General features: G+C 67.7%; 202 protein-coding genes (2 of these 202 cut by a window edge). 140 read left to right on the forward strand and 62 right to left on the reverse strand.

Annotated elements, in window-relative coordinates; genetic code table 11:
* From ACLIJ1_RS21700 to ACLIJ1_RS21730, 7 genes are all read left to right on the forward strand, one after another.
* Positions 1–56, forward strand: partial view of an O-antigen ligase family protein gene (locus tag ACLIJ1_RS21700; RefSeq protein WP_411367649.1) — the 3' portion only. The gene continues 1,381 nt to the left of window position 1, outside the view; 56 of the gene's 1,437 nt are visible here — the last part of the coding sequence; the start codon falls outside the window, past its left edge; it ends in the stop codon at positions 54–56.
* A 51-nt stretch (positions 57–107) separates the two neighbouring features.
* Positions 108–845 (forward strand): polysaccharide biosynthesis/export family protein, encoded by a 738-nt coding sequence (locus tag ACLIJ1_RS21705; protein ID WP_411367650.1) that lies wholly within the window; start codon positions 108–110, stop codon positions 843–845.
* 68 nt (positions 846–913) lie between these two features.
* The gene (locus tag ACLIJ1_RS21710) at positions 914–4,231 is read left to right on the forward strand and encodes a GumC family protein (protein ID WP_411367651.1); all 3,318 of its coding nucleotides are present in this window, start codon (positions 914–916) and stop codon (positions 4,229–4,231) included.
* A gap of 14 nt (positions 4,232–4,245) precedes the next feature.
* The gene (locus ACLIJ1_RS21715) at positions 4,246–5,595 is read left to right on the forward strand and encodes a DnaJ domain-containing protein (RefSeq protein WP_411367652.1); all 1,350 of its coding nucleotides are present in this window, start codon (positions 4,246–4,248) and stop codon (positions 5,593–5,595) included.
* Positions 5,596–5,599: 4 nt separating this feature from the next.
* Positions 5,600–6,856, forward strand: coding sequence for a hypothetical protein (locus ACLIJ1_RS21720; RefSeq protein WP_411367653.1), 1,257 nt, complete (start codon positions 5,600–5,602; stop codon positions 6,854–6,856).
* Complete coding sequence (locus ACLIJ1_RS21725) at positions 6,853–7,656, forward strand: tyrosine-protein phosphatase (RefSeq protein WP_411367654.1); 804 nt, start codon at positions 6,853–6,855, stop codon at positions 7,654–7,656. Before ACLIJ1_RS21720 ends, ACLIJ1_RS21725 begins: the two co-directional genes overlap by 4 nt.
* Positions 7,657–7,740: 84 nt before the next feature.
* Positions 7,741–8,247 (forward strand): hypothetical protein, encoded by a 507-nt coding sequence (locus ACLIJ1_RS21730; RefSeq protein WP_411367655.1) that lies wholly within the window; start codon positions 7,741–7,743, stop codon positions 8,245–8,247.
* 63 nt (positions 8,248–8,310) lie between these two features.
* Here ACLIJ1_RS21730 and ACLIJ1_RS21735 read toward each other — a convergent pair whose 3' ends face one another.
* Positions 8,311–8,667 carry a hypothetical protein gene (locus ACLIJ1_RS21735; RefSeq protein WP_411367656.1) on the reverse strand — a complete coding sequence of 119 codons (357 nt, stop codon included), beginning with the start codon at positions 8,665–8,667 and terminating at the stop codon, positions 8,311–8,313.
* Positions 8,668–8,914: 247 nt separating this feature from the next.
* Positions 8,915–9,391, reverse strand: a complete 477-nt coding sequence (locus tag ACLIJ1_RS21740; protein WP_411367657.1) for an Lrp/AsnC family transcriptional regulator — start codon at positions 9,389–9,391, stop codon at positions 8,915–8,917.
* 178 nt (positions 9,392–9,569) lie between these two features.
* On the opposite strand from ACLIJ1_RS21740, the gene ACLIJ1_RS21745 reads away from it, so the two are divergent.
* The 6 genes from ACLIJ1_RS21745 to ACLIJ1_RS21770 all read left to right on the forward strand — a co-directional run bounded on the left by ACLIJ1_RS21745 (position 9,570) and on the right by ACLIJ1_RS21770 (position 19,851).
* Positions 9,570–13,151, forward strand: coding sequence for an indolepyruvate ferredoxin oxidoreductase family protein (locus ACLIJ1_RS21745; RefSeq protein ID WP_411367658.1), 3,582 nt, complete (start codon positions 9,570–9,572; stop codon positions 13,149–13,151).
* A gap of 46 nt (positions 13,152–13,197) precedes the next feature.
* A complete protein-coding gene (locus ACLIJ1_RS21750; RefSeq protein ID WP_411367659.1) occupies positions 13,198–13,887 on the forward strand; it encodes a phosphatase PAP2 family protein in 690 nt (229 codons plus the stop codon).
* A 77-nt stretch (positions 13,888–13,964) separates the two neighbouring features.
* Positions 13,965–14,288, forward strand: a complete 324-nt coding sequence (gene yajC, locus ACLIJ1_RS21755) for a preprotein translocase subunit YajC (RefSeq protein WP_411367660.1) — start codon at positions 13,965–13,967, stop codon at positions 14,286–14,288.
* Positions 14,289–14,407: 119 nt separating this feature from the next.
* Positions 14,408–16,291 carry a protein translocase subunit SecD gene (gene secD / locus ACLIJ1_RS21760; protein WP_411367661.1) on the forward strand — a complete coding sequence of 628 codons (1,884 nt, stop codon included), beginning with the start codon at positions 14,408–14,410 and terminating at the stop codon, positions 16,289–16,291.
* A 15-nt stretch (positions 16,292–16,306) separates the two neighbouring features.
* Entirely contained in the window at positions 16,307–17,263 is a 957-nt protein-coding gene (secF, locus tag ACLIJ1_RS21765; RefSeq protein ID WP_411367662.1) for a protein translocase subunit SecF, read from the forward strand.
* 89 nt (positions 17,264–17,352) lie between these two features.
* Complete coding sequence (locus ACLIJ1_RS21770; protein WP_411367663.1) at positions 17,353–19,851, forward strand: DUF1631 family protein; 2,499 nt, start codon at positions 17,353–17,355, stop codon at positions 19,849–19,851.
* Between the two features lie 8 nt (positions 19,852–19,859).
* Here the strand turns inward: ACLIJ1_RS21770 and dprA are convergent, their stop codons facing one another.
* Together dprA and ACLIJ1_RS21780 are read right to left on the reverse strand one after the other, a co-directional pair.
* Positions 19,860–20,948, reverse strand: a complete 1,089-nt coding sequence (gene dprA, locus ACLIJ1_RS21775; protein ID WP_411367664.1) for a DNA-processing protein DprA — start codon at positions 20,946–20,948, stop codon at positions 19,860–19,862.
* Between the two features lie 10 nt (positions 20,949–20,958).
* Positions 20,959–22,299 (reverse strand): LysM peptidoglycan-binding domain-containing protein, encoded by a 1,341-nt coding sequence (locus ACLIJ1_RS21780; protein ID WP_411367665.1) that lies wholly within the window; start codon positions 22,297–22,299, stop codon positions 20,959–20,961.
* Positions 22,300–22,562: 263 nt separating this feature from the next.
* On the opposite strand from ACLIJ1_RS21780, the gene def reads away from it, so the two are divergent.
* From def to ACLIJ1_RS21820, 8 genes are all read left to right on the forward strand, one after another.
* Positions 22,563–23,081: a peptide deformylase gene (gene def / locus ACLIJ1_RS21785; protein WP_411367666.1), complete on the forward strand. Its 519-nt coding sequence runs from the start codon at positions 22,563–22,565 to the stop codon at positions 23,079–23,081.
* A gap of 2 nt (positions 23,082–23,083) precedes the next feature.
* Positions 23,084–24,043, forward strand: coding sequence for a methionyl-tRNA formyltransferase (fmt, locus tag ACLIJ1_RS21790; RefSeq protein WP_411367667.1), 960 nt, complete (start codon positions 23,084–23,086; stop codon positions 24,041–24,043).
* Positions 24,043–24,774 carry an AzlC family ABC transporter permease gene (locus tag ACLIJ1_RS21795; protein ID WP_411367668.1) on the forward strand — a complete coding sequence of 244 codons (732 nt, stop codon included), beginning with the start codon at positions 24,043–24,045 and terminating at the stop codon, positions 24,772–24,774. Before fmt ends, ACLIJ1_RS21795 begins: the two co-directional genes overlap by 1 nt.
* Positions 24,767–25,102, forward strand: a complete 336-nt coding sequence (locus tag ACLIJ1_RS21800; RefSeq protein ID WP_411367669.1) for an AzlD domain-containing protein — start codon at positions 24,767–24,769, stop codon at positions 25,100–25,102. The genes ACLIJ1_RS21795 and ACLIJ1_RS21800 overlap by 8 nt, the downstream gene beginning before the upstream one ends.
* Positions 25,103–25,213: 111 nt before the next feature.
* Positions 25,214–26,005 (forward strand): glycosyltransferase family 2 protein, encoded by a 792-nt coding sequence (locus ACLIJ1_RS21805; protein WP_411367670.1) that lies wholly within the window; start codon positions 25,214–25,216, stop codon positions 26,003–26,005.
* The gene (locus ACLIJ1_RS21810) at positions 25,989–26,672 is read left to right on the forward strand and encodes a TVP38/TMEM64 family protein (RefSeq protein WP_411367671.1); all 684 of its coding nucleotides are present in this window, start codon (positions 25,989–25,991) and stop codon (positions 26,670–26,672) included. Before ACLIJ1_RS21805 ends, ACLIJ1_RS21810 begins: the two co-directional genes overlap by 17 nt.
* Positions 26,656–28,383, forward strand: a complete 1,728-nt coding sequence (locus tag ACLIJ1_RS21815; RefSeq protein WP_411367672.1) for an ArnT family glycosyltransferase — start codon at positions 26,656–26,658, stop codon at positions 28,381–28,383. Before ACLIJ1_RS21810 ends, ACLIJ1_RS21815 begins: the two co-directional genes overlap by 17 nt.
* Positions 28,380–29,384: an NAD-dependent epimerase/dehydratase family protein gene (locus tag ACLIJ1_RS21820; RefSeq protein WP_411367673.1), complete on the forward strand. Its 1,005-nt coding sequence runs from the start codon at positions 28,380–28,382 to the stop codon at positions 29,382–29,384. Before ACLIJ1_RS21815 ends, ACLIJ1_RS21820 begins: the two co-directional genes overlap by 4 nt.
* On the opposite strand, the gene ACLIJ1_RS21825 is transcribed toward ACLIJ1_RS21820, so the two are convergent.
* The gene (locus ACLIJ1_RS21825) at positions 29,359–30,081 is read right to left on the reverse strand and encodes a phosphatase PAP2 family protein (protein WP_411367674.1); all 723 of its coding nucleotides are present in this window, start codon (positions 30,079–30,081) and stop codon (positions 29,359–29,361) included. The two genes, ACLIJ1_RS21820 and ACLIJ1_RS21825, sit on opposite strands and share 26 nt — an antisense overlap.
* Before the next feature lie 106 nt (positions 30,082–30,187).
* Between ACLIJ1_RS21825 and ACLIJ1_RS21830 the strand changes: the two genes are divergently transcribed.
* The 3 genes from ACLIJ1_RS21830 to ACLIJ1_RS21840 all read left to right on the forward strand — a co-directional run bounded on the left by ACLIJ1_RS21830 (position 30,188) and on the right by ACLIJ1_RS21840 (position 34,090).
* Complete coding sequence (locus ACLIJ1_RS21830; protein WP_411367675.1) at positions 30,188–30,919, forward strand: response regulator; 732 nt, start codon at positions 30,188–30,190, stop codon at positions 30,917–30,919.
* The gene (locus tag ACLIJ1_RS21835; RefSeq protein ID WP_411367676.1) at positions 30,916–32,298 is read left to right on the forward strand and encodes a sensor histidine kinase; all 1,383 of its coding nucleotides are present in this window, start codon (positions 30,916–30,918) and stop codon (positions 32,296–32,298) included. Before ACLIJ1_RS21830 ends, ACLIJ1_RS21835 begins: the two co-directional genes overlap by 4 nt.
* A gap of 142 nt (positions 32,299–32,440) precedes the next feature.
* Complete coding sequence (locus ACLIJ1_RS21840) at positions 32,441–34,090, forward strand: phosphoethanolamine transferase (protein ID WP_411367677.1); 1,650 nt, start codon at positions 32,441–32,443, stop codon at positions 34,088–34,090.
* On the opposite strand, the gene ACLIJ1_RS21845 is transcribed toward ACLIJ1_RS21840, so the two are convergent.
* From ACLIJ1_RS21845 to ACLIJ1_RS21855, 3 genes are read right to left on the reverse strand one after another with little or no spacing between them, the layout of a single operon-like run.
* On the reverse strand, positions 34,068–35,450 hold the full coding sequence (locus tag ACLIJ1_RS21845) for a sensor histidine kinase (RefSeq protein ID WP_411367678.1): 1,383 nt from the start codon (positions 35,448–35,450) through the stop codon (positions 34,068–34,070). The two genes, ACLIJ1_RS21840 and ACLIJ1_RS21845, sit on opposite strands and share 23 nt — an antisense overlap.
* Positions 35,450–36,133, reverse strand: coding sequence for a response regulator transcription factor (locus ACLIJ1_RS21850; protein WP_411367679.1), 684 nt, complete (start codon positions 36,131–36,133; stop codon positions 35,450–35,452). The genes ACLIJ1_RS21845 and ACLIJ1_RS21850 overlap by 1 nt, the downstream gene beginning before the upstream one ends.
* Complete coding sequence (locus ACLIJ1_RS21855; RefSeq protein WP_411367680.1) at positions 36,130–36,495, reverse strand: PepSY domain-containing protein; 366 nt, start codon at positions 36,493–36,495, stop codon at positions 36,130–36,132. The genes ACLIJ1_RS21850 and ACLIJ1_RS21855 overlap by 4 nt, the downstream gene beginning before the upstream one ends.
* A 121-nt stretch (positions 36,496–36,616) precedes the next feature.
* Between ACLIJ1_RS21855 and ACLIJ1_RS21860 the strand changes: the two genes are divergently transcribed.
* From ACLIJ1_RS21860 to tcuB, 9 genes are all read left to right on the forward strand, one after another.
* Positions 36,617–37,021 (forward strand): DUF1924 domain-containing protein, encoded by a 405-nt coding sequence (locus ACLIJ1_RS21860; RefSeq protein ID WP_411367681.1) that lies wholly within the window; start codon positions 36,617–36,619, stop codon positions 37,019–37,021.
* A gap of 28 nt (positions 37,022–37,049) precedes the next feature.
* Positions 37,050–37,568 carry a diheme cytochrome c gene (locus tag ACLIJ1_RS21865; protein WP_411367682.1) on the forward strand — a complete coding sequence of 173 codons (519 nt, stop codon included), beginning with the start codon at positions 37,050–37,052 and terminating at the stop codon, positions 37,566–37,568.
* A gap of 16 nt (positions 37,569–37,584) precedes the next feature.
* Positions 37,585–38,361 (forward strand): cytochrome b/b6 domain-containing protein, encoded by a 777-nt coding sequence (locus ACLIJ1_RS21870; RefSeq protein WP_411367683.1) that lies wholly within the window; start codon positions 37,585–37,587, stop codon positions 38,359–38,361.
* Between the two features lie 54 nt (positions 38,362–38,415).
* Entirely contained in the window at positions 38,416–39,609 is a 1,194-nt protein-coding gene (locus ACLIJ1_RS21875; RefSeq protein ID WP_411367684.1) for a phosphoglycerate kinase, read from the forward strand.
* A 121-nt stretch (positions 39,610–39,730) separates the two neighbouring features.
* Entirely contained in the window at positions 39,731–40,690 is a 960-nt protein-coding gene (locus ACLIJ1_RS21880; protein WP_411367685.1) for a LysR substrate-binding domain-containing protein, read from the forward strand.
* Positions 40,691–40,801: 111 nt separating this feature from the next.
* Entirely contained in the window at positions 40,802–41,557 is a 756-nt protein-coding gene (locus tag ACLIJ1_RS21885; protein WP_411367686.1) for an SDR family oxidoreductase, read from the forward strand.
* Positions 41,558–41,580: 23 nt separating this feature from the next.
* On the forward strand, positions 41,581–42,564 hold the full coding sequence (locus tag ACLIJ1_RS21890; RefSeq protein WP_411367687.1) for a Bug family tripartite tricarboxylate transporter substrate binding protein: 984 nt from the start codon (positions 41,581–41,583) through the stop codon (positions 42,562–42,564).
* Between the two features lie 143 nt (positions 42,565–42,707).
* Positions 42,708–44,114, forward strand: a complete 1,407-nt coding sequence (gene tcuA, locus ACLIJ1_RS21895) for an FAD-dependent tricarballylate dehydrogenase TcuA (protein ID WP_411367688.1) — start codon at positions 42,708–42,710, stop codon at positions 44,112–44,114.
* Positions 44,101–45,279, forward strand: a complete 1,179-nt coding sequence (tcuB, locus tag ACLIJ1_RS21900; protein ID WP_411367689.1) for a tricarballylate utilization 4Fe-4S protein TcuB — start codon at positions 44,101–44,103, stop codon at positions 45,277–45,279. The genes tcuA and tcuB overlap by 14 nt, the downstream gene beginning before the upstream one ends.
* 54 nt (positions 45,280–45,333) lie before the next feature.
* Here the strand turns inward: tcuB and ACLIJ1_RS21905 are convergent, their stop codons facing one another.
* The gene (locus ACLIJ1_RS21905) at positions 45,334–47,367 is read right to left on the reverse strand and encodes a 4-oxalomesaconate tautomerase (protein WP_411367690.1); all 2,034 of its coding nucleotides are present in this window, start codon (positions 47,365–47,367) and stop codon (positions 45,334–45,336) included.
* 38 nt (positions 47,368–47,405) lie between these two features.
* On the reverse strand, positions 47,406–48,362 hold the full coding sequence (locus ACLIJ1_RS21910; protein ID WP_411367691.1) for a Bug family tripartite tricarboxylate transporter substrate binding protein: 957 nt from the start codon (positions 48,360–48,362) through the stop codon (positions 47,406–47,408).
* A gap of 154 nt (positions 48,363–48,516) precedes the next feature.
* On the opposite strand from ACLIJ1_RS21910, the gene ACLIJ1_RS21915 reads away from it, so the two are divergent.
* On the forward strand, positions 48,517–49,452 hold the full coding sequence (locus ACLIJ1_RS21915; RefSeq protein WP_411367692.1) for a LysR family transcriptional regulator: 936 nt from the start codon (positions 48,517–48,519) through the stop codon (positions 49,450–49,452).
* On the opposite strand, the gene ACLIJ1_RS21920 is transcribed toward ACLIJ1_RS21915, so the two are convergent.
* The 3 genes from ACLIJ1_RS21920 to ACLIJ1_RS21930 are packed head-to-tail and all read right to left on the reverse strand — an operon-like array spanning position 49,443 to position 51,399.
* Entirely contained in the window at positions 49,443–49,856 is a 414-nt protein-coding gene (locus tag ACLIJ1_RS21920) for a YbaN family protein (protein WP_411367693.1), read from the reverse strand. The genes ACLIJ1_RS21915 and ACLIJ1_RS21920 overlap by 10 nt on opposite strands.
* On the reverse strand, positions 49,853–50,263 hold the full coding sequence (locus ACLIJ1_RS21925; protein ID WP_411367694.1) for a SirB2 family protein: 411 nt from the start codon (positions 50,261–50,263) through the stop codon (positions 49,853–49,855). Before ACLIJ1_RS21925 ends, ACLIJ1_RS21920 begins: the two co-directional genes overlap by 4 nt.
* Positions 50,264–50,295: 32 nt before the next feature.
* Positions 50,296–51,399, reverse strand: coding sequence for an alkene reductase (locus tag ACLIJ1_RS21930; protein ID WP_411367695.1), 1,104 nt, complete (start codon positions 51,397–51,399; stop codon positions 50,296–50,298).
* 141 nt (positions 51,400–51,540) lie between these two features.
* On the opposite strand from ACLIJ1_RS21930, the gene ACLIJ1_RS21935 reads away from it, so the two are divergent.
* Positions 51,541–52,554, forward strand: coding sequence for an LLM class flavin-dependent oxidoreductase (locus ACLIJ1_RS21935; RefSeq protein ID WP_411367696.1), 1,014 nt, complete (start codon positions 51,541–51,543; stop codon positions 52,552–52,554).
* A gap of 18 nt (positions 52,555–52,572) precedes the next feature.
* Here ACLIJ1_RS21935 and ACLIJ1_RS21940 read toward each other — a convergent pair whose 3' ends face one another.
* On the reverse strand, positions 52,573–53,856 hold the full coding sequence (locus ACLIJ1_RS21940; RefSeq protein ID WP_411367697.1) for an acyl-CoA dehydrogenase family protein: 1,284 nt from the start codon (positions 53,854–53,856) through the stop codon (positions 52,573–52,575).
* 247 nt (positions 53,857–54,103) lie between these two features.
* Here ACLIJ1_RS21940 and ACLIJ1_RS21945 point away from each other — a divergent pair, with 247 nt between their 5' ends.
* The 6 genes from ACLIJ1_RS21945 to ACLIJ1_RS21970 all read left to right on the forward strand — a co-directional run bounded on the left by ACLIJ1_RS21945 (position 54,104) and on the right by ACLIJ1_RS21970 (position 60,139).
* Positions 54,104–55,330: an NAD(P)H-dependent flavin oxidoreductase gene (locus ACLIJ1_RS21945; protein WP_411367903.1), complete on the forward strand. Its 1,227-nt coding sequence runs from the start codon at positions 54,104–54,106 to the stop codon at positions 55,328–55,330.
* Positions 55,327–57,786 carry an adenosylcobalamin-dependent ribonucleoside-diphosphate reductase gene (locus ACLIJ1_RS21950; protein WP_411367698.1) on the forward strand — a complete coding sequence of 820 codons (2,460 nt, stop codon included), beginning with the start codon at positions 55,327–55,329 and terminating at the stop codon, positions 57,784–57,786. The genes ACLIJ1_RS21945 and ACLIJ1_RS21950 overlap by 4 nt, the downstream gene beginning before the upstream one ends.
* A complete protein-coding gene (locus ACLIJ1_RS21955) occupies positions 57,779–58,393 on the forward strand; it encodes a nitroreductase family protein (protein WP_411367699.1) in 615 nt (204 codons plus the stop codon). The genes ACLIJ1_RS21950 and ACLIJ1_RS21955 overlap by 8 nt, the downstream gene beginning before the upstream one ends.
* Positions 58,390–58,959 (forward strand): hemerythrin domain-containing protein, encoded by a 570-nt coding sequence (locus ACLIJ1_RS21960; protein WP_411367700.1) that lies wholly within the window; start codon positions 58,390–58,392, stop codon positions 58,957–58,959. Before ACLIJ1_RS21955 ends, ACLIJ1_RS21960 begins: the two co-directional genes overlap by 4 nt.
* 62 nt (positions 58,960–59,021) lie before the next feature.
* Positions 59,022–59,384, forward strand: a complete 363-nt coding sequence (locus tag ACLIJ1_RS21965) for a hypothetical protein (protein WP_411367701.1) — start codon at positions 59,022–59,024, stop codon at positions 59,382–59,384.
* A 113-nt stretch (positions 59,385–59,497) separates the two neighbouring features.
* On the forward strand, positions 59,498–60,139 hold the full coding sequence (locus tag ACLIJ1_RS21970; RefSeq protein WP_411367702.1) for a flavin reductase family protein: 642 nt from the start codon (positions 59,498–59,500) through the stop codon (positions 60,137–60,139).
* Positions 60,140–60,201: 62 nt separating this feature from the next.
* Here ACLIJ1_RS21970 and ACLIJ1_RS21975 read toward each other — a convergent pair whose 3' ends face one another.
* From ACLIJ1_RS21975 to ACLIJ1_RS21990, 4 genes are all read right to left on the reverse strand, one after another.
* Entirely contained in the window at positions 60,202–61,671 is a 1,470-nt protein-coding gene (locus tag ACLIJ1_RS21975; protein WP_411367703.1) for a hypothetical protein, read from the reverse strand.
* On the reverse strand, positions 61,587–62,534 hold the full coding sequence (locus ACLIJ1_RS21980) for an ABC transporter ATP-binding protein (protein ID WP_411367704.1): 948 nt from the start codon (positions 62,532–62,534) through the stop codon (positions 61,587–61,589). The genes ACLIJ1_RS21975 and ACLIJ1_RS21980 overlap by 85 nt, the downstream gene beginning before the upstream one ends.
* Positions 62,535–62,688: 154 nt before the next feature.
* Positions 62,689–63,402 carry a fumarylacetoacetate hydrolase family protein gene (locus ACLIJ1_RS21985; protein WP_411367705.1) on the reverse strand — a complete coding sequence of 238 codons (714 nt, stop codon included), beginning with the start codon at positions 63,400–63,402 and terminating at the stop codon, positions 62,689–62,691.
* An 18-nt stretch (positions 63,403–63,420) separates the two neighbouring features.
* On the reverse strand, positions 63,421–64,458 hold the full coding sequence (locus ACLIJ1_RS21990) for a cupin domain-containing protein (RefSeq protein WP_411367706.1): 1,038 nt from the start codon (positions 64,456–64,458) through the stop codon (positions 63,421–63,423).
* 115 nt (positions 64,459–64,573) lie between these two features.
* Between ACLIJ1_RS21990 and ACLIJ1_RS21995 the strand changes: the two genes are divergently transcribed.
* The 8 genes from ACLIJ1_RS21995 to pyk all read left to right on the forward strand — a co-directional run bounded on the left by ACLIJ1_RS21995 (position 64,574) and on the right by pyk (position 76,369).
* Positions 64,574–65,089 (forward strand): MarR family winged helix-turn-helix transcriptional regulator, encoded by a 516-nt coding sequence (locus ACLIJ1_RS21995; RefSeq protein ID WP_411367707.1) that lies wholly within the window; start codon positions 64,574–64,576, stop codon positions 65,087–65,089.
* 108 nt (positions 65,090–65,197) lie between these two features.
* Positions 65,198–65,980 (forward strand): CmcI family methyltransferase, encoded by a 783-nt coding sequence (locus tag ACLIJ1_RS22000; protein ID WP_411367708.1) that lies wholly within the window; start codon positions 65,198–65,200, stop codon positions 65,978–65,980.
* A gap of 8 nt (positions 65,981–65,988) precedes the next feature.
* The gene (locus ACLIJ1_RS22005; protein ID WP_411367709.1) at positions 65,989–67,437 is read left to right on the forward strand and encodes a class I SAM-dependent methyltransferase; all 1,449 of its coding nucleotides are present in this window, start codon (positions 65,989–65,991) and stop codon (positions 67,435–67,437) included.
* Between the two features lie 36 nt (positions 67,438–67,473).
* On the forward strand, positions 67,474–71,970 hold the full coding sequence (locus tag ACLIJ1_RS22010) for a class I SAM-dependent methyltransferase (protein WP_411367710.1): 4,497 nt from the start codon (positions 67,474–67,476) through the stop codon (positions 71,968–71,970).
* Positions 71,951–73,354: an MBOAT family O-acyltransferase gene (locus tag ACLIJ1_RS22015; protein ID WP_411367711.1), complete on the forward strand. Its 1,404-nt coding sequence runs from the start codon at positions 71,951–71,953 to the stop codon at positions 73,352–73,354. Before ACLIJ1_RS22010 ends, ACLIJ1_RS22015 begins: the two co-directional genes overlap by 20 nt.
* 38 nt (positions 73,355–73,392) lie before the next feature.
* On the forward strand, positions 73,393–74,583 hold the full coding sequence (locus ACLIJ1_RS22020; RefSeq protein WP_411367712.1) for a hypothetical protein: 1,191 nt from the start codon (positions 73,393–73,395) through the stop codon (positions 74,581–74,583).
* An 8-nt stretch (positions 74,584–74,591) separates the two neighbouring features.
* Complete coding sequence (locus tag ACLIJ1_RS22025) at positions 74,592–74,840, forward strand: hypothetical protein (protein ID WP_411367713.1); 249 nt, start codon at positions 74,592–74,594, stop codon at positions 74,838–74,840.
* Positions 74,841–74,935: 95 nt separating this feature from the next.
* The gene (gene pyk / locus ACLIJ1_RS22030) at positions 74,936–76,369 is read left to right on the forward strand and encodes a pyruvate kinase (protein ID WP_411367714.1); all 1,434 of its coding nucleotides are present in this window, start codon (positions 74,936–74,938) and stop codon (positions 76,367–76,369) included.
* 75 nt (positions 76,370–76,444) lie between these two features.
* On the opposite strand, the gene ACLIJ1_RS22035 is transcribed toward pyk, so the two are convergent.
* Positions 76,445–76,792 carry a PepSY domain-containing protein gene (locus tag ACLIJ1_RS22035; protein ID WP_411367715.1) on the reverse strand — a complete coding sequence of 116 codons (348 nt, stop codon included), beginning with the start codon at positions 76,790–76,792 and terminating at the stop codon, positions 76,445–76,447.
* A 162-nt stretch (positions 76,793–76,954) separates the two neighbouring features.
* Between ACLIJ1_RS22035 and fba the strand changes: the two genes are divergently transcribed.
* From fba to ACLIJ1_RS22055, 4 genes are all read left to right on the forward strand, one after another.
* Positions 76,955–78,019, forward strand: coding sequence for a class II fructose-bisphosphate aldolase (gene fba, locus ACLIJ1_RS22040; RefSeq protein WP_411367716.1), 1,065 nt, complete (start codon positions 76,955–76,957; stop codon positions 78,017–78,019).
* Between the two features lie 141 nt (positions 78,020–78,160).
* Positions 78,161–78,907 carry a DUF1223 domain-containing protein gene (locus ACLIJ1_RS22045; RefSeq protein ID WP_411367717.1) on the forward strand — a complete coding sequence of 249 codons (747 nt, stop codon included), beginning with the start codon at positions 78,161–78,163 and terminating at the stop codon, positions 78,905–78,907.
* A gap of 93 nt (positions 78,908–79,000) precedes the next feature.
* Positions 79,001–79,909, forward strand: coding sequence for a phosphoribosylaminoimidazolesuccinocarboxamide synthase (locus ACLIJ1_RS22050; RefSeq protein WP_411367718.1), 909 nt, complete (start codon positions 79,001–79,003; stop codon positions 79,907–79,909).
* A 26-nt stretch (positions 79,910–79,935) separates the two neighbouring features.
* Positions 79,936–80,403, forward strand: a complete 468-nt coding sequence (locus ACLIJ1_RS22055; protein WP_411367719.1) for a DUF2721 domain-containing protein — start codon at positions 79,936–79,938, stop codon at positions 80,401–80,403.
* A 20-nt stretch (positions 80,404–80,423) separates the two neighbouring features.
* On the opposite strand, the gene ACLIJ1_RS22060 is transcribed toward ACLIJ1_RS22055, so the two are convergent.
* From ACLIJ1_RS22060 to ACLIJ1_RS22080, 5 genes are all read right to left on the reverse strand, one after another.
* The gene (locus ACLIJ1_RS22060; protein ID WP_411367720.1) at positions 80,424–80,810 is read right to left on the reverse strand and encodes a DUF4189 domain-containing protein; all 387 of its coding nucleotides are present in this window, start codon (positions 80,808–80,810) and stop codon (positions 80,424–80,426) included.
* Between the two features lie 90 nt (positions 80,811–80,900).
* Positions 80,901–81,572, reverse strand: a complete 672-nt coding sequence (locus ACLIJ1_RS22065; protein ID WP_411367721.1) for a nucleoside/nucleotide kinase family protein — start codon at positions 81,570–81,572, stop codon at positions 80,901–80,903.
* 33 nt (positions 81,573–81,605) lie between these two features.
* Positions 81,606–82,628, reverse strand: a complete 1,023-nt coding sequence (locus ACLIJ1_RS22070) for a Gfo/Idh/MocA family oxidoreductase (RefSeq protein WP_411367722.1) — start codon at positions 82,626–82,628, stop codon at positions 81,606–81,608.
* Positions 82,629–82,639: 11 nt separating this feature from the next.
* Positions 82,640–83,635, reverse strand: a complete 996-nt coding sequence (iolG, locus tag ACLIJ1_RS22075) for an inositol 2-dehydrogenase (protein ID WP_411367723.1) — start codon at positions 83,633–83,635, stop codon at positions 82,640–82,642.
* A 36-nt stretch (positions 83,636–83,671) separates the two neighbouring features.
* Entirely contained in the window at positions 83,672–84,538 is an 867-nt protein-coding gene (locus ACLIJ1_RS22080) for a MurR/RpiR family transcriptional regulator (protein ID WP_411367724.1), read from the reverse strand.
* A 220-nt stretch (positions 84,539–84,758) separates the two neighbouring features.
* Here ACLIJ1_RS22080 and ACLIJ1_RS22085 point away from each other — a divergent pair, with 220 nt between their 5' ends.
* From ACLIJ1_RS22085 to iolB, 8 genes are all read left to right on the forward strand, one after another.
* Entirely contained in the window at positions 84,759–85,787 is a 1,029-nt protein-coding gene (locus ACLIJ1_RS22085) for a sugar ABC transporter substrate-binding protein (protein ID WP_411367725.1), read from the forward strand.
* A gap of 66 nt (positions 85,788–85,853) precedes the next feature.
* Positions 85,854–86,999, forward strand: a complete 1,146-nt coding sequence (locus ACLIJ1_RS22090; RefSeq protein WP_411367726.1) for an ABC transporter permease — start codon at positions 85,854–85,856, stop codon at positions 86,997–86,999.
* A gap of 14 nt (positions 87,000–87,013) precedes the next feature.
* Positions 87,014–87,799, forward strand: coding sequence for an ATP-binding cassette domain-containing protein (locus ACLIJ1_RS22095; RefSeq protein WP_411367727.1), 786 nt, complete (start codon positions 87,014–87,016; stop codon positions 87,797–87,799).
* Complete coding sequence (locus tag ACLIJ1_RS22100) at positions 87,799–89,754, forward strand: bifunctional 5-dehydro-2-deoxygluconokinase/5-dehydro-2-deoxyphosphogluconate aldolase (RefSeq protein ID WP_411367728.1); 1,956 nt, start codon at positions 87,799–87,801, stop codon at positions 89,752–89,754. The genes ACLIJ1_RS22095 and ACLIJ1_RS22100 overlap by 1 nt, the downstream gene beginning before the upstream one ends.
* Positions 89,755–89,771: 17 nt before the next feature.
* The gene (gene iolD / locus ACLIJ1_RS22105; protein WP_411367729.1) at positions 89,772–91,649 is read left to right on the forward strand and encodes a 3D-(3,5/4)-trihydroxycyclohexane-1,2-dione acylhydrolase (decyclizing); all 1,878 of its coding nucleotides are present in this window, start codon (positions 89,772–89,774) and stop codon (positions 91,647–91,649) included.
* A gap of 16 nt (positions 91,650–91,665) precedes the next feature.
* Positions 91,666–92,613 (forward strand): substrate-binding domain-containing protein, encoded by a 948-nt coding sequence (locus ACLIJ1_RS22110; protein ID WP_411367904.1) that lies wholly within the window; start codon positions 91,666–91,668, stop codon positions 92,611–92,613.
* 30 nt (positions 92,614–92,643) lie between these two features.
* Complete coding sequence (gene iolE / locus ACLIJ1_RS22115) at positions 92,644–93,570, forward strand: myo-inosose-2 dehydratase (protein WP_411367730.1); 927 nt, start codon at positions 92,644–92,646, stop codon at positions 93,568–93,570.
* Positions 93,571–93,587: 17 nt separating this feature from the next.
* Complete coding sequence (gene iolB / locus ACLIJ1_RS22120) at positions 93,588–94,391, forward strand: 5-deoxy-glucuronate isomerase (protein WP_411367731.1); 804 nt, start codon at positions 93,588–93,590, stop codon at positions 94,389–94,391.
* Positions 94,392–94,510: 119 nt separating this feature from the next.
* Here iolB and ACLIJ1_RS22125 read toward each other — a convergent pair whose 3' ends face one another.
* Together ACLIJ1_RS22125 and ACLIJ1_RS22130 are read right to left on the reverse strand one after the other, a co-directional pair.
* Complete coding sequence (locus tag ACLIJ1_RS22125) at positions 94,511–94,726, reverse strand: hypothetical protein (protein WP_411367732.1); 216 nt, start codon at positions 94,724–94,726, stop codon at positions 94,511–94,513.
* Between the two features lie 130 nt (positions 94,727–94,856).
* Complete coding sequence (locus tag ACLIJ1_RS22130; protein WP_411367733.1) at positions 94,857–95,801, reverse strand: LysR family transcriptional regulator; 945 nt, start codon at positions 95,799–95,801, stop codon at positions 94,857–94,859.
* 119 nt (positions 95,802–95,920) lie between these two features.
* Here ACLIJ1_RS22130 and ACLIJ1_RS22135 point away from each other — a divergent pair, with 119 nt between their 5' ends.
* The 4 genes from ACLIJ1_RS22135 (at position 95,921) to ACLIJ1_RS22150 (ending at position 102,866) form a co-directional block, all read left to right on the forward strand.
* The gene (locus ACLIJ1_RS22135) at positions 95,921–97,429 is read left to right on the forward strand and encodes a CoA-acylating methylmalonate-semialdehyde dehydrogenase (protein ID WP_411367734.1); all 1,509 of its coding nucleotides are present in this window, start codon (positions 95,921–95,923) and stop codon (positions 97,427–97,429) included.
* Positions 97,430–97,710: 281 nt separating this feature from the next.
* Positions 97,711–98,751, forward strand: coding sequence for an L-glyceraldehyde 3-phosphate reductase (mgrA, locus tag ACLIJ1_RS22140; protein WP_411367735.1), 1,041 nt, complete (start codon positions 97,711–97,713; stop codon positions 98,749–98,751).
* A gap of 93 nt (positions 98,752–98,844) precedes the next feature.
* On the forward strand, positions 98,845–101,601 hold the full coding sequence (locus tag ACLIJ1_RS22145) for a hypothetical protein (protein WP_411367736.1): 2,757 nt from the start codon (positions 98,845–98,847) through the stop codon (positions 101,599–101,601).
* A complete protein-coding gene (locus ACLIJ1_RS22150; RefSeq protein WP_411367737.1) occupies positions 101,598–102,866 on the forward strand; it encodes a hypothetical protein in 1,269 nt (422 codons plus the stop codon). Before ACLIJ1_RS22145 ends, ACLIJ1_RS22150 begins: the two co-directional genes overlap by 4 nt.
* Positions 102,867–102,876: 10 nt before the next feature.
* Here ACLIJ1_RS22150 and trxA read toward each other — a convergent pair whose 3' ends face one another.
* Positions 102,877–103,851: a thioredoxin gene (gene trxA / locus ACLIJ1_RS22155; protein WP_411367738.1), complete on the reverse strand. Its 975-nt coding sequence runs from the start codon at positions 103,849–103,851 to the stop codon at positions 102,877–102,879.
* 140 nt (positions 103,852–103,991) lie between these two features.
* On the opposite strand from trxA, the gene purE reads away from it, so the two are divergent.
* The 4 genes from purE to ACLIJ1_RS22175 all read left to right on the forward strand — a co-directional run bounded on the left by purE (position 103,992) and on the right by ACLIJ1_RS22175 (position 107,079).
* A complete protein-coding gene (gene purE / locus ACLIJ1_RS22160; protein WP_411367739.1) occupies positions 103,992–104,480 on the forward strand; it encodes a 5-(carboxyamino)imidazole ribonucleotide mutase in 489 nt (162 codons plus the stop codon).
* A 5-nt stretch (positions 104,481–104,485) separates the two neighbouring features.
* The gene (locus tag ACLIJ1_RS22165) at positions 104,486–105,721 is read left to right on the forward strand and encodes a 5-(carboxyamino)imidazole ribonucleotide synthase (protein WP_411367740.1); all 1,236 of its coding nucleotides are present in this window, start codon (positions 104,486–104,488) and stop codon (positions 105,719–105,721) included.
* A gap of 15 nt (positions 105,722–105,736) precedes the next feature.
* Positions 105,737–106,741, forward strand: coding sequence for an L-threonylcarbamoyladenylate synthase (locus ACLIJ1_RS22170; protein ID WP_411367905.1), 1,005 nt, complete (start codon positions 105,737–105,739; stop codon positions 106,739–106,741).
* A gap of 92 nt (positions 106,742–106,833) precedes the next feature.
* Positions 106,834–107,079, forward strand: a complete 246-nt coding sequence (locus ACLIJ1_RS22175; RefSeq protein ID WP_411367741.1) for a hypothetical protein — start codon at positions 106,834–106,836, stop codon at positions 107,077–107,079.
* 36 nt (positions 107,080–107,115) lie between these two features.
* Here the strand turns inward: ACLIJ1_RS22175 and dacB are convergent, their stop codons facing one another.
* Positions 107,116–108,756, reverse strand: coding sequence for a D-alanyl-D-alanine carboxypeptidase/D-alanyl-D-alanine-endopeptidase (gene dacB / locus ACLIJ1_RS22180; protein ID WP_411367742.1), 1,641 nt, complete (start codon positions 108,754–108,756; stop codon positions 107,116–107,118).
* 44 nt (positions 108,757–108,800) lie between these two features.
* On the opposite strand from dacB, the gene tsaB reads away from it, so the two are divergent.
* The 3 genes from tsaB to ACLIJ1_RS22195 all read left to right on the forward strand — a co-directional run bounded on the left by tsaB (position 108,801) and on the right by ACLIJ1_RS22195 (position 111,048).
* Complete coding sequence (gene tsaB, locus ACLIJ1_RS22185) at positions 108,801–109,559, forward strand: tRNA (adenosine(37)-N6)-threonylcarbamoyltransferase complex dimerization subunit type 1 TsaB (RefSeq protein ID WP_411367743.1); 759 nt, start codon at positions 108,801–108,803, stop codon at positions 109,557–109,559.
* Positions 109,560–109,657: 98 nt separating this feature from the next.
* Positions 109,658–110,152 carry a ribosomal protein S18-alanine N-acetyltransferase gene (rimI, locus tag ACLIJ1_RS22190; RefSeq protein WP_411367906.1) on the forward strand — a complete coding sequence of 165 codons (495 nt, stop codon included), beginning with the start codon at positions 109,658–109,660 and terminating at the stop codon, positions 110,150–110,152.
* Entirely contained in the window at positions 110,149–111,048 is a 900-nt protein-coding gene (locus tag ACLIJ1_RS22195) for a uracil-DNA glycosylase (RefSeq protein WP_411367744.1), read from the forward strand. The genes rimI and ACLIJ1_RS22195 overlap by 4 nt, the downstream gene beginning before the upstream one ends.
* On the opposite strand, the gene ACLIJ1_RS22200 is transcribed toward ACLIJ1_RS22195, so the two are convergent.
* Together ACLIJ1_RS22200 and ACLIJ1_RS22205 are read right to left on the reverse strand one after the other, a co-directional pair.
* A complete protein-coding gene (locus ACLIJ1_RS22200; RefSeq protein WP_411367745.1) occupies positions 111,042–111,944 on the reverse strand; it encodes a DMT family transporter in 903 nt (300 codons plus the stop codon). The genes ACLIJ1_RS22195 and ACLIJ1_RS22200 overlap by 7 nt on opposite strands.
* A 37-nt stretch (positions 111,945–111,981) precedes the next feature.
* On the reverse strand, positions 111,982–112,407 hold the full coding sequence (locus ACLIJ1_RS22205) for a hypothetical protein (protein WP_411367746.1): 426 nt from the start codon (positions 112,405–112,407) through the stop codon (positions 111,982–111,984).
* 98 nt (positions 112,408–112,505) lie between these two features.
* Here ACLIJ1_RS22205 and pyrF point away from each other — a divergent pair, with 98 nt between their 5' ends.
* The 3 genes from pyrF (at position 112,506) to ACLIJ1_RS22220 (ending at position 114,865) form a co-directional block, all read left to right on the forward strand.
* Positions 112,506–113,345 (forward strand): orotidine-5'-phosphate decarboxylase, encoded by an 840-nt coding sequence (pyrF, locus tag ACLIJ1_RS22210; RefSeq protein ID WP_411367747.1) that lies wholly within the window; start codon positions 112,506–112,508, stop codon positions 113,343–113,345.
* The gene (locus ACLIJ1_RS22215; protein ID WP_411367748.1) at positions 113,342–113,971 is read left to right on the forward strand and encodes a glutathione S-transferase family protein; all 630 of its coding nucleotides are present in this window, start codon (positions 113,342–113,344) and stop codon (positions 113,969–113,971) included. Before pyrF ends, ACLIJ1_RS22215 begins: the two co-directional genes overlap by 4 nt.
* Before the next feature lie 69 nt (positions 113,972–114,040).
* Positions 114,041–114,865: a MipA/OmpV family protein gene (locus ACLIJ1_RS22220; RefSeq protein WP_411367749.1), complete on the forward strand. Its 825-nt coding sequence runs from the start codon at positions 114,041–114,043 to the stop codon at positions 114,863–114,865.
* Between the two features lie 4 nt (positions 114,866–114,869).
* On the opposite strand, the gene uvrA is transcribed toward ACLIJ1_RS22220, so the two are convergent.
* Complete coding sequence (uvrA, locus tag ACLIJ1_RS22225; protein WP_411367907.1) at positions 114,870–117,836, reverse strand: excinuclease ABC subunit UvrA; 2,967 nt, start codon at positions 117,834–117,836, stop codon at positions 114,870–114,872.
* Between the two features lie 242 nt (positions 117,837–118,078).
* Here uvrA and ACLIJ1_RS22230 point away from each other — a divergent pair, with 242 nt between their 5' ends.
* Together ACLIJ1_RS22230 and ssb are read left to right on the forward strand one after the other, a co-directional pair.
* Positions 118,079–119,269: an MFS transporter gene (locus ACLIJ1_RS22230; RefSeq protein ID WP_411367908.1), complete on the forward strand. Its 1,191-nt coding sequence runs from the start codon at positions 118,079–118,081 to the stop codon at positions 119,267–119,269.
* A 95-nt stretch (positions 119,270–119,364) separates the two neighbouring features.
* Positions 119,365–119,862, forward strand: a complete 498-nt coding sequence (gene ssb / locus ACLIJ1_RS22235) for a single-stranded DNA-binding protein (protein ID WP_411367750.1) — start codon at positions 119,365–119,367, stop codon at positions 119,860–119,862.
* A gap of 84 nt (positions 119,863–119,946) precedes the next feature.
* Here the strand turns inward: ssb and ACLIJ1_RS22240 are convergent, their stop codons facing one another.
* The 10 genes from ACLIJ1_RS22240 to ACLIJ1_RS22285 are packed head-to-tail and all read right to left on the reverse strand — an operon-like array spanning position 119,947 to position 137,134.
* Positions 119,947–120,756: a hypothetical protein gene (locus tag ACLIJ1_RS22240; protein ID WP_411367751.1), complete on the reverse strand. Its 810-nt coding sequence runs from the start codon at positions 120,754–120,756 to the stop codon at positions 119,947–119,949.
* Entirely contained in the window at positions 120,753–121,712 is a 960-nt protein-coding gene (locus tag ACLIJ1_RS22245) for a hypothetical protein (protein ID WP_411367752.1), read from the reverse strand. Before ACLIJ1_RS22245 ends, ACLIJ1_RS22240 begins: the two co-directional genes overlap by 4 nt.
* 9 nt (positions 121,713–121,721) lie before the next feature.
* Positions 121,722–124,643 (reverse strand): hypothetical protein, encoded by a 2,922-nt coding sequence (locus tag ACLIJ1_RS22250; RefSeq protein WP_411367753.1) that lies wholly within the window; start codon positions 124,641–124,643, stop codon positions 121,722–121,724.
* Between the two features lie 40 nt (positions 124,644–124,683).
* Entirely contained in the window at positions 124,684–125,589 is a 906-nt protein-coding gene (locus ACLIJ1_RS22255) for a caspase domain-containing protein (RefSeq protein WP_411367754.1), read from the reverse strand.
* A 35-nt stretch (positions 125,590–125,624) separates the two neighbouring features.
* Complete coding sequence (locus ACLIJ1_RS22260) at positions 125,625–127,868, reverse strand: hypothetical protein (RefSeq protein WP_411367755.1); 2,244 nt, start codon at positions 127,866–127,868, stop codon at positions 125,625–125,627.
* A 17-nt stretch (positions 127,869–127,885) separates the two neighbouring features.
* Complete coding sequence (locus ACLIJ1_RS22265; RefSeq protein ID WP_411367756.1) at positions 127,886–130,177, reverse strand: hypothetical protein; 2,292 nt, start codon at positions 130,175–130,177, stop codon at positions 127,886–127,888.
* Positions 130,178–130,194: 17 nt separating this feature from the next.
* A complete protein-coding gene (locus tag ACLIJ1_RS22270; protein WP_411367757.1) occupies positions 130,195–132,378 on the reverse strand; it encodes a hypothetical protein in 2,184 nt (727 codons plus the stop codon).
* Positions 132,379–132,418: 40 nt separating this feature from the next.
* Positions 132,419–133,087, reverse strand: a complete 669-nt coding sequence (locus tag ACLIJ1_RS22275; RefSeq protein ID WP_411367758.1) for a hypothetical protein — start codon at positions 133,085–133,087, stop codon at positions 132,419–132,421.
* On the reverse strand, positions 133,084–134,862 hold the full coding sequence (locus ACLIJ1_RS22280; RefSeq protein WP_411367759.1) for a hypothetical protein: 1,779 nt from the start codon (positions 134,860–134,862) through the stop codon (positions 133,084–133,086). The genes ACLIJ1_RS22275 and ACLIJ1_RS22280 overlap by 4 nt, the downstream gene beginning before the upstream one ends.
* A gap of 1 nt (position 134,863) precedes the next feature.
* A complete protein-coding gene (locus tag ACLIJ1_RS22285; protein WP_411367760.1) occupies positions 134,864–137,134 on the reverse strand; it encodes a hypothetical protein in 2,271 nt (756 codons plus the stop codon).
* A 179-nt stretch (positions 137,135–137,313) separates the two neighbouring features.
* On the opposite strand from ACLIJ1_RS22285, the gene ACLIJ1_RS22290 reads away from it, so the two are divergent.
* Both ACLIJ1_RS22290 and ACLIJ1_RS22295 read left to right on the forward strand, forming a co-directional pair.
* Positions 137,314–137,922 carry a M15 family metallopeptidase gene (locus ACLIJ1_RS22290; protein ID WP_411367761.1) on the forward strand — a complete coding sequence of 203 codons (609 nt, stop codon included), beginning with the start codon at positions 137,314–137,316 and terminating at the stop codon, positions 137,920–137,922.
* Positions 137,923–138,035: 113 nt separating this feature from the next.
* Positions 138,036–139,355, forward strand: a complete 1,320-nt coding sequence (locus ACLIJ1_RS22295) for a DUF3422 family protein (RefSeq protein WP_411367762.1) — start codon at positions 138,036–138,038, stop codon at positions 139,353–139,355.
* 115 nt (positions 139,356–139,470) lie between these two features.
* On the opposite strand, the gene pbpC is transcribed toward ACLIJ1_RS22295, so the two are convergent.
* From pbpC to ACLIJ1_RS22310, 3 genes are all read right to left on the reverse strand, one after another.
* Complete coding sequence (gene pbpC / locus ACLIJ1_RS22300; protein WP_411367763.1) at positions 139,471–141,666, reverse strand: penicillin-binding protein 1C; 2,196 nt, start codon at positions 141,664–141,666, stop codon at positions 139,471–139,473.
* Positions 141,663–147,647 (reverse strand): alpha-2-macroglobulin family protein, encoded by a 5,985-nt coding sequence (locus ACLIJ1_RS22305; RefSeq protein ID WP_411367764.1) that lies wholly within the window; start codon positions 147,645–147,647, stop codon positions 141,663–141,665. The genes pbpC and ACLIJ1_RS22305 overlap by 4 nt, the downstream gene beginning before the upstream one ends.
* A gap of 102 nt (positions 147,648–147,749) precedes the next feature.
* Entirely contained in the window at positions 147,750–149,066 is a 1,317-nt protein-coding gene (locus tag ACLIJ1_RS22310) for a sigma-54 interaction domain-containing protein (RefSeq protein ID WP_411367765.1), read from the reverse strand.
* Positions 149,067–149,230: 164 nt separating this feature from the next.
* Here ACLIJ1_RS22310 and ACLIJ1_RS22315 point away from each other — a divergent pair, with 164 nt between their 5' ends.
* Complete coding sequence (locus ACLIJ1_RS22315; protein WP_411367766.1) at positions 149,231–149,902, forward strand: hypothetical protein; 672 nt, start codon at positions 149,231–149,233, stop codon at positions 149,900–149,902.
* On the forward strand, positions 149,899–150,618 hold the full coding sequence (locus tag ACLIJ1_RS22320) for a class I SAM-dependent methyltransferase (RefSeq protein ID WP_411367767.1): 720 nt from the start codon (positions 149,899–149,901) through the stop codon (positions 150,616–150,618). The genes ACLIJ1_RS22315 and ACLIJ1_RS22320 overlap by 4 nt, the downstream gene beginning before the upstream one ends.
* A gap of 15 nt (positions 150,619–150,633) precedes the next feature.
* Here the strand turns inward: ACLIJ1_RS22320 and mnmA are convergent, their stop codons facing one another.
* Positions 150,634–151,758: a tRNA 2-thiouridine(34) synthase MnmA gene (mnmA, locus tag ACLIJ1_RS22325; protein WP_411367768.1), complete on the reverse strand. Its 1,125-nt coding sequence runs from the start codon at positions 151,756–151,758 to the stop codon at positions 150,634–150,636.
* Positions 151,759–151,912: 154 nt separating this feature from the next.
* On the opposite strand from mnmA, the gene ACLIJ1_RS22330 reads away from it, so the two are divergent.
* The 10 genes from ACLIJ1_RS22330 to arfB all read left to right on the forward strand — a co-directional run bounded on the left by ACLIJ1_RS22330 (position 151,913) and on the right by arfB (position 159,300).
* Positions 151,913–152,734 (forward strand): dioxygenase, encoded by an 822-nt coding sequence (locus tag ACLIJ1_RS22330; RefSeq protein ID WP_411367769.1) that lies wholly within the window; start codon positions 151,913–151,915, stop codon positions 152,732–152,734.
* Positions 152,735–152,736: 2 nt separating this feature from the next.
* On the forward strand, positions 152,737–153,384 hold the full coding sequence (gene ypfH / locus ACLIJ1_RS22335; protein WP_411367770.1) for an esterase: 648 nt from the start codon (positions 152,737–152,739) through the stop codon (positions 153,382–153,384).
* Entirely contained in the window at positions 153,381–153,845 is a 465-nt protein-coding gene (locus ACLIJ1_RS22340) for a hypothetical protein (RefSeq protein WP_411367771.1), read from the forward strand. Before ypfH ends, ACLIJ1_RS22340 begins: the two co-directional genes overlap by 4 nt.
* 156 nt (positions 153,846–154,001) lie before the next feature.
* Complete coding sequence (locus ACLIJ1_RS22345) at positions 154,002–155,066, forward strand: extracellular solute-binding protein (protein WP_411367772.1); 1,065 nt, start codon at positions 154,002–154,004, stop codon at positions 155,064–155,066.
* A 4-nt stretch (positions 155,067–155,070) separates the two neighbouring features.
* Complete coding sequence (locus ACLIJ1_RS22350) at positions 155,071–156,204, forward strand: ABC transporter ATP-binding protein (protein ID WP_411367773.1); 1,134 nt, start codon at positions 155,071–155,073, stop codon at positions 156,202–156,204.
* A gap of 4 nt (positions 156,205–156,208) precedes the next feature.
* On the forward strand, positions 156,209–157,081 hold the full coding sequence (locus ACLIJ1_RS22355; protein WP_411367774.1) for an ABC transporter permease: 873 nt from the start codon (positions 156,209–156,211) through the stop codon (positions 157,079–157,081).
* Positions 157,078–157,947, forward strand: a complete 870-nt coding sequence (locus tag ACLIJ1_RS22360; RefSeq protein ID WP_411367775.1) for an ABC transporter permease — start codon at positions 157,078–157,080, stop codon at positions 157,945–157,947. The genes ACLIJ1_RS22355 and ACLIJ1_RS22360 overlap by 4 nt, the downstream gene beginning before the upstream one ends.
* A 115-nt stretch (positions 157,948–158,062) precedes the next feature.
* Positions 158,063–158,314: a PepSY domain-containing protein gene (locus ACLIJ1_RS22365; protein ID WP_411367776.1), complete on the forward strand. Its 252-nt coding sequence runs from the start codon at positions 158,063–158,065 to the stop codon at positions 158,312–158,314.
* Positions 158,315–158,327: 13 nt separating this feature from the next.
* Entirely contained in the window at positions 158,328–158,867 is a 540-nt protein-coding gene (locus ACLIJ1_RS22370) for a cytochrome b/b6 domain-containing protein (protein ID WP_411367777.1), read from the forward strand.
* 31 nt (positions 158,868–158,898) lie between these two features.
* Complete coding sequence (gene arfB, locus ACLIJ1_RS22375) at positions 158,899–159,300, forward strand: alternative ribosome rescue aminoacyl-tRNA hydrolase ArfB (protein ID WP_411367778.1); 402 nt, start codon at positions 158,899–158,901, stop codon at positions 159,298–159,300.
* Positions 159,301–159,312: 12 nt separating this feature from the next.
* Here the strand turns inward: arfB and ACLIJ1_RS22380 are convergent, their stop codons facing one another.
* Positions 159,313–159,795: an NUDIX hydrolase gene (locus tag ACLIJ1_RS22380; protein ID WP_411367779.1), complete on the reverse strand. Its 483-nt coding sequence runs from the start codon at positions 159,793–159,795 to the stop codon at positions 159,313–159,315.
* Positions 159,796–160,007: 212 nt separating this feature from the next.
* Between ACLIJ1_RS22380 and ACLIJ1_RS22385 the strand changes: the two genes are divergently transcribed.
* The 6 genes from ACLIJ1_RS22385 to ACLIJ1_RS22410 all read left to right on the forward strand — a co-directional run bounded on the left by ACLIJ1_RS22385 (position 160,008) and on the right by ACLIJ1_RS22410 (position 167,304).
* On the forward strand, positions 160,008–160,760 hold the full coding sequence (locus ACLIJ1_RS22385; RefSeq protein ID WP_411367780.1) for a hypothetical protein: 753 nt from the start codon (positions 160,008–160,010) through the stop codon (positions 160,758–160,760).
* Between the two features lie 53 nt (positions 160,761–160,813).
* On the forward strand, positions 160,814–162,433 hold the full coding sequence (locus ACLIJ1_RS22390; protein ID WP_411367781.1) for a Re/Si-specific NAD(P)(+) transhydrogenase subunit alpha: 1,620 nt from the start codon (positions 160,814–160,816) through the stop codon (positions 162,431–162,433).
* Between the two features lie 16 nt (positions 162,434–162,449).
* The gene (pntB, locus tag ACLIJ1_RS22395) at positions 162,450–163,868 is read left to right on the forward strand and encodes a Re/Si-specific NAD(P)(+) transhydrogenase subunit beta (protein ID WP_411367782.1); all 1,419 of its coding nucleotides are present in this window, start codon (positions 162,450–162,452) and stop codon (positions 163,866–163,868) included.
* Positions 163,869–164,117: 249 nt separating this feature from the next.
* Positions 164,118–165,815, forward strand: a complete 1,698-nt coding sequence (locus tag ACLIJ1_RS22400) for a long-chain-fatty-acid--CoA ligase (protein ID WP_411367783.1) — start codon at positions 164,118–164,120, stop codon at positions 165,813–165,815.
* A 65-nt stretch (positions 165,816–165,880) separates the two neighbouring features.
* On the forward strand, positions 165,881–166,630 hold the full coding sequence (locus tag ACLIJ1_RS22405; protein WP_411367784.1) for a 5'-methylthioadenosine/adenosylhomocysteine nucleosidase: 750 nt from the start codon (positions 165,881–165,883) through the stop codon (positions 166,628–166,630).
* A complete protein-coding gene (locus tag ACLIJ1_RS22410) occupies positions 166,627–167,304 on the forward strand; it encodes a dihydrodipicolinate reductase (protein ID WP_411367785.1) in 678 nt (225 codons plus the stop codon). Before ACLIJ1_RS22405 ends, ACLIJ1_RS22410 begins: the two co-directional genes overlap by 4 nt.
* 5 nt (positions 167,305–167,309) lie before the next feature.
* Here the strand turns inward: ACLIJ1_RS22410 and corA are convergent, their stop codons facing one another.
* The 12 genes from corA to ACLIJ1_RS22470 all read right to left on the reverse strand — a co-directional run bounded on the left by corA (position 167,310) and on the right by ACLIJ1_RS22470 (position 177,466).
* A complete protein-coding gene (gene corA / locus ACLIJ1_RS22415) occupies positions 167,310–168,296 on the reverse strand; it encodes a magnesium/cobalt transporter CorA (RefSeq protein ID WP_411367786.1) in 987 nt (328 codons plus the stop codon).
* Positions 168,297–168,471: 175 nt separating this feature from the next.
* Positions 168,472–169,740, reverse strand: a complete 1,269-nt coding sequence (locus ACLIJ1_RS22420; RefSeq protein ID WP_411367787.1) for a patatin-like phospholipase family protein — start codon at positions 169,738–169,740, stop codon at positions 168,472–168,474.
* Positions 169,741–169,788: 48 nt separating this feature from the next.
* A complete protein-coding gene (locus ACLIJ1_RS22425; protein WP_411367788.1) occupies positions 169,789–170,283 on the reverse strand; it encodes a cytochrome c-type biogenesis protein in 495 nt (164 codons plus the stop codon).
* A 3-nt stretch (positions 170,284–170,286) separates the two neighbouring features.
* Positions 170,287–170,814, reverse strand: coding sequence for a DsbE family thiol:disulfide interchange protein (locus ACLIJ1_RS22430; RefSeq protein WP_411367789.1), 528 nt, complete (start codon positions 170,812–170,814; stop codon positions 170,287–170,289).
* Complete coding sequence (locus tag ACLIJ1_RS22435; RefSeq protein WP_411367790.1) at positions 170,811–172,814, reverse strand: heme lyase CcmF/NrfE family subunit; 2,004 nt, start codon at positions 172,812–172,814, stop codon at positions 170,811–170,813. Before ACLIJ1_RS22435 ends, ACLIJ1_RS22430 begins: the two co-directional genes overlap by 4 nt.
* A 3-nt stretch (positions 172,815–172,817) precedes the next feature.
* Entirely contained in the window at positions 172,818–173,285 is a 468-nt protein-coding gene (gene ccmE, locus ACLIJ1_RS22440) for a cytochrome c maturation protein CcmE (protein WP_411367791.1), read from the reverse strand.
* Positions 173,282–173,461, reverse strand: a complete 180-nt coding sequence (gene ccmD / locus ACLIJ1_RS22445; RefSeq protein ID WP_411367792.1) for a heme exporter protein CcmD — start codon at positions 173,459–173,461, stop codon at positions 173,282–173,284. The genes ccmE and ccmD overlap by 4 nt, the downstream gene beginning before the upstream one ends.
* Positions 173,458–174,234, reverse strand: coding sequence for a heme ABC transporter permease CcmC (gene ccmC, locus ACLIJ1_RS22450; protein ID WP_411367793.1), 777 nt, complete (start codon positions 174,232–174,234; stop codon positions 173,458–173,460). Before ccmC ends, ccmD begins: the two co-directional genes overlap by 4 nt.
* Before the next feature lie 43 nt (positions 174,235–174,277).
* Positions 174,278–174,973: a heme exporter protein CcmB gene (ccmB, locus tag ACLIJ1_RS22455; RefSeq protein WP_411367794.1), complete on the reverse strand. Its 696-nt coding sequence runs from the start codon at positions 174,971–174,973 to the stop codon at positions 174,278–174,280.
* A complete protein-coding gene (gene ccmA, locus ACLIJ1_RS22460; protein ID WP_411367795.1) occupies positions 174,970–175,590 on the reverse strand; it encodes a cytochrome c biogenesis heme-transporting ATPase CcmA in 621 nt (206 codons plus the stop codon). The genes ccmB and ccmA overlap by 4 nt, the downstream gene beginning before the upstream one ends.
* A gap of 17 nt (positions 175,591–175,607) precedes the next feature.
* A complete protein-coding gene (locus ACLIJ1_RS22465) occupies positions 175,608–176,624 on the reverse strand; it encodes a c-type cytochrome (RefSeq protein WP_411367796.1) in 1,017 nt (338 codons plus the stop codon).
* Entirely contained in the window at positions 176,621–177,466 is an 846-nt protein-coding gene (locus tag ACLIJ1_RS22470; protein ID WP_411367797.1) for a c-type cytochrome, read from the reverse strand. Before ACLIJ1_RS22470 ends, ACLIJ1_RS22465 begins: the two co-directional genes overlap by 4 nt.
* 148 nt (positions 177,467–177,614) lie before the next feature.
* Between ACLIJ1_RS22470 and ACLIJ1_RS22475 the strand changes: the two genes are divergently transcribed.
* From ACLIJ1_RS22475 to ACLIJ1_RS22565, 19 genes are all read left to right on the forward strand, one after another.
* Positions 177,615–177,935 carry a c-type cytochrome gene (locus ACLIJ1_RS22475; protein ID WP_411367798.1) on the forward strand — a complete coding sequence of 107 codons (321 nt, stop codon included), beginning with the start codon at positions 177,615–177,617 and terminating at the stop codon, positions 177,933–177,935.
* A gap of 37 nt (positions 177,936–177,972) precedes the next feature.
* Entirely contained in the window at positions 177,973–179,070 is a 1,098-nt protein-coding gene (locus tag ACLIJ1_RS22480; protein WP_411367799.1) for a 6-bladed beta-propeller, read from the forward strand.
* A 325-nt stretch (positions 179,071–179,395) separates the two neighbouring features.
* Complete coding sequence (locus ACLIJ1_RS22485) at positions 179,396–180,175, forward strand: hypothetical protein (RefSeq protein ID WP_411367800.1); 780 nt, start codon at positions 179,396–179,398, stop codon at positions 180,173–180,175.
* An 88-nt stretch (positions 180,176–180,263) separates the two neighbouring features.
* Positions 180,264–181,292 carry a peptidyl-prolyl cis-trans isomerase gene (locus ACLIJ1_RS22490; RefSeq protein ID WP_411367801.1) on the forward strand — a complete coding sequence of 343 codons (1,029 nt, stop codon included), beginning with the start codon at positions 180,264–180,266 and terminating at the stop codon, positions 181,290–181,292.
* A 97-nt stretch (positions 181,293–181,389) separates the two neighbouring features.
* The gene (locus ACLIJ1_RS22495; RefSeq protein WP_411367802.1) at positions 181,390–183,282 is read left to right on the forward strand and encodes a hypothetical protein; all 1,893 of its coding nucleotides are present in this window, start codon (positions 181,390–181,392) and stop codon (positions 183,280–183,282) included.
* A gap of 43 nt (positions 183,283–183,325) precedes the next feature.
* Positions 183,326–183,805: a c(7)-type cytochrome triheme domain-containing protein gene (locus ACLIJ1_RS22500; protein ID WP_411367803.1), complete on the forward strand. Its 480-nt coding sequence runs from the start codon at positions 183,326–183,328 to the stop codon at positions 183,803–183,805.
* 9 nt (positions 183,806–183,814) lie between these two features.
* Positions 183,815–184,816, forward strand: a complete 1,002-nt coding sequence (locus ACLIJ1_RS22505) for a c(7)-type cytochrome triheme domain-containing protein (RefSeq protein ID WP_411367804.1) — start codon at positions 183,815–183,817, stop codon at positions 184,814–184,816.
* Positions 184,813–185,712 (forward strand): hypothetical protein, encoded by a 900-nt coding sequence (locus tag ACLIJ1_RS22510; protein ID WP_411367805.1) that lies wholly within the window; start codon positions 184,813–184,815, stop codon positions 185,710–185,712. The genes ACLIJ1_RS22505 and ACLIJ1_RS22510 overlap by 4 nt, the downstream gene beginning before the upstream one ends.
* Positions 185,709–186,578: a hypothetical protein gene (locus ACLIJ1_RS22515; protein ID WP_411367806.1), complete on the forward strand. Its 870-nt coding sequence runs from the start codon at positions 185,709–185,711 to the stop codon at positions 186,576–186,578. Before ACLIJ1_RS22510 ends, ACLIJ1_RS22515 begins: the two co-directional genes overlap by 4 nt.
* An 11-nt stretch (positions 186,579–186,589) precedes the next feature.
* Positions 186,590–187,126 (forward strand): c(7)-type cytochrome triheme domain-containing protein, encoded by a 537-nt coding sequence (locus ACLIJ1_RS22520; RefSeq protein WP_411367807.1) that lies wholly within the window; start codon positions 186,590–186,592, stop codon positions 187,124–187,126.
* Positions 187,123–187,494, forward strand: coding sequence for a c(7)-type cytochrome triheme domain-containing protein (locus ACLIJ1_RS22525; RefSeq protein ID WP_411367808.1), 372 nt, complete (start codon positions 187,123–187,125; stop codon positions 187,492–187,494). Before ACLIJ1_RS22520 ends, ACLIJ1_RS22525 begins: the two co-directional genes overlap by 4 nt.
* Before the next feature lie 4 nt (positions 187,495–187,498).
* Positions 187,499–188,470: a hypothetical protein gene (locus ACLIJ1_RS22530; protein WP_411367809.1), complete on the forward strand. Its 972-nt coding sequence runs from the start codon at positions 187,499–187,501 to the stop codon at positions 188,468–188,470.
* The gene (locus tag ACLIJ1_RS22535; RefSeq protein WP_411367810.1) at positions 188,467–189,552 is read left to right on the forward strand and encodes a 6-bladed beta-propeller; all 1,086 of its coding nucleotides are present in this window, start codon (positions 188,467–188,469) and stop codon (positions 189,550–189,552) included. Before ACLIJ1_RS22530 ends, ACLIJ1_RS22535 begins: the two co-directional genes overlap by 4 nt.
* Entirely contained in the window at positions 189,552–192,119 is a 2,568-nt protein-coding gene (locus ACLIJ1_RS22540) for a hypothetical protein (protein ID WP_411367811.1), read from the forward strand. The genes ACLIJ1_RS22535 and ACLIJ1_RS22540 overlap by 1 nt, the downstream gene beginning before the upstream one ends.
* Positions 192,116–193,141, forward strand: coding sequence for a hypothetical protein (locus tag ACLIJ1_RS22545; RefSeq protein ID WP_411367812.1), 1,026 nt, complete (start codon positions 192,116–192,118; stop codon positions 193,139–193,141). Before ACLIJ1_RS22540 ends, ACLIJ1_RS22545 begins: the two co-directional genes overlap by 4 nt.
* Complete coding sequence (locus tag ACLIJ1_RS22550) at positions 193,134–193,961, forward strand: cytochrome c biogenesis protein (RefSeq protein WP_411367813.1); 828 nt, start codon at positions 193,134–193,136, stop codon at positions 193,959–193,961. Before ACLIJ1_RS22545 ends, ACLIJ1_RS22550 begins: the two co-directional genes overlap by 8 nt.
* Position 193,962: 1 nt before the next feature.
* Positions 193,963–194,535 (forward strand): tetratricopeptide repeat protein, encoded by a 573-nt coding sequence (locus ACLIJ1_RS22555; RefSeq protein ID WP_411367814.1) that lies wholly within the window; start codon positions 193,963–193,965, stop codon positions 194,533–194,535.
* Between the two features lie 165 nt (positions 194,536–194,700).
* Positions 194,701–195,993, forward strand: coding sequence for a c-type cytochrome biogenesis protein CcmI (gene ccmI, locus ACLIJ1_RS22560; protein ID WP_411367815.1), 1,293 nt, complete (start codon positions 194,701–194,703; stop codon positions 195,991–195,993).
* Between the two features lie 80 nt (positions 195,994–196,073).
* Positions 196,074–196,682, forward strand: coding sequence for a DUF3365 domain-containing protein (locus tag ACLIJ1_RS22565; RefSeq protein WP_411367816.1), 609 nt, complete (start codon positions 196,074–196,076; stop codon positions 196,680–196,682).
* A gap of 6 nt (positions 196,683–196,688) precedes the next feature.
* Here ACLIJ1_RS22565 and ACLIJ1_RS22570 read toward each other — a convergent pair whose 3' ends face one another.
* The gene (locus tag ACLIJ1_RS22570) at positions 196,689–197,213 is read right to left on the reverse strand and encodes a tetratricopeptide repeat protein (RefSeq protein WP_411367817.1); all 525 of its coding nucleotides are present in this window, start codon (positions 197,211–197,213) and stop codon (positions 196,689–196,691) included.
* Positions 197,214–197,308: 95 nt separating this feature from the next.
* On the opposite strand from ACLIJ1_RS22570, the gene ACLIJ1_RS22575 reads away from it, so the two are divergent.
* The 10 genes from ACLIJ1_RS22575 (at position 197,309) to hprK (ending at position 208,998) form a co-directional block, all read left to right on the forward strand.
* Positions 197,309–198,721 carry a HAMP domain-containing protein gene (locus tag ACLIJ1_RS22575; protein WP_411367818.1) on the forward strand — a complete coding sequence of 471 codons (1,413 nt, stop codon included), beginning with the start codon at positions 197,309–197,311 and terminating at the stop codon, positions 198,719–198,721.
* Positions 198,722–198,736: 15 nt separating this feature from the next.
* Complete coding sequence (locus tag ACLIJ1_RS22580) at positions 198,737–200,125, forward strand: sigma-54-dependent transcriptional regulator (protein WP_411367819.1); 1,389 nt, start codon at positions 198,737–198,739, stop codon at positions 200,123–200,125.
* Between the two features lie 32 nt (positions 200,126–200,157).
* A complete protein-coding gene (locus ACLIJ1_RS22585) occupies positions 200,158–200,604 on the forward strand; it encodes a c-type cytochrome (protein ID WP_411367820.1) in 447 nt (148 codons plus the stop codon).
* Positions 200,601–201,662: a two-component regulator propeller domain-containing protein gene (locus ACLIJ1_RS22590; protein ID WP_411367821.1), complete on the forward strand. Its 1,062-nt coding sequence runs from the start codon at positions 200,601–200,603 to the stop codon at positions 201,660–201,662. Before ACLIJ1_RS22585 ends, ACLIJ1_RS22590 begins: the two co-directional genes overlap by 4 nt.
* Before the next feature lie 9 nt (positions 201,663–201,671).
* Positions 201,672–202,910 carry a two-component regulator propeller domain-containing protein gene (locus ACLIJ1_RS22595; RefSeq protein ID WP_411367822.1) on the forward strand — a complete coding sequence of 413 codons (1,239 nt, stop codon included), beginning with the start codon at positions 201,672–201,674 and terminating at the stop codon, positions 202,908–202,910.
* A gap of 22 nt (positions 202,911–202,932) precedes the next feature.
* Positions 202,933–205,707 (forward strand): response regulator, encoded by a 2,775-nt coding sequence (locus ACLIJ1_RS22600; protein ID WP_411367823.1) that lies wholly within the window; start codon positions 202,933–202,935, stop codon positions 205,705–205,707.
* Between the two features lie 32 nt (positions 205,708–205,739).
* On the forward strand, positions 205,740–206,789 hold the full coding sequence (locus ACLIJ1_RS22605) for an FAD:protein FMN transferase (RefSeq protein ID WP_411367824.1): 1,050 nt from the start codon (positions 205,740–205,742) through the stop codon (positions 206,787–206,789).
* A 214-nt stretch (positions 206,790–207,003) separates the two neighbouring features.
* Positions 207,004–207,333, forward strand: a complete 330-nt coding sequence (hpf, locus tag ACLIJ1_RS22610; RefSeq protein ID WP_411367825.1) for a ribosome hibernation-promoting factor, HPF/YfiA family — start codon at positions 207,004–207,006, stop codon at positions 207,331–207,333.
* A 139-nt stretch (positions 207,334–207,472) separates the two neighbouring features.
* A complete protein-coding gene (locus tag ACLIJ1_RS22615) occupies positions 207,473–207,943 on the forward strand; it encodes a PTS sugar transporter subunit IIA (protein ID WP_411367826.1) in 471 nt (156 codons plus the stop codon).
* Between the two features lie 104 nt (positions 207,944–208,047).
* The gene (gene hprK, locus ACLIJ1_RS22620) at positions 208,048–208,998 is read left to right on the forward strand and encodes an HPr(Ser) kinase/phosphatase (protein ID WP_411367827.1); all 951 of its coding nucleotides are present in this window, start codon (positions 208,048–208,050) and stop codon (positions 208,996–208,998) included.
* A gap of 8 nt (positions 208,999–209,006) precedes the next feature.
* Here the strand turns inward: hprK and fur are convergent, their stop codons facing one another.
* Positions 209,007–209,438, reverse strand: coding sequence for a ferric iron uptake transcriptional regulator (gene fur, locus ACLIJ1_RS22625; RefSeq protein ID WP_411367828.1), 432 nt, complete (start codon positions 209,436–209,438; stop codon positions 209,007–209,009).
* 150 nt (positions 209,439–209,588) lie between these two features.
* Here fur and ACLIJ1_RS22630 point away from each other — a divergent pair, with 150 nt between their 5' ends.
* The 13 genes from ACLIJ1_RS22630 to ACLIJ1_RS22690 all read left to right on the forward strand — a co-directional run bounded on the left by ACLIJ1_RS22630 (position 209,589) and on the right by ACLIJ1_RS22690 (position 223,620).
* Positions 209,589–210,119: an outer membrane protein assembly factor BamE gene (locus ACLIJ1_RS22630; RefSeq protein ID WP_411367829.1), complete on the forward strand. Its 531-nt coding sequence runs from the start codon at positions 209,589–209,591 to the stop codon at positions 210,117–210,119.
* Complete coding sequence (gene dapB, locus ACLIJ1_RS22635) at positions 210,116–210,937, forward strand: 4-hydroxy-tetrahydrodipicolinate reductase (RefSeq protein WP_411367830.1); 822 nt, start codon at positions 210,116–210,118, stop codon at positions 210,935–210,937. Before ACLIJ1_RS22630 ends, dapB begins: the two co-directional genes overlap by 4 nt.
* A 32-nt stretch (positions 210,938–210,969) precedes the next feature.
* Positions 210,970–211,632, forward strand: coding sequence for a MotA/TolQ/ExbB proton channel family protein (locus ACLIJ1_RS22640; RefSeq protein ID WP_411367831.1), 663 nt, complete (start codon positions 210,970–210,972; stop codon positions 211,630–211,632).
* The gene (locus ACLIJ1_RS22645) at positions 211,629–212,081 is read left to right on the forward strand and encodes an ExbD/TolR family protein (protein WP_411367832.1); all 453 of its coding nucleotides are present in this window, start codon (positions 211,629–211,631) and stop codon (positions 212,079–212,081) included. Before ACLIJ1_RS22640 ends, ACLIJ1_RS22645 begins: the two co-directional genes overlap by 4 nt.
* A gap of 84 nt (positions 212,082–212,165) precedes the next feature.
* Positions 212,166–214,841 (forward strand): leucine--tRNA ligase, encoded by a 2,676-nt coding sequence (gene leuS, locus ACLIJ1_RS22650; protein ID WP_411367833.1) that lies wholly within the window; start codon positions 212,166–212,168, stop codon positions 214,839–214,841.
* Between the two features lie 50 nt (positions 214,842–214,891).
* On the forward strand, positions 214,892–215,425 hold the full coding sequence (gene lptE, locus ACLIJ1_RS22655; protein WP_411367834.1) for an LPS assembly lipoprotein LptE: 534 nt from the start codon (positions 214,892–214,894) through the stop codon (positions 215,423–215,425).
* 4 nt (positions 215,426–215,429) lie between these two features.
* Positions 215,430–216,482, forward strand: a complete 1,053-nt coding sequence (gene holA / locus ACLIJ1_RS22660; protein WP_411367835.1) for a DNA polymerase III subunit delta — start codon at positions 215,430–215,432, stop codon at positions 216,480–216,482.
* A gap of 21 nt (positions 216,483–216,503) precedes the next feature.
* Positions 216,504–217,784: a glutamate-5-semialdehyde dehydrogenase gene (locus ACLIJ1_RS22665; RefSeq protein ID WP_411367836.1), complete on the forward strand. Its 1,281-nt coding sequence runs from the start codon at positions 216,504–216,506 to the stop codon at positions 217,782–217,784.
* A gap of 103 nt (positions 217,785–217,887) precedes the next feature.
* Positions 217,888–219,171 carry a glutamate--cysteine ligase gene (gene gshA, locus ACLIJ1_RS22670; RefSeq protein ID WP_411367837.1) on the forward strand — a complete coding sequence of 428 codons (1,284 nt, stop codon included), beginning with the start codon at positions 217,888–217,890 and terminating at the stop codon, positions 219,169–219,171.
* Positions 219,172–219,328: 157 nt separating this feature from the next.
* Complete coding sequence (locus ACLIJ1_RS22675) at positions 219,329–221,197, forward strand: potassium transporter Kup (protein ID WP_411367838.1); 1,869 nt, start codon at positions 219,329–219,331, stop codon at positions 221,195–221,197.
* A gap of 19 nt (positions 221,198–221,216) precedes the next feature.
* Entirely contained in the window at positions 221,217–222,401 is a 1,185-nt protein-coding gene (locus ACLIJ1_RS22680) for a benzoate/H(+) symporter BenE family transporter (protein ID WP_411367839.1), read from the forward strand.
* A complete protein-coding gene (gshB, locus tag ACLIJ1_RS22685; RefSeq protein ID WP_411367840.1) occupies positions 222,398–223,351 on the forward strand; it encodes a glutathione synthase in 954 nt (317 codons plus the stop codon). Before ACLIJ1_RS22680 ends, gshB begins: the two co-directional genes overlap by 4 nt.
* Complete coding sequence (locus ACLIJ1_RS22690; RefSeq protein WP_411367841.1) at positions 223,348–223,620, forward strand: VF530 family DNA-binding protein; 273 nt, start codon at positions 223,348–223,350, stop codon at positions 223,618–223,620. Before gshB ends, ACLIJ1_RS22690 begins: the two co-directional genes overlap by 4 nt.
* A gap of 22 nt (positions 223,621–223,642) precedes the next feature.
* Here the strand turns inward: ACLIJ1_RS22690 and ACLIJ1_RS22695 are convergent, their stop codons facing one another.
* Positions 223,643–224,407 carry a class II glutamine amidotransferase gene (locus ACLIJ1_RS22695; RefSeq protein WP_411367842.1) on the reverse strand — a complete coding sequence of 255 codons (765 nt, stop codon included), beginning with the start codon at positions 224,405–224,407 and terminating at the stop codon, positions 223,643–223,645.
* A 104-nt stretch (positions 224,408–224,511) separates the two neighbouring features.
* On the opposite strand from ACLIJ1_RS22695, the gene ACLIJ1_RS22700 reads away from it, so the two are divergent.
* Positions 224,512–225,663, forward strand: coding sequence for a putative zinc-binding metallopeptidase (locus tag ACLIJ1_RS22700; RefSeq protein WP_411367843.1), 1,152 nt, complete (start codon positions 224,512–224,514; stop codon positions 225,661–225,663).
* A 3-nt stretch (positions 225,664–225,666) separates the two neighbouring features.
* Here the strand turns inward: ACLIJ1_RS22700 and ACLIJ1_RS22705 are convergent, their stop codons facing one another.
* Positions 225,667–226,177, reverse strand: partial view of an MFS transporter gene (locus tag ACLIJ1_RS22705; RefSeq protein WP_411367844.1) — the 3' end only. It continues 980 nt past the right edge of the window; 511 of the gene's 1,491 nt are visible here — the last part of the coding sequence; its start codon lies off the right edge, out of view; its stop codon occupies positions 225,667–225,669.

A 226,177-nucleotide genomic window follows, 5' to 3' on the forward strand; every position in this document is an offset into this window, starting at 1 on the left:
GGTTCCGGCAGGTAACAGACGCCATTTCGGGGCCAAAAACGAGTACTTTCCATTAAAATCTTGCGCCCTTCGCCGATATTGGCACCGGGCGTGTAGGAAACGAGAAAATGCGAAAAGTTCTGTGTGGGCTGGCGATGTGGGCGGTCTTTTTTGGCGGCCCGGCTTTCGCGCAGGCTGCGGCCCCTGACAACTCCGCGGCCACTCGGCAAAACGCCCCGCCGGCAGGCCAGCCGAGCCAGCCTCAGCCGCTGGACACCCTGGCCGGGCTGAGTGCCGACTATCGGGTGTCGCCCAATGACCTGATCGACATGGAGGTCTACGGAGTGCCTGAGCTCAAGAAGACCCTGCGGGTCAATTCTTCCGGCCAGATCACATTGCCTCTCGTCGGCAACCTCGCGGTGGTCGGGATGACCGGCCAGCAGGTGGAGCAGGCGATCGCGGCTGCCTTTGCTGACAAGTACCTGCAGAACCCGCAGGTCTCGATCTACATCAAGGAGTTCACCGTCCGCAGGGTCACCGTTGAAGGGGCGGTCGCGAAGCCCGGTATCTACCCGGTGACCGGGGAACTCACGCTGCTCAGGGCCATTGCCCTGGCTGGCGGTGGTGGCAACTATGCCAACCTGTCCGAGATCATGCTGTACCGCAAGGGTGCAGATGGTCAGCAACCCACCCAGCAGACGTTCAATCTGGAGGCGATTCGAGATGGCAAGAACCCTGATCCAGTCGTCCTGGCCGACGATGTGATCGTGGTCAAACGCAGCGCTGCCCGCGCGGCGTTGAGAGACTCCCTGTTCCGCGACATCATCGACTCCATCAATCCGTTCTCCGGACTCACCCCGCGCTGACCGCAGTGGTCGACGGTCACTGCAAGGCCTGATGTCTCAGGCGTCTCCCATTCTTTCCCATCTATCCCATGTCTCAAATCGTGCCTGCCGAGCCCAATCCCAAAGTGCCGTCCAAGGCTCGAGCCATTGCGCTTCGCAACCCGAATGCGCTGGGACTTCCTTCCGAGCGGGAAGACGCCGCGGCCGCTGGCATTGAAGGCGATGGCATCGACCTGCGCGCGATCCTTCGTGTCCTGCTCCGCTACAAATGGATGCTGCTGGCATTGACACTTGCCGGCGGTGTGCTGGCTGCCGTGCAGAGCCTTCGCTCCACACCCCTGTATCGAACGGCCGCGCTGGTGCAGATAGATCGCACAGCACAGCGCGTCGTGGCTTTCGGCAACGAAGTGGACTCAGAGAAGGAAGTCTGGGACGACGGCGCGCAGCTGACCACCCAGATCGAATTGCTCAGGAGTCGAGCGATTGCCGAGCGCGTGATCGATGAGATGGGGCTCAATCATCGCAAGACGGCGGGTGACGCGCTCCCGGGGGCTGGCGATGAGGGCGGCATCATTGATCCGAAGGGCGACGCTTCCAAGCCGGAGGCGACCGGCTTTTTTGGCCGGATCATGAACACCTACCGCAAGCTGAACACGCCAGCGGTTCAGGATCCGCAGTTCCTGGATCGCAACAGCGTGGTGTCTGCGTTCCGGGGTTCGGTGTCCATCGAGCCGGTGCGCGAATCGCGGCTGGTGAACATTGTCGTGACCAACAGCAATCCGGAGCTGGCAGCGCGGATCGCCAACACGATGGCTCGCACGTTCATGGCGGTCAACCTTGAGCGGCGTCTGGAATCCTCAACCTATGCGCGCCGTTTTCTCGAAGACCAGATCAAGGTGACCAAGACCAAGCTCGAAGAATCCGAGCGCCTGATCAACGATTACTCCAAGCGCAACCAGATCCTTGCCTTGAGCGACAAGTCCGAAGTCGCCAGCCAGAACTTCTCTTCCCTGTCGGCGTCGCTGGCCAGGGCCGAGGAGGAGCGCATCAAGATCGAATCGCTCTACAACGAGGTGATGCGCAACCCGGAGAGCGCGCCCCAGGTGCTCGAAAGCAAGACCGTGGATGCGCTCAAGGAACAGCGCGCCAAGCTGGAGGCCGAGTACACGCAGAACCTGGCGGTGTTCAAGCCCGAGTTCCCGAAGATGGTGCAGCTCAAGACGCAGATCGATGACCTGAATGCACGCATCAAGTCGGAGGTCAATGTGGTGCTGGCGTCGATCCGTGCGCAGTACGAGGCCGCCAGGAAGCAGGAATCGCAGCTGCGGGATCGTGTGGGTCAGTCCCGTGCCGCCGTGGAAGTGGTGCAGGACCGCAGTGTCGACCTGAACCTGCTCAAGCGTGAACTGGAAACCAACCGGCAGGTGTACGACAGCCTGTTGCAGCGGCTGAAAGAGGTAGCTGTCACGGGGGGTCTGACCACTAACAACATCTCGATCGTCGACGAGGCCAAGCCGCCGCTGTTCCCGTTCAGTCCTGATCCAGAGCGCTATGCCTTCATCGGCATGGTGATGGGCTTCCTCTTTGGCCTTGGCATCGCTTTCCTTCGCGAAAACCTCGACGATACCGTCAAGCATCCCGACGAGATTGAGCCGTCCTACGGCGTACCGGTGCTCGGGTTGATTCCTCTGGTCCGCAACAAGGGGCGCGGTGGCCGGGTGGCGTCCCTGGTGCACGATGACCCCAGAAGTGCGTTCGCGGAGGCCTATCGCTCCATGCGGACGGCGCTGCAGTTTTCCACCAACGAAGGCGCGCCCAAGCTGCTGATGGTGACCAGTTGCGGCAAGGCCGAAGGCAAGACGACCACCGCCATCTCGCTGGCCATCAACTTCGCGCAGCTGGGCAAGCAGGTGCTGCTGATTGATGCGGACATGCGCAATCCGTCGGTTCACAAGACCATGCTGCTGCCCAATGAGAGCGGGCTGTCCAACTTCCTGGCCGGGGAGCCGGGCGCTGGCACACTGATCCAGAACGCGAACATCGCCAATCTGTCGGTGTTGACGGCCGGACCGACGCCTCCCGATCCGGTCGAACTGCTCATGGGTCCGAAGTTCCAGCTGCTGCTGGAAAAAGCCCATGAACTGGGTTACACCCAGGTCATCATCGACAGCCCGCCGCTGCTCGGCATCGCGGATGCCATCGTGCTGGGCAACCAGGTGCCCCACCTGATCTTCACGATCAAGGCCGGCTCGACCCGCAAGTCCGCCATCAAGGATGCCCTGCGCCGGCTGCGCCATGGCGGTATTGCCCCGATGGGGGTGGTGCTGACCCATGTGAGCGACAAGCACGGGACCGACTATGGGTATGGCAGTTACTACGGCTACGAAGACGAGTCCCAGTCGCCTCGCTCAGGCTTCGCCTCCACCTTGAGCGCGGACACCGAGCGGAATGAGGCCACCACCGGTGAACGGCCTGCAGGCGCGTCTGGCAACAACACCTTGTTCGGTGCTGGCGGACCTCCATCGCGGCGCTGGCTGGTTCCAGGCCTGGTGGGCGTTGCTGTGGTGGCCGCCTTGGGTGCTGGTGCCTGGTGGATGGGTTCGGGTGACAGCGCGCCGACGGTCAAGCTTGCCGAGAAGCCAGCGAAGGCCGCAGTGGTGGGGGTGATCAAGTCGACCGAAGTGGCACCTGTCGCGGCTTCGCCTGCGGACGCCACGCCGCCCGCGGCACCCGCGCCGGTCGTGCCACCCGCCGTGGTGCCACCGGCGACAGCGCCTGTTCCGGTCGAAGCTGCAGTCACCGCTCCCGCTCCGAAGGAGTCCTCCAAGGCGCCTGAACTGGCCACCATCCAGGACAAACCGGAAGTCATCTGGCCGCTGCTGGGACAACTCTGGGGCGTGAAGCTGGATCCGACCAGCGCCTGCGAGAGCGGCCTGGCGTTGGGGGTGCAGTGTTTCCGCCAGGTTGGCATCGGCCTCTCTGAACTCAAGGCGCTGGATCGCCCCGGACTGGTCCAGTTGCAGGAGGGCACGACCAGGCGCTGGGTCCTGCTGCAAAAGATGGCGGGTGACACCGTGACCCTCGCTGCAAATGGACAGACCTGGACGCTCCCGATGGACGCGTTCCGCAAGACCTGGTCGGGTGCCTTCACGACGCTCTGGCGCCTGCCTCCCGGATACCGCGCGCGCGTGTTTGCTGCCAAGGATTCCGATCCGGCCGGGCAGTGGCTCAATGAACAGCTCAAGCAGCTGCAAGCCAAGCAGAAACTGGCAGCGACCGCAGACAGCCTGGAGGCGCGGGTGAGCCAGTTTCAGGTGGAGCACAAGCTTCCGCGTGATGGCAAGGCCATGCCGTCGGTCTATGTGCTGGTGAACCGTCTGGCCGGTGTGGACGAGCCCCGTCTCTGACTGGCAAACCGCCCATGACCCCGTCCGCCGGCAGTGTGTCCCCCGAGGTGCTCTGGGAAGCCTTGCTGGCGTTCCAGCAGAGCCCTGGCCGCCATGCAGTGGCGCGCGGGGAGCCACGGCTGCTGTTCGACAAAGTCCTGGACATCCTCCATCTCGCTGCCGACAGGCCGGTATCCGGCATTTCTCGCGACACGCCATCGACCCCAGTCCGGCAGGCAGCACGGTTCTTTGTCAGGACAGCGATGCTGCGTTCTGGTGCGACCCACTATGAGGTGATGGGAGTCCATCCTGGAAGCGACCTGTCGGCGGTGCGTGAGCACTATCGCATCCTGATCCGGCTGACGCACCCCGACTTTGCGCGCGACGATGTTCGTTGGCCCGACGATGCGGCTGCGCGGGTGAATCTGGCGCACGACGTCCTGTCTTCGTCGGTGAAGCGGGCCGAATACGATTCACAGCTGAAAGCACGGCAAACGCTGAGCTCCGCTCCCAAGCCAACGGTGCCTATCCATGGACGCCAGCGGGCTCCGGTCCACGGACGCCTGTCGCGGCGACGCATCGTGGCATTCGTTTCCGGGGCATTGGTTCTGGGCGCGGTTGGTGTATTGGCGACCATGTGGTCGTCGGCCGACGATGCGTCGCTGGGTCTGGCCAAGGCGCCAGAACCGTTGCTGAACCTTTCCGAGTCTCCGGAGGGGCCACAAAACGGGCAGGGCGATGGCTGGGCTCCCGACAAAGTGTTTCCTGGAGCGCCATCGCATGGAGAGGACAAGGGGCGAACGGCAAAACCGGGTGTTGCGCTGGCACGGGTGCCCACAGGCAACCCAGTGCCCAAGAGCCCGCGGGAACGGAAGCCCCCGTTGGCCGAACAGACCGACAAAGCCGCGGCTTCGGTGGCGGCACCGGAGACCACCGTTGTTGCCTCAGTCAGTGAGCCGGCGCGGGCTGTACAGGCGACCCCTGCCCCGGCAGCCGACGACAGTTCGCCAGCCAAGGCCGATGCGGCTTCCCTGAAGGGCGACATCCGTGCCTACCAGCCTGTGCTGGTGGACTTGCTGCACATGCTGGAGACCGGTCAGATCGAGCGGCTGCAGCGTTGGGCGGCGCGGTCCACGCAGCAGGAGGCGTCGGCTGAGCGTTTTGCCGGTGCTTACCAGCGGTTGTTGGGTGATGCGGTGGTGACCGGGCTGGGACCGGCACGTTTCGACCTCAAGCAGGTCCAGGATCGTCAGGTGGTGTCGGGTGCCGTCCAGATCCGGATGCTTGACCGCAACCAGCAGGTCATGGTGCGTGACTTTCGCCTGAAGGCCCAGTTTGTTTCCCGCTCGGGCGGGCCGCAGTTGGCGAGCCTCGATGCGGAGTGACGTCATGCCGGACCCAGGACGACTTCCCGTGGGCCTGAGTGTTTCCTGGCGTGTGGCGCTCGCATTGTGTGTGCTCGCGGCCATTGCATTGACCTGGCTTTCGGTGACCGCCAATCTGGACTTTGCGTGCCAGAACCGCCAATGGCCGGTCGTTGACGGGTGCCCGGCCTCGAGCTCAGCGTCGGCACCAGGAGCGGCGGGGCCGGAATGGGACCGGCTGCGTGAACGGGTGGCGAACAATCCTGGAGACGGGCTGGCCATGGCGGACATGGTTCGCTACGCTGGATTGCCGCCCGAGACCATTGGCATGGATGGTGGCCGGCTGATTGACCTGGTCAGTCGTGTGGCGCCCTTCCGCGACGAGGTATTGAAGCAGCAAGTGGTGCGCGCACTTTCGAGGCAGGACTGGGCACAGGCCGTGCCATTCCTGGTGCAACTGGCCGTGCGGCATGGAGACGCAGAGGCATCTCGCTCGTTGGCCAGGCTGATGGTGCTGTCAAGCCAGGACCCGGCGTTGCTCGATGTCCTGCGAAGCGCTTCGCAGGGAAACGTGGATTGGGTGAACCGTGCCTTGCGTGTCATCCCGGCGGAAAAACTGCCGATGTGGGCCACCTTGCCGCTGGTGGTCGAAGTCTTGCAGCGCGATGGCATCCAGTCCGCGACCGGCCTGCTGGTGGTCCGTCAGCTCAAGGCGGAGGCACGCTGGCTGGACGCGCATGCCGTCTGGCTGCAACTCTGGAAGCGACCGCTGGATCTGATCTACAACGGCGGGTTCGACCGGGAATTTGTCCGCGATGCCTTTGACTGGGACCTGGCCGAAGGTGACCCGGCCCGCGTGGGTGCGGAGGTGGAGCGTGTAGGCATGGGACCGAGGGGGCAGGTCTTGCGCATCCGCTTCAACGGACGCCCGTTGCGGATGCCGCTGCTCAAGCACGACCTCCTGCTGCCGGCCGGCGTGTATCACTTTGAGGGCGATTTTCGCGCCAGGGAACTGCCAAGCGCCCAGGGTCTGGTCTGGACCTTCACTTGCGCCCAGGGAGGCGGGGAACTCGCCCGGTCTGTTGCCATGCAATCCACAGACTCGGAATGGAGCCGCACGTCGATGGAGTTGACCATCGGCAGCGATTGCCAGGCGCTCACGCTGGCCTTGGTTCCCAAGTCCGAAGCCGACGTCCGGGGCGGCTTGCGCGGTGAACTCTTGCTGGATCGCGTTGTCCTGACCCGCCTGGTGGGGGGTATTGCCGCGAACGTGAAACGATGATCGATTTGCACACACACATCCTGCCGGGCATCGACGACGGTGCCAAGAACCTGCAGGTCTCTCTGGAGATGGCGGCCATTGCGGTGGAGGACGGCATCCATACGATGGCGTGCACGCCACACATCTACCCTGGCATGTACATGAATGACGGGCCTGGAATCCAGCAGGCCATGCAAGCTTTGCAGGCAGAGTTTGAACAGCGCAACATCGGGTTGAAGCTGGTGGTGGGCGCAGACGTCCATCTGGTGCCCGGCCTTCTCGAAGGCCTGCGCGCCGGAACGGTGCCGACGCTGAACCGCTCCCGGTACTTGCTGCTGGAGCCGTCACACACCACGCCGCCGCCGCGATTCGAAGATGCGGTGTTCTCACTGGTGGCAGCCGGTTACACGCCGGTCATCACCCACCCGGAGCGACTGACCTGGGTCGAGGCCCATTACCCCGTGTTTCTGAGGCTGATCGAGCAGGGTGCCTGGATGCAGGTGACCGCTGGAGCTCTCACGGGAGCGTTCGGCCGCCGTGCGCAGTACTGGGGCGAACGTTTCCTCGCCGAAGGGCGCACCCATATTCTGGCCAGCGATGCGCACACGGCGGGTCGCCGCCGCCCCCAGCTTCGACCCGCGCTGGAAGTGGCGGAACGCCTTCTGGGCAAGGAAGAGGCCATGAAACTGGTGAAGGACCGGCCCCAGGCCATCCTGGACAATGTTGCGCCGCAAGAAGTTCCAGCGCCGCCCGGTGAGCCGCACCGGCTGTCACAGAATCTGTGGTCGCGCTGTTGGGCGGCGCTCACAGGTAGGCATTAGGAGTGACAAACAGTTCTCTGTGCACGATAATCCAATAACCTTTTTCCCTTGCAGCTGGCCTGCATCTTCCGCCAGGAATCATTCATGAAGACTTCTCTCGTTGCGCTCGTTGTGGCCTCTGCTGCGAGTATCGCCGTCGCACAACAGGCGCCTTACGCGGTCATCAAGTCGGTCGAAGGGCTTGTGACGGTGACTTCCAACAACCAGCTGACCAACGCGTCTGCCAACATGCCGTTGCAGCAAGGTGCCGAGGTTCTCAGTACCTCCAACGGCAAGGCCACCATCCAGTTTGCCAGCGGCTGTACGGTGACGATCCAGGGCGGCCAGTCGCTGCCGGTGTCGGAAGCTGCCTGTACCCAGTTCCTGGCCGCCAACCCTGGTGCTGGCGCCGGTGCTGGTGGTGCGGGCCTGTCCACCCCGACCAAACTGCTGATCGGAGCTGCTGGTCTGGGTGTGTTGTACAACCAGACCCGCGGCGGAACGACGCCGGCCCCAGCCCCTGCAGTCGTTCCTCCGACGCCGGCTCCGGCCCCAGCCCCGGCTGCTGCGGCGCCCGCCCCGGCTCCGACGCCTCCGATCAGCGGCGCCTGATTCCACGGCGAATCGAGTCCTGCGACGGCATCCGGAAACGGATGCCGTTTGTCTTTGGGGGTCTCAAAGACCGACTTCTCGGACGTGTGAGAGCAGAGCCAACTGGTTGTCTATGAACTGGCTGTGTTGGGCGAACCGTGCAAACGGGGTGCTCTGCAGGCCTGGATGGGCAGATTCGAGGACTTGCCAGTCGGTGTTCAGTGCGCTCACGTCGAGAGCGATGGATGCGGGCAAGCTGTCGGACTGCCGCCGAAGCGCTCCCAGTGACTGGCGCAGCAAGGCGTCCAGCCGGGCCAGCTCCCCCACATCGACATCTCTGGCTGCGACGAGGACGCGGCGTTGCCGCGACAGACTGATCAGATCAGAGAGCCCGGACTCCAGAGGGCTGGCTGCGGCTGAAGCAGCTTGCACGTAGGCCATTGGGGATCTGGCGGATTCGCCCATTGGGCCAGCCAACAGCGCCACGCAGGCGAACAGGATGCCGGCAAGGGTCCATGCGGTTCGCTCACGCTGGAGCGGAGTTCGGACGCCCTGAACGGGAGCTGGTGGAGTGTTCCAGAAAAGTTTCACACAGGCAGTATCGGCAGATGCCGGCGGGACTTGAGCCAGAACAAATGGGTCGTTGACCCCCTGTTCCTGCGATCAAGAATTCACCCCGAAACCTTCGCTACCGCTTCAGATGTCCCAGCGGAAGCGCTCCCGCCGACTTCACTTCGCCGAGCGAAAACGAGGTGTGCAGGTCTTTCACATTGGGCAGGTTGATCAGCACCTCGCGGGCGAAGCGGCTGAACTCGCCCAGGTCGGGGCAGACCACCTGCAGCTCGAAGGTGCCGGAGCCGCTGATGTAGTGGCAGCTGACGATTTCAGGAATTTTCTGGATCGTCGCTTCGAGCTGGCGCGTCACGTCGCCGCTGTTGCGTTCGGCGTCCAGACGCACAAAGGCCAACACCCCCAGGCCGATCTTCTCGCGGTTGAGTTCGGCCCGGTAACCGGTGATGAATCCCGCTTCTTCCAGCGCCCGCACCCGGCGCCAGCACGGCGCGGCCGACAGACCCACGCGGCTGGCCAGTTCGGCGTTGGTCAGACGGCCGTCGTTTTGCAGCTCGTTCAGGATGGCGAGGTCAAACTTGTCGAGTGTTTCCATAGATGGCGTTTTGGAGAAAGAAGCTTTCTCAAGTGTCGCAATAGCGGGCATGAAAAGCAAACACCTGTCGCCGTCCGGGACATACACTGATCGCCATACTGGCACCAGCCGATCTGGCCGGATTCCAGGAAAAAAGTGCCCACAAGGCGCTTCCCCACCCACAGCAGGAGACAACAACATGAATGCACCGCTGCCCGAGCACGTCCGCAAGGCGCTGGAAACCGTCACCCTCGACGACAAATATTCCCTGGACCACGGCCGCGCTTTCATGAGCGGCGTGCAGGCGCTGGTCAAGCTGCCCATGCTGCAGCGTCAGCGCGACGCCCTGGTCGGCAAGAACACGGCGGGGTTCATCAGCGGTTACCGGGGTTCGCCGCTGGGCGGCTATGACCAGGCACTGCAGAAGGCTGCGCCGTATCTCAAGCAACAGAACATCGTCTTCCAGCCCGGCGTGAACGAAGAGCTGGCGGCCACTGCCCTCTGGGGCACGCAGCAGCTGGGCTTCGCCCCGCCCGGCAGCAACAAGTTCGACGGCGTGTTCGGCATCTGGTACGGCAAGGGCCCGGGCGTGGACCGCTGCTCCGACGTGTTCAAGCACGCCAACATGGCCGGCACCACGCCCTGGGGCGGCGTGATCGCAGTGGCCGGCGACGACCACGTGGCCAAGAGCTCGACCGCCGCGCATCAGAGCGACCACATCTTCAAGGCCTGCGGCCTGCCGGTGTTCTTCCCGTCCACGGTGCAGGACATCCTGGACCTGGGCCTGCACGCCTTCGCCATGAGCCGTTTCTCCGGCGTCTGGGCCGGCATGAAGACCATCCAGGAAATCGTCGAATCCAGCGCCACGGCGATGATCGACCCGGAGCGGGTGCAGATCGTGATCCCCGAGTTCGACATGCCGCCCGGCGGCGTGCACATCCGCTGGCCCGACCACGCGCTGGACCAGGAAGCGCGCCTGTTCGACTACAAGTGGTACGCCGCGCTGGCCTACATCCGCGCCAACAAGCTCAACCACAACGTGGTGGCCGGCCCGAACGACCGCTTCGGCATCATCGCCAGCGGCAAGGCCTTCAACGACACGCGCCAGGCGCTGCTGGACCTAGGCCTGGACGACGAAACCTGCCGCCGCATCGGCCTGCGCCTGCACAAGGTGAACGTGGTCTGGCCGCTGGAGGCGCAGACCACGCGCGAATTCGCCACCGGCCTGCGCGAGATCCTGGTGGTGGAAGAAAAGCGCCAGGTCATCGAATACCAGCTCAAGGAAGAGCTCTACAACTGGCGCGCCGACGTGCGCCCGCACGTGCTGGGCAAGTTCGACGAGGTGGAGGGCGACTTCACCGGCGGCGAATGGTCCATGCCCAACCCCAGCGCCCACACCCTGCTGCGCGCCAACGCCGACCTGTCGCCGGCCATCATCGCGCGCGCCGTGGCGCGGCGCCTGCGCAAGATCGGCTTGCCCGAAGATGTGCAGGCTCGCATTGACGCGCAGCTGGCCATCCTGACGGCGCAGGAGCAGTCGATGCAGACGCTGCTGACCAAGGGCGTCGAAGGCGCCGAGCGCCAGCCCTGGTTCTGCTCGGGTTGCCCGCACAACACGTCCACCAAGGTGCCCGAAGGCTCGCGCGCCATGGCTGGCATCGGCTGCCACTTCATGACGATCTGGATGGACCGTTCCACCACCGGCTTCACCCAGATGGGCGGCGAGGGCGTGCCCTGGGTCGGCCAGCAGCCGTTCAGCCACGACCAGCACATGTTCGCCAACCTGGGCGACGGCACCTACTTCCACAGCGGCCTGCTGGCGGTGCGCCAGAGCATCGCCGCCGGCGTGAACATCACCTACAAGATCCTCTACAACGACGCGGTCGCCATGACCGGCGGCCAGCAGGTCGGTGAGCGCCCCGAGGGCCACAGCGTGGTGCAGATCGCGCAGAGCATGCGCGCCGAGGGCGCGGTGAAGATCACCATCGTTACCGACGAACCGGAGAAGTACGCGGCCGTGCAAGGCCTGCCGGCCGGCATCGCGATCCAGCACCGCGACACGCTGGACGCGGTGCAGCGCGAGTTCCGCGAGATCCAGGGGACCACGGTCATCATCTATGACCAGACCTGCGCCACCGAGAAGCGCCGCCGCCGCAAGCGCGGCACCATGGTCGAGCCGACCGAGCGCGTGGTCATCAACGAGGCGGTCTGCGAAGGCTGCGGCGATTGCGGCGTGCAGAGCAACTGCCTGTCGGTCGAGCCACTGGAAACCGAGTTCGGCCGCAAGCGCGCCATCAACCAGAGCACCTGCAACAAGGACTTCTCCTGCGTCAAGGGCTTCTGCCCCAGCTTCGTCACCGTCGACGGCGGCCAGCTGCGCAAGAAGAAGGCGGACAACAGGGCCGAGTGGACCGGCGGCACGCTGCCCGAACCGAAGCAGCCGCTGCTGGCCGACGCGGCCTGGGGCATCGTGGTCGCGGGCGTCGGCGGCACCGGTGTCATCACCATCGGCCAGCTGCTGGGCATGGCGGCCCACATCGAGGGCAAGGGCATCGTCACGCAGGACGCGGCGGGTCTGGCGCAGAAGGGCGGCGCGACCTGGAGCCATGTGCTGATCGGTGCGCACCAGGACGTGATCCGCACCACTCGCGTGTCTGCGGCGTCGGCCGACCTGATCATCGGCTGCGACCCGATCGTGGCGGCCAACAAGGAAAGCTGGCTGCGGCTGCGCGCCGACCGCAGCCACGTGGCGCTCAACGCCAGCGCCACGCCGACGGCCGCGTTCGTGAAGAACACGGAGTGGCAGAACCCGGCACAGGCCTGCGTCGACGCGCTGGTGGGTGCCCTCGGCACCGAGGCGGTCGGTGTGTTCGACGCCGAGACCGCAGCCACCAAGCTGATGGGCGACTCGATCTACACCAACCCGATGATGCTCGGCTACGCTTGGCAGCGCGGCTGGGTGCCGCTGGGGCTGACGGCTCTGATGCGCGCCATTGAGCTCAACGCGGTGCAGGTCGAGAAAAACCGGCAGGCCTTCGAGTGGGGCCGTCGCGCCGCGCACGACCCCAAGGCGATGGCGATGTTGCTCAACCCGGTGGGCGAAAACGTGCTCCGCTTCCACAAGCGCGAGACGGTCGACAGCCTGGTGGCGCGCCGGGTCGAGTTCCTGACCGCTTACCAGAACGCGGCCTACGCGGGTGAATACGAGGTCTTTGTGCGCCGCGTGCAGGACGCCGAAGCAAAACTGGGCAAGACTGCGCTGACCGAGGCCGTGGCCCGGTACCTGTTCAAGCTCATGGCCTACAAGGACGAGTACGAAGTCGCGCGCCTGCACAGCGACCCGGCTTTCCACGCGAAGCTGGCGGCGCAGTTCGAGGGGGACTTCAAGCTGCACGTGCATCTGGCGCCGCCGCTGTTCGCCAAGACCAACGCCAAGGGTGAGCTGGTCAAGCAGAAATACGGCCCGCTGATGTTCACCGGCTTCAGGCTGCTGGCCAAACTCAAGGGGCTGCGTGGCACGGCGCTGGACATCTTTGCCCGCACCGAAGAGCGCCGCACCGAACGCGCCCTGATCGCCGAGTACCGCGCGAGCGTCGAGGAGTTGATGCAAAGCCTGGACGCAGCCAACCACGCGCTGGCGCTGGACATTGCCCGCATTCCGGAGCAGATCCGGGGCTACGGCCATGTGAAGGTGCGCCACCTGGCGGCCGCCCGCCAGCGCTGGGACGGACTGATGGCGCAGTGGCGTCAGCCGGCAGGAGCGAACGCGCGCGCCGCCTGACGACCTTCAGAGGCAGGCTGTCATCCGGGGCTGATACCCTCCGGACATGGACTGGCTGTTTCTGACTTCGCTGGGGAGCGCAGCGCTGGTGTGGCCGCTGGCCATCGCGTTGGGCGCGGTGCTCTGGGGAGAGCAGGTCAGGCTGGCGCTGGTGCTGCGCTGGTGGCTCGCGCTGGCTCTGGCCAGTTTGCTGGTGGCCGGTACCAAGGTCCTGTTTTATGGATGGGGCACCGGAGTCCGAGCCTGGGACCTGACCTGCTTCAGCGGCCATGCAACCATGGCCACCGCCTTCTGGCCCGTGGCGGTTGCCGCGTTGGCGGGGAATTCCCCGCGGTGGCGCTGGCTTGGAGCGTTCATCGGCCTGGTGCTGGGAGGTGCCGTGGCCGTCTCCCGGGTGGCATTGCACGCGCATCCGGTTTCCGAGGCGGCTGCTGGCTTTGCGCTTGGTGCTCTGGTGGCCGGTGTGGGCCTGTCGGCCCTGAAGACCTGGCACACCCCGGCGACGCTTCGGAGGGTGTTCCCCGCCGGTCTTGCTGCGGTGGCGCTCCTCATGGGTGCCGGCCGATGGGTGCCGCACTTGCCGTCGGAAGACTGGTTTCAGCGCCTGGGTGTGGTTCTTTCCGGGCGGGACAGCCCGGTGGACCGCGGGCAGTGGCAGGCACAGCCTGACGGATTGTCAATGTCAGCACACGGCGCTCTTGTGGGGGGCGCCGAATACAATGATCGGCTTGCCTGACGTTGCCCCTGCCGAGATGGCTTGGACGGGGAGACTGTCATGCAATCCACCTGACCCAGTCGTTTTCGGAGAATTCAGTGTTCATTTCCTCTGCCTTTGCCCAAACCGCAGCCGGTGCCGGCGACACCCAGAGCACCCTGATCAGCATGCTGCCGCTGGTGCTGATGTTCGTGGTGCTGTACTTCGTCATGATCCGCCCCCAGATGAAGAAGCAGAAAGAGCACAAGGCCATGGTCGAAGCGCTCGCCAAGGGCGACGAAATCGTGACCGCCGGTGGTTTCCTGGGCAAGGTTTCGAAGATCGGTGAAGCCTACATTGGTGTGGAACTGGCCAGTGGCGTGGAAGTGCAGATGCAGCGCTCGGCCGTGGTGCAGGTGCTGCCCAAGGGCACGTTGAAGTAACACCCCCGCACGGGCCCTTTTGGGCCCGTTCCCCCCTCAAGGGGGCAGTGCCTGCAGCCCGGCAAAGCCGGTTCTGCAGCACTCTGGATTGAAAAGATCTCTGTGCCGAAGGGCCTGTCATGAATCGCTACCCTCTCTGGAAGTACCTGATCATCGCGGTGGCGCTGGTGGTCGGCGTGCTGTTTTCGCTGCCCAACCTGTTCGGCGAATCGCCGGCGGTGCAGGTATCGGCCGCGCGTTCTTCGGTCAAGGTCGACGGGACGACCGTCACCCGCGTGGAGCAGACGCTGGAACGCGAGGGCGTGAAGGCCTCGCAGGTGCAGCAGGAAGGCAGTTCGGTCAAGGCGCGGTTCGAGACCACCGACGACCAGATCAAGGCGCGCGACGCGATCGAGCACACGCTCAACCCCGATCCGTCCAACCCAGGCTTCGTGGTGGCACTGAACCTGGTGCCGCGCACACCGACCTGGCTCTCGAAGATCGGTGCCGCGCCGATGTACCTCGGCCTGGACCTGCGCGGCGGCGTGCACTTCATGCTCCAGGTCGACATGGCTGCAGCGCTGCAGCGCAAGGTCGAAGTCATGGCGGCCGACCTGCGCACTGCCCTGCGCGAAAAGAACGTGCGCCACGGTGGCATCCAGCGCAACGGCAACAACATCGAAGTGCGTGCCCGCGACGAAGCCACGGCGCAGGCGATCGAAAACCTGATCGCTGACCAGTTCGCCGACCTGCAGGTGGTGCGCGCGCCCGACGGCGCCGAGTTCCGCCTGACGGCCACGCTCAAGCCGCAGGCCGCCACGACTGTGCAGTCGGCGGCGCTCAAGCAGAACATCACCACACTGCACAACCGGATCAACGAACTGGCAGTCTCCGAGCCCGTGATCCAGCAGCAGGGTGCTGACCGCATCGTGGTCCAGCTGCCGGGCGTGCAGGACACGGCCAAGGCCAAGGACATCCTGGGCCGCACTGCCACGCTGGAAGTGCGCCTGGTCGACGAGAGCACCGAGGGGCAGGCGGCCGAGAGCGGCACCGGCGCGGTGCCGTTCGGCGCCGAGAAATACCTGGAGCGCAATGGCCGCCCCGTCATCGTCAAGCGCGAGGTGCTGCTGACCGGTGAAAACCTGACCGACGCCCAGGCCGGTTTCGACGACCAGCAGCAGCCGGCCGTGCACCTGACCCTGGACAGCAAGGGCTCGCGCGTGTTCCGCGACGTGACGCGCGAGAACATCGGCAAGCGCATGGCCATCATCCTGTTCGAGAAGGGCAAGGGCGAGGTCGTGACGGCGCCGGTGATCCGCTCCGAGATCGGCGGCGGCCGGGTGCAGATTTCCGGCAGCATGAACACCGTCGAAGCCAACGACACCGCGCTGCTGCTGCGCGCCGGTTCGCTGGCCGCGCCGATGGAGATCATCGAAGAGCGCACCATCGGCCCGAGCCTGGGCAAGGAAAACATCGAGCGCGGATTCAACAGCGTGACCATCGGCTTCCTGGTGGTGGCGGCCTTCATGTGCCTGTACTACATGCTGTTCGGCGTGTTCTCCAGCCTGGCGCTGGGCTTCAACCTGGTGCTGCTGGTGGCGATCCTGTCGATGCTGCAGGCGACGCTGACGCTGCCCGGCATGGCGGCCATGGCGCTGGCACTGGGCATGGCCATCGACGCCAACGTGCTGATCAACGAGCGCGTGCGCGAAGAGCTGCGCAACGGTTCGGCACCACAGACCGCGATCAACGTCGGTTACGACCACGCCTGGGGCACCATCCTCGACTCCAACATCACCTCGCTGATCGCCGGTGTCGCGCTGCTGATCTTCGGTTCCGGCCCGGTGCGCGGTTTCGCCGTGGTGCATTGCATCGGCATCCTGACCAGCATGTTCTCGTCGGTGGTGTTCTCGCGAGCCCTGGTCAACCTCTGGTATGGCCGTCAGAAGAAACTCAAGAGCGTGTCCATCGGCACGGTGTGGCGCCCCGAGGGCGGCAGCGACGTGGCCAACAAGGCCGACTGATCCGGGAGCACGAACATGGAACTTTTCCGCATCCGCAAAGACATCCCGTTCATGCGGCACGCCATCGTGCTGAACGCGGTGTCGGCCATCACCTTCGTGCTGGCCGTGTTTTTTCTGGTCTCGCGTGGCCTGAACCTGTCGGTCGAATTCACCGGCGGCACGGTGATGGAGGTCGCCTATTCGCAGCCGGCCGATCTGGAAGGCGTGCGCAAGGTGGTCGAGGGTCTGGGGTACGCCGAGGTGCCGGTGCAGAACTTCGGCACCTCCAAGGACGTGCTGCTGCGTCTGCCGGCCAAGGCAGGCCAGACCTCTGGCCAGCAGAGCGAAACCGTGCTGTCGGCGCTGAAGGCCCAGAACCCGGCGGTGACGCTCAAGCGCACCGAGTTCGTCGGCCCGCAGGTGGGGCAGGAGCTGGTGCAACACGGCCTGATGGCGCTGGGCCTGGTGATCGCGGGCATCGTGATCTACCTCGCGATCCGTTTCGAGTGGAAATATGCCGTCTCGGCCATCGTGGCCAACCTGCACGACGTGGTGATCATCCTGGGCTTCTTCGCCTTCTTCCAGTGGGAGTTCTCGCTGGCGGTGCTGGCTGCGGTGCTGGCGGTGCTGGGCTATTCGGTCAACGAATCCGTGGTGATCTTCGACCGGATCCGCGAGACCTTCCGCCGCCAGCGCAAGATGAACACGGTCCAGATCATCGATCACGCGATCACCTCGACCATCAGCCGCACCATCATCACCCACGGATCGACCCAGATCATGGTGCTGTCGATGCTGCTGTTCGGTGGCCCTACGCTGCATTACTTCGCCATGGCGCTGACCATCGGCATCCTGTTCGGCATCTATTCTTCCGTGTTCGTGGCCGCGGCCATCGCGATGTGGCTGGGCATCAAGCGCGAAGACCTGATCAAGGGTCCGGTCAAGACAGCAACCGGCAACCCGGACGATCCGAACAGCGGTGCCATGGTCTGAACGGGACCTGGCAGATGCTCTTGAAATGTGAGCGGGCCGACGTCGGGGGTGACCTGAACATGCAGTCTTTCGTGTCATACTGATCCACTGTGGCAACCTCTGATCAGCACGTTTCGTCTCTGGCCAAACAGGCGCGTGAACTCTTCGTGGTTCACGTGGGGCGGGCGTTGCCCGACCTGGTCAAGGCCTGCGACAACCGGCTGATGGCGATCCTGGACCAGGCGGGTCCCGCTCGCGAGATGCAGGAGCGGCGCGATGCCTGGACGGCATTCAGCAAGAGCCAAGGCGCCTGGCTGAACCAGAGCAAGAAAGCCCTGCAGCGAACTCTGTTGCCCCGTGCTTCCAGCAATGCCAGCACGCTCGGCATGACGGGGAGGCTGGAACTGCTGGCCGAAGGCGCCATTGACGACCAGATCCTGGCCTCGCGCCTCGCGATGCGCGTTCTGGAGCTGGTTTCGACCGACCTCAACGAACTGAGGCTGCGCATCCAGCACCTAGAGAAGCGCCAGGAGTTGCCGCGTGGCGACGTGCTGCTGCCCGATGTGGTGGCGCGCATCCTGGTCGACCAGTGGCTGGACGTGCAAATGACCCGTGAAGGGTGGGCGCTGGTGCAGGACTCGCTGTCCCCGGTACTCGCCAAGACCATGCACGCCGCCTACAAGTCGGCCAACGAATTCCTGATTTCCAGCGGAGTGCTCAAGGAAATCGATCTGCAGGCCCTGGTCCGGCGTGCGCCCGGCAGCCGTTCAGCGGGTGGTCCGGGACCCGGCAAGGATGCCGCCAAGGACGCGGCCGCCCAGGGGGCTGCCGAAGGTGGCCCTCAGGGCGCTGGTGGCGGGGACGGATTCGGAGGCACGTCGTACGCTGGCGGAACGGGCTATGGCAGCGGCTATGCCGGAAGCAACTATGCCGGCGCCGGGGTCTCGGGCGTGGGGGCCGTGGGAGGCGGTTCTGGCGGCGGTGCCGCTGGTGCGCCCGGCGGGCGTGGCGGTTTCGGTCCCAGCCAGACCGGGCAAGCGTCGACCGTGATGGGCGTGCACGATGAAACCCGCCTGATGACCCACTCGACGCCGCTGGCACGCGCCCGCATGCGGGCGCAGGGTGTGGTCGGCCGACTGCGGCGTCTGCTGGCCGACAAGATTGGCGGGGATTTCGAGGCCACCCAGATCCTGCCGACGTCGCCGCGGCTTCAGCAGGCGATGAGCCAGGTGATGCCGGTGCCGGTTGCTGAATTGGGAACATCGACCGGAGGCGGCGGTGCATCGGGTCTGGGTTCGCCGGCAATGGACGGAACCCATGTGGCCCGGGCAGCGACCGTGCTGCGCCAGCGCGCCGCCGAGCTCAAGCAGGCTGCCAGCACGCCGTCCGAAAAGGCCACCATCGAGGTGGTGGCACTGATGTTCCAGAGCATCCTGGCCGAAGAACGCATTCCGCCCAGCGTGCGGGTCTGGTTCGCGCGGTTGCAGATTCCGGTGCTGCGTGTGGCGCTGGCCGAACCCGAGTTCTTCAGCGCGCTGCAGCATCCTGCGCGACGCCTGATCGACCGCATGGGCTCCTGCGTGATGGGCTTCGAGTCGAATGTCAGTTCGGCCGCCCTGGAGGCCGAGATCAAGCGGGTGGTGCAAGTCATCGAACAGTACCCCGAGACCGGTCGCCGAGTGTTCCAGCTGGTGTTCGACGAGTTCCAGAAGTTCCTCGAGTCCTACCTGAGCGAACAGGGCAGCGCCAGCCGCTTCGTCAGCGTTGCCCAGCAGGTCGAGCAGAAGGAGACCCTGTCGGTCCAGTACACGATTGAGCTGCGCAAGCTGCTCGACGACATCGTGGTGCGGGACGAGGTGCGCGAGTTTCTGTTCAAGGTCTGGGTCGAGGTGCTGGCGGTGGCCAGCGTCAAGTACGGCATCAAGCACGAAGAAACCGCCTCGCTCAAGCGGGTGGCCTCGGAGCTGCTGTGGGCGGCGAGCGCCAAGCCCAGCCGCAACGACCGCGCCCGCGTGATCCAGCAACTGCCGGGCCTGCTGCAGCGCCTGCGCCAGGGCATGAGTTTGCTGGGCTATTCGCCGACGATCCAGGATGTTCACATCAAGTCCGTGAGCGACACGCTGGCCGACGCCTTCATGTCGCGCACCGAAACCATTTCGCAGGAACGTCTGGACCAGATGTCCGAGCGCCTGGCGCACCTGGAAGATTACCTGCCCGAAAGCGGAGTTGGCGATCTGGATCTCGACAACGAGAGCATCGAGATGATCACCGGTGTGGACGCCAGCAACATCGAGGTGATCAAGCACGGCGGCAGCCAGCCCAACGAAGCCATGCGGTCCTGGGCCCAGGAACTGCAAATTGGCGCCTGGTTCGGACTGGATCACAACGGCAAGCTCAACAGCGTGCAGTTCGCCTGGCGCAGCGACCGTGGTCAGCTGTACCTGTTCGTGACCAATGTGGGCCGCTGCTTCCTGATCCAGGCCACCCGAGTGGCGGCTTACCTGCAGGCGGGTCTGCTGGTGCCGAGCGAAGACGAAGCCCTGACCGTGCGCGCCACGCGCGACGCGCTGGCCAAACTCGACGCGAACCCCGAACGCCTGCTCGGGTAAGCCGGGCCTCAGGCCTGGCCGCTGCGCTGCAGCAGGCCTCCAGGCAGCCGGTCGACCCGACCTTCCAGTTCCAGCTCCAGCAAGCGCGCCTGCAATGTCGGCGTGTCGATGCCGGTACGCGCCTGCAGCGCATCCAGACCGACCGGGTCGAAGCCCATGGCGTCGAGCAGGCTGTCTTCCCCGCCTTCCGGAATGGGACGGGATGCTGCCGTCGGTTCGGTCAGACGAAGGTCTTCCAGAATGTCCTGCGCCGACTCAACCAGCTTGGCGCCCTGGCGGATCAGGGCGTGGCAGCCGCGCGCCTGCGGCGAATGGATGGAGCCAGGGATGGCGAACACTTCGCGACCTTGCTCGGCCGCCAGCCGGGCGGTGATCAGCGAGCCTGAGCGAACGGCTGCCTCGACCACCAGCGTGCCCTGGCTCAGCCCGGCGATGATCCGGTTGCGCTGGGGAAAGTGGGCCGCCAGCGGAGGCGTGCCCAGCGGGTATTCACTGACGATGGCACCATGCGCCGCAATACGGCGGGCCAGGCCTTCGTGCCGCTTCGGGTAGACCGTGTCCAGCCCGGTGCCCACCACGGCAATGGTGGTGCCGCCGCCTTCAAGTGCCCCGGTGTGGGCGGCGCCGTCGATGCCCAGCGCCAGACCGGAGACGACGCAGACATCGGCTTGTGCAAGGCTGCGCGCGAACTCAAGGGCGTTGCTTTCGCCCTGCGGTGTGGGGTTGCGACTGCCGACGATGGCCAGTTGCCGCGGGTGGGTCAGCACATCCAGCCGGCCCTGCACATAGAGCATTGGCGGCGGATCGGCCGTCTGCAGCAGGGCTGACGGGTAGTGGCTGTCGGCCAGTGTGACGACGTGGTGGCAGTCGTGCGACAGCCACTGCATGAGCCGGTCCACGGCGGCGTCGAGCGATGGCGGAACGGTCTGCATGGCCCGGGCGATCCGGCCATTGGTGACGGTCTCCCAGGCGCTGGGGCTCTGGGACCAGATGGCCGAAGGCAGGCCGAAGGCCGCCAGCAGCCGGCGCGCAGTGTCATTGCCCACGCCCGGCGTGAGCACCAGCCTGAGCCAGGCGGCGCAAGCGTCCCGGTCCATGGACACCGGCTCAGGGACTGGTGAAGCGGTCGCCGACCTTCACGCCGTCGACGATGTCCAGCACCAAGGCGTAGGACACCTTGTCGAAGACCTTGAAGACCATCATCAGGCCGTTGGGCTCGCCCGGCAGGCGGATCTGCGGACGGCTCTCGTCGGTCTTGTCGATCTGGGTGCTGGAGTCGCGCACCAGTGCGAGCACATGCCCTGGCTCGACGCCTTGCACCTTGCCGCGGTTGATCGACACCACCTGGTTTTGTGCGGCATAGCGCACGGCGCTGCCGTAGACGGAAACGATCTGGCCGTTGAACGGCTTGCCCGGTGCGCGCGGCACGTAGTTGGGGAACTCGCGTGGCGGGTCGGGCAGCAGCCGGTCGCCCACGCGCATCTCTTCCTTGGCTTTGACGATGTCGATGGTGGCGGGAATGATCTCGCCTGTGGCCACCGGTTTGACGGGCGCCTTTTCTTCCACCGGCACGCGCTCAAAGTTGTGCGTCGTGTTCTCGTACTGCGGCTTGTAGATGTCCTTGCCTGCGGGCTTCTTCGCTTCTTCAGGCGCCGCCTCGATTTCGCGGCGGCTTTCGGGCCGCGCCAGCTCCACCTTGCCGACATACTGGGCTTCATAGGCCAGCACTTCACCCGACGACGGGTCTTTCAGGGGCGTGGCGTTGCGGAACACGCGGTAGACCAGAGGCTTGCCCGCACCCAGGGCCAGCGCCTCTTCCTTCAGGTCACCAGCCTCGCCGTACTGGCCGCGCGCATAGGCGCGGTCACCCAGGCTCAGCAGCACGCGATTTTCAGGCGTGGCAACGATGCGCGCTGCCTTGGCGAAGGTGGCTTCGTCCACGATCAGCGGTTCGGCCAGGAAAGCCTCGATCGCCTGCATGTTGACCGGCGGAATGGCGGAGTCTGAGAGGCTTTCTGAGCGCACCCGTGGCGAAACCCGAACGGTGGGCACGTCACCTTCGCCCGGCTTGCGGGTGGACAGGCGGGCGCGTCCACCGCTCTTGTCCAGGTACAGCACCTGTCCGGGATAGATGCGGTGCGGATTCTTGATTTCTTCGAGGTTCATGCCCCAGAGCTCGGGCCAGCGCCACGGGCTCTTGAGGAAGATCTTGGAAATTGCCCACAGCGTGTCGCCACGCTTGACGGTGTGGCTGTCGGGTGCGTTGGGGGCCAGTTCGGACAGCGCCACGCCACCTTGTGCCACCTGGTTGGCGGTGTTGCGCTGGCTGTTGCTGACCGGATAGTTCTGCGCCTGGGCGGTGCCGGCAAGCGATGCCAGCATCAGGGCGCAGGCGCCGACGACAGCGCGGCTGGGACGGATGGCGGTCGGGAGGGTGTTCAATCGCATGTGTGGGCCCCTGGGGCTGGCGCAAACTGGCCGGTCACCGCCGCCCGTCCATCGGGCCAACGGCGCATCAAGTCTTGACAATTCGCATTTGATTTTGCGCCCAAGCCCTTGATTAGGCAATATTAATAGGCTTTCGCCTCCCCCCGGGAATGCAAAAGTGGCGAAAATAGCGACAAACCTCCCACTGCCCGTTGCATGCGGCTCTTGCCGCCATTGGCGGGCCTTTGCCTTTTCAAGGTCCGAGCGGACCGCTGCTTCCCGACATGAGCACTCCTGAACTGCTGCCCATCCTGCGTTATCCCGATCCGAAGCTGAATACGGTGGCCAAGCCCGTCGTGGCTTTCGACGACCAGCTGCGCGAGCTGATCGACCGCATGTTCGCGACCATGTACGACGCCCACGGCATCGGTCTGGCGGCCACACAGGTCGATGTGCACCAGCGCCTGATCGTGATCGACGTGAGCGAGACGCGCGACCAGCCGCTGGTGCTGATCAACCCGGTGATCGACTGGGCCAGCCCGGAAACCCGCAAGGGCGAAGAAGGCTGCCTGTCTGTGCCCGGCATCTACGACGGTGTCGAGCGCTCGCTGGCGGTCAAGGTCACCGCGCTGGACGAACAGGGCCAGTCGCGCACCATCGATGCGCAGGACATGCTGGCGGTCTGCATCCAGCACGAGATGGACCACCTGATGGGCAAGGTGTTCGTCGAATACCTCTCGCCGCTCAAGCGCAACCGCATCAAGACCAAGCTGCTCAAGGCCGAGCGCGACGCGAGGGACTGACGATGCGCGTGGTGTTCGCCGGCACGCCGGAATTCGCCCGAGTGGCGATGGAGCGGCTGCACGCTGCGGGCTTCGAGATTCCGTTGGTGCTGACCCAGCCGGACCGACCCGCCGGCCGCGGCATGAAGTTGCAGGCCTCGCCGGTCAAGCAGTTCGCACTCGACCGTGGCATTGCCGTCGCGCAGCCGCGCAGCCTGCGGCTGGACGGCAAGTTTCCTCACGAGGCGGCGGCGGCGCGCGAAGCGCTGCAGGCCGCTCAACCCGACGTCATGGTGGTGGCAGCCTACGGCCTGATCCTGCCGCAGTGGGTGCTGGACCTGCCGCGCCTGGGCTGCCTGAACATCCATGCCTCGCTGCTCCCGCGCTGGCGCGGCGCCGCCCCGATCCACCGCGCCATCGAGGCCGGCGACGCGCGGACCGGTGTGACCATCATGCAGATGGACGCCGGGCTGGACACGGGCGACATGCTGTTGGTCGAGGCCTTGCCGATCACCAGGGCCGATACCACCGGCGTACTGCACGACCGGCTGGCCGACCTGGGCGGCCGGATGATCGTCGAAGCGCTGGAGCTGGCGGCCTGTGGCGGTCTGCGGCCCGAGCCGCAACCGGCGGAGGGTGTGACCTATGCGGCCAAGATCGACAAGGCCGAGGCCACGATCGACTGGCGCCAGCCGGCCGCCGTGATCGAGCGCCGCGCGCGCGCTTTCTCGCCGGCGCCGGGGCTGGCCACCACGCTGGCTGGTGAGGCGGTGAAGGTATGGCGGGTCGCCGCCGAAGCGGGCGCGGCGGCTCCGGGCCAGGTGCTGTCGGCCGGCGCCGAGGGCATCCGCGTGGCCACCGGCGAGGGCGTGCTGAACCTGCTGGAGCTGCAGCGAGCGGGCGGCAAGCGCCTGCCGGCACGTGAGTTCCTCCAGGGCTTTGCGGTCGCGCCCGGCCAGGTGTTTGGCGCTGTGGCGGACTGATGTTTTTTCTCGCAGAGCACCGACGCCGGCCAGAATTCCGCGAGGGCATCACCGACCAGGGCTCGGTCGCCATGGGCATCGCTGCCTGGGGGCTGATGACGGGCGTGGCCATGGTGCAGTCGGGCATGTCGGCGCTCGAAGCCCTGCTGATGACCCTGATCGTCTACGCCGGCAGCGCGCAGCTGGCGGCGGTGCCGATGATCACGGCGGGGGCCCCGATGTGGGTGATCCTGGCGGCGGCCTTCTGCGTCAACCTGCGCTTCGTGGTGTTCTCGGCCCACCTGCGGCCCTACCTGATGCACCTGCCGCGCTGGCAGCGGCTGGTCAGCGGGTACGTCACCGGCGACCTGAGCTATGTGTTCTTTGCGCGCCGTTACCCGCACCCGGGCACCAGTGCCGAAGAGCTGGCGCAGCAGCAGGCCTATCTGATGGGCAACTGCGCGGTGAACTATCTGGCCTGGATGGTCGCCAGCGTGGCGGGCGTGTTCCTGGCGAATGCGGTGCCGCTGTCCTGGGGTCTGGGGTTTGCGGGCATCCTGGCGCTGGTGGGCGTGTTGTGTTCGCTGGCCACCTCTCCGTTGCGGGTGGTGTCGGCGGGCGTGGCGGGCTCAGCGGCGGTGGCCGCCTGGGCCTTGCCCCTGCGGCTGAACATCCTGGTGGCCATCGCCAGCGCGGTGGCGATCTGTCTGCTGATCGAGCACCAGCGGGGCACGGAACCGGCCCATGCTTGACATCGACCTGCACACGCTGCTTACCATCGTCGCGCTGGGTGTGATCACGTTGGTCACGCGCAGCTTCTTCCTGTTTTCGGACCGCCCCTGGACCCTGCCGCACTGGGCGCAGCGCGGCTTGCAGTACGCGCCGATCGCGGCACTGGCGGCGGTGGTGCTGCCCGAGGTCGTGATGAGCCACGGGCACCTCGTGCAGACCTGGCGCGACGCGCGCCTGTTCGCGGCGGTGGCCGGAGCGGGGTACTTTTTCTGGCGCAAGGGCGTGCTGGGCACCATCGTGACCGGCATGTCGGTCTACCTGCCGCTGCACATCGGTCTGGGCTGGTGAGCGCCGACGTGGGAAAATCCCGTGTTGCGCCGCGCGGCGAACCTCAGGTCGGGGTGAACGATGGCGCGTCGATTGGCGGCTTCCTGGCCGCACCTCCACGGGTTTCCTGACATGACTGATTTCCCTGCGGCCGTTGCCGCTGCTGCCGAGCCCCTCGTATCGGTGCTGATCCCTGCCAAGAACGAGACCGGCAACATCGGTGCGCTGGTGGCCGAGGTCGTCGCAGCGCTGCGCCCCGAGTGCGCGTTCGAGATCGTGCTGGTCGATGACGGCAGCGACGATGGCACCGGCGAAGAGTTCCTGCAGCGCTGCTCCGCGCTGGGATCAGCAGCCCGGCTGATCCGCCACGAGAAGAGCGTCGGCCAGAGCACGGCACTCATGAGCGCGGCCCGCCAGGCGCGTGGGCGCTACCTGATCACCATCGACGGCGACGGCCAGAACGACCCGGCCGACATGCCCGCGCTGCTGAAGGTGGCCCGCGAGACCGAGGCGCAGGGCGAACACTTCTGCATCGCCGGCTACCGCAAGAACCGGCAGGACACCGAGTGGAAGAAGTTCCAGTCGCGCATCGCCAACGCGGTGCGCCAGAAGCTGCTGAGCGACCAGGTCCCTGACACCGGCTGTGGCCTCAAGCTGATCCCGCGCGCCACCTGGTTGCAGCTGCCCTATTTCGACCACATGCACCGCTACCTGCCGGCGCTGGTGCTGCGCCTGGGCGGCGCGATCCGTGTGGTGCCGGTGAACCACCGCGCGCGCCAGGCCGGGGTGTCCAAGTACAACGCCTGGAACCGGCTGTGGGTCGGGCTGGTCGACATGGCGGGCGTGATGTGGCTGACCCGGCGCGGCAAGCGCCCGGTGATCGCCCAGGTCCGCACGCTCGCTGCGCATGAAGAGTCTCGCTAAGCCCTTGCTGCTGACGGGCGTCCTGACGCTGGCCTTCCTGTCCCTGCACTTGGGCTGGTGGGGGCCGGTGACCGAGGAGGTGCTGCTGCAGGAGCTGTTCAGGCAGAACCGGGCGATTGCATGGCCGGTGTTCATCGCCGGTTCGGTGCTCTACACCGCTCTGGGTGGTCCGCGTCAGGTGCTGGCCTTTTCCTGCGGCTTCCTGTTCGGCGGCTGGCAGGGCGGGCTGATCGGCACGCTGCTGACCGGCGCAGGTGCCATGCTGACCATGTTCGCGGTGCAGCGCCTGGGCATGGACTGGGTGCGCCAGAAGTACGCGCAGAAGATCGAACTGATCAAGGCCGTGCTGGCTGAGGACACCTGGATCTGGATCTGCGTGATCCGCCTGATTCCGGTCGGCAGCAACCTGGTGACCAACGTCGCGGCCGCGCTGTCCGACCTGCGGCCTCTGGCGGTGCTGTTTGGCAGCCTGCTGGGCTACCTGCCGCAGATGCTGCTGTTCAGCTACGCCGGCTCGGGCATCGCGCTGCATGACAGCTCGCAGATCTGGGTCAGCATCGTGATGCTGGTCCTGTCCACGGGCCTTGGCCTCTACCTCTACCACCACGGTTTCAAGCAGCGCCTCCAGCGTTACCGCCAGGAACATTCCCATGTCCCAGCCCACTGACGAACAGACCCGCCGCCGGACCCTGTTCTGGCTGGTTGCGACGGCCATCGTGCTGCTGCTGGGCATCGGGCTGCGCTACCCCTGGCCGGCCGACGAACCGCGCTTTGCGCAGGTCGCGCGCGAGATGGTCGAGAGCGGCCAGTGGCTGTTCCCCACACGCGGTGGCGAGCCGTACCCGGACAAGCCGCCGGTGTTCATGTGGCTGGCCGCGCTGACCTTTGTGGTGACCGGCCAGATCAAGATCGCCTTCCTGCTGCCCAGCGCGCTGGCCGCGTTCGGCACCGTGCTGCTGGTGCACGACATTGGCCGGCGGCTGTGGAACCGCGAGGTGGCACTGGCGGCGGTGCTGGTGCTGGTGCTCACGCCACAGTTCCTGTTGCAGGGCAAAACCGGGCAGATCGATGCGCTGCTGTGCTTCTGGATCACCCTGGGTTGTTATGGCCTGCTGCGGCATTTTTTCACCGGGCCGCACTGGGGCTGGTACTTCACCGCCTGTGCCGGCATGGGGGTGGGCATCATCACCAAGGGGGTGGGTTTTCTGCCGCTGCTGATGCTGCTGCCGCTCGGTCTGTGGGTGAAGAATCCGTCGGCCGGGCAGACCGGCGCGGTGGTCTGGCGCTGGAAGCTGGTGGCGGGTCTGCTGGTGATGCTGGCCGTCATCGCGCTCTGGCTCGGCCCGATGCTCTGGCAGGTGCACAGCATCGGCACGGACACCATGGTCGCCTACCGCAACGACCTGCTGTTCCGCCAGACCGGCGAGCGCTTTGTCAACGCCTGGCACCACGTCAAGCCCTGGCACTATTTTTTCACCCAGGCCATTCCGACGGTGTGGTTCCCGCTGGTGGTGCTGTTGCTGGTGTTTTTCAAGCCCCTGGTCGCGCTGCTGCGCGACGACCGGCGCGCGCGGGTGCTGATGGTCTGGGTCGGGATGGTGCTGCTGTTTTTCTCGCTGAGCTCGGGCAAGCGCGAGGTCTACATGCTGCCCGCGTTGCCGATGCTGGCGCTGGTGGTCGGGGTGCTGTGGACGCGGGTGCGCGAGAGCGTCGCCGCCGCGCGCACGGGTCTCTTCTTCCAGGGTTTTCTGGTGCTGCTGGCGCTGGTGATCACCGGCCTGGGCGTGGTGCTTCGCGTCTCGCCCGAGAAGCTGCTGCGCAAGGCGCCCGACTACGCCGAGCTGATTGCCACGCTGGCGACCCCGCTGATGGCCATGGGGCTCGCCTTGCTGGTGGTGGTCGTCCTGGTGCGCCGTCGCGACCTGCTGGAGCGGCTCGCGCTGGCCACGATCACGGTCTGGGTGTTTGTGGCGCTGATGGTCTGGCCGCGCGTCGACCCGCACCGCACACCGCAGGAGATGATGGAGCAGGTCGAGCAGAAGCTGCCGCCGACATCCGAGCTGGCGCTGCTGTATTTCAAGGAACAGTTCCTGCTGTTCAGCCACCGGCCGCTGACCCATTTCAGCTACCTCGCGCCGCTGGAGGAGCAGGAGCGCAATGCCTGGGTCTGGATGCACGAGGCGCCCAACCGCTTCCTGCTTGTGCCGACCGATGCCGAGCTGGCTTGCTTCGACGTGAACAAGGCGGTGTCGCTGGGTGAAGCGCACCGCCGTGAATGGGTGCTGTTCGGTGCCGAGTCGATGCGCGCCAGCTGCGAGCCGCCGAAGAAAATCCGCCGCTATGTCTACCGGCCCGATCCGCGCGGGGTGTTGCCATGAGCCTGTTTGAAACCACCACTGCGCCACGCGTGCTGGTGACGGGCGCTGCCGGCTTCATCGGTTTCCATCTGGTCAACCGCCTGCTCGACCGTGGCTGCGCGGTCGACGGCGTGGACAGCATGACGCTGTACTACGAGCCAACCCTCAAGCAGGCGCGGCTGGACCGGCTGCTGGCACGCCCGGGCTTCGTCTTTCACCGGCTGGACCTGGCCGACCGCGAAGGCGTGGCCGAGCTGTTTGCGCAAACCACCTACGACATCGTGATCCACCTGGCGGCACAGGCGGGGGTGCGATATTCGGTCGACCATCCGATGGCCTACCTCGACAGCAACCTGGCGGGCATGCTGACGGTGCTCGAAGGCTGCCGCCACGGCGGCGTGAAGCACCTGGTCTACGCCTCGTCGAGTTCGATCTACGGCGCTGCGCGCGAGATGCCGCTGCGCGAAGACATGGTCACCGATTCGCCGATCTCGCTCTACGCGGCCAGCAAGAAGGCCAACGAGCTGATGGCGCACAGCTACAGCCACCTCTATGGCATCCCCGCGTCGGCGCTGCGCTTCTTCACGGTCTACGGCCCCTGGGGCCGACCCGACATGGCGATCTTCAAGTTCGTGCGCGCGATCTTCGAGGGCAAGCCGATCGACGTCTACAACCACGGCCACCTGCGCCGCGACTTCACCTACGTCGACGATGTGGTGGACGCGGTGATGGCGGTGGCTGCACAACCGCCACAGCGCCAGGACGGCCGCGCGCCGCACCGTGTGCTCAACGTGGGCCACAACGGTCCGGTGCCGCTGATGGATTTCATCGGCTGCCTGGAACAAGCTTGCGGACGCGCCGCGATCAAGAACTACCTGCCGATGCAGCCGGGCGACGTGCCCGACACCTGGGCCGACACGACGCGGCTGGAGGCGGGCTTTGGCGTGCGCGCCGACACCGACCTGCAAACCGGCGCGCAGCGCTTCGTGGACTGGTTCAAGTCGTACTACGGGCAGCCCTGAGCTTCGGCAGCGCGAGCCACCAACCGGTCAGGGTCACCGCCGTACAGATCACGCCGGTCCAAAGGGTGTGGCTCGGCGGATGGGCGCCGCGCAGGGTTTGCGTGACGCCCGAGGCCAGGCCCGCGAACACCACCAGCGCGAACCATTGCCAGCCAATCGACGTGCGGCGGCCGGCCACCGGCGACCATAGCCAGGGGAGGCACAGGGCAAAGAAGGCCAGCGACCCCGAGGCATGGCCGCCCGGGAAGCAGCTGCCACCGCCGCCATCACTGGTCAGCAGGTTCCAGTGGGAGGTGTAGACCGCGTGACCGCCGAACTGGGTCCACTCCCAGGGGCAGCTGGAGCGGCTGAACTGCTTGGTGATGCTGACCGCCAGCAGCGACAGTGTGACCAGGCCCAGCACCGTCAACCGTTCACGCCGCGTCGTTGTACCGGGACGGCCGCTGTCGCGCCGCACAGCCCAAATGATCATCAGGATGAACAGCACGGTCGAGACCTTGCGCACGCCGTCGTGCAGCACCCGTTCCAGCACGGGCTGATGCCGAAGGTCGAACCCCTGCGGCGTGCCGATGTGCAGCATGGTCGGCAGGTCCAGTCCGCTGGCGTCCCACGCGAGGGTGAGCAGAAGCAAGGCCAAGGACAGTCCCAGCAACCAGCGGGCGGAGGGCGGGAGGGCGTGGCTGTGGTCGTTGGTCATGGCGCTGGCATGTTGGGTGTGCGAGTTTAAGAGCGCCTTAAGGGGGCTCCGGATAATGGAATTCCTTTGGGGTCTTTACTTGGGGGCGCGCTGCGCCGTTGCACACATGCGAGCTCTGGTGGTGGAAGATGATCCCGGCATTGCCAGCGGCCTGAGCCTGTCGCTGCGCCATGCCGGTTATGCGGTGGACGTTTGCGGCACCCTGGACTCGGCCTGGACGGCGTTGTGTGTCGAGCACTTCGACCTGATGCTGCTCGATCTGGGCCTGCCCGACGGCGATGGCCTGGACCTGCTGGCGCGGGTGCGCCGCTCTGCGGTGCGCCGCGCGGGGCAGCCCAGCCTGCCGCAGAACGACATGCCGGTGCTGATCATGACCGCGCGCGACGGCGTCAGTGACCGCATCACCGGCCTGGACGGTGGTGCCGACGACTACATCGTCAAACCCTTCGACCCCAACGAACTGCTGGCGCGGCTGCGCGCCATGCTGCGCCGCGCCAGTGGCCGCAGCAAACCGGTGATCGAACACGGTGACCTGGTGGTCGATCCGGCCGCGCACTCGGTCGAGCGCGCCGGACTGCCGGTGTCGCTGGGCGGCAAGGAGTTCGCTTTGCTGCTGACTTTGCTGCAGGCCCGTCCGCAGGTGCTGTCCAAGGCGCGGCTGGAGTCGGCGCTGTACGGCTTCGGCGAAGCGCTGGAAAGCAACGCGATCGAGGTGCATGTGCACCACCTGCGGCGCAAACTGGGCGAGACGCTGATCAAGACCGTGCGCGGTGTCGGCTACTTCATCCCGCAGGAAGCGACGCCGACGGCAGCGCCCGGCCCGGCGGAACGGCCGTGAACCTGCCCGCCGCCACGACCCGGCGCTCGCTCTGGCGGCATCTGCTGCTCTGGGTGCTGGGCGCCCAGCTGGTGGTCTGGGTGATCGTGATCGCGGTGGGCTGGAACTCCAGCATGCGTGAGACGCGCAAATTCACCGACGGCCACCTGGTCGCGGTGGCGAACCTCTGGATGGGCGCGGCGACGTGGCACCACGAGGGCGAGCCGCCCTGGCCGTTGCCGGTGCCCAGCAGCGAGACTCACGAATACGCGCAGGACGTGGCCATCATGGTCTGGGAGAACCGGCGCCTGGTGAACGACAGCGACCAACTCGTGGACGGTCTGGACCTCTCGCGCCTGCCGGACAAGGGTCTGGTCACCCTGGTCTACCGCGACGCCAAGGGAGAGCCGCACGACTGGCGCGCCTACGTCGAGACGGCGCGGGTCGACGGGCGCGAGCGCCGTGTGATGGCGCTGCTGGACTTGAAGAAGCGCTATGTGCTGGCACGCGACATCGCCGAACACCTGGCGCAGCCGGCCATCCTGCTGCTGCCGCTGCTGTCACTGGTGATGTGGTGGACACTGCGGCGCGGATTGCGGCCGCTGGAACAGCTTTCGGACGAGGTGGCGACGCTGGACGCGTTTGCCGGCCAGCGGCTGGAGTCGCAGCACCGCTTCCGCGAGTTCGCCAGCACGGTGACTGCGATCAACACCATGGTCGACACGCTGCAGGAGCAGGCGCAGCGCGAACGGCAGTTCGCCTCGGATGTGGCGCACGAGCTGCGCACGCCGCTGGCCGTCATCACGCTGCAGGCGCGGGCCGCACAGGTCGAGGCCACGCCCGAGCGGCTGGCCCGGCTGGAACAGGAAGCGCTGCGTGCGGGCCGCATCCTGACCCAGCTGCTGGACCTCGCGCGCGCGCAACGCGCCTCCAGCACCGGCGATGGCCAGGCCGGCGAACCGGTGCAGGACGCCTTGCTGGGCGAGGTGGCGGTGCGCCTGATCTCGGCGCATGCGCAGCTGGCCCATGAGAGCCAGCACGAGATGTCTTTTGTGGAGGACGGCGGGGACGTGCGCGTGCGGGTCAATCCCATGCTGCTGGAGCTGGCCGTGCGCAACCTGGTCGAGAACGCGCTGCGCCACACACCCGCGGGCTCCCAGGTCGAGGTCCGCGTCTGGCAGGACGGGCAGGGTCGCGGCATCGCGGTCAGCGACGACGGCCAGCGCGAGGGGGTGTCGGTACCGCCGGCGCAGGCCTCGTCCGGACTGGGGCTGGGCCTGCGGCTGGTCGAGCGCATCGCCGAGGAGATGGGCGCACAGCTGGTGCGCGACGGCGGCGAAGCCCCGATGACCACGCGGTTTGCCCTGCACTGGCCGAGTCCGGCCGGTGCCGAGGGTTAATGCCGGGTTAACAGTCACCGGAGACAATATCGGGTTCGCTGCGGCTCCCGCGGCTCCCTTTGTGCGACCGATGCAGGCAACGTCACCCTTTCTGAAACAGTCCGCCGCAGACCCGCAGGCCCGGCGCAAGCCCCTTTGGGCGGTGTGGCTGGTCGCCCTGTGGCTGACCGTGGTCGGGAACCTGCCGCTGTGGCAGCGCGTGGCATCGCTCACCGCCGATTCGGGGCACCAGTTGCCGCAGCTGCTGGGTCTGGGCGTGCTGGTGCTGGCCCTGATCGCCGCGCTGCTCTCGCTGCTCAACTGGCCGCGCGTGTTCCGTCCGGTGGCGACGCTGCTGGTGCTGGTGGCGGCGGCCAACAGCTACTTCATGTGGCAATACCGGGTCGTGATCGATCCGTCGATGATGGCCAACGTCGCCAACACCGACCCGCGCGAGGTCCGCGACCTGCTGTCCTGGCCGCTGCTGGTGACGCTGGCCGGGGTCGCCGGACCGGCCCTGTGGTGGATCTGGCGCCGGGCGCCGGGCTGGCATCCGCCGCTGCGGCAGGTCGGCCGCAATCTCGCTGGCGCGCTGCTGGCGCTGGCGGTCGCCGCGGCCGCACTGATGGCAGGCTACCAGGGCATCGCTTCGCTGATGCGCGGCCACAAGGAGCTGCGCTACATGATCAACCCGCTCAACAGCGTCTACGCCTCGGCGGCGCTGGCGGTCAACGCCGGCACCCACGCCGTGACGACGCTGGAGCCGGTGGGCACCGATGCGAAGCTGGGCGCCAGCTACGCTGCCCAGGCGCGACCGCCGCTGGTGGTGTTCGTGGTGGGCGAAACCGCGCGGGCGCAGAACTGGGGCCTCAACGGATATGCACGGCAGACCACGCCGTCGCTGGCGCAGTGGCAGGCCAACGACGGGCTGGTCAACTTCCCCAACGTGACGTCCTGCGGCACCAACACGCAGGTCTCGGTGCCCTGCATCTTTTCGCCGCTCAGCCGCGACGAGGGTGGAAACGAAACGCCGCGCAGCGAGAACCTGCTGGACGTGCTGCAGCGCGCCGGGCTGGCGGTGCTCTGGCTGGACAACCAGTCGGGCTGCAAAGGCGTGTGCGACCGCGTGCCGCATGCGCAGGCTTCGGAGCAACCGGTGGCGGGACTTTGCGATGGCGGCGAATGCCTGGATGAGGCCATGCTCAGCGGTCTGGACGCGCGCATCGCCGCGCTCGACCCCGAGCGCCGAGCGCGCGGCGTGGTGCTGGTGATGCACCAGATGGGCAGCCACGGACCGGCGTACCACAAGCGCGCGCCCGAATCGAAAAAGCCCTTCCAGCCCGAGTGCCGCAGCGTCACGCTGTCCGAGTGCCCGGCCGACCAGTTGCTCAATGCCTACGACAACTCGATCACCTACACCGACCACTTCCTGAGCGAAACACTGGGCTGGCTCAAGCAGCACGCCGCGGCGGGCCGCTTCGACACCGGGCTGGTCTATGTCTCGGACCATGGCGAATCGCTGGGCGAAAACGGCCTGTTCCTGCACGGCGTGCCCTACGCCCTGGCGCCGGTGCAGCAAAAACATGTGCCGATGGTCAGCTGGCTGTCCGGCGGGCTCCAGAAGCGACTCGGTGTCGACGCGGGCTGCCTGCGCGAGCGGGCCGCCAAGCCCGCTTCGCACGACAACATGTTCCATTCGGTGCTGGGGCTGATGGACGTCACGACCTCGGTGCGCCAGCCGGCGCTGGACCTGTTCGCGCCCTGTGCGGGCGGTGCAGGCGCTGCGCCCGTCAGCGCGTCGCCGGCAGGCTGATTCGCGCGCGCAGACCGCCGGTCGCGCCGTCTTCGAGAGCCAGCGCGCCGCCGTAGAGGTTGGCCAGCTCGGCCACGATGGCCAGTCCCAGGCCGCTGCCCGGCGTGGCTTCGTCCAGCCGCACGCCGCGCGAGAGCGCCGCCTGGCGCTGCTCGGGTGCGATGCCCGGCCCGTCGTCGTCTACCGTGATTTCCAGCCGGTCGCCGCGCAGTTCGGCGCCCACATGCACCTGCGTGCGTGCCCACAGGCAGGCGTTGTCCATCAGGTTGCCCAGCATCTCCTGCAGGTCCTGCTCTTCACCCGCGAACGCCCACTCGGCAGGAATGTCGTCGCATCCCAGATCGAGATGGCGCCCGGCATGCACGCGCGCGAGCAGGCGCAGCAGACCATCGACCACCGGCGCCAGCGGCGTGCGCTGGCCGGGCAGGCGCTGCGCCGCCGCCACGCGCGAACGCTTGAGGTGCCAGTCGATGTGGCGCCGCGCCAGGCCGACCTGGTCTTTCACCAGCACCGCCAGCGGCGTGGTGCCGGCAGGGCTGCTGGCGGCCTGGTCGAGCACGGCCAGCGGGGTCTTCAGCGCGTGGGCCAGATTGCCGGCCTGCGTGCGCGCGCGCTCGACCACTTCGGCGTTGCGGTCGAGCACACCGTTGAAGTCGTCGATCAGCGGCTGGACCTCGGCGGGGAAGGCACCCTGCAGGCGTTGCGTGCGGCCCTCTCGCAGGTCGGTCAGGGCGCGCTGCAGGGCGCGCAGCGGCGCCAGACCCACCGCCACCTGCGCCAGCGCCGCCAGCGCCAGCAGCAGGCCCAGCGCCAGCAGCGACATGGCCAGCACCCGCGCAAAACGCGCCGAGGCCGCTGTCACTTCCTGCAGGTCACCGGCGACCACCAGGCGCCAGTGGCGCTGCGGCGTGTCGGCCGAAAACACCGTGCGCTCGACCAGCAGCAGCGTGGAGCCGCGCGGCCCGGTGTCCTGGTGCACATGAACCTGGCCGTCGGCGGGGGTGTCGGCTTCGGGATGCAGGCGGTCGTCCCAGAGCGAGCGCGAGCGCAGGAAGCCCTGGTTTTCGCTGGTCGTGCCGGCTTCGTCGAGCTGCCAGTACAGGCCCGAATAGGGCCGCTGCCAGCGCGGGTCGGAGAGTCGTGCGGGATCGATCGTGGCCTGGCCGCTGGCGTCGAATTCGAGGCGCGCGGTGAGCTGGTCCAGCTGCTGCACCAGCGTGGCCTGGAACTGGCGCATCACATGGTCCTGGAACAGGCGGTGCAGGAACAGGCCAGCCAGCGCCAGCGCGACCGCCATGGCGGCCAGTGTCGCGGCCAGCCAGCGCCCGCGCAGCGAGAGCGTCCTGCGCCAGGTGGGCATCAGGCCTCCGTGCGTTCGCTGCCAGGTGGCGGTGTCATCCGGTAGCCCAGGCCACGCACGGTCTCGATCAGGTCCTGCGGCAGCTTCTTGCGCAGGCGGCCGACGAATACCTCGATCGTGTTGGAGTCGCGGTCGAAGTCCTGCGCGTAGATGTGTTCGGTCAGTTCGCTGCGCGAGACCACGGCGCCCTGGCGGTGCATCAGGTAGTCCAGCACCTTGTATTCGTGGCTCGTCAGGTTCACGTTCTGGCCGTCGCAGGTGACCCGACCGCTGCGCGTGTCCAGCGCCAGCGGACCGCAGCGCAGCACCGGCGAGGCCTGGCCGCTGGCGCGGCGGATCAGCGCGCGCAGCCGGGCCAGCAGCTCTTCCATGTGGAAGGGTTTGGTGAGGTAGTCGTCGGCACCGGCGTCGATGCCGGCGACCTTCTCGCTCCAGTTGTCTCGCGCGGTCAGGATCAGCACCGGCATCGCGCGACCGGCGTCGCGCCAGCGCTTGAGCACGGTGAGGCCATCAAGCACCGGCAGGCCGAGGTCGAGGACCACCGCATCGAAAGGTTCGGTGTCGCCAAGAAAGTGGGCATCGCGCCCGTTGTCGGCCTCGTCGACCACGTAGCCGGCGGCCACCAGGCCTGCACGCAACTGTGCCCTCAGGATCGGCTCGTCTTCCACCAGCAGCAATCTCAACGCGATTCCCCCTGCATGGGCCGCGGCGGGCGCACGCGACGTCCGATCACTTCGCCGGTGGTGGCATCGACCTCCAGCCGCAGCAACTGGCCACCGGTCTGCAGCAGCTTCACTTCGTACACCCAGCGGTCCGCCGATGGTTCGAGTTCGATTTCCAGCACCTGCCCGGCATGTTCACGCTCCAGCTTCTGCAGGACGGTCGACAGCGGCAGGATCTGGCCGGACATCACGGCCTCACGGGCACGCTCATGGTCGCCGCGGTCGCGGGCAGAGGCCGTCGTCATCAGCAGCGCGCAGGCACCCAGCACCACCGCGACCAGCAGGGCGTGCGGGCTTGTACGGGGCGGGCGGATGGAGCGCATGCAGCCATTGTGCGCCGCTGCCCTGAACGCCGGATGAACGCGCACTTCAGGGTCGGTTCAAGCCCCGGCCGGCAGCATCCCTCCCATCGCATCCATTCCATCCATCACCTGCGAGGACACCATGCACATCCGATCCGCTTCCACCCTGGCCGCCACCCTGTTCGTGCTGCTGGGCAGCGCTGCCGCCCAGGCCGCCGAAACCACGCCCGCGGCCCAGCTGCAGTACTGGAGTGCGCAGGCCGGCGCGCCGGGCAGCGCCGCCAAGGGCCAGACCTTCTTCAATAGCAAACACGGTGGCGAGTGGTCGTGCTCGTCGTGCCACGGCACACCACCCACCGCGCAGGGCAAACACGCCAACACCGGCAAGGTGATCGCTCCGCTGGCACCGGCCTTCAACGCCAAGGTCTTCACCGACAGCGCCAAGGTCGACAAGTGGTTCAAGCGCAACTGCAACGACGTGCTCACGCGCGAATGCAGCGCTGCCGAAAAGGCCGATGTGCTGGCCTACCTGAACAGCCTCAAGTAAAGCCCTTCACCGCACACAAGGACAATCCATGAACACCCTCCTGAATCATGCGCTGCGCCCCGGTCTGGCCGGCCTGCTCTGCCTGTCGACCCTGGGCGTGGCCCACGCCGACGGCGGCCGCATGATGCCGCGCGACATGCCCAAGGCCTACACCGCCGAATGCGCTTCCTGCCACACGGCCTACGCGCCCGGCCTGCTGCCGGCCCGCTCGTGGCAACGGATCATGAGCGGCCTGGACAAGCACTACGGTACCGACGCCTCGCTCGATGAGGCGACCGTCAAGCAGCTCTCGACCTGGCTGCAGGCCAACGCCGGCACCTACAAGCGCGTCAACGAAGAACCGCCGCAGGACCGGCTCACCCGCTCGGCCTGGTTCGAGCGCAAGCACCACGAGATACCGGCTTCCGTCTGGAAGCACGCCAGCATCAAAAGCGCCGCCAACTGCGGCGCCTGCCACACCGGCGCGGACCGAGGCGATTTCGACGACGACAACATCCGGATGCCGGCCGGCGTGAGCCTGGGCCGCCGCTGGTTCGGACACGACTGAACGCAGGAGCCACACCATGCAAGCCACCACACCCCTTTCCGCCAATTCCGCCGCCACCGCACCGCGCACCGCCCAGCCGGTCGCCGCCCGCGGTCGCCTGATCACCGACGCGCCCACGCGCATGTTCCACTGGCTGTTTGCGCTGAGCTTTGTCGGCGCCTACCTGACGGCCGAGGGCGAGCGCTGGCGCATGCTGCATGTCACGCTGGGCTACACCATGGCCGGTTTGCTGGCCTTTCGCGTGCTCTATGGCCTGTTCGGCCCGCGCCAGGCGGGACTGGGTCTGCTCTGGCGCAAGCTGGGCAGTGCGCCGGCCTGGTTGAAGTCGTTGCGCACGGCCGGGTCGCTGACGGCGGTCAACTGGCGCCAGGGACAGAACCTGCTGATGGCGCTGGCGGTGGTGGCCTTGCTGGTCATGGTGCTGCCGCTGACCCTGAGCGGCTACGCGACCTTCAACGAGTGGGGGGTGTTCCCCGGCGAAGACTGGCTGGCCGAACTGCACGAATTCTTCGGCGAAGCGATGCTTTTCGTGGTGCTGGGACACCTGGCGCTGATCGGCGGCCTGAGCGTGCTGCGTCGCAAGAACCAGGCGGCACCGATGCTGACGGGTCGGGTCGACGGACCCGGACCGAGCCTGGTCCCGCACAACCGGCGCTGGCTGGCGGCCTTGCTGCTGCTGGCGGTACTCGCCTATGGCGCCTGGGAGTGGCAGCAATCGCCCAAGGGGTTGGTCCCGGCCAATGCCTGGAGCCAGGTGCCGGGCGGCGAAGCGTCCGGCGGGGATGACGACTGAGTGCCCCGGCGCATTCCCTACAATTTGCCTCGAACATCCGACCGAGGCTTCACCATGCAATTCATCCGTTTCTCCGATCTCTGCGCCCAGGGCAAGGCCAAGGGCCAGCGCGTCTTCATCCGCGCCGACCTGAATGTGCCCCAGGACGACGCCGGCAACATCACCGAAGACACGCGCATCCGCGCCAGCATCCCGGCGATCCAGATGGCGCTGGATGCCGGTGCCGCCGTGATGGTCACCAGCCACCTGGGCCGCCCCACCGAAGGCGAATTCAAGCCCGAAGACTCGCTGGCGCCGGTGGCCGCGCGCATGGGCCAGCTCATGGGCCGCAACATCCGCGTGGTGGCCGACTGGGTCGACGGGGACTTCTCGGTCGCTCCCGGTGAAGTCGTGATGCTGGAGAACTGCCGCCTGAACGTGGGCGAGAAAAAGAACAAGCCCGAACTGGCCGCCAAGCTGGGCAAGCTGTGCGACATCTTCGTGCACGACGCCTTTGGCACCGCGCACCGCGCCGAAGGCACGACCTACGGCATCGCCGAAACCGCGCCCGTTGCCTGCGCAGGCCCACTGCTGGCGGCGGAGATGGACGCCATCGGCAAGGCCCTGGCCAACCCCAAGCGCCCGCTGATCGCCATCGTGGCCGGCAGCAAGGTCAGCACCAAACTGACCATCCTGCAGGCGCTGGCCAAGAACGTCGACGGCCTGATCGTTGGCGGCGGCATCGCCAACACCTTCATGCTCGCGGCCGGTCTGAAGATCGGCAAGAGCCTGGCCGAGCCGGACCTGCTGGGCGAAGCCACGGCCGTGATCGCTGCGATGAAGGCGCGTGGCGCCGAAGTGCCGATCCCCGAAGACGTGGTCTGCGCCAAGGAATTCAAGGCCGATGCGGTGGCGACGGTCAAGGCGGCGACCGATGTGGCCGACGACGACATGATCCTGGACATCGGCCCCAAGACCGCGGCCAAGCTGGCCGAGCAACTCAAGAAGGCCGGCACGATTGTCTGGAACGGTCCGGTGGGCGTGTTCGAGTTCGCGGCCTTCGAGAACGGCACCAAGGTGATCGCCCACGCGATCGCTGAATCGAGCGCGTTCAGCATCGCCGGCGGTGGCGACACGCTGGCGGCGATTGCCAAGTACGGCATCGAGAAGGATGTGGGCTACATCTCCACCGGCGGCGGCGCTTTCCTCGAAGTGCTGGAAGGCAAGACGCTGCCAGCGTTTGAAGTCCTGGCGCGCCGCGCAGGTTAAGTCCCCCCCCCCCGCGCCGCCTGCGGCGTCACCCCCGGGGCGATGCCTGCGGGCCGGGAAACCCGGACTCGCGGCATCCTGGTCGAGGGCGACCCCGTGGCGAATCCTCTCTCCCTTCATCATGGAACTGCGTCAGCTTCGTTACTTCGTGCGGGTGGTGGAGCTGGGCAGCATCAGCCGGGCCGCCGCCGACCTGGCGCTGGTGCAATCCGCGCTGAGCCAGCAGATCACCCGGCTCGAAAGTGAGCTGTCCACGCGGCTGCTGCAACGCAGTCCGCAGGGTGTGACGCCGACCGAGGCCGGGTTGGCGTTTTTCCGCGAAGCGCAGCTCACCCTGCGCCACGCCGAGCAGGCGGTGCGCTCGGCGCAGGAAGCGCGCCTGACCGGGACCGTCAGCGTGGGCCTGGCGCCCACCACCGCGGCGGTGCTGGGTTTGCCGCTGATGACAGCGATGCGCGAGAGTTACCCCAATGTGCGGCTGCACATGGTCGAAAGTCTCTCTGGCCACCTGAGCGCCATGTTGAACGCACGGCAGATCGACCTCGCCGTTCTGTTCGATTCCCGCATCCAGGCCAGCCAGACCCTGCGCAGCGCGCGGCGCTGGAGCGTGCTGCCGCTGCTGGAGGAAGACCTGTTCCTGATCACGGCCCAGGCCCATGCGGCGCCCCGGCGCGGCGCGCGCATCCGCATGAACCAGCTGCGGGACGAGCCATTGATCCTGCCGTCGGGGCCGCATGGCCTGCGCAGCGCGCTGGACGCCGCGTTCGCGCGCGCCCGCGTCACCCCGAACCTGGTGCTCGAAATCGATTCGCTGGCGATGCTGATGGAGGCCGTGTCCGCCGGGCTGGGCGGCACGCTGCAACCGTGGGCCGCGGTCTCGCGGTTTGCCGACGTGGCCACGCGCTTTCACATGGCACGCATCACCGATGCGGGGGTGACGCGTGAAAACTGGCTCTGCGCCCTGTCCGAGGAGGAGCTGTCCCCCGCTGCGCTGGCCGCGCGCGTGGTGCTGCGCGACTGCGCCCGCGCGCTTGTGGCGGAAGGCGCATGGCCCGGTGCCGTGCTGCGCGATCCGGCCTGAGTGTCCTCGCCGGGTATCACGATCCGTGATGCCCCCATGCCAGGGGAGGGCTGGCGTGAAGCGCCGCGTCTCCATACAGTCCTCGTGAGGTTCAGAACACGAGGAGACACGATGGACATGCAACTGCGGGGCAAGACGGCGCTGGTGACCGGCGCGAGCGCGGGCATTGGCCGGGGCATCGCCCTGTCGCTGGCGGCCGAGGGCGTTCGGCTGGCGATCACGGCGCGGCGCGTCGATCGTCTGCGCGAACTGGCGGCCCAGATCACTGCGGCCGGCGGCGCCGAACCGGTGCTGATCGAGCAGGACATGTACGCCGAGGACGCGGCACAACGCATCGCGTCTGCCGCCGTGCAGGGCCTGGGCCATGTCGACATCCTGGTCAACAACGCGGGCGGATCGCGCAGCTTCAAGGACCTGCACGTGAGCGAGGCGCAGTGGCAGGAAGCGATCACGCTCAACTTCCACCGCCCGCGGCAGCTTGGCGATGCCTTGATCGACCAGATGATCGAGCGGCGCTGGGGGCGCATCGTCTGCATCACCGGCAAGAGCGAGCCCGACCACATCAATGGCGCCTTCTGTGCCAAGGCCGGCATGCACAGCTGGGCCAAGGGACTCTCGCGCATGGTTGGCCCGCACGGCATCACGGTCAACTGCGTGCCGCCCGGCCGCATCCACTCCGAACAGATCTTCCGCAACTACACGCCCGAGTACCGACAGTGGCAGTGCGAGAACGAGATTCCGGTCGGCCGCTACGGTGAGCCCGAAGACCTGGCCAACCTGGTGACCTTCCTGGCCTCGCCACGCGCCAGCTACATCACCGGCGCCGTGATCCCGGTTGACGGCGGTCTGCGCCGCTACCAGTTCTGACAACAACCACGAGGAGACACGCCATGAACATCCCCCGCCGACAGGTCCTGGCGCTCGGCGCCGCGAGCGCACTGGGCGCCGCCACCCCGCTGCTGCGGGCACAGTCCACCTGGCCCAGCAAGCCGGTCCGCTTTGTGGTGCCGTTCGCCCCGGGTGGCACCAGCGAAATCGTCGCGCGCAGCGTGGCGGCCGAACTGAGCAAACAGCTGGGACAGAACGTGTATGTGGAGAACAAGCCGGGCGGCGCCGGGGTGACGGCCATGGCCGATGTGGCCAAGGCCGCGCCCGATGGCCACACCATCATCCTCGGCCACGTGGGCACGCTGGCGGTCAATCCCTACATGCTGGACAACCAGCCCTACAACGTTGACAAGGACTTCGTGCCGGTCACGCTGCTGGCCAAGGTGCCCAACGTGTTTGTGATCCATCCCGACGTGCCGGCGAAGAACTTCCAGGAGTTCGTGGCCTACGTCAAGAAACACCCGGGCGAACTCAACTACGGGTCGGCCGGCAACGCCAGCGCGGGCCACCTCGCCATGGAGTACCTCAAGCTGGTCACCGGCATGTTCATGACGCACATCCCCTACCGAGGCACCGGACCGCAACTGGCCGACTTGCTGGCCGGCCGTACGCAGGCGTCCTCGGCAGGCATGCCGGCGCTGGGGGCCTACATCCGCAGCGGCAAGCTGCGCGCCATCGCCGTCGGCACACACCAGCGGATTGCGGCCCTGCCGGATGTGCCGACCGTGGCCGAGATGGGCTACAAGGGCTTCGAAACCTCGCAGTGGTACGGCATCCTCGCGCCGGCCGGCACGCCGCCCGACATCCTCAAGCGGCTGCAGGAAGAGAGCTACAAGGCGCTGCGCTCCAGCGCAGTGACCGAGCGCTTCGCGACCGACAACGCCGTCGGCGGCGGCGGTCCGGCCAGCGAATTCGCGGCCTTCATCAAGGGCGAGCAGAAGGTGTGGAGCGACATCGTCAAGCGCGCAAAGATCAAACCGGACTAGATGAAACACCCCCTGCGCCGCTGCGCGGCTTCCCCCTCTCTCGCCGGTGGCGGGAGGGGGACGGCACCAGAGGCCCGGCGGAGCCGGTTCCTCGGTGCCCCTGGTGGGCGTTGTCTCATGCGTTGCGCGATGGAACCACTGACATGAACCCGGATGTGCTCGTCATCGGCGGCGGCAACGCCGCCCTGTGCGCTGCGCTCATGGCCCGCGAGGCCGGCGCGAGTGTGATGCTGCTCGAGGCCGCTCCGCGGGAATGGCGTGGGGGCAACTCGGCCCATACCCGCAACCTGCGCTGCATGCACGACGCGCCGCAGGATGTGCTGGTCGACGCCTACCCCGAAGAGGAGTTCTGGCAGGACCTGCTCAAGGTCACGGCCGGCAAGACCGATGAGGCGCTGGCGCGGCTGGTGATCCGCGCCTCCGGTAGCTGCCGGCCCTGGATGGTGCGCCACGGCGTGCGCTTTCAGCCCTCGCTCTCGGGCGCGCTGCACACGGCGCGCACCAATGCCTTCTTCATGGGCGGCGGCAAGGCGCTGGTCAATGCGTTCTACCGCAGCGCCGAGCGGCTGGGTGTGCGCGTGCGCTACGGCGCGCCGGTGGACCGCATCGAGATGGACGGCGATCGTTTTGTCGCGGCGCACGTGAAGGGCGAGCGCATTGAGGCGCGCAGCTGCGTGCTGGCGGCGGGCGGCTTTGAATCGAACCGCGCCTGGCTGCGCGAGGCCTGGGGACAGAACCCGCGTGGCGAGTGGCCGTCGGACAACTTTCTGATCCGTGGCACGCGCTTCAACCAGGGTGTGCTGCTGCGGCAGATGCTGGACCTTGGCGCCGATGTCATCGGCGACCCGACGCAGGCGCACATGGTCGCCATCGACGCGCGCGCACCGCTCTACGACGGCGGCATCTGCACCCGCATCGACTGCGTCTCGCTGGGTGTGGTGGTCAACCGCGAAGCTCGCCGCTTCTACGACGAGGGCGAGGACTTCTGGCCCAAGCGCTACGCGATCTGGGGCCGGCTGGTGGCGCAGCAGCCGGGCCAGGTGGGCTACTCGATCATCGACGCCAAGGCGATTGGTCGCTTCATGCCGCCAGTGTTCGACGGCGTGGTGGCCCAGACCCTGCCCGAGCTGGCGCAGAAACTCGGCCTCGACGAGGCCACCTTCATGCAGACCCTCAACGACTACAACGGCGCCTGCCGCGTCGGCACCTTCGACCACACCGCGCTCGACGACTGCCACACCGAGGGTGTGACCCCCGCCAAGACCCACTGGGCGCGGCCGATCGACACCGCGCCGTTCTACGGCTACATGTTGCGGCCCGGCGTGACCTTCACCTACCTGGGCCTCAAGACCGACCACACCGCCGCGGTGCATTTCGGCGGCCGGGCCAGCCCCAACCTGTTCGTGGCTGGCGAGATGATGGCGGGCAACGTGCTGGGCCAGGGCTACACCGCTGGTGTCGGCATGTCGATCGGCACCGCCTTCGGGCGCATCGCCGGCGTGGAAGCCGCGCGGGCCTGTGGCAAGGAGTGGACCGATGTCGGCGCTTGAAACCCTGAACGCGCTGGGCGCACAGGCCGCCGCGCTCGGCCGCGGCGAGGTGGTGCCACAGCCCCTGCATGCCGACGAAGCCGAGGTGGCGCGGGTCATGCAGATCTGCAACGCCTGCCGCTACTGCGAAGGCTTCTGCGCGGTGTTCCCGGCCATGACGCGGCGCCTGTCGTTCGCGCAGGCCGACGTGCACCTGCTGGCCAACCTGTGCCACAACTGCGGAGCCTGCCTGCACGCCTGCCAGTACGCGCCGCCGCACGAATTTGCGCTCAACGTGCCGCAGGCGATGGCGAAGGTGCGTGTCCGCACCTACAGCGACCTTGCCTGGCCCGCGGCATTGGGCAGCCTGTACCGGCGCAACGGGCTGACGGTGGCGCTGGCACTCGCGTTCGGCCTGGCCCTGTTCCTCGCCCTGGCGGTGGCGCTCAAGGGCAAGCTCTGGCAGGCGATCGGGCCCGAGGGCTTCTACGCGATCTTTCCGCACAACCTGCTGGTGGGCCTGTTCGCGCCAGTGTTCGGCTTCGTGGTGTTGGCGCTGGGCCAGGGTGTGCGCCGCTTCTGGACCGGCCAGCCGTCGGCACCGGTGGCTGCGGACGCGGCGCAGGAGGCGGCACGCGATGTGCTCACGCTGCGGTACCTGGGCGGTGGCCACGGCGACGGCTGCAACAACGAGGACGATGCCTTCTCGCTGGCGCGGCGTCGTTTCCACCACGCCACCTTCTATGGATTCCTGCTTTGCTTTGCGGCGACGAGCGTGGCCACGCTGTACCACTACCTGTTGGACCGGCCCGCGCCCTATGGCTACGACACGCTGCCCAAGTGGCTGGGCATCGCGGGCGGGGTGCTGATGGTGGTGGGCACCAGCGGCCTGTTCGTGCTGAACCGTCGGCGGCACCCCCTGCAAGGCGACGCGGCGCAGAAGCCGATGGACCTGGGCTTCATCGGCCTGCTGTTCGGCACGGCCGCCACCGGGCTAGGGTTGATGCTGCTGCGTGGCAGCGCGGCCATGCCGCTGGCACTGTGCGTGCACCTGGGGTTTGTGATGGCGCTGTTCCTGACCATGCCCTACGGCAAGTTCGCGCACGGGATCTACCGCAGCGCGGCCTTGCTCAAGTGGGCTGTGGAGAAGCGGCAGCCTTCCAATCTGGCGCTGGGCGACGACTGAACTCCCCCTCGCTCTGCATTTATCGAGAGCCGTAGGAAAAGCGAAGCAATAGCGTCAGTCGGAAGCCATGTTCAGCCGCAAGCCGGTCTGTCGCACCACGTCCTGCCAGCGCTCTCCCTCCGACAGCAGCAGATCGTGCAGCTCACCCGGCGTCGATGTCTGCACCTGCGCCCCGTCCGCCTGCATGCGTGCCGCCACCTCCGGATCGCTGAGCACCGTGTTCAGCGCGGTGTTGAGCTGGCGCGTCACCGCGTGCGGTGTCTTGGCCGGCGCGAACAGCGCGTACCACTGCGTCATGGCCACGCCCGGCACTCCCGCTTCCTGCAGCGTCGGCACCTCCGGGCAGGCTGCCAGCCGCTCCATGCCCGCCACCGCCAGCGCCTTCAGCCGCTTGCTGCGCAGGTACGGCAAAGCCGTGAACAGGCTCGGGAACATCATCTGCACCAGACCGTTGGCCACATCGGCAATCGCCGGCCCGGCCCCCGAGAAGTCGGCGCGGGTCAGGCGCGTGCCGGTCTGCAGCTGGAACAGCTCGGCCGCCAGGTGCGGCACCGTGCCGTCGCCCGCCGAGGCGTAGGCCAGCGGCGACGGTGCGTCGCGCAACAGCCGCACCAGCGAGGCCACATCGTCCACCGGCAACGACGCGGGCACGACCAGCAGCGTCGGCGAATAGCCGATCAGGCCGACCGGTGAGAAATCCGCCACCGGGTCGTAGCGCAGCTTCTGCAGCGCCGGGTTGATGCCGTGGGTGGCGATGTAGCCGAACAGCAAGGTGTGGCCGTCGGGTTGCGCCGCGGCCACATATTCGCTGGCGATGCTGCCGTTGGCACCCGCGCGGTTGTCCACCACCACCGGCTGACCCAGCAAGGGTCCGAGCTTGCGGGTGAGCGTGCGAGCCATCGTGTCGTTGCCGCCACCGCTGCTGGTGGGCACGATGATGTGCAGCTCGCGCTGCGGAAAGTTGCGCACCGCGCTGGGCGCTGCACTGAGGGGCTCCGGTGACGGCACGGCGGGAGGGAACACATAGCCCGGCAGGTGCAGCATGCCTTGCATGATCTTGCGCGCGGTGCGCACCAGCGCCGCGCTTCTCACTTCGATGGCATCACCCTCGCCCTCCAGGTCGACCGCCACGTCGATCTGACCTGCCGGGTGCAACACCACCAGCGCATGACGGCCAGCCGAACGGGCGATGCCGCTGGCCACCGTGCCGGGCAGGGCAAAGGCCGTGGCGACGCCGATGGCGCCGGTCACAGCGTGCGAGGCGTGGCATTTGTGCGGCGTGAAGTAACGCGAGGTGATGCTGTCCGGGCTGTCGCCCGCACTCACCAGCACCGGCTTGGGAATCACGCTGCCCGACACATCACCCAGTCCCATGCGGCGACCGGCTTCCAGGCGCAGTGCCTCGATGCGCGCCAGCAGCGCGGCGTTGGCGTCCAGCTCGGCCGGGCGTTCGCGGCCGGTGAGGCCGAGGTCGGCCGCGCGCAGCATCATCAGCGGCATGGCCGCGTCGATGCAGGTGACGTCCAACCCGTCGATGGTGTCGATGCGTTTCCCGGTGGGGAACACCTGGCCGGTCACGGCGCCCCAGGCGTCGAGGAAGTTCAGCAGGATGGGCGCCGCCGTGCCGGCCACGCCGTCGATGCGCGCATCGCCGTCGTAGCTCACCTTGCCACCCGGTGTGCAGACCGTGGCCTCGATCTGCGAACCGGTGTTGACGTTGTGGATGCGGACCGTGGTGGTGCCGTCCTGCGCGGGGATCAGGCCCTGTTCGATGGCGAAGGGCGCCACGCCCGAGAGCATGTTGCCGCAGTTGGGCCGCGTGTCCACCGAGCGGTGGCCCACGCCGACCTGGGCGAACAGATAGTCGAGGTCACAGCCCGGGACCGTGGAACGCGAGACGATGGCGACCTTGCTGTTGAGGGTGCTGCCGCCGCCCAGCCCGTCGAGCTGCAGCGGGTCGGAGGCGCCGATGGCGCCGATCAGCGCCTGGTCGCGCGCCTCGTCGCCTTCGGGTAGCCAGTCGCGCAGGAAGAACGGCCCGCGCGAGGTGCCGGCGCGCATCAGGACGCAAGGGATGGAGAGGGACATGGCGTGGTGGATGGTTGGAGAGAAGCGGCGCGGAGGATTCAATCCGCCACGATCTTGGCCTTGGCCACCACGCTCTTCCACTTCACCAGTTCCGACTTGACCAGGGAGCCGAGCTGCTCGGGCGTGCTGGTCTCGACATCGGCGCCATGGTCTTCCATGCGCTTGATCACGTCCTTGTCGTTGAGCACATCGTTGATGACCTTGTTGAGCTTGGCGACCACGTCTTTCGGGGTCTTGGCGGGCGCGAAGACGCCGTACCACTGCTGCACCTCGACGCCGTCGACGCCAGCTTCCTTCATCGTCGGCACGTCGGGCAGCAGCGGCGAACGCTTGGGGCCGGCGATGGCCAGTGCCTTGAGCTTGCCGCCCTTGATGTGTGGCAATGCGGAGAAGAGACTGGGGAACATGAACTGGGTCTGGCCGCCCAGCGTGTCGTTGAGGGCCGGGGCCGAACCCTTGTAGGGAACGTCCGTCATCTGCACGCCGGCGTTGAGCTTGAACAGCTCTCCCGCGAAGTGGGGCGCGGTGCCGTTGCCGGCGGTGGCGTAGACGTAACGGTCCGGCTTGGCCTTGAGCTGCGCCACCAGATCCTTCACGTCCTTGACCTGTGTGGCGGCGTTGGCCACCATCAGCGTGGCGGAGTAGCCCACCAGGCCGACCGGTTCGAAGTCGGTCACCGGGTCGTAGCGCAGCTTCTGCAGCGCCGGGTTCATGGCGTGGGTGGCGATGTAGCCCAGCATCAGCGTGTGGCCGTCGGGCGTGGCGCGGGCCACGTGTTCCGAAGCAATGGCGCCGTTGGCGCCGGCCTTGTTCTCGACGATCACGCTCTGGCCGACCAGGGTGCCGAGCTTCTGCGCGATGGTGCGGGCCATCAGGTCGTTGCCGCCGCCGGCGGCGGTCGGAACGACGATCGTGATGGTCTTGCTGGGGAAGGTCTGGGCAGTCGCGCCGAAGGCGGCGAGGGCGAACGCGACGGCGGAGAGGGTGGTCTTCATGGGGTTTGTCTCCGGAATTGGGGGTGCGAGGCCCGCATCTTCGGATTTGGCCGACCATCTGTGAATTGCATAGTTGGTAAGGATTGATTGATACGATGCATCAATCCAGATTCACTGCAGCAGGTCCAAAACACCGCGGCAAGGAGTGTTTTTCGTGGCATCCCACTTCGATCTCAACGACCTGATGGCGTTTCGTGCGGTGGCCGAGCTCGGCAACTTCCGCAAGGCGGCCGAATCGGTCCACATCTCGCAACCGGCTTTCAGCCGCCGCATTGAAAAGCTGGAGCAGGCGCTGGGCGTGCGGCTGCTGGAACGCAGCACGCGGCGCGTGAGCCTGACCGTCGTCGGCCGGGATTTCGACCGGCAGCTGCGCCAGATCCTCGACGCGCTGGACACCACCTTGCTGGGCATCCGCGGGGTTGCCGCCACCCGCATGGGCGAGGTGACCATCGCGGCGGTGCCGTCGGCGGTGAACTACTTCCTCTCCAGCGTGATCGCGCGCTACCACGAGCGCTACCCGCGGGTGCGGGTGAAGATCATCGACGAGAGCGCCAACAGCGTGCTGCTGGCGGTGGCGCGCGGCGAGGCCGACTTCGGCCTGAACTTTGTCGGCTCACAGGAGGCCGACGTGGAGTTCCAGCCGCTGATGGAGGAGCAGTTCGTGGCCGCCTGCCGCCGCGACCATCCGCTGGCGAAGAAGCGCAAGGTGCGCTGGGCCGAACTGGCACAGTACGACTACATCGCCGCCGACAAGGTGTCGGGCAACCGCCTGCTGCTGGACCAGGCGCTGGCAGGACAGGCCGAACAGCCCCGCAGCCTCTACGAGACCCGGCACGGCACCACCATGATCGGTCTGGTGGAGGCGGGGCTGGGGGTGGCGGTGGTGCCGTCGATGGCCATGCCGGCCAAGGACCACCCGCTGCTGGTCAGCGTGCCGCTGGTGGATCCGGTGGTCAAGCGCATGGTCGGCCTGATCAAGCGCCGCTCGACGGTGCTCACACCGGCGGCACAGGAGTTCTACAACCTTTGCGCCGAGATGCGACCCGCGCGGGCGCGCAGGAACAGCAGGTCGAAGTCCGCTCAGGAGTGACCGGGCGGGCGCCGGGTCGGGATGCGCAAAACCACCCACGCGCCGACCGCGCCCAGCACCACCAGCACCGCCTGCGCGATCCAGCGGTGGCGGAAGCTCCAGATCGAGAAGCTCACCATCACCAGCATCGAACCGACCGCGATCACCTTGGTGCGTCGCGTGAGGCTGCGGTTGGCTTCCCAGTCGCGCAGCATCGGACCGGTGAGCCGGTGGTTGAGCAGCCAGGCGTGCAGCCGCGGCGAGGCCTTGGCGTAGCAGGCGGCGGCCAGCAGCACGAAAGGCGTGGTCGGCAGGCCAGGTACCACGACGCCGATGGCACCCAGGATCAGCGAGGCCGTGCCCGCCAGCCAGAGCAGCCAGCGCACCAGGCGCGAACGGTGGACCTGTGGCGCGACGTCGTTCATGCCGCGAACAGGCCCAGCGGATGGTGCGCCAGCGCGATGCTGGCCATGAAGCCGACGACCATCAGCGCCGCCAGCCAACACATCGCTTTCGCCGCGCGCGTGGGCGCCCGCTTGAGTGCCAGCGTGCCCAGCACGATGTAGACGACCAGCAGCACCAGCTTGGCCAGCAGCCAGTGGTCCTGCGTCGGGTTGAACTGGCGCAGCCACCACAGCGAGCCGCCCGCGAGCAGCAACAGCGAGTCGATGACGGGCGCGAGGCTGCGTGCGGGCGCCTGCATCGGCCACGAGTGCCCGGCGAGCACGCCCAGGCCACGCACCGAGAACAGCCCGACGCTGAGCGTCACCAGCGTGATGTGCAGCGGCTTGAGCCAGGGGTAGATCGCGGCGACCAGTTCGGGCGAGGGCATGGTCCGCGCATCATAGGTCTCCGCGCAGAGGCTCAGCCTTCAAGAAAAGGGTAGTCGGTGTAGCCCTTTTCGCCACCGCCGTAGAAGGTCATCTTGTCCGGCTTGTTGAACGGGCCGCCGGCCTTCAGGCGCGCGACCAGATCGGGGTTGGCGATGTAAGGCCGGCCGAAGGCGACCAGGTCGGCGCCACCGGCCAGCGCCTGCTGAGCCAGCGGCAGGTCGTAGCCGTTGTTGACCATCCAGGCGCCGGTGCCACCCGCGTGGCGGTAGGCGGTCTTGAACGCGGCATAGTCGAACGGCCGGTCGGGCAGTTCGCGTGGGCCGCCGGTCGAGCCTTCGATCACGTGCACATAAGCCAGCCCGTACGGCGCAAGCTTGCGCGCGACATGGTCGAACAGAGGCTGCGGATCGGCGTCGACGATGTCGTTGGCCGGCGTGACGGGCGAGAGGCGGATACCGGTGCGGCCGCCGCCGATGGCTTCGGTCACCGCGGCCACCACTTCGAGCAGCAGGCGTGCGCGGTTGGTGATGCTGCCGCCGTAGTCGTCGGTGCGGTGGTTGGCGCCGGTCTTGAGGAACTGGTCGATCAGGTAGCCGTTGGCGGCGTGGATCTCGACACCGTCGAAGCCGGCGCTGATCGCGTTCTGCGCGGCGTGGCGGTAGGCCTGCACGATGACGGGAATCTCCTCGGCGTCCAGCGCGCGCGGCTCGGAGGTGTCGACGAAGGTTGGCACACCGTCCTTCAGCAGCACGGTCTTGGTGTGGGCGCGGATGGCCGATGGCGCGACCGGCTTCTGGAAGTGCGGCTGCAGTTCGACGTGCGAGACGCGGCCGACGTGCCAGAGCTGGGTGATGATCTTGCCGCCCAGGTCGTGCACGGCTTTTGTGACGTGCTTCCAGCCGTCCAGCTGCTCGATGCCGTACAGGCCCGGCACGTCGGCGTAGCCTTGACCTTCGTGGCAGATGGCGGTGGCCTCGGTGATCAGCAGCCCGGCGCTGGCGCGCTGTGCGTAGTAGGTCGCCATCAGTGGCGTGGGGATGGCGTCGGGCGCGCGGTTGCGCGTCAGCGGTGCCATGACGATGCGGTTGGCCAGATGCAGGTCACCGACGGTGACGGGGTCGAAGAGGGTGGTCATGGGCGTCGAAAAGTTGGGAGCAAAACCGCAGCCTACGCGGAAAACCGCTGCAGCGCCGTCGCCTGGCGTACATGGCGTGCCGTTCTCTGGACATCCCGCCCAGGCACTGCGCAGACCCGGGCAAAGTCGGACAATCCGGGCATGAAAGCTCTGCAAGACATCCGACTCTCCCTGCTCGATCTGGTTGCCGTGCGCGAGGGCGGCAAGGTCGCCGACGCGCTGTCGATCGCGCTGCGCACCGCGCAACACGCCGAGCGCCTGGGTTTCACCCGCTACTGGCTGGCCGAGCACCACAACATGAGCGGCATCGCCAGTTCGGCGACCGCCGTGCTGGTCGGCCACATCGCGGGTGGCACGCAGTCCATCCGCGTCGGCTCGGGCGGCGTGATGCTGCCCAACCACGCACCGCTGGTGGTGGCCGAGGCTTTCGGCACTCTGGCCGAGCTGTACCCGGGTCGCATCGACCTCGGCCTGGGCCGCGCGCCCGGCACCGACCCGCTGACCATGCGCGCGCTGCGCCGCGACCGGCCCGAGACCGAAGAAGACTTCCCGCGCGACGTGGCCGAGCTGCAGCGCCTGCTCGGCGATCCGCAGCCCGGCCAGCGCCTGATTGCCATGCCCGGCGCCGGCACACACGTGCCGATCTGGCTGCTGGGCTCCAGCCTGTTCTCGGCCCAGCTCGCGGCCGAGCGCGGCCTGCCGTATGCGTTTGCGTCGCACTTCGCGCCGCGCTACCTGCTGCAGGCGCTGCACCTGTACCGGCAGAACTTCAAGCCGTCGAAGGTGCTCGACAAATCCTACGCCATCGTGGGCGTGCCGCTGATCGCCGCACCGACCGACGAAGAGGCGGAGTACCTGGCCAGCAGCACCTACCAGCGCGTGCTCGGCATCCTGACCGGCAAGCGCGGCCAGCTGCCGGCACCGGTCGAGGGCTTCATGGACCGACTCGATGTGCAGGCCCGCGCAGCCATCGCCGACTTCCTGGCCTGCGCCGTGGTGGGCGGCCCGGCCACCGTGCGTGCCGGCCTGCAGCGGCTGGCCGATGCGACAGAAGCCGACGAGTTCATGCTGGTCAGCGACGTGTTCGACCCGGCGCTGCGGCTGCGCTCTCTGGACATCGCCGCGGCGGCCATGCGCGAGGCGGTGCCCGCCTGAGCGGGCGGGCGTCCCGGTTCAGAGATGCGGCGGTGTCCGCATCTGCTCCGGTGTCGTGAAGTAGGCCGACGACGCGCCCATGCGCTCGCGCGCCATGGCCAGTTCGTGCCGCGCCACGCTGCGCAGGTGCACCTCGTCCGGGCCGTCGAGCAGGTGCAGCGCGCGGCCCCAGGTCCAGAACTGCGCCAGTGGCGTGTCGGGTGAGAGCCCCATGGCGCCGAAGATCTGCATCGCACGGTCGACCACGCGGGTCTGCAGCCCGGCAGCCACCACCTTGATCGCCGCGACCTGCGCGCGCACGGCCGCCGAGTCGGCTTTGTCAGGGTGGTCCAGCAGCCAGGCGCAGCGCAGCACCAGCAGCCGCGCCTGGTCGATCTCGATGCGCGACAGCGCGATCCACTCCTGCACGTTGGCGTAGTCGGCCAGGTACTTGCCGAAGCTGCGCCGCTCCAGCGCGCGCTCGGTCGCCAATGCCAGCGCCAGTTCACACTGTCCGATGGTGCGCATGCAGTGGTGCACCCGGCCGGGCCCCAGCCGCGCTTGCGCCATCGCAAAGCCGTGGCCCCAGGCGCCCAGCAGGTGGTCGGCGGGCACGCGCACGCCGCGCAGCACGATCTCGCAGTGCCCCTCGGGCGCGTGGTGATGCACCACGCTGATGTTGCGCACCACTTCCAGCCCCGGCGTGTCCGTTGGAACCACCACCATGCTGTGCTGGTGATGCGCGTCACTGCCCGCGTCGCTCTCGTTGCGCGCCATCACGATCAGCACGCGGCAGGCCGGGTGCGCCACGCCGGTGATGAACCACTTGCGGCCGTTGAGCACCAGTTCATCGCCCTCGCGCCGCACCGTGGTCTGCAGGTTGGTCGGGTCCGACGAGGCCACGTCGGGCTCGGACATCGCAAACGCCGAGCGGATCTCGCCGTGCAGCAGCGGGCGCAGCCAGCGTTCGCGCTGCGCCGGCGTGGCGAAGCGGTGCAGCAGCTCCATGTTGCCGGTGTCGGGTGCGCTGCAGTTGAAGACCTCGGCAGCCCAGCTGAGCTTGCCCATGGCTTCGGCCAGTGGTGCGTAGTCGAGGTTGGACAGGCGCGTGCCCGGCTCGTCCTCCCGCAGCCCGGGCAGGAACAGGTTCCACAGCCCTTCCTCGCGCGCCAGGGTTTTGAGGTCTTCCAGAAACGGTGGCGGGTACTGGCCGTCCTGCACCGCCTGGTGCCAGGCGGCGTTGTGCGGCAGCACGTAGGTCTGCAGGAAACCGTCGAGTTGGCGCAACAAACCCTGCGCCCGGGGGCTGTGCTCAAAGTCCATGCAGGCATTGTGGAAAGACCCTTTCATCTGTCGGGGCGCCTGGGCGACAGGCTGTCCCCGGGGTGCCCCATCCGACGGGCGGTAGGGCAGTTCTTGACCCAGAACAAGGCGCCGGCGGACCGTCATCGGTACGCTCCTCCAGCGGTTTTTTGCGCCGCCCAAAGGGACAGAGACGATGAATGCACGAGATGAGATGGGGGCGGTTTCGCCTGGAGACGGCGAAGCGGCAGCCCGCGCCGACGCGTTGATGCGCCTGGCCCACGAAGGCGGCATGCGGTCGTGGAGCCTGAAGGGCCGGGAGCTGGTCCCGGTGGTGCAAGGTGGCATGGGCGTGGGCGTCTCTGCCGGTGGCCTGGCCGGCGCCGTCGCGTCGCTGGGTGGGGTGGGTACGGTGTCGTCGGTCGATCTGCGCCGACTGCATCCGGACCTGATGGCCCAGACCTCGCACCTGGAAAGCGGCAAGGAGCCCGACGCACGCGAGCGCATCAACACCGCCAACCTGGTCGCGCTGGACCGCGAAATCCGCCGCGCCCGGCTGCTGTCGGGCGGTCGCGGCATGGTCGCCGTGAACATCATGAAGGCCCTGTCTGCCTATGAAATTTATGTGCGGCAGTCGCTGGAAAGCGGCGCCGACGCGGTCGTGGTCGGCGCCGGCCTGCCGCTGGACCTGCCCGAAATCGCCAAGGACCACCCCGACACGGCGCTGATTCCGATCCTGTCGGACGCGCGCGGCGTGCAGCTGATCGTCAAGAAATGGGAGAAAAAGGGCCGTCTGCCGGATGCAATCGTGATCGAGCACCCGCGGCTGGCCGGTGGCCACCTGGGGGCGGCCAAGGTCGCCGACCTGCAGGATCCGCGCTTCGAGTTCGACACCGTGATTCCCCAGACCCTGGAATTTTTCAAATCGGCCGGGCTGGAAGGAAAGATTCCCTTGATCGCCGCCGGCGGGATCTCGACGCGGGAAGACATCCTGCGGCTGCAGGGACTGGGCGCCAGCGCGGTGCAGATGGGTACCGCGTTCGCGGTAACCCTGGAGTGCGACGCCGACCCGACCTTCAAGAAGGTGCTGGCCGAGGCCCGCCCGGAAGACATCGTGGAATTCATCAGCGTGGCCGGGCTGCCGGCGCGCGGAGTGCGCACTCACTGGCTGGAGAAGTACCTGCGCGTGGAGCCCAAGCTCAAGGCCGTGGCCCACATCAAGACCCACTGCAACATGGCCTTCGACTGCCTGGCGCATTGCGGATTGCGGGATGGCAAGGCCGACATGGGCCAGTTCTGCATCGACCAGCAGCTGGCGCATGCGATGGAAGGCGACGAAGACCGGGGGCTGTTCTTCCGGGGCGCCGGTACCCTCCCGTTTGGCAAGGACATCCGATCGGTCCATGATCTGATGTTCTGGATGATGTCGGGAGCCCTCCCGGCCGGCTCGGACGCTGTACCATCCCACGCCTTCAAGACAGGAGCCCTCGCATGAAGCGCGACCCCAGCCCTGGAGCACAGCAGCTCCGGGACCCCCAGCCCATCAGTCTCGATGTGCTGGAAGAAAAGTACCTCAAGCCCGGCGAAACCGGCATCGACGATCTCTACCGCCGCGTGGCCCGCGCCCTGGCTTCGGTGGAAAAAGAACCCATCCGCGCCGAATGGGAGCGCAAGTTCCTTGACAACCTGTACGCGGGCGCCATCGGCGCCGGCCGGATCATGAGTGCCGCCGGCACCGACATCCAGGCCACGCTGATCAACTGTTTCGTGCAGCCCGTGGGCGACTGCATTCAGGGCTTTGACGACGAAGGCTTCCCGGGCATCTACGAAGCCCTGCGCGAAGCTGCCGAAACCATGCGCCGCGGCGGTGGTGTCGGCTACGACTTCTCGCGCATCCGCCCGCGCGGAGCCGAGGTCAAGGGCACGCACTCGATGGCCTCGGGTCCGTGCAGCTACATCAATGTGTTCGACCAGTCGTGCTCGACGGTCGAGAGCGCCGGTGCGCGCCGTGGTGCCCAGATGGGCGTGCTGCGCATCGACCACCCGGACGTGCTGGACTTCATCACCGCCAAGCGCACCCCCGGCCGCTGGAACAACTTCAACGTGTCGGTCGGCGTGAGCGACGCCTTCATGGAAGCCGTGGCCGGCGACCAGCCCTGGGAACTGGTGCACAAGTCCCGCCCTGGCAGCAAGGCGATGGACAAGGGCGCCTACCAGCGCAGCGACGGCCTCTGGGTGTACGAAAGCGTGCCCGCGCGCGAGCTGTGGGACACCATCATGAAGTCGGCGTATGACTTCGCCGAGCCGGGTATTCTGTTCCTGGACAAGATCAACCAGGACAACAACCTGCGCTATTGCGAAGGCATTGCCGCGACCAATCCCTGTGGCGAGCAGCCGCTGCCGTCCTACGGCTGCTGCGACCTCGGCCCGGTGATCCTCACGCGCTTCGTGCGCAACGCCTTCGGTTTCGGTGGTGTGCCGGCGTTCGATTTCGGCGCCTTCGAGCAGGCCGTGGCGACCCAGGTGCGGGCGCTGGACAACGTGCTGGACGTGACCTTCTGGCCGCTGGAACAGCAGCGCAAGGAAGCGCAGGACAAGCGTCGCATCGGCGTCGGCTTCACCGGCATGGGCAACACGCTGGCGATGCTGTGCGTGCGCTACGACCGCGAAGAAGGCCGCAAGCTCGCCGCCAAGATCGCCGAACACATGCGCGACGCGGCCTACCGCGCCTCGATCGAGCTGGCCAAGGAAAAGGGCGCCTTCCCCAAGTTCGACGCCAACGGCTACCTCGAACCCGGCACCTTCGCCAGCCGCCTGCCCGATACGATCCGCCAGTCCATCCGCAAGCACGGCATCCGCAACAGCCACCTGCTCTCGATCGCCCCGACCGGCACCGTCAGCCTGGCCTTTGCCGACAACGCTTCCAACGGCATCGAACCGCCGTTCTCGTGGTCCTACCGCCGCAAGAAGCGCGAGGCCGACGGTTCGACCCGCGACTACGCGGTCGAGGACCATGCCTGGCGCCTCTATCGCGACCTCGGCGGTGACGTCGACAGCCTGCCCGACTACTTCGTCAGCGCGCTGGCGATGACGGCGGGTGAACACATCGCGATGATGGAATCGGTGCAGCCCTTCGTGGACACCGCGATCTCCAAGACAGTCAACGTGCCGGCCGACTACCCGTACGAAGACTTCAAGAACCTGTACCTGCAGGCCTGGCGCGCCAGCCTCAAGGGCATGGCGACCTACCGCCCGAACAACATCCTGGGTTCGGTGCTCGACACCGGCGCGCCGGTGGTCGAAGCCAAGCCGGCCGCCCCGGTGGTGACGCCGATCGACCCGATGCGCACCGTGATCGAGAGCCGTCCCAAGGGCGCGCTCTCGGCCGTGGCCGACAAGATCGAGTACTGGACGCAGGAAGGCCACAAGACGCTGTACATCGTGGTTTCCTTCCTGCCGGTCACCGCGGCCGACGGCAAGGGCACGGTCGAGCGCGCGATCGAGTTCTTCATGCCGGTGGGGCAGAACGGCGAGTCGCAGCAGTGGATCACCTCCACCATGCGCATGCTCTCGCTGGCCGCGCGCGGCGGTTTCCTCGGCCGTGCGCTGTCCGACATGCGCAAGGTCGCCTGGGACCGCGGCCCGGTGCGCTTGGGCACCTACCAGAAGGCCGACGGCACGCACGTGCCGATGTGGCACGACTCCGAAGTCGCCGCCATTGCCTTCGCGTTGCAGAACATCATCGCCCGCCGCAACCAGCAGCAGCCGGATACCGCAGCAGTCGCCACGCCGCACGCACCGGCCGCGCCCGAGCTGGTCGGCATGTCCAACGGCATGTCTTCCAATGTGATGGCCGGCAAGAAGTGCCCCGAGTGCGGCGCGCACGCCATGATCCGCAAGGACGGCTGCGACTACTGCACTTCCTGCGGCCACCTGGGCAGCTGTGGCTGATCCCGACGCGCCGCCCGACTGGGCGGCGCTGGCCACCGAGCTGATGTCGGCACGGCAGACCGTGCTGCCCTTCCGGCTCGGTGAGCCCGGGCCCGATGCGGTCCAGCTGCAGACGATCCTGGGTGCAGCCGCGTCTGCACCCGACCACCGCAGCCTGCTGCCCTGGCGCTTCATTGCGGTGCCCGCCGACCGGCGCGAGGACCTGTCCGAGGTCTTCGTTCAGGCGCTGCTGGAGCGCGACCCGAAGGCCAGCCCGCACGACATCGCCAAGGCGCGCGAAAAAGGGTTTCGCTCCCCGTTCCTGGCCCTGCTGGTGGTCGACGCGACCAAGGGCGACGCCGACATCGGTCTGGCCGAACGCCTGATCTCGGCGGGCTGTGCGGCACAGAACGTATTGCTGATGGCGACCGCGGTGGGCTATGGGTCAGCGCTGACGGCCGGCAAATCCGTCACATCTCGGGTGCTTCACCGCTTCTTCGATCTGCGGGAGAGCGAGCAGGCCGTGTGCTTCCTGAGCATCGGGACCGCCATCTCGCACGGCAAGGCCAGCCTGCGGCCCCGGGTGAGCGACTACGTCAGCGATCTCGGCGAGAGGAAGGCTTCATGAGCGGCACCAAGGTACAGATCAGCCTGCCTGGCCACAGCGCTCCGGGTGTGGGCTTCGAGCAGCCGTTCGAGATGCTCGAAGCCTGCCACGAACGCGTCGAACGCATGCTGCGCCTGCTCGGCAAGCTGCGCGGGCACGCGAAGACCCACGGCGCCGACACGCAGGCCCGCGACGCTGCGCGCGACGTGATGCGCTATTTCGACCAGGCCGGCCCGCACCACCACGAAGACGAAGAACGCCATGTCTTTCCGCCGCTGCTTGCGCAGCGCGACCCGGCCGTGCTGGCGGTGGTCATTCGCCTGAAGCAGGACCACCGCGAGATGGCGTTGCAGTGGGCGCAGGTGCGCGCAGCCTTGTCCGCACTGGTCGATGCCGGGGATGACTGGGCCGGTTTCTCGACGGAAGACGAACAGTGCTTCGACGCCTACGACGCGCTGTACCGGCGGCACCTGGTGGACGAGAACGGAGTCGTCTATCCCGAGGCGCGAAAGCTCATGCGGGGCGAGGCACTGCAGGCGATGGGTGTTGAGATGATGGAGCGGCGGGGAGTTCCGGTCCGCGGATGACGGTCATCTGCCTGCTATCGTGACGAGGTGCCGCTGTTGGCACTTGTTTTGAGGGAGGCGTTATGAAGCTGGTCAAGTTGGCAATGGGTGCGGTTCTGTCGGGAGTTTTGGTCTCTGCGGTGGCAGGGCCGCACGAGAAGCCTGGATCTGGTTTGACGGTGTACCTGAGGGAGGCCACTCGCACGTTCGTGTTGGCGCCGGGACAGTCCGACGGCGTGTCAAGTGCCTGCAGAAGCGGAGAAACGGTCGTTGGCGGATCGCCGACCAATATTCCGAACAATGTCGCCATTGCTTATTCCGCACTGTTCTTTGACGGTGTCAACAACGGCTGGACCGTGCAATACCGAAACGACAGCACACAGTCTGTGAGCGTGTATGCGGCTACCTCCGCGCTGTGTACCGCCGGCAAGCTGATCCCGGGTTGAGCATCTGCCGCGCCTGCTTGGCACGGTGGGTTCGCGCGCACATGATGGTGCGGCGGCGGGCGATGTGCTGAGGCGCGGTCTGGAACTTGCATGGCGGGGTCAGGAGCCCCGCCATGACCGACATCGATTTTTCCCGCCTCTCCGCCTACCAGCGCTACAAGCTCATGGCCAGCCTGATCGTGCCGCGGCCGATCGCGCTGGTGACCACGCTGGGTGCGAACGGGGTGGTGAACGCAGCGCCGTTTTCCATGTTCAACATGGTGGGCGAGGAGCCGCCGCTGGTGATGCTGAGCATCAATCGCCTGCAGGACGGGCACCTCAAGGACACGGCGGCCAACATCCTGGCCACGGGCGAGTTCGTGGTGCACATCACCGACGAGGCGATGGCGCCGCAGATGCACGCCTGTGGCGCATCGCTGCCGCCCGAGGTGAGTGAACTGGCGGTGACCGGGCTGACGCCGGCGCCCTCCATGACCGTGAAGCCGCCGCGCATCGCCGAAGCGCCGGTGGCGTTCGAGTGTGTGCTGCACGAGACCATGCAGACCGATAGTCGCTACGTGTTCTTCGGCCGGGTGCAATGGCTGGCCGCGCGTGCCGGCCTGGTGGACACGCAGGCCTGGCGCGTGAACCTGCGCGAGTTCCATCCGGTGGGCCGCTTCGGCGCGAGCTTCTATGTGCGCTGCGGCGATCGGTTCGTGATGAACGAGGTCGACGGGCAGGCCGCCGAAGCCTCGACACCCATCGACCAGCTCTGACTGGCTTCGTTTCACCGCGCCGATGTTCGGCTGCGCAGGCCGGGGAATTCTGGAGCGGGACGCTATGAAGTTGCGTTTGGGTCAGATGCTTGTGCACCTTGCACAACCGGTGCCCCGACCGACCATCGCCAGCCGACCAGGCCGGCGATCAAGAGCAGATGCGACCACATGGCGAGCCAGACGTTCATCCCCAGCGAGGCCTTGCCTTCAATCAGTTCATTGATCCCGAAGAAGGGCTCGATCCAAGGGGTCAGCGCCGGCGCCGCACCTATCGCCAGACCAGGCAGCACCACACCCAGCACAAACAGGGTGAGCAAGGTCATGGCAGCGGGCTTGCGGATGGTGTGGCGGAACGCAAAAAAGTGGTAGATGCCACAGTCGCGCAGGGTGTGCAGCAGGGCCAGCCACATCAAGCTCCCCAGCTCAAGGGGCGGTGGGTCTGAGCGGCCGCCGCTCGTTCCCCCCGCCAGGGTGAAGGCCAACAAAAACAGCGCCGTCAGCCCCCAACTCAAGGGCCACAGCGGCAAGGCCTGCCAGAGGCGGCGTGCCGGGCTGTGCGCGCGGTGGTAGAGCACCGCCTGCCAGACCAGCCGGGTGTTGGCCTCCGTGAACAATGCGACGTAAGTCGAGGCCAGTGCCACGCCAGCCATGGTCATCCAAAGCGTGGATCCCCAGGCTGACTGCGGAAGAAAACCTGCCAAGACCCAGCCCATGCCCGCCACGCCTGTCACCCAGGCCCAGGGCACCGCACGGACCATCAGCTGCTTGCCCATGCTGCGCCACAGCGCCAGCAGGCCCAGCGCCAGCAGCAGCAAGGCCACCAGCAGCGACTGAATGGACAAGGGCAAGCCCAAGCCCCACCAGTTGCCGACAGCCCCGATGTCCGGCGAGGCCGGGTCACGCAACACCATAAAAATCATTGGCAGAGTCTGGAGCGCCAGGAACAAGCCAAAGAGCCGGCTGGCCATGCCGCTGGCCTTTTCAGACCGGATGTCCAGCGTGTGCAAACGGCTGGCCATCAGCCAGGCGTGCAGGGCCACCGCGCCCACCGCACCGACCAGCAGCCAGACGCTGCGGCTCCAGAAGGCCGGTCCTGCCAGCGCAGCCACCACTGCCACCAGTGCGCACAACAAGCCGCCGTACCAAGCGTAGGCCGCGCTGCCAAACAACTTGCCCCATGCCATTTGCCACGGGGTCAGCGCACTCAGGCGCTGCTGGTCCCAGGTGCGCTCGCTCACTTCGTTGTTGATGCTCGACACCACAAGCAAGCTGCCCCAGCCCACGGTCAGGCCGATGAACAACACCGCAAAGGCCATAAACAGGCTGCCGTGCGGGTCGTCAAGATTGAGACTGACCACCAAGAGACCAATCAATGTCAGAACCAACGGCATCGTGAACAGCCGGGCCGGTGATATTTCCAACCACAGGTTGCGTTTGAATTCCGGGTTCATGCAGCTTCTCCTTGGCGTTTGGGCGCATCGGCCTGACCGTAGCTGGCCTTTAGGCTGGTGCGCACCTCGTGAAAGGCACACACAGCCACACCTGCGTTGGTGAGTCTGGCCAACAGGGCGGCCCGGGCCGCCAGATCACCCTCTGGCAAGTACACGGTGCTGGGGGTGATTCCTTGCGCGTCCAGATGGGCCACCTCGTAACCTTCCAGCAGGCTGGCGAGTTGCGGTGCCGGTGCGGCAAGCTGGATCTGCATCAGTGTTTTGACCACGCCTTCCGCGCCGATGGCCGTCGCTGCCAGGCTGGCAAAGCGACTGACCCGTCCATCGCGAAGGGACAGGATGTGTGTGCAGTACTCATCCAGCTCGCTCAGGATGTGACTGGACACCACCAGCGTCATGCCCGTGGCTTGCAGGGAGCGGAACAGCACCGACAAGTCCGCGCGCGCCTCTGGGTCCAGTCCACTGGCCGGTTCATCGAGCAAGAGCACCTGCGGCATGTGCACGATGGCCTGCCCGATCGCCACCCGCTGGCGCTGACCGCGCGACAGGTTGCTGGAAAGGCTTTGCAGTTTGTCGTTCAGGTTCAGAAAACCGGCCACCTCCTGTACCCGCGTGGGGATGTGCTTGTCGGCAATGCCCTGCGAGGCAGCGGCATAGATCAGGCACTGCTGCACCGTCAGCTCCTGGTAGAGACCAAAGAAGTCCGACAGGTAACCCAGCTTGGTGTGCACCTCACGCGGGTGCTCCTGCACATCGACGCCGCCTACCGTGATGCTGCCCGACAGCGGGGTGTCCAGCCCTGCCATGCAGCGCATCAGGGTGGATTTGCCGGCGCCGTTGGGGCCGACCAATGCGGTGACGGTGCCCTTGGGAAGGTCGACCGAAACGCCATGCAGCGCACGGTGACCCAGATAGTCGAAAACCAGATCCCGAACTTGAATCATTGAATGCCGTCCCTTTTGGTGCCACGCAGGCCCGTGGCGAGGTCGATTATCAAGTGAGTTCGGAGGGCATTTGACTGGATTGCAATGGCTGGTGTGGCCAGGAGCGCGGGGCGCTTTCTGTGTCCTGGTCGGTACGGAATACCGACTGGATTCTTCAAGGCGACATTCGATCTGCCGGGCCGACATTCAACGCGACCTCGGCCACGCCCTCCACCCGCCCGGTGATGAGGTCGCCGCTGACCACCGCGCCCACGCCTTCGGGCGTGCCGGTGTAGATGATGTCGCCGGGTTGCAGGTGATAGAACAAAGTCAGATCCGCGATGATTTCCCGGATGTTCCAGATCAGCTTGTCCACGCCGGACGACTGCTTGGTCTGTCCATTGACTTCGAGCGCGATCGCACCCTTCTCGATCACCACGCCTTCCATCGGCACGATCTCGCTGCAGACCGAGCCCTGCTCGATGTCCTTGCCCAGGTCCCAGGGGCGGCCCTTGTCGCGCGCGACCAGCTGCAGGTCGCGGCGCGTCATGTCCAGGCCGGCGGCGTACCCGTAGACGACTTCGTGTGCCTTGTCGGCGCTGACGCGGAAACCGGCTTTGCCGATGGCCAGCACGAGTTCCATTTCGAAGTGGTAGTTCTTGGTCTCGGGCGGGTAGGCCACGGTGGAGCCCGAGGGCGTGAGCGTTTGCGGTGACTTGGTGAAGTAGAACGGGCGCTCGACCGACTTGTCGACCGGCTTGCCCATCTCGACGGCGTGCGCATGGTAGTTGCGGCCGACGCAGAAGATGCGGTTGACGGGGAAGCGTTCGGTCCGGCCACGGATCGGCAGGGACTGGACGGCAGGAGGGGTGAAGAGGTATTGGGTCATGGTGTGTGATCGAAAGAGTTACCGGACCTCGTACACACCGAGCTTGCGGTGCAGTGGCGATTCATCGGCGATGAAGACGAACGAGGGCTTGTCGGCCTGGCGGTTCTGCAGCGTCACGGCTTCGTAGCCGGGCGCGCAGCAGGTGTCGGCTTCGACCAGGCTGAAGGTTTTGCCGCAGGTGGACACGTCCACGCCACCTTCGATCAGGTGAAAGACCTGCGAAGGCGAGCGCGCGGGCAGGGTGAGTGTCTGGCCAGGCTTGAGCATCAGCGCGTAGAAGCCCAGGATGTTCTCGGCGTCGCCGCCGGTTTCCGGGTTCACGTAGGTCACCTGCACGCAGGCGAGATCGGGCTCGTTGTCCGCAAGACCCAGCAGTGCGGCACGCGTGTCGACCCAGGGGTAGCGCAGCATCGGGTAGCGCTTGTCGCTGCGGCCGAACACCTGCGTCGGCACCACGCCGGCGCGGGTCCAGGCGCGGTCGCCGCTGCCCTGCTTGACGGTCTGGCGCGCGCCGTTGATGTGGTAGCTCGCTTCCATGTAATAGACCAGCGGCAGGTCCAGCACGTCCAGCCAGACCACCGGGTCGGTGCCGTCGTGGCCGTGTTCGTGCCACAGGCCGGTGGGCGTGAGGATCAGGTCGCCGCGGCTCATCGGGCACTTCTCGCCATCGACGGTCGTGTACGCGCCTTCACCCTCGACGATCATGCGCACCGCGTTGGGCGTGTGGCGGTGGCTGGGCGCCCATTCTCCCGGCAGCAGCAGCTGCATGCCCAGGTAGATTGCCGGGCTGGCCTTCATGTTCTCCAGCCCGTGGCCGGGGTTGGCCAGCACCAGCACGCGGCGCTCGGCCTTCTCGATCGGCGTCAGCTCGCCGGCCTTGAGCAGCAGCGGCTTGAGCGTGGAGTAGGGCCAGTGGATGGCCCGCGTGGCGCGCGCAGGCACTTTGGGCGGCAGCACGGCGCGCAGGCTGGGCCACAGCGGCACCAGGTTCAGGTTCTTCAGGTCGTCGCGGTAGTCCTGCGGCAGGTCTTCCAGGCGTCCGAGTTCGTGGCTCATGGTTTGTCTCCTTGCGATCGGCCCTGCCCGGCCGCATTATTATGATCAGTGTGCTGATCATAAGAGCGCTGTTAAACTGGGTCAACGCCCGCCCACCCCCCTGCTTACCCTTGCCATGGACACCCCCGAATCCACCGGGATCGACATCGACCAGCAGCCCGGATACGCGATCCGGCGGCTGCACCAGATCTCGGTCGGCATCTTCCTGCAGGAGGCGGGTGAGCAAGGCGTGACGCCGGTGCAGTACGCCGCCCTCCAGGTGGTGGGCAACCAGCCCGGCATCGACCAGCGCACGCTGGCCCGCACCATCGCCCTGGACACCTCCACCACCGGCGGCGTGATCGACCGGCTGGAAGCGCGCGGCTGGCTGGAGCGGCGCATGTCGCCCGAAGACCGGCGTGCCCGTCAGCTCTTCCTCACTGCGGCGGGCGAGCAGGCGCTGGCCGACACCATCCCTGCCATGCTGCGTGCGCAGGAGCAGATCCTGGCGCCGCTGACCGAGCGCCAGCGCGCGGAGTTCATGCGCCTGCTGATGATCGTCGTGACACAGAACAACGACATGAGCCGCGCACCCGGCGACGGTGGGGCGCGGGTCGCTGGCGGCGCTGCTGTGGGTTTGCCGCGACGCTGAGCACCGCATCGCAGCCGCAGCACACCTGCTGCTCACGAAGCCGTTACGATGACACGCACAGGCGCCAGCCTGCACGTTGTGTCGTTGCACCGCTCGCAGGCAGAAGCCATGAAAATCACCATTGATACGGCCGTCCAGACGCTGGATGTCCAGTCCGACGACGGGTCGCGGCAGCAGCATCCGCTGTACTCCCCGCAGGCGTTCCGGCTGTTGTCGGGCGTCTGGCTCAAGCAGGAGTGGAGCCTGCTGCACTGGCAATCGTTCTCCTGGCTGGGCTTCCAGCTGTGGCAGTTGCCGGACGACGTGTTGCGGCTGGCCGAGGTCATCCACACCGTCCAGCCGGACGTCATCATCGAGACCGGTGTGAACCGTGGCGGCAGTGCCGTGCTGTTTGCGACCCTGTGCCGTGCCCTGGGAAAAGGGCGGGTCATCTCCATCGACATCCGGATTCCGCAGGAGGTCCGGGACGCCGTGGCGGCCTGTCCGCTGGCCGATCTCATCACCCTGATCGAGGGCGATTCGGCCGCGCCGGAAGTGGTCGGGCGGGTGCATCGCGCGGTGCGTGCGGGCGAGTCGGTGCTGGTGTTTCTCGACAGCGACCACAGCAAGACCCATGTGCGCCGGGAGCTGGAGGCCTACGGGTCGCTGGTCACCCCCGGGTCGTACATCGTGGCGGCCGACGGCGTGATGCAGGACCTGACCGATACCCCGCTGGGCCATGCGCACTGGGGCGACGACAACCCCGCGGCGGCGGCCCGTGCCTTTGCCCTTGATCACCCCGAGTTCGAGATCCGCCGCCCCGTGGCCCGGTTCAACGACCACCTCGCCCCCGACAACCTGACCTACTGGCCGGACGCCTGGCTGCTGCGCCTGGATGGCCCTGCTTCCTGAAAGCCACCATGCACGCCAGCTCCTACGAAGAAATGCGGTCCTTTGTCCAGGCGCACCTTGGGTCGCGTCGCGAGGAGTCGCTGACCATCCACGACCTGGGCAGCCAGGATGTGAACGGTGCCTACCGCGACCTGTTCGATGCGCCCCGATGGCGCTACACCGGCATGGACCAGGTGGCGGGGGACAACGTGGACCTGGTGCTCAAGGATCCCTATGCCTGGCGCGAGGTGGCCAGCGATTCGGTTGATGTGGTGGTGTCGGGGCAGGCGCTGGAACACATCCGGTATGTGTGGATCACCATGCTGGAGATCGCGAGGATCCTCAAGCCCGGCGGGCTGTGCTGCCTCATCGTGCCGGCTGGTGGTCCCGAGCACCGCTACCCGGTGGATTGCTGGCGCATCTATCCCGATGGGATGGAGTCCCTGGCGCATTTTGCCCAGCTCGATGTGCTGCAAGTGCAGACGCAATGGGGGGCGACGGGATTCATCGACAACAGCGACGTCTGGAAGGACACAGTGCTGGTCTGCCGCAAACCCGACCATGGTTTCTGGTGGAACCGCAAGAGCGCGCTCAAGCGCTGGATCCAGCACCGCAGCCTGGTCCAGGGCCTGCCGCAGGAACGGCTGTCGCTGGGCGCCTTGGCCAGCCCCGCTCCGGAGACGACCACGGTAGCGGTGCCCGCCAGCCCGGCCACCGTGCCCGAGCCGGCGCCAAACCCGCCGGGGAACCCGCGCGCAGTCCCGGATCTGGCTTCCTGCAGCTTCTATCACACGACCGAGCTGCCTGGCGGAGAAACGGTGCGGGGGCAATGGGACCTGCGTCCGACCGTGGCGGCCTATCTGGGCCATGTGCCGCTGGCAGGGCGCCGCGTGCTGGAGATCGGGCCGGCCAGCGGCTTCCTCACCTTCCACATGGAGGCCGAAGGCGCGCAGGTCACCGCGGTGGAGCTGCCGATGGAACACCTGTGGGATGCGGTCCCGGTGGCCGGGTTCGACATGGCGGCCTGGCGAACCGACTTCACCGAATCGATCCATGGCGTGCGCCGTTCGTTCCAGTATCTGCACCACCTGTACGGCTCCCGCGCGCGCCTGGTGATCGACCACCTGGACCGCCTGTCCGCGACGGACGGACCATTTGATGTCGGTCTGCTGGGTTCGGTGTTGCTGCATTGCCGCTCGCCGTTCACGGTCATGGAGCAAGTGGCCCGGCATGTCCGGGACACGGTGATCGTGACGGAACCCTACGACGCCAATCTGGGTGAGCTGCCGGTCTGCCGCCTGCTGCCCGAACCGGCCCAGCAACAGGTGGACACCTGGTGGGCCATGACGCCCTCGTTCATCGTGCATTCGCTGGCCGTGCTGGGCTTTCCGCACGCCGAGGTGTCGGTCCACCACCAGAAGCGCGAATGCGACGACCTGATGGTTCCCATGTTCACCGTTGTGGCGCGCCGCGCCTGACTCCCGTCCGTTGACACCTAGCCCCTGAACACCGCCGTGCCAAATCTCCACGATCCGCTGCTGCAGCCGTTGTTGTCGCCGGTGCTGTCGGCCGTGTTCCAACGGCCCCATCGGCTGGGCAAACCCAGCGGCTGGTGGGGCCACGTGCCCTTTGCCGGCTGGCTGGTCGAGGCGTTGCGCCCTCATGTGCTGGTGGAGCTGGGTGCCCACCACGGGGTGTCCTATGCGGCGTTCTGTGAAGCGGTGCGGGGTGGCCAGCTTCCTACCCGCTGCTACGCCGTGGACAGCTGGGCCGGAGACGCGCACGCCGGCTTCTTCGACCCGGCGGTGTTCCAGGACGTGAAGGCCTTCAACGATGCCCACTACGCGGCGTTCTCGGAGCTGATCCGCGCCGACTTCGATACAGCGGTCGGACACTTTGCCGACGGCTCGATCGACCTGCTGCACATCGACGGTTTCCACACGTACGAAGCCGTGCGCCACGATTACGAGACCTGGCGCTCCAAGCTGTCGGCGCGGGCCGTGGTGGTGTTTCACGACACCAACGTCCGCAGGGACGACTTTGGCGTGCACCGGTTCTTCGCGGAGCTGGCCCGGGAGTTTCCCCATTTCGAGTTCCTGCACGGGAACGGCCTGGGCCTGCTGGCACACGGCAAGGACATGGCAGAACCCATTGCCAGCCTGTGCGCGCTGAACGGGACAGAGCAAGGCGGACTTCTGCGCGACCGGTTTGCCGCACTGGGCGCCCGCTGGCAGGGCCTGGCCAACGAACAGGAGATGGAGCGCTCCTTTGCAGAACAGGTCAGGAACCTGCAGGCGCACAACGCCCGCGAACTGGGTGCGAACCAGGGCGCCTCGGCGCTGGTTCGCGCCCAGCTCGTGGAGGCGCAGGCCGGACGCGAGAACGCACAGCGTGCGGAGCGCCATCTTCGGGACGAGCGCGAAGAAGTGCTGCGCGAAACGGTTCAGCTGCGCAACGAAGTCGGGCGGATGCACCAGGCCTATGCCGAACTCGAGCGGGGCTTGCACGAACTCCAGCAGGTGATCGCCCAGCTGTCGGACCGCAACACCGACCTGACTGTTGCCCTGCAGGGCGCCGAACGGACCGCGCGTGGCCTGCTGCCGTCATTGCTGGAGCGGGCCGCTGGTGGCGAGCAGCCAGCGCCCCAGGGGTTGCTGCAACGCATGCAGGCCCGTGTGAACGGACGCACCGAACGGCCGGCGCCACCGACCGACCTGGAACTGATTCTGCGGTCGCCGTTCTTCGATGCGGAGTGGTACCTGCAGACCTATCCCGACGTCGGTGCCGCCGGGGCCGATGCAGCGGAGCACTACGCGTTGCATGGTGGGAGGACGGAAAACCGCGACCCCGGGCCGTGGTTCTCCACCGGTGCCTACCTTCGGGACAACCCGGACGTCGCCGCGCAGGGGCTCAATGCCCTGGCCCATTTCGAGGTCCATGGGCAGCACGAACACCGCGAATATCCGATGCGTTCCCTGGTGCCCCTGCCCCGGGCGGTCACCCTGGTCAACGTGGAGCCGGCGGTCGATGTCAAGCAGGCGTTCCGGCAACAGAGCCGTCAGGATCTGGCCGATTTCCTGTCTACGGACCGGGCGCTGGTGTTGCCGACCGTGGACCAGCCCCGTGTCTCGGTCATCGTGGTGTTGCACAACCAGGCCGAGCTGACGTTCAAGTGCATCGAGGCGCTGTGCGCCAGGATGGACGTGCCCTGTGAGGTGCTGCTGGTCGACAACGCGTCCACCGACGACACCGCGGCACTGCTGGAACGGGTTCAAGGCGCGCGCGTGTTGCCGCAGACAGAGAACCTGCACTTCCTGCGGGCGGCGAACCTGGGGGCGGCCCAGGCACGGGGTGACTGCCTGCTGTTCCTCAACAACGACGCGCAGGTCTGCGAGGGTGCTCTGTCGGCTGCGCTGAGTCTGCTGGACGAGCAGGCCCGCGTGGGGGCGGTGGGGGGCAAGGTGGTGCTGCTCGATGGCCGCCTGCAGGAGGCCGGCAGCATCGTCTGGAGCGACGGCGGCTGTTCTGGATATGGCCGCGGGCGCGATCCCCGGGACGCCGAATTCCAGTTCCGCCGCGAGGTCGACTACTGTTCGGGTGCGTTCCTGATGGTGCGGCGTGCGCTGTTCAACGCGCTCGGAGGGCTCGATCTGGCGTTCGCGCCGGCCTATTACGAAGAGACGGACCTGTGCATGCGCATCCGGCAGGCCGGCTGCACTGTCGTGTACGACCCCCAGATCGAAATCCGGCACTACGAATTCGGCAGCTCGGACACCGAGAAGAGCGCCGTCGCGCTGATGGAGGCGCACCGGGAGGTGTTTGCCGCGCGCCATGCACAGGTGCTGGCGGACGGGCACCGGCCACATGGCACGCGCGACATCGAGGTGCGGCAGCGGGATGCCGGGCGCCAGCGGGTGCTGGTGATCGATGACTGCATTCCGGTGCCATCGCTCGGGTCCGGTTTCCCCAGGGCACAGCTGCTGGTGCGCGAGCTTTGCGACAGTGGCGCCTTCGTGAGTCACTACCCGCTGGCCAGTCCGCTGGTCGACATGGAAGAAGCCTACCGGGTGCTGCCGCGCGAGGTGGAGATCGTGGCGGATCTGGGGATCTCCGGGCTGACCCGGTTCCTGCGTGAGCGGATGGGCTACTACGACGTGGTGATCGTCAGTCGGCCACACAACATGGACCGCTTTCTCCAGGCCTGCCAGGAGGTGCCCGGCTTTCGCGCCGTCACCACGCTGGTCTACGACGCGGAGGCCATCTTCGCCAGCCGCGAGGCGCTGCGTGCCGAGGTCCTGGGACACGCGGCACCACCGCTGGACGGCCACATGGGGCTGGAGCGCGAGCTGCAGATGGCGCGATCTGCCCACTGCGTGCTGGCCGTGAGCGGGATCGAGGCGGAACGCTTCCGCCAGGCCGGCTGTGCGCAGGTCCGTGCACTGGGACATGGCCTCCAGGTACAGCCCACATCCCGGGAGCATCGGGACCGCCGCAATCTGCTGTTCGTGGGGCGGCTGCAGGAGGAGTCCTCCCCCAATGCCGACTCGATGCTCTGGTTCGTGCGCGAGGTCATGCCGCTGCTCGACCAGCGCATCGGCACCGGCTATGCGCTGGACATCGTCGGCCGCTGCTCCGGCAAGCTCGTGGCGGCGCTGGGCGGGGAGCGTGTCGTGTTCCACGGTCGCGTCGAAGACGTGGGGCCGTTCTACGACCAGGCCCGGGTGTTCGTGGCGCCCACGCGTTTTGCCGCGGGCATTCCGCTCAAGGTGCAGGAAGCGGCCGCGTACGGTGTCCCGGTCGCGGCCACCGATCTCATTGCGGAGCAGCTCGGCTGGGGCGCCAAGGGCGAGCTGCTGCATGCGGCCACGGCCGAGGCGTTGGCCGATGCCTGCGCCAGGCTGTATCTCGACGAAGGCCTTTGGAACCACACACGGCAGGCGTCCTTCGCGGCGGTGGAGCGCGACTGCTCGGTGCAGGCGTTCCGCGCCACCGTCCGGGACATGCTGGACGAAGCGAGGCGGCGGCCCGCCGGCCCGCCGCCGACCAGCGCAGGACCGGAGGCCGCGGCCCTCGACCTGTCGCGCACCGCTGAAACCTGGAACGTGTCGCCGCAGCAGCGCGAGGCCATCCATGGGATGAACTGGATGGCGCACCCCCGCGTGGTGGCGCGGCTGAACCACAAGGCCAGCGGCGACGAGGCCAAGGATGCGTATGGCCATCTCCAGGACACGCTGACCCAGCGGGGATTGCGCTTGCCGTTGGCACGTGTCGCCAGCCTGGGGTGCGGATTTGGCGCGCTGGAGCGCGGCCTGGCCAGCATCCGCATGGCCACCTGCATCGAAGGCTACGACATCGCCGAAGAGGCCGTCGCCGGCGCCCGTGCCCTGGCGGCAGCCCAGGGGCTGGATGCGGTGCACTACGAGGTCGCCGATCTGGAGCAGCTGGAGCTGCCAGAAGGTGCCTACGACCTGGTGGTGGGCTTCCAGTCGATCCACCATGTCAACGATCTCGACCGCCTGTTCGCCATGGTCCGCCGGGCGCTGCGTCCGGGTGGTGTGTTTCACCTGCACGAGTACGTCGGACCGGACCGCTTCCAGTGGACCGATGCGCAGCTGTTCCACATGAACCAGTTCCTGCAGACGCTGCCCGAGCGCTACCACCGGCTTCCCAACGGGGTGCTGCGCGGTCCCCGCGAGCGTCCGCGCGCCGAAGATGTCATCGCGTGCGATCCGACGGAAGCGATCCACTCCTCGCTGATCATTGCGGCCCTGGAGCGGCATTTCCGGGTGGTCGACCGGCGCGCGCTCGGCGGCGCATTGCTGCATATCGGGTTGAGCGACATCGCCCAGAACTTCAGCACCGACCGGCCGGAGGACATGGCGCACATGGAGCGCTTCTTTGCCTTCGAAGACCGGCTGATGGCCGAGGGGGTGATCGGTTCCGACTTCGCCGTGCTGACGGCAGTCCCTGCGGACGAAGCGGGCGCGGCGCGTGAACTTCAGTTCGGTTGAGTTCCTCTTCTATTTCCTGCCGGCGTTCCTGGCGGTCTATTTCGCTTCGGGGCGCCACAACGCCGTGCTGCTGCTCGGCAGCGCCGTGTTCTATGCCTGGGGCGAGCTGAGGAACGCCTGGGCGCTGGTGGCATCCCTGCTGGGCTGCTACCTCTGCGGACTGGCCCTGCAAGGCAGCGCCGGACGGCCGCGTGCCCGCCGGCTGGTCCTGGCGCTGGGCGTCGTGTTCCAGGTCCTGCTGCTGGGCGCCTTCAAGTACCTGGGCTTCGTGATCGACTCACTGGCCGGCGTCGGCATCCATGTCGGGCTCCAGAGGCAGGACCTTCCCACCCTCCCGGTCGGCATCTCGTTCTTCACCTTCCACGCGATTTCCTATCTCGTCGACTGCTTCCGGGGAAACACGTCCGTCGAGCGCAGCCTGTTCCGGCTCGCCAACTACCTGCTGCTGTTTCCGCACCTGCTGGCCGGCCCGATCGTCCGGTACCTGAGTATCCGGCGGCAACTCGTGCGGCGGCACTGGACGGTCGCACGCCTGCGTTTCGGGCTGGAGCTGCTGATTATCGGGCTGGCCCAGAAGCTGCTGCTGGCCAACCACCTGGGCGCCACGGTCGATGCCATCTACGCGCTGGACCGCGGTGCGCTCTCGACCAGCGTGGCCTGGCTGGGAGCGGTGGGCTACGCCTTTCAGGTGTACCTGGATTTTTCGGGCTACTCCCACATGGCGCTGGGACTGGCCCTGCTGCTTGGGTTTTCGTTTCCGCGCAATTTCAACCTTCCGTTCCGCTCCCTGTCCGTGCGGGAGTTCTGGCGCCGCTGGCACATCAGCCTGTCCAGCTGGCTGCGCGACTACGTTTACCAGCCGTTGGGAGGAAGCCGACGCGGGGCATCCAGGACGATGATCAACACGGTGGTGGTGTTCACGCTGTGCGGGTTGTGGCACGGCGCGGGCTGGACCTTTGTGCTCTGGGGCACTTACAACGGTGCGCTGATCGTGCTGGAGCGTCTGGCGCTTGCACAGGTCACGGCACGGTGGCCGAAGTCTCTCCAGCAGGGTTACGCCTGGCTGGCGTTCGTCGTGGGCGTCGCCATGTTCAGGTCGCAGGACATGGCCCAGGCGACCGACTTCTATGCCGCGATGGCTGGGCTGACCGGCGCGGCCGACAACGCGCCGGTGCTGGCGAGATACCTCGACGGCAAGACGGTGACGGTGCTGTTGCTGGCCGGGTGTTCGATGCTGCCGCTGCGCGATTGGATCGGCGGCAGGCATTTCGTGCGACCCAGGTTCATGGTCTCGCGGTTCGTGCTTCTTTCGGTCCTGCTGCTGCTGTGCGCGATGACGCTGGCGGCCGGCAGCCACAACCCTTTCCTCTACTTCCGGTTCTGACGATGGCCATGGCGCGAACCCGTTGGTGGAATGTCGGCATGGTGGCCATCTGGTTCGCGTTCTTCGGGCTTCCGATCGCTGGCCATTGGCTGTCCTCTCCCCCTGCCGCGCCGGTCGAGAACCGCCGGCTGGCCCCTGCCGTGTCATGGCCAGCCAGCATGGCCGAAGCGGTGGCACTCCCCGCGGCCATTCAGGCCTGGCTGCACGACCATTTCGGTTTTCGCCACGAACTGCTGGTGGCCCACAACCGCCTCCACCACGCGGTCTTCGGATCCTTCACGTCGAAAGACCTCGCGTCCGGCAAAGACGGCTACGTGTTCCATGGGTCGAACGGTCTGATGCACCACAGCCCCCTGCGGGCCCTGTGCGGGGCCGATGAGGTTCCTGTTCCGTTGATCCACGGTCAGCTGCAGCGGTTGCTGACGGTGTCGCAGGCGGCAGCGCCGGTCAGCCAGCTTCTCCTGGTGCCGGACAAGTCGAGGTTGAAGCCGGAGAAGCTGCCGGCCTGGCTGCAGGCCGAATGCGCGGCCTTCGCTCCGCCGGTGCAGGCGCTGCTGGCCGGGATTCGCCAGGAACCGGACATGGACGGGCGGGTGTTCTATCCCTTCGATGTGATGCGGGTGGCCGACCAGTCGCTCCCTGTCTATCACCCCTGGAACCTGCATTGGGACCACCAGGGCGCCCAGCCCGTGGCCGACTGGCTCGCGCAGCGCCGGTGGTCGCTCCCCCGCCGAGTCGACGTACCGCTGGTGGAGGTCGTGCACCCGTTTGACCTTCAGCAGTTCGCGCCAGGACTCAGTCACTGGCACACGACGCAGGTGCCTGCATACGAGCGCGTGAACATGCTGGTGTGCCACAACGCGCCCGAGTGTTTTCCCGAGTTTGCCGCCGAAGCCGGCATGCTCTTTCAGGTCGCCCGGTTCAGGTCGGCCTGGCAGCTGCCGCCGGAGCAACGGCGTCCACGCCTGGTCATCCTGGGAGATTCGTTTGGAGAGGCCATTGCCGAGCCGCTCGCGCCTTACTTTGCCGAGGTCTGGTACCTGTCCATGAACAATCTCTCCCGGCTGTCCCCGCAGCAGAAGCGTCATCTGCGCCATGTCGCCGTGGACCTGTTCCAGCCCGATGTGCTGCTGCATGTCTACAGCGAACAGGCGATCTTTTTTGGGCACAAAGGCTATTTCCGTGAGGTCACGGCCCTGTTGAGCCCTGTGACCCCCACACCGAATTGAACCGCACCATGAACACACTGCTGGTCGACATGCAGCTCTCCGCGGCGAGGTCTCTGGGCTGGATGCCGGGTCTCGTGCACGTCTTGCCGACCGAGATCCGGTGGATGGGCATGAGCGCGCTCACCGTCAGGGGTTTCTTTGCAGTGGCACCGACGGACCGCCGGACATCGTCGGAGGCATCGCGGGCAAACCGGACCTGGTCATGCCGCGCCGGCCGCTCCGGCTTTACCGGGCTGGCGCTTGAAACTCCGCTGTAACTTGTTTCACCGATAATTGAAACCAAATTACAAAACCGGCTCCCGCACCGTGATGCAGGCGCCGGTTGTCCGTTCATCTGCACAGGAGACCCCCCATGCCCCAACGCGCCACCAAGATCGTCGCCACGCTCGGCCCTGCCTCCAGCGATCCGGCCCTGCTCGAAGACATGATCCGTGCCGGCGTCAACGTCGTGCGCCTGAACTTCTCGCACGGCAAGGCGCAGGATCACATCGACCGCGCCAACCTCGTGCGCGAAGCCGCCCGGCGCGCCGGCCGTGAGGTCGGCATCATGGCCGACCTGCAGGGCCCCAAGATCCGCGTCGGCAAGTTCGCCGAGGGCAAGGTCATGCTCGAACCCGGCCAGCCCTTCGTGCTGGACGCCTCGCGCACCGAGCCGGGCGACATCGCCGGGGTGGGTCTGGACTACAAGGAGCTGCCGCGCGACGTGAAGGCCGGCGATGTGCTGCTGCTCAACGACGGTCTGATCGTGATGACGGTCGAGAAAGTGGTCGGCGATGCGGTGCACACGACCGTCAAGCTTGGCGGCGAGCTGTCCAACAACAAGGGCATCAACAAGCAGGGCGGCGGCCTGACCGCTCCGGCCCTGACCGCCAAGGACATGGAAGACATCAAGACGGCCATGAGCCTGATGGCCGACTACGTCGCGGTGAGCTTTCCCAAGAACGCGACCGACATGGAACTGGCACGCCAGCTGTGCAACATGGCCGCTGCGCAATACAACCACAAGCCCGGCCTGATCGCCAAGATCGAACGGGCCGAGGCGATCCCCGAGCTGGAGAACATCCTCAAGGTGTCCGACGGCATCATGGTCGCCCGTGGTGACCTGGCGGTCGAGGTTGGCAACGCGGCGGTGCCGGGCCTGCAGAAACGCATGATCAAGCTGGCCCGTGAGATGGACAAGGTGGTGATCACCGCGACCCAGATGATGGAGTCGATGATCGTCAACCCGGTGCCGACCCGCGCCGAGGTCAGCGACGTGGCCAACGCCGTGCTGGACGGCACCGACGCCGTGATGCTCAGCGCCGAAACCGCCGCCGGCAAGTACCCGCTGGAGACGGTGCAGCAGATGGCCGCGATCTGCCAGGAAGCGGAGAAGACCGACTACGACCCGCTGGAAGACGACTTCGTCGGTGCGCATTTCACCCGCATCGACCAGGCCATCGCCATGGGTGCGCTGTTCACCGCGCACCACCTCAAGGCCAAGGCCATCGTGGCGCTGACCGAGTCGGGCTCGACCGCACTCTGGATGAGCCGCCACAACGTGCGCATGCCGATCTACGCCGTGACGTCCAAGCTGTCGTCGCAGCGCAAGATGACGCTCTACCGCAACGTGCGCCCGCTGCTGGTGGGCACCAGCGCCGACCGCGACACCGCGCTGGCCGAGGCCGAAGCCGACCTCAAGGGCCGCGGCGTGATGCAGACCGGCGATGTCTATGCGATCACGGTCGGGGAGCCGATGGGCACGCCGGGTGGCACCAACACCCTGAAGATCTGCCGGGCGGCCTGAGCGACCCTGGCATCCAGGCCGGGCGCAGGCCCGTGCCACCGGTGCCGGGCGTGCGCCAGGTAGCGCCGGGCGGACTCACTTGGCGATGTTCTGGCGCACCAGCCGGGACGTCACCGGGTTGAAGTAGGCCTCCACGATCTGGCCCTGCCGGTCGAAGCCGTAGATCTCGTAGCAGCTGCCGTTGGCGACCTTGAAGGTCTTGATCCGGTAGCCGCGGTGCTCGGCCAGCAGGCGCATCTCGTCTTCCGGCAGCCACTCGGCACGCGGTGCCGTGGTGCACACGTCTTCCTTCTGCTCCCGGCTGGCCGGTGCCGGCTTTGCCGGTGGCGTGGGCTTCTGGGCCGCCTGCCCCCAGGCAAAGCCCGCCCCGGTCAGGGTGAGCAGCAGCATGGCGATGTGCCGGGAACCTGGGAAATGCGACATGGGTTGGTCTCCATCGTGGGGTGTTTGTCCCCACTGTGCGGCCCCAAGGTGAAGCCTTCCTTAAACCGGGCGGCCGCAGTTCCTGTCATCGGAGCGCAAGCCCCCGGGCGCTAAAATTCGGGAAGTTACAGACCGGTTACCAACTTTCCCAAGGGGTTTTTCATGGCGCTCGTTTCCATGCGCGAACTGCTCGACCACGCTGCGGCCAACGGCTACGGCATTCCGGCATTCAACGTCAACAACCTGGAACAGGTGCAGGCCGTGATGGCCGCCGCCGACGAAGTCGGCGCACCCGTGATCCTTCAGGCCTCGGCCGGCGCCCGCAAGTACGCGGGTGAAGCCTTCATCAAGCACCTGATCCAGGCCGCCGCCGAGATGTACCCCCACATCCCGCTGGTCATGCACCAGGACCACGGCACCAGCCTCAAGGTCTGCGAAGGCGCCATCGGCCTGGGCTTCGGCTCGGTCATGATGGACGGCTCGCTGATGGAAGACGGCAAGACCCCGGCCAGTTTCGACTACAACGTCGACGTGACGCGCAAGGTCGTGGAGCTGGCGCACAGGACCGGCGTGACCGTGGAGGGCGAACTCGGCTGCCTGGGCAATCTGGAAACCGGTGACGCCGGCGAAGAAGACGGCATCGGCGCAGAAGGCAAGCTGGACCACAGCCAGATGCTGACCGACCCTGAAGAGGCCGCCCAGTTCGTCAAGGCCACCCAGCTCGACGCATTGGCGATCGCGATCGGCACCAGCCACGGGGCCTACAAGTTCAGCCGTCCGCCCACCGGCGACATCCTGGCGATCAGCCGCGTGAAGGAAATCCACGCCCGCATTCCCAACACCCACCTGGTGATGCACGGTTCGTCCAGCGTGCCGCAGGATCTGCTGGCCATCATCAACCAGTACGGCGGCAAGATGAAGCAGACCTACGGCGTGCCGGTCAAGGAGATCCAGGAAGCCATCAAGCACGGTGTGCGCAAGATCAACATCGACACCGACATCCGCATGGCGATGACCGGCGCGGTGCGCAAGTTCATGGCCGAGAACCCCGAGAAGTTCGACGCCCGTGAGTGGCTCAAGCCCGCGCGCGAAGCTGCCAAGGCGGTGTGCAAGCAGCGCTATCTGGAGTTCGGCTGCGAAGGCCAGGGCGCCAAGATCAAGGGCGAGACGCTCAGCGTGATGGCTGGCAAGTACGCCCAGGGCGAGCTGGCGCAGCAAGTCCGCTGAACCGGCCGCCGCGAAGCTGCCTCCAGCCAGGCCACCGAACGGTGGCCTTTTTGCTTTTCATGGGGCGCATACCAATGGGGTGTAAGACGGCGGCCCGGGCGGCGACCAACGGGGACGCACTTTCGCGTGAAAGGTCCCACCATGCCGACGTCCCTGTTTGCTGCGCTGCTGGCTGGAGCGCAGGTTGCCACCTGTCAGGTCCAGGCGCCCGCCACGCCACCCACGGTGGTGGAGCTCTACACCTCCGAGGGCTGCAGTTCCTGTCCACCGGCCGACCGGTGGCTCAGCAGCCTTCCCAACAACGACAGGACGCTGGCGCTGGGTTTCCATGTGAACTATTGGGACCATCTCGGCTGGCAGGACCGGTTGGCCACGCCGGCCACCACCCAGCGTCAGCGCCAGTGGCAGGGAGCGCTGCGTGCCCCTTACGTCTACACGCCCCAGGTCATCGTGAACGGTGCCGACGAGCGCTCATGGAGCCGATGGGGTGCAGACAACCTTCCCCGTCCAACAGCCGTGGTCGTGCCTGGACTCCGGATGGAGCGGCAGGGCAACAGGTTGCGTGCAGAGGTGGCTGCCGTCGCGGACGGCCGTCGGCTCTCGGGCTATTGGGCCGTGTTTTCGGGACAGATCCGCAATGAAGTCACGCGCGGGGAAAACGCTGGCAGGACGCTGGTCCACGACCACGTGGTCCGGCTGTACGCTCCGGTCGCGGCCTGGTCGTCTTCCGAGCCGCGGCAACACGTACTGGACCTTGGCCCAGATCCTGCGGTGGCCAATACCCGGGTGGCGTTCGTGGTGACCACCGACGACGGGCTGCGGCCGTTGCAGGCCGCGAGTTTGGTTTGTGCGACGCCTTCGCGAGAACCCAAGTCCCCTGGGACCTGACCTGCGATAATCCGCAGGAATGGTTCACAGCCCGCTGACTGTTCGGTCACCGGGCTTTTTCTTTGCGTTTTGTCTCTTCGCGACCGACCGATCATGACCACCGCCCTGCACACCTCCGCCCTCAAGTCCCTGCCGCTGCTCGCGCGCGGCAAGGTGCGCGACAACTACGCCGTGGGCGACGACCGCATCCTGATGGTGGCCTCGGACCGCATCAGCGCCTTCGACGTGATCATGGGTGAGCCCATCCCCGGCAAGGGCGCGCTGCTGACCAAGCTCTCGCTGTTCTGGTTCGACCAATTGGGCCCCAAGGGCCTGAACATCTGCCCGATCCACCTGACCGGCGACGCGCCCGAGAGCGTGGTGTCGGCCGACGAGGTGGCCCAGGTCACCGGCCGCTCGATGCTGGTCCAGCGCCTGAAGCCGATTCCGGTGGAAGCCGTGGTGCGCGGTTACCTGGCTGGCAGCGGCTGGAAAGAGTATCAGGAGAGCCGTTCGGTCTGCGGCGTGAAGCTGCCCGAGGGCTTGCAGAACGCCAGCAAGCTGCCCGAACCGATCTACACCCCGGCGGCCAAGGCCGAGATGGGCGAGCACGACGAGAACATCACCTTCGAAAAGACGGTGGAGATGGTCGGCGCCGACATCGCCGCGCAGATCCGCGACAAGGCGATTGCCCTCTACAAGGCCGCGGCCGAGATTGCGCTGAAGAAGGGCATCATCATTGCGGACACCAAGTTCGAATTCGGTCTGGACAAGAACGGCACCGTGGTGCTGATGGACGAGGTGCTCACGCCCGACTCTTCGCGCTACTGGCCAGCCGACCAGTACGCCGTGGGCAACAACCCGCCCAGCTACGACAAGCAGTTCCTGCGCGACTGGCTGGAGACCGCCAAGGTCAACGGCCAGCCCTGGGACAAGGCACCGCCCGCGCCGCGCCTGCCGCGCGAGGTGATCGAGAAGACCTCGGCCAAGTACCAGGAAGCGCTGACGCGCATGCTGGGCTGAGGCCCAGCGCCGTCCACGCGCCCACCATGAGCCTGCCCGTCGACGTCGCCTCGGTCACCCACAGCGTGCAGCTGGCGGTGGCCCCCGTGTTCTTTCTCACTGCCGTGGCCGGCATGATCAGCGCGGTGGCCGGGCGGCTGGCGCGCATCATCGACCGCGCGCGGGTGCTGGAAGAACGGGTGCGCAACTGCACCGATCAGGAACTGATCGGCCGGCTGATCCAGGAACTGGTGCTGCTGCGCCGGCGCGGACGGCTGGCGAACTTCTCGATCGGCTGCCTGGCGCTGTGCGGCTTCTTCATCGGCGTCACCATCATCTCGTTGTTCCTGGGGCAGACCTGGGAGATGCAGTGGTCGATGGTGGCGGTGACCTGTTTCCTGCTGGGCGTGTGCTCGTTCCTGGTGGCCCTGGGCGGCTTCCTGTGGGAAACCGTCCTGGCCACGCATCTGCTGAACTTCAAGGTGCTGGAGATCGACCGCGAGTTCCGCGGCTGAGGCGCCCTTTCAGCTGGGCATCAGCCGTTGCATCGCGCCTGCAGGGCTCCGGAGACACCGCACGACTGGCCGCCCTTGGCCGAGCAACTGCTGTCAGCAGCCTGCTGGGCGGCGGCTGCGGTCTCGCCTTCGGCCACGGCGTAGATGAACCCGTTGGTCGCCGACGAGAGTGCGCCGCACTTGGCGAACTGCAGCACCACCTGGCAATCGCCTCCACCGCATTCGTTGCGCGCAGCGTCGTTGGCCTCGTTCTGATTGTTGGCGTTCCAGACAAAGGCCGCCTTGCCGGTGCTGGTGCTGACGGCGATCGCGCCGCGGGTGATGGGCCCATCGCTGCCACCGCCGCAGGCGGTCATCAGCAGGAGAGAGGCGGTCAGGGCGGACAGGGCAAGACGTTGGAAAAGCATGGGGTTCCTCCTTGAGAACGGTTTTGAAACAACGGGTAACAAAACCATTCTAGCCAAAGGGAAACCTCCTTCCGGATCGCGAATCCTCTCTCAGCGCACGAAGCCAGTGCCCCAGCGAAACACCCGGTGGGCGCGGCTGCGGGTGGCCTCGATGCGGCGGGCGTTGGGTTCGTCGGTCTGCGCCACCCAGCGGCGGGCGTCTTCTGCTGCGCGGCCAAACTGCTCGTGCCGTGCGACCAGGCGCTTCAGTCGCAGGGCCTCGTCTTCTTCCACGTACCAGACCTCGTCGAGCAGGCCGCGCACATCGCGCCAGCCGGGCTCGTCCAGCAGCAGGTAGTTGCCTTCGGTGACGATCAGTGGCACCTGCGGCTCGACCGCGATGGCGTTGGCGATCGGCTCTTCGATCTCGCGGCGGAAGTCGGGCGCGTAGACCGTCACGCCGTCCACGGGTTCGCGCAGCCGCCGCAGCAGCGACACATAGCCGTGGCTGTCGAAGGTGTCGGGCGCACCCTTGCGCTGGGCGCGGCCCAGGCGCTGCAACTGCACATTGGCCAGGTGGTAACCGTCCATCGGCACCAGTTGTGCGGCGCTGCCCGCGTGGTCGCACAGCGCGCGCGCCAGCGTGGACTTGCCAGAACCGGGTGCGCCGACCATGCCCAGCAGGAAGCGCCGGCCGGTGCTCAGGCGGGATTGCAGGAGTTCAAGAGCCTCGGCCGGGACGGTGACCGAGGGCGGGGTGGGTGTCGTGGGTTCGATGGACATGGGCGCCATTGTCGACCTCGACACCCGTGCCCTTCAGAGCGTCACCGGCAATCCAGTGCGCAGCGACTGGGTGATCGCCTGGCCGATGCGCGTGGCTTCGGTGGCGTCGTTGAGCGTCAGCGGCGATGCCTGTTCGCCACGGCAGGCGGACACGAAGGCCTGCATCTCCAGGCGGAATGCGTCGCCGAAACGCGCGAAGAAATCGGGCAGCGCGCGGTGGCCGATACCGGTGGCGTCGCGGTACTGCACACGGCTGAGGTGCGCGCCCATGCCGACCTGCAGCGTGCCGGCAGTGCCGATCACCTCGGTGGTGGTTTCGTGGCCGTGCGGCATGGTGCGGCTGGCGTAGAACACCGTGCGCTGGCCGCCGTCGAACTCGACAATGGCCAGGCCGTTGTCCACGTCGCCGAAGGGCTTGAGACCGTCGTGGATGGCCACGGTGCCGCTGGCGAACACGCGCGTGGCCCTGGGGTTGCCCAGCATCCAGCGCGCCAGGTCGATGTCGTGCACGCTGCAGTCCATGAAGATGCCGCCCGACGATTCGGCAAAGCGCACGAAGAAGCCCGACTCGTCGTTCTGGTCGCAGGTCTGCGAGCGCACCAGAAAAGGCTTGCCGACAGCACCCTGATCGATCGCAGCCTTGGCCTCGGCGTAGCTGGGGTCGAAGCGGCGCACGAAACCGACCATGGCGACCAGGTTGGGATGTTCCTTTGCAACAGCCTCGACAGCTTCGCAGGTCGCCACGTCCAGCGACAGAGGCTTCTCGACGAAGACATGTTTGCCGGCGCGCAGGCTGGCGGTGGTCTGCTCGGCGTGCAGCGTGGTCGGCGTGACCAGCACGATGGCATCGATGTCTGCGTCGGCCAACATCGATTCCAGGGTGTCGTGGCAGCGGGTGATGCCCAGTTCGCTGCAGGCCCAGTCGAGCTCGGCCGCCACCGGGCTGCAGGCGGCGACCAGTCGCGCGCCAGGCGTGTTGCGCGCGAGCTGTTCGGCGTGGCGCTTGCCCAGCCGTCCGAGGCCGGCGATGCCGACGTTGAGGATCTTGCTGCTCATGGGGCGGGCCTTCAGAACGTGACCGGTTGACCCGTGGTCGCACTCTGCGTGGCGGCGTCGGCGAGCTTCTGGGCCAGCACACCATCCTGCACCGTGGTCTTGAAGGGCTGGCCCGACTGCAGGCAGCTGAAGAAGTGTTCGATCTCCAGCCGGTAGGCGGCGGCGTAACGCTGCAGGAAGAAGGCCTCGGGCTTGTCGGCCTGGATGCCGCTGGCACTCCAGTGCTTCACCTCGGTGGGCGTGTGGTTGCCACACTGCAGCAGACCCGCCGAACCCAGCACCTCGAAGCGCTGGTCGTAGCCGTAGGCGGCGCGGCGCGTGGTGTTGATCTGGCACAGGCGGCCCTTGTGCGTGCGGATGGTGACGGCGGTGCAGTCCAAGTCGCCCGCGGCGCCCACGGCCGGGTCGGTCAGCACCGACCCGGTGGCGGACAGCCAGGCCGCTTCGTCGCCGTCGGCGCAGAGGATCCAGCGGAATACGTCGAAGTCGTGGATCAGCATGTCGCGGAAGATGCCGCCGGACTGCCTGATGTAGTCCACCGGCGGGGCGCCGGGGTCGCGGCTGGTGATGACCAGCATCTCGGGGTGGCCGATCTCGCCCGCGTCCATGCGGCGGCGGGCTTCGTTGAAGGTGGGGTCGAAGCGGCGCTGGAAACCGATCATGCAGCCCACGCCCGCAGCGGCCACGGCCTGGGCCACGGCTTCGGCGCGCGGCACCGACAGGTCGACCGGCTTCTCGCAGAAGATGTGTTTGCCCGCGGCGGCGGCGCGCGCGATCAGGTCGCTGTGGGTGGTGGTGGGCGAGCAGATCGCGACCGCGTCGATCGACGGGTCGGCGAACACGGCGTCGACGTCGGCGACCTGGGCGCCCAGGGTCTGGGCCAGGTCGGCGGCGGCCGACGGCACCGCGTCGCAGACGTACTTGAGCTGCACACCCGGCTGGGCGGCGAGGTTGGTGGCGTGGATGCGGCCAATGCGGCCGGCGCCGAAAACGGCAACTTGCTTCATGTTGGGTCGGTCAGGTTGGGGTGGGAGGAAAACGGGTCAACGGGCTGCGCCGCCGCTGGGCTTGTATTCGAGTTCGAGCCGGTAGGCCAGTGCGATGAACAGGCATTGCGCCAGGGCCATGGTGCTGGAGAGCGCGCGGAAGCCGAACACCGCGCTTTCCTGCACCACGAGGGCGACGTCGGCCATTTGCGCCAGCGCCCCGACGCGGCTGTCGGTGATGGCGATCACGGTCGCACCGGCCTGTGCCGCCTGACGCACCAGGTCCATGGTTTCTTCGGCGTAGGGCGCAAAGCTGACGGCGACCATCACGTCCCCGCGGCGCAGTCCGCGCAGTTGCCCGACGTGCATGGCGCCCGCGAAGTCCACCAGCTGGATGGGTTTGTCGGTGTGCTGCAGCGCGTAGGCCAGGTACGTCGCGACCGGGAAGGCGCGGCGGGCGCCCGCCACCCACAGTGAAGGCGCGTGGGCCAGCAGGTCCACGGCGCGGTCGATGGGCAGGTTGGGCAGTTGCTGGCGCAGTTCCTCAAGGCCGGCCACCGCGCCGCCCACGAACTCTTGCGCGATCCCGGCGCTGTCCAGCGGGTGGTCGCTGCGCGCCACCGCTTCGCGGATGCGGTTCTGGTAGCTGCGGCTGGGCGCGATCTGGGTCGCGATGCCGGCGCGGAACAGGGCCTGCATTTCCGAGAAGCCCGAGAAGCCGAAATGTTTGGCAAACCGCACCACCGCCGAAGGCTGCACGCCGCAGTGGTCGGCGATGTCCTGGATGCGTTCCAGACCCACGTGGTCGCGGTGCTGCTCGATGTAGGCGCCGATCAGTTTGAGCTGTCGGCTCAACTGCCCGTGCTCGCGCACCAGGCGCTGCAGGAACTCGTCCACCGGGGTGAGTGGCTTGGGAGGTGTCATGGTGTGGGCGTGCGAAAAGGCGGGGAGAAACGGTGCCGATGCGATGGAATGGACTGTAGCCCAGAAATGGAAAAATAGAAAAAATCTTTCATTAGGGAAAACATCTAGAAGAAAAATTCTTGTGCGGTCCTACCATCCGTCCCGTGCCACCGCTGGGTCGGGTTCGTCCGCTCCTGACGGCACGCAAGCATTCCGCTTCAACCACCGACTGGAGACAAACATGACCGCTACTTCCGTGCGACCCGTGCTCAAGACCCTGGCCCTGGCCGCCCTGCTGGCTGCTGGCGCCGCCCACGCCGAGGGTCGCTACGTGCTCATCAGCCACGCCCCCGATTCGGACTCGTGGTGGAACACCATCAAGAACTCGGTCAAGCAGGCCGGCGAGGACTACGGTGTCACGGTCGAGTACCGCAACCCGGCCAACGGCGACCTGGCCGACATGGCCCGACTGATCGAGCAGGCCGCGGCGCAGAACGTGGATGGCGTGATCACCACCATCGCCGACTTCAACGTGCTGCAGGGCGCGCTCAAGAAGGTGACCGACAAGAAGATTCCGCTGATCACCATCAACTCCGGCACGACCGCGCAGAGCGAAAAGCTGGGCGCGATCATGCACGTGGGCCAGCCCGAGTACGAAGCCGGCAAGGGCGCCGGCGAACGCGCCAAGGCCGCGGGCGTCAAGAGCTTCCTGTGCGTGAACCACTACGCCACCAACCCGGCCTCGTTCGACCGCTGCCGCGGTTTCGCCGAAGCCATCGGCGCCGACTTCAAGAAGAGCACCATCGACTCCGGCGACGACCCGACCACCATCGAGTCCAAGGTCAGCGCCTACCTGCGCCAGAACCCCAGCACCGGCGCCGTGCTGACCCTGGGCCCGACTTCGGCCCACCCCACGCTCAAGGCGCTGGAAAAGGGCGGCCAGGCCGGCAAGATCTGGTTCGCCACCTTCGATCTGTCCGATGAAATCGGCAAGGGCATCAAGGCCGGCACGATCCAGTTCGGCATCGACCAGCAGCCCTACCTGCAGGGATACATCCCGGTGGCGGTGATGGCCACCATGAAGGCCCAGAAGACCTCCGACATCAAGAAGGTGTCCGAGGCCATCCAGGCCAACGCCAAGACCAAGGCCCGCTTCGCCGAGTACGGTCTGGCGCCGGCCTTCGGTGCACGCCACATCGGCTCCGGCCCGGGCTTCGTGACCAAGGACACCCTGCCCAAGGTCGAGAAGTACGCCGGCCAGTACCGCTGACCGAACCGCGGACCGGTGCCCGCAATGGCACCGGTCCGCCGCCAGTGAATCAATTGAGGACTTGAAATGGCCAGTGCAAACCTGAACGGCGTGAGCGCCAACCTGCCGGGCGACGAACGCGTTCGCAACGTGGGTGCCGTGCGCAAACTGCTCGCCCGCCCCGAATTCGGTGCCATCGCGGGCACCCTGCTCGTGGTGGCGATCTTTCTGATGGCGGCCGGCGACTCCGGCATGTTCAGCGCCGAAGGCACGGTCAACTGGGGCACCGTGGCGGCCTTCCTGGGCATCATCGCCGTGGGCGCGGCCCTGCTGATGATCGCGGGCGAGTTCGATCTGTCGGTCGGTTCCATGATCGGCTTCGCCGGGATGATGGTGGCGATCCCCATCCTCGAATGGGGCTGGGCGCCGAGCCTGGCGGTGGTGTTTGCGTTTGCCTGTGCAATGGCGCTGGGCTGGCTCAATGGCTGGCTGGTGATCAAGACCGGTCTGCCCAGCTTCATCGTCACCCTGGCCTTCTTCTTCATCCTGCGCGGCCTGTCGCTGGCCGTGGCCGTGCTGCTGACGGGAAAGACCATCCTGTCCACCAATGGCGACGTGGTGCTGCAGGAAGCCATGCTGGCCGACCCGCTGGTGTCGGCGCTGTTCCATGGCCATGTGCTGACCGGTCTGTTCGACAGCCTCGCGGCCGCCGGCTGGATGGCGGCCCGCGACGACGGCACCGCGCTGGCGATCGGTGTGCCCAAGGTCGTGGTGTGGTGGTTCGTGCTGACTGCGGTCGGAGCCTTCGTGCTGGCCCGAACCCGGGCCGGCAACTGGGTCCTCGCCGTGGGCGGTGACGCCAACGCTGCGAAGAACGTGGGCATCCCGGTGGCGCGGGTCAAGATCGGCCTGTTCATGCTCACCGCCTTCTGCGCCACGCTGTTCGCCGTGCTGCAGGTGGCCGACGCGGGCTCCGCTGCCGCCGACCGCGGTCTGCAGAAAGAGTTCGAGGCCATCATCGCGGCCGTCATCGGCGGGTGCCTTCTGACCGGCGGCTACGGCTCGGTCATCGGGGCGGCCTTCGGCGCCCTGATCTTCGGCATGGTGCAGATCGGCATCGGCTACACCAGCATCGACAACAACTGGTACCGCGTGTTCCTGGGCGTCATGCTGCTGGCCGCCGTGCTGTTCAACAATTACATCCGTCGCCGTTTCGCCATGGGCCGGCAATGATCAAGGAGATGGCCATGAGCGACTACATCCTGCAACTCGAAGACATCTCCAAGTACTTCGGCCCGGTCATCGCCCTCAACGGTGTGACCCTGCGCCTGCGGCGCGGCGAAGTGCACTGCCTGCTGGGCGACAACGGCGCCGGCAAGTCGACGCTGATCAAGACCCTGGCCGGCGTGCACCTAGCCGACAAGGGCCAGTACCTGGTCAATGGAGCGCCGGTCCGCTTCCGTTCCCCGCGCGACGCGCTGGACGCCGGCATCGCCACCGTCTACCAGGACCTGGCGCTGGTGCCCCTGATGAGCGTGGCGCGCAACTTCTTCATGGGGCGCGAACCGGTGCGCAAGCTGTTCGGCGTGCTGCCGGTGATGGACCACGAATCGGCCGAGGCCATCGCCACACAGAAGCTGGGTGAGATGGGCATCCGCGTGCGCAACGCGGGCCAGATGATCGGCACCATGTCCGGTGGCGAGAAGCAGTGTCTGGCCATCGCGCGCGCCATCCACTTCGGCGCACAGGTGCTGATCCTGGACGAACCCACCGCGGCCCTGGGCGTCAAGCAGAGCGCCAACGTGCTCAAGCTCATCCTCAAGGCGCGCCAGCGCGGCATCTCGGTCATCTTCATCACCCACAACGCCAACCACGCTTACCCGGTGGGCGACAGCTTCACCCTGCTCAACCGCGGCAAGTCGCTGGGCACCTACGCCAAGGCCGACATCTCGAAAGAGGCGCTGCTGGACATGATGGCCGGCGGGGCCGAGATGAAGACGCTGATGGAAGACCTGGAAGGAGTGACCATCTGATGCCCAAACTCCAGTTCCCGCAAGGACGCACCCACGACCTGGCCTGCCTGGGCCGGCTGGCCGTGGACCTGTACGCCCAGCAGTTCGGCAGCCGCCTCGAAGACGCCCGCAGTCTGGCGAAGTACCTGGGCGGCAGCTCGGCGAACCTGGCCTTCGGTGTCGCCCGCCTCGGTTGCAGGAGCGCCATGATCTCCCGCGTCGGCGACGAGCAGATGGGCCGCTTCCTGCTGGAGAGCCTGCAGGCCGAAGGCTGCGACACCAGCCAGGTGCAGATCGACAAGGGCCGCCTCACCGCCCTGGTGCTGCTGGGCCTGAAGGACCGCGACACCTTTCCGCTGCTGTTCGTGCGCGAGAACTGCGCCGACATGGCGATTGACGCGTCTGCCATCGACGAAAGCTTCATCGCCCAGTGCCGCGCGCTCGCCATCACCGGCACGCATCTGTCGACCGACGGCACACGCGCCGCCGCCCACAAGGCGCTGCAGGCCGCGCGCCGCCACGGCACCGTGACCGTGCTCGACATCGACTACCGCCCGGTGCTGTGGGGCCTGACCGGCCGCGGCGCCGGTGAAAACCGTTTCGTCGACGACGCGGCAGTGACACGTCTGCTGCAAGCCTCGCTGCCCCTGTTCGACCTGCTGGTGGGCACCGAAGAAGAGTTCTTCATCGCTGGCGGTGTGGCGGGCGACATCATCGCCAGTCTGCGCGCTGTGCGCGCCCTGTGCCCCACGTCCACACTGGTGGTCAAACGCGGCGCCCAGGGCTGCTGCGTGATCGAAGGCGACGTGCCGGATGACATCGACGCTGCGCCGACCTACCGCGGCGAGCGCGTGGAGGTGCTCAACGTGCTGGGCGCTGGCGACGCGTTCCTGTCCGGCCTGATGGCCAGCCTGCTGCAGGGAAAAGACTGGGAAGAATCCACCCGCGTGGCCAACGCCTGCGGCGCCATCGTGGTCTCGCGCCACGCCTGCTCCGCCGCCATGCCCACGCCGGCCGAACTGGCCCACTGGTTCGGCGGCAGCCGCAATCCCAAGGTCGATGCCGACGAACAGCTCGCCCACCTGCACCGCGTCACCGCCGCGCGCCCGGGCTGGGACGACCTGTGCGTGATGGCCTTCGACCACCGCAGCCAGTTCTACGACATCGCCCGCGCCGCCGGCGCCAGCGATGCCAAGGTGCCCGCGCTCAAGAAGCTCCTGGTCAAGGCCGCCGAACAGGTGGAACGCAGCCGCCAGTTGCAGGGCCACACCGGGGTTCTGATCGACGGCGGCGACTACGGCCGCGATGCGCTGGCCAGCGCCACGGGCCGCGGCTGGTGGGTGGGCCGCCCGGTCGAGCTGCCAGGCTCGCGTCCGCTGCGCTTCGACGGCACGCGTTCGGTGGGCAGCGCGTTGATCCACTGGCCGACCGAGCAGGTGGTCAAGTGCCTGGTGCACTACCACCCGGACGATCACTTCGAGCTGCGCCTCGAGCAGGAGCAGAAGGTGCTGGAGCTGTGGGAGGCCACGCGCGCGAGCGGCAACGAGCTGCTGCTGGAGATCATTCCCCCGAAGGCGCTGACGCCCGAGGGCACGGCCGATGCCGCCGTGCTGCGCGCGGTCAAACGCTTCTACAACCTGGGCGTCAAGCCCGAGTGGTGGAAGCTGGCGCCCATGCAGGAGCAGGGCTGGCGCGACCTCGAAGCCCTGATCGGCGAGCGCGACCGCCACTGCCGGGGCGCCGTGATCCTGGGCCTGAACCAGCCACTGGACTTTCTGGCGGCCAGCTTCGCCAACGCCACCAACCCCATCGTCAAAGGCTTCATGGTCGGACGCACGCTCTGGGCCGACGCATCGCTCAAATGGTTCCGCGGCGACATCGACGATGCAGCCCTGATCGACGAAGTCGCCCGCAATTTCGCGGTGCTGGTCGATGCGTGGAGAAGCCGTCACACGGCCCAGCGCGCTGCCGCCTGAACACTCGGATTGACGACATGAAAACCCAACGACTCTCGATGGCGCAGGCGCTGGTGAAACACGTCGCCGCCCTGCGGATGGAGGTGGAACACCTCGACGGCCATACCTCCATCGAACCCTATTGCGGCGGCGTGTTCACCATCTTTGGCCACGGCAACGTGGCCGGCCTGGGCGAGGCACTGGCCCAGGTGCGCGACCGCCTGCCCACGCTGCGCGCGCACAACGAACAGACCATGGCGCATGCGGCGATTGCCTACAGCAAGGCCCAGTTCCGCCAGCGCATCATGGCCGTGTCCACCAGCATCGGACCGGGCGCGACCAACCTGGTCACAGCGGCGGCGGTGGCCCACGTGAATCGCCTGCCGGTGCTGTTGCTACCGGGCGATGTGTTCGCCAACCGCCGGCCCGACCCGGTGCTGCAGCAGATCGAGAGCTTCGGCCAGGGCGACGTCAGCGCCAGCGACTGCTTCCGCCCGGTCACGCGCTACTTCGACCGCCTCACCCGCCCCGAACACATCCTGACCGCGCTGCCGCGCGCGATCCAGACGATGACGGACCCGGCCAACTGCGGCCCGGCCTGCCTCTCGCTGCCGCAGGACGTGCAGGCCATGGCTTTCGACTGCCCCGAAGACTTCCTGAACCCCGGCGTGCTGCGCTTCCGCCGCCCGCCCGCCGACGAGCGCGAACTGGCCAACGCCATCGCGCTGCTGCGTTCGGCCAAACGCCCGCTCATCGTGGCCGGCGGCGGCGTGCTCTACAGCCAGGCCTGGGCCGCGCTGCGCGCGTTCGTCGACGCGCACGGCGTGCCCGTGGTCGAGTCGCACGGCGGCAAGAGCAGCTTGCCCTGGGACCACCCGCTCAACCTGGGTGCCATCGGCGTCGACGGTGTTTCGTGGGCCAACGAGATGGCGCGCGAGGCCGACGTGGTGTTCGCTGTCGGCACCCGCCTGCAGGACTTCACCACCGGCTCGCATGCGCTGTTCCCGCAAGCGAAATTGCTGAGCCTGAATGTGCAGCCCTACGACGCCGGCAAGTGGAGCGGCGCTGCCCTGGTGGCCGACGCCCGGGTGGGTCTGGGCCAGCTCGAAACCGGCCTGGTCGGCTGGACCGCCGACGCCGCCTGGACGGCGCGCGCGAAGCAGCAGGCCGCGGCCGCCAACGCACACATCACCGAATTGACCACTCATGTGTCGCAGGGCGTGCTGCCCTACGACGCGGAAGTCATCGGCGCGGTGCGCGACTCCGCCATCGAACTGGGACTGGACAGCGGGCAGCACGACGTGGCGCTGTGCGCCGCCGGAACGCTGCCGGCCGAGCTGCACAAGCTCTGGCGCGCCAGCCTGCCGGGCAACTACCACATGGAATACGGCTACTCCTGCATGGGCTACGAAGTGGCCGGCGGACTGGGCGTGAAGATGGCCAGGCCCCAGCAGGAATCCATCGTGCTGGTGGGCGACGGCTCCTACATGATGGCCAACTCCGAGCTGGCCACCTCGGTCATGCTGGGCCAGAAGATCATCGTGGTCATCCTCGACAATCGCGGCTACGGCTGCATCCAGCGCCTGCAGACCGCGACCGGCAGCCCGGCCTTCAACAACCTGCTGGACGACTGCGTGCCCGCAGTCGGCGAGCGCAGCACCATCGACTTCGCCATGCACGCGCGGTCCATGGGCGCCGACGCAGTGCACGTCAAGGACGTGGACGAACTCAAGGCCGCCATGGTCCAGGCGCGCCAGGCCAAGCGCACCCAGGTCATCGTCATCGACACCACCCACACCCGCACTACCGACGGCGGCTGCTGGTGGGAGGTGGCGATTCCCGAGGTGTCGTCTCGTGCCGAAGTGCGTGAGGCGCACGCCACCTACGTTCAAGGCCAGTCGCAGCAGCGCATTTGAAGCCGTGGTCACATCAATCCTGAAACGGCTTCTGACCACTGGGGTGGCGGCATTTGGCATCTTGTGCCTACCGCTCACTGCCAACGCTCAGAAGTTCGGCCTTGCGATGTCTGAGCAAGATGCGTTCTTGTCTCTCGTTCAGAGCGGAGTGGTCGAGGCCGCCAAGGCGTCGGGGGTCAGTCTGGTGGTGGAGGACGCCAAGGGCAGAAAGGCGGCTCAGCTGGATCAGATCAGGGCCATGGCGGCGCAGCGCCTGGACGCCATCATCGTGGTACCTGTGGACACAGAGGCGACCCGTGCGATCACGCTGGTGGCGAGCGAAGCCAAGATTCCGCTCGTGTATGTGAACCGCAAGCCGGTAGATTTTGATCAATGGCCCGCGGGTGTGGCCCTGGTTGCTTCCGACGAGAAAGTGTCCGGGACCGTGCAGTCCGAAGAGGTCTGTCGCCTTCTCAATGGTCGTGGCCAAATTGTTGTGTTGATGGGCCCGCTGTCCAACGAGGCGGCGCGCACCCGGACACAGGACATCGAAGACGTCCTCGCCCGCCCGGCCTGCTCCGGTATCAGGATTCTGGACAAGCGGCTGGGAGGCTGGGACAGGGGGCGAGCCTTCAACATTGTCTTGAACCTGATCGCGTCAGGGGCGAACACTGGCAGGCGTTTCGATGCAGTGGTCGCCAATAACGATGAAATGGCACTGGGCGCAATTGACGCATTGAAAGCGGCCAATGCGTGGTCACCCGGATTTGTCGTTGCGGGGATCGACGCGACGCCCCAGGCGCTGAGTTCGATGAAGCTCGGAGATCTCAAGGTGACCGTCCGGCAGAACGCAACGGGGCAGGGCGCCGGCGCTGTGCAAACCGCGCTGAAGATGATCCGCAAGCAGCCGGTGGCTCGATTTGTGGATGTGCCTTTTGAACTGGTCACACCCTCGAATCTCAACAAATTCCTTCCCAACAACTGAACACTGACCCATACAAAGAAAGAAAACGACATGAGCTGGAACGTCCGCATTGGTATCAACCCGATCTCCTGGTTCAACGACGACATGCCCTCGCTCGGTGGCGAAACCCCGCTGGAAACCGCCCTGAAGGAAGGCAAGGAAATCGGCTACGAAGGTTTCGAGCTGGGCAACAAGTTTCCGAAAGACGGTCCGGGCCTGAAGGCCAAGCTCGACGAATTCGGCCTGGCCTGCGTGTCGGGCTGGTATTCCGGTCTGCTCGCGGAGCTCGAACCGGGCCAGACCAGCGCGCAGGCCGTGGCCGCAGAGATCGAGCGCTGCCAGGCCCACATGAGCAAGCTGCAATACAACGGCGTGAAGGTCGTGGTCTACGGCGAGTGCGCTGGCACCGTGCAGGGCCAGATGGACACGCCCGTCTCAAAGCGCCCGCAGTTCGCCAGCGACGCGCTGTGGCAGGCCTACGCCGAGCGCCTGGACGCCTTCGGTGAGCACCTCATCCAGACCTACGGCATCCGGCTCGCCTACCACCACCACATGGGTGCCTACGTCGAGTCGCCCGCCGATGTGGACAAGCTGATGCAGCTCACCGATCCGGCCAAGGTCTTCCTGCTGTTCGACACCGGCCACGCCTATTTTGGCGGTGCCATCACACCGGTCGATCTGCTGAAGAAACACGTCGGGCGCGTGGTGCATGTGCACTGCAAGGATGTGCGCACATCCGTGATTTCGATGGCGCGCAACGATGGCTGGAGCTTCCTGCATGGCGTGCTCAACGGCATCTTTACCGTACCCGGCGATGGCAGCATCGACTATGCCGCGGTGCTCAGGACGCTCAAGGACAACGGCTACGAAGGCTGGCTGGTGGTCGAGGCCGAGCAGGACCCGGCCGTGGCGCCGAGCTACCAGTACGCGAAGAAGGGTTTCGACACCCTGCGCGGCCTTGTGGACAGTGTGAACTGATTGGCAGGAGACACACCATGGTCAGCCCATTGCTCGCCAAGGCCGCGCCCTCTGGGCGCGAGATCGTCAACGTCACGCCCGAGCGCGCCGGCTGGACGCACGTGGGCTTTCGCGCCCTGCGTCTGGCGGCGGGTGAATCCGATGCGGTGGAGACCGGCGAGCGCGAGCTGTGCCTGGTGGTGCTCACCGGCACGGTGGACGTCACCATCGACGGCGAAACCCACGCCCATCTCGGCACGCGCCACAGCGTGTTCGAAGAGGTGTCGCCGGCGGCGGTGTACGTGCCGTCCGGCAAGGTGGTGCACGTCCGCGCGGTGACGGCGGCCGAGGTGGCGCTGTGCAGCGCGCCGGCCGACGCGCGCAATCGCAAGGTCAGCGTGCTGGATTCTTCAAAGATGAAGCGCAGCGTGCGCGGCAAGGGCACGAACACGCGCTACGTCTGCGACATCCTGCCGCACGACGACCCGACGGCCGCGCATTTGCTGGTGGTGGAGGTGATGACGCCGGCCAGCCATTCGAGCAGCTACCCGCCGCACAAGCACGATCAGGAAACGCCGCCCACTGAGACCTTGCTGGAAGAAACGTACTACCACCGCCTCAACCCGCCGCAGGGCTTTGCCTTCCAGCGCGTCTACACCGACGACCGCAGCCTGGACGAGGCCTGCGCGGTGGAAGACCACGACGTGGTGATGGTGCCTCGCGGTTACCACCCGGTGGTGGCGCCGCACGGCTACGACCTGTACTACCTGAACGTGATGGCGGGGCCGAACCGCTTTTGGGTCTTCAAGAACGACCCCGTCCACGAATGGATGCTGAAGTAACCACCCCCCTGCGCCGCTGACGCGGCTTCCCCCCTGCTGCGCGGGGGGACGACCCCTGTGGCCGGGCAAAGCCCGTTCCACGGGGTCTCTGGCGTGCAGACACGCACGCCGGATAGGGCTTAAGCCAGTTCGTGGCGGTCTGCGGCGGCGTAGAGGTCTTGCGCGAAGGCGGGATCGCTCTTCTGCAGGTCATCGGCCATGGCGCGCAGCTGTTCGGCTTCTTCGAAGCGGGTCAGCGGGCGGGCCGGGGTGTGGCGGGCGTCGAACCAGCCGGCGAACATCTCGCGGACGGTGGACAGGAAGTGGGCGGAATGGGAAAAGGTTGCAGTGCTCATGACGGCTCCTGATTCACAACAAGGGTTTGTTGCACTGCAGTATAGGGTTAACCCTAGGTTTTTGCTGGGGAGTGGCGCCTATTTCCCCGCGCAGTTGTTCAGCAAGTCATGTCCCGGCCTCTGAAATCCCTCAGATCCCCTCGGCAAACCCGGGCGCCAGCGCCTCCCGCAGGTAGGCCACAAAGGCCGTGACCGCCCGGGGCACGTGGGCCGAATAGGGGCGGATGGCGTAGAGCTGCTCGGCAAATGCACCCACCGGCTTCCAGTGCGGAAGCACCTGCACCAGTTTGCCTGCCGTCAGGCTGGCCTGGGCCGTGAAGTCGGGCAGCAGCGCAATGCCCACGCCGCCCAGCGCCGCGTCGCGCAGGGCCTCGCTGTTGTTGGCGGCCAGCGAGCCCGAGACCTGCACCGTCACCCGCTCTCTGCCCGCCGCTGGTTTCAAGGGCTCCAGCGTCCAGGCCGGCGTGTCCTGCGAGCGCGGGTAGTGCAGGCAGTTGTGCTGCGCCAGATCACCCGGCGCTTCGGGCGTGCCGTGCCGGCGCAGGTAGGCGCGGCTGGCCACCAGCACCGAGCGCGTGGCGCACAGTGTCCAGGCCACGTGCGTGTCGGGCGGGTGGGCCGTGTGCCGGATCGCGAGGTCGAAGCCTTCGGTGGCCAGCGACGCCAGCCGGTCGGCCATGTCCAGCTCCAGCCGCACCTCGGGGTACTGGCGCAGGAAGTCGGGCAGGCGCGGCACCAGCTGCTGGCGCGCAAAAGCCACAGGCGCCGTCACGCGCAACAGGCCCCGCGGCGCGCCAGCGGCGTCGCGCACCTGGGCAAAACACTGGGCAATGTGTTCGAACGAGGCCCGCGTGTCGTCCACCAGGCGCTGGCCGGCTTCGGTCAGCCGCACGCTGCGCGTGGTGCGCTGCACCAGCGCCACGCCAGCCAGCCGCTCCAGCTCGGCCATGCGCTGGCTCACCGCGGCCTTGCTCACGCCCAGGCGGGCGGCCGCCGCCGTGTAGCTGCCCTGCTGGGCCAGCACGTTGAGCCAGTGGAAGTGGCCCCACAGCTCATGGATCTTCTGTTCGTTCATGGGCCAATTGTTCACCAGATTGAACAATCAGTTCAGGGTTTTGGCCTTGTATCGCAGGGGTGCCGTTCCTACACTGACCGGATTCCAGGCGACCTGGCCGATCCACCACGAGACACACCATGACCACATCGATTGCCCACCACATCGGCGGCGCCGTCAGCGCCGGCACCTCCACCCGTGCGCAGGACGTCTTCAACCCCGCCACCGGTGCCGTCACCGGACGGGTGTCGCTGGCCAACGCGGCCGATGTGGATGTCGCGGTGGCTGCTGCGCAGGCTGCGTTCCCGGCCTGGTCCGACACGCCGCCGATCCGCCGTGCGCGCGTGATGTTCAAGTTCCTGGAGCTGGTCAACCAGTACAAGGACGCGCTGGCCCACATGATCACCGCCGAACACGGCAAGGTCTTCACCGACGCGCAGGGCGAAGTGGCCCGCGGCATCGACATCATCGAGTTCGCCTGCGGCATCCCCCAGCTGCTCAAGGGCGACTTCACCGACCAGGTCTCGACCGGCATGGACAACTGGACCATCCGCCAGCCGCTGGGCGTGGTCGCCGGCATCACGCCGTTCAACTTCCCGGTCATGGTGCCCATGTGGATGTTCCCGGTTGCCATTGCCGCCGGCAACACCTTCGTCCTCAAGCCCAGCCCGACCGACCCGAGCGCCAGCCTGTTCATGGCCGAGCTGCTGAAGAAAGCCGGCCTGCCCGACGGCGTGTTCAACGTCGTGCAGGGCGACAAGGAAGCGGTCGACGCGCTGCTGGTGCACCCCGACGTCAAGGCGATCAGCTTCGTCGGCTCGACCCCGATCGCCAACTACATCTACGAGACCGGCGCCCACCATGGCAAGCGCGTGCAGGCCCTGGGCGGCGCGAAGAACCACATGGTCGTGATGCCCGACGCCGACCTCGACCAGGCCGTTGACGCGCTGATCGGTTCGGCTTACGGCTCGGCCGGCGAGCGTTGCATGGCGATCTCGGTGGCGGTGCTGGTCGGCGACGTGGCCGAGAAGATCATGCCCAAGCTGATCGAGCGCACGAAGACGCTGAAGGTGCTCAACGGCACCAACCTCGCGGCCGAGATGGGCCCGATCGTGACCCGCGCGGCCTACGAGCGCATCACCGGCTACATCGACGCCGGCGTGATGCAGGGCGCGGACCTGCTGGTGGACGGTCGCCAGTTCGATCCGAAGCAGACCGGCGAAGGTTGCGAGGGCGGCTTCTGGATGGGCGGCACGCTGTTCGACAACGTCACGCCGAGCATGCGCATCTACAAGGAAGAGATTTTTGGCCCGGTGCTGAGCTGCGTGCGCGTGGCCGACTTCGGCGAAGCCGTGCAGCTGATCAACGACCACGAGTTCGGCAACGGCACCAGCTGTTTCACCCGCGACGGCAACGTGGCCCGCGAGTTCGCGCGCCGCATTCAGGTCGGCATGGTGGGCATCAACGTGCCCATCCCCGTGCCCATGGCGTGGCAGGGTTTTGGCGGCTGGAAGAAGAGCCTGTTCGGCGACATGCACGCGTACGGCGAAGAGGGCGTGCGCTTCTACACGAAGCAGAAGTCGATCATGCAGCGCTGGCCGGAGACGACGGCCAAGGGTGCTGAGTTTGTGATGCCTACCGCAAAATAAGTACCCCCCGCGCCGCCTGCGGCGTCACCCCCCAGGGGGGCGCCACTGGCGGCCCGGCGAAGCCGGTTCCGCGGTGGCGCTGGTTCGAGACACTTCTGGCCTCGTTGCGTTTTGGCGTGACGGGGCCTTTTCTTTGGCTGCTTGTGTGGCGTGTCTGAGCTGGGGCGCAGGGCACACCGGTGCACCGGTCCAGCGAGCGACGAGGTTGTTCCCCACCAGTCGGAGTTACCGCCGGGTTACTGGGTAGAGTCGCCAATCACAACGAACGGAGACCAAACAGCATGTACACCGCCCACCCCCAGCGCTACGACCGCATGCCCTACCGCAAGGTGGGCCGCAGCGGCCTCAAGCTGCCCAGCATCACCCTCGGCCTGTGGCACAACTTCGGCGACACGATGCCGATGGAAACGCAGCGCGCCATGCTGCGCACCGCCTTCGACGCCGGCATCACCCACTTCGACCTGGCCAACAACTACGGCCCGCCCTACGGCAGCGCCGAGACCAACTTCGGCGAACACCTGCGGCGCGACTTCCGTCCCTACCGCGATGAACTGATCATCTCCAGCAAGGCCGGCTGGGACATGTGGCCCGGGCCGTATGGCCAGGGCGGTGGCTCGCGCAAGTACGTGCTGGCCAGCCTGGACCAGAGCCTCAAGCGCATGGGGCTGGATTACGTCGACATCTTCTATTCGCACCGCTTCGATCCCGACACGCCGCTGGAAGAAACCATGGGCGCGCTCGCCACGGCGGTGCAGCAGGGCAAGGCGCTGTATGTCGGCATTTCCAGCTACTCGGCCGGCAAGACGCGCGAGGCCGCGGCCATCCTGCGCAGTCTGGGCGTGCCGTTGCTGATCCACCAGCCGTCCTACAGCCTGCTCAACCGCTGGATCGAAGAAGACCTGCTCGACACGCTGCAGGCCGAAGGCACCGGTTGCATTGCCTTCAGCCCGCTGGCGCAGGGCCTGCTGACCAGCAAGTACCTGAACGGCGTGCCGGCCGACGCGCGCATCAACCAGCCTGGTGGGGGTTCCCTCAAGGCTGAGCACCTGAGCGAACAGAACCTGGCCCATGTGCGCGCGCTCAACGGCATTGCACAAGCCCGAGGCCAGAGCCTTGCCCAGATGGCAGTGGCCTGGGTGCTGCGCCACCCGGGCATGAGCTCGGCCCTGATCGGCGCCAGCAAGCCCGAGCAGATCACCGAGCTGGTGGAGGCGCTGGACAAGCTGGACTTCAGCGCCGACGAACTGGCCGCCATCGACCAGCACGCGGTGGACGGCGGCATCAACCTCTGGAAGAAGCCCTCGACCGACCAGCGGCCGTGACGTGACTTGCCGGGCACGGCCACTCGCGCCACGGGCCCGGCCGTTCAACCTCTTGTAACGTCCTGTCGACGAACGGTCGGCTATAAGCCGGCCATGACTTTTTTGACACGGCACCCCCTGGTCCGGGTGGCGCGGCAGGCCCTGCTGTGCGCCACGGCTGCTCTCCTGGTGGCCTGCGGCGGCGGCCGGCAGGACTCGCCAGCCACCGAAGCCACCCAGTCCCGGGCCACGGTGGAAGACGGGGCACGCCTCAACCGGCAGGAACTGGCGGCGGCCGAAGCGCAGGAAAAGCGCAGTGGCTCCATGTTCGCCGCGCTGGACGCCGCGCGCGCCAAGGCCGCGGCCAATGCCGTGCCGGTCTACCGCTTCTTCAACCGCCAGACCAGCGCCCACTTCTACACCACCAGCACGGCCGAGCGCGACCAGATCGTCGCCACCCTGCCGCAGTTCCAGTACGAAGGGGCCGCGTTCTCGGCCATTGCCGCCGCCGGCGCGGGGCTCAGCCCGGTGCACCGCTTCTACAACCTGAACACCGGCGTCCACTTCTACACCATCAGCGAACAGGAGAAGGCCCAGATCCAGGCCAGCCTGCCGCAGTTCCGCTACGAAGGAGTCGCCTACTACGCGAGCAAGGTGGTGGCGACCGGGTTCATTCCGCTCTACCGCTTCTATCTCTCCGCCAAGGGCTTCCACTTCTACAGCGCCTCGCAGAGCGAAGCCGCGCGGGTGCGCACCACGATGCCGCAATACGCCGACGAAGGCGTGGGCTACTACGTGCCCGGCACGCCGGAGCAGGTGGCCGGCGTCGCGAACCCGATCCTGTTCGTGACCCAGGTGCCCAACACGGCCGACTTCGCCAACCGCATGTCGAGCTTCGGCAACCACCTGGCGCGACCCGACCACGCACCGCGCGGCGGCGACCTCTACATCCGCTACCCCGACGGCACGCTGCGCAACCTCACCCGCGAGGCCGGCTACGGTTCCGACGGGATGCAGGGCGCGGCGGCGATCGCGGTGCGTGAGCCTTCGGTGCACTGGAGCGGCAGCAAGGCGCTGTTCTCCATGATCGTCGGCGGGCCGTCGGCGCGTTACCAGGTCGGCACCTACTACTGGCAGATCTACGAAGTCAGCGGGCTGGGCCGCAACGAGACCGTCTCGATCCGCAAGATCGCCAACCAGCCCGCCACCTACAACAACGTCTCGCCGTTCTACGGCACCGACGAACGCGTGCTGTTCACCTCCGACCGGCCTCGCGGCGGCGAGGCGCACCTCTATCCGCAGCTGGACGAATACGAGAGCACGGCGACCGTCACCGGCCTCTGGAGCCTGAATCCGACCACCGGAGACCTGCGCCTGCTCAACCAGGCGCCCAGCGGCGTGTTCTCGCCCACCATCGACAGCGCCGGCCGGGTCGTGTTCACGCGCTGGGACCACCTGCAGCAGGATCAGCAGGCCGATGCCCAGCGCGCGGGCGAAGCGCAGTACGGCGCCACCACGTTCGCCAGCGAAGCGCCCGGTGCGGCGTCGCTGGGCCTGACCGACGAGGTCTTCCCCGAGAAGCGCCAGGACCATACCGGCGTGTTCGGCGCCGTCGCTGGCTACACCAACAACTTCTTCACGCCCTGGCAGATCAACGAAGACGGCACCGACGAGGAAACCCTCAACCACGTCGGCCGCCACGAACTCTCGTTCAACTACCTCGGCCAGTCTTTCCTCGACGACCCGGCCCTGACCTACTTCGCCAGTTCGGCTTTCCACGCCAACACCAAGAACCTGCGCGGAGACGGCGGCCTGTTCCACATCCGCGAAGAGCCCTCTCGCCCAGGCCATTTCATCGCCACCTACGCGCGCGAGTTCGGGTCGCTGACCACCAACCAGCTGGTGCATTTCACCGGGGGCGCGGGCGCGAATCCCGACGCGATGGTGGTGACCGACCTCACCGTGCCATCGCGCAACGACGGCTCGATCGCCGGCGGCCGCTTCCGCAACCCGCTGCCCCTGGTCAGCGGCACCGTGCTGGCCACGCACACGCCGACCGAGGCCGCCACCCCGTCGCAGATGACGCAGTTCCTGATCAAGCCGCTGGTCGCGGGCACGGGCGGCCTGCTGCAGGCCGGTGTCTCGCTCACCGGTGGCATCCGCAAGTCCATCAGCTGGTGGGACCCGGACACGTTGCGCAGCTTCGACGGCCTGGTGTGGGAACTCGAAGCGGTCGAGGTGGTGGCGCGGCTCAAGCCCGCGACCCGCCAGGCGCCTGCGCTGGCCGCGGCCGAGCGCCAGATCTTCACCGAGGAGGCCGTCGACGAGACCCAGCTGCGCAACTGGCTCAAGGCCAACGACCTGGCCATGATCATCACCCGCAACCAGACCTCGCGCGACCGCGCCGACCAGCAGCAGCCATTCAACCTGCGCGTGCCTGGCGGCGTGAGCACGGTGGCGCCGGGCGGCGGGCGGGTCTACGACATCGCGCACTTCCAGCTGTTCCAGGGCGACCAGATCCGCGGCTACAACCACGCCGGCCGCCGTGTGCTGGCGGCGCCGATGCACGACCCCAAGGTCAGCCTGCCGGCCAACGCGGGCGGACCGTTGGGCAGCGTGCGCATCGCCGCCGACGGCTCGACCGCGGCCTTCGTGCCGGCGCGCCGCGCCCTGACCTGGCAGACCACCGACGGTGCCGGCAATGCGGTGGTGCGCGAGCGGGTCTGGATCACCTTCCAGCCCGGCGAGGTGCGGCTGTGCGCCTCGTGCCACGGCGTCAACACCAGCAACCAGGCCGGCGGCCTCGCTCCCACCAACCCGCCCGAGGCGCTGCGCACCCTGCTGCGGCACTGGAAGGCCTTGCCCAAATGAGGTCGGGGTACCGCCGCTGGCTTCGAGCGCTGCAGGTGCTTCTGCTGTGGTGCGTGGCGACTTGGGCACACGCGACCGTCACGCTCACGCCGGTCTACCGCTTCTACAACCACGGCACCGCCGCCCACTTCTACACCGTCAGCCTCGCCGAGCGCGACCAGGTGATGGCGAGCCTGCCGATGTACCAGTACGAAGGAGCGGCCTTCCAGGCCTCGACCACCGCCGATGCCTCGCTCAGTCCGGTGCACCGCTTCTTCAACGCCCGCACCGGCGTGCACTTCTACACCATCAGCGATGAAGAGCGACAGCGTGTCCAGTCCACGCTGCCCGACTTCCGCTACGAGGGTGTGGCCTACCACGCGGGCACCTCGCCCGGCGCCAGCCGCACGCCGCTCTACCGCTTCTACCTCGCGAGCAAGGGCTTTCACTTCTACAGCGCCAGCGCGACCGAGGTGGCGAACATCCGCGCGAACCTGCCGCAGTACGTGTACGAAGGCGTCGCCTATTACCTGCCGGCCACCGAGGTGATCACCGGCCTGAACTACCCCTCGAACCGCACCTCCTACGACGACCTGCGCTTCAAGTTCACCGGCGCCAGCCTGGTCGACCCCTATCCCGCGACCTATCTCTGGCGCGTCAACCTGCGCCACCAGAACGGGTACTACACCACCTTCTTCTGGGGGCCGGACGGCGGCTTCACCGCGCAGGCCTACTACGGCGCGCATCCCTACCCCGACGGCGGCGGCAGCGACACCACCACCCACAAGTGGGAGGTGTCGATCGAAGGTGGGGACGACGTGGTCGATCTCAATGGCCACTCCACGGTGGTCAACTACGGCGCCTGGCACACGCAGGCCCTGGTGGTGCGCCGCGTCAACACCGACGAGATCGAAGCGAGCTTCTACTGGAACCTGCCCGACACCAGCAAGGTGATCCGGCACACGACCCTGTACGGCGACTACGCCAACACCTTCGGCAGCCGGCCCTACGCCGGCATGGCCCTGAGCTTCGGCGATGCGCCCTGGAGCATCGCCAACGAGCGCCTCAGCGGCATCCTGCGCGGCATCCAGATCTACTCGAACACCCTGTCGACGGCGGACATCCTGGCCGAAGCCAGCGCGCCGCTCAGCACGGCGGCCGGTGCGGCCAGCATCTGGTACATGAACCTGAACCCGACACCGACCGACATCGCCGACAAATCGGGCAAGGGCCACCACCCGGCCTGGGCCACCACGGCGCGCCCGGCGCTGTGGACCGGGCCCTGAGGGCAGGCGCTCAGTTCAGCGCCATGCTCAGCTTGCGGCGGTACTGCGAGACCATCTGCGATTGCGGGTCTTCCGCCACCGCCGACTTGCCGGACAGTTCGATGCCACCGGCGCTCTTGCCCGCGGCGGACGGGTCGGCCTTGGGCTTGGGCGGGGTCATGAGTTCGAGCAGGCCGACGTAGGTCTTGCGCGGTGCCTCGTCGCTCCACTTCTTGTCGCGCATGATGATTTCCAGCATCTCTTCGAGCGCGGCCGGCCATTCGCCCATGGCGATCAGCACCCGGCTCTTGGCGAAGCGGGTCTCGAAGTCGCGCTTGTTCTGCGCAATCAGTTCGTCGAACTGCTCCATCGGCCACTGGCCGCGCGGATCGGTGCCCACGAACTCGAGCGCCTGCAGCCACTGGTTCAGGGCGTCGAAGCGCAGCGGCACCGGAATGCGCGAGAGGGTCGGCGCCAGCGCGGTGGCGGCCTGCTCGAACAGGCCGTGAGCGATGCACTGGCGGACCAGTTCGAAGCGCAGGTCGTCGTTGTCGGGTGCCTGGGCCACGGCGTGGGCCAGCTTCTCCAGCGCGGAGCCGGCATCGGTTTCTTCGCCTTCACCGCCCTGGGCCAGCAGTTGCTGCGCCTCGTCGGCCTCGGCCAGCGCCGCCAGCTCTTCTTCGCTGGGCAGGTGCTTGTCGAGGAAGGCCTTGACCTGGCCTTCGGGCACGGCGCCCATGAAGCCGTCCACCGGCTGGCCGTTGATCAGCAGCACACAGGTCGGGATGCTGCGGATGCCGAAGGCCGCGGCCAGCTGCTGTTCCTGGTCGGAGTCGATCTTGACCAGCTTGAATCGGCCGCCGTACTCGGCCTCGACCTTTTCCAGAATGGGGCCGATGACCTTGCAGGGGCCGCACCAGGTGGCCCAGAAATCCACCAGCACCGGGGTGTGCATGGAGGCTTCGATGACCTCGGCTTCGAAATTGGCGACGGTGACGTTGATCATGGCGTGGGGCGGCGGGAAAAGGGCGCACAGGGGCGCGGACGGGCGCGAAACGTAAAATCCGCACTTTACCGGAGGCGGCCCCGTCCGTCCGCCGCCTTCCCCGCACAGCGCCTCGCCAGGCGCGCACGAGAGCCCCTCCCATGAGCACCATCCAGGTCGGCGTCGTCATGGGTTCCAGCAGCGACTGGGACACCATGCAGCACGCCGTGCAGATCCTCAAAGACTTCGGCATCGCCCACGAGGCGCGCGTGGTCTCGGCCCACCGCATGCCCGACGACATGTTCGCCTACGCCGAGGCCGCCGTTGGCCGCGGGCTCAAGGCCATCATCGCCGGTGCCGGCGGCGCGGCCCACCTGCCGGGCATGATCGCCGCCAAGACGGTGGTGCCGGTGCTGGGCGTGCCGGTGCAGTCCAAGGCGCTGTCGGGCGTGGACTCGCTGCATTCCATCGTGCAGATGCCCAAGGGCGTGCCGGTGGCCACCTTCGCCATTGGCGCCGCCGGGGCCGCCAACGCGGCGCTGTTCGCCGTGGCCCTGCTGGCCAACGAAGACCCGGCCCTGCGCGCCAAACTCGAAGCCTTCCGCGCCGCGCAGACCGAAGCCGCTCGCGCCATGACCTTGCCTGTCTGACCCCCATGAGCCTCAAACCCCTCCTGCCCGGCGCCTTGTCCGACCGTGGCCAACAGATGACCCTGGGCGTGATGGGCGGCGGCCAGCTCGGCCGCATGTTCGTGCAGGCCGCCCAGGCCATGGGCTACTTCACCGCGGTGCTGGACCCGGACCCGGCCAGCCCGGCCGGTCTGGTGGCGCACTGGCACATCGACACGGCCTACGACGACGAGCAGGGCCTGGCCCAGCTGATGCAGCGCTGCGACGCCATCACCACCGAGTTCGAGAACGTGCCTGCGCCCGCGCTGATCACCCTGGGCGCGCACCGTCCGGTGGCGCCCTCGGCCAACTGCGTGGCGGTGGCGCAGGACCGCATCCAGGAAAAGGCGCACTTTGTCCAGTGCGGCCCCGTCAGCGGGGTGTACCCCGCGCCCTACGCGGCCATCGAGACGCCCGAGCTGTTGGCGGCGGTGCCGGCCGACCTGCTGCCCGGCATCGTCAAGACGGCACGCCTGGGCTACGACGGCAAGGGGCAGGTCCGCGTGAAGAACCGCGAAGAGCTGGCAGCCGCCTGGGACAAGCTCGGCCGCGTACCCTGCGTGCTGGAAAAGCTGATGCCGTTGCAGAGCGAGTGCTCGGTCATCGTGGCGCGCGGCGCCGACGGCCAGGTGGTCGCCTTCCCGGTACAGAAGAACACCCACCACGACGGCATCCTGGCCATCACCGAGGTGTACGACGGCGCGGTGCCTGCCGACCTGGCCGCGCGCGCGCAGGCCAGCACGGTCGCGATCGCGAACCACCTCAACTACGTCGGCGTGCTCTGCGTCGAGTACTTCGTGGTCGACAACGGCAAAGGTGGCAGCGACCTGATCGTCAACGAGATGGCGCCGCGCCCGCACAACAGTGGCCACTACACGCAGAACGCCTGCGACCTCTCGCAGTTCGAGGCGCAGGTGCGCGCCCTGGCCGGTCTGCCGCTGCCCCCGCCGCGCCAGCACAGCCCGGCCATCATGGTCAACCTGCTGGGCGACCTCTGGTTCGATGCCAACGGCGTGCGGGCGCAAGCCAGCGAACAGCCGCTGTCTCCGCCCTGGGCCCAGGTGCTGGCGTTGCCGGGCACGAACCTGCACCTGTACGGCAAGCTCAGCGCCCGCCCGGGCCGCAAGATGGGCCATCTGAACATCACCGGTGCCTCGGTCGCGCAGGTGCGCGAGACAGCGACGAAGGTGCTGGCCCTGTTGGGGCTCCCTGCACTGGGTTGACCTTCCGCGATGCCCCTGACCCTGAACGCCCGCGATCCGGCGGCCATCGAAGCGGCCGCGCAGCGTCTGGCTGCGGGAGGTCTGGTCGGCATGCCGACCGAAACCGTCTATGGCCTGGCAGCCGACGCGGGCAACGCCAGCGCGGTGCGCGGCATCTTTGAGGCCAAGGGCCGGCCCAGCGACCACCCGCTGATCGTGCACCTGCCGCCCGCCGAGGGAGGCGACTGGCGCGCGGCGGTGGCACCGCTGGCGCACAGCGTGCCCGACTTCGCGGTGGTGCTGATGAAAGCCTTCTGGCCTGGCCCGCTGACCCTGATCCTGCCGCGCCGGCCCGAGGTGGCGGCGGTGGCAGCCGGCGGCCAGGACTCGGTGGGGGTGCGCTGTCCGTCTCACCCGGTGGCGCAGGCGCTGCTGGTGGCGGCCCGGAGGCTCGGCGTGATGGGCGTGGCGGCCCCCAGCGCCAACCGTTTCGGCCGTGTCAGCCCGACGACCGCTGCCCACGTGGCCGAGGAATTCGCAGAGTTGAAGGACGACCAGCTGCTTATCCTGGACGGCGGGGCGTGCCCGGTGGGCATCGAGTCGACCATCGTCGACTGCTCACGTGGATACCCGGTGCTGCTGCGCCCCGGCATGGTCACGACGGCGCAGATCGAGGCCGCTTGCGACCAGCCGCTGCGCGAGCGCGACGAGGCCGCGCCGCGCGCCTCGGGCACGCTGGAATCACACTACGCCCCGACCGCCAGGGTGCGGCTGATGGACGGCAAACAGATCCATGCCGCGCTGGACGTGCTGGGAAAAGACGCGAAGCACATTGCCGTGTATTCCCGGGGAACCCTGCGTGCCGCGCGCGCGGTGTTGCAGCGACGCATGCCGGCCGACGCGGCGGCCTGTGCGCAGGAGCTGTTCGCCGTGCTGCGCGAGCTCGATGCGACCGGCGTCAAGCTGATCTGGGTTGAAACGCCGCCCGACGGTGCCGACTGGGACGGCGTTCGCGACCGTCTGCAGCGCGCGGCGGCCTGACGGTCGGACGAGGCTCAAGAAATCGCGCGAGCGACCGATAGGACCGGAGAGACACCCTTCAAGGCGTCGACCGCACCACCGGAGAGCCCACCGTGAACCCGAACACCCACGCCCTGCGCAGCGCCCACGAGGACAGCTTCGTCATCAATGAAGCCACCCGGCACCACTACTACAGCACCATGCAGGCCGAGGTGTACGACGAAGACATGCTGGATGCGGCGCTCAACCGCCGCCAGGCGCGGGCCATGGTGGCCAAGCGCGACCACCGGCGGGTCGGCGTCTGGCTCGCTGTGCTGTCGGTCTGTGCCCTGGCCGGGCTGCTCTGGGCGCTGAACTGAGCGATCCGCGCAGCGGCGGAGCGCGGGGGCATGTCTTCAGTCCGGCAGACCAGCGGTCCACTCCACCAGCGCGTCCAGCGCAGGCCGCGCCGCGACCGCGTTGGCGTGGTTGATGAAGCCCACCACCACATAGCGCGAGCCGTTGCCGGCATTCACATAGCCGGCGATGCCGGTCACGTCGCGCAGCGTGCCGGTCTTTAACCAGGCATTGCCGTGCGCCAGGCTGTCGGGCGACTTGCCCACGCGCGCCGCCGTGCCCTTGACGCCCGCGACCGACAGCGACTCCACGAAGGTTGCGCCCTGGGGGTGGCGCGCCGCGTGACGCAGCAGTTCGGCCAGCGAGTCTGCGGTGATGCGCTCGACCCGCGAGAGGCCGGAACCGTTTTCCATCACCGGCGCGGGCTGGCGGATGCCGAAGGTGTTGCGCCACCAGCGTCCGATGATTTCGCGCGAACGCTCCAGCCGGCCCTGACGCTCCAGCGTCAGCGGCCCGCGCGGCACGGTCATCGCGTCCACCCGTGCCGGCGCCAGCTGGCCCAGCGTGAGGAACACCTGCTGCGCCATCACGTTGTTGCTCCACTGGTTGACGTCCGCAATGATCTCGGAGAGCGGCAGCGACTTCGCCTCGTGCACCAGCCGTGCCTTGGCGGGCGTCTGGCCCATCACCACCTTGCCGGTGAGCGCGCCGCCGCTGTTGCGCCACAGGCCTTCCAGCGCGCGGGCCGCGTAGCTGGCCGGGTCCTGGTAGGCGACCGGCCACTCCTTGTCGCCGCAGCCCTGCGGATAGCGGCCGGTGAAGCGGATCGCGTTGATGTCGTCGAAGCGCGCGCCGATGGCCGCACGCCAGTCGCCACAACCGGCACCGCGCGCCAGCGGCAGCGTGGCATCGATCGCCAGGCCGGCCATCGGCGGTTCGCTGGTGACCCGCGCCACACCCGCCGCCGCGTCGGCCGAAAACCTCAGCACCACCGACTTGAAATTGACCAGAAGGGCGTCGGGCACCGCGTTGTAGGGGCGCAGGGCTTCGCCATCGAAGGCGCCCGGGTCTTTCGGCGGCAGGTCGAAGGCGCTGTTGTCCAGCACCATGTCGCCGAGCACGACCACCACGCCCTTGTCCTGTAGCGCCTGGAAGGCGGCCTGGATGCGTTCGAGCACCAGCTTGGGGTCGCCGCCGCCCTTGATGTAGAGGTTGCCGCGCAGTGTCCCCTTGTCGAGCGTGCCGTCGGTGTAGAAGCGGGTGGACCAGGTGAAGTTGGGTCCCAGCAGATCCATGGCCGCGTAGGTCGTCACCAGCTTCATCACCGAGGCCGGGCTGATGACTTCTTCGGCGCGGTGGCGCAGGCGTTCAGGGCCGTTGCCGCTGACCGGCAGCACCAGTGCCGACATGGCACTGGCCGGCACCTGGGCGCGTTGCAAGGCGGCGGCCACCGGCTGCGGCAGCATGGTCAGCGCGGGCGGTGCTGCCGCGGACGGTGTCGCCCGCGGGCTGCCGGGTGCCTGCGATGGCGCGACGGGTGCGGCCTGGCCGCTGCTCGCCGGCGCGCCGGGCACGGTCAGCACCGCCTCGGGTTTGAGCCGCAGCTCGCCCGCGCTGAGCTCACTCTCCTGCGCCGGGACGGCGGTGGCGATGCACACAAGGAACAGGAGCAGGAACGGAAGGCGGGGCAGTCTGGGCATGGAGCGGCGATTATGGGTCAGTGACCCTCACCGATAATCCCCCGATGCCCTCTGACGCATCCCGCCTGCTCGCCATCGATTCCAGCACCGATACCCTGTCGGTCGCGCTGGGTTCGGGCGCGCCGGACGCGGTGCCGCTGGTCTTTGCCGGGCCGGGCGCTGCGCAGTCTTCGGCCACCTTGTTGCCCGCGGTGCAGTCGCTGCTGGCGCAAGCCGGGTGGTCACTGGATTCGCTGGACGCGGTGGTGTTCGGTCGCGGCCCGGGCTCGTTCACCGGCCTGCGCACCGCCTGTGCGGTGGCGCAGGGCCTGGCGTATGGCGCGGGTGGCCTGCCGGTGTTGCCTGTGGACACGCTGCTGGCGCTGGCCGAAGCCGCGCGAACCGCGCGGCTCCAGCAGAGGCTGGCGGTACCGCCCGTGGTCGCGGCGCTGCTGGATGCGCGCATGAACGAAATCTATGTGGCGCTCTACGCCTGCGGGCCGGAGGGTCTGTCGTCCCAGCCGCTGCGGGCGCCGTGCCTGTGTGCGCCGCAAGCGCTGGCCACCTGGCTGGCCGATTCGCTGCCGTCCGCGCTCTCGCTGGACCGCGGGGACTGCCTTTTGGCGGGCAATGTGTTCGAGATGTATGGCGAGCCGCTGCAGGATCTGCCGGGACCGCGGCAACTGGCCCTGCCGACGGCCGCTGCACTCCTGTCGCTGGCGCCCGGCCTGCTGGCCGCCGGACACGCAGTGGACGCGCGCGACGCGTTGCCGCTGTATGTGCGCGACAAGGTGGCGCGGACCACTGCCGAGAGGGAAGCATGAGTGCCGCCGCGCCTTCGAGCGACCCTTCGACCGCCTCCGGTGCCGGCTGGCCCGAGGCCGCCGACCACCAGGGCCAGCGCCGTGTGGCCTTCGTGCCCATGACCGAGGCCGACCTGGAAGCCGTCTGCGAGGTCGAGAAGACCGCCTACGCCCATCCCTGGTCGCGCCGCCATTTCGCGGATTCGCTGGCCAGCAGCTACCCGGCGGTGATGCTGCTGGGCGAAGCGCTGCCGGGTGAAACCCCCTGGCCGGCGCGCGCCGACGGGCGTGTGCTGCTGGGTTATCTGGTGGCCATGCGCGGTGTGGATGAGGTGCACCTGCTCAACATCACGGTCGCCCCGGCGCAGCAGCGGCAGGGTTGGGCGCGTTTCATGCTCGACGCGCTGACCCTCTGGTCCCGCGGGCAGGGAGCGCAATGGCTCTGGCTGGAGGTGCGCGCGGGCAACGCGCCGGCCCGCAGCCTGTACACACGCTATGCCTTCCGCGAGGTCGGCCTGCGCCGCGCCTACTACCCGGCGGGCGGCCTGCAGCGCGAAGACGCGGTGGTGATGAGCCTGTCGCTGTCCACGACCACCGAGGAGGCCACGGCATGAGCGACACGCTGCCCGACGACGCGACCGAGGACACATCCTTCGTCCCTCACCTGGATGCGCGTCAGCGCGCGATGCTGGCCGAGATGGGTGTGCGGGTCTGGGCGCCGCGGGCCGAGGCCGCCGTGGCCAGCCCGGCTGCCGAATCTGCCCCCGTTGTGCCAAAGACGGTGCCTGCACCCGCGGTCGCCGCGCCCGAGCCCGTGGCTGCCCGTCCGGTGCCGCCGGTGGTGGCAGCGCCCCGCGCGCCGGTCGCGGCAGCACCGGTGCCTTCATCGGCCGCAGCTCCAGTGGCAGCACATTCCGAACGCCTGCGCCCGGCCGGCGTCGGGGACATGGACTGGGCCGCGCTGCAGGCGGCGGTGGAGGGTTGCGAGGCCTGCGGCCTGTGCAAGACACGCCGCAACACCGTGTTTGGTGTTGGTCATGTGGAGGCCGACTGGATGATCGTCGGCGAAGCGCCGGGCGAAAACGAAGACCTGCAGGGCGAGCCCTTCGTGGGCGCCGCCGGGCAGTTGCTGGACAACATGCTGCGCGCCGTCGGCCGCAGCCGCGCGGGCGAGGGCAGCAAGGGTGCCTACATCGCCAACGTGCTCAAGTGCCGCCCGCCCGCCAACCGTAACCCGCAGCCGCAGGAGGTCGCTCAATGCGAGCCTTACCTGGCGCGGCAGGTGGCGCTGGTGAAGCCGAAGATCATCGTGGCCATGGGGCGGTTTGCGGTGCAGTCGCTGCTGCGCACCGATGAGCCGATCGGCCGCCTGAGGGGTCGTGTGCACCGCTACGAGGGCGTGCCGGTGATCGTGACCTACCACCCGGCCTATCTGCTGCGCACCCCGGCCGACAAGGCCAAGGCCTGGGAAGACCTGTGCCTGGCGATGGAGACCGCGGCGGGTCAGTGAACGCTGGTGGGGGGTGCAGGTGTGGCGCGTGTCGGCCACAGCACCGTGGCGATCGCCAGCATCACGAGCGCGACGGCCGCCCAGTCCTGCCAGTGCAGCACTTCGCCCAGCCACCAGGCGCCGCTGAACACACCCAGCACCGGGATCATCATCACCGAGAGTGACGAAGCGATCGGCGGCAACTCGCGCGCCAGCATCAGCCAGACCACCTGCGCGAACGCAAACACGCCCAGTGCGTTGTAGACGATGGCACCCCATTGCGCCGGGTTGGGTGCCACCCAGGCACCGCGCTCGAAGACGACGGACAGCAAGCTCATCCACAGCGTGGTCGCGAGGGTCATCCAGAAGCTGATCGTCAGCGTGGGCGCTTCGATGCGCGTGCGGCGCATCAGCTGGGTGCCGACGGCCCAGGTCGCGGCGGCCACCAGCATCATGGCCACGCCCAGTGGCCGGCCAGACAGGGTGGTGAACTCGTGCCAGAGCAGCAGCACCACTCCCAGCGCGGCGGCCGCCACGCCGATCCACGCGCGCGGGATCAGCCGCTGGCCGAACCAGAGCGCACCGATCACCGCGGAGAACACCGGCATGGTGTAGCCCAGGATGGCCGCGCGCCCGCTGGACAGCGACTGGATCGCCAGGATCGCCAGCGTGTGCCAGAAGAACATGTTGAACACGGTCAGCACCGCCAGCTCGCGCCAGTGGGTGCGGGCGATGGTGAAGGGCTCGCCCCGCCAGACCATCACCGCCGCCATCACCGGCAGCCCCAGCCACATGCAGATGGTGCGGAAGGTCAGCGGCGGAAAGCCGGTCACGCCGAACTTCATGATCGGCCAGTTGGCGCCCCAGACCAGCGTGAGCAGGACGAGCAGGATCAGTTGCTGGCGGGACAGGCGCATCGGGCCAATGTTAGCGGCCCGGCGCCGTGGCGGCGCTTTAGTTGGTGACAGTGACCGTCGCGGTGGCGCTGTCGGTGGTGTTGGCGTCGGCGTCCACCGCTCGGGCGAAGTACGAGACCGAGCCGGATGCGGTGGTCGGGATCGTGGTGGTGAACTGGTAGGGCGAGGCGTTCAGCGTGCCCAGCAGGGTGCTGGCGCTGGAATCGACCCGGTAGAAGCGGACCGCGCTCATGCCGACGTCCGAACTGGCGACCGCGATCAGCGTGACGGTCGCGCCGGCGACGGCGCTGTTGGGCGTGACGGCCACGGTCACGGTCGGGCCGTCGTCGGAGCTGCCGCCGCCGCAACCTGCGAGCGCCAGAGACAGCAGCAGGCTGGTGGCCAGGGCGCCTCGGTGCAGGAAGCGGCGACGGGCCGGGGGCATGGTGCGGGTGGGGGAGGAGGGAGATGCGGTGTGGGTCATGCATTCATCCTAGGGAGGCGGGCGCGCAGGCGGGTTGCCGCCGTGTATCCGGCCGGTAAACCGGCGGACACGAAACCGCGACTCCTTAAAATCGCGCCATGACCTTCCTCGACATGCTGGGCGCGGCAGAGCGCCAGAACCAGTCTCTGCTCTGCGTCGGCCTAGACCCCGATCCGGCGAAATTCCCCGCGGCGATGAAGGGCGACGCCTCGAAGATCTACGACTTCTGTGCCGCCATCGTCGAGGCCACCGCCGACACCGTGATCGCCTTCAAGCCGCAGATCGCCTACTTCGCCGCGCACCGCGCCGAAGAACAGCTCGAAAAGCTGATGCGTCACATGAAGGCGGTGGCGCCGCAGGTGCCGGTGATCCTGGACGCCAAGCGCGGCGACATTGGCAGCACGGCCGAGCAGTACGCGATCGAGGCCTTCGAGCGCTACGGAGCCGACGCCGTGACGCTTTCGCCCTTCATGGGCTGGGACTCGGTGCAGCCCTACCTGAAGTACGAAGGCAAAGGCGCTTTCCTGCTGTGCCGCACCTCCAATCCTGGTGGAGACGACCTGCAGAACCAGCATCTGGCCTCGGTCGATGGCCAGCCGCGCGTCTACGAACACATTGCCCGGCTCGCGCAGGGACCGTGGAACCTCAACGGCCAGCTCGGGCTGGTGGTCGGCGCGACTTACCCCAACGAGATCGAACGCGTGCGCGAACTCGCTCCGACGCTGCCGCTGCTGATTCCCGGCGTGGGTGCGCAGGGCGGCGATGCGGTCGCGACCATCCGCGCAGGCTACCGCTCCCAACGCGGCGTCACCCTGGGCCCGGTGATCGTGAATTCTTCGCGCTCGATCCTCTATGCCTCGTCGGGCCCCGACTTCGCGGCCGCGGCGCGCGCCGAAGCGCTGCGCACGCGCGACGTCCTGAACGCGGCCAAGGCATGAAGCTCTACATCGCGCCGCGCGCGCCCAACCCGCGCCGGGTGCAGATGTTCCTGATCGAGAAGGGCATCGATCCTTCCGCGCAGGGCATCGAACTGGTCCACGTCGACCTCAACGCGCAAGAGCACAAGAGCGAAGCCTTTCGCGCCAAGAGCCCGCTGGCGCGCATTCCCGCGCTGGAGTTTGGCGACGGTCGCGTGCTGACCGAGACGCGGGCGATCTGCACGTGGCTGGAGGGCGCGTATCCCGAGCCCAACCTGATGGGTGTCGACGCGACCGAGCGCGCCTTCATCGAGATGGCCGACCGGCGTGTCGAGTGGTACTTCATGCTGCCGATCGGCCAGTGCGTGCGCCACACGCACCCCGGGCTGGCGCCGCTGGAGCAGCCGCAGTTCCCCGAGTTCGGCCGTTCGCAGGGCGAGAAGATGCGCGAGACCGCGGTCTGGCTCGACCGCGAACTGCAACGCCAGCCCTGGATTGCCGGCGAGCGCTTCACCATCGCCGACATCACGGCGTTCTGCGCGCTGGAGTTCGCGCGCCTGATGCGTTTTCAGGCCGGCGAGCAGGGTTTACCCGCACTGCAGGCCTGGCGCGACCGGGTGGCGCAGCGGCCCAGCGCGAAGGCCTGACGGTATTTCCGCACGCTGGCCCACGGGCTAACGGGAAACCGATGGGGTGGCTGGCTATGATCGTTGCCCATGCTGTCTACAAAACACCGTTGGGGGGCCGCGCTGCTGGCCGGTTGTGCGTGCGCTCCACTGTGGGCCGCCGATAGGGACTGGCTCACCATAGAGGGTGACTACCTGATCGGCGCTTCGGTGGTGTCGGGCAACGGGCACGTCGGGGACGCGCCCTCGCGCTTCGACTTCAAGCCGATGTGGGCCTTCCAGCTCGGCCCGTTCCGCGTCTCGCGCTCACGGGCGTCCAGCCTGATGCAGGCCGGGCGCGAGCAGCTGGAAACCGGGGTGAGCGCGGATTTCGGCATCTTCGACGACTGGCGGGCCAGCGCCTCGCTGCGGGTGGACAACGGCCGCAGCTCCAGCGACGACCCGCACTTCGCCGGCCTGCCCAGCGTGCCCTCCACACTGCGCTGGCGCATTTCCACCGGCTCGGCCATCGGCGAGCGCTGGAGCTGGAGCAGCAGCTACGACCGGGACTTCCTGGGCCGCAACGGCGGCGGGCGGCTCTCGGCGGGCCTGAACTACCGGCTTCCCATGACCGAGAAGAACTACTGGGACTTCGGCGTCGGATCGACCTGGGGCGACCGCACCTACCTGCAGACCAACTACGGCATCTCCAAAGAAACCTCGGCACGCAGCGGCCGGCCGGCCTATCTGCTCGGCGGTGGCTGGGAGAACGTGCGCGCCAGCGCGCAGTACACCCATGTGCTCAGCGACAACTGGGTGCTGTTCGGTGGCCTGGACCTCTCGCGCATGGTGTCCGCGCCCGCGAGCAGCCCGCTGGTGGGCCGCAAGATGACGCACTCGATCAGCGCCGGCATCGCCTTCAGAGGCAAGCGCTGATGCGTCAGCGCTTGAGCAGCCGAGCGAGATAGCGGCCGGTGTGGCTGGCCTCGCAGGCCGCCACTTCTTCCGGCGTGCCTTCGACCACCATCGTGCCGCCGCCCGAGCCGCCTTCCGGGCCCATGTCGATCAGCCAGTCGGCGGTTTTGATCACGTCCAGGTTGTGTTCGATGATGACGATGGTGTTGCCCGCGTCGCGCAGCTGGTGCAGCACCTTCAGCAGCAGCTCGATGTCGGCGAAATGCAGGCCGGTGGTCGGTTCGTCGAGGATGTAGAGCGTGCGGCCGGTGTCGCGCTTGGAGAGCTCCTGCGCCAGCTTCACGCGCTGCGCCTCGCCGCCCGAGAGCGTGGTGGCGCTCTGGCCCAGGCGCACGTAGGACAGGCCCACGTCGAGCAGTGTCTGCAGCTTGCGGTGCAGCGTGGGCACGGCGCTGAAGAACTCGGCCGCGTGTTCGACCGTCATTTCCAGGATCTGCGCGATGTTGCGGCCCTTGTACTGGACCTCCAGCGTCTCGCGGTTGTAGCGCTGGCCGTGGCAGACCTCGCAGGGCACGTAAACGTCGGGCAGGAAGTGCATCTCCACCTTGACCACGCCGTCGCCCTGGCAGGCTTCGCAGCGGCCGCCGGCCACGTTGAAGCTGAAACGGCCCGGACCGTAGCCACGTTCGCGCGCCATCGGCACCTCGGCCATCAGTTCGCGGATGCCGGTGAACAGGCCGGTGTAGGTGGCCGGGTTGCTGCGCGGCGTGCGGCCGATGGGGCTCTGGTCGACGTTGATGACCTTGTCGAAATGTTCGATGCCTTCGATGGCGTCGTGTTCGGCCGGCTCGTCGTGTGAGCGGTAGAGCGTGCGCGCCACCGCGGCATACAGCGTGTCGTTGACCAGGGTCGATTTGCCCGAGCCCGAGACGCCGGTCACGCAGGTCAGCAGGCCGACCGGGAAGGCCACGCTCACGCCCTTGAGGTTGTGGCCGCGCGCATTGAGCACCCGGATCTCCTGCATGTCGCCCAGGGTGGCTTCGTGCGCGGCCTGCCGTTCGGCGCGGCGCTCGGCGGCCGGGCTCATCGGAAAGCGCGACTTGACCGGTGCAGCCTTGGGCGCCTTGACCACCGGCATCCAGGGCGTTCGCTTCGCTGGCACCGCGATCTGCAGCGCGCCGCTGAGGTACTGGCCGGTGAGTGAATTCGGATCGGCCATCACCGCCGCCGGTGTGCCCTGCGCCATCACCCGGCCGCCGTGCACGCCGGCACCCGGGCCGATGTCGATCACATGGTCGGCGGTGCGGATCATGTCTTCGTCGTGCTCGACGACGAGCACGGTGTTGCCCAGGTCGCGCAGGTGCTGCAGCGTGCCGATCAGGCGGTCGTTGTCGCGCTGGTGCAGGCCGATGCTGGGCTCGTCCAGCACATACATCACGCCGCTCAGGCCCGAGCCGATCTGGCTGGCCAGGCGAATGCGCTGGGCCTCGCCGCCGGAGAGCGTGTCGGCACTGCGGTCCAGGCTCAGGTAGTTCAGGCCCACGTCGTTGAGGAACTTCAGGCGCTGGCGGATCTCATTGACCACGCGCGCGGCGATGTCGGCCTTGGCGCCCTGGAGTTCGAGCCGGCGGAAGTAGTCCAGCGCCTCGCCTAGGGTGATGTGGCTGACCTTGTAGATCGGCTGGCGCTGTTCGCCGTCGCCGACGAAGACGTGCCGTGCTTCCTTGCGCAGGCGCGTGCCACCGCATTCGGGGCAGGCTTGCGTGCTGCGGTAGCGCGCAAGCTCTTCGCGCACGTTGACGCTGTCGGTCTCGCGGTAGCGGCGTTCGAAGTTGCGGATGATGCCTTCGAAGGGGTGCTTCTTCGCGACCTTCTTGCCGGCGCGTTCGCCCGATTCAAGCGCGTAGCTGAACTTGATCTCTTCCTCGCCCGAACCGTAAAGCAGCACCTGCTGGACCTTCTCGGGCAGGCTTTCCCAGGCGGCCTCGGCATCGAAACCGTAGTGCGCCGCCAGGCTCTCGATCATCGCGAAGTAGTAGCCGTTGCGCCGGTCCCAGCCCTTGATGGCGCCGCTGGCCAGGCTGAGCGTGGGGAAGGCGACCACGCGCTCGGCGTCGAACACTTCGGTGTGGCCGATGCCGTCGCAGGCCGGGCAGGCACCCAGCGGCGAGTTGAACGAGAACAGGCGCGGCTCCAGCTCGCCGACCGTGTGGGTGCAGACCGGGCAGGCGAACTTGGCCGAGAACGCCAGTTCGGCGCCGGTGTCCATGTCCACCGTCAGCGCGCGCCCCTCGGCCAGGCGCAGCGCCGCCTCGAAGCTCTCGGCCAGGCGCTGTCGCTGCGGATTCGTGCCTTCTTCCTCGGCCGAGCGCACCTTGATGCGGTCGATCACGACGTCGATGTTGTGCTTTTCGGTCTTCTTGAGCGCCGGCAGGGCTTCCGCCTCGACCACCTCGCCACCGATGCGAAAACGCACATAGCCCTGGGCCTGCATCTCGGCGAACAGATCGGCGAACTCGCCCTTCTTCTCGCGCGCCACTGGCGCGAGGATCATCAGCTTCGTGCCCTCGGGCAGGGCCAGCACCGTGTCCACCATCTGCGCCACGCTCTGCGAGGCGAGCGGCAGGTCGTGGTCCGGACAGTAGGGCGTGCCGGCACGGGCGTACAGCAGGCGCAGGTAGTCGTGGATCTCGGTCACCGTGCCCACGGTGGAGCGGGGGTTGTGGCTGGTGGCCTTCTGCTCGATGGCGATCGCGGGCGACAGGCCTTCGATCAGGTCCACGTCGGGCTTGTCCATCAGCTGCAGGAACTGCCGCGCGTAGGCCGACAGGCTCTCGACGTAGCGGCGCTGGCCCTCGGCGTACAGCGTGTCGAACGCCAGACTGGACTTGCCCGATCCCGACAGCCCGGTGATCACCACCAGCGACTGCTTGGGGATGTCCAGGTCGATGTTCTTGAGGTTGTGCGTGCGCGCACCGCGCACCGACAGCATGGTGGCGGTAGGGTGGGCGGCGGGAACGGGGGGCTTGGAATCCACGGGCAAGGCGTCAAAAGGGCAACCCGCCATGATAAGCCGCGGGGTATTCCCGAGCAAAACCGGCTGTTCCGCAGGCGGCGCAGCCGCCCCGCGTGTCCCGATACCCGACAATGGCGCTTTTGCCCCGTACCCACGCCGTGTCCTCCCTCTCCGCTTCATCCGTTGCCGCCGATCCTGCCCTGGCCGACCCGACCCGCATGACGGCGGACGAGCGCCGCGCCAGTGCCGCGCTGGCCCTGGTGTTCGCGTTGCGCATGCTGGGCCTGTTCATAGTGCTGCCGGTGTTCGCGCTGGAAGCCGCCCGCCTGCCCGGGGGTGACGATCCGGCCCGCGTGGGGCTGGCAATGGGGCTGTACGGGCTGACGCAGGCTTTCCTGCAGATCCCCTTCGGTATCGCCTCCGACCGCTTCGGCCGCAAGCGCACCATCGTCGCTGGCCTGCTGATGTTCGCCGCAGGCAGCGCCATCGCTGCCTGGGCGCCCGACCTGACCTGGCTGTCGATCGGCCGCGCGGTGCAGGGCGCGGGCGCAATTTCGGCCGCGGTCACCGCCTTTCTGGCCGACGTGACGCGCGACAGCGTGCGCACCAAGGCCATGGCCATGGTCGGCGCCAGCATCGCGCTGATGTTTGCGCTGTCGCTGGTGATCGCCCCGCTGCTGGCCGGCTGGGTTGGCCTTTCCGGCATCTTTCTCATGACCTGCACCCTGGCGCTGCTGGGCATCGCCGTGGTGCTGTGGGTGGCGCCGCCCGAGCCGGTGGTGCACAAGCCGTCGGACATGCAGCAGGTGCGCGGAGGTCTGGCCGAGGTGCTGCGCCACCCCGGCCTGCTGCGCCTGAACCTGGGCGTGTTCGTGCTGCACGCGGTGCAGCTGGCAATGTGGATGGCGGTGCCGGCGCTGCTGGTGACGGCCGGCCTGCCCAAGGCGGCGCATTGGCAGGTCTATCTGCCGGCGGTGCTGGCATCGCTGGTGGTCATGGGCGGCGCCCTGTTCCCGATGGAGCGCAAGGGCAAGCTGCGTGTGGCCTTCCTGATCTCCATCGGCCTGATCCTGGCGGTGCAGCTGGGCCTGTGGGCCGTGGCCGGCGCGCAGCCGGGGCTGTGGACCCTGGGCGGGCTGCTGTTCGTGTTCTTCATCGGCTTCAACATGATGGAAGCCAGCCAGCCCAGCCTGGTGTCCAAGCTGGCGCCGACCCACGCGCGCGGCGCCGCGCTTGGGGTCTACAACACGCTGCAGTCGGTGGGCTTTTTTGTCGGCGGCGCGGTCGGCGGATGGCTGGCGCGCAACCATGGCCCGACCGGCCTGTTCGCGGTCTGCGCCGCGGCCACGCTGATCTGGCTGGTGGCGGCCTGGCCGATGCAGGCGCCTGCGGTCACTGCCCGGCACTGATCGGGCTGGCCCGGTACCGGGCAGTTGCGGCACAATGGTCGACCGACCGGCGGCCGGTCCATCCGCGCCACCCCCCATTTCTCAGGGCATATCTCATGGCATCCGTCAACAAAGTCATCCTCGTCGGCAACTGCGGCCGCGACCCCGAAATCCGTTACCTGCCCTCGGGCCAGGCCGTCGCCAACGTCAGCGTCGCGACCTCCAGCCGCCGCAAGGACCGCAACAGCGGCGAGACCATCGAAGACACCCAGTGGCACCGCGTCACCTTCTATGACCGCCTGGCCGAAATCGCCGGCGAGTACGTGAAGAAGGGCCGCCCGATCTACGTCGAAGGCCGCCTGAAGTACGGCACCTACGTCGACAAGGCCACTGGCGTCGAGAAGAACACGGTCGACATCATCGCCACCGAGCTGCAGCTGCTGGGCGGCCGCGAAGGCATGGGCGGTGGTGACGAAGGCGGTGGTGGCGGCGGCTACAGCCGCCCGGCCGCGGCGCCGCGTGCAGCAGCCCCGGCGGCCCGCCCTGCGCCTGCGCCTGTCGCTGCGAAGCCTTCCAGCGGCTTCGACGACATGGACGACGACATTCCGTTCTGAATCCCTGACGCCACGCACCAAGGGCGTGGCCTTCACAACCCGCCCGGCGCAAGCCCGGCGGGTTTTCTTTTTTCCGGGTGCTGCTCAGGTGCCTTCGGCGCTGCATCGGACCGCACAGAGCGCCGGCGAGCGCCATACCGCCAGCCCGTAAGGGCTGGAGCAGATGGCGTGGTCAGGCGCGTGGCGGCGCTGCGCCGCAGCCTGTCCCCAGCGCGTGCATAGCGCCCGGCGCAACAGCGCAGGCATGCCCTTGGCGCCGATGGCTGCGGCGTGGTCCAGCGCCAGCAGCCATTCGGCCGCATCGGGGTAGAACGGCGACAGGCTGCTGGCGCGGGCGTCATCGTCGCCCGCCCAGTCGAGCGCGCATTCCAGCAAGGCCATCGATGTGTCTGCGCCAGGAATCCCCTCCAGCCCGGCCACGGTCAGCAGCGCCAGCACATTGGTGATCACGGTGCAGTCGACCATGTCCTGTCCCCCGGCCAGACGGCTCCAGGTCGCGAACACGCCGGTGCGCAGCCACGGTGGACGCAGGGCGGGCAGGCGGCCAATGCGCCTTGTGCCAATGCGCTGGCAGGCGGTGCGCCGAACCTCGTCGCGGGTCAGGCGTCCGGCCAGATACAGCTCCAGCGCCATGATGGCGGTGTCGTCGGCGTCGTCCGGCAATGCCGGCGCCCAGTGCGGGCGCAGGCCCTGCGGCCAGAAGCCGAAGCCGCCGTGTACCGAGCGGCAGCGTTCTAGCACGGCCAGCATGGCGGGTGGCACGGCATGACCCCTGTGCCGCAGCGCGCGCACGGCCAGGGCCGTGGCAAAACCGTTGCGATCTGGCAGCCGCCGCCCGCCGGTGTGCATCTCGCTGGCGACCAGGCCGGGCAGCGCGGGCGGCGCCAGTGTCATGTGGGCCTCAGGCCGCACTGCAGCCAGACCGATCCGCCAGCGTCGACACCCGCACCCACCATGCCGTGGCGCCAGCGCCCATCGGCAGGGCCGTTGGCCAGTGCTGCATAGACCTTGGCGGTTGTGCCGCTCACCGCGGAGAGCAGCGTCTGCCGGACCTGTTCGTCGTCGCGGAACACCGCCTTGGCGAAACAGAACCAGGTCAGGGCACGCGGCTGCAGGTCGCCGTCGAACACCACGCTCAATCCGGAAGGCCGCGGCAGGTCCTGCCCGCCGCTGAGCAGATCCAGATGCCGCGACAGGGCGGCGCCTGGCACGGGCGTTCCGAAGAGGCTCTGGGCAAGGTCAAGCAAGCGCGTCCGGTCGAGATCGGCGCTTTGTGCGTACAGCTCCAGGGTCCGGTCGGCGTTCAGACCGGCCATGCGCCAGTGCAGGCTGGACCCGCGCAACCAGGGGTGGGCCGCGATCAGCACCGGGGGCAGGGCCGCTCCGTGCGGCAGCTCTGCATACAGCTTGGTGGCCTGACCGGTGGACGAGAAACGTGCCCCCAGCCAGGCGCCAAACCGCAATTCCCGCTCCTGTTGCAACGCGAGCCAGGGCCCCATCGCGGGCAGCGGATCGTCTGGCCAGTCGAGTTGCCGGGCGGCCAGGGGCAGCCGCCCGGCATCGGGCGCTTCCGGCGGCGCCACCTCCACCGTGTACCGCAGCGCCGTCTCGCGCGAGGACCAGGCGAACTCGATCGGCAGGCCGGTGTTGGTGAGCCGGCTGAACCGCCACGCCACCTCCGGCCAGACCGAGCGGCCGACGGCGCCCAGTTGTGATTCCAGGGCGGCGCGGGCAGACGCCACTGACACAGGCAGCACGGGCGCCATGCGGTCGAGCGTGGCCTCGACCGCAGCGGGGATCGCACAAGCCATCGTGGCGGGTCCTGCCATGGTGGCTTCGGCCGGGCTCACGTCACCACCTCACAGACTCACCGGCTGGATTTCCTCCGCCGTGTCCACCCAGGCCCGCTGCTGGAACAGGTTCGGGCCGACGAAGGTCAGGCGGAAGCGATACTGGCGCAGGCTCCTGTCGCGCAGGGCCATGCGCAGCTTGACCGAGTCGGTCGCAGTGCCCGGAATCTCCAGCCGCTCGATGCGCTCGTACTGGTTGGCCGGGTCGCGGTACTCGACATCGACCAGCACGCGGTTCACGGTGGCGGGATCGAACGCCGGAATGAACTCGATCCGCAGCGCGCCCACAAACAGGTCGTGCACCACGATCTGTGACACCTCGACCTCGGTCGCCGGCAAGCGCGTGACGCTGCCGTCCTTGAGGCGTTGCACCAGCTCCATGTCGACACCGCGGTCGGCGGGTGCCGGCTTGGCGCCGCGCAACTTCCAGACCTGCGGGGGGCTGTCGCGGCGCAGCGTGAGCACGGTGCGGGGTTCCGGGCTGGCGTAGCCGTGGGCTTTCAGGTTGAGCTCCATCGACTCGACCACCTCCCAGTCGATGTCGCCGGCGATCGCGCTGATTTCACGGAACTCGATGTGCTCGTAGGGGTTGACGAACAGCGTGCGGTCCAGCGTGGGCTGGGCCGGGATGTCGTAGGAATGCCGGTCGGCGGCCCAGCCCGATTGCGGATCGAAGTGGAACTGGTAGCCGGCCCGGTAACCGATGTCGCGGGTGCTGTTGAGAAACACCTTGAAGGTTTCGACCTTGTTCTCGCCAGGTAGAAACACGAAGTCGGCGTGCTTGTGGTCCTGCGGTTTGGCCGGATCGCCGTAGTCCAGCGCGACCTGGGCCGAGGCCAGTGCGATGGGCGCGAAGTCGATCGGCATGCTGGCCTCGACCTTGAACTCGCGGAAGAACGGATCGTCGAGATCGATCTCCTTGAAGTAGCGGGACTTGTCGCGCAGGTCGCCCAGCATCAGACCGAAGAACCCCTGAGGCGCATAGGTGCGGCGGGTCGCTTCGGAGCGGTTGTAGCGCAGGGTGAGTTTCTTGCGCTCCTCCTGGCGCACAAACTTCAGCTTGAAGCTCGCCACGACCGGAAGCGAGCTGCCGCCCTGGGCCGGTGGCGGGGGGGGGGGTGGCGGCGGAGGCGGTGGTGGTGGGGGCGGCGGAGGAGGAGGAGGCACCGGCGACGCGGGTCGCCGCAGCACGCCGCGCCAGCGTGAGGGTGTGGTGCCGGTGCTGCGGCCGATGATGTGGGCCACGCGGTTGTCGGGGTCGCCACCCATCGGCGAGTGGGTGCCCGGTCGGCTGGAGGCCGGGTGGTCGCCGTTGGCGGTGCCGCCGGTCACGGTGCCTCCCGCGCGTTGCACGATGGCCAGGGCCACGTCGCGGCGTCGCGACGAAAGACGCGTGTTGTAGGCCTCGCGCTGGGTCTCGCCGCGCCCGTCGCCGTGTTCGTGGCTGGCGTAGGCTTCCACGCGCACATTGCGCGGCGTCGGCAGGGCCTGGATCCAGGCTCGCAGCCGGTCGGCGCCATGCTCCGGCCCGCTCCAGTTGCCGTCGCCCTCGATGCGCAGGGTGCCCGAGGCGTTCTGGAAGCGCGGATCGGTGGTGCTGTTGTCCACGTAGGTGCGGTACTCGGGCGACGGCGGATTGACGCGCCAGTTGGCTTCGGCGGGTTTGTCGAAATCGAAGAACAGGCCGAAGGTCTCTTCGGTGGTCTGTGCGGTCCATTCCACCTCGATGGTCTTCTGGCTCGCCACATTCACTGTCACAGTGATGCGACCGGCGGAATCGGGCGCCACCGGCTGGCCATCCACGCGCACCGTGGCGCCGGTCCCCGTGATGTTCAGGGTCTCGGCCAGGCCGCTGGTGGCGGGCGTGTGCGTGACGCCCTGACCGGACGGCAGGGGCGTCGGGCTCTGCTGCTCCACGGTGAGCGTGGCGGGCTGCACGCCGCCGGTGCCACTGGCTGGGTTGGTGTTCGTGCCGGTGTTGGTGTTGGTGCCTGTGCCGGTGCCGGTGGCCGGATTGGTGCTGGTGTTGTTGGCGCCCTTCAGCAGGTCGCGTCCGGTGGCGATCACCTCGCTCAGCGGGTCGCTGGTGGCCTGTTGCGCGGCCAGCTGGCCCGGCGTCAGCGTGGGCTCGAACCATTTGGACAGCAGGTCGTCCTTGAAGAAGTCGAGCGCCCACTTCTCCTGCTCGCGCTCGTCGGCCTCGTCGGTGAAGTTGATCACCTTGATCTGGATCGCGCCGCTCTGCACCAGCGACTCAAACGCTGCGTCGATGCCGCCGCGCACGAACTGGTACTGGGCTTCGATGCTGGCGCTGAAGTGGTTGAAGATGCGTTCGAAGTCGGCGGTGATCTCGACGTCGATCGACGGCCGCATCGCCAGGTACTTCATGTTGTAGATCACGCCGATGGGCGACATGCCGTCACTGAAGGCCTGTTCCAGGATGGTCGCTCCTTCTTTGGACAGCGACAGGCTGAACGCCGCGCCGTTCTCGCTGTCCATCGACGGCACCGACGCGCCCAGGATCAATTCGACCGCGTTGAAAGCGCCTTCGGGTGGTGCGGTCGCGGCGGTGCCGCCCGAACCCTGCAGGTTCAGCGCCAGGCACTGCACCGCGCCTTCCTCGAACGGTGCCGCCGCCAGGCGGGCCGGGGGTGTGACCCCGGGCTCGGCGTTGATCCGGCCCAGGATGCGCGACTCCAGCTGGGGCGTGAGCTTGAGCGTGGTCTTGAACATCAGGAAGCCGCCACCGGTCTTCCCGATGTCCACGCTGGCGGCCTTGTATTTCAGGAAGCTGAATTCCGCGAGGTTGTCCGGGCCGGGTCGGCGCGCCAGGCCGACGGGGCTGGGCAGGTACCAGAACTGGTTGGCATCGGCGTGGTCGCGGAAGACCGTGACGCCGTCGACCGTGATGGGCTTTTCGAGGCTGAGCATGGGAACTCCTCGTGGTGGTTCGGTGCGGTGGGATGTCGGTTCAGCGCGAGTCGCGCCAGCCGTCCAGGAAGGTCTCGCTCATGCGGTTGGCCTGGCCGCGCAGCTGCGGTGTCTGCTGCTGGCCGGGGAAGTGCTGGGTCATCAGCGCGGCCACCGAGGAGGTGAGTGACTCGATCAGGCCGTGGTGGTCGATGCTGAAGTTGCTGGCGTTGACCAGGTCGAGGAAGGACTTGGTCAGCAGGCCGTGGCCGATGGCTTCGGTCTCCATGGCAACCTGGGCGGCCGAGCTGGCCGCGATCAACGTGGACTTGGCCTGCTGCACCAGGCGGCGTGTGTTGTCTTCCTCCACCACCACGCCGGTGTTGCGGGTGGTCACGCTGCGGATGTTGTTGTCCAGCACGGTGCGGTTGGCCGGCGGCAGGCAGATGCCGCAGGGCAGCAGCGTGCGGCACTGGCCCAGACGCTGCAGCAGGTCGGTGCTGAACTGCGGCGAGCGGGCGCGGCGCGCGATCTCGGTTTCGTCGTGCATGCCGCCCGAATGGCAGCTGTCCAGGATGATGGTGAAGTTGGCGACCGAGGGTTCGAGCGAATCGGCGAGCGAGTAGATTTCGTGGTCGCTGATGTGCTGCCCGGAGAACGGGATGATGGTCTCGAACATCTGGGTCGGCACCACGGGGTGCGGCGTCCTTCCGCCGTGACCGGAGTAGTAGAAGCAGATCACGTCACCCGGCTGCGACTGGGTCACGCAGTAGCGCAAGGCCTGGCGGATGCGGGTCGAGGTGGCCGCGCCGTCGGTGAGATAGAAGATGTCCTGCGGCGCGAAACTGAAGGCATCGACCAGCATGTGGTACATCGAGGCCGCATCGGCCACGCAGAAACGCAGGCTGTTGTAGCCCTGCACGGAATAGTCGTTCACGCCGACGACAACGGCTCGCTTGGTGGTCATGGGTCGCTCCTGGGTGCGTTGGGTGGGGCTTGGTTTCAGATCACCACGGTGATCACGTCGTTTTCGGTCTCGACCAGCGCCGGGCGCTCGGTGCGCCCGTCGGTGTGGACCACGGTGAGCTGGTGGCTGTAGCGCTTCTTTGACGGGTCGGGGGTGGAGAAGCGCACGCGCGCTTCGGTCATCTCGGGGGTCAGGCGCACGCGCTCGTGGCGGGTGTAGTGGTGGGCCGGATCGGCGTAGTTGACGTCCAGCATCGCGGCGCGCACCGTGCTGAAGTCGACGATCGGGAAGATGGTCAGGTCCAGCGAGCCCGGGTAGGGGTCGTCCACGACCACCGAGGTGGCGCGTGTGGTGACCGGTGGCAGCTCGACTACGCTGCCGTCCTTGAGGTGGTGGCGTACCTGGTAGCGCCAGCTGCGTGTGGAGGTCGGCGAGATCCGCAGCTTCCATTCGAGCGCGGTGGGCGTTGCGGCGACGATGCGGCCGCTCTTTTCCCTCTTCCAGCCGCTCGGGTCCTCGTAGGCCATCTCGACCTCGGTGAAGTCGATCACGCCCGGGTCGATGCGGCCGGGTTCGACGCGCAGCTGCAGGAAGCCGATCGACTCCATCGGGTTGAGCACCAGGGTGCGGTCGTCGGTCGCAGCAATCCGCGGAGCGTCGTGGCTGAAATGCTCGCCCTCCCAGCCGCTGGTCGGGTCGAAGTGGTACTGCGCCTGCCAGGCGTAGGTCTGGTCCTTGCGGAGGTTCACGACGAACTCCACCGACTTGGTGGCATGGTCGTCGGCACTGAACACGAAGTCCTGCCGCCGGTGGTTGTTCGGATCGCTGACCGGCCCGTAGTCCAGTTGCAGATGGATCTCTTTCAGGCCCAGGGTTTCGAACGCGAACGGCGCCTTGGCCTCAACCTTGATGGTCTGGAAGAACGGGTCGTCGAGGTCGATCTCGACGAAGTAGGGCGGCCGGTTCAGCTCGCGCGCCATCAGACCGATGAAGCCCTGCGGTGCATAGGTGCGCTGTTGGGCCTCGGACCGGTTGTATTCGAAGGTCGCGGTGCGGCGCTCCTCCTGCCGGATCGAGCGCAGGCGGAACGCCGCCACGGCCTCGTCACGGCGTGGTGTGCCAGGAGCGCTGCGGTCAGCGGCTGCGGCGACCGGCGTGGTGCCACTGCGCGTGCCCGCGCCGCCAGGGGGCGGGGTGCTGGTTGCCGGTTCGCCGGAGCCTTCGGTCGGGCTGCTGCTGGCGCTGGCGCCGGCGGACGCGCCGTTGGCGCCCAGACCGGTCGCGGCCGGACCGTGTCCGGTGCCTTCGGTGGGGCTGGGACCCGGGTCGTCGGTGGCGGGCGCCGTGGGTGTGGCGCCCGGGCGTTCCGGGGCCTGCGGTTGCGGCGGTCGCAGCTGCTCGCCCAGGAGGCGCACCTGGTCGAGCGAGGCGGCCGTGGCGGCGGTGGCGGCCAGGGTGCCAGGCGTGAGCACCGGCGTGAACCAGGTGTTGAGCACCTGCGCCTTGAAGAAGTCGAGCGCTTCCTTGATGCGGGCTTCGTTCTCGGGCGTGCCGGTCATGTCGGCGACCTCGATCTTGATCGCGCCGCTGCGCACCAGCCGCTCGAAGCCGGTATCGATGCCGGCCCGCACGAAGCCCCGCTGGCCATCGGCCGAGGTGCTGAAGTGGGTGAACACCTGGTTGAAGTCGGCGGTGATCTTGACGTTGAAGGCCGGGCGCAGGCCGGTGTACTTGAGGTCGTAAATCACGCCGATCGGCGTCGTGCCGTCCTTGAGGGCCTTCTCCAGGATGGTCGCGCCTTCGGCCGACAGCTCCAGGCTGAACACGGCGGTGTTGTCGCCGGCCAGCGAAGGCTTGCCGGCGCCCAGGATGCTCTCCACCGCATTGAACGAGCCTTCTGGGGCGGTGGCCGAGGTGGTGGCCCGGGTGCCTCCGGAACCCTGCAGGTTGAGCGCCACGCAGCTGACCGTGCCGTCGTCGAACGGCACCGGTGCCAGGCGGGGCCGGCCGCGGCTGATCGACGCCAGCCGCTCCAGCACCCTGCGCTCCAGATCGGGGTCCAGCCTGAGCCGGGTCTCGATCATCAGGTAGCCGCCACCGCGCCGCGCGGTCCCGCCGCGGTTCTTGTATTTGAGGTAGGTGAACTGGGTGCGCTGGTCGGCGTCGCGTTTGGACAGCGTCACCGGTCCGGGCAGGTACCAGAACTGAGACGCGTCGGCGTGGTCGCGAAACACGGTGACGCCTTCGATCGAAATCGAGCGTGAGTCGAGTTGCAGCATGGTGTCCTCGCGGGTGGTCAGTTGGGGATGCGCAGCGCCAGATCGGTCGCCGCGGTGGCGGTCCAGTCGGTGACCTTGGTGAGCCCGTTTTCAAACAGCCAGCGCACGCTGTACTCGAAGCGCATGCGGTCGGGATCGAGGTAGTCGTACTCGAACTCGCCCGAGCTCTGGCCGTTCTCGAACACCAGCTCGTCGGCAAAGGAAAGGCCGCCGGCGAAGTCCTCGAAGCGCAGCGAGACGGTCGCCTTGCGCAGGTGGCGGTGCTCGAAGTCCGATGGCGCGCGAACGGTGACAATGCGCCGCCCCTTGGCATCGGTCTTGATCGCGATGCGGCTGGCGTTGGTCATCGACTCGGGCAGCTCGACGAAGCGGCTGTCCTTGTATTGCAGGCTGATCCGGTAGAACACCGACTTCAGCGCCGGGTTGCGCAGGTCGACCGCGAAGGCCTTGGAGCTGGCGCCTTCGGTGAAGCTCATCGACTCCTCGACCAGCACGTTGTTGGCAGGGTCCTCGTAGCGGAAGTCGACAAAGGCCTCCTGAACCTGCGTCCAGTCGACACTGGGCACCACCTGCACCACGCGCCGGGTGGGAAACGGGTTGCGCACCGTGACCTGGGTCTCGTCGCTGCCCTGCCAGCCCTGCTCGACGTCCCGGTTGTCGATGGCGCGAAAGACCTTTTTCACTTCGAACGTGGTCTTGTCCGGATCGAGCACGAACATCTTCCAGTTGGCCGATGGCGCGTCCTTGGTGAGGCGCAGGGTGTCGTGCTGGGCGATGTCGTGTGTGTCGTCGGCATAGCGCAGCTGCACTTCCACCGAGCTGTAGCGCTCCCAGGGAAAGTTCTCCGCCATCACCGGGACCGTGATGAGGTTGTAGAGATCGCGCGGCACGATCTCCACGTTGTCGATGTCCACGTTCCAGGGCTTGCTCTTGAGCCTGGCCGGTCGCTTGGTCGCGTCGACGTTCTTGAACGTCACCTCGTATTCCATGGCCACGTTGCGCAGTGGTTTGCCGGCGTCGATCTGGCTGAACCATTCGAATTTCGTCTCCAGCGCGGCCGGCGTCAGCAATGCGTTCTGCGGCTTGTCGCCGTAGGCCGCCCGGACGTTGATGCTGGCGATGTCGTCGGCGGCCAGGTCGTTGCGGGCGGTCACACGCAGCTTGCGCTTCTTGAACCATTCGTTGTCGAGCGAGACCTGCTTGACGAAGTGGTCCATCGGCACACGACCGTCGCGCAGTGTCTTGAACAGCGACTGCAGATGGCCTTGCGGGTGGATGTGCTTCTTGACCGCCACGCGTTCGGAGAAGTTGACGTTGAGCGCCTTCTTGTCCATGCGCGTGTAGTCCATGCGCTTGTAGCTGAAGCTGGGCATCAGGCCGGCGGCCGGTCCGCCGGCGGCCTGGGCCGACTGGGCGGCGGCGAAGCGGCCCACGGCGTCCATGGCGCGTTCCCAGTCGGGCTTTTTCTCGGGCGTCCAGGGCGGCAGGCTGACGCTGAAGAAGGCCTCGGTGATCATGGCGCGCACCTGGGCCAGGGCCGCGTCGCGGCGGTCGATGATGCCCTTGGTGTCGTCGCCCTCTGCCACGAAGGTGTCGGCTTCGAGCACGATGGCGCGCTTGTCGATCAGCTCGTCCACCGCCTTGCCGATCTCGGTCGAGAAGACCAGGAAGCTGGCCGAGAAGCTCTCGTCCATGTGCTTCTGCACACGGTCCCAGTCCACCTTCAGCCGGATGTTGTAGGCCGGGCGCAGGCCCAGGAATTCGAGTGAATAGACCACCGCGATCGGCAGGATCTCGCCGTCGAGCACCTGCTGCATGACGGTGAACCCGTCCTGGTCCAGCTGCACCGAAAACGCCGCCTGGTTGTCGCCGTAGAGCGACGGGTTGGCGCTGTGGTCCATCTTCAGCACGAACTGCGGCCCGGCGGGCGTGGCCGGTGTGCCGGTCGGTGGGGGCGTGGCGCTGTCCTTGCCCAGCATCATCAGCCGCACCGTGCCTCCCTCCAGCGGGATTGGCGCGATGCGCGGCGCGTTGCGCAGGTTCTCGGCGTTGGCGATCTCGCGCGCGAGGTCGTCGATCTGGGCCTGGCTCGCGCCCACGTTGCAGTCAAAGTTCAGGAAGCCGCCGTTGCCGGCGTCTCCCCGGAAGCCCAGCAGCATGAACTGCGGGATGTCCAGGCCAAGCGCGCTGTCGCGCAGGGTGGTGAGGTGCGGGGCCGTGGGCATGTAGTACCACTGCTCCGGATCGGCGTGGTCGGGGAACACCGACAGGCCGTTGATGATGCGTGATCGGGTGTCGAGCAACAGCATGGTCGTTCTCCTGCTGCTCAGGCCGGTACTTCGAGGAATAGCGACAGGTCGGACTGGCGGGTCGGCCCCACCACCTTCTTGCTGCCGTCCTTGAGGAAGTAGGTGGTGGTGGCCTCGTACTCGGTTTTTGCCGCGTCCTTGAGCGCCACCTTCCATGCCTTCTCGGTGTCGCCCGCCTTGAAGCGCAGTTCGGTGCGGCTGGTCACGCCGTTGGCCGTGTCTTCGTAGCTGAGCGCGACATTGACCAGCTTGGCCTTGTCCCAGTCCATCAGGTCGGGCACCACGCTGATCTGCAGGAATTCGACCGTGCCGCTGCCCAGGGTGATGGTGGAGCGCTTGGCCACTGTCTCGGGCAGCTCCTTCATCTTGCCGTCCTTGAACAGCACGGTCGCGGTGTAGCGCACCTCGCCCAGCGCGTCGTCGATCACCGGAAAGGTCCAGTCGTCGGCCGGGTTGTCCTTGTTGAGGTTCCTGTTCACGCGCTGGCGGTAGTTGTTGCCCGCGTCTTCGTACACCGCGTCGACCGTGATGCCCGCGACTTCGTTGACCAGATCGCCGACCGCGCGGAAGCTGATCGTCTTCATGGCGCTGAACGGGTCGTCGATGTAGAGCTGGTTGGCCGTCTGTTCGCGCACCGGACCCTTGATCTCGCGACCGTCGGTCATCTGGTAGACCACCTGCACCTGGACCGGGCCGGTGCGCCGCTGTTCGATGACCTGGCGCACACTGAAGGTGTTGCTGGTCTTGGTCATGTTGAACTTGGCTTCGAACGGCCGGGCGCCGCCGGCGTAGCTCACCGTGATCAGTGCGCGGTCGACCTGGCCGAAGTTGATGTCGCCGGGTGCGATGTCCAGCGCCAGGATGCCCAGGTCGTCGACGTTGATGGTGAGGTTGGTGTCGTCGGTCTCGATCTCGGGGCTCTTGAAGACGAAGGCGCTGCCCTTGTAGTTGACCGTGTACGCGTACTTGAACTTGCGGATGCCCTGGTGCACGAAGCATTCGAACTTGGCCACCGCGTCAGGGCTGGTGAAGGTGAACTCCTGCGTCTTGGCGTTGGGGCCGTGCGGGTAGCTGATCTTCACTTCCACGCTGTGGATCGGCAGGTCGGCGAAGCTGGCGTTGACGCGCATGTTCACCTGCACGGTCTTGAGGAACTCGTCGACGCTGAGCTTGCTGTAGTAGTCCTCCCACTTCACCGGCTTGCCGTCGGCGCCCTTGAGCGACGTGACGGTGGGAAGCTGGCCCTGCGGCGCCTTGCTGGTGATGATGGTTTTGGCTTCGCTCCACTCCACCCGCACGTTGGCGATCTGGCTCTTGTTGATCGTGCGGCGGATGTCCTCGATGTCCTGGCCTTCCTGCAAAGCCTTCACGTTCGGGTCGACCTCGGCGATCTCCTTGAGCAGGTTGCGCTGCACAGCCGCTTCGAGCTGCTTGTTGATCAGCGCGCGCACATCGCTCTCGAGCTTGGCGTTTTCCTCCGGCGAGAGGTTGGGCGCCTGGGTGAACTCGAAGTGGGTCTTGGTGACGTCGTTCTTGTAGCGGCTGGAGCTGACCACCTCGGTGTAGCTGTCTTCGCTCCAGAAGTTGTCTTCGGTGTTGATGTCCTGGAAGAAGCTGTAGAACTCGGAGGCGTTCCAGGTGCCCCAGGCGCTCATCTCGGGCAGGCGGATGTAGTGGTCGAGCTTGTAGACCACCGTCACGGCGCTGGCCGATCCGGTGCTCAGGGTCTCCTTGAAGATGGCGGTGCCGAGTTCCGACAGTTCCATCATGAAGGACGCCACATTGCGTCCATACAGCGATGGCTTGCCGGCGCCGCGCACCTTCTCCACCAGGGCACCGCCTTCGCTGAGCAACAGCTCCACGGTGCCGCCGGTCCAGAGGATGGGCGCGATCTGGACCTTGGGCGGTGGTACACCGCGGTTCTTGTATTTCGCGTCAACCTCTTTCTGCAGCTCGGCCGTGATCTTGGCCAGGGCGTCGTCGGGCACGGTGAGTTCGGCATCGAAGGCGACAAAGCCGCCGAACTTCTTGCCGCCGTCCTCGCGCAGCTGTCCGTACTCCACGAAGCGCAGCGCCAGTCCGCCACTGTCCATGCGCGCGAAGGTGGGGCGGTTGGGGTAGACGTAGAAGGTGTGGTCGTTCTGGTGGTCGCCGTGGACCTGGAAGCCCAGCAGCTGGCGAACGTTGTCAAGTTGCATCATGGTGAAAGTCCTCGGTGGGGTGGAAGGGGCGGGGAGGGGTTCAGGGCTTCGGCAGTCCCCAGTGCGCGGCGTCGCCGAAGCTCTCGTCGACAGCCGGTGCATTGGGGGTGGTGGTCTGGGCGGCAGATACGCTGGCACTGGCTTCGGTGCGCAGATCTGCGGACAGGTCTTCGGGGTCGGCGCTGCTGACGCTCGCCTCGGCGGTGAAGGCCGACTGCGCGTCCAGCGTGCTGTGGCGCACCGGCGCGTGCACGGGCGTCAACCGGTAGGCGACGCCCATCCAGCCGGTCTCGCCGGCGGTGGCCTTGAGCAGACACTCGGCTTGCTCGGGACTGAGCATCGCACTGAACGCAGCCTGGAAGGGTGCAACACCCGACGATGCGGTGGTGGCCGCGGTGGTCCATTGGCCGGTGCCGTCGCCGAACCGCAGTTCGGCGGGGCTGGCAACCAACGCCTCGGGTACCAGGCGGATCTGCTGTGCTGGGCGGGCGTGCTGCGCGGCCAGTTGGTCGCGGGCCCGGTCCAGGGCGGACTGGGGCGCTTCCCACACCGCGGTGAACGACAGCATGTTCACGCTGCCGGCCCGGATGAAGCTGAACTGCGCACGACCGTCTTCGGAGCGCGCCAGTGAAGGACGCAAAGGCCGGTAGGCGAAGGCCCCGGTCTCGGGCAGGTCGGTCAGGACAAGACCTTGTATTTCCACGCTCATGGTGTGCTCCTGGTGGGCGCCTGGCTGCTGCGAAGTTGCAGCGCCTGAGCGGGTGAGAGGGCGGCTGACCAGTCGGACTGACCAGCCCAGCGCCAGCGGTAGCCGCTGCGAAACGGCGAGAGCGCGGTCCAGCTCCAGTCCGTTGCGGGTGCTGCAGGCGTGAGGCGCCGCAAGGTGCGGCGAGAGGTCTCGTCGGTCCGGTCTTCGGGCGCCAGTTCGATCAGTACCTGCGGTGTGTCGTCGTCGAATTCGCAGGCCAGCGAGAGCGAACGGGCGCCGCTGCCCTCGAAGCTGAAGGGATCCAGATACACGCCGCTGTCGGGGATGGGCTGCGGCGGCGCGGTGCACTGGCGGCTATCCGTCAGCGATGTGGCGGTCGCGGTCGCGGTCACGGTGCCGTCCTGCAGGTCGGCGGGCAGCGCGAGGGCCAGGCGACGGCGGTCGCGGTCCACCTGACCCCGGACGGTCCATGCCTTGCCGTTGCGTTGCCCCTGGCAGGTCACTTCCACCTGCGCCTCGCGCAGCAGGGCCGGATCGACCTCCACGCACATCAACCGCAGACCCAGCGCATCCGGGCCGACGACCAGATGGCGCTGGTCAGCGGTCTGCAGCGTTCCCTGCATCAGCTCGGGCCGCGTTCCGTTCAGGACAAACGCGCTGGTCTTCCACTGGTAGTGCAGCGGTTCGTCCGGCGCGAGCCGCAGGTTCACCGTGAACGGCGCGTCGTCGGCAGGCAGGGGCGCCGAGGCATGGCTGCTGAAGGGCCGTGCCGGTGGATGGGGTGGTGCGACCAGTTCCAGCTGCGTGCGCAGCAGACCCGCCCGCGGCCCTGGCAGGTTGGGCAGCACCGTGATCGTGTGCCACCCGCTGCCCAGGGCCGGCACGCTGTGGCGGCGCACCAGCTGTCCGTTCCATCGTCCTGGCGCGAGTTCGCGCAGCGGCGCCAGTGGGTCGGCCTCGATCACAAGCAGGCGGGGGCAGAGCAGCGGTTCGGCGAGGTTCCAGTTCACCTGGCCTTGCGGCATCCGCTCCGCGTCGAAGACCAGTTGAATCCCGTCCGACGCGCTGTCGGCCGTCGCGGGTTGCAGCGTGCCAAAGCGTTCGACCAGCCGATCCAGCAGGGCCTCGGTGGCCTGGGCGCGTTGGGAGAGCGGCACATCCTGCAGGGCCGCAAAGCCCAGGGCTTCGGGCGCGTTGAGCAATTGTTCGCGCAAGGCCGTGAGCGGGCATTCGGGTGCCTGGAGCGCCACGCGCAAGGCCGCGGGATCGAAGGCCAGAGTCAGTGGCCAGCGTTCGGCGACGCCGCGCACCCGCACCCAGGCCTGCGCACCCACGGCGAGCAGGCCGGTCTGCAAGGCGCCTTCCAACAGCGAGGTGGACGCAGCATCGAGCCGCAGCGCGAGCCCCATGGCGCCCAGGCCCGCCATGTCCAGCGGCTGCAGTGCCATCACCTCGGGGGGCAGCGACAGTGCGTCGGCAGCGTGCAGGCGCAGCCAGGCGGCCTCGGCGGGCAGTGCACTCAGGCCATCCTGCGCATCCGGGGCTGCCTGCCGCACTGCGTCGAGGTCGAAGTCGGCCTCGAAACCCAATTGCAGCAGCGAGAAGTTTTCCAGGCCGGCGTCACCGCGGTCCTGCTCGTAGATGTCGAGCCGGAACGACGTGGTGCGAAGCCGCTGCGGCGCAGCCATGAAGCGCCTGGGCTGTTCGAACACCGCATGGACCGGCCGCCCCGCCCAGTGGGTGGGGGCGTGCCAGTCGGGGCGGCCGGCGAACATCTCAGTTCCCGCCCGTGAAGGGCACAAAGAGCAGGCCCAGATCACTCTTGCGCCAGGCGTCGCTCTGCTGCGCGCCGGAGCTGAAGACCACGGTCTGGCGGAACTCGTACTGCCCTTCGGTGTCCCGTCGCAGCAGCACATCCATCAGGGCCACCGGCACCTCCACCGTTTCTTCCAGCTTGCTGGCGCTCAGGCGCACGCTCTTGTTGCCGCGGAATTCGATGATCACCAGCCGGATGGCCTTGTCGGGCGCCTGCGCGCTGGTCAGCACCTCGGCATCGGTCATGACCGTGATGGAGCGCGCGGTCTCCTGCGCCACGCTGTTGTCGAAGGTCTGCTCGAACAGCGCCTTGGCGTCGGGCACCGCGGTGATGGCCGAGGTGTCGAAGATCGCGTCCGGGGCGCTGCCGGGTGCGACCGTTGCGGGCCAGGGCTCGGCGGGAACCACCTGGAACACAAGCTGTCCGTCGGCGGGCAGCTCAACCGGCTGACTCAGGTCCAGGCCTTCGATGCGGGCTGACACCATGAGGCCATCGCGGCTGAGCCAGACCGGCAGCGCCGGGATGTGCAGCGCCCCACCGGTCTGGTTCAGCAGCTGTACCGCCACCGAGCCATTGGCCACGTCTGGCGTTTCGGTGTACTGGAACAGTTCGCCCTCGAGCGCGTGGAAGTTCAGCTCCACCGGCACCAGGATCTCACCACCCAGCCCGGTGGACACGGCGACATTGCCCTGCAGCAGGGCGGCCGACTGCGGCGCCATCAGGGCGGCAAAAACGTCCTGGAAGTCGTCGAGAGCGAATCGCTCGCTCAGCTGGAAACCGTTGGCCAGATCGACCTGCGCGGAGACCTCGACCGTCTGCATGCGACCGCCCCGCGGCAGGCCCAGCCGCAACACCGACGGCGCCAGCAGCGGCTCCAGCGAGATCTCACCCGGCGGCACGCCGGTGGTCGGCAGCTTGCTCTTCAATGCCTCTTTCGCGGCCAGCAAGCGCTTGCCGTCGGTCACTGGCCGCACGTCGGCGATCAGCTCCACGGCCGACTTGGGGGTGGTGGATGCGGTGGTGCCGGTATCGGCCTGCGGGGCATCGGTCGACTGGTCGACCACGAATGCCAGCGCGGGCTTGAAGGGCGGGTGTTCCGTGCGGGCCAGCCGGAACGCGTCGGGCAGGAAGTAGAACCGGGTGGGATTGCTGCTGCTTTGCAGGTAGCTGTGGTGGCGCGTGCTGCGGCCCGTGGCCGTGTACGGCACGCTGTGCATCTGCAGGCTGGTCACCGAACCTGCGCTGGGGCTGCCGTTGGGATAGACATAGCTGTGCAAACCGCTGTCGAACCACAACGCGATCTCCAGCGCCTGGTTCAGGGACTGCGTGCGGAACTGCGGTTGCGGTGCGACCGGCTCTGCGACGACGGCGTCGATCACCGACGGGTCGATCTCGAACCGGCGCCGCAGCATGGCCGATCGATCCACTGCCAGCGCCGCACTGGTCAGGCGCACGGCGGCGGGTTGCGCCTCCATGAGCTGAGGATGGATCAGTCCCCCTCCCGGCCGGTGTGGGTGCACCGGGATCGGCCGCGGCGGGCGGGGAATGGGTGGTACCGGCAGCGTTGGATGGGGCGGTGGCGGCGGAGGCGGCGCTGCGGCCGGAATCTCGACCGACACAGTGAAGCTGCGTTGCAGCGTCAGGCTGGCGCCGGCACTCTGTGCCATGAAGGCGCCCAGCAGTTCGTCGCGTTCGGATAGTCCCAGCCGAACCACGACGACCGGACCGCGTGCATCGTTCAGCAGCTCGCTCGCCGGCAGGCGCCGCTCGACCGTCGAGTTGGGCATGCGAAAGTGCAGCGCGGCGTTGAGCTGGTGCGGCAGCACCTGTGCCGTGCGTGCCGCATCACCCAGCTCGGGCGCCGGAAAGGTTTCCAGCCCCAGGCTGACGACCCACTGGCCGCTGGCCTGCGGATCGGCCACGACGTTCACGTCGTAGCGTCCTGGTGCGGTGGTGCGCAGCCGGTAGCGCGGCAGGTAGTAACTCACATCGCCGGCGGCGCTCGCGAACAACGTGGTGTCGGCAGGCTGTGCAACGGGACTGACCGGATTGGGCGAGTCGGCGCGATCAAAGCCGCGCGAGGCCACAAGATCGAACAGCTCGGGGCGGATGCGGTCCAGCCGCATGCGCGCCACTCCCGGGTCCAGACGCACGGCGGTCATTGCGCCAGAGACCAGCAGCGGTGACTCCACCATGACGTGCTGAAGGTCGACAAATCGGTCGATGGGCATGGCAACAACTCCAGTTCAGAGCACCGCGGGATCAAGCGTGGGCGGATTCTGGAAGTCGTGCCTGTGCGTCACAACCCTACATTGGGGGATGCTGGCGGCCGCTCGTCCTCCGGGTGGAGGATGTGGTGCCACAGGGGTCGACCTAGAGTGAAGCCATCACCCCCAACGGAGGCAGCAACATGGAACTCTCGGAAATGATTCGCGCGGTCCAAGGCGCTCTGAAGATCCAGGTCGACGGACGTGCAGGAGCAGAAACATGGGGCGCGATCTATGCAGCCCTGGTCAAACCCACGGTCCATGGCGTGGCGCCCGAAGCGGCGATCTCCAGTGTCGATCCGCGCAGCGAAACCAACATCGCGACACTGCAACCGCAGGTGCAAGGACTGGCCCGCGCCCTGGTGCAGAAGGCGGCGGACAACGGCATCAGCATCAAGGTGCTCAGCGGCACGCGCTCGTACGCCGAACAGGATGCGCTCTACGCGAAGGGACGCACCGCGCCGGGACCCAAGGTCACCAACGCGCGGGGTGGCTACTCGAACCACAACTTCGGCATCGCCTTTGACATCGGGGTCTTCAGCGGCGGCAAGTTCCTGGCCGACTCACCCAAGTACAAGGCGGTCGGCGTGCTGGGCATGGAGCTGGGTCTGGAGTGGGGCGGCAACTGGACCTCCATCGTTGACCAGCCGCATTTCCAGCTGCGCCCGGTCTGGGCGGCGGGCATGTCCGAGCGCGACATGCTGGCCGAGCTGCGCGACCGGCAGTCCAAGGGCCTGCCGGTGTTCGCCTAGCGGGTCCTGGAGGCCGCACGCGCACTGCGAAGACGCGCCGCTTTTCTTTTTTTGAGTCAGTTGGCACCGCTGTGCCGAGGTCCGTGACAGCGGTGTTTCGGCACAATCGGGCCATGAATGCCACATCCTCCCTGCTGCCCGCCAACGACCCGCAGCGCGAGCTGCTGCACAACGAGGTGCACGCCCGTCCGCCAGCGCGCATCCGGCTGCCGGCACTCGTGACCTATGTGGCCCTGTTCAACGAGGACGTGACGCGCGAGCAGGAGTGCGAACACCTGCGGCGCCTGCCGGGGCAGGAGGCACTGTCGGCCGATCTGCTGAACGCCAACTTCCTGCGTCTGCGCCTGCCGGGCTACACGCTCAAGTGGGAGCGGCACACCGAGTTCACCCGCTATTCGATCGTGCAGCCCTTGCCCGAAGGCGCCGGTCTGGGGACGAGCAATCCCGACCTGCTGGGCGCGCTGGTGACGCCGCCGGGCTGGCTGGCCGGCCTGCCCGGTCGCACCATCGCGGCGGTCCAGCTGGCGATGGTCGAAGGAGAGATCGCGTCACCGCACGCAGCGCTGGCGCAGGCGCGCCACTGGCTGGGTGACCACACGGTCGTGGCCTCGCTGATGGGCAACCAGGGCCACTCGATGGCGGTGACCGACTTCTGGCTGCGTGCCGACGGCTTCGAGCGCCTGCTGGTGATCGGCCCGCCCGACACCTCCGAGACCCGTGCCGGCCGCATCGCCGCGCGCTTGCTGGAGCTGGAGACCTACCGCCTGATGGCGCTGCGCGGCCTGCCCGCCTCCAAGTCGCTGGGGCCGCTGCTCTCGCGCAGCGAAGGCGCCCTGGCCGACATCACGGCGCAGCTGGAGAACAAGAGCAACACCGATCAGGCGCTGCTGGACACGCTGATCGGGCTGGCGGCCGGCGTCGAGCGCGCCACCGCCGAACAGAGCTACCGCTTCTCGGCCACGCGCGCCTACGACACGCTGGTGCGCGAGCGCATCGCCGAGCTGCGTGAGCAGCCGATCCACGGCACGCGCACGCTGGGCGAGTTCATGCAGCGACGGATGTCACCGGCCATGGCGACGGTGCAGTCGACCGCGCAACGTCTGGCCTCTCTCTCCGACCGCGTCACGCGCACCAGTGCCCTGCTGCGCACGCGGGTGGACATTGCGACCGAGGAACAGAACCAGCAGCTGCTGGCCAAGCTGACCAAGGGCCAGGAAATGCAGCTGCGTTTGCAGAGCACGGTGGAAGGTCTGTCGATCGCGGCCATCTCGTACTATGTGATCAGCCTGATCCTTTACCTGGGCAAGGCGGGCAAGGAGATCGGCTTGCCCATCAAGCCGGAGCTGCTGGCCGGCGTGATGATCCCGCTGGTGTTGTGGTCGGTCTGGCGGACGACGAAGAAGATCCATGAGAAGCTGCACGCTGAACATTGAACATTGAACCCCCACGCTCCGCCGCTGCGAGGGTCGCTGCCCCCCCGAGGGGCGCGAATTCAGCTTGGGGCGGCCCGGCGCTGAATTCCTGACCCCCAAGCCCCGCCGCTGTTGCTCAAGGGCGTGCGCTGGTCTTCACACCCGCACCGCGCACCTCGATGCGCACGCTGTCGAGCAGCTCGCCGCGGGCGTTCACGATTTCGATGCGGTGCCGGCCCGGCCAGGGCATCCACTGCACTTCTTTCCCTTTGCCCAGCGGCTTGTCGTCGAGGCGCCAGCGCACGTCGGCGGCCTCGGCCTTGAGCGTCAGGCGCTGGTGTGCCGGCGGGATGTCGGGGTCGATGGCGAGGATGGTGCCGGTGGTCGGGCTGAGGATGCGCGGGCGCAGGTCTGGCGCGCCGCTGTCACCCCCCGCGCCCAGCGCGAACAGCGGCTGCTCGGTGCCGGCGATGAACCACTCGCGGCGGGACGGCTCCAGCCGGTCGCCGAAGCGCACGGTCTGTGCGATCAGTCCAGCCGGCGGCGACGGCGCGCGGCTGGGCTGGCGCTCGTGCAGCCAGCGCATCAGACCGGCCCAGACCGGCGCGGCGCCGGTGGTGCCGCTGACGTCGCCCATGGGCGCCCCGCTGGCGTTGCCGACCCAGACGCCGACCGTGTAGCGCTGCGACCAGCCCACGGCCCAGTTGTCGCGCATGTCCTTGCTGGTGCCGGTTTTCACCGCAGTCCAGACCCGCGTGGCCAGCAGGCTGTCGGTGCCGAAGGTGGCGGCGCGTGCGTTGGCGTCCGACAGGATGTCGCCGACGATGAAGGCCGCGCCGGGGTCGAGCACAGCGCTGCCGCCCACCGCCCCGCGTTGGCTGGCCAGCAGCGGCGCGACCGGGCCCTGGCGTCCCTGGTTGGCCAGCGTGCGGTAGGCGTTGGTGAGTGAAAGCAGGGTGACCTCGGCGCTGCCCAGCGCGAGGCCGAGGCCGTAGTAGTCGCCACCCTCGCGCAGCGGCAGACCCAGCCGCACCAGCTGTGCGGCGAAGTCCTCGGGCGAGACCATGGCCAGCGTGCGCACGGCCGGGATGTTGAGCGACGACGCGAGCGCGGTGCGCACCGACACCCAGCCGCGGAAGTTCCGGTCGTAGTTCTGCGGGATGTAAAGACCGGCCGCGGTCGGGATGTGGGTCGGCGCGTCCTCGATCAGCGAGGCTGCACTCAGGCGCTTCTCTGCGATGGCTTGTGCATAGAGGAAAGGTTTGAGCGTGGAGCCGGGCTGGCGCAGCGCGGTCACCCCGTCGACCTCGGCAGCCTGGCTCAGCAGACCCGAGGAGCCGACCCAGGCCAGCACCTCGCCGCTGGCGTTGTCGAGCACGACCACCGCGCCGTCTTCGACACGCCGGCCCAGCAGCGAGCGCAGCTGGCGTTGCAGCAGCGTCTGTGCCTCGCGCTGCAGCGGCGCCCAAAGGGTGGTGCGGATTTGCGGCGGTGTGGCGCGGGTCCCGGTGCCCGCCTGCTGGCGCCATTCGTTCCAGGCGCGCCGCGTCGCGTGTGGCGCATCGCCTTCGCTGGCGGCCCAGCGCCGTTCGCGCAGCACGGTGCCGGTCAGCAGCCGCACCGACAGGCAGTCGGCCTTCGCGCCCTGCGCACGCGCCATCGCTTGCTGCACTTCGCAGGCGCGGTCGGCCACGCGTTCAGGCGCGGCATTGGGCGCGCGCACCAGCGCGGCGGTGATGGCGGCCTCGTCGGCGTCCAGCCCGTGCGGTGCCTTGCCGAACAGGCTGCGCGAGAGCGCGTCGATGCCGACGAGTTCGCTGCGGAACGGCACGCGGTTGAGGTAGGCCTCCAGGATCTGGTCCTTGCGCCAGCGCGTCTCCAGCCACTGCGCCCACACCGCCTGGCCCGCCTTCTGTGTCCAGCTGCGGCCCTGTGCGCCGGCCTTCAGGTCGCCGTCCAGCAGGCCGGCCAGCTGCATGGTGATGGTCGAGGCGCCGCGGGTGCGTGTGTTCCACAGGTTGCCCCAGGCGGCGGACGCGACCGCCTGCCAGTCGACGCCCGCGTGCTCGTAGAAGCGCCGGTCTTCGCTGTAGACCAGGGCGCTGCGCAGCGCGGGCGAGACCTCGGGCAGCGCGACCCAGGCACCCTGGCGCACCGACGGGTCGGTGCGCTGGCGCTGCAGCATCTCGCCGTGGCGGTCGAGGAACAGGGTCTCGGACGTCGGGTGCGCGGCCTTCACTTCGGCGAAGCTGGGCAGGGCCCAGGCCGGCAGCGAAAAGCTCCCGACCAGCACCCCGACCAGCACGCCGACCGGCAGCGCCCTCCGTTTCACTTCGCCTCGACCTTCACCGGCGCGTTGGGCAATTCGCCGAAGACCTCGGGCGCGTACATTGCCTCGATGCGTGTGGGCGGCAAGGCGAACGTGCCCACGTTGTTCAGCCGCACCGTGTACTCGGTCTTGAAGCTGCCGGCCGAGAGGCGGTCGTAGTAGCTGCGGAAGGCCTCGAAGCTGCGCTCCTCGAACACCGGCCAGCCGTTGCCCGAACGTTTTTCGCCGGTGGTCGCGATCTCCGAGTCGCGGCCCAGGCCGCTGCCCAGCAGGGTCGCGCCGCCCGGGATCGGGTCGCTGAGCACGACCCAGGTCATGTCGGTGCTGGCGTTGACCTCGATGGTGATGCGCAGCACATCGCCCTTGCTGAACTTGCCGGCGACGGCCTGTTCCACCGGCGTGATGGTCTTCTTCACCGTATAGCCGGCGGAGACCGGCGCCTTCAGCGCCGTCGCGGCCAGGGCCTGCAACGTGACCCAGGGCTTGCCGCTGCCCTGGTGCAACACGGACAGCGACGAGGCGCCGTCTTTGGGCCAGGCGATGGTCGCGCTGTTGTTGCGCCATGGGCCGGTCGGCACGTTGGGGTCGCCCTTGGCCGGACCCACGGTCGCAAAGCCCGCGGCCACCGGGGCCTTGGGATCGGCGCGACTCACCTTGCTCCAGTCGACCGCGGCGCTGGCGGCGCCGAGCGTGGCGCGCGTGCTGCCGGTCACCGGCACGGCTTCGAAGCGGGCCGAGAACTTCTGCAGCGCCAGGCCCCCCCAGAGGTTGGCGGTGGTGGTCTGCCAGGCGCCCTGCTGCTGGCGGCCGATGAAGCCGCTGGCGATGCGGCCCATGTCGTCCTTCCAGGCCGGGTCGTCCATCACGGCCAGCAGCAGGCGCGCGGTGTTGGTGTCACCGTTCTGCATGAGCCACCACCACTGGTCGTCGGACTCGGTGCTGAAGACCAGCTTGGTGCCCTGCCAGGACAGGCGCGCGCGCAGGATCTGGGTGGCCTCGGCCAGCTTCTCTTCGCGCTTGGGAATGTCGCTGACGCGGCGCAGCACGTTGACCCAGTCAATCACCGCGTGCGTGGGCCACTGGTTGGGCGCGATCTCGATGCTCTGCAGCAGGCGGGCGTTGGCCTTGCCGTAGCGCGAGAGCGCTTCGACCGCCGCGAGCTTGCGCAGGTTCAGGTCCTTGCGCGGGCTCCAGAACGTGCGCTCGACCTTGCCGGCGACGAAGTTCTCCAGCCCACGCAGCATGGCCGCGCGCGATGCGTCGGGCAGGGTCCAGGCCGGGTCGAGCGCCGAGGCTTCGTGCGAGGCTGCCAGCAGGTAGGCTGTCAGCGTGTCGCTGCCCGAGGGCGCGGCGCCGTCGCGCGGCGGGAAGTAGTTCGCCAGGCCGTCGCTGTCGAGGTAGGTCGGCAGCTGGGCGAGCATGGTCTGCCAGAGCTTGGGATCGTGCAGGCCGATGGCCTTCGAGGTCTTCTGTTCCAGGCAGGCGAACGGATAGTTCGCGAACCATTCGCGCACGGCCGGCAGGCCTTCGGCCAGCGTCGGTTGCAAGCTCATGCGGATGCCGCCGCGCAGTGCGCCCTGGGCATCCATCAGCGCGTCGGCAGGGGCCGCGACGGGCATCGAGAGCGGTCCGTCGATCTGCGCCAGCGTGGCCTGCCGAACCGTCAGCGGCACGGCCGGCAGCACGCGCTGGCTGAGTTTGACCGCGTCTCGCGCCTTGCCGCTCTGGTCCTGCGCCGTCACTTCCCACAGCAGCGCCTCGAAGCGACCCAGGCCCAGCGGCACCGGAGCCGTCACGTCCCAGCTCACCTCGCGGGTTTCACCGGCGGGAATCTCGACCGTCTGCGCTGGCGTCTCGACCAGGGTGGCGCGCGCGCTGACGTTGACCTTCATCGCTTGCGCCGTCGTGTTGCGCAGGCTGAACTGCGCCATGAAGCGGTCGCCCTCCCGCACCAGCGGCGGCAGGCCGCTGATGATCTGCAGGTCCTGCGTGGCGCGGAACTTGGTCTGGCCGGTGCCGAACAGGCCCTGGCCCGAGTCGGCCACGGCAACCACCTGGAAGCTGCTGATCGCGTCGTTCAGCGGCACGCTCACCGTCGCGCGGCCCTGCGCGTCGAGCACCACCGACGGATTCCAGAGCAGCAGGGTGTCGAACAGCTCGCGCGTCGGGCTGTGGCCGCCGCCGCCACCGGCCGAAATCGCCTTGCGACCGTAGTGGCGCCGGCCGATGATTTCCATCTGCGCGGTCGCCGTCTCGACGCTCCAGTTCCGCCGCTGCCACATGCCGGCCAGCAGGTCCCAGGTCGGGTTGGGGCCGAGCTCGAGCAGGGCCTGGTCGACCACGGCGAGTGCCACCTCGGCGTTGGCCGCGGGCTGGCCATTGGGCAGCTTGGCCTGGATGGTGACCTGCGCCTTGCCGCGCACCGGGTAGGCCTCGCGGTCGGTGCTCACTCTGACCTGGATCTCGTGCGCCGCCGTGCCGACCTTCAGCTCGGCCACGCCCAGGCGGTAGGCCGGCTTGCTCAGGTCGACCATCGCGGTCGGTGCCACGTATTCCTTGCCCTCGTACCAGAACGCCGTCCACCACTCGCGCGGCGCCTGGTAGCCCCAGGTGAAGAAGCTGTACCACGGCACCTCGCGCAGCCGCCCGCGCAGGGCCATCACGCTCACGTAGACGTTCGGCCCCCAGCCGGGTTCGACCTTGAGGTCGATGGTCGGGTCTTCGCCATTGAGCTGCACCACGCGCGTGTCGATGATGCCTTCGCGCTCGATGCTGACCAGGGCGGTCGCGAAGCGGAACGGCATGCGCACCTGCAGCCGCGCCGTCTCGCCCGGCTCGTAGCGCTTCTTCTCGGGCACCACGTCCATGCGGTCGTGGTCTTCGCCGCCGAACCAGAGCTCGCCCTGGCGCGTGACGTAGACCGAGGCGGCGCTCTGGTGCGCGTGACCCTCGCTGTCCTTGGCGACCACAGTCAGCTCGACCTCGCCGGCATCGTCGAGCTTCGCTTCACACAGCAGCAGGCCGCGCGCATCGCTCTTGCCCGAACAGAGGCTGCCCAGGTCTTTTGACTCGGTCTTGTTGTCGTAGGTGTAGAAGCCGCCGACCATGCGCTTGCGCGTGGTGGTCGTGGTCTTGACCGAGGCGCGCACCTCCAGCGCCACATTGGCCGCCGGCTTGCCGTCCAGCGTCAGCGCCAAGGCCTGGAAGCGCGCCTGTTGCCGGGTCGAAACCCAGCCTTCGGTCTTGATGCCGGCGACCACGGCAGCGGGCCAGAGCGTGGTGACGTGGCGCAGGGTCTGCGTCTCGCCGTTGGGATCGGCGTAGCTGGCTTCGATCAGCAGTTGCTGCGGCGAAGTGACCGCGGGCAGGTCCTTGATCTCCGTGCGGCCGCGGCCGTTCTTGTCCAGCGTCAGCGGCAGCTTGTCGGCGACCAGTTTCTGCGCAGCGTCGGCGCCGTCCTCGCCATCGTCGTGGCCCTCTTGCGCCCGGCTGGGGGCGCGCGGCGGGTCGAAGCTGAATCCCTCGTAGCCGGGGAACGACAGCGACTTGCGGCGCATCAGCGCCGACACCTGCGTCGCGAGGTTGCCGGCACCACCGCCCGAGAGGTAGCTGACCTGCAGGTCCACTGGCGTGCTGGTCACCGCCACCAGCGGCTTCTTGTCGTTGGCGCCGAGTTGCCCCTGCAGCACCGGCAGCCGGAACTCCTCGACGCGGAACTGCGCGCTGTCCAGGATCTCGGTGCCCTGGCGGCCCAGCGACTGCGAGAGCTGTACCGTGTAGACGCCCAGCCGGGCCGACGGCGGAATTGCGAATTCGTTGGTCGCGCTCAGGCCGCCGGTCGCCGTCTTGCGCCAGGCCACGGGCTGGCGGAACTCCTGGCCGCTGCCCTGGTGGGTGACGATGAGTTCGCCGTTCTTGAGGTCCGGCACATGGAAGCCCTTCATGTCTTCGGTGCGCAGGAAGTGCTTCATCGACAGTGTCTCGCCAGCCCGCAGCAGGGCGCGGTCGAGCACGGTGTGGGCGCGCTGGGTGGCGCTGGACAGGTCGCCGGTGGGCAGATCGAAGCGCCAGGTTTCGATGCCGCGGTTCCAGTCGCTCCAGGTGAAGGCCAGGTCTTCCACGCCGTCGGCCGACTTCGCGCGAGCGCTGACGAACCAGGCGCCCGCGCCCTCGTCATCGCCCTCGGCCTGGCCGTTCAGGCACAGGGGCGCGCGCGCCGGTACGCCGTCGAGCTTCACCACACCCTGCGCGTCGGTCTGGCCTTTGGCGACCAGCTTGCCGCGGCAGTCCGAGACCTGTACCGCCGCACCCGCCACCGGCTTGCCCTTGTCCAGCGTCGTCACCCAGGCCAGCGCGTTCTCGCGCCCGAGCTTGAAGTGCACGCCCAGGTTGGTCACCAGCGCCGAGCTGCGCACATACATCGTGCGGGCCTCGCCGTGCCGATCGTCGAGCAGCGAGCGGCCCAGCCGCGGTGAGGCGATCTCGACGACGTGGAAGCCTGGCTGCAGCGGAATACCGACCACTTCCATCGGCCGCGGATCACCCGCAGGCGCCTTGGGCAGGTCCAGCGGTTTCACGTTCGGCAGACCTTGCAGCAGGCCGAGCATGCGCGACTCGACCCAGTCCTTGTTGTCCTTGTCGATGACCTTGGGCAGCGGTGTCTTGGCCCACTGCGCCGCCAGCTTGCGTTCGACCGTGCCTTCGTGGAAGGTGGTCACGCGCTGGTACCAGGCAATGATCTCGGCGTCGCTGGAGAGCTTGAGGTCGCTGACCTTGCTGCCGCTCACGGCCAGGCCCAGGGCCTTGAGCTCGGGCTCGACGTTGCGCACCGTGATTGGCAGCAGCGCCGCGCCGCCGGGTTCGGCCAGTCGCTCGACCACGCCGAAGGGCGACGCCGCGAACTTCACCAGCGGCGGCATCAGGCCGGTCGCGACCTTGAGCGGAAACTGGTTCGCATTGGCGGGCGCGCGGCCCGAGGCGTCGACCAGGCCCTTGGGCAGCTCGACCGTGTAGCTGGCCTTTTCGGTCAGGGTCGGGGCGAAGTCCACGCCGTCCACCGCGTCGTCGCCCTGTGCACCGTCTTCCAGTTTGGGCGTCAGCGCTTCGCCGCCGGCCGCGGGCCGGAGGCGGATTTCCATCGCCTGTTTCGCCATGACCGGAGCGTTGAAGCGCAGCGACATGCCACGCAGTGGCAGGCAGGGCGATTGCGCGTTCTCGCGCTCGCAGCTGAACGTGACCTTGAACGGCTCGCGCACGGTGAAGTTCAGGCGCTGGTCCTGGCGCGTCGCGACGCCGCCCGGCGTGGCCACACCCTTGCCCAGCACCAGTTTCACCTTGGCCGCGGGCGTGAGCTGGCGCTGGCAGGCGAGGGCGACAACCTGGTCGGCGGGAACATCCTTGCGGTCCCAGCCGCGCGCCTTGACCAGCTGCTCGCGCTCGGTGCCGGTGATCAGCTTCACTGCGATGCGCTCACCCAGACCGTCCATGCCGCACCAGGCATTGGCCTGGACGCTCTCGGGCGCGACCGCGCCATTGAAGCGCAGCAGGAAGTACTGGCTTTCTTCGATCGTCTGGCCGTCGGACGGCGCGCTGTTGCGCACTGTCGGGCCGCCGGTCTCGAACGCGAAACGCTGTTTGCCGGCCAGCGGCTTGCCGTCGACCGCGACGAAACCCGGCGCGACCTGCAGCGTGCACTTCACGCCGGGCGGCAGCGGCTGCTGGAAGTCGTAGACCCAGGCGCGGTCGTTGATCCAGCGGCCCGTGCCGGCCGAGGCCTGGGGCTCGTTGCAGCTCAGCTGCAGCGGCGCCGACGCGTTCGGGCTGCCGAAATTCACGGCGGGCGCGTCGAACTTTGCGCTCACCTGCCGCACCCGGGCGACTTCGCCCTGCGGACTCAGGTCGGTGATCTGCACCGCCGACGCATGGCCGGCCGCTGCCAGCCCCAGGCCCATCCACCACAGCGCACTGCGCACACGCAAAACCATGCCGATTTCCCCATCCGGTTGTCGAATGGGGGCTAGCCTAACGCAGTTGCATGACCCCGGGCAGCTTCATGGGGCCACGCTCCGTGGTGCGCACAGCGGGGCTCATTCGAGGGACTTGAGCTTGCGGTAGAGCGAACGTTCGCTGATCCCCAGCTTCGCCGCCAGCGCGGCCCGGTTGCCCTGGTGGGCCGCGACGATGGCGCGCAGCACTTCGCGCCCGGCTTCGCGCAGTTCTTCGCCGGCCGTGGCGGGCGCTCGCGGTGCGGCGGCCGGTTCGGGGCGACCTGGCAGGCGGCCGGTGGCGATGGCTTCGTCGACGTGCTGCGCCTCGATCACGTCGCCGTCGCACATCAGGGCCGTCCGCTCCAGCAGGTTGCGCAGTTCGCGCACATTGCCCGGGAAGGGCTGGGCTTCCAGCCGCGCCAGCGCGGCCGGCGACAGGCCCAGCCGGCGTGGCGCCGCGACACGTTCAATCAGGGCCGGCGCCAGCAGCGCCATGTCGCCCCGGCGTTCGCGCAGGGGCGGCAGCTGGATCGGAAAGGTCGAGAGCCGGTGGTACAGGTCTTCGCGGAACTTGCCTTCGGCGATCAGGCGGTCGAGGTCGCGGTGGGTGGCGGAGACGACGCGGATGTCGGCGTGCCGCAGCTCGCTGCTTCCCACGCGCCGGTAGGTGCCGGTTTCCAGCAGGCGCAGCAGCTTGACCTGCATCGGCAGTGGAATGTCGCCCACCTCGTCGAGGAACAGGGTGCCGCCACTGGCCGCTTCCACCAGGCCGCCCTTGGACGCGGTGGCGCCGGTGAAGGCGCCGCGCTCGTGGCCGAACAGCTCCGACTCGAACAGGGTCTCGGGCAGGCTGGAGCAGTCGACGGCGACCAGCGGCTTGCTGGCGCGAGGGCTGGCTTCGTGCACAGCGCGCGCGACCAGTTCCTTGCCGGTGCCCGATTCGCCCAGCAGCAGCACGGTGGCGCGCGAGGGCGCGACCCGCGCCACCAGGCCGAGCATGCGCTGGAAGGCCGCTGAGCGCCCGATCAGGCCCTGACTGGCGGGCTGACTCTGCGCCACCTTCAGCGGCTCCATCTTCTCCACATAGAAGGCCGGCTGGCCGTCTTCGCCGGGCAGCGGAGAGAGCTCGATGTTCACGTACTCCTCGCCCTGGCGCGTGTGGTGCAGGTGCACCACACGCTCGCGCTGGCCCGAGATCTTTGACTGCGCCAGCGGGCACGACTCGCCGGCCTGGTCGCAGGGCACGGCGAAGTGGTGCGAGACCTCGTAGCAGTGGCGGCCGACGATGCTGCGGTCCGGGCTGAACTGGCGCCGGTAGGCGGCGTTGGCGGCCAGGATGCGGTACTGCGCATCGAACAGGATGTGCGGTTCGGTCAGGCCTTCGAGGAACGCGGTGAGTTCGGGCAGGGGTTTCATCGGGGTACCCGGTGGGGTAGTGAGTCCTGACATTGTCTGCCAGATCTGGCAGACAGACCAGGGCCCGGCGTCAGGCACGTGGCAGGCCTGGGCAGGCAAGTGCTTGTCGCCATGGGTTTTTTTCCATCTGGCGGGGTGGCACGGTTCTTGGACGTCTGTGTGCCGTGAACCTGTTCCGCATCCTTTACGACGATCGCCTGGGCGAACTGAGCTACCTGTTGGCCGACCCGGTGTCGCGGGAGGCGGTGCTGATCGATCCGCACGGCCGCGACCTGCCGGTGCTGGCGGCGATGCTCGGCGAGGGTGGCCTGCGGCTGCGCTGGGTGTTGCGCACGCATGGGCACGACGACCTGCAGCCCGGCGAGTTCGAGCGGCTGGCCGCCTGGCGGGTGCCGGTGGTGCAGGGGCTGGCGCGCGAAGGCGCGTGGCGGCCGGGCGCCGACGAATGCCTTCCCTTCGGCAACGAAACCCTGCAGGTGCTGGCCACCCCCGGCCACACCGCGCACTGCCTCAGCTTTCTCTGGCGCGACCGCCTGTTCTGTGGCGGCCTGCTGGCGGCGGCCGACTGTCCGCTGCAACCTCTGCCGGCCGACCCCGGCGCCATGTGGGACAGCGTGACCAACCGCGTCTTCACCCTGCCCGACGAAATCCTGCTGTTCCACAGCCACACCCGGCGCGCCCGCGCGGTCAGCACTGTGCTGGAACAGCGGTGCTGGCACCCCTGGTTCGCCGGGCTGCCGCGCGACGGCTTCCTGGCGCTGGTCGCGAGCCTGGCGGCCGGAGATGCCCAGACCCCGGCGTCCGCGCCAGAGTCCACCCAGCTTGCATTGCCATGATCACGCCCGCCCCCAACCCCGATCACCTGTCCCTGGTCCGCGACGAACTCGACCTGCTGGCCGAGCTGGTGCCGCTGGCCGAACAGCGCATCCTTGAACTGGGCTGCGGCAATGCCCGGCTGGCGCGGTCGTTGCTGGAGCGTTTTGCGGGCAGCGAGGTGGTGGGGCTGGAGGTGGATTCGGTGCAGCACGCCAAGAACCTGGCCGCACCCCAAGAGCGCCTGTTGTTCCTCGCCGCCAGCGCCGAAGCGGTGCCGTTCCCGAGGCGCAGTTTCGACGGCGCGATGATGCTCAAGAGCCTGCACCACGTGCCCATCCCGGCGATGGACGCGGCGCTCGCCGAGGTGGCGCGCGTGCTGCGGTCGGGCGGGTGGTTCTACGTCAGCGAGCCGATCTATGGCGGCGCCTTGAACGAGATCGTGCGTCTCTACAACGACGAAGGCGTGGTCCGTGCGGCGGCGCAGGCGGCGGTGGACCGTGCGCTGGCCGCGGGCAAGGACTGGTTGCCGGTGGAAGACCGTTGCTTTGCCCAGGTGGTGCGTTTCGCCGGCTGGGCCGACTTCGCCCAGCGCATGCTCTACCCGAGCTTTGTCGAGCTGCAGATCACACCCGACATCGAGGCGCGCGTGAAGGCGGCGTTCGAGGCGTTGTGCGGGTCGGACGGGGTGCGCTTTGTGCGCCCGATGCACGCGCGGCTGCTGCGCCGCAGGCCCTGACCTTCAGAAAGCGAATCAGGCCGGCGCGTTGGCCGCTTCGGTGTGGATCACGCCGCCGCCCAGGCACACCTCGCCGTCGTACAGCACCGCACTCTGGCCCGGCGTCACCGCCCACTGCGGTTCGGCAAAACGCAAGGTGAAGGCGCCGTCTTCGCCCTGGAAGGCGCAGGCGGCGTCGGCCTGGCGGTAGCGGGTTTTGGCTGCGATGTGGCTGTCGGCCGGGGCGTGGCCCGCGACCCAGCTGAGGTCTTCGGCGCGCAGGCTGGGCGAGAGCAGCCAGGGGTGGTCGTGGCCCTGCACCACCCAGAGGATGTTCTTCTCCACGTCCTTGCGCGCCACGAACCAGGGCGCATGCTCGGCGCCGCCCTTTTGTGCGCCCTTGGCCTTGACGCCACCGATGCCCAGGCCCTGGCGCTGGCCCAGCGTGTAGAACGACAGACCCACGTGCTGGCCGATGGTGCGGCCGGTCGGGTCCTTGATCGGGCCGGGTTCCTTGCTGATGTAGCGGTTGAGGAAGTCGCGGAACGGCCGCTCGCCGATGAAGCAGATGCCCGTGCTGTCCTTCTTCTTCGCGTTGGGCAGGTTGATCTCGGCCGCGATGCGGCGCACCTCGGTCTTGGGCAGTTCACCCACCGGGAACAGCGTCTTGGACAGCTGCGCCTGGTTCAGACGGTGCAGGAAATAGCTCTGGTCTTTCAGCGGGTCCAGGCCCTTGAGCAGTTCGTGTCGGCCGGTGGCTTCGTTCAGGCGCACCCGGGCGTAATGCCCTGTCGCGATCCTCTCGGCGCCCAGCCGCATCGCGTGGTCGAGGAAGGCCTTGAACTTGATCTCGGCGTTGCACAGGATGTCGGGGTTCGGCGTGCGCCCGGCCGAGTATTCGCGCAGGAACTCGGCGAACACGCGGTCCTTGTATTCGGCAGCGAAGTTGACGTGTTCGATGTCGATGCCCAGCACGTCGGCCACCGAAGCGGCGTCGAGGAAGTCCTGCCGCGTCGAGCAGTACTCGTCGTCGTCATCGTCTTCCCAGTTCTTCATGAAGATGCCGATGACTTCGTAACCCTGTTGCTTGAGCAGGTACGCGCTCACCGCGGAGTCCACACCCCCGCTCAACCCGACCACCACACGTTGCTTGTTCGCCATGGTTGGAATTATCCCAGTCGCTGTAGAGGGGGTGTTTGCTTCAAAAAATTGGAATGTGACCGGCGAGGGCTTCGAATGTTTCTGGATGGGCTGGCGCCTACATTGATTCCCATGAGGGCCCACGACGCCTTCCACCTCATTCAAGGAATCCACCATGTCCGCCCGTTGGCCCTCCCTGTTCATCTCCCACGGCTCGCCCATGTTCGCGCTCGAACCCGGCCTGGCCGGTCCGTCGCTGACCGCGCTGGGCCAGACGCTGCCGCGCCCGAAGGCGGTGCTGGTGGTTTCGCCGCACTGGATGACCCGCGAGCCGCGCGTGGCGACCACGCCGCGTCCGCAGACCATCCACGATTTCGGTGGTTTCCCGCCCGCGCTCTACCAGCTGAACTACCCCGCGCCCGGCGCGCCCGACGTGGCGCAACGTGCGATCGAGGTGTTGCGCGCCGCTGGCTACGCCGCCGAGGCCGATGCGCAATGGGGTCTGGACCACGGTGCATGGGTGCCGCTGATGCACCTGTTCCCCGAAGCCGGCATTCCGGTGTTTCAGGTCTCTCTGCCGGCGCGCCTGGACGGTGCCAAGGCCTACGCCTACGGCCAGGCGCTGGCGCCGCTGGCCGACGAAGGCGTGCTGTTGATCGGCTCGGGCAGCCTGACGCACAACCTGTACGAGGTGCGTTTCGACGACCCCGATGCGCCGGCCGACGACTACGCCGTCGAGTTCGCGCACTGGGTCGGCAACGCCGTCACCAGCCGCGACCACGCGCGCCTGCAGCAGACCATGGCGATTGCACCGCACGCGCAGCGCGCCCACCCCACGGCCGAACACCTGTGGCCGCTGATGGTGGCGGCCGGTGTGGCCGGCGATGAAGCACCCGGTGTGCGCATCGACGGCGGCATCACGCACGGCGTGCTGTCGATGGACGCGTACCGGTTCGGCGACATCCCTGCCGATGCGCCCGAGACCGTGGAGGCCTGAACATGGACTCGCGCCACGAAGCGCCCGCGGGCGACATCGTCCTTCACCGGCCCACGGCGCCCGCGCACCAGCTGGTGCTGCTGTTCCACGGTGTGGGCGCCAGCCCGGAGGGGTTCCAGGCGCTGGGGCCGGCACTGGCCCGCGACGACCGCTGGGTGGTCGCGGTGCGCTCGCCGTTCGCGTCCGACTTCGGGGCGGGCTGGCAGTGGTTCTCGGTGCAAGGCGTGACCGAAACCAACCGCGCCGGCCGCATCGCCGAGGTCATGCCGCGCTTTGCCGAGACCGTGCGCCGCTGGCAGGCGCGTACGGGCCTGATGGCCGCGCAGACCGTGCTCGCTGGCTTCTCGCAGGGCGCCATCATGTCGCTCGAATCGACGCAGGTGGGCGAGCCGCTGGCGGCGCGTGTTGTGGCGATGTCGGGCCGCTTTGCGGTGCCGCCGCGGCAGGCACCCGAAGGTGTCGTCTGGCGCTTCGTTCACGGCGACCAGGACCCGGTGATCGGCGCCGCGCACAGCACGCAGGCCGTCGCGCAATTGCGGGCGTTGGGCGCCGACGCGTACGCTGATGTGCTGCCCGGTCTGGGCCACGGCATCGACCAGCGCGCGTTGGCCTTGCTGGTGGCGGCGGTCGACGCCGGAGCAAAGGCATGAACTCGCCAGTGCCACCAGTCACGCTGCGCCTGTCGGTAGGCCCGCGCCAGACCCTGGCGGAGTGGGGCGCCGACGGCCGCCGCAGTCTGCCAGTGGGCACGGCCGTGCTCTGGCCGGCGACCACGAGCGGGCCGTCGGCGCTCGCGATCGAGAACGCCATCCAGTTGGTGGAAGACCAGATCGAGGGCCTGGTGCCGCGCGTGCCCCGGGGTGGACGGTTGGTGGTGAGCGCCGACACCTTGGCGCCGCTGCAACGCGGTGGTGCCATTGCCGGGCTGGAGCAAGGGACCATTGCGTTGGCGCAGATCGAGCGCGAGTACCAGTCGCTGGCCGGGCGCGCGATCGGTGCGCCCTCCGCGCGCGGCAGCGGCTTCGACGACCCCGCAGGAGACGCTGTGGTGCTGATCCTGCGCGAGGTCATGCACCACCTGGGCTTCGACGTGCTGCACGCCGCGGCCTGAGCGCGTCGCACCGGCGTCGCCGGTGTCACGGGACTTTCACGGTATTGACTTATGCTGGGCTTTGCCGGATTCTGCGTCTGGCTGTTCTCCCTGCCGGCCGCTCCGCGGCAACGGCTGTTCCACCCAAGTCATCCCTTCTCTGAAAGCGAAACTCCCATGAAGAGCAAGATCTCCCGCGTGGCCCTGGCCACGCTGATGCTGGTTGCCGGTGCGGCCCATGCCGAAGACAAAGTCCTGCGTCTGCTGACCTGGGCCGACTACGCGCCCAAGGACGTGGTGGAGCAGTTCACCAAGGAGACCGGCATCAAGGTCGAGATCACACTCTCGAACAACGAGGAAATGATCTCCAAGCTGCGCGCCACCGCTGGCGCCGGCTTCGATCTGGCCCAGCCCAGCCAGGACCGCATTGCCGGCCCGCAGACCGAGTTCGGCATCTACAAGCCGATGGACCTCACCAAGATCAAGGGCGAGCAGTTCATTCCCTCGATGCTGGAAGCCACGCGCATCAACACCACCGTCGCCGGCAAGGTCTACGCCGTGCCGCACATCTGGGGCACCGACGGTCTGGTGGTGAACACCAAGACCTCCAAGGCTGCCGACTACACCGACCTGTGCGCGGCCGAGAACGCCGGCAAGGTGTCCATGCGCCTGAAGCGCCCGACCCTGATCGCGTTTGCGTTCGCGTCCGGCAAGAACCCGTTCTCGCTGTACAGCGACGCCAAGGCCTACGGCGCCCTGATGGACGAAGTCGGCAAGACGCTGACCGATTGCAAGAAGAACGTGAAGTTCTTCTGGGACGGCAAGGACCAGCTGCTGGCTGGCATGCGCGCGGGCGAGCTGACCACCGCGATGATGTGGGACACGGGCGGCTGGGGTCTGAACAAGACCCATCCGGACATCAAGTTCGTCGCGCCCAAGTCCGGCGCGCTGGGCTGGGTCGACACCTTCGCCCTCCCGGCCAAGGGCAAGAACGACGAGGCGGCCTACGCCTGGATCAACTTCAACATGCGCCCCGAGATCGCTGCCAAGGTCGCCACCGCGGCTGGCAACTTCACGGCTGCCAAGGGCGGTGACGCCGGCATGGACCCGGTGCTCAAGAAGCAGTTCGCCGACAGCTTCCCCGAAGCCGCGCTGAAGAACATCAAGTGGTACCCCGCCGTGCCGGCCGGCATCGAGGACATCGAAGGCCGCGTGCTCGACCGCGTCAAGGCCGCCAAGTAAGCCGATGCCAGCCGCTCCCGCCGTGACCGCTTCGCAGGCGGACCGTGCGGGCGCCTTCGATCTCGAGATCCAGACCGTCCGCAAGCGCTACGGCGCGTTTGCGGCGGTCGACGACCTGAGCTTCGGCGTCCGCCAGGGGTCCTTCTTCTCCATCCTCGGGCCCTCGGGCTGCGGCAAGACCACGCTGCTGCGCATGATCGCGGGCTTCATCGAGCCCGACGCTGGCGACATCCGCATCAAGGGCGCGTCGATGAACGGCGTGCCGCCCAACAAGCGGCCGGTGAACATGGTGTTCCAGCACCTGGCCCTGTTCCCGATGATGACGGTGGGGGAGAACATCGCGTACGGGCTGGAGCGACGCGGCGTCAAGGGCAGTGCGGCCAAAGCCAAGGTGACCGACATGCTGCGGCGTGTCGGCCTGCCGGGCAGCGAGGGCAAGCGCATCGACCAGCTCTCGGGCGGGCAGAAGCAGCGGGTGGCGATTGCGCGCTCGCTGGTGCTCGAACCCGCGCTGCTGCTGCTGGACGAGCCGCTGGGCGCGCTCGACCTGAAGCTGCGCGAGCACATGAAGGTCGAGCTCAAGCAGCTGCAGGCCGAGGTCGGCACCACCTTCGTCTACATCACGCACGACCAGTCGGAAGCGCTGGTCATGTCGGACCAGGTCGCGGTGATGAACCACGGGCGCTTCGAGCAGCTCGGTTCGCCGCAGGACCTGTATTACCAGCCGAAGACCGCCTTCGTCGCGGGCTTCGTGGGCAACAACAACCGCTTCGAAGGCAAGATCGAATCGCGCAACGGCGAGCAGGTGCTGCTGCGCACGGCCGGTGGCATGGCGCTGTGGTCGCAGCGCGTGGGTGCGGTCGACGTGGGCCAGGAAGCGCTGCTGTTCATCCGCCCCGAGGCGATCGAGATCGGGCGCAGCGCGCGCGAGCTGCCGGCCGGCGAGCCGGCCTGGACCGCGACGGTGCAGAGCGTGCTGTTCGATGGCGGGAATTCCACCGTGCAGGTGCGCGAAGACAAGAGCGACACCGCGCTGCAGATCGCGCTGCCGCTGACCGGGCGCCTAGCCGACCTGCGCCACGGCGAGACGGTGTGTTTCTCCTACCAGCCCGCGCAGGCCTGGTGCTTTGCGGCCTGAGCCGATGAACGACATCGCGACCCACCGCCGCTGGATGCTGGCGTTTCTGCTGGCGCCGGCCCTGCTGTGGCTGGGCGGGCTGGTGGTGCTGCCGCATGTGGAGCTCGCCCTGCTGTCGCTGCAGGCGCGCGTGGGCCCCGGCGAATACGCGTTCAGCCTGAACCAGTTCCGCACCTTCGTCGACGAGCCGCTGTACTGGAACACCTTCGTGCGCACGGCGGTGATGTCGGTGCTGGCGACCGTGTTCACGCTGTTGCTGGCCTTTCCCGCCGCCTGGTACATCGCCAAGGTCGCCAAGGGGCGTCTGAAGATGGTGATGCTGGTGCTGTGCCTGCTGCCGTTCTGGGTCAGCGAGATGGTGCGCACGCTGGGCTGGCTGATCCTGCTGCGTGAGACTGGTGTGGTCTCGCGCCTGCTGCAGGCCACGGGCCTGGCGAACCAGCCTGTGGAGCTGCTGTACCACGACGCCACCATCCTGGTGGGTCTGGTCTATGCCTCGCTGCTGTTCATGGTGATCCCGCTGGTCAACAGCCTGGAGAGCCTGGACGACAGCCTGATCGAAGCCGCCTACGACCTCGGCGGCAGCACCGCCAACATCGTGCGCCGCATCGTCATCCCGCACGCCGCGCCGGGCATCGCCGCCGGGTCCATCGTGGTCTTCATGCTGTGCCTGGGCAACTACCTCACGCCCACGCTGCTGGGCGGCAAAGACTCGCTCTGGTTCACCGAGCAGATCTACACCCAGTTCATCACCCGCTTCAACTGGAACCAGGGCGCGGCCTTCGGCTTCCTGCTGCTGTTCCTCTCCAGCCTGCTGGTGTGGGCAGGGTTGAAGCTCACCGGTCAGCGGTTTGGCGCCGTGATGAAAGCATCATGATTCCCAGTCTTCCTCGACCACCGCTGCAGCGCTTCGGCCTTGGCGCCTTTGTCGGCGTCTTCTTCGTCTTCCTGTTCGTGCCACTGGTGGTGGTCGCGGTGTTCGCGTTCAACAACGCCGACTACCCGACCCCGCCCTGGATGGGCTTCACGCTCGACTGGTTCACCGCGAACACCGACGCGCGCACTGGCCTGTTGCACGACGGCGAGCTGATCAAGGCCATCGGCGTCAGCGCCTGGGTCGCCGTCTGGGTGACGCTGCTGTCGGTGCTGGTCGGCACCTGCAACGCCTTTCTGCTGGAGCGCTTCGAATTCCCTGGCAAGAACGCGGTGGCGCTGCTGTCGATGGTGCCGCTGGTGATTCCGGGCGTGATCCTGGGCATCTCGATCCTGGCCTTCGCCAGCCGCATCGCCAACTTCGCCGACGCCACCTGGGGCATCGAGCTGGACTTCCTGCGGCCCGGCCTGCCACTGGTGATCCTGGGGCAGTTCTGCTACATCGTGACGATCGCGACGCTGACAGTGTCGGCCAGCCTGCGCCGCTTCGACCGCACGCTCGAAGAGGCCGCGTTCAACCTTGGCGCCAGCCGCGCCGCGGTGCTCTGGACCATCACGCTGCCCTATCTGCGCCCGAGCATGATCGGCGCCGCAGCGATGGCCTTTCTGATGTCGTTCGAGAACTTCAACACCACACTGATGCTGGTGGGTTCGGACGCGCCGCTGACGGTGCTGATGTACGGGCGCATGCGCGAGGGTGCGACCCCGGTGCTCAACGCGGTCAGCCTGTTCCTGATGGTGGCCTCGGCCCTGCTGGCCGTGCTGCTGATGTGGCGCAGCGGACGCGAGGGCCGGCCCGAAGCGGCCTGAACGCGTCCTCACAGAAGGAAACAACTTCACACAGGCCGCTTAAGGCCCACTTCATGTGGGTCCCGTTCAATACACCCACCAGCACTTGCTGGGATGTCTTTGAAAGGGATATTTCATGAAGTCGATTGTTGTTTCCGCCGCTCTGTTGGCCGTCGCCGGTATGGCTTTTGCCGAACCTTCCTGCAATGTGCCCAAGGAAAAGTGGATGCCCGAAGCCCAGTTCAAGAAGCAGGCTGAAGGTCAGGGTTACCAGATCAAGACCTTCAAGGTCAACAAGGGCAACTGCTACGAGATCTACGGCACCAAGGACGGCAAGAAGGTCGAACACTGGTTCGATCCCGCCACCGGCGCCCAGGTGACCAAGTAAGTCACGTTTGCCGATGAGCCCCGTGTCTTCGAGCGAAACCAGCCGTCCCGTCTGGGACCTGTTTGTCCGGGTCTTTCACTGGACCCTGGTGAGCTGCGTGCTGCTCAATTATTTCGTGCTCGAAGAGGGCGAGGCGCCACACGAGTGGGCGGGCTATCTGGCCGCCGCACTCGTGGTCGCGCGGTTCGTCTGGGGCTTCATTGGCTCGCGCTACGCGCGCTTTTCCGATTTCTTTCCGACGCCTTCGCGCCTGCGGCACCACCTGCAGGCCATGCGTTCGGGTCATCCGGACCACCACTGGGGCCACAACCCGCTGGGTGCCTTGATGATGTTCCTGCTCATGGGGCTGGTGATCGCCCTGGGCGTCACTGGCTGGATGCAGGGCACCGATGCCTACTTCGGTGAAGAGTGGCTGCAGGAGCTGCACGAAATGCTGGCCCACGCGCTGTTGATCTCCGCCGGCCTGCACGCCGCCTCCGCCATCGTCATGGGCCGCATCGAGCGCACCCGGCTGGTGAAAGCCATGGTGACCGGTGTGAAAGAGCGCTACTGATGCAGAGCGGCGTGGCACACTGCCGCGCACCATGGTCCGCATCGATCCCTCCGACGTCGAGTTCACCGCGATCCGAGCGCAGGGTGCGGGCGGGCAGAACGTCAACAAGGTTTCCAACGCCGTGCACCTGCGCTTTGCGGTGCACGCTTCCGCCTTGCCCGACGCGGTCAAGCAACGCTTGCTGGCCACCAGCGATCAGCGCATCACGACCGAGGGCGTGATCGTCATCAAGGCGCAGTCCAGCCGCAGCCTGGAGCAGAACAAGGCCGAGGCGCTCGCTCGCCTGCAGGCCATGGTCGACGCGGCCGCGACCGTGCCGCTCACGCGCAAACCCACCAAGCCCACCCGAGCCTCCCGCGAGCGGCGACTGCAGGCCAAGGCCGGGCGTTCGACCGTCAAGCAGCTGCGGGGTTCGGTGCGCGGTCTTGACTGAATCCGCGGGCGTTCAGCGGGCGCGGTAGATCGACAGGTCGGTGGTGACCGCGTCCAGCGGCACGCGCCGGCCGGCCAGGTGGTCCTCGATGCAGTGCAACACGAGCGGGCTGCGGTGACGGTCCGCGCTCGCGCGCAGTTCCCCGGGTGTCATCCACAGCGTGCGCACGATGCCGGTGTCCAGCCTCCGGTCCGGATCGAGGGCACCCAGTTCGCCGCAGAAGGCAAAGCGCAGGTAGGTGATGTCCTCGGCCGTGCTCTCGCGCTGGAAGCGCGACAGGTAGATGCCGACCAGGGCCGTGGGTTTGAACGCGTGCGCCGTTTCCTCCAGCGTCTCGCGCGCCACGCCCTGCTCGGGGCTTTCACCCGGATCGAGGTGGCCCGCCGGGTTGTTCAGGCGCAGGCCCTCGGGCGTTTCTTCCTCGACCAGCAGATAGCGCCCATCGCGCTCGATGATCGCGGCCACGGTGACACTGGGTTTCCATCGGGTGTTCATGGGCCGGATTATCCCGGCCGACCGGTCGGAAGTTCCTTTCGACGGGAGGTCTTGCCGCATCGTGAAATGACAGCGCGTTCATGGCGCAAATTCGTGGTGTCTCAACTTGCGCAAGTCCTTGTGCGACAAGGGTTTGCGTGGGTCGGAGGCCTCAGGGCCGTCGGTTAAGCTGGCGCGCTACCCGCCGGACGGCGAGGAGGGAATCAAACAACATGAAGCAAGAGCAAAGAAAGATGTGTGGCGCGGTGGTCAAGGTGCTGGTGGGTGCCGGGATGCTGCTGGGGGCGCTGGCCGCCCAGGCTGTTGAGTTTTCTGTGGGCCGTGTGGGCGTCGAGCTCGCGGGTGATGGCTGGAAGGAAATTCCCCTGCCAGACCGGTCGCAGGCTTTTGGTGGCGAAAAGGAAGGTGCGCTGTCGATCCAGGGAAAGCTGTACCTCCGGGAATCGACTGGCCGCGAAGGTCAGACCCTCGTGCTCGTGAGTGCCAACTCCGGTGGCCTGGGGGGTGGCAGCGCCGGATACATGACGTACAACCCGGTGTGTCACTCCGATGAGCAGACTTTTCAGGAAGGCAATGAGGGGTTTAGCCAGCGGTTTGCCCAGTGTCTGATGGTGCTGCCCCGCTACAGCAGCGAAAGCGTGTTCAAGACGCTGGCGCCCGAGGTGCTTCTCCTGCAGGCGTCCGGAGAGCTGTCCTACCAGCCTGGCGTCTACACGGTGATGAGCCGCCACGCGATCTCGACGGGATCGTTTGTCGACGTGATGGTTTTTGTGACCGCACCGATCAACGCAGACGGCGCCGCCGTGACAGATACCCTGCCCAAGGGTGTCCCGCCCGCGCATGTGGCCTGGGGCCGGCAGCTCAAGGATGCGGTCAAGAGCAGCGTGTACTCGCTGTCCGGCCGCCTGGTGGTTCCACCGATCCGGCTGGAGCAGCCGCCATCGGGCTCCAAGGGCGGGGGCTGACCCGGCTCCACCCCTCTGTTTCATTCTGAACTTTCCGCATTGAGGACTGGCCCATGACTTCTGGCGCACCGATCGAAACCACCGCCCCAGCGCCGCAGCGCATTGGCGTACCCCGCGAAATCTTCCCCGGCGAAAAACGCGTGGCGACCGTGCCCGAGGCCGTGGCCAAACTGGTCAAGCTGGGATTTGCCGTGGTGGTGGAGCGCGGCGCGGGCGAACAGGCACAGCTCGGCGATGACGACTACCGCGAGGCCGGCGCCAGCATCGCCGGTTCGGCCGCCGAACTCTGGAACAGCGCCGACATCGTCTTCAAGGTGCGCCCGCCGACCACCGACGAGGTGGCGCTGATGCACGCGGGCCAGACCCTGATCGGCTTCATCTGGCCGGCCCAGAACCCCGAGCTGATGCAGCAACTGGCCGCGAAGAAAGTGACCGCGCTGTCCATCGATGCGCTGCCGCGCACCCTCAGCCGCGCCCAGAAGATGGACGCGTTGACCTCGATGGCCGGCGTCAGCGGCTACCGTGCGGTGGTCGAGGCGGCCAACGCCTTCGGCCGCTTTTTCAACGGCCAGATCACCGCCGCGGGCAAGGTGCCGCCGGCCAAGGTGTTCATCGCCGGTGCCGGCGTGGCCGGCCTGGCCGCCATCGGCGCTGCCGCCAGCCTGGGCGCCATCGTGCGCGCCAACGACACGCGCGCCGAGGTGGCCGACCAGGTGGTCTCTCTCGGCGGCGAGTTCGTCAAGGTCGACTACGAAGAAGAAGGCTCCGGCGGCGGCGGGTACGCCAAGGTCATGAGCGAAGGCTTCCAGGCCGCGCAGCGCGAGATGTACGCGAAGCAGGCGCGCGAGGTGGACATCATCATCACCACCGCGCTGATCCCGGGCAAACCGGCGCCCAAGCTGATCACCGCCGAGATGGTGCGCAGCATGAAGCCCGGCAGCGTGATCGTCGACATGGCGGCCGAGCAGGGCGGCAACTGCGAGCTCACCGTGCCGGGCGAGGCGGTGGTGCGCCACGGCGTCACCATCGTCGGCTACACCGACCTGGCCTCGCGCATGGCACGCCAGTCGTCCACGCTGTACGCGACCAACCTGTTCCGTCTCAGCGAGGAGTTGTGCAAGACCAAGGATGGTGTCATCAACGTCAACATGCAGGACGACGCGATCCGCGGCCTGACGGTGGTCAAGGACGGCGAAATCACCTGGCCCGCGCCCGCGCTGGTTGCCGCGCCCAAGCCGCCACCCAAACCCGCCGTGGCAGCGGCACCCAAAGGGTCGGCCCATGGCCCCGGCGAACCGATGTCGGCCAAGACCCTGGCCATCGTGTTCGGCGTCGGTGCGCTGCTGTTCGCGCTGGTCGGTATGTACGCACCGGCGGCGTTCCTGTCGCACTTCACCGTCTTCGTGCTGGCCTGCTTCATCGGCTACATGGTGGTGTGGAACGTCACGCCCTCGCTGCACACGCCGCTGATGAGCGTGACCAACGCGATCTCGTCGATCATCGCCATCGGAGCGCTGATCCAGGTCGCGCCGCCGCTGGACGCGACCGGCGTCGCCGACCGGCCCAACAGCCTGATCCTGGGCTGTGCCGTGCTGGCGTTGGTGCTCACCGCCATCAACATGTTCGGCGGCTTCGCCGTCACCCGCCGCATGCTGGCGATGTTCCGCAAATAAGAAGAGGACACACTCCATGACCTCCAGCCTGGCCACCGTGTCGTACATCGGCGCGACCATCCTGTTCATCCTGAGCCTCGGCGGCCTGTCCAACCCCGAGACCGCCCGCCGCGGCAACCTGTTCGGCATGGTTGGCATGGCGATTGCCGTGCTCGCCACCGTGCTCGGCCCGCGCGTCACGCCGGCGGGCATTCCCTATATCGTCGGTGCCCTCGTGGTCGGCGGCGCCATCGGCCTCTTCGCTGCGAAAAAGGTGCAGATGACGCAGATGCCCGAACTGGTGGCGCTGATGCACAGCCTGGTCGGTCTGGCGGCCTGCCTGGTGGGTTTCGCCAGCTACGTCGACACCTCGACCGTCTTTCCCTCCGAGGCCGAAAAGGCCATCCACGAGGTCGAGATCTACATCGGCATCCTGATCGGTGCGGTCACCTTCTCGGGCTCGCTGATTGCCTTCGGCAAGCTCTCGGGCCGCATCGGCGGCAAGCCGCTGCTGCTGCCGGGGCGGCACTTCCTGAACCTGGCCGGCCTGCTGGTTGTGCTCTGGTTCGGCCGCGCGTTCCTGCACGTGCCGGACATCCAGGCCGGCATGACGCCGCTGATCGTGATGACGGTGATCGCGCTGCTTTTCGGCATCCACATGGTCATGGCGATCGGCGGTGCCGACATGCCGGTGGTGGTCTCCATGCTCAACAGCTACTCGGGCTGGGCGGCCGCTGCCACCGGCTTCATGCTCAGCAACGACCTGCTGATCGTGGTGGGCGCGCTGGTGGGCTCCTCGGGCGCGATCCTGAGCTACATCATGTGCCGGGCAATGAACCGCAACTTCATCAGCGTGATTGCCGGTGGATTCGGGGGCGGTGCGCCGGCACCCAAGGCCGCCGCCGGTGCCGCGGCCGAACCGCAGGGCGAGGTTTCGCCGATCAGCGCGACCGAAACCGCCGAGCTGCTGCGCGAAGCCAAGAGCGTGATCATCGTGCCGGGCTACGGCATGGCGGTGGCGCAGGCCCAGCACACGGTGTTCGAGATCACCAAGCTTCTGCGCGAGAAGGGTGTCAACGTGCGCTTCGGCATCCACCCGGTGGCCGGCCGCATGCCGGGCCACATGAACGTGCTGCTGGCCGAGGCCAAGGTGCCCTACGACGTGGTGCTGGAGATGGACGAGATCAACGAGGACTTCCCGGAGACCGACGTGACCATGGTGATTGGCGCGAACGACATCGTGAACCCGGCCGCGCAGGACGACCCGACCAGCCCGATCGCCGGCATGCCGGTGCTCGAAGTCTGGAAGGCCCGCACCAGCATCGTCATGAAGCGCTCCATGGCCAGCGGCTACGCGGGCGTCGACAACCCGCTGTTCTACAAAGAGAACAACCGCATGCTGTTCGGCGACGCCAAGAAGATGCTGGACGAAGTGCTGGGCGCCTTGCGGGGCTGAGCGCGGCCCGACCAGGCCATCGGGTCTCGGCCCGATCGGCCCCCCGCGCAAGGCCCGGCATGTCCGGGCCTTGTCGTTTGCGGGACTCTCCCTGACAGCGGTTGAGTCACTTTTGATAGCGGTCAAGTCGCGGAAAACGCGGGATGAGCGTGATGCGTCAGAATCACGTCAGGGAAAACACGCGCTCCGCTTCGGAGCCGGAACGGGAGAATGCACGATGCACCACCACACGATCCTGGAGACCCTTTCATGACTGTTTCGACCCAGGCGTCCACCGCTCGTCCCTGGCTGGGGGCGTACCCGGAAGGCGTGCCGGCCGACATCGACGTCGAGCAATACCCGTCGCTGGTGCACCTGCTGGAAGAGAGCTTCCAGAAATACGCGAACCTGCCGGCCTACAGCTTCATGGGCAAGGACGTCACCTACGCGCAGGTCGACAGCCTGTCCCAGGCGTTTGCGGCCTACCTGCAGGGCCTGGGGCTGGTCAAGGGCGATCGCGTGGCGATCATGATGCCCAACGTGCCCCAGTACCCGGTGGCGGTCGCCGCCATCCTGCGGGCCGGCTTCGTGGTGGTCAACGTCAACCCGCTGTACACCGCGCGCGAACTGGAACACCAGCTCAAGGACTCGGGCGCCAAGGCCATCGTCATCATCGAGAACTTCGCCTCGACGCTGGAGCAGTGCATTGCCGCGACGCCGGTCAAGCACGTGGTGCTGGCGGCCATGGGCGACCTGCTCGGCCTGATCAAGGGCGGCATCGTCAACTACGTGGTGCGCAACGTCAAGAAGATGGTGCCAGCCTTCGACCTGCCGCAGGCGGTGCGCTTCAACGAGGCGATTGCCCGCGGCACGCGTGGCAGCCTCAAGCGGCCCGACATCCGGCCCGACGACGTGGCCGTGCTGCAGTACACCGGCGGGACCACGGGCGTGTCCAAGGGGGCCGTGCTGCTGCACCGCAATGTATTGGCCAACGTTCTGCAGTCCGAGGCCTGGAACGCACCGGTGATGAACAAGGTGCCGGCCGGCGAACAGCCGACCAGCGTCTGCGCCCTGCCTCTGTATCACATCTTCGCGTTCACCGTGAACATGATGCTGGGCATGCGCACCGGCGGCAAAGTGATCCTGATCCCCAACCCGCGCGACCTGCCGGCGGTGCTCAAGGAGCTCTCCAAGCACACCTTCCACAGCTTCCCGGCGGTCAACACGCTGTTCAACGGCCTGGCCAACCACCCCGATTTCGGCACCGTCAACTGGAAGAACCTCAAGGTCTCGGTCGGTGGCGGCATGGCGGTGCAGGGCGCGGTCGCCAGGCTCTGGCTGGAGAAGACCGGCTGCCCGATCTGCGAAGGCTACGGTCTGTCGGAGACCAGCCCTTCGGCCAGCTGCAACCCGACCACCAGCACCGAGTACAGCGGCACGATCGGCGTGCCGCTGCCCAACACCTGGATGATCTGTCTGGACGATGAGGGGCATGTGGTGCCGCAAGGCCAGCCCGGCGAAATCGCGATCAGGGGCCCCCAGGTCATGGCCGGCTACTGGCAGCGGCCCGACGAGACGGCCAAGGTCATGACCGCCGACGGCTTCTTCAAGACCGGCGACGTCGGCATCATGGATGCGCGCGGCTACTTCAAGATCGTGGACCGCAAGAAGGACATGGTGCTGGTCAGCGGCTTCAACGTCTACCCGAACGAGATCGAGGACGTGGTGGTGCAGCTGCCGGGCGTGATGGAGTGCGCCGTGGTTGGCGTGCCCGACGAAAAGTCGGGCGAAGCCGTCAAGCTGGTGATCGTGAAGAAGGACCCGTCGCTGACGGAAGCGCAGGTGCGCGACTTCTGCAAGGCCAACCTGACCGGCTACAAGCAGCCCAAGCTGGTCGAGTTCCGCGAAGAGATGCCCAAGACACCGGTGGGCAAGATCCTGCGGCGTGAACTCAGGGACAAGAAGTAGCCACGTCGGCTGCGACACAATGACGGAGCGGCTTCGGCCGCCTTTGTCATTTCCGGAGTCCTCGCATGACCAGAACCGCCATCGTCGCCGCCCTGCACGACGAACTTGCCAGCGTGCTGGCGCTGATGCCCGACGAGCAGAAGCAGGTGATCGGCGGGCGCGAGTTCTGGGTCGGGCATCTGCACGGGCAGGAAGTGGTCGCGGTGCTCTCGGGCATCGGCAAGGTGGCGGCGGCGACCACGGCAACGCTGCTGGTCGAGCGCTTTCGCGTGCAACGCATCGTGTTCACCGGCGTGGCTGGCGGACTGGGGCAGGGCGTGAAGGTGGGCGACGTGGTGCTGGCGCGCAGCTTCCTGCAACACGACATGGACGCTTCGCCGCTGTTCCCGCGCCACGAGGTGCCGGGCTACGGACGAGCCCGTTTCGAGGCCGACGGTGCGCTGGCCGACGCGCTGGAGCTGGCCTGCGAGCGCATGCTGCACAGCCTGCCGCAGCAACTGGACGCCAGCACCGTCGAGGCCTTCGCTCTGCAGGCGCCTCGCTTGCACCAGGGGCTGCTGATCAGCGGCGACCGTTTTGTTGCCACGACCGCCGAGAGCCAGGCGCTGCAGCGCGAATTGCCCGAGGCGCTGGCGGTGGAGATGGAGGGCGCGGCCTTTGCACAGGTCTGTCACGACTTCGGCGTACCGCTGGCGGTGGTTCGCACGGTCTCCGACCGCGCCGACGACGCGGCGCATGTGGACTTCCCGCGTTTCCTGCGCGAAGTCGCCAGCCGATACAGTGGGGCGCTGATGGACACCCTTTTGCGCGCATGAATCCTCCAACTTTCCTGATCGCCGGCACCGGGAAGCTGGCGCGCGAACTGCTGACCGGTCTGGCTCCACACGCGCAAGCATGGAGCGACCGCGACGCCGTCATTGCGCCGTTGGCGCAGGCGGTGGTGCACGCCGGCTCGGGGCGGGAGCTGCCGGCGATCCTCCGGTTCTGCAGCGAGCGCTCGATCCCGTTGATTGAACTGTCCACCGGGACGGATGTAGCCCGTCTGGCTCAGGGCGTGCCGGTGGTGGTTTGCGCCAACGCCAACCTGCTGATGCTCAAGTTCATGGCCATGCTCAGCCGCAGCGGGCCGTGGTTTCGAGGTGAGCCCATCCGCCTGACCGAATCGCACCAGGCCGGCAAGACGTCGGTGCCTGGCACCGCGGTTGCCATGGCCGCGTCGCTGGGCCTGTCTTCGCAGGCCATCGTCTCGGTTCGCGATCCCGGGCGGCAGTCGCAGGCGTTGGGGATTCCCGGCGAGACCCTGGAACGCCACGCCTTCCACCGCATCGAGATCGGCGAGGGCGACTGCCGGCTGCGGCTGGAGACCCTGGTGACCGGCGCTTCGCCCTATGCCGATGGAGTCCGGCGCATCGTCGAGGCGACGCTGGCCCAGCCGCTGGAGCCACGCTGCCACGACGTGGTGGAGTTCATCGAAAACGGCTGGCTGTAGCGGGCCTACTTCAACCAGCCGCGCTTGCGGAAGTACAGCATCGGCACCACGGCCGACAGCACCATCAGGCCCAGCGCGAACGGGTAGCCCCATTTCTGGCTCAGCTCGGGCATGTACTGGAAGTTCATGCCGTAGAGACTGGCGATCAGCGTCGGAGGCAGCAGCGCGACGCTGGCCACCGAGAAGATCTTGATGATCTTGTTCTGGTTGATGTTGATGAAACCGACCGTCGCGTCCATCAGGAAGTTGATCTTGTCGAACAGGAATGCCGTGTGGCCATCCAGCGAGTCCAGGTCGCGCAGGATCTGGCGCGCGTCTTCGAACTGCTCGGCGTTCAGCATGCGGCTGCGCATCAGGAAGCTGACCGCGCGTCGAGTGTCCATGACATTGCGGCGGATGCGGCCGCTCATGTCTTCGTGGCGCGCAATCGCGGCCAGCACTTCGCTGGCCTTGTTGTCGGTGACCTCGCCAGCCAGCACCTGGCGGCTGACGGTTTCGAGGTCGTCGTAGATGTCTTCGAGCGTGTCGGCGCAGTACTCCGCGTCGGCGTCGAACAGCATCAGCAGCACATCCTTGGCGTTTTCGATCAGGCCGGGCATGCGGCGCGCGCGCATGCGCAGCAGACGGAACACTGGCACGTCTTCGTCGTGGATCGAGAACAGCACGCCCTGGCTTTTCAGCTCGGCGTTGTGCTCGTTGAGGATGAAGGCCACGCGGATCGCGCGCGGGTCGGCCTCGTCGTCGATCAGGAAGTCGGAGCGGATGTGCAGCTCACCGTTGTCTTCCTCGAAGAAGCGGGCCGACTCCTCGATGTCCTCGTCCATCGCGTCTTCCGGGATGGAGAGACCGAAGTGCTGCTTGACCCAGCGGCGCTCTTCCAGCGTGGGGCTTTCGAGGTCGACCCAGATGGGCTTGAAGCGGGTCAGCTCTTCGAGCGACTCGATTTCTTCCTGGAACAGGCGGCCGTTGGCCAGGGTGAAGACGTTGAGCATGGGGGCTCCCGGACGGGGTCTGGCGGGGCCGGGCACGCGGTGCGCCGGCGGGCGGATCGGGCGGCGCTTTCAGCCGGCCGGCCGCCTGGACATCAGACGATCGCGGGGAGGGCTGAAAGCACACAACTGGGGGGTGTGCTTTCCATGAGTGGCTCTCGAAATCGGGAAGTCTGGATTATGGCACCGCGTCTTGTCCGGGCTTCGTGCCGTCAGCGGTGAAAAAGGCCTTCAGTTCGGCCTGTCGGCGCCATGCATCGTGTTCGCCGAGCTCTATCAGGGCGTTGACGAAGGGTGGCTCGAACATCAGGTAGCTGGCCAGCGAGGCTGCGCTGCCGGCCGCACCGCGCCCGGTGTCCAGTGCGCCCAGGCCGATCAGCGTGTTGCGGGTCGGCGCGGGCAGGCAGGCGATGTGTTTGCGGGTGAGTTCGTCTAGCGAGAAGCTGGGCTGCAGGGCCAGCACCTGCACCGGCCGGTAGGGCAGCGCGGCGGCCAGTTCGGGGGGCAACTGTGCCACGGTCTGGCTCACGCGCTGGGTCTGCTCGACATCGGCCATCAGGGTGTCGTGAAACACGCAGGCCATGGCGTGCCCGGCGATGGTGCCGGCGGTCGGCTCACCAGCCATGCGCGCCGCCAGGCCCGTGCGCTGGGGCTGGCCGACACCGATCGTCAGGATGCGACGGGCGCCAAACTGGATCGCAGGTGACAGCGGCGAGAGCTGGCGCATCGAGCCGTCACCGAAGTGTTCGCGGTGGCCGTCGACCCACAGCGGCACGGCGGGGAACAGGAATGGAATGGCGCTGGAGGCCATCAGGTGTTCGATGGTGACCGGCTGGAAGTCGGCGCGACGGCCCGGACGGTGCCAGGGCGTGATCGGCGAGCCCGGCCGGGTCTGGCAGAAGGTCCAGTGTTCACCGGTGGAATAGCTCGATGCTGTGACGCCCAGGGCTTCGATGTGACCTTCGAGCAGGTTCTGCTGCAGCGCGCGCAGGTCGATGGCCTGGTGCAGCGTGGCCACCAGCGGCAGCGTGTCGAGCAGCGCGTGGTGGCGGCGCACCTGCCGGGCCAGGGTGAGGCCGGCGAACAGGCGGCTGGCGCGCACCCAGCGCGGCGCCTCCAGGTGATAGACCTTGCGGGACCTCAAGGTGCTCCAGAAGGCGGTCAGGTCGTGGAAGGCCATCAGGCCCTGGTCGGCGCGGCTGGCGAGAAAGGCCGCGTTGAGCGCGCCGGCGGAGGTGCCCAGCAGCCAGCGGAAGGGAAATGCCGGGCGCTGGACCTTGCCCTCGGCGCACCAGTGGGTGTGCATCATGGCGAGCGCCTTGAGCACGCCTGCCTGGTAGGCGGTGCGCGCGCCGCCGCCCATGAGCACCAGCGCACAGCCGCCCCGGTCGGGCCGCGCCTGGGCCGGGCTCATCAGGTTGTGTGTGATCAGCGTATCGAGGGACACCGTTCCGCGATCATGGCACAGGCCACTGCACGCCGAAGGGCAGCGCGCTCAGGCGTCGCGCGCGGGCGACGGTGCGTCGTCCAGCAGCGCGGCGGCGCGCTGCGCGGCCTCGGCATCCAGCGGTGCGTCCGTCTCACGGACCGCGCCCCGACCCAGGTGGCGCCACAGCACGATGGCCCCGAGCAGCAGGAGCAGCAGTGGCCCGCCCCACAGCAGCACGGTGGTGGCCTTGAGCGGCGGGCGGTAGAGCACGAAGTCTCCGTAGCGCTCGGTCATGTAGTTGATCACGTCCTGTTCGCTGCGACCGGCGCGCAGCTGTTCACGCACCTGGTTCTTCAGGTCGATCGCCAGTTCGGCGTGCGAATCGGCCAGCGACTGGTTCTGGCAGACAAGGCAACGCAACTCGGCCGCGAGGTGGTTGACGCGTTCTTCCAGCGCCGGGTCGGCGGCGGCAGGCAACGCTTCTGCGGCGATGGCGGTGCTCGCCGACACGGCCATCAGCGTGGCGATCAGCCAGGGTCGGAGCCAGCGTTGCAGCGTCATGGCTCAGCCTTGCAGCTTGCGCACCAGCGGCATCAGCTCGGTGTCCCAGACCTCCTGCGTCACCGGGCCGATGTGCTTGTGGCGCACGATGCCGGCCTTGTCGATGACGAAGGTCTCTGGCACGCCGTAGACGCCGTAGTCGATGCCGACGCGGCCATCGCGGTCGCTCAGCGATGCGGTGTACGGGTCGCCGAACTGGCGCAGCCACTCCAGCGCGTTGCGCCGGTCGTCCTTGTAGTTCAGGCCATAGATCGGCACCGCCTTCTGTTTGGCCATCTCGACCATCACCGGATGCTCGACGCGGCAGGCGACGCACCACGAGGCCCAGACGTTGAGCAGCCAGACCTGGCCCTTGAGGTCGGCGGCGGCCAGCGATTGCTCTGGCTGGTGCAGCCGTGGCAGGGAAAACGCCGGGGCGGGCTTGTCGATGAAGGGCGATGGCACTTCGCGCGGATTGAGCTGCAGGCCCACGCCCAGCACGGCGGCCAGTGCCACGAAGGCCGCCAGCGGCAGGAAGAGTTTGAGTTTCATGGGGTGACTCCCACGGGCTGTGCCAGTACCGGATCGGTCAGTGGTTTCGCGGTGGGCGACAGGGCCAGGCGGTAGCGCCGGTCGCTGGCGGCGAGCAGGCCACCCAGCGCCATCAGCAGCGCGCCGCCCCAGATCCAGTCGACGAAGGGCTTGAGGTAGATGCGCACCGTCCAGGTTTTTTCGTCCAGCGGTTCGCCCAGAGAGACATAGAGGTCGCGCGTGAGGCCGGCGTCGATGGCGGCCTCGGTCATCGGCATCTGCTGCACCTTGTACAGGCGCTTCTCGGGCGACATGGTGAATGCCGTGTCGCCCTCGCGCTGCACCTCGATGCGCGCACGCACGGCCACGAAGTTGGCGCCGGTGGTTTCTTCGACGCCCTGGAACACGAAGCGGTAGCCGCCGGCGGTGGTGCTGTCGCCCACCGTCATCTTCACGTCGGTCTCGATTTCGTAACCCTTGACCATGGTCACGCCGACGATGAACACACCCACACCCAGGTGCGCCACCACCATGCCGAACCAGCTGCGCGAGGAGCGCGAGAGCTGGGCGAAGCGCGAGCGCAGGCCGCCGCCCGGTTCGCCGCGCAGGCGCTGCAGCAGCACGGCGGCGGTGCTGGCGAATACCCAGGCCGCGAGGAACAGGCCCAGTGCGACCCAGGGGCTCCAGCGTCCCGCCGCCCAGGGCAGCAGCACGGCCACCAGCGCCGACACAATGGCGGTGCCGCGCAGCCGCTGGCCCAGCTCGGCGGCGGTGGCCGACTTCCAGCGTGCCAGCGGCCCGGCACCCATGAGCAGGATCACCGGCGCCATCAGGGGCACGAACACTGTCTCGAAGTAAGGCGCACCCACCGAGATCTTTCCCAGCTGCAGCGCGTCCAGCAGCAATGGGTAGAGCGTGCCCAGCATCACCGCGCTCGCGGCGGTGAGCAGCAGCAGGTTGTTGCCCAGCAGGAGCGACTCGCGCGACAGGCGGTCGAAGCGGCCGCCGAAGCCCACGCTGCCGGCGCGCCAGCCGAACAGGGCCAGCGAGCCGCCGATGGTCACGCCCAGAAAGGCCAGGATGAAGATGCCGCGCGCAGGATCGGTGGCAAACGCGTGCACCGAGGTCAGCACGCCCGAACGGACCAGGAAGGTGCCCAGCAGGCTCAGGCTGAAGGCACCGATCGCGAGCAGCACCGTCCAGGCCTTGAAGACACCCCGCTTTTCGGTCACGGCCAGCGAATGGATCAGCGCGGTGCCGACCAGCCAGGGCATGAAGGACGCGTTCTCCACCGGGTCCCAGAACCACCAGCCGCCCCAGCCCAGTTCGTAGTAGGCCCACCAGCTGCCTAGCGCGATGCCCACGGTGAGGAACAGCCAGGCGGCGGTGGTCCAGGGCCGCGACCAGCGCGCCCACGTGGCGTCGAAGCGGCCAGCCAGCAGGGCCGAGATGGCGAACGCGAACGCGACCGCGAAGCCGACGTAGCCCATGTAGAGCATGGGCGGGTGGATCACCATGCCCGGGTCCTGCAGCAGCGGGTTCAGGTCGCGGCCGTCCAGCGCGGGCGGGTGCAGCCGCTCGAAGGGGTTGGACGTCAGCAGCACGAACAGCAGGAAGCCCACCGCGACAAAGCCCATCACACCCAGCACGCGCGCCACCATCTCCAGCGGCAGCCGCTGCGAGAACAGGCTGACCGCCAGCGTCCACAGCGAAAGCATGAACACCCACAGCAGCATCGAGCCCTCGTGGCTGCCCCAGGTGGCGGCGATGCGGTAGGCCAGCGGCAGCTCGCTGTTGGAGTTGGACGCGACGTTGACGACCGAGAAGTCGTTGCCGATGAACGAGGCCATCAGGCTGAAGAAGGCCAGCGCGATGAAAACGAACTGTGCCTGCGCCGCCGGGCGGGCCAGCAGCATGGCGGCGGTGTTGCCGCGCGCGGCGCCGACGATGGGCAAGGTGCCCAGCGCGACCGACACGAACAGGGCGACGATCAGCGCGAAGTGGCCGAGTTCAGGCAGCATGGTTCATTTCCCCGCGGGCTGGAGGGTCTGGGCGGCGCTGGTCTGCGCCTTTTGCGCGCGCTCCAGGGCGGTGGCCGCTTCGGGCGGCATGTAGTTCTCATCGTGCTTGGCCAGCACTTCCTGTGCGCGGAACACGCCGTTGGACGACAGGCGGCCCTGCGTGACCACGCCCTTTCCTTCGCGGAACAGGTCGGGGAGGATGCCGGTGTATTCGACCGGCACGCGCTGCACGGTGTCGGTCACGGCAAAGCGCACTGTCACGCCGTTGGCCTGGCGCTGCACGCTGCCGTTTTCCACCAGGCCACCCATGCGGAACAGCCGCTCCTGCGGCGCCTTGTTGGCCACCACGTCGGACGGGCTGAAGAAGAACACCACGTTGCTGCGGAAGGCGTTGAGCACCAGTCCCACCGCGATCGCGCAGAAGGCGACCAGCAGGCCGGCAAAGACCAGGCGCTTGCGGCGTGGCGTCATTGGTCGCTTCCGTGGATCAGCAGGTGCTGTTGCACGGTCTGGCGGGCCTGGCGCTGGCGGTGCAGCAGCAGGACCACTTCCCACACCAGCGCACCGGCGACCATCAGGTAGGAGCCCCAGACGTAGAGGGCGTAGCCGCCCATGTCGAGAAAGTCGGCGAAGCTGGACCAGTTCATGGGGTTTCCTGCACCAGGCGCTGCACCCAGTCGGTGGCTTTCTCACGTTCGAGAATGATCGAGCGCAGGCGGTGCAGCGCGGCGGCGATGGCATAGGCCCAGAACGCGCCGACCATCAGCAGCATGCCCAGCAGCATCTCGCTGGCCATGCTCGGCGCGCGCGTGACGCTGACCGACGAGCCCTGGTGCAGCGTGTTCCACCACTGCACCGAGTAATAGATGATGGGCACGTTGACCACGCCGACCAGGGCGATGATGGCGCCGGCGCGGTCGGCGCGGCGCGGGTCTTCGATCGCGCCCTGCAGCGCCATGAAGCCCAGGTAGAGAAAGAGCAGCAGCAGCTCGGAGGTCAGGCGCGCGTCCCAGACCCACCAGGCCCCCCAGGTCGGTTTGCCCCAGAGCGCGCCGGTCCACAGGGCGATGAAGGTCATCAGCGCGCCGGTCGGCGCCAGGGCCGTGGCCATCATCGACGACAGCCGTGTGTTGAGCACCAGGCCCATGCCTGCCCAGCCGGCCATCACCACATAGATCAGCATCGACATCCAGGCCGCGGGCACGTGCACGAAGATGATCCGGTAGGCGTCGCCTTGCTGGAAGTCGGTCGGCGCGAACAGCAGACCGACCGCCAGACCCGTCACCATCAGCAGCAGCGAGACCCCGACCGCCCACGGCAGGATGCGGCCGATCAGCGGATAGAAGGCCTGCGGCGCCGCGAAGCGGAACCAGCGCAGGCGCTCGGTCGCGGGCGGGAGGGAGGTGGTGATGCCGTTCATCGGGGTGCTGGAATGCAAAACGCGTGCCGGAAGACGGAGGTGCTCATTCGCAGGCGATGCGCAGCGCCTGCGCCAGCGCCCACGGCAGCAAAGCCAGGCCCAGCGCGAGGATCGCGCCGAGCAGCGACAGCTGGGCCATCGGGTCGATACCGCCGGCCTGCGCCGCGACCGCCCCGGCACCGAAGATCAGGATCGGCGCGTTCAGTGGCAGCACCAGCAGCGCGGTCAGCACGCCGCCGCCGCGTAGACCCAGCGTGAGCGCGCTGGCGGTGGCGCCGATCAGGCTGAGCGCCGGCGTACCCAGCAGCAGCGAGAACACCAGCACGCCGATGGTCGCGCGGTCCAGCCCGTATTGCAGGCCCAGCAGCGGCGCCATCAGTGCCAGCGGCACGCCGGTCGTGAGCCAGTGCGCGATCACCTTGGCCAGTGCCAGCGCCGACAGCGGATGCGGCTTGAGCAGCAGTTGCTCCAGCGTGCCGTCGGCGTGGTCGGCGGCGAACAGGCGCGGCAGCGACAGCAGGCTGGCCAGCAGTGCCGCGACCCAGAGCACGCCCGGCCCGATGTTGCGCAGCACATTGGGTTCGGCGCCGATGGCCAGCGGGAACAGGCTGGCCACCATGACGAAGAAGATCAGCGTGGTCACGGCGTCGCCGCGGTGGCGCGCGACGATGCGCAGGTCGCGCCAGAGCACGGCAGCGAAAGCCTGGCGAAGCGAAGGCAGTGCGTCGGGGGGCGTCATGGTGCGAGCTTCAGCGACCGGACAGCAATGCCCTCCAGCGCCAGCGGCTGGTGGCTGGTGAGCACCGCCATGCCGCCGCCGGACACATGGTCCTGCAGCGTGCGGCGCAGCAGCGCGACCGCCTCGGCGTCCAGCGCGTTGAAAGGTTCGTCGAGGATCCACAGCGGTGGCGGCGCCAGCAACAGGCGCGTCAGCGCGGTGCGGCGCCGCTGTCCCGCCGAGAGCACGCGCACCGGCAGACCGGCGATGCGCCGCAGACCCATGCGGTCCAGCGCCTCGAACACCTGCGCGCTGCCGATGCCAGGCAGCCCGGCGGTACGGGCGTCCGAAAGCAGGTTCTCTTCGGCCGTGAGCTCGTCCTTGAGGGCGCCCAGGTGGCCGAGGTAGAGCAAGGCGCGGCCATAGGCGTCGCGCTCGCGGGCGATGGGCTGGCCCATCCAGCGCACCTCGCCGGTGGCGGGCAGACCGAGCCCGGCGAGGATGCGCAGCAGGCTGGTCTTGCCGGCGCCGTTCTCGCCCTCGACCTGCAGCAGATCGCCCGGTGACAGCGTCACATTCAGGCCGCGGAACAGGCGGCGGTCGCCGCGCACACAGGTCAGGTCGATGGCTTCGAGCATGGTCTGGCGCTCGATGTTCAGCTGCCCGCAGGCCGCACGAAGGCGCGGCGCACATAGGCACTCACAGCCTGGATCTCTGCCGGCTGGAGCACGTGCTGCCAGGCTGGCATCGAGGTGCCGGGAAGGCCTTCGCGGATGGTTTTCTGCAGGCGCTGTGCCGTCATCTCGGTGGCGGTGTAGGCGGTCAGGTCGCGTGCCTTGGGTTCCATGAACTGGCCGATCCAGTTCTTGCCGGTGCCGTCGGCGCCGTGGCAGAAGGCGCAGTTGGTCTGGAACAGGGCCTCGCCGCGCTTCTCCTGCGCGCTCAGGTGGTCGATGGCGGGCACCACGTCGTGCTTGGCGTAGACGCTGGCGCTCGATACCGCGTCCACCACCGTCTGCTGCCCGGGCAGGAAGCCCATGCGCGGGTAGGACAGCGGGCGCGAACTCCAGGCCGGGCCTTCGTCGCTGACATGGGCGCGGTCGTGGCACGAGATGCAGCTGCCGAGGTAGAGCTGGCGGCCGAGCTGTTGCGCGGCGTTCAGCGATTCGGCGGGTGCATCGAGCTGGATCTCGCCGCGCACGAAGGGAAACGCCGCGCGAAAGCGCTGGTGGTCGGGCCAGCCGTTGGCCTCGGTGTGGTACGCCGTGTTGGGCGCCTTGCGCTGCACGAATTCGCTCTCGACAAAGGCCGCGACAGCGCGCATCTCCGCGTCGTTCAGGATCCCCTTGAACGGCTTCATTGCGGTGCCTGCACGGCCCTCGTGCAGCGTGCGCAGCATGCTCTCCTGCGTCAGTGCCGGACTGGCGGTGAAGTCGCGCGGACGCGGGCTGAGATAGCTCGCGGCCAGGGTCTTGGCGTCGCCGGAATACCCGTGGCAGAAGTAGCAGCGGAAGTTGTAGACCTTGCGGCCGAGCTCGACGTCACCGGCCGCCGGCGCCGGAACGGGGAACGCAGCGGCAACCGGCGACACCGGCGCCTCGGCTGGCGCGTCGCAGCCTGCGAGCAGCAGCGCCAGCACCATGCCGCACAGGAAGCGCCAGACGCCGCTCACCGCTTGCCGTCACCCTTGGCGGCCACAGCCTTGGCCGAGATGAAATTCTGGAACACGTACTCGACGACATCGGCCATCTGCTGCGGCGTGGTGACCTGTTTCCAGGCCGGCATCTCGGTGCCCAGCCGACCCTCGGAGACGGCCGCGTAGAGCGCGACGCGGTTGAAGCGGTTGCGCGATTCGTCGGTCTGGAAGTTGCGTGGCTTGGGGTTGATGAAGTAGGCGCGCGGACCGGCACCGTCGCCCTGTGCGCCGTGGCAGGTCGCACAGTTGGCCAGATAAAAAGCACCCCCACGCTTCGCGTCTCCCTTCAGACCGTTGAGGAGGCCAGCCGTCATGTCGACCCGGGTGGGGGTGGAAACCGGGTCCGCCTCGCGCCCGCCGTGCGCCTTCGTTCCCGAGATCTGCGCGGGCGTGTTGGCGTGCGCCATGGCCGGGTCGGCCAGCACGTAGCGGGTCAGCACGTAGTCGGCCACCACCGCGATGTCGGCGTCCGAGAGTTGCGTCTTCCAGCCCATCATCGCGGTGCCGGGTCGGCCGTGGGTGATCGCCAGCACGATGCGTTCGCGCGAGAGCTCGCGGCGCGACGCTTCACTGGTGAAGTCGCGCGGCGGGGTCGAGAGCGAGCCACTGGCGCGGCTCTGTCCGTTGCCCTTGTCCCCGTGGCAGACCGAGCAGTAGTTGTGATAGAGCGTGGCGCCGCGGGCGGCGGTGCTGCTGTCCGCACTGTCCACGGCGGCCGGCGTGGCAGCGCGGGCCAGTCCCGCGACCAGCAGCGCTGCGAACAGCAGGGCGATGCGCCAGAGCATGGCGAAGCGGAGGGGCAGGGCACTCGTGGTCATGGTGTGGGCATCGAAAGGCAGAGGCGTTCACACCGCCAATGCAAGTTCTCTGCCATTGGCACACCACTTGCAAGAAAGCGCCGCAGGCAGCGACAACGGCCCCGCGGGTGGGACGCCCGCAGCCCTCATCAACCCGGAGTGCATCACCATGAATTTCCCAAGAACGGGACAAAAGCTTCTCAGTTTCGGTATCGGCCTGATGGCCTGTGTCGCGGGTCAGGCCTTCGCGGCCGACGGCAAGTCGGTGTACGACAAGACCTGCGTGGCCTGCCACGCCAGCGGCGTCGCCAACGCGCCGAAGTTCGGTGACAAGGCCGCCTGGGCACCGCGCGTGGCCACCGGCAAGGACGCCCTGCTGGCCTCCGTGGTCAAGGGCAAGGGCGCGATGCCGCCAAAGGCCGGCAACGCCGGGTTGAGCGACGACGAGATCAAGGCTGCGATCGACTACATGGTGAGCGCCGCCAAGTAAGCACCATGCCGCAGCGCATGGCCACCAGGGCTCTGCCATGAAGCGCAGCACCGTGTTGCGCGGTCTGCTGCTGGGCGCGCTGCTGCAGCAGAGCGGCTGCATGCAGCCGCCCGCTGCGCGGCCACCGGCGGAGCTGCCGCAGTTTCCGCCGCCGCCGGACGAGCCGCGCTTTTTCTTCGAGCGCACCATCCGCTCCAGCGGCGACGTGGTGCCCGAATCCAGCGCTGGTGGCCTGCGCCGCATGGTCACCGGTGAAACGCAGGCAGGTGAGCGCCTGTCCAAACCCTATGCGGTGGCGGTCTACCGCGGCCGCATCTTTGTGTCCGACACCGTGCAGCGCCACGTCACGGTGTTCGACGTGCCCAAGGGCAAGGTCTCGCGCATCGGCGACACCGAAGGCGAGGGCGACCTGATCAAGCCCATCGGTCTGGACGTCGATGCGGCGGGCCGGCTCTATGTGGCCGACACCGGCACACGGTCCGTCATGGTCTACGACACCGACGGCAAGTTCCTGCGCCGCATCGGTGGCGAGAAGTGGTTCCTGCGGCTGTCCAGCGTGACCGTCGATCCGGGTGGCACACGCGTCTACGCGGTGGACATCGGCGGTGTGTCCTCGGAGCAGCACCAGGTGCGCGTGTTCGACGCGGTCAGCGGCGAGCACCTGCACGACATCGGCAAACGCGGCAGCGGTCCCGGGGAGTTCAACCTGCCGCGCGACCTTGCCATCGGGCGCGAAGGCCGCCTGTATGTGGTCGATGGTGGCAACTTCCGCGTCTGCGTGTTCGACCGCAACGGCAAGTACCTCAAGAGCTTTGGCAGCATCGGCAAGCAGTACGGACAATTTGCGCGGCCCAAGGAAATCGCGGTCGACCGCGATGGCAACCTTTACGTGGTCGACACCGCGTTCGGCAACTTCCAGGTCTTCAATCCCGAGGGCGAGTTGCTGCTGTTCGTCGGCGACCGCAACGAACGCGACGGCCCGGCCAGGTACATGCTGCCCTCGGGCATCGCGGTCGATGAGGATGGTCGTGTCTACATGGTCGACCAGTGGTTCCGAAAGATCGAGGTCTACCGCCCCGCCAGCCTCAAGCCTGGCGCCGGCTTCCTTGTGCTGCAGCCGACGGCGGCGCGCTGAGCGCTGAGCGCGAGAGCGCTGCGCTTCCCGCCGATGGGAGTGCGGTTCCTGAAATCGGGACTGCCGACCGGTGCCGACCGGCGCTAGCGGGGAGAAAGCAGGGGCAGACCCGTCGCGTTCCCAGTGGCACGGAAACTGCTGAAACGCATGTGTCATGCGGGGCATTGAGGGGTGCCGGGCCTGACGACTGTTCAACCATCTTCGAAAGGCGCATATGAAAGCGATCAGGCTATTCGATCGAAGGCAGTGGAGGGCGGCGTCCGCGGGATTCGTGGCGGCGCTGTGTCTGCTCCTGGGAGGCACGGCTGCGGCGCAGACCGGCATCGTGACCACCAAACACAACCTCGGTTCCACCGGCACCAACAACCACGTCTCCGAGACCGCCGAAGTCTGCGTGTTCTGCCACACGCCACACGGCGGCAGCACGACGGCGCCGGCGCCACTGTGGAACAAGCGCCTGGGCGCCGAAGGCGTGCCCGCCGGCGGTGGCACCTACACGACCTATGCGTCGCTGCAGACCCCGTCGCTGGACGGTACGGTGGCCCCGGTCGGGTCGATCTCGATGGCCTGCCTCTCGTGCCACGACGGCACACAGGCGATGGACAACATCATCAACGCCCCGGGCTCCGGCCAGGTGGTCGCCGATGGTGGTGACATCAATGGCCGTCCCTACACCTGGACCTCGGCGGTCGCAGGCGTGGTCGACACCAACGGTCGCCTGCTCAGTGGCGCGGCCGCGATCGGCACCGACCTGTCCAACGACCACCCGATCGGCATCCAGTACTGCGGTGGCCGCGTCGCCGGTCCGACCAGCGCCTGCAAGGACGAGGACTTCAATGCTGTGCAGAACGCCACCATCAACGGCAACAACGTGTTCTGGGTCGACACCGGTGGTGCCGGCAAGCAGCGCACCGACCTGCCGCTGTATGTGCGCGCCGGCAGCGAAGCCCTGGGCCCGCTGGTCGAGTGCGGCAGCTGCCACGACCCGCACGTTTCCGCAGGCCAGGCTGGCCCGGTGGCTTCCGGCGGCCGTGTCGCGGGTGAAACCTTCCTGCGCATCAGCAACGCCTCCAGCGCCGTGTGTACCGCCTGCCACGTGAAGTAAGCATCGGCATTGCACGGTCAGTGACGGGGCCAGGCATGCTTGTGCCTGGCCCCGTTCTCGTTCTGTCCACCGTTCGAGGATGAATCCCATGCGAACCACCACCCTGGCTTTTGCGCTGGGAATGGGCCTGGCGCTGCTGGCCCCTGGCGGCGCCGGCATGGCGGCCGACGCTGCCACCGCACCCGCCGCTCCTGTGGCGGCCCCGTTCGCCACCGTGGGCGACACCGTGATCAGCGCCGCCGACTACCAGCGCGCGCTGGCGGTGGCGATGCGCAAGAAGTACTACCACGCCAAACCGCCCGAGGGTGAGTTCCAGCAGTTCCAGCGCGAGGTCGGCGACGAGGTGGTCAACCGCGTGTTGCTGCTGAGCGAAGCGCGCCGCCGCGGCATCCAGCCCGACGCCGAGAAGATCGCCGCCACCATCGCCGGCTACGACCAGCAGTACGGTGGCAGCGAGACCTGGAAGACCAGCCGCGAGAAGATGCTGGCGGCCGTGCGGCCCCAGCTCGAGAGCGAGAGCCTGCTGGACCGGCTCACGCGCCTGGTGAAGGACAACGTGCCGCCGCCGACCGACGAAGTGGCCCGCAGCTTCTACGAGAAGAACAAGACCCTGTTCGTCGAGCCCGAACAGGTCCGGCTCAGCCTGATCCTGCTCAAGGTCGACCCCAGTTCGCCGCAGTCGGTCTGGAACAGCGCCAAGGAAGAGGCCCAGCGCATCCACAAGCGGCTCAAGGGTGGTGCCGACTTCGCCGAACTGGCCCGGTTGCATTCGGGTGATGCATCCGCCCCGAAGGGCGGGCAGATGGAATACACCCACCGCGGCATGCTGCCCGAGGCGCTGGCCGGCGCGGTCGACAAGCTCAAGGCGCACGAGGTTTCCGAGCCGGTGCCGATCCTGCAGGGCATCGCCATCCTGCGGCTGGACGACCGCAAGTCGGCGCAGCAGCGCCCGTTCGACGCGGTCAAGGCGCGCGCGGCCGAGCTGTGGCAGCGCGAGGAGGGCGAGAACCGCTGGAAGAAGCTGATCGCGGACCTGCGCCGCGCCACGCCGGTCCGCATCGATGAAAGCCAGTATGTCCCGCTGCCCGCGACGGCCGAGAAGTCGCGCGCAGGCTGACCCGCGGTGGGTGCCCATGCGGTCCGACCGGCGTGTTGATCGAGCAGGGTCCGGGCGTCGCGCGTCGCGTGCCCTGCCGGGTTGGCGGCCGGTTCTGGTGTCTGCGGTCGCCGGTGTGCTGCTGCTGCGCGCGCCGCCGGCCGGCGCGGCCAGTTTCGAGCCCGGCACCGAAGCGGATCCGCCGACCGGCGCCGTGCCGGCGGCGCCCGCGCCATCGGTGACCGACGGCATCCGCTGGGAATTTGCTCCGCTGGCGTACTCGGGCAATGTGTCGCTCGACGGCCGCTGGCAGAGCCAGGAAGGTGGCCTGCGTTCGCGCCAGGGCTTGATGGTGGGCGACATCGAGTTCGCGACCTACATCTGGCAACCCTGGTTCGTGCAGCTGCGTGTCGGGCTGGGCGCGGTGCTGGCCCGCGACGTCACCGGTGAGGCCGGTGGACCCTCGCGCAGTTCGAGCAACCCCTCGACCACCGGCCGCCTGAACCTGTCGGTGTTCCCGATGAGCCGCTTCCCGTTCGAGCTGCGGGTCGAGCAGGGCGACAGCCGGGTGCGCGGCGATGCGGTGGGCACCGACTACCGCACGCAACGCCTGACCCTCAGCCAGGCCTACACGCCCGAGACCGGCAACACCCACCTCAACCTGCTGCTCGACCATGGCCAGCGCACGACCGCGGACGGCGAGGACGACGCCGTGACCAACCTCAGTGCCACCGCGTCGCACCAGTGGGAGCAGCACGTGCTCAACCTGTCGGCGCAGCATGTGGTCAGCCGCAACAGCCTCTCGGACTCGAACAACCGCAACAGCGCGCTCTCGCTGCACCACAACCACAACCCCTCGCCGTCGCTGCAGACCGATTCGCTGGCCAGCTGGAACCGCTCGGTGTTCACGGCCGGCGAAGACCTCGCCGCGTTCGACGCCTCGACCGACATTCGCCAGGTCTCGACCTTCGCCAGCTGGCGGCCGGCCGAGGGCCAGTGGTTCCATTCGACCGATGCGCCGGTGAGCATCACCGGCAGTGCCCGTCTGGTCGAAACCCGCCAGGGTGGCTCGGGCGACACGCGCGCCCAGCGGGCGATGAACCTTGCCCTGGGTGCTTCGAAGGACCTGACAACGGCGGTGCGGCTCAGCGGCAGCGCCTCGACCTCGCTGATCCAGACCGACGGCCTGGCCGACAGCCAGTTCACCAGCGCGACCCTGGGCGCCGCCTGGGCGCCGCCGGCCGTGCCGGTGGGCGAGTGGCGTTATGCGCCTTCGCTGGGGGGCAACGTGGGCGTGAGCCAGAGCACGCGCGACGGCAGCCGGCAGTCGCTGGGTGCGCAGGTCGCACACTCGGTGTCGCGACCGATTCCGCTGGGCGACAACGACAGCGTCTCGCTCGCGTTCTCGCAGAGCCTGGCCGCGTCGCACGAGACCGCGCAGAGCGAGTGGACGCAGCAGCTGGTCCATTCGGGCAACCTGTCCTGGCAGGCCTACAGCGGCGAGGCGACGCAGAGCTACGCATCCTTCTCGCTCAGCGACTCGCGCAACATGGGCGCGACCGGCGGCAGCTTCCAGCTGGCCAATCTGCAGGTCAGCCGACGCACCCAGCTCTCGCGCGATGCCAGCTGGTCGGGCAACCTGACGCTGCAGACCAGCCGCAACCAGGACAGCCGACAGGGGTCCACCGGCACCACCGTCAGCACTGACGGGCCGCTCAACGAGAGCAGCAACGCGCAGCGCTTCTACAGCGGCTCGCTGACCTACGAAAACCGCCGCATCTTCGGCGTGCCGCGCCTGCGTTTCACCGCCACGCTCAGCCTCAACAGCCAGCAGCTGGACAACCGCTCGCCGGCCGACATCGACGCGCCGCGCGAGCGCATCACCAAGTCCATCGAGGGCCGCTTCGACTACGCGATCGGCAAGCTCGACACCCACCTGACCACCCGCTGGGTCGAGGCCGACGGCCGGGGCAATGCCTCGGTGTTCTTCCGCATCCAGCGCCACTTCTGATGTCTTCCAGCCACCTCACCGCTTCCACCTCCAGGAGATCACTGTGATCCAGACAAGAACTCCCCACCGCCGCTGGCCGCTGGTCCTGCTGACCATGCTGGCCGCGCTGGCGCTCTGGGCCCTGACGCCCAGGCCCGCGCTGGCCGAATACGGCGACGTCGTCATCAACAACTACTCCGACGCGGCGGGCATGCGGCCGGTGGTGTTCCCGCACTGGTTCCACCGCGTGCGCTTCCGCTGCAAGGTCTGCCACGCGGACCTGGGCTTCCAGTTCAAGGCCGGCGGCAACCAGATCAACATGCTCAAGATCATCGACGGCCAGTACTGCGGCTCCTGCCACAACGGCGAGATCGCCTGGTCGGCCGAGAACTGCAACCTCTGCCACTCCGGCAAGCCCGGCACGCCCACGCAAGTGCACGAGAGCACGCTGCAGAAGCTCAACGCCGCCGCCGGTCCCGCGGCACCCGCTGCGGCCAACGTGGCGCCCGCGGCGTCCGCCGCCACACCGCCGGCGAAGAAGTAGGAGCTGTCCATGAACAAACATCTTTTCGCCGCCTTCGCCGCGTGGGCACTGATGGCCATGCCCACGGTGGGCTGGTCCCAGGACGTGGCCGCCGCCAAGGCGATCTACGAAGGCACCTGCGCCGGCTGCCACGGCACCGGCGTGCTCGACGCGCCCAAGTTCGGCGACGCCGCCGCCTGGGGCCCGCGCGCCAAGGGCGGCATCGACGCCCTGGTCAAAAGCGCCACCGCCGGCACGGCCAAGGGCATGCCGCCCAAGGGCGGCCGTGCCGACCTGAGTGCCACGCAGCTGCGTTCGGTGATCGAGTACATGATTTCCGGCGGCAAGCCGGTGGCCAAGACCCCCGCAGTGGCTCCTGCCGCCGCCGTGGCCGCCGCCCCGGTCGCGAAGCCACCGGCCGCGGCCCCCGCGACCCCCGTGGCAGCCGCAGCTCCGGTGGCCGCAGCACCTGCGCCGGCACCCGCGCGCAATGCCGCACCAGCCCCGGCCGCCAGCGCCGAGGTCAACGCCTTCAACCGCCTGCTCAAGCCCGTGGGCCGCTTCAACCGCCCGGCGGCCGAGTCCGGCATCCACGACCCGACCAACGACATGACGCTGCAGCTGCAGCCGCCCGGCACCGCGTTCGCCGAGCTGCCCAAGAGCATGGCTGGCAACCACGTCGACTGGGTCAAATCGCTCGACAGCAAGGGCATCGCGCCGCGCTGGGACCGCAACGATCCCAACGCGGCGGCCGTGGTGATGGACCTGAACATCGTGCGCGAGGTCAAGGGCTCGATGCCCGACGTGGTCTACCCGCACAAGCAGCACACCGAATGGCTGGACTGCTCCAACTGCCACCCGGCGATCTTCGTGCCGCAGAAGGGCGCCAACCAGATCAGCATGGCCTCCATCCTGCTGGGCCAGAAGTGCGGCGTCTGCCACGGCAAGGTCGCGTTCCCGGTGTCGGAGTGCCGCCTGTGCCACTCCAAGAAGAAGACCGAAGCGGTGGCCGCCGGAGGGACCAAGCCGTGAGTGGCCCGGGCCGCCACGCCGGGTCGGCTTGCATGCTGGCCACGGCGTTGATGCTCGGCCTGCCGCCAGCGCTGGCCGCCGACGCCGATCCGCTGGTCCGCCAGCAGCTCGAACAGAAGATCAGGCTCACCGCCAGCCTGATGGCCGACTCGCCCGCCGCCCAGCGGATCGTCAGCAGCGGCAACGCCGAAGCGGTGGGCCATCTCGACGAAGGTCGCACCCACCACGCGCTGGCGGTCGACCTGCTGGCGAAGAACGACCTGGCCGGTGCGCGCCGCGCGGTCGACGATGCGCTCAGGCACCTGGGCATGGCGCGCCGGCTGGTGCCCGATGCGCCGGCCCGGCTCGCGCTGGCGCGCCAGCGGCACGAGCAGCTGCAGGGCAGCGTCGAGCGCCTGCTCGAATCCTGGCGCGCGCGCAGTGGCGGCAAAAGCAGCGACGATGGTTCGGACATGACCGCCACCCTGGCGCTGGTGGGCGCGGCGCGGGGGCATGCCGAGGCGGGCCGTTACGACGAGGCGAACCAGGCGCTGATACAGGCCGAGCGCCATGTGCTTTCGGGCATGAACCGCAGTCTGCACGCCACCACGCTCGACTACACGGAGCGCCCCGCCAACGCGGCCGAGGCCTTCCAGGCCGAACTGGCGCGGCACAAGGGCTTTGCCGAGCTGCTGCCGCTGGCGGTGCGCGACCTCAAGCCCAACGCCGAAGCAAGCACGCTGATCGAGCGCTACACCGAGACCAGCAACACCCTGCAGGCACAGGCCGTGCTGCAGGCACAGGGCGGCAATCCCGAAGAGGCACTGAACCTGATCCGCAACGCCACGCTCTACGTCCAGCGCGCACTGCTGGCCGCCGGCCTGGTGTCGCCGCAGGCCACCGGAACCACACCATGAACACCACCTTTTCCCTTCCCCGCCTGCTGGTGGCACTGGCCCTGGCGGGCACCTGCCTCGGCGCCGGTGCCCAGCAGCGAGACCAGGTCGAACGCCGCATCCAGTCGGTCGCGACCCTGATCGAAACCTCGTCGGCTGCGCGCCAGATCGAGTCCAGCGGCGTGGCCGCAGCGCGCGAGCGACGCGACAACGCGCGCCTGATCCACCGCGAGGCCTCGGCCGCGCTGGCGGCGGGCGACGTGGTCCAGGCCGACAAGCTGCTCAACCAGGCGGCGCGCGAGATGATGGACGGTGCCCGACTGGCGCGGCCAGACCAGGTCACCGGCGAGAAGAGCAAACGCGATTTCGAGTCGCGGCTGGAGAGTGCGCGCGCCCTGCTGACCGCGCAGCAGCGCATCACGCAGGAAAAGAACGCTGGGAAAGACGCCCAGAACGCCACCCGCAGCATCGAACGCCAGATCGCCGAGGCGCAGGCCATCGCGGCGCAGGGCCGCTACGACGAGGCGCGGCCCATCCTCGACAGGGCCTACCTCACGGCGCGCGTCTCGATCGAGACCCTGCGCCGCGGCGACACCCTGGTGCGCTCGCTGAATTTCGCTTCCAAACGCGAGGAATACGACTACGAGATCGACCGCAACGACACCCACGCGATGCTGATCAAGGTGCTGCTGGCCGACCGAAAGGACGCCAGCGGCGCGATGCCCGCCGGCATGCAGGCCTTCACCGACAAGGCGGCCACCCTGCGCAGCGAGGCCGAGGCGCAGGCGCGTGGCGGCGACCACGCGGCGGCGATCCGCCTGCTGGAAGACTCCACGCGCGAGCTGGTGCGCGCGATCCGCTCCGGCGGCATCTACATCCCCGGCTGAAAGGGCAGCGGATGGCGTGGTCCCTGCGGATGCTGCTGACGGGGCTGCTGCTGGTGGCGGCGGTCGCCATGGCGGCCGGCCCTTCGCCGTGGACACCGATCGAGAAGGACGGCGTGCACGACCCGGCCGGTCCGGGCATCGCGGTGCTGCAGCAACCGGGCGAGGCGCTGGCGACCCTGCCGCGCGACACCGCCGGCAACAAGGTGCGCTGGGTGCAGGCGCTGGAGAGCGGGGCGATCAACCCGCGCACCAACCTCTTTCCGGAGACCAAGGTCCGCGTGCTTGACCAGGACATCATCGTCTCCAAGTACGGCTCGATGCCGGCCGTGAAGTTCCCGCACCGCCAGCACACGCTCTGGCTGGACTGCGCCAACTGCCACAACGGCCTGTTCAAGGACAAGATTGGTGCCAACAAGTTCAGCATGGTCGCCATCCTCAACGGCGAGCAGTGCGGTCTCTGCCACGGCGCGGTGGCCTTCCCGTTGACCGAGTGCAACCGCTGCCACAGCGTGCCCAACACGGCCCTGCCGCGCAAGGCGGCGCCATGAGCCGCGCGGGGTGGTGGCTGTTGCTGGCGCTGTGCCTGCCGATGGGCACGATTCATGCTGAGTACGGCGACGTGGTACTCAACAAACATTCGGACAAGCAGGGCGTGCGCCCGGTGGTGTTTCCCCACTGGTTCCACCGGATCCGCTTTCGCTGCAAGGTCTGTCACCAGGAGCTGGGGTTCCAGATGCGCGCCGGGTCCAACAACGTGCTGATGAGCGACATCATCGACGGCAAGTTCTGTGGCATGTGCCACAACAGCCAGATTGCCTGGGGACCGGAGCGCTGCGACCTGTGCCACTCCGCAAAGCCCGGTACGCCCGCCGGCATCCAGGGCGACAACCAGACCTCTGGTCCGGGCCGCTGGTGACACCATGAACGCCCGGCCCACGTTCTCCGCCACCCGCCGCCTGCTGCTGGCCGCGCCCTGCGCGCTGCTGGGTTGCGCGGGCGTGCCGGTGTCCGCACCGCCACCGCCGGCCGCGCCGGGCGAGGTCTCGCTGCAGCCCTGGCGCAGCGTCAACGGCGGCTTCGTGGCGGCGCCCGAGCCGGGACTGGGCATGCCGGTGCGGCCCGGCACCGGGCCGTTCGCCCAGCTGGTCGCGCCGACTGCCGTGGCGCTGGTGGACCAGGACCTGCTGGTCGCCGACAGCGGCACACAGCGGCTCTGGCGCATCGACCTGATGCTGGGCGCGCTGGTGCCGCAAGGCGGTGTGGCGGTGTCGCCGACCACCGCGCTGGCGCTTGCCCCCGACCGCTCGGCCTGGGTGCTGGACGGCATGGGCGGCGCGCTGCGGCACCTGGCGCGCGATGGCCGCGTGCTGCAGACCTTCCGGCCTGGTGCCGATCTGGCCGCAGCGTCGGGCATCGCGCTGGCCGACCTGGGTGCGACCGTGTTGCTGGCCGACGCGGGGCTGGGCCAGTGGCTGGAACTGCGCGCGGGTGGTGGTCTGGCCTTGCCGGTGCGGCCCTTGTCGGCCGAAGGCCGGTCCATCGCGGTGGACGCGATGGCCGCAGGCGGTTCGCTGCTCTGGGTGCTCGACAAGCGCGCAGGCCTGGTCCACCGCGTCGACCGCGGTGGCCGCGTGCTGGCGAGCCTGGGTGCGGGCGTGCTCAAACAGCCGGTGGCGATCGCGGCCGACACGCGCGGGCGGGTCTGGGTGCTGGACGGGCAGGACCACCGCATCGTGCTGCTGCGCGAAGGGGCGCCGGTCCAGGCGTTCGGAGCCAGTGCCCTGCGCGTGCGACAGCCTGCGGCGATCGCGGCCGACGAGCGCGGGCTCGCCGTGGCCGACCGTCTGGGTGGACAGGTCGTGTTGCTGCGGGTGCAGGAGGCGCGGCCATGAATCTCCTGCGCCGTCTGTGGTCGCTGTGGCTCCTCGTCGCGCTGGGCCAACTGGCCGCCTGTGCAGACGTCGGCCCGGTGCGCGGGCAGATGCACTACGGCATGGCCGACGCGCCCGAAGGGCAACGCCTGATGTGGCCCGCGGCGCCCGAGGTGCCGCGTTTCCTCTACAGCGGCACCCTGGTCGGCGAGCCGAACTTCCGCACACCCGCCGCCGATCCGGGCAGCCTGCGCTCGGTCGGCCGCTGGCTGGCGGGGCTGGACGAAAAACCCGATGCACCGCTGGTGCTGCAACGGCCTTCGGGCCTGACGGGCGACGGTGACGGCCGCCTGTTTGTGAGCGACACCAGCCGGCAGGCCGTGTTCGTCTTCGACGAAAAGCGCGGCGAGCTGCTGGTGTGGGAATACGCCGAACCGCTGACGCGCTTTGTCGCGCCCTCGGGCCTGGCGGTGGGACCGGACGGCGCGCTGTTCGTGGCCGATGCCGACCTGGGCGTGGTGGTGCGGCTGGATGCACGCGGCGAGCCGCAGGGTGTGATCGGGCGGGGCCGGCTGCAGCGGCCGACCGGGCTGGCGCGCGACCCGCGCACCGGGGACCTCTACGTGGCCGACACCTATGCCCACGACATCAAGGTGTTCGATGCGCAGGGCCAGCAGGTGCGCGTGCTGGGCCGGCGTGGCGAGGGCATGGGCGAGTTCAACTTCCCGACCCACATGGTCTTCGCCAATGGCGCGCTGTACGTGACCGACACGCTCAACAGCCGCGTGCAGGTCTACGACCCCGAGACCGGCGGCTGGAACCGGCGCCTGGGCTCGCGTGGCCTGTTCCTCGGCGATCTGGTGCGGCCCAAGGGCGTGGCGGTCGATGGCGAAGGCAATGTCTACGTGGTCGAGTCCTACTACGACAGCCTGCTGGTGTTCTCGCCGCGGGGCGAGTTCCTGCTGCCCATCGGCGGCACCGGCACCGCGACCGGCCGCTTCTACCTGCCGGCCGGTGTCTGGGTCGACGGCCGCAACCGCGTGCACGTGGCCGACATGTTCAACGGCCGTGTCGTGCTGTTCCAGTTCCTGGGAGGCGGCTGATGCGCAGCGGGCGGCTGGCGGCCGCGCTCCTCTTCCTCGCGGGTCTGCTGTTCGTGGCCGCGCCCACGCTGGCCCAACGCATCTCCGACGTGCGCGGCACGCGGCACAACCTGTCGGCCAACGGCCCCGGCACCACCCATGCCGCGGCCGGCGCGACCACCGAAGTCTGCGTGTTCTGCCACACACCACACAACGCGACCCAGAGCGACCAGGGCGGCGCACCACTGCGCGCGCCGCTGTGGAACCGCCGCGTGCCCTCGGGCGCGACCTACACGCCCTACACCTCGTCGACGCTGGACGCGCAAGCCATCGCCGACGGCTTCAACAGCCAGCCCGGCGGCAGCTCCAAGCTCTGCCTTTCCTGCCATGACGGGACGCTGGCGATCGGCAACGTCAACGTGCTCAACGGCAGGTCCAACATCAGCATTCCCATGACCGGCACCGGCCCGGGCGGCGTGATGCCGGCGGGCGAAGGCGTGCAGAGCGGCTTCACGCGCTTCATCGGCACCGACCTGCGCAATGACCACCCGATCTCGGTCACCTTCAGCAGCGCGCTGGCGGCACGCGACGGCGAGATGCGGCCGGTCGACGCAGCGCAGCGCTGGCCCGCCACCACCGGCACCGTGGTCGGCATCCGCGTGCCCGGCTACAAGCCGATGCTGCCGCTGGAGATGACCGGCAACGGCGGCGCGGGCCAGGTGCAATGCGCGACCTGCCACGACCCGCACATCCGCGAGCTCGATCCGTCCAAGGGCAACCAGAAGTTCCTGCGCGCGCAGCGTTTCCAGGAGGCGGCGCCGACCAATACGCACAACGTCGCGACCGACATCAACTGCCTTTCCTGCCACGACAAGAATCAGGGTGCGGCCGTCTGGGCCCTGTCGGCGCACGCGCGACCCGAAGTCGCCGACGAAACCTACAAGGACACGGCAGCGGCGCTGCGCGAGTTCCCCAACGGCACGCCGGTCTGGAAGGCCGCCTGCCTGAACTGCCACGACACCCACACCGTGCAGGGCGCTCGCCGCCTGACCCGCGAAGGCACCGACGCGCCGCTGCCGCCGGGCAGCCCGCTGGCGCCGCGCCAGGGCGGCAACCCGGCGCAGGAAAAGACCTGCTTCCAGTGCCACACCACCGGCGCCAACTCGGCGCTGGCTTCGGTGACCCAGGTCCCCAACATCGAAAGCGAATTCAGCTCGCCGATCCACATGCCGCTGACCACCAGCGACCAGGGCGGCACCACTGAGGAAGTGCACGACATCGGCGGCAACTTCACCGATGGCGCTCTCGACTGCAACAGCCCGACCAACCGCTGCGGCGCCGACATGATCGAGTCGCGTGCCAAGCTGGCGCAGCGACATGCGGAGTGCACCGACTGCCACAACCCGCACCGCGTGGTGAAGTTCCGCAGCTTCACCGGCGGCGCCTCGGGGCTTGGCAGTGCGCCCGATGCGGCCGGCACGCACCGCCACGACGAGACCACCGGCTACACCCACACCAACATCGCCTCGGGTGTGCTGCGCGGCGGCTGGGGCGTCGAGCCGGTGTACGGCTCCACCTCGTTCCAGGACAACCCCTCGGGCTTCACCATCAAGCGCGGCGACCCGGGCGCCAGCACGAGCACGGCGGTGACGTCCCCCTGGGTGACGCGCGAATACCAGATCTGCCTCAAGTGCCACTCGAACTACGCCTACGGCACCACGCCGCCCGCGCTGGGGGCGACCTCGGGCGGCACCGCCTCCGGCACCAACAACCTCACCAGCTACACCAACCAGGCGCGCGAGTTCCAGGCCCCGGTGAACCACCGCGGTGACGCCACCAGCGGCAACAGCGGATCGGGCAGCAACTACACGACCGGCAATCACCGCTCCTGGCACCCGGTGATGGACGTGACCGGGCGCAGCGGCGCCAGCGCGAGCGCCTTCCGAGCGCCCTGGGGCAACGCCGTCGGCAGCCAGACCATGTACTGCAGCGACTGCCATGGCGCCAATACCCCCGACGGCACGGCCGTGCCCGCGGGCGGCGACAACGGCACGCCCTGGGGGCCGCACGGCTCGACCAACAACTTCCTGCTCAAGGGCAACTGGAACAACGCGGTCGGTGCAGGCAACAACGCCGCGGCCAACCCGCTGTGCTTCAAGTGCCACGACGCCAACACCTACTCGACCAAGGACGGCGGCGGCACCACCGGCTTCTTCCAGCCCAGCGGCAAGGGCAACCTGCACGCCTTCCATTTCGACAAGATCGGCCGCATCCGCTGCAACTGGTGCCACGCTGCGGTGCCGCACGGGTGGAAGAACAAGGCGCTGCTGGTCAACCTCAACGACGTCGGCCCCGAGGTCGGTCGCGCCGGCAACGAGGAGTACCGCATCAGTGCACCCACGCAGGCCTACAACCAGGGGCCGTACTACCTCAATTCCAAGCTCAAGGTGCGCACCTTCGCCACCAGCGGCAACTGGACCGACACCAACTGTGGCTCCAACAACTCGGCCACCACCTTCGGCACCGGTGGCAACGACACCAACAGTGGCAAGGACTGGATGAAGAACGTCTGTTCCAACCCGCCATGACCACCCCGACGCTGCAGCGCCGCACGCTGGCGCATTTCGGATCGCTGCGTACCACACTGGTCTGCATGGGGCTGCTGGCCGTCGCTGTCGCGGCCGGTCTGGTGGGCGGCGGCGTGTTGGTGCCGGCGCTGGCGGTCGCTCTGGGCCTGCTGTCGATCAACCTCCTGGCGGCGCTGGTGCTGCATCCGGCGTTCCGTCGCCAGTTGCCGCTGCTGGTCGCGCACCTGGCGCTGCTGGCCGTGGTGGTGCTGGTGGTGATCGGGCGCCTGACCGCGCTGGACGGGCGCTTCGAACTCACGCAGGGCCTGCCGTTCGACGGCTTGATCGAAGCGCGCTCCGGGCCGCTGCACCGCGACCACCTCTCGCGCCTGCAGTTCCGCCACGGCGGTTTCGAGATTCACTACGCGCCGGGCCGCCAGCGCGGCGCCACGCGCAACACCGTGACCTGGCGGGACGGCGAGGGCCGCGAGCAGAGCGCCGTGATCGGCGACCACCGACCGTTGGTGCTGGACGGCTACCGCATCTACACCAGTCCCAACAAGGGCTTCGCGCCACTGCTCACCTGGCTGCCGAAGGACGGCGAGGCGGTCAGCGGCGCGGTGCACCTGCCGAGCTTCCCCATGCACGAGCTGCGGCAGTCGCGCGAGTGGACTCTGCCCGGGGGCACCGTGGCCTGGGTGATGCTGCAGTTCGACGATCAGCTCCTCGATCCCGCCAGGGCCTCGGAGTTCCGACTGCCCGAACACCACCGCCTGGTGCTGCGGGTGGGAGACCAGCGCAGCGAGCTGGCGCCGGGGCAGCGGGTCGAGGTCGCCGGCGGCACCCTGGTCTACGAAAGGCTGGGAAGCTGGATGGGCTATCGCGTGACCTACGACCCGACGCTGCCGTGGCTGCTGGCGGCAGCCCTGGTGGCGGCGATGTCGCTCGCCTGGCACTACACGCAGCGCTTCTTCGGTGGCAGCCCGGTGCAGGCGCCTTCGTCGCCGGTGCTGTCGGCCGGCCGGGGAGCGGAACATGCCTGAGACGGCGCTGGACATCACCCTGCTCTGGGGCGCGCTCGGCGTCTATGCGCTCGGTGCGTCGCTGGCGTTCGCCGGTGGTCCGACCACACAGCCGACGCGGCGCCAGCAGACCTGCGCACTCGCGCTGGCGGTGGCGCTGCTGCTGCACACGCTGTCGCTGGCGCTGCGCTGGGACCGGCTCGGGCATGGTCCCTTCACCACCTTGCACGAGATCCTCAGCAGCAACCTCTGGAGCCTGAGCCTGGTGCTGCTGCTGGCGTGGTGGGCGGTGCGCGAGGTGCGTTCGGTGGTCGTGGGGGCGCTGCCGGTGCTGCTGGTGCTGGGCCTGTGGCTGCCGATGTCGAACCCGGGAGCGGGACATCTGCCCGCCACCTACGACACGCCGCTGCTGTATCTGCACACCGTGGTCGGCAAGCTCTACCTGGGGCTGCTGCTGGTGGCGGTGGCGCTGGGCAGCGTGCCGGTGTTGCGGCAGAGCGTGGCGGGGCTGCGCTTCTTCATGGGCGTCCCCGACGACCGGCGGCTGGACGAACTGGCGCACCGCTTCGCCGCCTATGCCTTTGTGTTCGACACGCTGATGCTGATCGTCGGTGCGGTGTGGGCGCAGGACGCCTGGGGCCGCTACTGGGCCTGGGACCCGCTGGAGACCTGGGCCTTCCTGAGCTGGCTGGCACTGGCCGTTGCGCTGCATGCACGCGCCACCGTGCGGCCTCGTCCGGCGGTGTTTGGCGCCTGGCTGGCGGGCGTGTTCGTGCTGGCCTTCCTCACGTTCTTTGGCGTGCCGTTCTTCTCGACCGCGCCACACAAGGGAGCGGTCTGAGATGGCACGTTTCGCGAAACTGGACCGGCGGGCCGTGGGCGTGCTGCTGACGGTGGCGATGGTGGTTGGCGGCGGTGCGTGGATCGCGCACTGGCCGGCAACGCATGCGCCGCAGCTGCTCACACCGGGCGATGTGGCTCCGGCCAGCGAGGCCACGCCGCCGGACGAACTCCATCGCCGCTTCGACGAAGCGGTGGTGCTGCTGCACGCCCGTCAGCACGCCAAGGCCGTGCAGGCGCTGGAGCGCGTGTTCGAGCTCGCACCCGACATGCCCGAAGCGCACGTCAACCTGGGCTTTGCGTTGCTCGGTCTGGAGCAGCCCGCTGAGGCCCGCCGCGCCTTCGAGCGCGCGATCGATCTGCGGCCCAATCAGGCCAACGCCTACTACGGCCTGGCGCTGAGCCACGAGGCGGCACACGATCTGGAGCTGGCCATGGGCGCCATGCGCAGCTACCTGCACCTCGCGCGCCACGAGAGCGAGAGCCACCTGGCCAAGGCCCGTTCCGCGCTCTGGGAATGGGAGTCGCAGCTGCGGCCGCAACCCGCCTCGACACCGGCGCCGAAGGGCCCTTGAGGGCGTGCGCGTGGCAGTGAACTTGCTTTAAGTCCGCATGATCCCGATGCCCCCGTTGCGCCGCTGGTCCTCTGCGGCCGGACCACTTTCCCAATCCCGGAATCCGGACCGTCTCGCCTTCCCGGTTCCGGGAAAAATTTCCCGATCCTGGGGGAGGGGCCGGACATGATGGTGTTCTGGAGCGTGGTGGCGCTGTTGCTGCTGGGTGCGCTGCTGATGTTGCTGCCCGCGCTGTGGAAGCCGCGCTGGCCCGGCGCGGCATTGCAGGCGGCCGATGTCAATCTGGCGATCTACCGGGACCAGATCGGCGAAGCGGCACGCGACCTGGAAGAAGGCCTGTTGCCGCCCGGACAGATGGCGCAGGCGCGCGAAGACATCCAGCGGCGCGTGCTGGAAGAGACCGGCCCTGCGCTTTCCGGCAACGCCGTGCTGGCGCCGGCGCGGCGCACCGCCTGGGCGCTGGCGCTGCTGTTGCCGCTGGGCAGCGTGTCGACCTATCTCTATCTTGGTGACCCGCAGGCCATCGGCGATGCGGCCGCCTCGGTGCAGGCCAAAGCCCCCGCGCAAGGGGGCAAACACAGCGTGACCGCCGAGCAGATCGAAGGCATGGTGGCCAATCTCGCGCAACGCCTGAAGTCGCAGCCCGACGACGTCGAGGGCTGGATGATGCTGGGCCGCTCGTACACCGCACTGGGCCGCTATCCCGACGCGGTGATCGCCTTCCGCCGCGCCATCGCCCTGGTGCCGGAGGATCCGACGCTGCTGGCGGACTTCGCCGATGTGCTGGGCATGGCGCAGGGCAAGCGGCTGGCCGGCGAACCCGCGCAGCTGGTGCAGAAGGCGCTGGACATCGACCCGAAGCACGTGAAGGCGCTGGCCCTGGCCGGCAGCGTGGCCTTCGAGGCCCACGACTACGCCAGCGCGCGGGCCTACTGGGAGCGCTTGATCGCCGTGGTGCCGCCCGATTCGGAGATCGCGCGTTCGGTGCGTGGCAGCGTGGCGCAGGCAGTGCAGCTCGAAGGTGGTGGCGCTGGCGCTGCGCCTGCGATGGCTGCGAACCCGTCGACCGCCGCGTCGCCCACGCCGGCGGGCACCTCCGCAGCGGTGGCAGGCGCCGGCAAGATTGTGGGCGAGGTGCGCATCGCACCGGCCCTGGCGGCGCAGATCGCGCCGGGCGACACGCTGTTTGTGTTTGCCCGTGCGGTGCAGGGGCCGCGCATGCCACTGGCGATCTTCCGCCAGCCGGTCGGCGCCTGGCCGCGTGCCTTTGCGCTGGACGACAGCATGGCGATGGCGCCCGAGTTGCGCCTCTCCGGGTTCGGGCAGGTCACGGTCAGCGCGCGCATCTCGCACAGCGGCGACGCGACGCCGCACGCCGGTGACCTGGTGGGTCAGACCGGGCCGATCACCCCCGGCAGCACGGGTGTGGCGATCGTCATCGACCGCGTTCAGCCCTGAGCGCGGCATGGGGCATTTCGCTTGCCCGGCGCGGTGGGGCATTTGCCCCGAGGTGGGTGTCTTCCCCCACAATCACCCCCATGAAATCAAGGTCTTGTGACACCGCGGTGCAGCGGTGGCGCCGGTGGGGCGGTGGCCTCATCCTTTGGGCACTGGCGGGGCTGTCCTGGGCCGACGAGGTGCCGCGCGCCGGTCTCGACGAAGCCCGCAAGGCATCGGCCGAACTGGTCAGCGGCGTGGGCAGCGAACTGGTGAAGGCGATCGAGGCCAGCGGTCCGCTGCGGGCGATCGTGGTCTGCAAGTACACGGTGCCGGAAATCTCGTCGGCGATCTCGCGCAAGTACGGCGCAAGGGTCACGCGGGTGAGCCTGTCGCCGCGCAACCCGTCGCTGGCCTCCGCCGATGTCTGGGAGCAGAGGACGCTGCTGGGCTTCGAGCAGCGGCTGGCCCAGGGCGAACGCGGCGACACGATCGATCACGCGGAGGTGGTCACCGAGCCCACCGGCAGATACCTGCGTTACATGAAGGCGCTGCCGATGCAGCCGATCTGCGTGCAGTGCCACGGCACGGCCGACCAGATTCCCGCGTCGATCCGCAACGAACTGGCCCACGACTATCCGCAGGACAAGGGGGCCGGCCTGCTGGTCGGCAAGATCCGCGGTGCGGTGAGCTTCAAGAAGCCGCTCTGAGCGCGCTCAGCGCTTGCCCTGCAGGTAGGCGCTCGCGTCGGCATGGCCCTGTTTGGCGGCGCGTTCGATCCATCGGGTTGCTTCGGTCTGGTTCTGGACCAGTCCGGTGCCGGTAAGGAACAGGATGCCCAGGCTGTATTGCGCATCGGCGTGCCCCTGCCGCGCGGCCTCGAAATACCACTGCGCGGCCAGCCGCGAAGGGTCGGCGCCGGGACCCGGATCGGCCAGGCCGTAGGCATACATATTGCCTAGATGGAACTGTGCTTCTGCCAGTCCCTGGCGTGCCGCCTGTTCGAACCAGGCCAGTGCCTGGGCATCGTTCTCGCGGACACCGTGGCCGTGGTAGTGCAGCAGGCCCATGCGCAGCTGGGCTTGCGCATTGCCCGCCCGGGCCAGGGGCTCCAGCAGGCGGATGGCGGTGGGGTAGTCCTTGCGGTGGATGGCCTCCTGTCCGTCCTGCAGCACATCGGCATGCACAGGGATAATGAACAGGACCAGACACAAGGCAACAAGGTGACGGGTGATCGACATGGGTGTTCTCCAGGGGCTGGGGGGCGGCGACGCAAACGCTGTGCCACACCCCTTCAAGGTCGAGCGTGATGCCGGGTGATGCGTCCGGTGTTCCGGTGCCCCTGCCTGCGCGCAAATCGCTGCGCGCCAAAGGCCTGGCGGCCACGGTGGCGCTCATGGCCTTCCTGCTGGGCTCGGCGGTGTTCGTGGCCTTCGAGCGCTCCAAGATATACGACAGCATGCAGACGCTGCAGCAGGTCTCGCGCCACGACAAGGCACTTGCACTGACCGAGGCAGCTGTCAACAGCGCACAGGTCGACGTCAGCATCGCCAGCAACGCGGGCAACGACAACATCGAGCCACCTTCCGAGCTGACGTTGTACATGGAGTCCTGCGCCAAGCTGTTCGACGCGCTGGACGAATTCGACCCCGCGTACACCCTGCTGCAGCGGAGCATCGCGCGCAGCTACACGGCTCTGCGTGAGCACCCGGTGCGGGCCAACTGGATCGACCTGCGCGAGTCGCTGGGGCGCGCATCCGAGATGCTGGAAATCCGGCGCCAGAGCCTGGCCATCCAGCGCGAGGAACTCACGCAGGCCTACCAGCGCCAGTACGACGCGGTGACGATCGAATCGCTGCTGCTGTCGCTGGCCGGCATCGCGGTGTTCGGGGCGCTGGTGGCGTGGTTCTTCGCGCGCCTGACGGGCGACATCCGCTCGCTCGAATCGCACGCGCTGCACATCGTGCACGGCAGCCGCGGCGTGATGCTGCCCGTGGCGCGCGAGGACGAGCTCGGCCGGCTGATGGAGGCGGTCAACCGCATGTCGATCGACCTGGACGAGCGCGAGAAGCGCATCGAGGTCGACACCGAGCGGCGCGCGCACGAAGACAAGATGCAGGCGGTGGCGGCGCTGGCCGCCGGCGTCGCGCACGAGGTCAACAACCCGCTGGCGGCCATCTCCGGCGCGGCGCAGGAACTGTTCGCGACCGAAGGCGATGTGCCTGCGGCCCGCGTCAATGCGGTGGCGCAGGCCATCCTCGACCAGACCCAGCGCGCTGCGATGGCGGCGCGCAATCTCGCGTTGCTGGCTGCGCCGCAAGCCTCCGAGTTCGACTGGGTGGACTTCAATGCCCTGGTGCGCAAGGCGCTGCAGTTCATGGGCTACGACAAGCGCTACCGCCACTTCCGCTTCGAGCAGGACCTCTCGACGCAGCTGCCTGCGGTGCGGGTGCCGGCGTCGACCGTGCAGCAGGTGCTCATGCAGCTGGTGGCGCTGGGCTGCGAGGCGCTGGCCGCGCAGGGTGTGGCCGCCACGCCGGTGCGCGTGCAGACGCGACCGGTGGCGGAAGGTATCGAGATGTTGCTGACGTTTCCGGTGCGGCTGGACTTTTCCCAGCCCGACGTGCAGCGGGTGATGTTGCTGACGCAAGCGAATCTGGAATCGCTGGGGGGGCGGTTTGCGCTGGGTCAAGGCGAAGGTCCGGTACTGAACATTAGACTGACGCTCCCTTCCAGTCAGGGAGGTTGAACAAGGATGAGAGCGATGCCCGAATTGAATGTGCTGGTCGTGGACGACGAGCCAGCCATCAGACAGGTTCTGTCCGCTGCCATCCGCAAAGCCGGCTACATGGTGGAGGCCGCCGGCTCGGCCGGCGAGGCGCTCTCGATGATGGAGAAGGCCACCTACGACGTGGTGCTCAGCGATGTCTTCATGCCGGTCACCGATGGCATCGAGCTGCTGCGTCAGGCCCGCGCCAAGGGTCACGCCGCCACCTTCATAATGGTCACCGCATTTGCGTCGGTCGACTCGGCCATCGACGCGATCAAGGCCGGTGCCTGGGACTACATCACCAAGCCGGTCCGCAACGAAGAGATCCTGCACCGCCTCGAACAGCTCGATGCGGTGCGCGGCCTGCGGGAAGAGAACCGTGCGCTGCGCAATCTGGTCATGGGCGGAGGGCAGGATGCGTTCCGGTTTTCGTCACCCGCGATGCAGGCCACCGAGCGGCTGACCGGCCGTGTCGCCCCCACCGACAGCACGGTGCTGATCACCGGGGAGAGCGGCACCGGCAAAGGCGTCACGGCCCGCCGCATCCACGAACTGTCGATGCGGCGCGACGGCCCGTTCGTGGCGGTCAACTGCGGCGCGATTCCCGAGAACCTGATCGAGAGCGAACTGTTCGGCCACACCAAGGGCGCCTTCACCAGCGCCGACCGCGCGCGCCGCGGCCTGTTCGCGCAGGCCGACCACGGCAGCATCTTTCTCGACGAGATCGGCGAGCTGCCACTGCCGATGCAGACCAAGCTGCTGCACGTGCTCGAAGCCAAGGAGGTTCGGCCGCTGGGCTCCGAGCAGAGCCGCAAGATCGACGTGCGCATCATCGCCGCGACCAACCGCGACCTGCCGGCGATGGTGGCCTCGGGCCGGTTCCGCGAGGACCTGTTCTTCCGGCTCTCGGTGTTCCAGATTCCGATGCCTCCGCTGCGCGAGCGGCGCGCCGACATTCCCGGTCTGCTGCGTCACCTGATGGCGCAGCGGGGCATGGCTTCGGGCGCCGGGCAGCCGCTGACCCTCGACCCGGAGGCCGAAGACATGCTCACCGCGTTCGACTGGCCCGGCAACGTGCGCCAGCTGGAGAACGTGCTGCACCGCGCCACGATCCTGGCCGACGGCGGCTGCATCCGCCCCGGAGACCTGCCGCCCGAAGTCTCCCGGGTGGCCTCTGCTTCCGCACCAGCGCCGCTGACCGAGGGCCCCGGGCAGGAAGTCGGCCTGCGCGAGCGGGTCCGCCGCTTCGAGATATCGCTGATCCAGCGCGCGATCGACGACGCGGGCGGTGACCGCCGTCTCGCGGCCCAGCGCCTGGGCATCGGTCTGTCCAGTCTGTACCGCAAGCTCGAAGAGTTCCAGACCGTTTCCGCCGGCCAGTAGCCACTGGCACAGAAATCGCTACCCACGACCCCATGATGCGGGTCGACGGTGGCACCAACAGCACGTTTGAGACGGGTCTTCTGCGGTCGCGGAAGGTCGGTGCCGCCACGTCCGCACGGGGCGCGATTTCCAAACTCGGGAACGCCGTGCGCGCGCGTTTCCCGAAATCGGCTGAGCGCCTTGGCCGTTCGATCGGCGCGATCGCGCTGGGTCTGCTGCTGATCCAGGTTGCCCATGCGGCCGACGTCATGCAGGGCGCCACGCTCTACCGCCAGCACTGCGCCAGCTGCCACGGCGCGAACGGCCGCCCGCAGATGGTCGGCGCGCCCGACTTTTCCCAACCCACTGCACTTCTCAAGCCCGACATGACCCTTCTGCAATCCATCCGAACGGGCAAAGGCGCGATGCCGGCCTACCAGGGCCTGCTGCGGGACCGCGACCTGCTGGACATCGTGGCGCACCTGCGCACGCTGCGATGAGCACGCGCCGCACCGCCACCGCCGTGCTCGCGCTGGGCCTGCTCGGCGGGACATCGCTGGCCTGGTCGCAGACCGCCAACTGGCGCGTCAAGGAAGTGTTCGACGCCGGAGCCTCCGTGTATGTGCGCGCCCTGACGGTCGAGCCCGCGCGCGGCGCGCTGTGGGTCGGCACCTCGGCGGGCGTGCACGAGGTCGATCTGGTGTCAGGCAAGCTGCGCAACACCTTCACCCGCAAGGAAGGCCTGGCCAACGAGTATGTGTTCGCGATCGGGCTGGACCGCAAGGGCAACAAGTGGTTCGGTACCAATGCTGGCGGAGTCTCGCGTTACAAGGATGGCCAGTGGAAGACCTTCTTCCCGATGCACGGGCTGGCCGACTACTGGATCTACTCGTTCGGCGAACAGCGCAGCGGCGACTTCTGGATCGGCACCTGGGCCGGCGTGAACAAGGTCGACGGCAAGACCGGCAAGTTCACCACCTACGTCAAGGAGCTGGTCAACGAGTGGGTCTACGGCATCGCGGTGGATGCGCAGGACCGGGTGTGGTTCGGCACCGAGGGTGGTGTCTCGATGTACGACGGCAAGGCCTGGAAGAGCTGGACCCACAAGGACGGCCTGGGCGCGCCCAACAGCGACAACCTGCCGTTCAGCAGCAACACCGGGCTGGGCACGCGCTCCCGCCACGATCTCTCGGTCAGCGCCGACGGGCCGGCGACCTACAACCCCAACTACACCTTCTCCATCCTGAGCGCCAAGGACGGCAGCATCTGGGCGGGCACCTGGGGCGGCGGCGCCGCGCACTGGGACGGCAAGGCCTGGACCAACCTCACCGCCAAGGATGGCCTGGCCGGCAACATCGTCTACAGCGTGGCGCAGGACCGCGACGGCGCGCTCTGGTTCGGCACCAACAACGGCCTCTCGCGGTACGACGGCAAGGGCTGGAAGAACTTCGGCATGAAGGAAGGCCTGCTCGAACGCAACGTCTATGCGATCGCCGTCGCGCCCGATGGCGATGTGTGGGTCGGCACGCGCAAGGGCGTGGCCCGCATCACCCGCTGACGAGAATCCATGAAAGGACATCCCATGGCCATCAGCCTGCGCATCGCCGGCGTCACCGCCATCGCGCTGGGGACCGCACTGGCCGGCGCCTACCAGCTCGGTCGCCAGAATGCCGTACCGGCTGCCGAGCCTGCCAAGCTGGCCCAGGCGCAGCCGGCGCTGCCCGAAGGACACACGCCGGTCGCGGCCGCCGCGCCGCAGCGCGAAGGCAAGGTGGCCTCAGACCCGTCGTCGAAGTTCACCCATTTCCGTGTCGGCAACAAGAACGTCAAGCGCCTGTTCGTCGACGGCGACCTGGTCTGGGTCGGCACCTCCGGCGGCGCGGTGCGCTACGACACGAAGACCGACGAATACAAGCTGTTCGACACCCAGTCTGGCTTGCTCTCCAACGGCGTGTTCCACGTCAGCAAGGTCGACGGCCGCATCGCGCTGGGCACGTACGGCGGCGGCCTGTCTCTGCTGGACCCGAAGTCGCAGCAGTGGGACACCTACAACATCCCCGAAGGTCTGGGCGATGCCTTTGTCTACGACGTGCTCAAGGCGAAGAACGGTGACCTCTGGATTGCTACCTGGTCGGGCGTGAACCGGGTGCGCGGCGGCGACCTCAAGGACCGCTCCAAGTGGGAGCTGTACACGGTTGAGAACACCAAGGGCGGCCTGCCCAACGACTGGGTGTACGGCCTGGCCGAGGGCAAGAACGGCGAGATCTGGCTCGGCACCGAAGGCGGGCTGGCGCGCTTCAACCAGGGTCGTTGGGACAACTGGAACCACGCCAAGGGCCTGGGCGCCGACTACGAGCGCGTCAAGGGCCACATCCAGTACAACACCGATCCCTCCAAGGTCTCCGAGCACCATGCCAAGCAGAAGCAGGAGATGGGCCTGGAGAAGATCGACGTCGCCTACAACCCCAACTACATCGTCTCGCTGGCGGTCGACGCGCAGGGCGCGGTCTGGGCCGGCACCTGGGGTGGCGGCCTCTCGCGCTTTGACGGCCAGAAGTGGACCCAGTACACCGTTTCCGAAGGGCTGCCGGGCAACCATGTGTTCATGCTCTACACCGACCCCAAGGGGCAGATGTGGATCGGCACCAACAACGGCCTGGCCAAGATGGTCGACGGCAAGTTCACCCAGAAGCTGACGACCGAAGACGGTCTGTTCAACAACGTGGTGTTCTCGATGACCACCACGGCCGACGGCACGCTGTGGGTCGGCAGCTACGGCGGCGTGGCGCGGATCAAGCCTTCCTGAGTCGACCATAGGACGCCAGGCCATGGACGCGCGCACCCGGATGGACCGCTCGCTGCTCACCGCGCTGGGGCCGAAGAATTTCGGCCCGCTGCTGACGCGCCTGCTGGCCATCGCGGACGACGCGGTGATCGTGACCAACGCGCAGCAGAAGATCGTGCTGTTCAACGAGGGCGCGGAGCGCGCGTTCGGGTATCCGCTGTCGGCGGTGATCGGGCAACCGCTGGAACTGCTGCTGCCGGAGCAGGCGCGCGCGGCACACGCGGCCCACCTGCGCCGCTTCGGCGCGTCACCGATGCCGGCGCGTCGCATGGCCGAACGCCGCGACATCCAGGGCCGCCGGGCCGACGGCAGCCTGTTCGACGCCGAGGCTTCGATCTCGCATGTCGAACTCGACGGCGAAATGTTCTTCGCGGCGATCCTGCGCGACGTCAGCGAGTCGCGCCAGGCCACGCGTGCGCTGGCGCGCAGCGAAGCCCGTTTTCGCGAGTTGGCGGCGACCGCGCCGGTCGGCATCTTCCAGACCGATTCGCGCGGCATGTTTGTCTACGTCAACGATCGCTGGAGTGAAATGGCGGGAATGACGCTGCTCGAGGCCTCGGGCGGCGGCTGGCTGCGGGCGGTGCATCCGGCCGACCGGGGCCGGGTGCAGGTGGCCTGGTACGCGTCGGTGAAGGCGCACGAGGCGTTCGAGCTTCAGTACCGCTTCCTGCGGCCCGATGGCGACGAAATCTGGGTCATGGGCCGCGCGGTGCACAGCCGCGATGCCGGAGGCGAGGTGATCGGTTCGCTGGGGACGGTGACCGACGTGACCGAGAGCCACCAGCAGTCGCTGGCGCTCGAACGCGCCAAGTCGGAGGCCGAGGCGGCTGCGCGCGCCAAGAGCCTGTTCCTGGCCAACATGAGCCACGAGATCCGCACCCCCCTGAACGCGGTGATCGGCATGACCACGCTGCTGCTGGAAACGCCGATGTCGGAGGACCAGCGCGATTTCGCGCGCACCATCCGCGCCAGCGGCGAGACCCTGCTGGATGTCATCAACGACATCCTCGACTACTCCAAGGCGGACGTCGGCAAGCTGGAGATCGAGCAGCAGGTGTTCGACTTGCGCCGCTGCGTCGAAGACTCGCTGGACCTGGTGGCACCACGCGCGCTGGAGAAGCGCCTGAACCTGGCCTACATGATCGAAGATGGCACGCCCGAGGCGCTGGTCGGCGACGCCTCCCGCATCCGCCAGATCCTGGTCAACCTGCTGTCCAACGCGGTGAAGTTCACCCACCAGGGCGAGGTCTTCGTGGCGGTCGAGGGCGAACCGGTCGATGCCAATTTCCACCGCATCCGCTTCTCGGTGCAGGACTCGGGCATCGGCATCGCGGCCGAACACCTGCCGCGTCTGTTCCAGTCGTTCAGCCAGGTCGACGCCTCGACCACACGCAAGTACGGCGGATCGGGGTTGGGACTGGCGATCTGCAAGCGGCTTGCCGAACTCATGGGCGGTTCGGTGTCGGTGCAGAGCGAGCCGGGGCATGGCTCGCTGTTCCAGGTTGCCGTGCTGGTGCGGGTGGCGGAACAGGGTGCCGCGCCCGAGTTCCTTCAGCGCGACGTGCCGCTGCTGGCGGGCAAGCGGTTGCTGATCGTCGACGACAACCTCACCAACCGCCGCATCCTCACGCGCATGGCGCTGCTCTGGGGGATGGTGCCCTCGACCCTGCCGTCGGCGCTGGAGGCGCTGGACCGCATCCGGCACGGCGAGCGCTACGACGTGGCCGTGCTGGACATGAGCATGCCCGGCATCGATGGCATCGGCCTGGCCACCGGCATCCGGCGCCAGCTCAGCGCGGCCGAACTGCCGATCGTGATGCTGACATCGCTGGGGCAGCGGCAGGCCCTGCAGGAAACGCACGGCGCCGACCTCGCGGCCTACCTTTCCAAGCCGATCAAGGCCAGCCAGCTGTTCGAGACCTTGCAGTCTGTGTTGCAGGGCCAACGCTCGCTGCCACCGCCGATGCTGCCGGTGGAAGACTCGTTGCCCATGCCGCTGGAAGGCCTGCCGCTGCGGGTGCTGGTGGCCGAAGACAACGCGGTGAACCAGCGCGTGGCCCTGCGGCTGCTGCAGCGCCTGGGCTACCGCGCCGACGTGGTGGCCAACGGGCTGGAGGTACTGGACGCGGTCGAGCGCCAGGAATACGACGTGGTGCTGATGGACATCCAGATGCCCGAGATGGACGGCCTGCAGGCGGCGCGCTGGATCGTGCAGCGGCGCCAGCCGGGGGGGCTGCCGCGCATTGTGGCGATGACCGCCAACGCGATGCCCGGCGACCGCGAGGCCTACATCGCCGCCGGCATGGACGGCTACGTGGCCAAGCCGATCAACATGGAACAACTGGCCGCGGCCATGGCCGGTGCGTCTGCACGTGCCCAGTCGGTCGATGCGGCCGAGGGTCGGCGCGTGGTGCTGGACGGGCGCCGGCTGGACCACCTGCGCAGCATGCAGGACGACAGCCAGCCGGGTCTGGTGCGCGAGGTCATCGACATGTTCGTTGCCGACGCTCCCCTGCACCTGCAGGCCCTGCGCGAAGACCTGCACGCGGGCGATGCGGCGCACCTGGCGCGTACGGCGCACCGCCTTCTTTCGTCGACGCAGAACATCGGGGCCCACCACATGTCGGGCCTGTGCCTGGAGATCGAGCGGCTGGGTCGTCAGGGCGAGCTGGCCGCGCTCGACCGCATCGTGCCCCTTCTGGCGGGCGAACTCGAGCGCGTCTGCCAGGCCTTGCAGAATGAGCGCTTGCGCTTCTGAAGGCGCTCATGAGGCAAGGTACCGCTGTCGGGATGCTGTCTCGCCGCAACGCGCTCAGCGCGCTGGCCGGGGCGGTGGTCTGGCCGTTTGACAGTGCGCAGGCCGACGCGCCCCTGCGCCGCACGCGCCCGATGTTTGGCTCCCCTGCGGACGTCATCGTTCGTCCCGCACGCGGAGGGGCTGTGGCGGCCGACCGTGCGGTGGACGCCGCGATGGCGGGGCTGGAACGGCTGAACCGCGAATGGAATGCCTGGAAGCCCGGCGAACTCGGTCGTCTGAACGCGGCGCTGGTCCAGGGGCGCAGCGAGCGGGTGGCGCCGGACCTGCTGGCGCTGATCCGGCTCTCGCAGGTGATGGAGCGGCGCACGGGTGGCCTGTTCAACGCCGGCATCGGTGGCATCGTGGGCGCATGGGGCTTCCACGACGACGTGATGCGGCCCGGTCAACGGCCATCGGCAGCGGTGCTGGCACCCTGGCGGCATGCAGCGCCTTCGCTGTCGCAACTCGTGGTCGAGGGCGACCGGGTGCGCTGCGACCATCCGTGGTTGCGTCTGGACTTCGGCGGGATCGCCAAAGGCGTGGCGATCGACCAGGCGCTCGACCGGCTGGCGGAGCACGGGGTGCGCGACGCCGTGGTGAATCTGGGCGGCAATCTGGCGACCCGGGGCAGCGCTGGCGGGCGGCCCTGGCAGATCGGCATTCGCGACCCGCAGGGCGAGGGTCTGGTGGCATTGGTGGCGACGCACGAGCGCGAAGCCGTGGTGACTTCAGGAAGTTACGAACGGTTTCGCGTGCTCGACGGCGAGCGCATGACGCACATCATCGATCCGCGCCTGGGCGAACCCGCACCCGGTCTGGTGAGCGTGACCGTGTTGCATCCTTCGGCCGCCTTTGCCGATGCGGCTGCGACGGCATTGCTGGTGGCTGGCCCGGGCGGGTGGCGGACACTGGCCGAACGGCTGGACCTGCGGCAGGTGCTGGTGATCGGTGCCGATGGTCGCGGGGCGGTGACGGCGGCGCTGGCCTCGCGACTGGCCTTTGCGGCGCCTCGCTGGACGAGCCGCCTGACAGTGGTCGGCTGAGGCGAGAAAATGGTGCGTGTGGCGCGCCGGTCGTTCGTTCGACTGCACCGCCAACCCCTGTGTGAGTGCCTTGGTTCGCGTTTATGCCCATTGCTGCAGTGCAGGCTTGCGCCCCGGCGATTTCGTGGGCATAGTGGGCTCAAGACATCCCCTCGGCCGCAGGGGGTCTGCCCCCGGCGGCTTGTGTCAACCCGGAGCATAAGGAGGCTCTTTTATGAACCTGACGATCAGCGGTCACCATCTTGAGGTCACGCCCGCCCTGCGCGGTTACGTCACTACCAAGCTAGAACGCATCTCCCGACACTTCGACCAGGTGGTCGACATCAAGGTGCTGCTGACAGTAGACAATCTGAAAGAAAAGGACATGCGCCAGAAGGCCGAGTGCAACATTCACGTCAAGGGCAAGGACCTGTTCGCCGAAAGCGCTCACTCCGATCTGTATGCCGCCGTGGACGAGTTGGCCGACAAGCTGGATCGCCAGGTGCTGCGCTACAAGGACAAGGCCCAGGACCACCACCACGATTCGGCCAAACGCCTCATGTGAACCCCGGTGCGGCCCGCCGCTGGTTCGGCGGGCTTGCTGCGATGCAATAAGCCGCTTGGAAAGTCAAGCGGCTTTTTTGTGCCTGCTGTCTAGGCAAGTACCGGCAACTCGGCATAATTTGCGCTCCGAAGAGGCCCCAATGAACCGACTATCCGTGATTTTGCCCGCCACGCAAGTGCTCGTCGGCGTCGATGCGACCAGCAAGAAGCGCGCTTTTGAAGAGGCTGGGCTGCTGTTCGAGACGCTGCATGGTCTGAACCGGGCGCTGATCACCGACAGCCTGTTTGCCCGCGAACGCCTGGGTTCGACCGGACTGGGCCATGGCGTGGCGATTCCGCATGGTCGCATCAAGGGGCTCAAGCAGCCGCTGGCGGCCGTGTTCCAGCTGGCCAACCCGATCGGTTTCGATGCACCCGACGAACAGCCGGTGCAGCTGATGATTTTCCTGCTGGTGCCCGAGGCGGCGACGCAGAAGCACCTGGAAATCCTGTCTGAAATCGCCGAACTGCTGAGTGACAGCCAGCTGCGCGAACAGATGAAAAATTCCACCGATGCGGCAGCGCTGCACGCGCTCATCACTGGCTGGCAGTCGGCCCACGCGGCTGCGTAGGACTTGCTGACCCCCACGCTCCACCGCTGCGCGGGTCGCTGCCCCCCGAGGGGGCTGGGCCTGCCTTGGGGTGGCCCGGCGGCTGGCCCTTCCACCTTCACTCCATGAAGCCCACCGTTGTCAGTGCCGACGTTCTTTTCGAAGACCACCGCGATGCGCTGAAGTGGCAATGGGTTGCCGGCCTTGGTGCGTCGGAGCGGCGCTTTGACGAGGTCGCGATCCGCGAAGCCCGCTCGGGCGCCGACCTGGTCGGTTACCTCAATTACATCCATCCCTACCGTGTGCAGGTCTTCGGCGAGCGGGAGATGGCCTATCTCACCAGCCCCAGCGACGAGGACAACCGCCGGCGCATTGCCCGCATCGTGACGCTGGAGCCACCGGTGCTGATCGTTGCCGACGCGCAGGCGGTACCCGATCCGCTGATGGCGATGGCCGAGCGCGCGCAGATTCCGATGTTCGCGACGCCCGAACCGGCGGCGTTTGTCATCGATGTGCTGCGCGCTTACCTTTCGCGACACTTTGCCGACCGGTCCTCCATGCACGGGGTGTTCATGGACATCCTGGGCATGGGCGTGATGATCACGGGCGAGTCCGGGCTGGGCAAGAGCGAGCTGGGGCTGGAGCTGATTTCGCGTGGTCATGGCCTGGTGGCCGACGATGCGGTGGACCTCTACCGCATCAACCAGACCAGCGTCGAAGGGCGCTGTCCCGAGCTGCTGCAGAACCTGCTGGAGGTGCGCGGCATTGGCCTGCTGGACATCAAGGCGATCTTTGGCGAGACGGCGGTGCGCCGCAAGATGCGCCTGCAGCTGATCGTGCACCTGGTGCGCAAGGAGACCATGGAGCGCGACTACGACCGCATGCCACACGAGCCGCTGTACCAGGACGTGCTCGGAGTGCCCGTGCGCAAGGCGGTGATTCAGGTGGTGGCTGGTCGCAACATTGCCGTGCTGGTCGAGGCGGCGGTGCGCAATACCATCCTGCAGTTCCGCGGCATCGACACCTACCAGGAATTTGTCTCCCGCCACCGGGCCGCGATGCTGCGCGGCGAGTAGGGGCGAGCTCAGCCCTTGCTGCGGTGCGGGCAGTCGGTCTTGCTGCAGGTGGCGTAAAGCGAGAGTGCGTGTTCCTGCAACACGAAGCCGCGGGCCTTGGCGATCTGCTGCTGGCGCTTTTCGATTTCAGGGTCGAAGAACTCCTCGACGCGGCCGCAGTCGAGACAGACCAGATGGTCGTGGTGCTGGCCTTCGTTGAGTTCGTAGACCGCCTTGCCCGACTCGAAATTGCTGCGCGAGAGCAGGCCGGCCTGCTCGAACTGCATCAGCACGCGGTAGACCGTGGCCAGGCCGATGTCGGAGTGGTCGTCGAGCAGCACGCGGTAGACATCTTCGGCCGTCATGTGACGCCGCTTCGCGTTCTGGAAAACTTCGAGAATCTTCAGCCGCGGCAGCGTGGCCTTCAGGCCGGTGCTCTTGATTTCATCGATGTTGGACATGGCGGATGGCGGCGGCGGGCGGCAGGTTTGCGGAAGGCGTCGAACCACCCCCCGGGGCTACAATGGCCGGATCATATCGTCAGCGCGCTTCGGCGGCAGACAAACCCCGTCGGGTCCTGCGGTCGGACGCGCCTTTTCACATTGGCTGACATGCGTCCATTCTTCTTCTCTCCTGCGACCTGGCCGATGGTGGCCGCATGTGTGATGCTGGCAGCATGCTCCAGCGTCGGCAGCGTGGTCACGCCCTACAAGATCGACATTCTCCAGGGCAATGTGGTCACCCGCGAGCAGGCCCAGACCCTGCAGCCAGGGCAGGCGCGCGACCAGGTCAGGGCGGTGCTCGGTTCGCCGCTGCTGACCAGCGTGTTCCACGGCGACCGCTGGGACTATGTGTTCACCCTCCAGCGCCAGGGGCAGCCTGCACAGCAGCGCCGCCTGACGGTGTTCTTCAAGGGTGATGTGCTGGACCGCATCGAGGCCGACGAACTGCCCAGTGAAGCGGACTTCGTGTCGTCGCTGGACTCGCGCCGCAAGCTCGACAAGGCCCCGCCGCTGGAAGCCACCGAAGAACAGCTGAAGAATTTCCAGGCCCGCAACGCCAACGCCGCCCAGGCTCCCTCGGCACCCGCAGCGCCGGCCACGAGTTATCCGCCCCTGGAAGCCCCGGGGGCCGCCCGATGAATGCTGCGGTCACAAACCCGCACCGTGTGTGTGTCGCCGGTGCCAGTGGCCGCATGGGCCAGATGCTGGTCGAGGCAGTGCAAGGCAGCGGCGATTGCGTGCTGTCGGGTGCGCTGGACATCGCGTCCAGCCCCGCCGTCGGTCTCGACGCCGGCGCTTTCGCCGGTCGCAACACTGGCGCGAAGATCACGGCCGACCTGTCGGCAGGACTCTCTGGTAGCCAGGTGCTGATCGATTTCACGCGCCCCGAAGGCACGATGGAGCACCTGCGGGGCTGCATGGCCCACAAGGTCAATCTGGTCATCGGCACCACTGGTTTCAGCGAGGCCCAGAAGACCGAGATCGCCGAGGCCTCGAAGTCGATCGCCATCATGATGGCGCCCAATATGAGCGTCGGCGTGAACGTCACGCTCAAGCTGCTGGAGATGGCGGCCAAGGCCCTGTCCACCGGCTACGACATCGAAATCATCGAGGCGCACCACCGCCACAAGGTCGATGCGCCCAGCGGCACCGCGCTCAAGATGGGCGAGGTGGTGGCCACGGCGTTGGGTCGGGACCTCAAGGACTGCGCCGTCTACGCCCGCGAAGGCGTGACCGGCGAACGCGACCCGTCGAGCATCGGTTTCGCCACCGTGCGCGGCGGTGACATCGTGGGCGACCACACGGTGCTGTTCGCCGGGACCGGCGAGCGCATCGAGATCACGCACAAGTCCAGCAGCCGCGCCACCTACGCGCAGGGCAGCCTGCGTGCGGTGCGCTTCCTGGCGGGCAAGTCCAGCGGCCTGTACGACATGTTCGACGTGCTCGGCCTGCGCTGAGCGGCCCATCGGTTCATCAGGGGATTCAACACATGGGCGGTGTCTGGCAAACCATCTGGCAGGGCGATGCGATCAGCCGCAGCGTGGCGGTGCTGTTGCTGGCGATGTCCGTCGCGAGCTGGGTCGTGATTCTGTGGAAGGGCTGGTTGCTGCGCCGGGCCGTGGCTGACGTGCACACCTCGACCGCGGCGTTCTGGCAGGCCGGCAACCTCGACGAGGCGCAGCAGCGCCTCAAGACCTTCGATGCGCGTGGGCTGGTGCTGCCGCTGCTGGACGCTGCGCGCACCATCGAGCAGGCCGCGCCGCAGACCCTGGCCGCCGCCGGGGACCGTTCGCAGCAGCTGACCCGTGTGCTGCGGGATGCCCTGCACGCGGTGCTGCACCGTCTGCAGTACGGCCAGGTGCTCCTGGCCACGGTCGGCTCGACGGCGCCCTTCGTGGGTCTGCTGGGCACGGTCTGGGGCATCTACCACGCGCTGACCGAAATCGGCATTGACGGCAAGTTCCGCATCGAGCAGGTGTCCGGCCCAGTCGGCGAGGCGCTGGTGATGACCGCGGCCGGCCTGGCCGTCGCGATCCCCGCCGTGCTGGCCTACAACGTGCTGGGTCGCCAGATTTCGCGCATCGAGGCCGACCTGGAAGGTTTTGCGCGCGATCTGCGCGAGCTGCTGCTGCACGCCGGGGGCTCCAAATGAGTTTCGGCCGGCTGGAGAAACCGGCCCGCCACGAGCCGATGAGCGACATCAACGTCACGCCGCTGGTCGACGTGATGCTGGTGCTGCTGGTCATCTTCATCATCACCGCGCCGCTAATGTCCAGCCGCCTGGAGCTGGAGCTGCCCAAGGCCGAAGAAGCGGTCACCAAGGCCGAGGAGCCTGCAGCCTTCGTCTCGATCAGTGTCGATGCCCAGGGGCAGGTGTTCTGGGACGAGCAGCCCATCGATGCCGCCACGCTCAAGCAGCGGCTGGAGCAGACCGCTCGCCGCGATCCGGAAACCGAGCTGCAGCTGCGCGCCGACACGGCCGTGCCCTATGGGCGCATGCTGCAACTGATCGGCCAGGCGCAGGCGGTCGGGCTTTCGCGCATTGGCTTCGTGGCCGATCCTGCGACCGGCGCGCCCAACGCACCTGCGCCCGGTCGCTGATCCATCGGGCGCAAGCCCTAAAATCTGGGGCGTTGCAGCCTGCTGCCCCCTCCCGAACGCCGGTCTTCTCCGGCCCCCAGTTCCATGCAAGACAAATACGCCCACCAGGACGTCGAGCGCGCCGCGCACGCCCACTGGACCGCCACCGACGCCTACCGCGTCACCGAAGACCAGAGCAAGAAGAAGTTCTACGCCTGCTCCATGCTGCCTTACCCCAGCGGCAAGCTGCACATGGGCCACGTGCGCAACTACACGATCAACGACATGCTCACGCGCTACCTGCGCATGAACGGTCACAACGTGCTGATGCCCATGGGCTGGGACGCCTTCGGCCTGCCGGCCGAGAACGCGGCGCTCAAGAACGGGGTGCCGCCTGCGAAGTGGACCTACGAAAACATCGCCTACATGAAGAAGCAGATGCAGGCGATGGGGCTGGCCATCGACTGGTCGCGCGAAGTCGCCACCTGCTCGCCCGAGTACTACCGGTGGAACCAGTGGCTGTTCCTGAAGATGCTGGACAAGGGCATCGCCTACCGCAAGACCCAGATTGTCAACTGGGACCCGGTGGACCAGACCGTGCTGGCCAACGAGCAGGTGATCGACGGCCGTGGCTGGCGTACCGGAGCCCTGGTCGAGAAGCGCGAGATCCCGGGCTACTACCTGAACATCACGTCGTATGCCGACGAACTGCTCACGCACGTACAGCTGGGCAATGAGAAGGCCACGCTCAACGGCTGGCCCGACAAGGTCCGCCTGATGCAGGAAAACTGGATCGGCAAGAGCGAAGGCGTGCGCTTCGCCTTCACGCACGACATCAAAGCGGCCGACGGGTCGCTGATCGGCGACGGCAAGATGTACGTGTTCACCACGCGCGCCGACACCATCATGGGCGTGACCTTCTGCGCCGTGGCGGCCGAGCACCCGCTGGCACAACACGCCGCCGCGTCCAACCCCGGGCTGGCCGCCTTCATCGAAGAGTGCAAGACCGGCGGCACCACCGAAGCCGAGCTGGCCACGCAGGAAAAGAAGGGCATGGCCACCGGCCTGTTCGTCACCCACCCGCTGACCGGCGCGCAGGTCGAGGTATGGGTCGGCAACTACGTGCTCATGAGTTACGGTGACGGCGCCGTGATGGGCGTGCCGGCGCACGACGAGCGCGACTTTGCGTTCGCGCTGAAGTACCAGCTGCCGATCAAACAGGTCGTGGCCGTCGAAGGCGAGACCTTCTCCACCGACGCCTGGGCCGAGTGGTACGGCGACAAGCTCAAGTGTGTGTGCGTGAACTCGGGTGTGCTGGACGGTCTGAACCAGAAGGCGGCGGTCGACAAGGTTGCCGCGTTGCTGGCCGACAAGGGCCTGGGCGAGAAGAAGACCACCTTCCGCCTGCGCGACTGGGGCATCAGCCGCCAGCGCTACTGGGGCACGCCGATCCCCATCATCCACTGCGAGTCCTGCGGCCCGGTGCCGGTGCCCGAGAAGGACCTGCCGGTGCGCCTGCCCGAGGACCTGGTGCCGGACGGCAGCGGCAACCCGCTCAACAAGTGCGAGGCCTTCCTGAAGGTCGACTGCCCCTGCTGCGGCAAGCCCGCGCGGCGCGAGACCGACACCATGGACACCTTCGTGGATTCGTCCTGGTACTTCATGCGCTACTGCGATCCGAAGAATCCGGACGCCATGGTGGCCGGCGGCGCGGACTACTGGATGCCGATGGACCAGTACATCGGCGGCATCGAGCACGCGATCCTGCACCTGCTGTATGCGCGCTTCTGGACCAAGGTCATGCGCGACCTCGGCCTGGTGAAAGTGGACGAGCCCTTCACCAAGCTGCTCACGCAGGGCATGGTGCTCAACCACATCTACTCGCGCCGCACCGACAAGGGTGGCAAGGAGTATTTCTGGCCGCAGGACGTGGAGCATGTGCTGGACGAGGGCGGCAAGGTCGTTGGCGCGAAGCTGATCAAGGCGGTCGGCGACCTGCCCGTGGGCACGGCCATCGACTACGAGGGCGTGGGCACCATGTCCAAGTCCAAGAACAACGGCGTCGACCCGCAGGACCTGATCGAGAAGTACGGCGCCGACACCGCGCGCCTGTACACCATGTTCACTGCGCCGCCAGAAGCCACGCTGGAGTGGAACGATGCGGCGGTCGAAGGCAGTTACCGCTTCCTGCGCCGTGTCTGGGGTTTTGGCCACAAGCTCAGCGCGGTCGGTGGCCTGGGCGCGCTGGCGGCCGGGGTGTCGAGTCAGAACCTGTCCAAGGCGGCCAAGGCGCTGCGGCTGGAAGTGCACACCGTGCTCAAGCAGGTGGACTACGACTACCAGCGCATGCAATACAACACCGTGGTCTCGGGCGCGATGAAGATGCTCAACGCCCTGGACGACTTCAAGGGCGACGGCAGCGACGGCGACAACGCAGCGTTGGCGGAAGGGTTCGGCATCCTGCTGCGCTGCCTGTACCCGGCCACGCCGCACATCGCCCACGCGCTGTGGACAGGTCTCGGCTATGCCGCAGCCGCGGGTGATCTGCTGGACGCGCCCTGGCCCCAGGCCGATGAGGCCGCGCTGCAACGCGACGAGATCGAGCTGGTGCTGCAGGTCAACGGCAAGCTGCGCGGCAGCGTGACCGTGCCGGCTGGCGCCGACAAGGCTGCCATCGAGGCTGCGGCCCTGGCCAGCGAGGCCTTCGCCAAGGCAGCCAACGGCGCCACCCCCAAGAAGGTCGTGGTGGTGCCGGGCCGTCTGGTGAACGTGGTGGTATAAAACTTCGATTCCGTCGCATGTTCCCTATCAACCGAGCGAGACCCCAAGCCATGGCTGCTGCTGTCCTGAAATCCCCGGCCCGTCGGGCTGCTCTGCGCGGTGCTGCGATGGCGGGCCTGACCCTGGGCCTGACCGGCTGCGGTTTTGCCCTGCGCCAGGCGCCAAAGTTCGCGTTCGAGTCGGTGCAGGTCACCGGGCAGGAGAACACGTCAATGTCTCGCGCGCTGCAGCAGGCGCTGGTGGCCTCGGGCATCCAGGTGGCCAACAGCTCGGCCGGTACGGCCGTGGCGCCGCAGGTCGTGCTCACCGTGCTGGTGGACCAGCACGAGCGCGTGGTCTCCGGCCAGAACGAGTCCGGTGAAGTGCGCGAACTGACGCTGCGGGCACGGTTCCGTTTCCGCCTGAGCACGCCGACGGGCAAGTACCTGCTGGAAGAAACCGAACTGCTCCTGGAGCGCGACATCAGCTTCAGCGAAACGGCCGCACTGGCCAAGGCGGCCGAAGAAACCATGATGTTCCGCGACATGGACGGCGACATCGTGCAGCAGGTGCTGCGCCGCTTGGCCGCCGTCAAGTCGCTCTGAGTCCATGCAGCTTGCCGCCCCGCAACTGGCCGGGCATCTGCAAAAGGGACTGCGTTCCCTCTACACCCTGCATGGCGACGAGCCCCTGCTGATCCAGGAGGCGGCCGACGCCATCCGCGCGACCGCGCGCGCGCAGGGTTACACCGAGCGCACGGTACACACCGTGGCCGGGGCGCACTATGACTGGAGCGAAGTGCTGGCCAGCGGCGGCTCGATGAGCCTGTTTGCGGACAAGCAGCTGATCGAGATCCAGATTCCTTCCGGCAAGCCGGGCAAGGACGGTTCGCAGGTGTTGCAGCAGATTGCCGAAGCGGCCAAAGACAACGACTCGACCCTCACGCTGGTGCTGCTGCCTCGGCTGGACATGGCGACGCAGAAGGGCGCCTGGTTCGGCGCACTGGAGGGTTTCGGCGTGACCCTGCGCGTCGATCCGGTCGAACGGCAAGCTTTGCCGGCCTGGATCGCACAGCGGCTGCAGGCGCAGGGACAGCGCGTGGCGGCGGGCGAGGAGGGCCAGCGCACGCTGCAGTTCTTCGCCGACCGCGTCGAAGGCAACCTGCTTGCGGCGCACCAGGAAATCCAGAAACTCGGCCTGTTGTACCCGGCCGGTGAGTTGAGCCTGGGGCAGGTCGAGAACGCGGTGCTCAACGTGGCGCGCTATACGCCTTTCAAGCTGGCCGAAGCCGTGCTGGGCGGGCAGGTGCTGCGCGTGCAGCGCATGCTCGACGGCCTGCAGGCCGAGGGCGAAGCCGCGGTGCTGGTGCACTTTGCGCTGGCCGAAGACATCCGGACACTGCACAGGGTGCGCGGTGCCATGGACGCCGGGCGGCCGCTGCCGATGGCGCTGCGCGAGAACCGCGTCTGGGGCTTGAAGGAAAAGCTGATGGAGCGTGCGCTGCCACTGATCCGCCCGGGCCAGCTGGCCCAGTGGCTGCAGGACGCGCACACGGTGGACGGCATCGTCAAGGGCCTCAAGCAGCCCGACTGGCCGGCCGATCCGTGGGATGCGCTGCACCGCATGGCCCTGCGGGTGGCGAATGCCTGTGCGCTGAAGTAAGCACTCTGCGAAAATCGCGGGATGAACGCGACCTCCACTTCCGAACTGATGAACACCCTGGGCAGCCAGGCCAAGGCCGCCTCGGCGCTGATGGCCAAGGCCGGCGCCGCGACCAAGGTCAAGGCCCTGAGCGAGCTGGCCCGCCTGCTGCGCGAGAACGTGGCGCCGCTGCAGGTGGAAAACGCCAAGGATCTGGAGCGCGCACGCGCCGCCGGCCTGGCCGAGCCGATGGTGGACCGGCTCAAGCTCACGCCCAAGGTGCTGGAGACCTGCGCCGAGGGCTGCGAGCAGCTGGCTGCGATGCCGGACATCATCGGCGAGATCTCGGGCATGAAGCAAATGCCCAGCGGCATCCGCGTGGGCCAGATGCGCGTGCCGATCGGCGTGTTCGGCATGATCTACGAGAGCCGCCCGAACGTGACCATCGAGGCCGCCAGCCTGTCGATCAAGAGCGGCAACGCCTGCATTCTGCGCGGCGGTTCCGAGGCCATCGACTCCAACCGCGCCCTGGCCGCGCTGGTGCAGCAGGCCCTGGTGGCTGCCGGCCTGCCTGCCGACGCGGTGCAGCTGGTGCCGACCACCGACCGCGCCGCCGTGGGCCAGCTCATCACCATGCCGCAGTATGTGGACGTCATCATCCCGCGCGGCGGCAAGGGCCTGATCGAGCGCATCAGCGCCGAGGCCAAGGTGCCCGTCATCAAGCACCTGGACGGCAACTGCCACACCTATGTGGACGATCCCTGCGACGTCGCCATGGCGGTGAAGGTGGCCGACAACGCCAAAACCCAGAAGTACAGCCCCTGCAACGCGACCGAAAGCCTGCTGGTGGCGCGTGGCGTGGCGGCCGAGTTCCTGCCGAAGATCGGCGCGGTCTACGCCGCCAAGGGCGTGGAAATGCGCGGCTGCCCAGAGGCCATGGCGATCCTGGCAGCGGTGCCGGGTGCGACCGTGGCCGCGGCCAGCGAGCAGGACTGGAGCGAGGAATACCTGGCGCCCATCGTGAGCGTCAAGCTGGTGGACGGGGTGGACGAAGCCATTGCCCACATCAACCGCTACAGCAGCCACCACACCGACGCCATCCTCACCACCGACCACGTGCACGCCCAGCGTTTCCTCCGCGAGGTCGATTCAGCCAGCGTCATGGTGAATGCGAGCACCCGCTTCGCAGACGGTTTCGAGTACGGTCTGGGCGCCGAAATCGGCATTTCCACCGACAAGTTCCACGCCCGCGGCCCGGTGGGCGTCGAGGGCCTGACCTCGCTGAAGTACGTGGTCCTGGGCGAGGGCGAAATCCGCACCTGAGCGGGCTTGCAAGCCAGGGCGACGCCCCCATCTCCCACCTTTGGCTGCTTCGGCCGGTCCCTACAATGGACTGGCCGTCCCCTTCCTCGCTAAAGGTCTTCCCATGGTTCCCCATCTCGTCACTGCCCTGACCGGGCCGATCAACGAACTGGAACAGCGGATTCTCGAATCCACGCCAGTGATCGAGCGCTGGTTCCGGCTGGAGTGGATGGAGCACACGCCGCCGTTCTACAGCTCGGTCGACGTGCGCAATGCCGGCTTCAAGCTGGCGCCGGTCGACACCAACCTGTTTCCCGGCGGCTGGAACCACCTGACGCCGGAGATGATGCCGCTGGCGGTGCAGGCGGCCATGGCGGCGATCGAGAAGATCTGCCCCGAAGCCAAGAACCTGCTGCTGGTGCCGGAGAACAGCACCGACTCCTTCTATCTGGCCAACCTCGCGCAATTGCAGCGCGTCTTCTATCAGGCCGGCCTGAATGTGCGCCTGGGCTCGCTGTCCAACGACATCAAGGCACCCACGACCTTCGACCTGCCCGACGGCAACACGGTCACGCTCGAACCCCTGATCCGCAGCAAGCGGCGCCTGGGACTCAAGCACTTCGATCCCTGCACCATCCTGCTCAACAACGACCTGAGCGCCGGGGCGCCGGGCATTCTCGAAGACCTGCACGAACAGTACCTGCTGCCGCCGCTGCACGCGGGCTGGGGCGTGCGCCGCAAGAGCAACCACTTCAAGGCCTACGAAGAGGTGGCCAAGCGCTTCGGCAAGCTGCTGGGCATGGACCCGTGGCTGATCACGCCGATGTTCAACCAGTGCGGCGAAGTGAACTTCGGCGAGAAGAGCGGCCTGGACTGCCTGGCCAGCAACACCGACGCGCTGCTGGCGCGCATCCGCCGCAAGTACAAGGAATACGGCATCAACGAGAAGCCGTTCGTTGTGATCAAGGCCGACAACAGCCATCCGGCGCTGGGCCAGCTGACCGTGCGCGACGCCAAGGAGCTGGACGCCGACTGGTTCCAGGCGCGCGCCAGGGCAGTCGCAGGGCAGGCGATTGGCGAGGTGATCATCCAGGAAGGTGTGCTCACCAACGAGCGGATCAACGCGGCGGTGGCCGAGCCGGTGGTCTACATGATGGACCGCTACGTGGTGGGCGGCTTCTACCGGGTGCACGCCGACCGCGGCACCGACGAAAGCCCGAGCGTGCCCGGATCGAGTTTCGTGCCGCTGGCCTTCGAGCAGAGTGCCCAGTTGCCCCAGCCCGGTGCCAAGCCGGGGGCGAGCGTGCCCAACCGGTTCTACATGTACGGCGTGATTGGCCGGCTGGCGATGTTGTCTGCCGCCTACGAACTCGAAGCCACCGATCCGGACGCCGAACAGTACGACTGAGCCCTCTGGCGCCGCCACGGCGGCAGTTGTTGCGCCGCAACATGGTGCGCCGGACTTCTCGTTTCGCGCCAAATCCCTACTGGCGCCATAGGGGGCGCGAGCGCAGAATCGTCAGCTTCCAGACAACGGGTCCGGTCCTGTCGGGTCGGACGGTTTTGTGTCATCGAACAAGTCGTCGCTTGCTGCGCTCACCCTGGGCGCCATTGGAGTGGTGTATGGCGATATCGGTACTTCGGTGCTGTATGCCATCAAGGAAATCTTCGGATCCGGCCACGTTCCCTTCACCCACGCCAACATCTACGGTGTCCTGTCCATCGTCTTCTGGACGCTGACGGTTATCGTCTCGATCAAGTACGTGACCCTGGTGCTGCGCGCCGACAACCACGGCGAGGGTGGCCTGATTGCCATGCTGGCGCTGGCTTCCCAGGCGGTGAAGGACCGTCCGGAACTGCGCAAGTGGCTGCTGGTGATCGGCATTTTCGGTACCTCGCTGTTCTACGGTGACGGCGTCATCACGCCGGCGATCTCGGTGCTGTCCGCGGTGGAAGGTCTGGAAGTGGTGTCGCCCCACTTCAAGCAGTACGTGGTGCCGCTGACCCTGGTCGTGCTGTTCGCGCTGTTTTTCGTGCAAAAGCGCGGCACCGGTGGCATCGGCAAATTCTTCGGCCCCATCACCCTGGTCTGGTTTGCCTCGATCGCCGCGCTGGGCGTCTATCACATCGTCGGGCACCCTGAAATTCTGTGGGCGCTCAGCCCGCACTATGCGTGGATGTTCACCTGGAACAACCCGGGCATCACCTTCATCATCCTGGGCGCGGTTGTGCTTTGCGTGACCGGCGGTGAGGCGCTGTACGCCGACATGGGCCACTTCGGCAAGAAACCGATCCGCGTGGCCTGGTTCTCCATCGTCATGCCCTGCCTGACACTCAACTACTTCGGCCAGGGCGCGCTGCTGCTGGCCGACCCCGAGGCGGTCAAGAACCCCTTCTTCAACATGGCGCCCGACTGGGCCCTGCTGCCACTGGTGGGCCTGGCCACCATGGCCACCGTGATCGCGTCGCAGGCGCTGATCTCCGGTGCCTTCAGTGTGACCAAGCAGGCGATCCAGCTGGGGTACCTGCCGCGTCTGAACATCCGCCACACCAGCGTGCACGACACCGGTCAGATCTACATCCCGTTCGTGAACTGGGGACTGTTCACCGCCATCGTGCTGGCGGTGGTGATGTTCAAGTCTTCGTCGAACCTGGCCGCCGCCTATGGCATTGCCGTGACGCTCGACATGTTGATCACCACGGTGCTGACCTTCTATGTGATCCGCTATGGCTGGAAGTACCCGCTGGCGCTGTGCCTGGCCGCGACCAGCTGGTTCTTCGTGGTGGACCTGGCTTTCTTTGCCTCTAACCTTCTGAAGCTGTTCGCCGGCGGCTGGTTCCCGCTGGTGATCGGCGGTGCCGTGTTCACGCTGATGATGACCTGGAAGCAGGGGCGCACGCTGATGGCCAAGGCGCAACACGCCGAGGCGATCGAGCTCGACAGCTTCCTCGAAGCGGTGTTCATGGCGCCGCCTGCGCGCGTGGACGGCACGGCCGTCTTCCTCACCGCCGAGACCGGTACCGTGCCCAACGCGCTGCTGCACAACCTCAAGCACAACAAGGTGCTGCACGCGCAGAACCTGTTCGTCACCGTGCGCAGCCACGAAGTGCCCTGGATCGGTCTGGACAAGCGGCTGGAGATCGAGCCGCTGGGCCACGACTGCTGGGAGGTGGTGATCCACTACGGTTTCAAGAACGACCCCGATGTGCCCAAGGCGCTGGAGTCGATGCGTGGCCGTGGCTGCGACCTCGAGCCGATGACCACGAGCTACTTCCTCTCGCGCGACCTCGTGGTGCCGACGCTGGGCGATGGCATGGCGCTGTGGCGCGAAAAGCTGTTCGCGCAGATGCACCACAACGCCGGTGCCGCGGCCGAGTTCCTGAACCTGCCGAACAACGCAGTCATTGAACTGGGGTCGAAACTGGAAATCTGACGCCCGGCACAATCGCCGGATGTCTTTTTTTCGTGACCTGAACCTCTCGGCCGCCACGGCCGGTTTCGTGGCGGTGCTGGTGGGCTTCACCAGCTCGGTCGCCATCGTCTTCCAGGCCGCACAGGCCTTCGGCGCCACGCCCGAGCTCATCACCTCCTGGATGTGGGCGCTCGGACTGGGCATGGGCCTGTGTTCGGCCATTCCCTCGCTGATCCTGAAGAAACCGGTGATGGTGGCCTGGAGCACGCCGGGCGCCGCGGTGCTGGCCACCGCCGGGGTGGCGGGCGGCTTCTCCATGGCGCAGGCCGTGGGTGCCTTCATTGCCTGCGCAGTGCTCATCATCCTGTCCGGTGCGACCGGTCTGTTCGAGCGGCTGATGAACCGCATCCCGATGGCGATCGCATCGGCGCTGCTGGCTGGCGTGCTGGCGCGCTTCGGGCTGCAGGCCTTTGCTGCCGCGCAGACCGCGCTGCCTATGGTGGCGCTGATGCTGCTGGTCTACCTGCTCGGCCGGCGCCTGCTGCCGCGTTACGCGGTGCCGCTGACCTTGCTGGCGTCGGTGGCCTATGTGTTGGCGCGGGGCCAGTTCAACGCCGGGGCGCTGGTGTTGCAATGGGCGGTGCCGGTGTTCACCGTGCCCGAGTTCAGCTTCAGCGCATTCGTCAGTCTGGCGCTGCCGCTGTTCATCGTGACCATGGCCTCGCAGAATCTGCCGGGCGTGGCGGCGATCCGTGCGGCGGGTTACGACATGCCGATCTCGAAGATCATCACCATGACCGGCGTCGCCACCCTGGTGCTGGCGCCCTTCGGCGGCTACGCGCTCAACCTCAGCGCCATCACCGCCGCCATCTGCATGGGCGAGGAAGCCCACGCCGACAAGAACAAGCGCTACACAGCGGCCGTGGCCTGCGGCCTGATCTACATCGCCATCGGCCTGGTCGGCGCCGCGGTCACCGGGCTGCTGCTGGCGTTCCCGAAAGAGCTGGTGCTGGCCATCGCTGGCCTGGCTTTGCTGGGCACCATCGGTGGCGGGCTGCACATGGCCCTGCGCGACGACCAGCACCGCGAGGCCGCGCTCATCACCTTCCTGGTCACGCTCAGCGGTGTGGTGATCGCCGGCATCGGCTCGGCCTTCTGGGGCGTGGTCGCCGGCGCGATCGCGCTGTTTGTGCAACAGTACGGGTCCCGAAAGAACGCCCCATGAACATCCTCTTCGTCGCCGACCCTCTGGCGTCCTTCAAGACCTACAAGGACACCACTTTCGCCATGATGCGCGAGCTGCAGAAACGCGGCCACGCCATCGCCGCCACCGAGCCCCAGCACATGGTCTGGCGCAGCGGCGGTCTGGTCAGTGCCACGGTGCGCCGCATCCACCTGACCGGCGATGCGCACGACTGGTTCAGCGTCACCGGCGAGACGGTCGAGGCGCTCAGGGATTTCGACGCCGTGGTCATGCGCAAGGACCCGCCGTTCGACAGCGAGTTTTTCTACTGCACCCACCTGCTGGAGCAGGCGCAGCGTGAAGGTGCGCGCGTGTTCAACCGGCCGTCCGCCCTGCGCGAGCATCCGGAAAAACTGGCACTCATGGAGTTCGCGCAGTTCGCGCCGCCCACACTGGTGACGCGCTCGCCCGAACACATTCGCGCCTTCCACGCCGAACACAAGGACATCATCCTCAAGCCGCTGGACGGCATGGGCGGCATGGGCATCTTCCGTGTCGGCGCCGACGGCATGAACCTGGGCTCCATCATCGAGACCCTGAACCAGGGCGGCGCCACCAGCGTGATGGTGCAGCGCTACCTGCCCGAGATCGCGCTGGGCGACAAGCGCCTGCTGCTGATCGGGGGCAAGGTCGCACCCTTCGTGCTGGCACGCATTCCGCAGGGCGGCGAGGTGCGCGGCAACCTGGCGGCCGGTGGCAAGGGCGTTGCGCAGCCGCTGTCCGACGAGAACCGCGCAGTGGCCGAAGCCATCGCTCCGGTGCTGGCCGCGCGCGGACTGCTGCTGGTGGGGCTGGACATGATCGGCAACAAGGTCACCGAGATCAACGTCACCAGCCCGACCTGTTTCCAGGAGATCCATGACCAGACCGGCTTCGACGTGCCGGCAATGTTTGTGGATGCACTCGAAGCCGCATTGAAAGTGCCGTCTTGAGCGACGACCAGACACCGGCGGCACCACCGCCTGCCCAGCCGCGCAATCCGCTGCACGGCTTGACGCTGGAGGCGATCCTGACCGCGCTGGTGGACTACTACGGCTGGGACGGCCTGGGTGAGCGCATTCCGGTGCGCAGCTTCAACATCGACCCCAGCATCACCTCCAGCCTTCGCTTCCTGCGAAAGACGCCATGGGCGCGCGAGAAGGTGGAAGGTCTGTACCTCTACATGCTGCGCGACCAGCAGCGGCGCGGCGGGCGGCGCTGACACCGCACCCGCCGCCGGTGGCTCAGACCACGTTCAATCCGTCCACGAACACCTTCAGATCCCCCGGAGCGAACGCCGTCCATTGCTCGTCGCTGGTCAGCGGTGTGGTCACGATCACCGCGGCGCGGTCGCCCGGCTGGTTCACTTCGGCGAAGTTGACGGTCCAGTCCTGGTCCATCAGCGTGGCCTTGGAGAACGGGTACTGGCGCACAACGTAGTGCAGCTTGGTGCTGCAGTGCGCCCAGAGCGCGTCGCCGTTGGACAGCAGGAAGTTGAAGGTGCCGTAGGGCGTGACCTGCGGGATCAGCTCGCGCAGCGTGTGCGTGAGTTCGTCGACGCTGGGCAGGCTGGCATGCGACTTGGACAGTTCCTGCATCAGCCAGCAGAACGAGCGCTCGCTGTCGGTCGTGCCCACCGGGCGGAACTGCGCATGCAGTTTGGGGAAGTAGTCCTTGAGGTCGCCGTTGTGGGCGAACACCCAGTGCCGGCCCCAGAGCTCGCGCGTGAACGGGTGGGCGTTTTCCAGCGATACCTCGCCGATCGTGGCCTTGCGCACGTGGGCGATGATGTTCTTGCTCTTGAGCGGGTAACTCTTGAGAAACTCCGCCATGCGGGAATTGGCCGCGCTTTCCTGGTCGATGAACAGGCGCAGGCCCCGGCCTTCGAAGAAGGCGATGCCCCAGCCGTCGGCGTGGTGGTCGGTGGCCCCGCCGCGCTGGCAGAAACCGGTGAAACTGAAGGACGCGTCGGTCGGGGTGGCGCAGTTGAGGGCGAGCAGCTGACACATGGGTGTCATCTTGTCACAACCTCGCCAAAGTTTTCGCGGTCCGGTTGGTGGTTGGGGGCGTTTTGGGCCCAACATCCGTGCGATTGTTGTCACGCGTTTTCCCGATGCCCGTTTCCCGTTCCCCGGCCTTCCTGCACCACCCCAGCACCGCCCGTGCCTACCGCTGCGTCTGCGGCGCCCAGGTGTTCTTCCGCAACAGCGCCTGCCTGCAGTGTGGCCGTGCACTGGGCTTTGACCCCTGGCTGGGGCAGGTGCTGGCGATCGAGCCCGAGGCGGAGACCGGCCTGTGGCACGCCGCCGACCCCGGCGCTACCGGTGAGGCACGGCGCTACCGCCGCTGCGCGCAGAGCGATTCGCCCTCGCTGTGCAACTGGCTGGTGGTCGACCTCCCCGAGCTGGGCCCGGCGCAGGCACCCTGTTCCTGCGCCGCCTGCCGCCTGAACCGGACCATTCCCGACCTGCGGCTGAGCCAGAACCACGAACCCTGGCGCAAGGTGGAGCTGGCACGGCGCCGCCTGGTGTCGCAGCTGATCGGGCTGGGCCTGCCGGTCGAGCCGCGCTCCCCCGACGGCAGCAACGGCGGCCTGACCTTCGACACCCTGGCCTCGATGCAGGGGCAGCCGCTGGTCATGACCGGCCACTTGATGGGCGTGGTCACGCTCAACCTGGTCGAGGCCGATGATGCCTACCGCGAGCGCATCCGGACCTCGATGAACGAGCCGTACCGGACCCTGCTGGGGCACTACCGCCACGAGGTCGGCCATTACTACTGGGACCGGCTGGTGCGCTTCGACCGGAGCCTGTGGGACTTCCGGGCGCTGTTCGGCGACGAGCGCCAGGACTACGGCGCCGCGCTGCAGCGCCACTACCAGGGCGTGCAGTTCGACTGGCGACAGAGCCACATCACCAGCTACGCCTGTTCGCACCCCTGGGAAGACTGGGCCGAGACCTGGGCCCACTACCTGCACATGCGCGACACGCTGGACACCGCAGTGAGTTTCGGCCTGTCACCCGACCGCTTCGATGTCGACGCGGCCCAGTACGACACGGCGGTGCTGCAGGGCGCCGCCGCTGCGGTCGACCCCGAGGGCTTTCTCACCATGCTCAACGCCTGGACCCGCCTGACCGGCGTGCTCAACGAGCTCTCGCGCAGCATGGGCCTGCAGGATTTCTATCCCTTCGAACTGTCGCAGACGGTGGTGCGCAAGCTGCACTTTGTGCACGCCCGGGTCGCGCCGTTCGAGCGGGTGGGCTGAACCTCAGTGCGTGTGCTCGTCGCGCACCCGCCAGGCCGCGAGCACCGCCAGCGCGCAGATCGCGGCCAGCAGGAAGAAGGTCTCGTTGAACGGCGCGAGGTGTCCTGGCGCGGTGTTGCCCGGCACCAGCTGCAGGCCGTGCGCCGTCAGCCGCCACTCCAGCACGATGCCGCACAGGCTCACCCCCGCCGCGCCACCCAGCATGCGCAGGAAGTTGATGACGCTGGCGCCCTGCGGTATGTGGGCCCGGTCCAGCCCGCGCATGGCGCCGGTGTTGAGCGAGGGCAGGATGAAGCCCAGCCCGATGCGGCCCAGGATCGCCCATGCGACCAGCATGGTCACGGTGACGGTGCGGTCGGTGAGGGAGATGGTCGGCATCAGTGCGAACGAGGTCGCCAGCAGCAGCAGGCCCAGGCTGACCAGCCGGTGCGTCGGCTGCCGGTCGGACAGGCGCCCGACCCAGGCGATGGTCACGGCCAGCACCAGCCCCGCCGGCAGCAGGATGGTGCCGACG

Source organism: Hydrogenophaga sp. RWCD_12 (assembly GCF_046604225.1).
In the GTDB taxonomy this organism is placed as follows: domain Bacteria; phylum Pseudomonadota; class Gammaproteobacteria; order Burkholderiales; family Burkholderiaceae_C; genus Hydrogenophaga.

What these genes read in the sequence shown, in the direction of transcription:
- ACLIJ1_RS21705 (WP_411367650.1), top strand. Translation starts at nt 108, where the DNA reads ATGCGAAAAGTTCTGTGTGGGCTGGCGATGTGGGCGGTCTTTTTTGGC.
- ACLIJ1_RS21710 (WP_411367651.1), top strand. Translation starts at nt 914, where the DNA reads ATGTCTCAAATCGTGCCTGCCGAGCCCAATCCCAAAGTGCCGTCCAAG.
- ACLIJ1_RS21715 (WP_411367652.1), top strand. Translation starts at nt 4,246, where the DNA reads ATGACCCCGTCCGCCGGCAGTGTGTCCCCCGAGGTGCTCTGGGAAGCC.
- ACLIJ1_RS21720 (WP_411367653.1), top strand. Translation starts at nt 5,600, where the DNA reads ATGCCGGACCCAGGACGACTTCCCGTGGGCCTGAGTGTTTCCTGGCGT.
- ACLIJ1_RS21725 (WP_411367654.1), top strand. Translation starts at nt 6,853, where the DNA reads ATGATCGATTTGCACACACACATCCTGCCGGGCATCGACGACGGTGCC.
- ACLIJ1_RS21730 (WP_411367655.1), top strand. Translation starts at nt 7,741, where the DNA reads ATGAAGACTTCTCTCGTTGCGCTCGTTGTGGCCTCTGCTGCGAGTATC.
- ACLIJ1_RS21735 (WP_411367656.1), bottom strand. Translation starts at nt 8,667, where the DNA reads ATGGCCTACGTGCAAGCTGCTTCAGCCGCAGCCAGCCCTCTGGAGTCC.
- ACLIJ1_RS21740 (WP_411367657.1), bottom strand. Translation starts at nt 9,391, where the DNA reads ATGGAAACACTCGACAAGTTTGACCTCGCCATCCTGAACGAGCTGCAA.
- ACLIJ1_RS21745 (WP_411367658.1), top strand. Translation starts at nt 9,570, where the DNA reads ATGAATGCACCGCTGCCCGAGCACGTCCGCAAGGCGCTGGAAACCGTC.
- ACLIJ1_RS21750 (WP_411367659.1), top strand. Translation starts at nt 13,198, where the DNA reads ATGGACTGGCTGTTTCTGACTTCGCTGGGGAGCGCAGCGCTGGTGTGG.
- secD (WP_411367661.1), top strand. Translation starts at nt 14,408, where the DNA reads ATGAATCGCTACCCTCTCTGGAAGTACCTGATCATCGCGGTGGCGCTG.
- secF (WP_411367662.1), top strand. Translation starts at nt 16,307, where the DNA reads ATGGAACTTTTCCGCATCCGCAAAGACATCCCGTTCATGCGGCACGCC.
- dprA (WP_411367664.1), bottom strand. Translation starts at nt 20,948, where the DNA reads ATGGACCGGGACGCTTGCGCCGCCTGGCTCAGGCTGGTGCTCACGCCG.
- ACLIJ1_RS21780 (WP_411367665.1), bottom strand. Translation starts at nt 22,299, where the DNA reads ATGCGATTGAACACCCTCCCGACCGCCATCCGTCCCAGCCGCGCTGTC.
- def (WP_411367666.1), top strand. Translation starts at nt 22,563, where the DNA reads ATGAGCACTCCTGAACTGCTGCCCATCCTGCGTTATCCCGATCCGAAG.
- fmt (WP_411367667.1), top strand. Translation starts at nt 23,084, where the DNA reads ATGCGCGTGGTGTTCGCCGGCACGCCGGAATTCGCCCGAGTGGCGATG.
- ACLIJ1_RS21795 (WP_411367668.1), top strand. Translation starts at nt 24,043, where the DNA reads ATGTTTTTTCTCGCAGAGCACCGACGCCGGCCAGAATTCCGCGAGGGC.
- ACLIJ1_RS21800 (WP_411367669.1), top strand. Translation starts at nt 24,767, where the DNA reads ATGCTTGACATCGACCTGCACACGCTGCTTACCATCGTCGCGCTGGGT.
- ACLIJ1_RS21805 (WP_411367670.1), top strand. Translation starts at nt 25,214, where the DNA reads ATGACTGATTTCCCTGCGGCCGTTGCCGCTGCTGCCGAGCCCCTCGTA.
- ACLIJ1_RS21810 (WP_411367671.1), top strand. Translation starts at nt 25,989, where the DNA reads ATGAAGAGTCTCGCTAAGCCCTTGCTGCTGACGGGCGTCCTGACGCTG.
- ACLIJ1_RS21815 (WP_411367672.1), top strand. Translation starts at nt 26,656, where the DNA reads ATGTCCCAGCCCACTGACGAACAGACCCGCCGCCGGACCCTGTTCTGG.
- ACLIJ1_RS21820 (WP_411367673.1), top strand. Translation starts at nt 28,380, where the DNA reads ATGAGCCTGTTTGAAACCACCACTGCGCCACGCGTGCTGGTGACGGGC.
- ACLIJ1_RS21825 (WP_411367674.1), bottom strand. Translation starts at nt 30,081, where the DNA reads ATGACCAACGACCACAGCCACGCCCTCCCGCCCTCCGCCCGCTGGTTG.
- ACLIJ1_RS21830 (WP_411367675.1), top strand. Translation starts at nt 30,188, where the DNA reads ATGCGAGCTCTGGTGGTGGAAGATGATCCCGGCATTGCCAGCGGCCTG.
- ACLIJ1_RS21845 (WP_411367678.1), bottom strand. Translation starts at nt 35,450, where the DNA reads ATGCCCACCTGGCGCAGGACGCTCTCGCTGCGCGGGCGCTGGCTGGCC.
- ACLIJ1_RS21855 (WP_411367680.1), bottom strand. Translation starts at nt 36,495, where the DNA reads ATGCGCTCCATCCGCCCGCCCCGTACAAGCCCGCACGCCCTGCTGGTC.
- ACLIJ1_RS21860 (WP_411367681.1), top strand. Translation starts at nt 36,617, where the DNA reads ATGCACATCCGATCCGCTTCCACCCTGGCCGCCACCCTGTTCGTGCTG.
- ACLIJ1_RS21865 (WP_411367682.1), top strand. Translation starts at nt 37,050, where the DNA reads ATGAACACCCTCCTGAATCATGCGCTGCGCCCCGGTCTGGCCGGCCTG.
- ACLIJ1_RS21870 (WP_411367683.1), top strand. Translation starts at nt 37,585, where the DNA reads ATGCAAGCCACCACACCCCTTTCCGCCAATTCCGCCGCCACCGCACCG.
- ACLIJ1_RS21875 (WP_411367684.1), top strand. Translation starts at nt 38,416, where the DNA reads ATGCAATTCATCCGTTTCTCCGATCTCTGCGCCCAGGGCAAGGCCAAG.
- ACLIJ1_RS21880 (WP_411367685.1), top strand. Translation starts at nt 39,731, where the DNA reads ATGGAACTGCGTCAGCTTCGTTACTTCGTGCGGGTGGTGGAGCTGGGC.
- ACLIJ1_RS21885 (WP_411367686.1), top strand. Translation starts at nt 40,802, where the DNA reads ATGGACATGCAACTGCGGGGCAAGACGGCGCTGGTGACCGGCGCGAGC.
- ACLIJ1_RS21890 (WP_411367687.1), top strand. Translation starts at nt 41,581, where the DNA reads ATGAACATCCCCCGCCGACAGGTCCTGGCGCTCGGCGCCGCGAGCGCA.
- tcuA (WP_411367688.1), top strand. Translation starts at nt 42,708, where the DNA reads ATGAACCCGGATGTGCTCGTCATCGGCGGCGGCAACGCCGCCCTGTGC.
- tcuB (WP_411367689.1), top strand. Translation starts at nt 44,101, where the DNA reads ATGTCGGCGCTTGAAACCCTGAACGCGCTGGGCGCACAGGCCGCCGCG.
- ACLIJ1_RS21905 (WP_411367690.1), bottom strand. Translation starts at nt 47,367, where the DNA reads ATGTCCCTCTCCATCCCTTGCGTCCTGATGCGCGCCGGCACCTCGCGC.
- ACLIJ1_RS21910 (WP_411367691.1), bottom strand. Translation starts at nt 48,362, where the DNA reads ATGAAGACCACCCTCTCCGCCGTCGCGTTCGCCCTCGCCGCCTTCGGC.
- ACLIJ1_RS21920 (WP_411367693.1), bottom strand. Translation starts at nt 49,856, where the DNA reads ATGAACGACGTCGCGCCACAGGTCCACCGTTCGCGCCTGGTGCGCTGG.
- ACLIJ1_RS21925 (WP_411367694.1), bottom strand. Translation starts at nt 50,263, where the DNA reads ATGCCCTCGCCCGAACTGGTCGCCGCGATCTACCCCTGGCTCAAGCCG.
- ACLIJ1_RS21930 (WP_411367695.1), bottom strand. Translation starts at nt 51,399, where the DNA reads ATGACCACCCTCTTCGACCCCGTCACCGTCGGTGACCTGCATCTGGCC.
- ACLIJ1_RS21935 (WP_411367696.1), top strand. Translation starts at nt 51,541, where the DNA reads ATGAAAGCTCTGCAAGACATCCGACTCTCCCTGCTCGATCTGGTTGCC.
- ACLIJ1_RS21940 (WP_411367697.1), bottom strand. Translation starts at nt 53,856, where the DNA reads ATGGACTTTGAGCACAGCCCCCGGGCGCAGGGTTTGTTGCGCCAACTC.
- ACLIJ1_RS21945 (WP_411367903.1), top strand. Translation starts at nt 54,104, where the DNA reads ATGCGCCTGGCCCACGAAGGCGGCATGCGGTCGTGGAGCCTGAAGGGC.
- ACLIJ1_RS21950 (WP_411367698.1), top strand. Translation starts at nt 55,327, where the DNA reads ATGAAGCGCGACCCCAGCCCTGGAGCACAGCAGCTCCGGGACCCCCAG.
- ACLIJ1_RS21960 (WP_411367700.1), top strand. Translation starts at nt 58,390, where the DNA reads ATGAGCGGCACCAAGGTACAGATCAGCCTGCCTGGCCACAGCGCTCCG.
- ACLIJ1_RS21965 (WP_411367701.1), top strand. Translation starts at nt 59,022, where the DNA reads ATGAAGCTGGTCAAGTTGGCAATGGGTGCGGTTCTGTCGGGAGTTTTG.
- ACLIJ1_RS21970 (WP_411367702.1), top strand. Translation starts at nt 59,498, where the DNA reads ATGACCGACATCGATTTTTCCCGCCTCTCCGCCTACCAGCGCTACAAG.
- ACLIJ1_RS21980 (WP_411367704.1), bottom strand. Translation starts at nt 62,534, where the DNA reads ATGATTCAAGTTCGGGATCTGGTTTTCGACTATCTGGGTCACCGTGCG.
- ACLIJ1_RS21985 (WP_411367705.1), bottom strand. Translation starts at nt 63,402, where the DNA reads ATGACCCAATACCTCTTCACCCCTCCTGCCGTCCAGTCCCTGCCGATC.
- ACLIJ1_RS21990 (WP_411367706.1), bottom strand. Translation starts at nt 64,458, where the DNA reads ATGAGCCACGAACTCGGACGCCTGGAAGACCTGCCGCAGGACTACCGC.
- ACLIJ1_RS21995 (WP_411367707.1), top strand. Translation starts at nt 64,574, where the DNA reads ATGGACACCCCCGAATCCACCGGGATCGACATCGACCAGCAGCCCGGA.
- ACLIJ1_RS22000 (WP_411367708.1), top strand. Translation starts at nt 65,198, where the DNA reads ATGAAAATCACCATTGATACGGCCGTCCAGACGCTGGATGTCCAGTCC.
- ACLIJ1_RS22005 (WP_411367709.1), top strand. Translation starts at nt 65,989, where the DNA reads ATGCACGCCAGCTCCTACGAAGAAATGCGGTCCTTTGTCCAGGCGCAC.
- ACLIJ1_RS22020 (WP_411367712.1), top strand. Translation starts at nt 73,393, where the DNA reads ATGGTGGCCATCTGGTTCGCGTTCTTCGGGCTTCCGATCGCTGGCCAT.
- ACLIJ1_RS22025 (WP_411367713.1), top strand. Translation starts at nt 74,592, where the DNA reads ATGAACACACTGCTGGTCGACATGCAGCTCTCCGCGGCGAGGTCTCTG.
- pyk (WP_411367714.1), top strand. Translation starts at nt 74,936, where the DNA reads ATGCCCCAACGCGCCACCAAGATCGTCGCCACGCTCGGCCCTGCCTCC.
- ACLIJ1_RS22035 (WP_411367715.1), bottom strand. Translation starts at nt 76,792, where the DNA reads ATGTCGCATTTCCCAGGTTCCCGGCACATCGCCATGCTGCTGCTCACC.
- fba (WP_411367716.1), top strand. Translation starts at nt 76,955, where the DNA reads ATGGCGCTCGTTTCCATGCGCGAACTGCTCGACCACGCTGCGGCCAAC.
- ACLIJ1_RS22045 (WP_411367717.1), top strand. Translation starts at nt 78,161, where the DNA reads ATGCCGACGTCCCTGTTTGCTGCGCTGCTGGCTGGAGCGCAGGTTGCC.
- ACLIJ1_RS22050 (WP_411367718.1), top strand. Translation starts at nt 79,001, where the DNA reads ATGACCACCGCCCTGCACACCTCCGCCCTCAAGTCCCTGCCGCTGCTC.
- ACLIJ1_RS22055 (WP_411367719.1), top strand. Translation starts at nt 79,936, where the DNA reads ATGAGCCTGCCCGTCGACGTCGCCTCGGTCACCCACAGCGTGCAGCTG.
- ACLIJ1_RS22060 (WP_411367720.1), bottom strand. Translation starts at nt 80,810, where the DNA reads ATGCTTTTCCAACGTCTTGCCCTGTCCGCCCTGACCGCCTCTCTCCTG.
- ACLIJ1_RS22065 (WP_411367721.1), bottom strand. Translation starts at nt 81,572, where the DNA reads ATGTCCATCGAACCCACGACACCCACCCCGCCCTCGGTCACCGTCCCG.
- ACLIJ1_RS22070 (WP_411367722.1), bottom strand. Translation starts at nt 82,628, where the DNA reads ATGAGCAGCAAGATCCTCAACGTCGGCATCGCCGGCCTCGGACGGCTG.
- iolG (WP_411367723.1), bottom strand. Translation starts at nt 83,635, where the DNA reads ATGAAGCAAGTTGCCGTTTTCGGCGCCGGCCGCATTGGCCGCATCCAC.
- ACLIJ1_RS22080 (WP_411367724.1), bottom strand. Translation starts at nt 84,538, where the DNA reads ATGACACCTCCCAAGCCACTCACCCCGGTGGACGAGTTCCTGCAGCGC.
- ACLIJ1_RS22085 (WP_411367725.1), top strand. Translation starts at nt 84,759, where the DNA reads ATGACCGCTACTTCCGTGCGACCCGTGCTCAAGACCCTGGCCCTGGCC.
- ACLIJ1_RS22090 (WP_411367726.1), top strand. Translation starts at nt 85,854, where the DNA reads ATGGCCAGTGCAAACCTGAACGGCGTGAGCGCCAACCTGCCGGGCGAC.
- ACLIJ1_RS22095 (WP_411367727.1), top strand. Translation starts at nt 87,014, where the DNA reads ATGAGCGACTACATCCTGCAACTCGAAGACATCTCCAAGTACTTCGGC.
- ACLIJ1_RS22100 (WP_411367728.1), top strand. Translation starts at nt 87,799, where the DNA reads ATGCCCAAACTCCAGTTCCCGCAAGGACGCACCCACGACCTGGCCTGC.
- iolD (WP_411367729.1), top strand. Translation starts at nt 89,772, where the DNA reads ATGAAAACCCAACGACTCTCGATGGCGCAGGCGCTGGTGAAACACGTC.
- iolE (WP_411367730.1), top strand. Translation starts at nt 92,644, where the DNA reads ATGAGCTGGAACGTCCGCATTGGTATCAACCCGATCTCCTGGTTCAAC.
- iolB (WP_411367731.1), top strand. Translation starts at nt 93,588, where the DNA reads ATGGTCAGCCCATTGCTCGCCAAGGCCGCGCCCTCTGGGCGCGAGATC.
- ACLIJ1_RS22125 (WP_411367732.1), bottom strand. Translation starts at nt 94,726, where the DNA reads ATGAGCACTGCAACCTTTTCCCATTCCGCCCACTTCCTGTCCACCGTC.
- ACLIJ1_RS22130 (WP_411367733.1), bottom strand. Translation starts at nt 95,801, where the DNA reads ATGAACGAACAGAAGATCCATGAGCTGTGGGGCCACTTCCACTGGCTC.
- ACLIJ1_RS22135 (WP_411367734.1), top strand. Translation starts at nt 95,921, where the DNA reads ATGACCACATCGATTGCCCACCACATCGGCGGCGCCGTCAGCGCCGGC.
- mgrA (WP_411367735.1), top strand. Translation starts at nt 97,711, where the DNA reads ATGTACACCGCCCACCCCCAGCGCTACGACCGCATGCCCTACCGCAAG.
- ACLIJ1_RS22145 (WP_411367736.1), top strand. Translation starts at nt 98,845, where the DNA reads ATGACTTTTTTGACACGGCACCCCCTGGTCCGGGTGGCGCGGCAGGCC.
- ACLIJ1_RS22150 (WP_411367737.1), top strand. Translation starts at nt 101,598, where the DNA reads ATGAGGTCGGGGTACCGCCGCTGGCTTCGAGCGCTGCAGGTGCTTCTG.
- trxA (WP_411367738.1), bottom strand. Translation starts at nt 103,851, where the DNA reads ATGATCAACGTCACCGTCGCCAATTTCGAAGCCGAGGTCATCGAAGCC.
- purE (WP_411367739.1), top strand. Translation starts at nt 103,992, where the DNA reads ATGAGCACCATCCAGGTCGGCGTCGTCATGGGTTCCAGCAGCGACTGG.
- ACLIJ1_RS22165 (WP_411367740.1), top strand. Translation starts at nt 104,486, where the DNA reads ATGAGCCTCAAACCCCTCCTGCCCGGCGCCTTGTCCGACCGTGGCCAA.
- dacB (WP_411367742.1), bottom strand. Translation starts at nt 108,756, where the DNA reads ATGCCCAGACTGCCCCGCCTTCCGTTCCTGCTCCTGTTCCTTGTGTGC.
- tsaB (WP_411367743.1), top strand. Translation starts at nt 108,801, where the DNA reads ATGCCCTCTGACGCATCCCGCCTGCTCGCCATCGATTCCAGCACCGAT.
- rimI (WP_411367906.1), top strand. Translation starts at nt 109,658, where the DNA reads ATGACCGAGGCCGACCTGGAAGCCGTCTGCGAGGTCGAGAAGACCGCC.
- ACLIJ1_RS22195 (WP_411367744.1), top strand. Translation starts at nt 110,149, where the DNA reads ATGAGCGACACGCTGCCCGACGACGCGACCGAGGACACATCCTTCGTC.
- ACLIJ1_RS22200 (WP_411367745.1), bottom strand. Translation starts at nt 111,944, where the DNA reads ATGCGCCTGTCCCGCCAGCAACTGATCCTGCTCGTCCTGCTCACGCTG.
- ACLIJ1_RS22205 (WP_411367746.1), bottom strand. Translation starts at nt 112,407, where the DNA reads ATGACCCACACCGCATCTCCCTCCTCCCCCACCCGCACCATGCCCCCG.
- pyrF (WP_411367747.1), top strand. Translation starts at nt 112,506, where the DNA reads ATGACCTTCCTCGACATGCTGGGCGCGGCAGAGCGCCAGAACCAGTCT.
- ACLIJ1_RS22215 (WP_411367748.1), top strand. Translation starts at nt 113,342, where the DNA reads ATGAAGCTCTACATCGCGCCGCGCGCGCCCAACCCGCGCCGGGTGCAG.
- ACLIJ1_RS22220 (WP_411367749.1), top strand. Translation starts at nt 114,041, where the DNA reads ATGCTGTCTACAAAACACCGTTGGGGGGCCGCGCTGCTGGCCGGTTGT.
- uvrA (WP_411367907.1), bottom strand. Translation starts at nt 117,836, where the DNA reads ATGCTGTCGGTGCGCGGTGCGCGCACGCACAACCTCAAGAACATCGAC.
- ACLIJ1_RS22230 (WP_411367908.1), top strand. Translation starts at nt 118,079, where the DNA reads ATGACGGCGGACGAGCGCCGCGCCAGTGCCGCGCTGGCCCTGGTGTTC.
- ssb (WP_411367750.1), top strand. Translation starts at nt 119,365, where the DNA reads ATGGCATCCGTCAACAAAGTCATCCTCGTCGGCAACTGCGGCCGCGAC.
- ACLIJ1_RS22240 (WP_411367751.1), bottom strand. Translation starts at nt 120,756, where the DNA reads ATGACACTGGCGCCGCCCGCGCTGCCCGGCCTGGTCGCCAGCGAGATG.
- ACLIJ1_RS22250 (WP_411367753.1), bottom strand. Translation starts at nt 124,643, where the DNA reads ATGCTCAGCCTCGAAAAGCCCATCACGGTCGACGGCGTCACGGTCTTC.
- ACLIJ1_RS22255 (WP_411367754.1), bottom strand. Translation starts at nt 125,589, where the DNA reads ATGACCACCAAGCGAGCCGTTGTCGTCGGCGTGAACGACTATTCCGTG.
- ACLIJ1_RS22260 (WP_411367755.1), bottom strand. Translation starts at nt 127,868, where the DNA reads ATGCTGCAACTCGACTCACGCTCGATTTCGATCGAAGGCGTCACCGTG.
- ACLIJ1_RS22265 (WP_411367756.1), bottom strand. Translation starts at nt 130,177, where the DNA reads ATGCTGTTGCTCGACACCCGATCACGCATCATCAACGGCCTGTCGGTG.
- ACLIJ1_RS22270 (WP_411367757.1), bottom strand. Translation starts at nt 132,378, where the DNA reads ATGATGCAACTTGACAACGTTCGCCAGCTGCTGGGCTTCCAGGTCCAC.
- ACLIJ1_RS22275 (WP_411367758.1), bottom strand. Translation starts at nt 133,087, where the DNA reads ATGAGCGTGGAAATACAAGGTCTTGTCCTGACCGACCTGCCCGAGACC.
- ACLIJ1_RS22280 (WP_411367759.1), bottom strand. Translation starts at nt 134,862, where the DNA reads ATGTTCGCCGGCCGCCCCGACTGGCACGCCCCCACCCACTGGGCGGGG.
- ACLIJ1_RS22285 (WP_411367760.1), bottom strand. Translation starts at nt 137,134, where the DNA reads ATGCCCATCGACCGATTTGTCGACCTTCAGCACGTCATGGTGGAGTCA.
- ACLIJ1_RS22290 (WP_411367761.1), top strand. Translation starts at nt 137,314, where the DNA reads ATGGAACTCTCGGAAATGATTCGCGCGGTCCAAGGCGCTCTGAAGATC.
- ACLIJ1_RS22295 (WP_411367762.1), top strand. Translation starts at nt 138,036, where the DNA reads ATGAATGCCACATCCTCCCTGCTGCCCGCCAACGACCCGCAGCGCGAG.
- ACLIJ1_RS22305 (WP_411367764.1), bottom strand. Translation starts at nt 147,647, where the DNA reads ATGGTTTTGCGTGTGCGCAGTGCGCTGTGGTGGATGGGCCTGGGGCTG.
- ACLIJ1_RS22310 (WP_411367765.1), bottom strand. Translation starts at nt 149,066, where the DNA reads ATGAAACCCCTGCCCGAACTCACCGCGTTCCTCGAAGGCCTGACCGAA.
- ACLIJ1_RS22320 (WP_411367767.1), top strand. Translation starts at nt 149,899, where the DNA reads ATGATCACGCCCGCCCCCAACCCCGATCACCTGTCCCTGGTCCGCGAC.
- mnmA (WP_411367768.1), bottom strand. Translation starts at nt 151,758, where the DNA reads ATGGCGAACAAGCAACGTGTGGTGGTCGGGTTGAGCGGGGGTGTGGAC.
- ACLIJ1_RS22330 (WP_411367769.1), top strand. Translation starts at nt 151,913, where the DNA reads ATGTCCGCCCGTTGGCCCTCCCTGTTCATCTCCCACGGCTCGCCCATG.
- ypfH (WP_411367770.1), top strand. Translation starts at nt 152,737, where the DNA reads ATGGACTCGCGCCACGAAGCGCCCGCGGGCGACATCGTCCTTCACCGG.
- ACLIJ1_RS22340 (WP_411367771.1), top strand. Translation starts at nt 153,381, where the DNA reads ATGAACTCGCCAGTGCCACCAGTCACGCTGCGCCTGTCGGTAGGCCCG.
- ACLIJ1_RS22345 (WP_411367772.1), top strand. Translation starts at nt 154,002, where the DNA reads ATGAAGAGCAAGATCTCCCGCGTGGCCCTGGCCACGCTGATGCTGGTT.
- ACLIJ1_RS22350 (WP_411367773.1), top strand. Translation starts at nt 155,071, where the DNA reads ATGCCAGCCGCTCCCGCCGTGACCGCTTCGCAGGCGGACCGTGCGGGC.
- ACLIJ1_RS22355 (WP_411367774.1), top strand. Translation starts at nt 156,209, where the DNA reads ATGAACGACATCGCGACCCACCGCCGCTGGATGCTGGCGTTTCTGCTG.
- ACLIJ1_RS22360 (WP_411367775.1), top strand. Translation starts at nt 157,078, where the DNA reads ATGATTCCCAGTCTTCCTCGACCACCGCTGCAGCGCTTCGGCCTTGGC.
- ACLIJ1_RS22365 (WP_411367776.1), top strand. Translation starts at nt 158,063, where the DNA reads ATGAAGTCGATTGTTGTTTCCGCCGCTCTGTTGGCCGTCGCCGGTATG.
- ACLIJ1_RS22370 (WP_411367777.1), top strand. Translation starts at nt 158,328, where the DNA reads ATGAGCCCCGTGTCTTCGAGCGAAACCAGCCGTCCCGTCTGGGACCTG.
- arfB (WP_411367778.1), top strand. Translation starts at nt 158,899, where the DNA reads ATGGTCCGCATCGATCCCTCCGACGTCGAGTTCACCGCGATCCGAGCG.
- ACLIJ1_RS22380 (WP_411367779.1), bottom strand. Translation starts at nt 159,795, where the DNA reads ATGAACACCCGATGGAAACCCAGTGTCACCGTGGCCGCGATCATCGAG.
- ACLIJ1_RS22385 (WP_411367780.1), top strand. Translation starts at nt 160,008, where the DNA reads ATGAAGCAAGAGCAAAGAAAGATGTGTGGCGCGGTGGTCAAGGTGCTG.
- ACLIJ1_RS22390 (WP_411367781.1), top strand. Translation starts at nt 160,814, where the DNA reads ATGACTTCTGGCGCACCGATCGAAACCACCGCCCCAGCGCCGCAGCGC.
- pntB (WP_411367782.1), top strand. Translation starts at nt 162,450, where the DNA reads ATGACCTCCAGCCTGGCCACCGTGTCGTACATCGGCGCGACCATCCTG.
- ACLIJ1_RS22400 (WP_411367783.1), top strand. Translation starts at nt 164,118, where the DNA reads ATGACTGTTTCGACCCAGGCGTCCACCGCTCGTCCCTGGCTGGGGGCG.
- ACLIJ1_RS22405 (WP_411367784.1), top strand. Translation starts at nt 165,881, where the DNA reads ATGACCAGAACCGCCATCGTCGCCGCCCTGCACGACGAACTTGCCAGC.
- ACLIJ1_RS22410 (WP_411367785.1), top strand. Translation starts at nt 166,627, where the DNA reads ATGAATCCTCCAACTTTCCTGATCGCCGGCACCGGGAAGCTGGCGCGC.
- corA (WP_411367786.1), bottom strand. Translation starts at nt 168,296, where the DNA reads ATGCTCAACGTCTTCACCCTGGCCAACGGCCGCCTGTTCCAGGAAGAA.
- ACLIJ1_RS22425 (WP_411367788.1), bottom strand. Translation starts at nt 170,283, where the DNA reads ATGACGCTGCAACGCTGGCTCCGACCCTGGCTGATCGCCACGCTGATG.
- ACLIJ1_RS22430 (WP_411367789.1), bottom strand. Translation starts at nt 170,814, where the DNA reads ATGAAACTCAAACTCTTCCTGCCGCTGGCGGCCTTCGTGGCACTGGCC.
- ACLIJ1_RS22435 (WP_411367790.1), bottom strand. Translation starts at nt 172,814, where the DNA reads ATGCTGCCTGAACTCGGCCACTTCGCGCTGATCGTCGCCCTGTTCGTG.
- ccmE (WP_411367791.1), bottom strand. Translation starts at nt 173,285, where the DNA reads ATGACGCCACGCCGCAAGCGCCTGGTCTTTGCCGGCCTGCTGGTCGCC.
- ccmD (WP_411367792.1), bottom strand. Translation starts at nt 173,461, where the DNA reads ATGAACTGGTCCAGCTTCGCCGACTTTCTCGACATGGGCGGCTACGCC.
- ccmC (WP_411367793.1), bottom strand. Translation starts at nt 174,234, where the DNA reads ATGAACGGCATCACCACCTCCCTCCCGCCCGCGACCGAGCGCCTGCGC.
- ccmB (WP_411367794.1), bottom strand. Translation starts at nt 174,973, where the DNA reads ATGACGCCCCCCGACGCACTGCCTTCGCTTCGCCAGGCTTTCGCTGCC.
- ccmA (WP_411367795.1), bottom strand. Translation starts at nt 175,590, where the DNA reads ATGCTCGAAGCCATCGACCTGACCTGTGTGCGCGGCGACCGCCGCCTG.
- ACLIJ1_RS22470 (WP_411367797.1), bottom strand. Translation starts at nt 177,466, where the DNA reads ATGACCACGAGTGCCCTGCCCCTCCGCTTCGCCATGCTCTGGCGCATC.
- ACLIJ1_RS22475 (WP_411367798.1), top strand. Translation starts at nt 177,615, where the DNA reads ATGAATTTCCCAAGAACGGGACAAAAGCTTCTCAGTTTCGGTATCGGC.
- ACLIJ1_RS22480 (WP_411367799.1), top strand. Translation starts at nt 177,973, where the DNA reads ATGAAGCGCAGCACCGTGTTGCGCGGTCTGCTGCTGGGCGCGCTGCTG.
- ACLIJ1_RS22490 (WP_411367801.1), top strand. Translation starts at nt 180,264, where the DNA reads ATGCGAACCACCACCCTGGCTTTTGCGCTGGGAATGGGCCTGGCGCTG.
- ACLIJ1_RS22505 (WP_411367804.1), top strand. Translation starts at nt 183,815, where the DNA reads ATGAACAAACATCTTTTCGCCGCCTTCGCCGCGTGGGCACTGATGGCC.
- ACLIJ1_RS22515 (WP_411367806.1), top strand. Translation starts at nt 185,709, where the DNA reads ATGAACACCACCTTTTCCCTTCCCCGCCTGCTGGTGGCACTGGCCCTG.
- ACLIJ1_RS22520 (WP_411367807.1), top strand. Translation starts at nt 186,590, where the DNA reads ATGGCGTGGTCCCTGCGGATGCTGCTGACGGGGCTGCTGCTGGTGGCG.
- ACLIJ1_RS22525 (WP_411367808.1), top strand. Translation starts at nt 187,123, where the DNA reads ATGAGCCGCGCGGGGTGGTGGCTGTTGCTGGCGCTGTGCCTGCCGATG.
- ACLIJ1_RS22530 (WP_411367809.1), top strand. Translation starts at nt 187,499, where the DNA reads ATGAACGCCCGGCCCACGTTCTCCGCCACCCGCCGCCTGCTGCTGGCC.
- ACLIJ1_RS22535 (WP_411367810.1), top strand. Translation starts at nt 188,467, where the DNA reads ATGAATCTCCTGCGCCGTCTGTGGTCGCTGTGGCTCCTCGTCGCGCTG.
- ACLIJ1_RS22540 (WP_411367811.1), top strand. Translation starts at nt 189,552, where the DNA reads ATGCGCAGCGGGCGGCTGGCGGCCGCGCTCCTCTTCCTCGCGGGTCTG.
- ACLIJ1_RS22545 (WP_411367812.1), top strand. Translation starts at nt 192,116, where the DNA reads ATGACCACCCCGACGCTGCAGCGCCGCACGCTGGCGCATTTCGGATCG.
- ACLIJ1_RS22550 (WP_411367813.1), top strand. Translation starts at nt 193,134, where the DNA reads ATGCCTGAGACGGCGCTGGACATCACCCTGCTCTGGGGCGCGCTCGGC.
- ACLIJ1_RS22555 (WP_411367814.1), top strand. Translation starts at nt 193,963, where the DNA reads ATGGCACGTTTCGCGAAACTGGACCGGCGGGCCGTGGGCGTGCTGCTG.
- ccmI (WP_411367815.1), top strand. Translation starts at nt 194,701, where the DNA reads ATGATGGTGTTCTGGAGCGTGGTGGCGCTGTTGCTGCTGGGTGCGCTG.
- ACLIJ1_RS22565 (WP_411367816.1), top strand. Translation starts at nt 196,074, where the DNA reads ATGAAATCAAGGTCTTGTGACACCGCGGTGCAGCGGTGGCGCCGGTGG.
- ACLIJ1_RS22570 (WP_411367817.1), bottom strand. Translation starts at nt 197,213, where the DNA reads ATGTCGATCACCCGTCACCTTGTTGCCTTGTGTCTGGTCCTGTTCATT.
- ACLIJ1_RS22580 (WP_411367819.1), top strand. Translation starts at nt 198,737, where the DNA reads ATGCCCGAATTGAATGTGCTGGTCGTGGACGACGAGCCAGCCATCAGA.
- ACLIJ1_RS22585 (WP_411367820.1), top strand. Translation starts at nt 200,158, where the DNA reads ATGATGCGGGTCGACGGTGGCACCAACAGCACGTTTGAGACGGGTCTT.
- ACLIJ1_RS22590 (WP_411367821.1), top strand. Translation starts at nt 200,601, where the DNA reads ATGAGCACGCGCCGCACCGCCACCGCCGTGCTCGCGCTGGGCCTGCTC.
- ACLIJ1_RS22595 (WP_411367822.1), top strand. Translation starts at nt 201,672, where the DNA reads ATGAAAGGACATCCCATGGCCATCAGCCTGCGCATCGCCGGCGTCACC.
- ACLIJ1_RS22600 (WP_411367823.1), top strand. Translation starts at nt 202,933, where the DNA reads ATGGACGCGCGCACCCGGATGGACCGCTCGCTGCTCACCGCGCTGGGG.
- ACLIJ1_RS22605 (WP_411367824.1), top strand. Translation starts at nt 205,740, where the DNA reads ATGCTGTCTCGCCGCAACGCGCTCAGCGCGCTGGCCGGGGCGGTGGTC.
- hpf (WP_411367825.1), top strand. Translation starts at nt 207,004, where the DNA reads ATGAACCTGACGATCAGCGGTCACCATCTTGAGGTCACGCCCGCCCTG.
- ACLIJ1_RS22615 (WP_411367826.1), top strand. Translation starts at nt 207,473, where the DNA reads ATGAACCGACTATCCGTGATTTTGCCCGCCACGCAAGTGCTCGTCGGC.
- hprK (WP_411367827.1), top strand. Translation starts at nt 208,048, where the DNA reads ATGAAGCCCACCGTTGTCAGTGCCGACGTTCTTTTCGAAGACCACCGC.
- fur (WP_411367828.1), bottom strand. Translation starts at nt 209,438, where the DNA reads ATGTCCAACATCGATGAAATCAAGAGCACCGGCCTGAAGGCCACGCTG.
- ACLIJ1_RS22630 (WP_411367829.1), top strand. Translation starts at nt 209,589, where the DNA reads ATGCGTCCATTCTTCTTCTCTCCTGCGACCTGGCCGATGGTGGCCGCA.
- dapB (WP_411367830.1), top strand. Translation starts at nt 210,116, where the DNA reads ATGAATGCTGCGGTCACAAACCCGCACCGTGTGTGTGTCGCCGGTGCC.
- ACLIJ1_RS22640 (WP_411367831.1), top strand. Translation starts at nt 210,970, where the DNA reads ATGGGCGGTGTCTGGCAAACCATCTGGCAGGGCGATGCGATCAGCCGC.
- ACLIJ1_RS22645 (WP_411367832.1), top strand. Translation starts at nt 211,629, where the DNA reads ATGAGTTTCGGCCGGCTGGAGAAACCGGCCCGCCACGAGCCGATGAGC.
- leuS (WP_411367833.1), top strand. Translation starts at nt 212,166, where the DNA reads ATGCAAGACAAATACGCCCACCAGGACGTCGAGCGCGCCGCGCACGCC.
- lptE (WP_411367834.1), top strand. Translation starts at nt 214,892, where the DNA reads ATGGCTGCTGCTGTCCTGAAATCCCCGGCCCGTCGGGCTGCTCTGCGC.
- holA (WP_411367835.1), top strand. Translation starts at nt 215,430, where the DNA reads ATGCAGCTTGCCGCCCCGCAACTGGCCGGGCATCTGCAAAAGGGACTG.
- ACLIJ1_RS22665 (WP_411367836.1), top strand. Translation starts at nt 216,504, where the DNA reads ATGAACGCGACCTCCACTTCCGAACTGATGAACACCCTGGGCAGCCAG.
- gshA (WP_411367837.1), top strand. Translation starts at nt 217,888, where the DNA reads ATGGTTCCCCATCTCGTCACTGCCCTGACCGGGCCGATCAACGAACTG.
- ACLIJ1_RS22680 (WP_411367839.1), top strand. Translation starts at nt 221,217, where the DNA reads ATGTCTTTTTTTCGTGACCTGAACCTCTCGGCCGCCACGGCCGGTTTC.
- gshB (WP_411367840.1), top strand. Translation starts at nt 222,398, where the DNA reads ATGAACATCCTCTTCGTCGCCGACCCTCTGGCGTCCTTCAAGACCTAC.
- ACLIJ1_RS22695 (WP_411367842.1), bottom strand. Translation starts at nt 224,407, where the DNA reads ATGTGTCAGCTGCTCGCCCTCAACTGCGCCACCCCGACCGACGCGTCC.
- ACLIJ1_RS22700 (WP_411367843.1), top strand. Translation starts at nt 224,512, where the DNA reads ATGCCCGTTTCCCGTTCCCCGGCCTTCCTGCACCACCCCAGCACCGCC.